General features: G+C 52.3%; 189 protein-coding genes, 1 tRNA gene, 1 other RNA gene, 7 pseudogenes and 1 other annotated feature (2 of these 199 running past the window's edge). Of the genes and pseudogenes, 115 read left to right on the top strand and 83 right to left on the bottom strand.

The features are described 5' to 3' along the window. From prpD to codA, 4 genes are all read left to right on the top strand, one after another. Positions 1-354, top strand: partial view of a 2-methylcitrate dehydratase gene (gene prpD, locus WES_RS16030; protein ID WP_016159228.1) — the final stretch only. The gene continues 1,098 nt to the left of window position 1, outside the view; only the last 354 of its 1,452 coding nucleotides appear in the window; its start codon lies beyond the left edge, outside the window; its stop codon occupies positions 352-354. A 39-nt stretch (positions 355-393) separates the two neighbouring features. Then, positions 394-2,280 (top strand): propionate--CoA ligase, encoded by a 1,887-nt coding sequence (prpE, locus tag WES_RS16025; protein ID WP_016235155.1) that lies wholly within the window; start codon positions 394-396, stop codon positions 2,278-2,280. A 333-nt stretch (positions 2,281-2,613) separates the two neighbouring features. Further along, positions 2,614-3,873, top strand: a complete 1,260-nt coding sequence (gene codB, locus WES_RS16020) for a cytosine permease (protein ID WP_016159225.1) — start codon at positions 2,614-2,616, stop codon at positions 3,871-3,873. Next, entirely contained in the window at positions 3,863-5,146 is a 1,284-nt protein-coding gene (gene codA, locus WES_RS16015; protein ID WP_016159224.1) for a cytosine/isoguanine deaminase, read from the top strand. Before codB ends, codA begins: the two co-directional genes overlap by 11 nt. Positions 5,147-5,185: 39 nt before the next feature. On the opposite strand, the gene cynR is transcribed toward codA, so the two are convergent. Continuing rightward, positions 5,186-6,085, bottom strand: a complete 900-nt coding sequence (gene cynR, locus WES_RS16010) for a transcriptional regulator CynR (RefSeq protein WP_016159223.1) — start codon at positions 6,083-6,085, stop codon at positions 5,186-5,188. Positions 6,086-6,194: 109 nt separating this feature from the next. On the opposite strand from cynR, the gene cynT reads away from it, so the two are divergent. Genes cynT through cynX form a run of 3 tightly spaced genes read left to right on the top strand, consistent with a single transcriptional unit; the run spans position 6,195 to position 8,542 of the window. Then, entirely contained in the window at positions 6,195-6,854 is a 660-nt protein-coding gene (gene cynT / locus WES_RS16005) for a carbonic anhydrase CynT (protein WP_000658645.1), read from the top strand. 30 nt (positions 6,855-6,884) lie between these two features. Continuing rightward, positions 6,885-7,355, top strand: a complete 471-nt coding sequence (cynS, locus tag WES_RS16000; RefSeq protein WP_000616242.1) for a cyanase — start codon at positions 6,885-6,887, stop codon at positions 7,353-7,355. Positions 7,356-7,360: 5 nt separating this feature from the next. Continuing rightward, complete coding sequence (gene cynX / locus WES_RS15995; protein ID WP_016159222.1) at positions 7,361-8,542, top strand: cyanate transporter CynX; 1,182 nt, start codon at positions 7,361-7,363, stop codon at positions 8,540-8,542. Between the two features lie 134 nt (positions 8,543-8,676). Here cynX and lacA read toward each other — a convergent pair whose 3' ends face one another. From lacA to WES_RS22340, 5 genes and pseudogenes are all read right to left on the bottom strand, one after another. Further along, positions 8,677-9,297, bottom strand: coding sequence for a galactoside O-acetyltransferase (gene lacA, locus WES_RS15990; RefSeq protein ID WP_024195100.1), 621 nt, complete (start codon positions 9,295-9,297; stop codon positions 8,677-8,679). A 29-nt stretch (positions 9,298-9,326) separates the two neighbouring features. After that, positions 9,327-10,580, bottom strand: a complete 1,254-nt coding sequence (lacY, locus tag WES_RS15985; protein ID WP_000499564.1) for a lactose permease — start codon at positions 10,578-10,580, stop codon at positions 9,327-9,329. Between the two features lie 51 nt (positions 10,581-10,631). Continuing rightward, positions 10,632-13,706 (bottom strand): beta-galactosidase, encoded by a 3,075-nt coding sequence (gene lacZ, locus WES_RS15980; protein WP_016159220.1) that lies wholly within the window; start codon positions 13,704-13,706, stop codon positions 10,632-10,634. Positions 13,707-13,828: 122 nt separating this feature from the next. After that, positions 13,829-14,911 carry a DNA-binding transcriptional repressor LacI gene (gene lacI, locus WES_RS15975; protein ID WP_016159219.1) on the bottom strand — a complete coding sequence of 361 codons (1,083 nt, stop codon included), beginning with the start codon at positions 14,909-14,911 and terminating at the stop codon, positions 13,829-13,831. 36 nt (positions 14,912-14,947) lie between these two features. Then, positions 14,948-15,049 (bottom strand): annotated as a pseudogene (locus WES_RS22340) (GlxA family transcriptional regulator); the annotation flags it as partial. Positions 15,050-15,111: 62 nt separating this feature from the next. On the opposite strand from WES_RS22340, the gene WES_RS15970 reads away from it, so the two are divergent. Continuing rightward, positions 15,112-15,651 (top strand): DUF2058 domain-containing protein, encoded by a 540-nt coding sequence (locus tag WES_RS15970; RefSeq protein ID WP_016159218.1) that lies wholly within the window; start codon positions 15,112-15,114, stop codon positions 15,649-15,651. A 57-nt stretch (positions 15,652-15,708) separates the two neighbouring features. Here WES_RS15970 and frmA read toward each other — a convergent pair whose 3' ends face one another. The 6 genes from frmA to WES_RS15940 form a co-directional block, all read right to left on the bottom strand. Further along, a complete protein-coding gene (gene frmA, locus WES_RS15965) occupies positions 15,709-16,818 on the bottom strand; it encodes an S-(hydroxymethyl)glutathione dehydrogenase (protein ID WP_000842099.1) in 1,110 nt (369 codons plus the stop codon). 34 nt (positions 16,819-16,852) lie between these two features. Then, positions 16,853-17,128 carry a formaldehyde-responsive transcriptional repressor FrmR gene (gene frmR, locus WES_RS15960; protein ID WP_001141271.1) on the bottom strand — a complete coding sequence of 92 codons (276 nt, stop codon included), beginning with the start codon at positions 17,126-17,128 and terminating at the stop codon, positions 16,853-16,855. Between the two features lie 203 nt (positions 17,129-17,331). Next, positions 17,332-18,105 carry a YaiO family outer membrane beta-barrel protein gene (locus WES_RS15955; RefSeq protein ID WP_000596110.1) on the bottom strand — a complete coding sequence of 258 codons (774 nt, stop codon included), beginning with the start codon at positions 18,103-18,105 and terminating at the stop codon, positions 17,332-17,334. Between the two features lies 1 nt (position 18,106). Next, complete coding sequence (locus WES_RS15950; protein ID WP_000582573.1) at positions 18,107-18,631, bottom strand: LbetaH domain-containing protein; 525 nt, start codon at positions 18,629-18,631, stop codon at positions 18,107-18,109. Between the two features lie 34 nt (positions 18,632-18,665). After that, positions 18,666-19,862 carry a glycosyltransferase family 2 protein gene (locus WES_RS15945; RefSeq protein WP_016159217.1) on the bottom strand — a complete coding sequence of 399 codons (1,197 nt, stop codon included), beginning with the start codon at positions 19,860-19,862 and terminating at the stop codon, positions 18,666-18,668. 9 nt (positions 19,863-19,871) lie between these two features. Continuing rightward, positions 19,872-20,543, bottom strand: coding sequence for a PIG-L deacetylase family protein (locus tag WES_RS15940; RefSeq protein WP_016159216.1), 672 nt, complete (start codon positions 20,541-20,543; stop codon positions 19,872-19,874). Between the two features lie 619 nt (positions 20,544-21,162). On the opposite strand from WES_RS15940, the pseudogene tauA reads away from it, so the two are divergent. The 4 genes and pseudogenes from tauA to tauD all read left to right on the top strand — a co-directional run bounded on the left by tauA (position 21,163) and on the right by tauD (position 24,576). Continuing rightward, positions 21,163-22,124 (top strand): annotated as a pseudogene (gene tauA / locus WES_RS0121050) (taurine ABC transporter substrate-binding protein). A 12-nt stretch (positions 22,125-22,136) separates the two neighbouring features. After that, a complete protein-coding gene (gene tauB, locus WES_RS15935) occupies positions 22,137-22,904 on the top strand; it encodes a taurine ABC transporter ATP-binding subunit (protein ID WP_000939389.1) in 768 nt (255 codons plus the stop codon). Further along, positions 22,901-23,728 (top strand): taurine ABC transporter permease TauC, encoded by an 828-nt coding sequence (tauC, locus tag WES_RS15930; RefSeq protein WP_000114853.1) that lies wholly within the window; start codon positions 22,901-22,903, stop codon positions 23,726-23,728. Before tauB ends, tauC begins: the two co-directional genes overlap by 4 nt. Next, the gene (gene tauD / locus WES_RS15925) at positions 23,725-24,576 is read left to right on the top strand and encodes a taurine dioxygenase (protein ID WP_016159213.1); all 852 of its coding nucleotides are present in this window, start codon (positions 23,725-23,727) and stop codon (positions 24,574-24,576) included. Before tauC ends, tauD begins: the two co-directional genes overlap by 4 nt. A gap of 40 nt (positions 24,577-24,616) precedes the next feature. Here tauD and hemB read toward each other — a convergent pair whose 3' ends face one another. Continuing rightward, entirely contained in the window at positions 24,617-25,591 is a 975-nt protein-coding gene (gene hemB / locus WES_RS15920; protein ID WP_010352188.1) for a porphobilinogen synthase, read from the bottom strand. Between the two features lie 526 nt (positions 25,592-26,117). On the opposite strand from hemB, the gene WES_RS15915 reads away from it, so the two are divergent. Further along, on the top strand, positions 26,118-29,006 hold the full coding sequence (locus tag WES_RS15915) for an autotransporter outer membrane beta-barrel domain-containing protein (RefSeq protein WP_016159212.1): 2,889 nt from the start codon (positions 26,118-26,120) through the stop codon (positions 29,004-29,006). 85 nt (positions 29,007-29,091) lie between these two features. Continuing rightward, positions 29,092-29,715, top strand: a complete 624-nt coding sequence (gene iprA / locus WES_RS15910; RefSeq protein WP_010344702.1) for a hydrogen peroxide resistance inhibitor IprA — start codon at positions 29,092-29,094, stop codon at positions 29,713-29,715. Here the strand turns inward: iprA and ampH are convergent, their stop codons facing one another. Further along, the gene (ampH, locus tag WES_RS15905; RefSeq protein ID WP_000830753.1) at positions 29,716-30,873 is read right to left on the bottom strand and encodes a D-alanyl-D-alanine-carboxypeptidase/endopeptidase AmpH; all 1,158 of its coding nucleotides are present in this window, start codon (positions 30,871-30,873) and stop codon (positions 29,716-29,718) included. A gap of 351 nt (positions 30,874-31,224) precedes the next feature. Between ampH and sbmA the strand changes: the two genes are divergently transcribed. Continuing rightward, positions 31,225-32,445, top strand: a complete 1,221-nt coding sequence (gene sbmA, locus WES_RS15900) for a peptide antibiotic transporter SbmA (protein WP_000477001.1) — start codon at positions 31,225-31,227, stop codon at positions 32,443-32,445. 12 nt (positions 32,446-32,457) lie between these two features. Next, the gene (gene yaiW, locus WES_RS15895; RefSeq protein WP_016159210.1) at positions 32,458-33,552 is read left to right on the top strand and encodes a surface-exposed outer membrane lipoprotein YaiW; all 1,095 of its coding nucleotides are present in this window, start codon (positions 32,458-32,460) and stop codon (positions 33,550-33,552) included. A 57-nt stretch (positions 33,553-33,609) separates the two neighbouring features. Here yaiW and WES_RS15890 read toward each other — a convergent pair whose 3' ends face one another. Beyond that, positions 33,610-33,918, bottom strand: coding sequence for a YaiY family protein (locus tag WES_RS15890; RefSeq protein ID WP_000763150.1), 309 nt, complete (start codon positions 33,916-33,918; stop codon positions 33,610-33,612). Between the two features lie 259 nt (positions 33,919-34,177). Here WES_RS15890 and WES_RS23925 point away from each other — a divergent pair, with 259 nt between their 5' ends. Then, the gene (locus WES_RS23925) at positions 34,178-34,390 is read left to right on the top strand and encodes a DUF2754 domain-containing protein (protein ID WP_016159209.1); all 213 of its coding nucleotides are present in this window, start codon (positions 34,178-34,180) and stop codon (positions 34,388-34,390) included. A 204-nt stretch (positions 34,391-34,594) separates the two neighbouring features. Here WES_RS23925 and ddlA read toward each other — a convergent pair whose 3' ends face one another. Next, positions 34,595-35,689, bottom strand: coding sequence for a D-alanine--D-alanine ligase (gene ddlA / locus WES_RS15880; protein ID WP_016159208.1), 1,095 nt, complete (start codon positions 35,687-35,689; stop codon positions 34,595-34,597). Positions 35,690-36,149: 460 nt separating this feature from the next. Between ddlA and iraP the strand changes: the two genes are divergently transcribed. The 4 genes from iraP (at position 36,150) to adrA (ending at position 39,583) form a co-directional block, all read left to right on the top strand. Next, complete coding sequence (iraP, locus tag WES_RS15875) at positions 36,150-36,410, top strand: anti-adapter protein IraP (RefSeq protein WP_000792966.1); 261 nt, start codon at positions 36,150-36,152, stop codon at positions 36,408-36,410. A 101-nt stretch (positions 36,411-36,511) separates the two neighbouring features. Further along, the gene (gene phoA / locus WES_RS15870) at positions 36,512-37,924 is read left to right on the top strand and encodes an alkaline phosphatase (RefSeq protein ID WP_016159207.1); all 1,413 of its coding nucleotides are present in this window, start codon (positions 36,512-36,514) and stop codon (positions 37,922-37,924) included. Between the two features lie 121 nt (positions 37,925-38,045). Beyond that, a complete protein-coding gene (gene psiF / locus WES_RS15865) occupies positions 38,046-38,366 on the top strand; it encodes a phosphate starvation-inducible protein PsiF (protein WP_010344700.1) in 321 nt (106 codons plus the stop codon). Between the two features lie 101 nt (positions 38,367-38,467). Next, positions 38,468-39,583, top strand: a complete 1,116-nt coding sequence (gene adrA / locus WES_RS15860) for a diguanylate cyclase AdrA (RefSeq protein WP_000484072.1) — start codon at positions 38,468-38,470, stop codon at positions 39,581-39,583. Between the two features lie 17 nt (positions 39,584-39,600). On the opposite strand, the gene proC is transcribed toward adrA, so the two are convergent. Beyond that, positions 39,601-40,410: a pyrroline-5-carboxylate reductase gene (gene proC / locus WES_RS15855; RefSeq protein ID WP_010344698.1), complete on the bottom strand. Its 810-nt coding sequence runs from the start codon at positions 40,408-40,410 to the stop codon at positions 39,601-39,603. A gap of 119 nt (positions 40,411-40,529) precedes the next feature. Between proC and WES_RS15850 the strand changes: the two genes are divergently transcribed. The 5 genes from WES_RS15850 to ppnP all read left to right on the top strand — a co-directional run bounded on the left by WES_RS15850 (position 40,530) and on the right by ppnP (position 43,226). Further along, the gene (locus tag WES_RS15850; RefSeq protein WP_000158148.1) at positions 40,530-40,988 is read left to right on the top strand and encodes a YaiI/YqxD family protein; all 459 of its coding nucleotides are present in this window, start codon (positions 40,530-40,532) and stop codon (positions 40,986-40,988) included. 181 nt (positions 40,989-41,169) lie between these two features. Then, positions 41,170-41,694, top strand: a complete 525-nt coding sequence (gene aroL, locus WES_RS15845) for a shikimate kinase AroL (protein WP_000193382.1) — start codon at positions 41,170-41,172, stop codon at positions 41,692-41,694. 49 nt (positions 41,695-41,743) lie between these two features. Next, a complete protein-coding gene (gene yaiA / locus WES_RS15840; RefSeq protein ID WP_001142439.1) occupies positions 41,744-41,935 on the top strand; it encodes a protein YaiA in 192 nt (63 codons plus the stop codon). A 257-nt stretch (positions 41,936-42,192) separates the two neighbouring features. Next, a complete protein-coding gene (locus WES_RS15835; RefSeq protein ID WP_001276431.1) occupies positions 42,193-42,870 on the top strand; it encodes an AroM family protein in 678 nt (225 codons plus the stop codon). A gap of 71 nt (positions 42,871-42,941) precedes the next feature. Then, positions 42,942-43,226: a pyrimidine/purine nucleoside phosphorylase gene (ppnP, locus tag WES_RS15830; RefSeq protein ID WP_000941942.1), complete on the top strand. Its 285-nt coding sequence runs from the start codon at positions 42,942-42,944 to the stop codon at positions 43,224-43,226. A 355-nt stretch (positions 43,227-43,581) separates the two neighbouring features. On the opposite strand, the gene rdgC is transcribed toward ppnP, so the two are convergent. Continuing rightward, complete coding sequence (gene rdgC, locus WES_RS15825) at positions 43,582-44,493, bottom strand: recombination-associated protein RdgC (RefSeq protein WP_024165072.1); 912 nt, start codon at positions 44,491-44,493, stop codon at positions 43,582-43,584. A gap of 124 nt (positions 44,494-44,617) precedes the next feature. Between rdgC and mak the strand changes: the two genes are divergently transcribed. Beyond that, on the top strand, positions 44,618-45,526 hold the full coding sequence (gene mak, locus WES_RS15820; protein WP_016159206.1) for a fructokinase: 909 nt from the start codon (positions 44,618-44,620) through the stop codon (positions 45,524-45,526). A 136-nt stretch (positions 45,527-45,662) separates the two neighbouring features. Here the strand turns inward: mak and araJ are convergent, their stop codons facing one another. The 3 genes from araJ to sbcD form a co-directional block, all read right to left on the bottom strand. Continuing rightward, complete coding sequence (gene araJ, locus WES_RS15815; RefSeq protein ID WP_024195101.1) at positions 45,663-46,847, bottom strand: MFS transporter AraJ; 1,185 nt, start codon at positions 46,845-46,847, stop codon at positions 45,663-45,665. Between the two features lie 125 nt (positions 46,848-46,972). After that, complete coding sequence (gene sbcC, locus WES_RS15810) at positions 46,973-50,116, bottom strand: exonuclease subunit SbcC (RefSeq protein ID WP_016159204.1); 3,144 nt, start codon at positions 50,114-50,116, stop codon at positions 46,973-46,975. Next, complete coding sequence (sbcD, locus tag WES_RS15805; protein ID WP_016159203.1) at positions 50,113-51,315, bottom strand: exonuclease subunit SbcD; 1,203 nt, start codon at positions 51,313-51,315, stop codon at positions 50,113-50,115. The genes sbcC and sbcD overlap by 4 nt, the downstream gene beginning before the upstream one ends. Positions 51,316-51,504: 189 nt before the next feature. On the opposite strand from sbcD, the gene phoB reads away from it, so the two are divergent. From phoB to malZ, 5 genes are all read left to right on the top strand, one after another. Next, entirely contained in the window at positions 51,505-52,194 is a 690-nt protein-coding gene (gene phoB, locus WES_RS15800; protein WP_000113933.1) for a phosphate response regulator transcription factor PhoB, read from the top strand. 57 nt (positions 52,195-52,251) lie between these two features. Next, positions 52,252-53,547 carry a phosphate regulon sensor histidine kinase PhoR gene (gene phoR / locus WES_RS15795; RefSeq protein ID WP_000893607.1) on the top strand — a complete coding sequence of 432 codons (1,296 nt, stop codon included), beginning with the start codon at positions 52,252-52,254 and terminating at the stop codon, positions 53,545-53,547. A 407-nt stretch (positions 53,548-53,954) separates the two neighbouring features. Next, positions 53,955-55,274: a branched-chain amino acid transporter carrier protein BrnQ gene (brnQ, locus tag WES_RS15790; protein ID WP_000149639.1), complete on the top strand. Its 1,320-nt coding sequence runs from the start codon at positions 53,955-53,957 to the stop codon at positions 55,272-55,274. Positions 55,275-55,350: 76 nt separating this feature from the next. Then, a complete protein-coding gene (gene proY / locus WES_RS15785) occupies positions 55,351-56,724 on the top strand; it encodes a proline-specific permease ProY (protein WP_010349444.1) in 1,374 nt (457 codons plus the stop codon). 153 nt (positions 56,725-56,877) lie between these two features. Continuing rightward, positions 56,878-58,695 carry a maltodextrin glucosidase gene (malZ, locus tag WES_RS15780; RefSeq protein ID WP_000979374.1) on the top strand — a complete coding sequence of 606 codons (1,818 nt, stop codon included), beginning with the start codon at positions 56,878-56,880 and terminating at the stop codon, positions 58,693-58,695. 4 nt (positions 58,696-58,699) lie between these two features. Here malZ and acpH read toward each other — a convergent pair whose 3' ends face one another. Then, positions 58,700-59,281: an ACP phosphodiesterase gene (gene acpH, locus WES_RS15775; RefSeq protein ID WP_001009862.1), complete on the bottom strand. Its 582-nt coding sequence runs from the start codon at positions 59,279-59,281 to the stop codon at positions 58,700-58,702. Positions 59,282-59,373: 92 nt separating this feature from the next. Between acpH and queA the strand changes: the two genes are divergently transcribed. The 8 genes from queA to yajD all read left to right on the top strand — a co-directional run bounded on the left by queA (position 59,374) and on the right by yajD (position 65,940). Further along, the gene (gene queA, locus WES_RS15770) at positions 59,374-60,444 is read left to right on the top strand and encodes a tRNA preQ1(34) S-adenosylmethionine ribosyltransferase-isomerase QueA (RefSeq protein WP_016159202.1); all 1,071 of its coding nucleotides are present in this window, start codon (positions 59,374-59,376) and stop codon (positions 60,442-60,444) included. A 54-nt stretch (positions 60,445-60,498) separates the two neighbouring features. Beyond that, complete coding sequence (gene tgt, locus WES_RS15765; RefSeq protein ID WP_000667317.1) at positions 60,499-61,626, top strand: tRNA guanosine(34) transglycosylase Tgt; 1,128 nt, start codon at positions 60,499-60,501, stop codon at positions 61,624-61,626. Between the two features lie 22 nt (positions 61,627-61,648). After that, on the top strand, positions 61,649-61,981 hold the full coding sequence (gene yajC, locus WES_RS15760; RefSeq protein WP_000007629.1) for a preprotein translocase subunit YajC: 333 nt from the start codon (positions 61,649-61,651) through the stop codon (positions 61,979-61,981). 27 nt (positions 61,982-62,008) lie between these two features. Then, positions 62,009-63,856: a protein translocase subunit SecD gene (gene secD / locus WES_RS15755; RefSeq protein WP_032147799.1), complete on the top strand. Its 1,848-nt coding sequence runs from the start codon at positions 62,009-62,011 to the stop codon at positions 63,854-63,856. Between the two features lie 10 nt (positions 63,857-63,866). Then, positions 63,867-64,838, top strand: a complete 972-nt coding sequence (gene secF / locus WES_RS15750; protein ID WP_000046637.1) for a protein translocase subunit SecF — start codon at positions 63,867-63,869, stop codon at positions 64,836-64,838. A gap of 150 nt (positions 64,839-64,988) precedes the next feature. Further along, complete coding sequence (locus WES_RS15745) at positions 64,989-65,231, top strand: type II toxin-antitoxin system ParD family antitoxin (protein ID WP_016159200.1); 243 nt, start codon at positions 64,989-64,991, stop codon at positions 65,229-65,231. Continuing rightward, positions 65,224-65,505 (top strand): type II toxin-antitoxin system RelE/ParE family toxin, encoded by a 282-nt coding sequence (locus WES_RS15740; protein WP_000277486.1) that lies wholly within the window; start codon positions 65,224-65,226, stop codon positions 65,503-65,505. Before WES_RS15745 ends, WES_RS15740 begins: the two co-directional genes overlap by 8 nt. An 87-nt stretch (positions 65,506-65,592) precedes the next feature. Further along, positions 65,593-65,940: an HNH nuclease YajD gene (gene yajD, locus WES_RS15735; RefSeq protein ID WP_000974823.1), complete on the top strand. Its 348-nt coding sequence runs from the start codon at positions 65,593-65,595 to the stop codon at positions 65,938-65,940. 37 nt (positions 65,941-65,977) lie between these two features. On the opposite strand, the gene tsx is transcribed toward yajD, so the two are convergent. Further along, the gene (gene tsx, locus WES_RS15730) at positions 65,978-66,862 is read right to left on the bottom strand and encodes a nucleoside-specific channel-forming protein Tsx (protein WP_001295328.1); all 885 of its coding nucleotides are present in this window, start codon (positions 66,860-66,862) and stop codon (positions 65,978-65,980) included. A 297-nt stretch (positions 66,863-67,159) separates the two neighbouring features. Beyond that, positions 67,160-67,699 carry a SadB/YajI family lipoprotein gene (locus WES_RS15725; protein WP_001093515.1) on the bottom strand — a complete coding sequence of 180 codons (540 nt, stop codon included), beginning with the start codon at positions 67,697-67,699 and terminating at the stop codon, positions 67,160-67,162. Between the two features lie 150 nt (positions 67,700-67,849). On the opposite strand from WES_RS15725, the gene nrdR reads away from it, so the two are divergent. The 6 genes from nrdR to pgpA all read left to right on the top strand — a co-directional run bounded on the left by nrdR (position 67,850) and on the right by pgpA (position 71,956). Next, the gene (gene nrdR, locus WES_RS15720) at positions 67,850-68,299 is read left to right on the top strand and encodes a transcriptional regulator NrdR (RefSeq protein ID WP_000543535.1); all 450 of its coding nucleotides are present in this window, start codon (positions 67,850-67,852) and stop codon (positions 68,297-68,299) included. Positions 68,300-68,302: 3 nt separating this feature from the next. Continuing rightward, positions 68,303-69,406 (top strand): bifunctional diaminohydroxyphosphoribosylaminopyrimidine deaminase/5-amino-6-(5-phosphoribosylamino)uracil reductase RibD, encoded by a 1,104-nt coding sequence (ribD, locus tag WES_RS15715; RefSeq protein ID WP_016159199.1) that lies wholly within the window; start codon positions 68,303-68,305, stop codon positions 69,404-69,406. A gap of 89 nt (positions 69,407-69,495) precedes the next feature. Beyond that, positions 69,496-69,966, top strand: a complete 471-nt coding sequence (gene ribE, locus WES_RS15710) for a 6,7-dimethyl-8-ribityllumazine synthase (RefSeq protein ID WP_001021161.1) — start codon at positions 69,496-69,498, stop codon at positions 69,964-69,966. Positions 69,967-69,985: 19 nt separating this feature from the next. Then, positions 69,986-70,405, top strand: a complete 420-nt coding sequence (gene nusB / locus WES_RS15705) for a transcription antitermination factor NusB (protein ID WP_000801125.1) — start codon at positions 69,986-69,988, stop codon at positions 70,403-70,405. Positions 70,406-70,482: 77 nt separating this feature from the next. Continuing rightward, positions 70,483-71,460 carry a thiamine-phosphate kinase gene (gene thiL, locus WES_RS15700; RefSeq protein ID WP_016159198.1) on the top strand — a complete coding sequence of 326 codons (978 nt, stop codon included), beginning with the start codon at positions 70,483-70,485 and terminating at the stop codon, positions 71,458-71,460. Continuing rightward, the gene (pgpA, locus tag WES_RS15695; RefSeq protein ID WP_000154044.1) at positions 71,438-71,956 is read left to right on the top strand and encodes a phosphatidylglycerophosphatase A; all 519 of its coding nucleotides are present in this window, start codon (positions 71,438-71,440) and stop codon (positions 71,954-71,956) included. Before thiL ends, pgpA begins: the two co-directional genes overlap by 23 nt. Positions 71,957-72,041: 85 nt before the next feature. On the opposite strand, the gene yajO is transcribed toward pgpA, so the two are convergent. Genes yajO through xseB form a run of 4 tightly spaced genes read right to left on the bottom strand, consistent with a single transcriptional unit; the run spans position 72,042 to position 76,099 of the window. Beyond that, positions 72,042-73,016, bottom strand: coding sequence for a 1-deoxyxylulose-5-phosphate synthase YajO (yajO, locus tag WES_RS15690; protein ID WP_016159197.1), 975 nt, complete (start codon positions 73,014-73,016; stop codon positions 72,042-72,044). A gap of 54 nt (positions 73,017-73,070) precedes the next feature. Continuing rightward, positions 73,071-74,933, bottom strand: a complete 1,863-nt coding sequence (gene dxs / locus WES_RS15685; protein ID WP_016159196.1) for a 1-deoxy-D-xylulose-5-phosphate synthase — start codon at positions 74,931-74,933, stop codon at positions 73,071-73,073. A 24-nt stretch (positions 74,934-74,957) separates the two neighbouring features. Then, a complete protein-coding gene (gene ispA / locus WES_RS15680; RefSeq protein WP_000347246.1) occupies positions 74,958-75,857 on the bottom strand; it encodes a (2E,6E)-farnesyl diphosphate synthase in 900 nt (299 codons plus the stop codon). Further along, positions 75,857-76,099: an exodeoxyribonuclease VII small subunit gene (gene xseB / locus WES_RS15675; RefSeq protein ID WP_001124935.1), complete on the bottom strand. Its 243-nt coding sequence runs from the start codon at positions 76,097-76,099 to the stop codon at positions 75,857-75,859. The genes ispA and xseB overlap by 1 nt, the downstream gene beginning before the upstream one ends. A 205-nt stretch (positions 76,100-76,304) precedes the next feature. Between xseB and thiI the strand changes: the two genes are divergently transcribed. Continuing rightward, entirely contained in the window at positions 76,305-77,753 is a 1,449-nt protein-coding gene (gene thiI / locus WES_RS15670) for a tRNA uracil 4-sulfurtransferase ThiI (protein ID WP_016159195.1), read from the top strand. A 53-nt stretch (positions 77,754-77,806) separates the two neighbouring features. Here thiI and yajL read toward each other — a convergent pair whose 3' ends face one another. Both yajL and panE read right to left on the bottom strand, forming a co-directional pair. Continuing rightward, positions 77,807-78,397: a protein deglycase YajL gene (yajL, locus tag WES_RS15665; protein WP_016159194.1), complete on the bottom strand. Its 591-nt coding sequence runs from the start codon at positions 78,395-78,397 to the stop codon at positions 77,807-77,809. Further along, complete coding sequence (gene panE / locus WES_RS15660) at positions 78,360-79,271, bottom strand: 2-dehydropantoate 2-reductase (protein ID WP_016159193.1); 912 nt, start codon at positions 79,269-79,271, stop codon at positions 78,360-78,362. Before panE ends, yajL begins: the two co-directional genes overlap by 38 nt. A gap of 167 nt (positions 79,272-79,438) precedes the next feature. Here panE and yajQ point away from each other — a divergent pair, with 167 nt between their 5' ends. After that, the gene (gene yajQ, locus WES_RS15655) at positions 79,439-79,930 is read left to right on the top strand and encodes a nucleotide binding protein YajQ (RefSeq protein WP_001138897.1); all 492 of its coding nucleotides are present in this window, start codon (positions 79,439-79,441) and stop codon (positions 79,928-79,930) included. Between the two features lie 138 nt (positions 79,931-80,068). Here yajQ and WES_RS15650 read toward each other — a convergent pair whose 3' ends face one another. From WES_RS15650 to WES_RS15615, 8 genes are all read right to left on the bottom strand, one after another. Further along, positions 80,069-81,433, bottom strand: a complete 1,365-nt coding sequence (locus WES_RS15650) for an MFS transporter (RefSeq protein WP_001000995.1) — start codon at positions 81,431-81,433, stop codon at positions 80,069-80,071. 150 nt (positions 81,434-81,583) lie between these two features. Next, entirely contained in the window at positions 81,584-82,474 is an 891-nt protein-coding gene (cyoE, locus tag WES_RS15645) for a heme o synthase (protein WP_000971333.1), read from the bottom strand. Between the two features lie 11 nt (positions 82,475-82,485). After that, positions 82,486-82,815 carry a cytochrome o ubiquinol oxidase subunit IV gene (locus tag WES_RS15640; RefSeq protein WP_000019801.1) on the bottom strand — a complete coding sequence of 110 codons (330 nt, stop codon included), beginning with the start codon at positions 82,813-82,815 and terminating at the stop codon, positions 82,486-82,488. Next, positions 82,815-83,429, bottom strand: coding sequence for a cytochrome o ubiquinol oxidase subunit III (locus WES_RS15635; RefSeq protein ID WP_000179822.1), 615 nt, complete (start codon positions 83,427-83,429; stop codon positions 82,815-82,817). Before WES_RS15635 ends, WES_RS15640 begins: the two co-directional genes overlap by 1 nt. Further along, on the bottom strand, positions 83,419-85,410 hold the full coding sequence (cyoB, locus tag WES_RS15630; protein ID WP_000467154.1) for a cytochrome o ubiquinol oxidase subunit I: 1,992 nt from the start codon (positions 85,408-85,410) through the stop codon (positions 83,419-83,421). The genes WES_RS15635 and cyoB overlap by 11 nt, the downstream gene beginning before the upstream one ends. Positions 85,411-85,431: 21 nt before the next feature. Then, a complete protein-coding gene (gene cyoA / locus WES_RS15625) occupies positions 85,432-86,379 on the bottom strand; it encodes a cytochrome o ubiquinol oxidase subunit II (protein ID WP_001239436.1) in 948 nt (315 codons plus the stop codon). Positions 86,380-86,837: 458 nt separating this feature from the next. Continuing rightward, a complete protein-coding gene (gene ampG, locus WES_RS15620) occupies positions 86,838-88,313 on the bottom strand; it encodes a muropeptide MFS transporter AmpG (RefSeq protein WP_016159192.1) in 1,476 nt (491 codons plus the stop codon). A 43-nt stretch (positions 88,314-88,356) separates the two neighbouring features. Further along, positions 88,357-88,935, bottom strand: a complete 579-nt coding sequence (locus WES_RS15615) for a lipoprotein (protein WP_000473500.1) — start codon at positions 88,933-88,935, stop codon at positions 88,357-88,359. A 304-nt stretch (positions 88,936-89,239) separates the two neighbouring features. Here WES_RS15615 and bolA point away from each other — a divergent pair, with 304 nt between their 5' ends. From bolA to fadM, 9 genes are all read left to right on the top strand, one after another. After that, positions 89,240-89,557: a transcriptional regulator BolA gene (gene bolA / locus WES_RS15610; protein WP_000973458.1), complete on the top strand. Its 318-nt coding sequence runs from the start codon at positions 89,240-89,242 to the stop codon at positions 89,555-89,557. A 341-nt stretch (positions 89,558-89,898) separates the two neighbouring features. After that, the gene (tig, locus tag WES_RS15605) at positions 89,899-91,197 is read left to right on the top strand and encodes a trigger factor (RefSeq protein ID WP_001198383.1); all 1,299 of its coding nucleotides are present in this window, start codon (positions 89,899-89,901) and stop codon (positions 91,195-91,197) included. 245 nt (positions 91,198-91,442) lie between these two features. Further along, entirely contained in the window at positions 91,443-92,066 is a 624-nt protein-coding gene (clpP, locus tag WES_RS15600; RefSeq protein WP_000122253.1) for an ATP-dependent Clp endopeptidase proteolytic subunit ClpP, read from the top strand. Between the two features lie 125 nt (positions 92,067-92,191). Beyond that, positions 92,192-93,466, top strand: a complete 1,275-nt coding sequence (gene clpX / locus WES_RS15595; protein WP_000130305.1) for an ATP-dependent protease ATP-binding subunit ClpX — start codon at positions 92,192-92,194, stop codon at positions 93,464-93,466. A gap of 187 nt (positions 93,467-93,653) precedes the next feature. Next, positions 93,654-96,008 carry an endopeptidase La gene (gene lon / locus WES_RS15590; protein ID WP_001295325.1) on the top strand — a complete coding sequence of 785 codons (2,355 nt, stop codon included), beginning with the start codon at positions 93,654-93,656 and terminating at the stop codon, positions 96,006-96,008. 190 nt (positions 96,009-96,198) lie between these two features. Further along, complete coding sequence (hupB, locus tag WES_RS15585) at positions 96,199-96,489, top strand: nucleoid-associated protein HU-beta (protein ID WP_254892905.1); 291 nt, start codon at positions 96,199-96,201, stop codon at positions 96,487-96,489. 191 nt (positions 96,490-96,680) lie between these two features. Beyond that, positions 96,681-98,552, top strand: a complete 1,872-nt coding sequence (gene ppiD, locus WES_RS15580) for a peptidylprolyl isomerase (RefSeq protein ID WP_016159191.1) — start codon at positions 96,681-96,683, stop codon at positions 98,550-98,552. A gap of 150 nt (positions 98,553-98,702) precedes the next feature. Beyond that, positions 98,703-99,074 carry a helix-hairpin-helix domain-containing protein gene (locus WES_RS15575; RefSeq protein ID WP_000680286.1) on the top strand — a complete coding sequence of 124 codons (372 nt, stop codon included), beginning with the start codon at positions 98,703-98,705 and terminating at the stop codon, positions 99,072-99,074. A gap of 105 nt (positions 99,075-99,179) precedes the next feature. Then, a complete protein-coding gene (fadM, locus tag WES_RS15570) occupies positions 99,180-99,578 on the top strand; it encodes a long-chain acyl-CoA thioesterase FadM (protein WP_001194535.1) in 399 nt (132 codons plus the stop codon). A gap of 50 nt (positions 99,579-99,628) precedes the next feature. On the opposite strand, the gene queC is transcribed toward fadM, so the two are convergent. After that, positions 99,629-100,324: a 7-cyano-7-deazaguanine synthase QueC gene (gene queC, locus WES_RS15565; protein ID WP_016159190.1), complete on the bottom strand. Its 696-nt coding sequence runs from the start codon at positions 100,322-100,324 to the stop codon at positions 99,629-99,631. A 64-nt stretch (positions 100,325-100,388) separates the two neighbouring features. Continuing rightward, positions 100,389-102,089: an SgrR family transcriptional regulator gene (locus WES_RS15560; RefSeq protein ID WP_016159189.1), complete on the bottom strand. Its 1,701-nt coding sequence runs from the start codon at positions 102,087-102,089 to the stop codon at positions 100,389-100,391. 99 nt (positions 102,090-102,188) lie between these two features. On the opposite strand from WES_RS15560, the gene cof reads away from it, so the two are divergent. The 6 genes from cof to amtB all read left to right on the top strand — a co-directional run bounded on the left by cof (position 102,189) and on the right by amtB (position 109,029). Continuing rightward, a complete protein-coding gene (cof, locus tag WES_RS15555; RefSeq protein WP_010354098.1) occupies positions 102,189-103,007 on the top strand; it encodes an HMP-PP phosphatase in 819 nt (272 codons plus the stop codon). Between the two features lie 152 nt (positions 103,008-103,159). Further along, positions 103,160-103,618, top strand: a complete 459-nt coding sequence (gene decR / locus WES_RS15550) for a DNA-binding transcriptional regulator DecR (protein ID WP_000884589.1) — start codon at positions 103,160-103,162, stop codon at positions 103,616-103,618. Between the two features lie 29 nt (positions 103,619-103,647). Then, complete coding sequence (locus WES_RS15545) at positions 103,648-105,420, top strand: SmdA family multidrug ABC transporter permease/ATP-binding protein (RefSeq protein WP_001235591.1); 1,773 nt, start codon at positions 103,648-103,650, stop codon at positions 105,418-105,420. Continuing rightward, positions 105,413-107,194: a SmdB family multidrug efflux ABC transporter permease/ATP-binding protein gene (locus WES_RS15540; protein ID WP_016159188.1), complete on the top strand. Its 1,782-nt coding sequence runs from the start codon at positions 105,413-105,415 to the stop codon at positions 107,192-107,194. The genes WES_RS15545 and WES_RS15540 overlap by 8 nt, the downstream gene beginning before the upstream one ends. A 180-nt stretch (positions 107,195-107,374) precedes the next feature. Then, on the top strand, positions 107,375-107,713 hold the full coding sequence (glnK, locus tag WES_RS15535; RefSeq protein ID WP_000780338.1) for a P-II family nitrogen regulator: 339 nt from the start codon (positions 107,375-107,377) through the stop codon (positions 107,711-107,713). Positions 107,714-107,742: 29 nt separating this feature from the next. Then, a complete protein-coding gene (gene amtB / locus WES_RS15530; RefSeq protein ID WP_000685029.1) occupies positions 107,743-109,029 on the top strand; it encodes an ammonium transporter AmtB in 1,287 nt (428 codons plus the stop codon). Positions 109,030-109,078: 49 nt separating this feature from the next. On the opposite strand, the gene tesB is transcribed toward amtB, so the two are convergent. Continuing rightward, positions 109,079-109,939 (bottom strand): acyl-CoA thioesterase II, encoded by an 861-nt coding sequence (tesB, locus tag WES_RS15525; RefSeq protein WP_016159187.1) that lies wholly within the window; start codon positions 109,937-109,939, stop codon positions 109,079-109,081. 217 nt (positions 109,940-110,156) lie between these two features. On the opposite strand from tesB, the gene WES_RS15520 reads away from it, so the two are divergent. Beyond that, on the top strand, positions 110,157-110,729 hold the full coding sequence (locus tag WES_RS15520) for a YbaY family lipoprotein (RefSeq protein ID WP_000779815.1): 573 nt from the start codon (positions 110,157-110,159) through the stop codon (positions 110,727-110,729). 30 nt (positions 110,730-110,759) lie between these two features. On the opposite strand, the gene WES_RS15515 is transcribed toward WES_RS15520, so the two are convergent. Next, complete coding sequence (locus WES_RS15515) at positions 110,760-111,071, bottom strand: MGMT family protein (RefSeq protein WP_016159186.1); 312 nt, start codon at positions 111,069-111,071, stop codon at positions 110,760-110,762. A gap of 162 nt (positions 111,072-111,233) precedes the next feature. On the opposite strand from WES_RS15515, the gene ffs reads away from it, so the two are divergent. Beyond that, positions 111,234-111,330, top strand: an RNA gene (gene ffs / locus WES_RS22370) — signal recognition particle sRNA small type. 118 nt (positions 111,331-111,448) lie between these two features. Next, positions 111,449-111,802 carry a DUF1428 domain-containing protein gene (locus tag WES_RS15510; protein ID WP_000878148.1) on the top strand — a complete coding sequence of 118 codons (354 nt, stop codon included), beginning with the start codon at positions 111,449-111,451 and terminating at the stop codon, positions 111,800-111,802. Positions 111,803-111,840: 38 nt separating this feature from the next. On the opposite strand, the gene pdeB is transcribed toward WES_RS15510, so the two are convergent. From pdeB to acrA, 7 genes are all read right to left on the bottom strand, one after another. Continuing rightward, on the bottom strand, positions 111,841-113,391 hold the full coding sequence (pdeB, locus tag WES_RS15505) for a cyclic-guanylate-specific phosphodiesterase PdeB (RefSeq protein WP_016159185.1): 1,551 nt from the start codon (positions 113,389-113,391) through the stop codon (positions 111,841-111,843). A 162-nt stretch (positions 113,392-113,553) separates the two neighbouring features. Further along, entirely contained in the window at positions 113,554-114,024 is a 471-nt protein-coding gene (locus WES_RS15500) for a YlaC family protein (RefSeq protein ID WP_010354104.1), read from the bottom strand. 114 nt (positions 114,025-114,138) lie between these two features. Then, positions 114,139-114,690, bottom strand: coding sequence for a maltose O-acetyltransferase (gene maa / locus WES_RS15495; RefSeq protein ID WP_016159184.1), 552 nt, complete (start codon positions 114,688-114,690; stop codon positions 114,139-114,141). A gap of 171 nt (positions 114,691-114,861) precedes the next feature. Then, on the bottom strand, positions 114,862-115,080 hold the full coding sequence (locus WES_RS15490) for an HHA domain-containing protein (RefSeq protein WP_001280991.1): 219 nt from the start codon (positions 115,078-115,080) through the stop codon (positions 114,862-114,864). A 4-nt stretch (positions 115,081-115,084) separates the two neighbouring features. After that, positions 115,085-115,480, bottom strand: coding sequence for an Hha toxicity modulator TomB (gene tomB, locus WES_RS15485; RefSeq protein WP_000344801.1), 396 nt, complete (start codon positions 115,478-115,480; stop codon positions 115,085-115,087). A gap of 555 nt (positions 115,481-116,035) precedes the next feature. Then, positions 116,036-119,185, bottom strand: coding sequence for an efflux RND transporter permease AcrB (gene acrB / locus WES_RS15480; protein ID WP_016159183.1), 3,150 nt, complete (start codon positions 119,183-119,185; stop codon positions 116,036-116,038). 22 nt (positions 119,186-119,207) lie between these two features. After that, a complete protein-coding gene (gene acrA / locus WES_RS15475; RefSeq protein ID WP_010347661.1) occupies positions 119,208-120,401 on the bottom strand; it encodes a multidrug efflux RND transporter periplasmic adaptor subunit AcrA in 1,194 nt (397 codons plus the stop codon). Between the two features lie 141 nt (positions 120,402-120,542). Between acrA and acrR the strand changes: the two genes are divergently transcribed. Together acrR and mscK are read left to right on the top strand one after the other, a co-directional pair. Further along, positions 120,543-121,196: a multidrug efflux transporter transcriptional repressor AcrR gene (acrR, locus tag WES_RS15470; RefSeq protein WP_000101733.1), complete on the top strand. Its 654-nt coding sequence runs from the start codon at positions 120,543-120,545 to the stop codon at positions 121,194-121,196. Between the two features lie 121 nt (positions 121,197-121,317). Next, positions 121,318-124,680, top strand: coding sequence for a mechanosensitive channel MscK (gene mscK / locus WES_RS15465; RefSeq protein ID WP_000177767.1), 3,363 nt, complete (start codon positions 121,318-121,320; stop codon positions 124,678-124,680). 205 nt (positions 124,681-124,885) lie between these two features. On the opposite strand, the gene rsmS is transcribed toward mscK, so the two are convergent. Both rsmS and priC read right to left on the bottom strand, forming a co-directional pair. Next, complete coding sequence (gene rsmS, locus WES_RS15460) at positions 124,886-125,053, bottom strand: pleiotropic regulatory protein RsmS (protein WP_000051155.1); 168 nt, start codon at positions 125,051-125,053, stop codon at positions 124,886-124,888. A 13-nt stretch (positions 125,054-125,066) separates the two neighbouring features. Beyond that, positions 125,067-125,594 (bottom strand): primosomal replication protein N'', encoded by a 528-nt coding sequence (gene priC / locus WES_RS15455; RefSeq protein ID WP_000858964.1) that lies wholly within the window; start codon positions 125,592-125,594, stop codon positions 125,067-125,069. Between the two features lie 69 nt (positions 125,595-125,663). Here priC and WES_RS15450 point away from each other — a divergent pair, with 69 nt between their 5' ends. From WES_RS15450 to hemH, 8 genes are all read left to right on the top strand, one after another. After that, positions 125,664-126,041, top strand: coding sequence for a DUF454 family protein (locus WES_RS15450; RefSeq protein ID WP_001188909.1), 378 nt, complete (start codon positions 125,664-125,666; stop codon positions 126,039-126,041). A 152-nt stretch (positions 126,042-126,193) separates the two neighbouring features. Next, complete coding sequence (gene apt, locus WES_RS15445; RefSeq protein ID WP_001515901.1) at positions 126,194-126,745, top strand: adenine phosphoribosyltransferase; 552 nt, start codon at positions 126,194-126,196, stop codon at positions 126,743-126,745. A 118-nt stretch (positions 126,746-126,863) separates the two neighbouring features. Next, positions 126,864-128,795, top strand: a complete 1,932-nt coding sequence (gene dnaX, locus WES_RS15440; RefSeq protein ID WP_016159182.1) for a DNA polymerase III subunit gamma/tau — start codon at positions 126,864-126,866, stop codon at positions 128,793-128,795. Next, positions 128,128-128,192, top strand: a sequence feature (DnaX frameshifting element). Its footprint overlaps the gene before it by 65 nt. A gap of 52 nt (positions 128,796-128,847) precedes the next feature. After that, complete coding sequence (locus WES_RS15435; RefSeq protein WP_001515903.1) at positions 128,848-129,177, top strand: YbaB/EbfC family nucleoid-associated protein; 330 nt, start codon at positions 128,848-128,850, stop codon at positions 129,175-129,177. Beyond that, a complete protein-coding gene (gene recR, locus WES_RS15430) occupies positions 129,177-129,782 on the top strand; it encodes a recombination mediator RecR (RefSeq protein ID WP_001195025.1) in 606 nt (201 codons plus the stop codon). The genes WES_RS15435 and recR overlap by 1 nt, the downstream gene beginning before the upstream one ends. A 109-nt stretch (positions 129,783-129,891) precedes the next feature. Beyond that, the gene (gene htpG, locus WES_RS15425; RefSeq protein WP_000678201.1) at positions 129,892-131,766 is read left to right on the top strand and encodes a molecular chaperone HtpG; all 1,875 of its coding nucleotides are present in this window, start codon (positions 129,892-129,894) and stop codon (positions 131,764-131,766) included. A gap of 218 nt (positions 131,767-131,984) precedes the next feature. Beyond that, complete coding sequence (gene adk / locus WES_RS15420) at positions 131,985-132,629, top strand: adenylate kinase (RefSeq protein WP_001313630.1); 645 nt, start codon at positions 131,985-131,987, stop codon at positions 132,627-132,629. A 131-nt stretch (positions 132,630-132,760) separates the two neighbouring features. Beyond that, a complete protein-coding gene (gene hemH / locus WES_RS15415; protein ID WP_016159181.1) occupies positions 132,761-133,723 on the top strand; it encodes a ferrochelatase in 963 nt (320 codons plus the stop codon). Here hemH and aes read toward each other — a convergent pair. Beyond that, a complete protein-coding gene (gene aes / locus WES_RS15410) occupies positions 133,720-134,679 on the bottom strand; it encodes an acetyl esterase (protein ID WP_000801861.1) in 960 nt (319 codons plus the stop codon). The genes hemH and aes overlap by 4 nt on opposite strands. A gap of 151 nt (positions 134,680-134,830) precedes the next feature. Here aes and gsk point away from each other — a divergent pair, with 151 nt between their 5' ends. Together gsk and WES_RS15400 are read left to right on the top strand one after the other, a co-directional pair. Further along, entirely contained in the window at positions 134,831-136,135 is a 1,305-nt protein-coding gene (gsk, locus tag WES_RS15405) for an inosine/guanosine kinase (protein ID WP_000671589.1), read from the top strand. A 153-nt stretch (positions 136,136-136,288) separates the two neighbouring features. After that, on the top strand, positions 136,289-137,311 hold the full coding sequence (locus WES_RS15400; protein ID WP_016235157.1) for an IS110 family RNA-guided transposase: 1,023 nt from the start codon (positions 136,289-136,291) through the stop codon (positions 137,309-137,311). Positions 137,312-137,637: 326 nt separating this feature from the next. Here the strand turns inward: WES_RS15400 and ybaL are convergent, their stop codons facing one another. Beyond that, entirely contained in the window at positions 137,638-139,314 is a 1,677-nt protein-coding gene (gene ybaL / locus WES_RS15395; protein ID WP_000546194.1) for a YbaL family putative K(+) efflux transporter, read from the bottom strand. A gap of 237 nt (positions 139,315-139,551) precedes the next feature. Further along, complete coding sequence (fsr, locus tag WES_RS15390; RefSeq protein ID WP_001251623.1) at positions 139,552-140,772, bottom strand: fosmidomycin MFS transporter; 1,221 nt, start codon at positions 140,770-140,772, stop codon at positions 139,552-139,554. A 220-nt stretch (positions 140,773-140,992) separates the two neighbouring features. Between fsr and ushA the strand changes: the two genes are divergently transcribed. Continuing rightward, positions 140,993-142,645 (top strand): bifunctional UDP-sugar hydrolase/5'-nucleotidase, encoded by a 1,653-nt coding sequence (gene ushA / locus WES_RS15385; protein WP_000670594.1) that lies wholly within the window; start codon positions 140,993-140,995, stop codon positions 142,643-142,645. A 36-nt stretch (positions 142,646-142,681) separates the two neighbouring features. Here ushA and ybaK read toward each other — a convergent pair whose 3' ends face one another. Further along, the gene (gene ybaK / locus WES_RS15380) at positions 142,682-143,161 is read right to left on the bottom strand and encodes a Cys-tRNA(Pro)/Cys-tRNA(Cys) deacylase YbaK (RefSeq protein WP_000186623.1); all 480 of its coding nucleotides are present in this window, start codon (positions 143,159-143,161) and stop codon (positions 142,682-142,684) included. 202 nt (positions 143,162-143,363) lie between these two features. Next, positions 143,364-144,158: a TraB/GumN family protein gene (locus tag WES_RS15375; RefSeq protein WP_000365168.1), complete on the bottom strand. Its 795-nt coding sequence runs from the start codon at positions 144,156-144,158 to the stop codon at positions 143,364-143,366. Between the two features lie 132 nt (positions 144,159-144,290). Here WES_RS15375 and WES_RS15370 point away from each other — a divergent pair, with 132 nt between their 5' ends. Both WES_RS15370 and WES_RS15365 read left to right on the top strand, forming a co-directional pair. Then, complete coding sequence (locus tag WES_RS15370) at positions 144,291-144,593, top strand: type II toxin-antitoxin system RelE/ParE family toxin (protein ID WP_000372162.1); 303 nt, start codon at positions 144,291-144,293, stop codon at positions 144,591-144,593. 35 nt (positions 144,594-144,628) lie between these two features. Beyond that, the gene (locus WES_RS15365; protein WP_000806437.1) at positions 144,629-144,970 is read left to right on the top strand and encodes a HigA family addiction module antitoxin; all 342 of its coding nucleotides are present in this window, start codon (positions 144,629-144,631) and stop codon (positions 144,968-144,970) included. Positions 144,971-145,027: 57 nt separating this feature from the next. Here the strand turns inward: WES_RS15365 and copA are convergent, their stop codons facing one another. Next, positions 145,028-147,532: a copper-exporting P-type ATPase CopA gene (copA, locus tag WES_RS15360; protein ID WP_016159179.1), complete on the bottom strand. Its 2,505-nt coding sequence runs from the start codon at positions 147,530-147,532 to the stop codon at positions 145,028-145,030. Positions 147,533-147,793: 261 nt separating this feature from the next. On the opposite strand from copA, the gene glsA reads away from it, so the two are divergent. The 7 genes from glsA to cueR all read left to right on the top strand — a co-directional run bounded on the left by glsA (position 147,794) and on the right by cueR (position 176,346). Continuing rightward, the gene (gene glsA, locus WES_RS15355) at positions 147,794-148,726 is read left to right on the top strand and encodes a glutaminase A (RefSeq protein WP_016159178.1); all 933 of its coding nucleotides are present in this window, start codon (positions 147,794-147,796) and stop codon (positions 148,724-148,726) included. A gap of 2 nt (positions 148,727-148,728) precedes the next feature. After that, positions 148,729-150,021 (top strand): APC family permease, encoded by a 1,293-nt coding sequence (locus tag WES_RS15350; RefSeq protein ID WP_016159177.1) that lies wholly within the window; start codon positions 148,729-148,731, stop codon positions 150,019-150,021. A gap of 341 nt (positions 150,022-150,362) precedes the next feature. Next, positions 150,363-151,718 carry a TolC family outer membrane protein gene (locus tag WES_RS15345; RefSeq protein ID WP_016159176.1) on the top strand — a complete coding sequence of 452 codons (1,356 nt, stop codon included), beginning with the start codon at positions 150,363-150,365 and terminating at the stop codon, positions 151,716-151,718. 108 nt (positions 151,719-151,826) lie between these two features. Continuing rightward, complete coding sequence (gene siiEA / locus WES_RS15340; protein WP_016159175.1) at positions 151,827-172,604, top strand: BapA-related adhesin SiiEA; 20,778 nt, start codon at positions 151,827-151,829, stop codon at positions 172,602-172,604. A gap of 3 nt (positions 172,605-172,607) precedes the next feature. Beyond that, positions 172,608-174,770: a type I secretion system permease/ATPase gene (locus WES_RS15335; protein ID WP_016235158.1), complete on the top strand. Its 2,163-nt coding sequence runs from the start codon at positions 172,608-172,610 to the stop codon at positions 174,768-174,770. Next, positions 174,767-175,942 carry an HlyD family type I secretion periplasmic adaptor subunit gene (locus tag WES_RS15330; RefSeq protein ID WP_001014327.1) on the top strand — a complete coding sequence of 392 codons (1,176 nt, stop codon included), beginning with the start codon at positions 174,767-174,769 and terminating at the stop codon, positions 175,940-175,942. The genes WES_RS15335 and WES_RS15330 overlap by 4 nt, the downstream gene beginning before the upstream one ends. Beyond that, positions 175,939-176,346: a Cu(I)-responsive transcriptional regulator gene (cueR, locus tag WES_RS15325; protein WP_001026747.1), complete on the top strand. Its 408-nt coding sequence runs from the start codon at positions 175,939-175,941 to the stop codon at positions 176,344-176,346. The genes WES_RS15330 and cueR overlap by 4 nt, the downstream gene beginning before the upstream one ends. Positions 176,347-176,350: 4 nt before the next feature. Here cueR and WES_RS15320 read toward each other — a convergent pair whose 3' ends face one another. The 3 genes from WES_RS15320 to WES_RS15310 all read right to left on the bottom strand — a co-directional run bounded on the left by WES_RS15320 (position 176,351) and on the right by WES_RS15310 (position 178,208). Next, positions 176,351-176,554, bottom strand: coding sequence for a hypothetical protein (locus WES_RS15320; RefSeq protein ID WP_000650965.1), 204 nt, complete (start codon positions 176,552-176,554; stop codon positions 176,351-176,353). Beyond that, complete coding sequence (locus WES_RS15315) at positions 176,551-176,973, bottom strand: hypothetical protein (RefSeq protein ID WP_016159171.1); 423 nt, start codon at positions 176,971-176,973, stop codon at positions 176,551-176,553. Before WES_RS15315 ends, WES_RS15320 begins: the two co-directional genes overlap by 4 nt. 101 nt (positions 176,974-177,074) lie before the next feature. Continuing rightward, a complete protein-coding gene (locus tag WES_RS15310; RefSeq protein ID WP_016235159.1) occupies positions 177,075-178,208 on the bottom strand; it encodes a YadA-like family protein in 1,134 nt (377 codons plus the stop codon). Positions 178,209-178,572: 364 nt separating this feature from the next. On the opposite strand from WES_RS15310, the gene WES_RS15305 reads away from it, so the two are divergent. Beyond that, positions 178,573-178,935: a hypothetical protein gene (locus WES_RS15305; protein WP_001001642.1), complete on the top strand. Its 363-nt coding sequence runs from the start codon at positions 178,573-178,575 to the stop codon at positions 178,933-178,935. 172 nt (positions 178,936-179,107) lie between these two features. On the opposite strand, the gene WES_RS15300 is transcribed toward WES_RS15305, so the two are convergent. Together WES_RS15300 and WES_RS15295 are read right to left on the bottom strand one after the other, a co-directional pair. Then, positions 179,108-179,566, bottom strand: coding sequence for an NfeD family protein (locus WES_RS15300; protein ID WP_000571574.1), 459 nt, complete (start codon positions 179,564-179,566; stop codon positions 179,108-179,110). Beyond that, on the bottom strand, positions 179,563-180,480 hold the full coding sequence (locus WES_RS15295) for an SPFH domain-containing protein (RefSeq protein WP_000904498.1): 918 nt from the start codon (positions 180,478-180,480) through the stop codon (positions 179,563-179,565). Before WES_RS15295 ends, WES_RS15300 begins: the two co-directional genes overlap by 4 nt. A 145-nt stretch (positions 180,481-180,625) precedes the next feature. On the opposite strand from WES_RS15295, the gene fetA reads away from it, so the two are divergent. Continuing rightward, on the top strand, positions 180,626-181,303 hold the full coding sequence (gene fetA, locus WES_RS15290) for an iron efflux ABC transporter ATP-binding subunit FetA (RefSeq protein ID WP_001157543.1): 678 nt from the start codon (positions 180,626-180,628) through the stop codon (positions 181,301-181,303). Next, positions 181,290-182,069 carry an iron efflux ABC transporter permease subunit FetB gene (fetB, locus tag WES_RS15285; RefSeq protein WP_001295323.1) on the top strand — a complete coding sequence of 260 codons (780 nt, stop codon included), beginning with the start codon at positions 181,290-181,292 and terminating at the stop codon, positions 182,067-182,069. The genes fetA and fetB overlap by 14 nt, the downstream gene beginning before the upstream one ends. A gap of 62 nt (positions 182,070-182,131) precedes the next feature. Here fetB and cnoX read toward each other — a convergent pair whose 3' ends face one another. From cnoX to tesA, 3 genes are read right to left on the bottom strand one after another with little or no spacing between them, the layout of a single operon-like run. Then, positions 182,132-182,986, bottom strand: coding sequence for a chaperedoxin (cnoX, locus tag WES_RS15280; protein ID WP_016159169.1), 855 nt, complete (start codon positions 182,984-182,986; stop codon positions 182,132-182,134). Positions 182,987-183,046: 60 nt separating this feature from the next. Further along, positions 183,047-183,856, bottom strand: coding sequence for an NADP(+)-dependent aldehyde reductase (ybbO, locus tag WES_RS15275; protein ID WP_000148957.1), 810 nt, complete (start codon positions 183,854-183,856; stop codon positions 183,047-183,049). Further along, a complete protein-coding gene (tesA, locus tag WES_RS15270) occupies positions 183,846-184,469 on the bottom strand; it encodes a multifunctional acyl-CoA thioesterase I/protease I/lysophospholipase L1 (RefSeq protein ID WP_001295836.1) in 624 nt (207 codons plus the stop codon). Before tesA ends, ybbO begins: the two co-directional genes overlap by 11 nt. On the opposite strand from tesA, the gene ybbA reads away from it, so the two are divergent. The 4 genes from ybbA (at position 184,440) to WES_RS23935 (ending at position 192,113) form a co-directional block, all read left to right on the top strand. Continuing rightward, the gene (gene ybbA / locus WES_RS15265; RefSeq protein ID WP_016159167.1) at positions 184,440-185,126 is read left to right on the top strand and encodes a putative ABC transporter ATP-binding protein YbbA; all 687 of its coding nucleotides are present in this window, start codon (positions 184,440-184,442) and stop codon (positions 185,124-185,126) included. The two genes, tesA and ybbA, sit on opposite strands and share 30 nt — an antisense overlap. Next, on the top strand, positions 185,123-187,537 hold the full coding sequence (ybbP, locus tag WES_RS15260) for a putative ABC transporter permease subunit YbbP (RefSeq protein WP_016159166.1): 2,415 nt from the start codon (positions 185,123-185,125) through the stop codon (positions 187,535-187,537). Before ybbA ends, ybbP begins: the two co-directional genes overlap by 4 nt. Positions 187,538-187,965: 428 nt before the next feature. Then, a complete protein-coding gene (locus tag WES_RS15255; protein WP_016159165.1) occupies positions 187,966-191,904 on the top strand; it encodes an RHS element core protein in 3,939 nt (1,312 codons plus the stop codon). Then, positions 191,904-192,113 carry a hypothetical protein gene (locus WES_RS23935; protein ID WP_147598562.1) on the top strand — a complete coding sequence of 70 codons (210 nt, stop codon included), beginning with the start codon at positions 191,904-191,906 and terminating at the stop codon, positions 192,111-192,113. Before WES_RS15255 ends, WES_RS23935 begins: the two co-directional genes overlap by 1 nt. Positions 192,114-192,177: 64 nt before the next feature. On the opposite strand, the pseudogene WES_RS23540 reads toward WES_RS23935, so the two are convergent. After that, a pseudogene (locus tag WES_RS23540) lies at positions 192,178-193,434 on the bottom strand (IS3 family transposase). An 82-nt stretch (positions 193,435-193,516) separates the two neighbouring features. On the opposite strand from WES_RS23540, the gene WES_RS15245 reads away from it, so the two are divergent. The 4 genes and pseudogenes from WES_RS15245 (at position 193,517) to WES_RS15240 (ending at position 195,439) form a co-directional block, all read left to right on the top strand. Next, positions 193,517-194,023 (top strand): toprim domain-containing protein, encoded by a 507-nt coding sequence (locus WES_RS15245; protein WP_016159162.1) that lies wholly within the window; start codon positions 193,517-193,519, stop codon positions 194,021-194,023. A gap of 110 nt (positions 194,024-194,133) precedes the next feature. Continuing rightward, positions 194,134-194,649, top strand: a pseudogene (locus WES_RS22395) (RHS element protein); the annotation flags it as partial. Beyond that, a pseudogene (locus tag WES_RS0121090) lies at positions 194,649-194,977 on the top strand (hypothetical protein). The pseudogenes WES_RS22395 and WES_RS0121090, both read left to right, overlap by 1 nt. 234 nt (positions 194,978-195,211) lie before the next feature. Continuing rightward, entirely contained in the window at positions 195,212-195,439 is a 228-nt protein-coding gene (locus tag WES_RS15240; RefSeq protein WP_258286499.1) for a hypothetical protein, read from the top strand. 356 nt (positions 195,440-195,795) lie between these two features. Here WES_RS15240 and mnmH read toward each other — a convergent pair whose 3' ends face one another. Both mnmH and allS read right to left on the bottom strand, forming a co-directional pair. Beyond that, a complete protein-coding gene (gene mnmH, locus WES_RS15235) occupies positions 195,796-196,890 on the bottom strand; it encodes a tRNA 2-selenouridine(34) synthase MnmH (protein WP_016235162.1) in 1,095 nt (364 codons plus the stop codon). 68 nt (positions 196,891-196,958) lie between these two features. Then, positions 196,959-197,885, bottom strand: a complete 927-nt coding sequence (gene allS / locus WES_RS15230) for an HTH-type transcriptional activator AllS (protein ID WP_016159158.1) — start codon at positions 197,883-197,885, stop codon at positions 196,959-196,961. A 229-nt stretch (positions 197,886-198,114) separates the two neighbouring features. Between allS and allA the strand changes: the two genes are divergently transcribed. From allA to glxK, 9 genes are all read left to right on the top strand, one after another. Then, the gene (gene allA / locus WES_RS15225) at positions 198,115-198,597 is read left to right on the top strand and encodes an ureidoglycolate lyase (RefSeq protein WP_000776380.1); all 483 of its coding nucleotides are present in this window, start codon (positions 198,115-198,117) and stop codon (positions 198,595-198,597) included. Positions 198,598-198,674: 77 nt separating this feature from the next. Beyond that, on the top strand, positions 198,675-199,490 hold the full coding sequence (gene allR, locus WES_RS15220; protein WP_000141275.1) for an HTH-type transcriptional repressor AllR: 816 nt from the start codon (positions 198,675-198,677) through the stop codon (positions 199,488-199,490). A gap of 89 nt (positions 199,491-199,579) precedes the next feature. Further along, positions 199,580-201,361, top strand: coding sequence for a glyoxylate carboligase (gcl, locus tag WES_RS15215; RefSeq protein ID WP_016159157.1), 1,782 nt, complete (start codon positions 199,580-199,582; stop codon positions 201,359-201,361). 12 nt (positions 201,362-201,373) lie between these two features. Beyond that, complete coding sequence (gene hyi, locus WES_RS15210) at positions 201,374-202,150, top strand: hydroxypyruvate isomerase (RefSeq protein ID WP_016159156.1); 777 nt, start codon at positions 201,374-201,376, stop codon at positions 202,148-202,150. A gap of 99 nt (positions 202,151-202,249) precedes the next feature. After that, positions 202,250-203,128 (top strand): 2-hydroxy-3-oxopropionate reductase, encoded by an 879-nt coding sequence (gene glxR, locus WES_RS15205; RefSeq protein ID WP_016159155.1) that lies wholly within the window; start codon positions 202,250-202,252, stop codon positions 203,126-203,128. A 199-nt stretch (positions 203,129-203,327) separates the two neighbouring features. Next, positions 203,328-204,782, top strand: coding sequence for an allantoin transporter (locus WES_RS15200; RefSeq protein ID WP_000401078.1), 1,455 nt, complete (start codon positions 203,328-203,330; stop codon positions 204,780-204,782). Between the two features lie 59 nt (positions 204,783-204,841). Further along, on the top strand, positions 204,842-206,203 hold the full coding sequence (gene allB, locus WES_RS15195; protein WP_000006875.1) for an allantoinase AllB: 1,362 nt from the start codon (positions 204,842-204,844) through the stop codon (positions 206,201-206,203). Between the two features lie 56 nt (positions 206,204-206,259). Next, a complete protein-coding gene (locus tag WES_RS15190; RefSeq protein ID WP_016159154.1) occupies positions 206,260-207,561 on the top strand; it encodes a uracil/xanthine transporter in 1,302 nt (433 codons plus the stop codon). 22 nt (positions 207,562-207,583) lie between these two features. Next, positions 207,584-208,729: a glycerate 3-kinase gene (glxK, locus tag WES_RS15185; RefSeq protein ID WP_000706365.1), complete on the top strand. Its 1,146-nt coding sequence runs from the start codon at positions 207,584-207,586 to the stop codon at positions 208,727-208,729. Between the two features lie 128 nt (positions 208,730-208,857). Here glxK and allE read toward each other — a convergent pair whose 3' ends face one another. The 3 genes from allE to allD are packed head-to-tail and all read right to left on the bottom strand — an operon-like array spanning position 208,858 to position 211,960. Further along, complete coding sequence (gene allE / locus WES_RS15180) at positions 208,858-209,643, bottom strand: (S)-ureidoglycine aminohydrolase (protein ID WP_016159151.1); 786 nt, start codon at positions 209,641-209,643, stop codon at positions 208,858-208,860. Between the two features lie 10 nt (positions 209,644-209,653). Further along, entirely contained in the window at positions 209,654-210,889 is a 1,236-nt protein-coding gene (gene allC, locus WES_RS15175; protein ID WP_016159150.1) for an allantoate deiminase, read from the bottom strand. Between the two features lie 21 nt (positions 210,890-210,910). Further along, positions 210,911-211,960, bottom strand: coding sequence for an ureidoglycolate dehydrogenase (gene allD, locus WES_RS15170; RefSeq protein WP_016159149.1), 1,050 nt, complete (start codon positions 211,958-211,960; stop codon positions 210,911-210,913). A 316-nt stretch (positions 211,961-212,276) separates the two neighbouring features. Between allD and WES_RS15165 the strand changes: the two genes are divergently transcribed. From WES_RS15165 to WES_RS15150, 4 genes are read left to right on the top strand one after another with little or no spacing between them, the layout of a single operon-like run. After that, entirely contained in the window at positions 212,277-213,944 is a 1,668-nt protein-coding gene (locus WES_RS15165) for an acyl-CoA synthetase FdrA (RefSeq protein WP_016159148.1), read from the top strand. Between the two features lie 9 nt (positions 213,945-213,953). After that, the gene (locus tag WES_RS15160) at positions 213,954-215,213 is read left to right on the top strand and encodes a YlbE family protein (RefSeq protein ID WP_016159147.1); all 1,260 of its coding nucleotides are present in this window, start codon (positions 213,954-213,956) and stop codon (positions 215,211-215,213) included. 10 nt (positions 215,214-215,223) lie between these two features. Beyond that, positions 215,224-216,039, top strand: coding sequence for an oxamate carbamoyltransferase subunit AllH family protein (locus WES_RS15155; protein WP_016159146.1), 816 nt, complete (start codon positions 215,224-215,226; stop codon positions 216,037-216,039). Then, positions 216,036-216,929, top strand: a complete 894-nt coding sequence (locus WES_RS15150) for a carbamate kinase (protein WP_016159145.1) — start codon at positions 216,036-216,038, stop codon at positions 216,927-216,929. Before WES_RS15155 ends, WES_RS15150 begins: the two co-directional genes overlap by 4 nt. A 118-nt stretch (positions 216,930-217,047) precedes the next feature. Here the strand turns inward: WES_RS15150 and purK are convergent, their stop codons facing one another. From purK to ppiB, 4 genes are all read right to left on the bottom strand, one after another. After that, a complete protein-coding gene (gene purK / locus WES_RS15145) occupies positions 217,048-218,115 on the bottom strand; it encodes a 5-(carboxyamino)imidazole ribonucleotide synthase (protein ID WP_016159144.1) in 1,068 nt (355 codons plus the stop codon). Next, positions 218,112-218,621 carry a 5-(carboxyamino)imidazole ribonucleotide mutase gene (gene purE, locus WES_RS15140; protein ID WP_001295318.1) on the bottom strand — a complete coding sequence of 170 codons (510 nt, stop codon included), beginning with the start codon at positions 218,619-218,621 and terminating at the stop codon, positions 218,112-218,114. The genes purK and purE overlap by 4 nt, the downstream gene beginning before the upstream one ends. A 116-nt stretch (positions 218,622-218,737) precedes the next feature. Further along, entirely contained in the window at positions 218,738-219,460 is a 723-nt protein-coding gene (gene lpxH, locus WES_RS15135; RefSeq protein ID WP_016159143.1) for a UDP-2,3-diacylglucosamine diphosphatase, read from the bottom strand. A gap of 2 nt (positions 219,461-219,462) precedes the next feature. Continuing rightward, on the bottom strand, positions 219,463-219,957 hold the full coding sequence (gene ppiB / locus WES_RS15130) for a peptidylprolyl isomerase B (RefSeq protein ID WP_000256002.1): 495 nt from the start codon (positions 219,955-219,957) through the stop codon (positions 219,463-219,465). Positions 219,958-220,130: 173 nt separating this feature from the next. Here ppiB and cysS point away from each other — a divergent pair, with 173 nt between their 5' ends. Continuing rightward, positions 220,131-221,516, top strand: a complete 1,386-nt coding sequence (cysS, locus tag WES_RS15125) for a cysteine--tRNA ligase (protein ID WP_016159142.1) — start codon at positions 220,131-220,133, stop codon at positions 221,514-221,516. A 35-nt stretch (positions 221,517-221,551) separates the two neighbouring features. On the opposite strand, the gene WES_RS15120 is transcribed toward cysS, so the two are convergent. The 3 genes from WES_RS15120 to folD form a co-directional block, all read right to left on the bottom strand. Continuing rightward, a complete protein-coding gene (locus WES_RS15120) occupies positions 221,552-222,073 on the bottom strand; it encodes a metal-dependent hydrolase (RefSeq protein WP_016159141.1) in 522 nt (173 codons plus the stop codon). 108 nt (positions 222,074-222,181) lie between these two features. Further along, positions 222,182-222,394, bottom strand: coding sequence for a ribosome-associated protein YbcJ (ybcJ, locus tag WES_RS15115; RefSeq protein WP_000190288.1), 213 nt, complete (start codon positions 222,392-222,394; stop codon positions 222,182-222,184). Between the two features lies 1 nt (position 222,395). Further along, positions 222,396-223,262, bottom strand: a complete 867-nt coding sequence (gene folD / locus WES_RS15110) for a bifunctional methylenetetrahydrofolate dehydrogenase/methenyltetrahydrofolate cyclohydrolase FolD (RefSeq protein ID WP_000729175.1) — start codon at positions 223,260-223,262, stop codon at positions 222,396-222,398. Between the two features lie 260 nt (positions 223,263-223,522). On the opposite strand from folD, the gene WES_RS15105 reads away from it, so the two are divergent. Beyond that, positions 223,523-223,599 (top strand) — tRNA-Arg (locus WES_RS15105). Positions 223,600-223,614: 15 nt separating this feature from the next. On the opposite strand, the pseudogene WES_RS0121100 reads toward WES_RS15105, so the two are convergent. Next, positions 223,615-223,774 (bottom strand): annotated as a pseudogene (locus WES_RS0121100) (integrase); the annotation flags it as partial. Between the two features lie 94 nt (positions 223,775-223,868). On the opposite strand from WES_RS0121100, the gene emrE reads away from it, so the two are divergent. Then, positions 223,869-224,201 (top strand): multidrug efflux SMR transporter EmrE, encoded by a 333-nt coding sequence (gene emrE / locus WES_RS15100; protein ID WP_016159140.1) that lies wholly within the window; start codon positions 223,869-223,871, stop codon positions 224,199-224,201. A gap of 341 nt (positions 224,202-224,542) precedes the next feature. Here emrE and WES_RS15095 read toward each other — a convergent pair whose 3' ends face one another. From WES_RS15095 to nrfB, 4 genes and pseudogenes are all read right to left on the bottom strand, one after another. Continuing rightward, positions 224,543-225,220, bottom strand: a complete 678-nt coding sequence (locus WES_RS15095) for a hypothetical protein (RefSeq protein ID WP_016159139.1) — start codon at positions 225,218-225,220, stop codon at positions 224,543-224,545. 322 nt (positions 225,221-225,542) lie between these two features. After that, on the bottom strand, positions 225,543-226,433 hold the full coding sequence (locus tag WES_RS15090) for a DUF4434 family protein (RefSeq protein ID WP_016159138.1): 891 nt from the start codon (positions 226,431-226,433) through the stop codon (positions 225,543-225,545). Further along, positions 226,434-229,406 (bottom strand): annotated as a pseudogene (nfrA, locus tag WES_RS0121105) (bacteriophage adsorption protein NfrA). Then, positions 229,393-230,686, bottom strand: the 3' portion of a protein-coding gene (gene nrfB / locus WES_RS15085) for a cyclic di-3',5'-guanylate-activated glycosyltransferase NfrB (RefSeq protein WP_016159135.1). The gene runs 944 nt beyond the window's last position; 1,294 of the gene's 2,238 nt are visible here — the last part of the coding sequence; its start codon lies beyond the right edge, outside the window; its stop codon occupies positions 229,393-229,395. Before nrfB ends, nfrA begins: the two are co-directional and overlap by 14 nt.

Below are 230,686 nucleotides of genomic sequence, written 5' to 3' on the forward strand. Positions count from 1 at the left end.
GAAGACAAAGTTGCGCAAGATAAACGTATCGATGCCCTGCGCGAGAAGATCAATTGCTTTGAAGATCCGGCGTTTACCGCTGAATACCACGACCCGGAAAAACGCGCCATCGCCAATGCCATTACCCTTGAGTTCACCGACGGCACGCGCTTTGAAGAAGTGGTGGTGGAGTACCCAATTGGTCATGCTCGCCGCCGTCAGGATGGTATTCCGAAACTGGTCGATAAATTCAAAATCAACCTCGCGCGCCAGTTCCCGACTCGCCAGCAGCAGCGCATTCTGGAGGTTTCTCTCGACAGAGCTCGCCTCGAACAGATGCCGGTCAATGAGTATCTCGACCTGTACGTCATTTAAGCAAACAGCGGTAAGGCGTAAGTTCAACAGGAGAGCATTATGTCTTTTAGCGAATTTTATCAGCGTTCGATTAACGAACCGGAGCAGTTCTGGGCCGAGCAGGCTCAGCGTATTGACTGGCAGACGCCCTTTACGCAAACGCTTGATCACAGCAACCCGCCGTTTGCCCGTTGGTTTTGTGAGGGTCGAACCAACTTGTGTCACAACGCCATCGACCGCTGGCTGGAGAAACAGCCAGAGGCGCTGGCGCTGATTGCCGTCTCTTCGGAGACAGAAGAAGAGCGCACCTTTACCTTTCGCCAGTTATATGACGAAGTGAACGCGGCGGCGTCCATGCTGCGCTCACTGGGCGTGCAGCGTGGCGATCGGGTGCTGGTGTATATGCCGATGATTGCCGAAGCGCATATTACGTTGCTGGCCTGCGCGCGCATTGGCGCTATTCACTCGGTGGTATTTGGTGGATTTGCCTCGCACAGCGTGGCGGCGCGGATTGATGACGCTAAACCGGTGCTGATTGTCTCGGCCGATGCCGGGGCGCGCGGTGGCAAAATCATTCCCTATAAAAAATTGCTCGACGATGCGATAAGTCAGGCGCAACACCAACCGCGCCATGTTTTGCTGGTGGATCGCGGGCTGGCGAAAATGGCGCGCGTCAGCGGGCGGGATGTCGATTTTGCGTCGTTGCGCCATCAGCACATCGGCGCGCGGGTGCCGGTGGCGTGGCTGGAATCCAACGAAACCTCCTGCATTCTCTACACCTCCGGCACGACCGGCAAACCTAAAGGCGTGCAGCGTGACGTCGGCGGATATGCGGTGGCGCTGGCGACCTCGATGGACACTATTTTTGGCGGCAAAGCGGGCGGCGTGTTCTTTTGCGCGTCGGATATCGGCTGGGTGGTGGGGCATTCGTATATCGTCTACGCGCCGCTGCTGGCGGGGATGGCGACCATTGTTTACGAAGGATTGCCGACCTGGCCGGACTGCGGCGTGTGGTGGAAAATTGTCGAGAAATATCAGGTTAGCCGGATGTTCTCAGCGCCGACCGCCATTCGCGTGCTGAAAAAATTCCCTACCGCTGAAATTCGCAAACACGATCTCTCGTCGCTGGAAGTGCTCTATCTGGCTGGAGAACCACTGGACGAGCCGACCGCCAGTTGGGTGAGCAATACGCTGGATGTGCCGGTCATCGACAACTACTGGCAGACTGAATCCGGCTGGCCGATTATGGCGATTGCTCGCGGTCTGGACGACAGACCGACGCGGCTGGGAAGCCCAGGCGTGCCGATGTATGGCTACAACGTGCAGTTGCTCAATGAAGTCACCGGCGAACCGTGCGGCGTCAATGAGAAAGGGATGCTGGTGGTGGAAGGGCCATTGCCGCCGGGCTGTATTCAAACCATCTGGGGTGATGATGACCGCTTTGTGAAGACTTACTGGTCGCTGTTTTCCCGTCCGGTTTACGCCACGTTTGACTGGGGTATCCGCGATGTTGACGGTTATCACTTTATTCTCGGGCGTACCGATGATGTGATTAATGTTGCCGGGCATCGGTTGGGGACGCGCGAGATTGAAGAGAGTATCTCCAGTCATCCGGGCGTTGCCGAAGTAGCAGTGGTTGGGGTGAAAGATGCGCTGAAAGGGCAGGTGGCGGTGGCGTTTGTCATTCCCAAAGAGAGCGACAGTCTGGAAGACCGCGACGTGGCGCACTCGCAAGAGAAGGCGATTATGGCGCTGGTGGACAGCCAGATTGGCAACTTTGGCCGCCCGGCGCACGTCTGGTTTGTCTCGCAATTACCGAAAACGCGATCCGGAAAAATGCTGCGCCGCACGATCCAGGCGATTTGCGAAGGACGCGATCCGGGGGATCTGACGACCATTGATGATCCTGCGTCGTTGGATCAGAACCGCCAGGCGATGGAAGAGTAAGGTATTGTCGGATGCGTCGCGTGGTGCATCCAACAGCCGTGCTTAGATGCCTGATGCGACGCTTACGCGTCTTATCATGCCTACGAGCCAGAGCTGATCGGTAGGTCGGATAAGGCGCTCGCGCTGCATCCGACACCGTGCGCCGATGCCCGATGCGACGTTGGCGCCTCTTATCACGCCTACCCACTGTTTTTTCAGAGATAAATTTTCCCCATCTTTTTTTATTCATTCATATAAAAAATATATTCCACCACGGAAACGATTGCTTTTTATTTTCAGATGAATAGAATGCGGCGGATTTTTTGGGTTTCAAACAGCAAACGGAGGAATTTCGTGTCGCAAGATAACAACTTTAGCCAGGGGCCAGTCCCGCAGTCGGCGCGCAAAGGGGTATTGGCATTGACGTTCGTCATGCTGGGATTAACCTTCTTTTCCGCCAGTATGTGGACCGGCGGCACTCTCGGAACCGGTCTTAGCTATCATGATTTCTTCCTCGCAGTCCTCATCGGTAATCTTCTCCTCGGTATTTACACTTCATTTCTTGGTTACATTGGCGCAAAAACCGGCCTGACCACCCATCTTCTTGCTCGCTTCTCTTTTGGTGTTAAAGGCTCATGGCTGCCTTCACTGCTGCTGGGGGGCACCCAGGTCGGCTGGTTTGGCGTTGGCGTGGCGATGTTTGCCATTCCCGTGGGCAAGGCAACCGGGCTGGATATTAATTTGCTGATTGCCGTCTCCGGTTTACTGATGACCGTCACCGTCTTCTTTGGCATTTCGGCGCTGACGGTTCTGTCTGTAATTGCGGTTCCGGCTATCGCCTGCCTTGGCGGTTATTCCGTGTGGCTGGCCGTTAACGGCATGGGCGGCCTGAACGCATTAAAAGCGGTCGTTCCCGCACAACCGTTAGATTTCAATGTCGCGCTGGCGCTGGTTGTGGGGTCATTTATCAGTGCGGGCACGCTCACCGCTGACTTTGTCCGGTTTGGTCGCAATGCCAGACTGGCGGTGTTGGTGGCGATGGTGGCCTTTTTCCTCGGCAACTCGTTGATGTTTATTTTCGGTGCGGCGGGCGCTGCGGCGCTGGGGATGGCGGATATCTCTGATGTGATGATTGCTCAGGGCCTGCTGCTGCCTGCGATTGTGGTGCTGGGGCTGAATATCTGGACCACCAACGATAACGCGCTGTATGCGTCGGGTTTAGGTTTCGCCAACATTACCGGTATGTCGAGCAAAACCCTTTCGGTAATCAACGGTATTATCGGTACGGTCTGCGCATTATGGCTGTATAACAATTTTGTCGGCTGGTTGACCTTCCTTTCGGCAGCTATTCCTCCGGTGGGTGGTGTGATCATCGCCGACTATCTGATGAACCGTCGCCGCTATGAGCACTTTGCGACCACGCGTATGATGAGTGTCAATTGGGTGGCGATTCTGGCGGTCGCGCTGGGGATTGCCGCAGGCCACTGGTTACCGGGGATTGTTCCGGTCAACGCGGTATTAGGTGGCGCGCTGAGTTATCTGATCCTTAACCCGATTTTAAATCGTAAAACGACAGCAGCAATGACGCATGTGGAGGCTAACAGTGTCGAATAACGCTTTACAAACCATTATTAATGCCCGGTTGCCCGGTAAAGAGGGGCTGTGGCAGATTCATCTGCAGGACGGAAAAATCAGCGCCATTGATGCGCAATCCGGCGTGATGCCCATAACTGAAAACAGCCTGGATGCCGAACAAGGTTTAGTTATACCGCCGTTTGTGGAGCCGCATATTCACCTGGACACCACGCAAACCGCCGGACAACCGAACTGGAATCAGTCCGGCACGCTGTTTGAAGGCATTGAACGCTGGGCCGAGCGCAAAGCGTTATTAACCCATGACGATGTGAAACAACGCGCATGGCAAACGCTGAAATGGCAGATTGCCAACGGCATTCAGCATGTGCGTACCCATGTCGATGTTTCGGATGCAACCCTGACCGCGCTGAAAGCAATGCTGGAAGTGAAGCAGGAAGTCGCGCCGTGGATTGATTTGCAAATCGTCGCCTTCCCGCAGGAAGGGATTTTGTCGTATCCCAACGGTGAAGAGTTGCTGGAAGAGGCGCTACGCTTAGGGGCAGACGTCGTTGGGGCGATTCCGCATTTTGAATTTACCCGTGAATACGGCGTGGAGTCGCTGCATAAAACCTTCGCTCTGGCGCAAAAATACGACCGTCTGATCGACGTTCACTGTGATGAGATCGACGATGAGCAGTCGCGCTTTGTCGAAACCGTTGCCGCCCTGGCGCACCGCGAAGGCATGGGCGCGCGAGTCACCGCCAGCCACACCACGGCAATGCACTCCTATAACGGAGCGTATACCTCACGCCTGTTCCGCTTGCTGAAAATGTCCGGTATTAACTTTGTCGCCAACCCGCTGGTCAATATTCATTTGCAAGGGCGTTTCGATACGTACCCAAAACGTCGCGGCATCACGCGCGTTAAAGAGATGCTGGAGTCCGGCATTAACGTCTGCTTTGGTCACGATGATGTCTTCGATCCGTGGTATCCGCTGGGGACGGCGAATATGCTGCAAGTGCTGCATATGGGGCTGCATGTTTGCCAGTTGATGGGCTACGGGCAGATTAACGATGGCCTGAATTTAATCACCAACCACAGCGCCAGGACGTTGAATTTGCAGGATTACGGCATTGCCGCCGGAAACAGCTCCAACCTGATTATCCTGCCGGCTGAAAATGGATTTGATGCGCTGCGCCGTCAGGTTCCGGTACGTTATTCGGTACGTGGCGGCAAGGTGATTGCCAGCACACAACCGGCACAAACCACCGTATATCTGGAGCAGCCAGAAGCCATCGATTACAAACGGTAATTTCCTCTATGTTGAAGAGCCACTGACCTGTGTCAGTGGCTACCGTGATTCATTCCCGCCAACAACCGCGTATTCCTCCAACGCCATGTGCAAAAATGCCTTCGCGGCGGCTGTCTGCCAGCTATTTTTCCGCCGCAACAAAACCGCCGTTCTCTCCAGTAGTGGCGGGGCAAGAGAAATAGCTTTAAGCCCATCATGTTGTGTGGCAATCGCTGCTGGTAACAATGTGGAAAGGGAAGTGCGGCGAATCAGCTCCAGAACCGCGCTAATTGAGTTCGCCTCAATTACCACCTGTGGATGTAACCCCGCTTTCTCGCAGTAGTGGTCAATTTGCTCTCTGGTGGCAAATTCCGCGCTGAGCAGGACCAGTTTTTCATCATGCAAGCGACTCAGCTCTACCTGTTCATGCTCAGCCAGCGGATGATGTTGCGCCACCACCAACGCTAAACTTTCTGTCAGTAAAGGAATTGCCTCCAGCTCCGGCGAATGCACAGGCGCGAAAGCAATCCCAACGTCCAGCTCGTCGCGGCAAAGCAGATCTTCTATTTTCTCCTGCGACATTTCCTGTAGCCGGAGCGTGATGCCGGGGTAACGCGCATAGAAATCCGCCATTAAAGGGCCAATAAAGTAGCTCGTAAAGGTAGGGGTGACGGCGATACGCAGCGATCCTCGCGTCAGCTCGGCAACATCATGAATCGCCCGTTTACCCGCTCCCAGTTCCTGTAATGCCCGGCTGGCGTACTGTCGCCAGACTTCCCCCGCATCGGTGAGACGAATCGTTCGCCCGCTACGGTCAAACAGCGGCACGCCTAAACTCTCCTCTAACTGGCGAATCTGCTGGGAAAGCGCAGGCTGGGAGACGTGCAACGCACTGGCGGCACGGGTGAAGCTGCCATGTTCAGCCACGGCAAGAAAATAATTGATATGTCGAGAGAGCATTCGCCAACCTATAAGTAAATCCAATAGAACTCATCATAAATGAGACTTTTACCTTATGACAATCGGCGAGTAGTCTGCCTCTCATTCCAGAGACAGACAGAGGTTAACGGTGAAAGAGATTATTGATGGATTCCTTAAATTCCAGCGCGAGGCATTTCCGAAGCGGGAAGCCTTGTTTAAACAGCTGGCGACACAGCAAAGCCCGCGCACACTTTTTATTTCCTGCTCCGATAGCCGTCTGGTTCCTGAGCTGGTGACGCAACGTGAACCCGGCGATCTGTTCGTTATTCGCAACGCGGGCAATATCGTCCCTTCTTACGGGCCAGAACCCGGTGGTGTTTCGGCTTCGGTGGAGTATGCCGTCGCTGCGCTTAGGGTATCCGACATTGTGATTTGTGGTCATTCCAACTGTGGTGCGATGACCGCCATTGCCAGCTGTCAGTGCATGGACCATATGCCTGCCGTCTCCCACTGGCTGCGTTATGCCGATTCTGCCCGCGTCGTTAATGAGGCGCGCCCGCATCGCGATTTACCGTCCAAAGCTGCGGCGATGGTACGTGAAAACGTGATTGCTCAGTTGGCTAATTTGCAAACTCATCCATCGGTGCGCCTGGCGCTCGAAGAGGGGCGAATCGCCCTGCATGGCTGGGTCTACGACATTGAAAGCGGCAGTATCGCAGCCTTTGACGGCGCAACCCGCCAGTTCGTGCCACTGGCAACCAATCCCGGCGTTTGTGCCATACCGCTACGCCAGCAAGCTGCAGCGTAACCATACTTTTAATCCATCAGGAGATTTACCATGATTCAGTCGCAAATTAACCGCAATATTCGTCTTGATCTTGCCGATGCTATTTTGCTCAGCAAAGCTAAAAAAGATCTCTCATTTGCCGAGATTGCCGACGGCACCGGTCTGGCAGAAGCCTTCGTGACCGCTGCTTTGCTGGGGCAGCAGGCGCTTCCTGCCGACGCTGCCCGTCTGGTTGGGGCGAAACTGGATCTCGACGAAGACGCCATTCTACTGTTGCAGATGATTCCGCTGCGTGGCTGCATTGATGACCGTGTTCCAACCGACCCAACGATGTACCGTTTCTATGAAATGTTGCAGGTGTACGGCACCACTCTGAAAGCGTTGGTTCATGAGAAGTTCGGCGATGGCATCATCAGTGCGATTAACTTCAAACTCGACGTCAAGAAGGTGGCGGACCCGGAAGGTGGCGAACGCGCGGTCATCACCTTAGATGGCAAATATCTGCCGACCAAACCGTTCTGACAGCCATGCGCGACCATCAAAAGACGTTCACGATGCTGCTGGTTCTGGTGCTGATTGGTCTTAATATGCGACCACTGCTCACCTCCGTCGGACCACTGCTACCGCAGTTGCGTCAGGCGAGTGGAATGAGCTTTAGCGTGGCAGCCCTGTTGACGGCTCTGCCGGTGGTCACCATGGGCGGGCTGGCGCTGGCCGGAAGCTGGCTTCATCAGCATGTCAGCGAACGTCGCAGCGTCGCCATCAGCCTGGTGCTGATTGCCGTCGGTGCATTGATGCGTGAGCTTTACCCTCAAAGTGCGCTGCTGCTCAGCAGCGCACTGCTCGGTGGGGTGGGAATCGGCATCATTCAGGCGGTGATGCCTTCGGTGATTAAACGGCAGTATCAGCAGCGCACGCCACTGGTGATGGGGCTGTGGTCTGCGGCACTTATGGGCGGTGGTGGACTTGGTGCTGCCCTGACGCCCTGGTTAGTTCAACACAGCGAAAAGTGGTATCAAACACTCGCCTGGTGGGCGCTGCCTGCCGCTGTTGCGCTCTTTGCCTGGTGGTGGCAGAGCAATCTCCAGGCCTCTTCATCTCACAACACGACAATCACTCCGGTTCGTGTGGTATTCACTCCTCGCGCCTGGACGCTGGGGCTTTACTTCGGTCTGATTAACGGCGGTTACGCTAGCCTGATTGCCTGGTTACCCGCCTTCTATATTGAGATTGGCGCCAGCGCGCAGTACAGCGGCTCCTTGCTGGCGTTGATGACGCTTGGGCAAGCTGCGGGGGCGTTACTGATGCCTGCCATGGCTCGCCATCAGGATCGGCGCAAACTTTTGATGCTGGCACTGGCGTTACAACTGGTTGGTTTCTGTGGCTTTATCTGGCTGCCACTGCAATTGCCGGTATTGTGGGCGATGGTGTGTGGTTTAGGTCTGGGCGGCGCGTTTCCGCTCTGTTTGCTGCTGGCTCTCGACCACTCTCCGCAACCGGCTATTGCTGGCAAGCTGGTGGCGTTTATGCAGGGGATCGGCTTTATCATCGCCGGGCTTTCCCCCTGGTTTTCTGGCGTGTTGCGTAGTATCAGCGGCAATTACCTGATGGACTGGGTGTTTCATGCGCTGTGCGTTGTTGGGCTGATGATCATAACCCTGCGATTTGCACCGGCACGTTTTCCGCAGCTGTGGGTCAAAGAGGCATGAGGCGACGCTTGTTTCGCCAGATGATGGGAAAATAAATTATTGTCAGATGCGCTTTGTTCACGCCGGATGCGGCGTGAACGCCTTATCCGGCTTACGTAGAGCACTGAACTTGCAGGCCTGATAAGCGTAGCGCATCAGGCAATTTTGCTTTTGCCATCAGTCTCATAATCTTTGAAATAATATTGCTTATCCCGGTCGTTTATTTCGCGAATAACCCGACAAGGAACGCCCGCAGCCACGACGTTTGGCGGAATGTTTTTTGTTACGACACTACCCGCGCCAATAACCGAATTTTCCCCGATGGTGACGCCTGGATTAATGACTACATGACTGCCAATCCAGACATTATTACCAATCGTTATCGGAAAAGAGTACATCTCTCCGTTTTTTCTTAATTCATGGTGTACAGGGTGCCCGGTAACGGAAATAGTAACGTTGGGTGCAATCAGTACGTTATCACCGATCGTTACCGTGTAATCATCGACGATGGTTAAATTGAAATTTGCATAAAAATTGCGGCCTATATGGATGTTGGAACCGTAAGAGAAATAGACAGGCGGTTCTATCCAGGCATTTTCCCCTACCGTGGCAAACATTTCTTTAATCAGGCTTTCCCTTTTTTCAACTTCCGCTGGATGCGAGTGATTAAACTCATACATTAACGTTTTCCCACGAAGTCTTTTTTCAGGTAAGCCTTCGCACATATCGGTAAATAGCTTTCCTGCTTTTATTCTTTCTGTCATCGACATGTTCATTACGATTATACCGTTCCGACATTGATTGCTTAAGCGACTTCATTCACCTGGCGACGCAGCAGAGAAAGCGGGCCGGGGCCGCTGAGCGTGAACACGGAAATTAAGGTGAAGCCCAGCGCCACCAGACCCAGCACCAGATACGCGCCCTGGAAACCGATACTTTCATACATATTGCCTGCCAGAACAGACATAAAAATCATCGCCAGTTGCTTAAAGAAGCAGAAACAGACCAGATAAATTGTCGCTGAAAAACGCACTTCAAACTGGCTGGTAATATATTTAAAGCAGCCCACCAGCAGGAACGGTACTTCAAACATATGCAGCGTTTTTAGAATAACCACTTCCAGTGCCGAGGTGGCGAACGATGAGCCAATAATACGTACTGACATAATGGTGCCAGCCAGCAGCAGGGCGTTTTTCCCGCCGATGCGATTAATGATCAGTGGCGCAAAGAACATAATCGAAGCGTTAAGTAATTCGCCCATTGTTGTGACATAGCCAAATACCCGCGTACCCTGCTCACCGGTGGCAAAGAACGAAGTAAAGAAATTAGCAAACTGTTGGTCAAAAACATCGTAGGTGCAGGAAACGCCAATAACATACAGCGACAAAAACCACAGTTTGGGTTGTCTGAACAGTTCCAGCGCCAGCTTAAGGCTAAATGCCGAATGGTTGGCACCTACGGCATTGGCAACCGTGGCGGAAGAAGGTGCATCCGTTTTGGCGAAAAAGAGCAAAATGGCGAGAATGAGTGCACAGCCAGAACCCAGCCAGAAAACAAACTGATTATTGATGGTGAACATAATGCCGACAATCGAGGCACACAGCGCCCAGCCAACGCAGCCAAACATCCGAGCGCGACCAAATTCGAAATTACTGCGACGGCTGACCTTCTCGATAAATGCTTCTACTGCTGGCGCACCGGCGTTAAAACAAAAGCCAAGATAAATACCACCAACAACCGAACCTACTAAAATATTGTATTGTAACAGCGGGCCAAAGATAAAAATAAAGAATGGCGCAAACATCACTAACATGCCGGTAATAATCCACAGCAGGTATTTGCGCAGTCCAAGTTTGTCAGAAAGCAAGCCAAACAGCGGTTGAAATAACAGAGAGAACAGGGAAATCGCAGCGAAAATAATGCCCGTATCACTTTTGCTGATATGGTTGATGTCATGTAGCCAAATCGGGAAAAACGGGAAGTAGGCTCCCATGATAAAAAAGTAAAAGAAAAAGAATAAGCCGAACATCCAAAAGTTTGTGTTTTTTAGATAGAACATAATGGATTTCCTTACGCGAAATACGGGCAGACATGGCCTGCCCGGTTATTATTATTTTTGACGCCAGACTAACTGGTAATGGTAGCGACCGGCGCTCAGTTGGTATTCTGCCGAAACGGACGGGCTCCAGGAGTCGTCGCCACCAATCCCCATATGGAAACCGTCGATATTCAGCCAGCTGCCTTCTTCCGCGTGCAGCAGATGGCGATGACTGGTTTCCATCAGTTGTTGTTGGCTGTAGCGGCTGATATTGAACTGGAAGTTGCCGCGCCACTGGTGTGAGCCATAATTCAATTCGCGCGTCCCGCAGCGCAGACCGTTTTCGCTCGGGAAGACGTACGGCGTATACATGTCAGACAACGGCAGATCCCAGCGGTCAAAACAGGCCGCAGTAAGGCGGTCGGGATAGTTTTCTTGCGGCCCCAGCCCCAGCCAGTTAACCCGTTCTGCGACCTGTGCCAGTTGGCAGGTCAGGCCAATCCGCGCCGGATGCGGCGTATTGCTTGCCACTTCAACATCCACACTGATGGCCATTTCACCGAGTCCATCAATCCGGTAGGTTTTCCGGCTGATAAATAAAGTTTTCCCCTGATGCTGCCAGGCGTGGACAGTCGTAATCAGCACCGCGTCGGCAAGCAGATCTGCCGTGCACTGCAACAACACCGCTTCTGCCTGGTAATGTCCCGCTGCCTTCCAGCGTTCTACCCAGGCGTTCGGGTCAATACGCGTTGCTTCACTCACGCCAATGTCGTTATCCAGCGGCGCACGGGTGAACTGGTCGCGCAGCGGCGTCAGAAGTTGTTTTTCATCGCCAATCCACATCTGAGAAAGAAGGCCTGACTGGCGGTTAAATTGCCAACGCTTGTTATCCAGCGCGATACAAAAATCCGTTTCGCTGGTGGTCAGTTGCGGGGCGGAGTGGGGCGCAGAGGGGTGCGTCACACTGAGGTTTTCCGCCAGACGCCACTGTTGCCAGGCGCTGATGTGTCCGGCTTCTGACCATGCGGTCGCGTTCGGTTGCACTACGCGTACCGTGAGCCAGAGTTGTCCGGCGTTTTCCGGCTGTGGCAGTTCAGGCAATTCAATCAACTGTTTACCTTGCGGGGCGACATTCAGAGGCACTTCGCCACTTGCCAGTGGCTTGCCATCCAGCGCCACCGACCAGTGCAGGGTTTCGTTATCGCTATGACGGAACAGGTATTCGCTGGTCACTTCGATGGTTCGCCCGGATAAACGGAACTGGAAAAACTGCTGCTGGTGTTTTGCTTCCGTCAGCGCCGGATGTGGCGTGCGATCGGCAAAGACCAGACCGTTCATGCAGAACTGGCGATCGTTTGGCGTATCGCCAAAATCACCGCCGTAGGCCGACCACGGGTTGCCGTTTTCATCATATTTAATCAGTGACTGATCCACCCAGTCCCAGACGAAGCCACCCTGTAAACGAGGGTACTGACGAAACGCCTGCCAGTATTTGGCAAAGCCGCCGAGGCTGTTACCCATAGCGTGGGCGTATTCACAGAGGATCAGCGGGCGCAACTCACCTGGCAGCGAAAGCCATTTTTTGATTGACCATTTCGGTACTGCCGGGAAGGGTTGATCTTCATCCACGCGCGCGTACATCGGGCAAATAATATCGGTTGCAGAGGTGTCGGCTCCGCCGCCTTCATACTGCACCGGACGTGATGGATCGACAGATTTAATCCAGCGATACAGCGCGTCGTGATTAGCGCCGTGGCCTGATTCATTCCCCAGCGACCAGATAATCACGCTCGGGTGATTACGATCGCGCTGCACCATACGCGTTACGCGTTCGCTCATTGCTGGCAGCCACTGCGGATCATCTGTCAGGCGGTTCATTGGCACCATGCCGTGGGTTTCAATATTAGCTTCATCCACCACATACAGGCCGTAGCGGTCGCACAGCGTGTACCACAGCGGATGGTTCGGATAATGCGAACAGCGCACGGCGTTAAAGTTGTTTTGCTTCATCAGCAGGATATCCTGCACCATCGTCTGCTCATCCATGACCTGACCGTGCAGGGGATGATGCTCGTGACGGTTAACGCCGCGAATCAGCAACGGCTTACCGTTCAGCAGCAGCAGACCATTTTCAATCCGTACCTGGCGGAAGCCGACATCACAGGCTTCCGCTTCAATCAGCGCGCCGTCAGCGGTGTGCAGTTCAACCACCGCACGGTAAAGATTCGGGGTTTCTGCACTCCACAACGCCGGGTTTTCGACGTTCAGACGTAGCGTGACGCGATCGGCATAACCGCCACGCTCATCAATAATTTCGCCGCCGAGAGGCGCGGTGCCGCTGGCGACCTGCGTTTCCCCCTGCCACAAAGAAACCGTTATCCGCAGATCGTCGCGTAGTTCGCCACACATGTGGACTTCAGCGTCGAGAACAGCGCGGCTGAAATCGTCATTAAAGTGAGTAGCAACATGGAAATCGCTGATTTGCGTGGTTGGTTTGTACAGCAACGAGACGTCGCGGAAAATGCCACTCATCCGCCACATATCCTGATCTTCCAGATAACTGCCGTCACTCCAGCGCAACACCATCACCGCGAGGCGGTTTTCTCCGGCGCGTAAAAAGTCACTCAGATCAAATTCAGACGGCAAACGGCTGTCCTGCCCGTAACCGACCCAGCGTCCGTTGCACCACAAATGAAACGCTGAGTTAACCCCATCAAAAATAATCCGCGTCTGACCTTCCTGTAGCCAGCTTTCATCGACATTAAATGTGAGCGAGTAACATCCAGTCGGATTCTCTGCGGGAACACACGGCGGATTGACCGCAATGGGATAGGTCACGTTGGTGTAGATGGGCGCATCGTAACCGTGCATCTGCCAGTTTGAGGGGACGGGGACTGTATCGGCGTCAGGAAGATCGCACTCCAGCCAGCTTTCCGGCACAGCTTCGGGGGCGGGGAACCAGGCAAATTGCCATTTGCCATTCAGACTGTGCAACTGGCGGGAAGGGCGATTCTCGCGGGCTTCTTCACTATTTCGCCAGCTGGCAAAAGGAGGATGCGCCGCAAGGCGGTTGAGTTGGGTAACGCCAGGGTTTTCCCAGTCACGACGTTGTAATACGACGGACAGTGAATCCGTAATCATGGTCATTGCTGTATCCTGTGTGAAATTGTTATCCGCTCACAATTTCACGCAACATACGAGCCGGAAGCATAGAGTGTAAAGCCTGGGGTGCTTAATGAGTGAGCTGACTCACATTAATTGTGTTGCGCTCACTGCCCGGTTTCCAGCCGGGAAATTTGCCGTGCCAGCTGCATTAATGAATCCGCCAACGCGCGGGGAGAGGCAGTTTGCGTATTGGGTGGCAGGGTGGTTTTACGTATCACTAGTGATACGGGCAATAGCTGATTTCCCTTCACCGCCAGGCCCTGAGAGAGTTGCAGCAAGCGGTCCACGCTGGTTTGCCCCAGCAGGCGAAAATCCTGTTTAATGGTGGTTAACGGTGGGATATAACACGAGCTGTCTTCGGTATCGTCGTATCCCACTACCGAGATATCCGCGCCGACGCGTAGCCCGGACTCGGTAATGGCGCGCATTGCACCCAGCGCCATCTGATCGTTAGCAACCAGCATTGCGGTGGGAGTAATGCCCTCATTCAGCATCTGCATGGTTTGTTGAAAACCGGACATGGCGCTCCAGTCGCCCTCAAGCTCCGCTATTGGCTGTAGTTGATTGCAATCGAGATATTTGTGCCAGCCCGCCAGACGCAGACGCGCCGAGACAGAACTTAATGGACCCGCTAACAGCGCAATTTGCAGGTGACCCAACGCGACCAGATGCTCCACGCCGAGCCGTGCGCCGTCATCATGGGAAAAAATAATGCTGTTAATGGGGGATTTGTCGGAGACATCAAGAAACAAAACTGGCACGTGACCGCAGGCTGCCTCTACGGCGATGGCATTTTGTTCATCCAGGGGATAGTTGATGATCAGGCCGCTGACGCGTTGTGCGAGAAGATTATGAACCGCCGCTTTACAGGCTTCGACGCCACTGCGTTCCACCATTGATACCACTACGCTGGCACCGAGTTGATCGGCGCGGGATTTAATTGCCGCAACGATTTGTGAAGGTGCATGAAGCGCCAGGTTGGAAGTGGCAACGCCAATCAGCAACGACTGTTTGCCCGCCAGTTGCTGTGCCACGCGGTTGGGAATGTAATTCAGCTCCGCCATTGCCGCTTCCACTTTTTCCCGCGTTTTCGCAGAAACGTGGCTGGCCTGATTTACCACGCGGGAAACGGTCTGATAAGAGACTCCGGCATACTCGGCGACATCGTATAGTGTTACTGGTTTCACATTCACTACCCTGAATTGACTCTCTTCCGGGCGTTATCATGCCATACCACGGAAGGTTTTGCGCCACCCTGCAGGGCTGACACCAAAGTGAAATTTAAAATGCTGACGCCAGGTCACATGAGAGAGAAAGCCCACTTCGATACACTCACTGTATTTACAGGTATACTCGCAAAAATTATTCAGCGGGTTTGGAAATAAAGATGGCAAAACTTACCTTACAAGAGCAGTTGCTCAAAGCAGGATTAGTCACCAGCAAAAAAGCGGCGAAGGTCGAGAGAACGGCGAAAAAATCGCGCGTTCAGGCGCGTGAAGCTCGGGCGGCGGTAGAAGAAAATAAAAAGGCACAGCTTGAGCGTGATAAACAGCTTAGTGAACAACAAAAACAAGCGGCATTAGCGAAAGAATATAAAGCTCAGGTGAAGCAGCTTATTGAAATGAACCGTATCACGATTACCAATGGCGATATCGGTTTTAACTTCACCGACGGCAATCTGATTAAGAAAATTTTTGTCGATAAGCTCACGCAAACGCAGTTGATTAATGGCCGTCTGGCGATTGCCCGTTTGGTGATTGACGGTAATAGTGATGGTGAATACGCCATTATTCCGGCAAGCGTTGCCGACAAAATCGCCCAGCGTGATGCCAGCAGTATTGTGTTGCACAGTGCACTCAGCGCCGAAGAGCAGGATGAAGACGATCCGTATGCCGACTTTAAGGTGCCTGATGATTTGATGTGGTAATTATATGTCCGTCACCATCCGCGAACAGGATGGCGACGGCTTGTTACGTGCGGGATATTAATAACGAATGACGGTGCGAATGGATTTGCCTTCATGCATTAATTCAAAGGCGTCATTAATTTCATCCAGACTCATGGTATGCGTTACAAACGGCTCCAGGTCGATATTACCTTTCATCGCATCTTCAACCATACCCGGCAACTGGGAACGACCTTTCACGCCGCCAAATGCGGAACCTTTCCATACGCGACCGGTGACCAACTGGAATGGACGGGTTGAGATTTCCTGACCAGCGCCAGCCACACCAATGATTATCGACTGACCCCAGCCACGGTGAGCACTTTCCAGCGCCGCGCGCATCACATTGACGTTGCCGATGCACTCAAAGGTATGGTCGATACCCCATTTGTTGATATCCAGAAGGACATCTTTAATCGGTTTGTCGTAGTCATTCGGATTAATGCAGTCGGTGGCACCGAAGCGACGCGCCAGATCGAATTTCTTCGGGTTGGTATCGATAGCGATAATCCGTCCCGCTTTCGCCTGACGTGCGCCCTGAACCACTGCCAGACCAATAGCGCCAAGACCAAACACGGCAACAGAATCACCAGGCTGGACTTTAGCGGTGTTGTGCACTGCGCCAATACCGGTGGTAACGCCACAGCCCAGCAGGCAGACGTGTTCATGGTTTGCTTCTGGATTAATTTTGGCCAGTGAAACTTCCGCGACCACGGTATATTCACTGAAGGTGGAACAGCCCATGTAGTGATACAGCGGTTGCCCATTGTAAGAAAAACGTGTGGTGCCGTCTGGCATCAGGCCTTTGCCCTGGGTTTCGCGAACCGCGACGCAGAGGTTGGTTTTGCCAGAGCGACAGAATTCGCACTCGCCGCATTCTGCGGTGTAAAGCGGGATCACATGGTCGCCAGGTTTAACGCTGGTCACGCCTTCACCGACTTCAACCACAACGCCAGCCCCTTCGTGACCGAGAACGACCGGGAATACACCTTCCGGGTCATCGCCGGAGAGGGTAAATGCGTCGGTATGGCAGACGCCGGTATGAGTGACTTTTATCAGCACTTCACCTTTTTTCGGTGGTGCAACGTCAATTTCAACGATTTCCAGTGGTTTACCGGGTGCAAATGCAACGGCAGCACGTGATTTCATATTTCGCTTTTCCTCAATAGGGTAGTGGTTTCAGCTACTTAAGATAGGCTCGAACCAGTTCAATCGTGTCATCAACGGATTGGCTAACTTCGCGGCTGTAGCAGTCATTTCGGTCAAACGTTTCCCGGATATGGCTTTCAAGCACTTCTGCCATCAGCCCGTTAGCCGCGCCCCGAACGGCAGCGATCTGCTGGAGTATGGCACGGCATTCGGCATCACCCTCCAGTGACCGTTCCAGAGCATCAATCTGCCCCCGAATGCGACGAACTCGAGTAAGCACCTTTTTCTTCTCTTCCGGAGTACTGGGCATTTCGCACCTCATCTCATCTGCACGTAACATACTATAGGGGGGTATGCTATGTGTCAATGCATACCCCCCTATAGTATATAACACCGGAGAATAAAATTTATCCGATGAATGTGGGTGATGTCTGGAGGAAACGAAGAGGGAAGGAGAGTGTTTGGGCGCTAATCACGTGGGATTGCCGCCCGGATAGCAGGCGGCGGAAGGAATCAGAATTTCCAGGTCAGATTGGCAGCGAATTGCAGGCCGTTATAATCATCGGTTGGCGTGTCATACCATACTTTACCCGCCGTCAGCCCCAGATTAAGTTGCTCAGTCAACGGTTGAATACGTTGTAAACTGGCGCTCTTCATGCTGCCATGACGCGTCTCTGGCGACCAGTCGTAGGTGTAAGCTCCCGTCCCACGACTAAGCCAAAGTTGAGTATAACCGCCGCCGCGAGGGTCATTCAGACGCACGGAAATCATATTGCTGTAACTGCCGCCCGCATCGCTGGAGTCATAATGGGTATAGCGATAGCTGGTGATCACCGGGCCAGTGTAGAGCGATACGCCGCCTTGCCAGGCATCGACTTCAACATCATCGTAATATTTAGTGTAGCGATAACCGGTCGTGAACAGCGTTTTTGGCAGCAGGGCCAGGTTAATATCCTGACGAAAATCCTGGCGAGCAAAGACCGGCGTATTATCCGCAAAGGCAATCCCCGTGCGGGTTGTCAGCCAATTATTCCATTTGTACCAGACAGCACCCTGACCGCGTGTAGCATTGAAACGTTCAGTCTCATAATCACGACGCCCCTGGGAAAGATTAAAAAGCAGCGTTGCGTTTTCAACTTTTGCTACCAGTTCAGCATACGCTAAATTACGGTTGCCATGATCGCCAGAATAATCGGTAAAATCGTAGCCTGCGGTAATGGAAGTTAACCCGGCATAAGCGGGCAATGTGCTAAAGATTGCCGCTGCTAATAACGTCCGTTTTATCATTTTAATCTCCTGTACGGATAAGCTCTTGCCGGAGTGAATAATTTCCGGTAGGTAAATTGCGTTCTACAATAACGCGCGGGCCAAGTTGCGTGTTTGGCGAAATAATTCGTCCAGGTAAAATAATTACCTGCACGCCAAGACGTGAACGCTGACCAATATAACAACCTAATTTATCGCAGCCGGTAGCGATAATACCCTCTGGGGTGCGAACCGATACTGGCTGTTCATCCAGTCGATGATTACTGGTACGCACCTGTGCGCCCAAATATGCCTGGCTTGCAACAACAGAATCGGCAATAAAACATTGCGGTCCAATCATCGCTTCCGCTTCAATAACTGCATTTTTGATTTCAGTGGCAAAACCAATTTTTACGTCATTGTTGATTACCGTACCGGGGCGAATAAACGCATAATTACCTATCAGGCAGTTTGCACCAATCACTACCGGCCCTTGAATAACCACACCGTGGCAAATACGGGTATTGGCACCGATAACAACTTCACCGGCACTTTCATCAATAATCACCTGGTCAGCAATCTGAATATTTTTCTCTTTAACATTAAGCTTCAGATAGCTTTTCAGTTCCTGTGACAGAAGGTTGGGAATAAGCGGTTGGCGCTTCTACCAGTGCGGAATAACGGGTGGGTTTGTCGCGCTGAGGTTCGCGTCCAGTAAAAAAGGCAATAAGTCCATAAATAATCCAGATGGCATAAGCTAATAATACATACACAACGGAAAGTGGCGCTAAAGGCACCAACAACCAGCAACGATGAAACCAGGCGCTAAAAGCACCAATAACACAAACTACGCCGACCCAGATAAGCGGAAACATAGCCACTATTACGCCATGTGGCCCGGTGGTAATTAATTCATTAAACCAGGTGGTGAGATAAATCCCAACGCCATAGAGCACGACCAACAGCATAGGGAAAATACTGAAGATGCCGAAACGGCTAAATAAAAGCCTTTTATGCAGACGCATACATACCGCATAGCCCACAATCCAACGTCGCCAGCGACGCCACTCCTCGCGCGGGTTGTTGCATTCCTGAGGGTATACGATGCAGCGATTCGCCTGACGAATGCGGTAACCATTGGCGACCAACGTCCAGGTGAGGTCGAGATCTTCAACTTTGGTACGATCCGAGAAACCGAATTTACGCAATACATCGGTACGGAACATCCCGCAGGCACCGCTGATAATAAAGGGGGCGCCGCCCAAAAGCTGTTGTAGCGTGCGCTTCATAACGATCATCGGCAGTTTCACAGTAGCGCGAATATGTGGCAGCAAACCTGCGCCTTTTAATGCTGTGGAGGGAATGCCGCCTACGGCATCAGCACCACGCTCAATTTCCGCCAACATATAACCCATGCCGTTTTTATCTGGAGGGACGTAAGTATCGGCATCGCTTAAAAAAACCTGGTCACATGTGGCGTAGTTGAGGCCGTTCATTAGAGCGCCGCCTTTGCCGGTATTTTTTTGCGTAACGGCGACAAACCGATCGCCCCATTTGCGTTTCACTTCCGCCATTACCGCTTCGGTATTATCTGTGGAACCGTCGTTAACGCAAATTACCCGACAAAAATAAGGGTTGCGCAGCAGATTTTCCAGCGACTGTGCCAGACAAGGGCCTTCGTTATAGGCAGGAATAATTGCGTCAATACAACCTTTCTTTTGGCTGGGTTTACGCCTTAACGTACTCAAAAACCATAGCAATATTGCTACGGCCATAAATATAAAGATCCAGGTTTTCATTTAATCTACTCAAAGAATCATTTTATGAATAACAAAGCCTTCACCCAGATCGCTATTGACCTGTTGTCCGCGAAATTGTGCAACAGCACGTAAACGTTCATGACGCATATAATCACGTCGCTCCTGGCTTTTATGTTTTTTTAACGCTGCAAGTTTTACAGTAAAATATTCTTCTTTTACGGATTCAAAAACCTGGGGCATAAATGAAAGCCAGGTGCTTGGAGTTTCATAGCCGAGAATCTGTGGAATAGTACGGCAGGCAACCATTGATGCCTGATAAACTGCCAGATGATCCTGATGGCGGTCAGCATCATGCATGGTATATACCCGTATGATTTCTACATCAGCGGGAATTTGATTTTTAATAATATCTTCCAGGGAGGAAATCATATCATTGAGTTGCAGATGTGTACGGGTGTCTGAAAAATTAAGATGAATAGTTTGCTGACACCCCAACATCTTTAATGCTTCGCGAGATTCTTCATGACGATCGATGATTTCGCTTACACCCGAATCGCCAGCAGTCATGACAACGGCGGTGATATAAAATCCTTTCTGCGCAAGACGAGCAAGCGATGCGCCACAACCTAATTCAATATCGTCAGGATGTGCGCCAATCGCAAGGATACCTTTCCTCTTTTCTGCTGAAGAATGCAACGCAGAATTTAAAACCTTATCCAATTCATGACACTCCATTGTAATTATTATGCTGAAAGCGCGACGAATGCAGAGCGGCAACCCTCTGCAACATACTCAGATGTTAAAAATGACACGCGGTAAAAAAGAATAATCCTGAGAACAGGTCAATTAATGCCCGGAGGGCCGTAAGCGGTATAAGTTTGATTTGTGTGTATCATATGTTAAGTGTTTGTGTGTTTTGTGAATGTGATTATATTTTTTATATATTGTATTTAGATGTGATTTAGTTTGTCAATTAATTGCATTTAAAAAATATCTTTTATCAACCATTACTTTTTATATTCGTTTTATGAATGGATTGGTATGACGAAGAGGTTTTAAAGGTTGCATCATATGAAATCAGAATAATATATCTATTTATTATTGGTTGACTGGTTGGTGGAGTGGTGAAATAAATTTTTATCGTTTGAATTTTTATTCGTATATAAAAAGAAATGTGGCATTTCTTTGTAGGTAAACGATTGATAAATGCATAACTCATCTATCTTTTGCCGTTTTTTTGCTAAGAATAAAAACATATTGTCCATAATGATTAATTCTTTTATCAAATTATTTTCTCCGCGAATACTGCTCCCATAACAAGACAGGGGAGCAGACAATCATGGCAATTTCATCGCGTAACACACTCCTTGCCGCACTGGCATTCATCGCTTTTCAGGCGCAGGCGGTGAACGTCACCGTTGCGTATCAAACCTCCGCCGAACCGGCGAAAGTGGCTCAGGCTGATAATACCTTTGCCAAAGAGAGCGGGGCGACCGTGGACTGGCGTAAGTTTGACAGCGGGGCCAGTATCGTGCGGGCGCTGGCTTCTGGCGACGTGCAAATCGGTAATCTTGGCTCCAGCCCGTTAGCGGTCGCTGCCAGTCAGCAGGGCCGATTGAAGTCTTTTTGCTGGCGTCAAAATTGGGTAACTCCGAGGCGCTGGTAGTTAAGAAAAACATCAGTAAACCCGAAGATCTCATTGGTAAGCGCATCGCCGTGCCGTTTATCTCCACCACTCACTACAGCCTGCTGGCGGCGCTGAAACACTGGGGCATTAAACCCGGACAAGTGGAGATTGTGAACCTGCAACCGCCAGCAATTATCGCCGCCTGGCAACGGGGAGATATTGATGGTGCTTATGTGTGGGCGCCGGCGGTAAATGCGCTGGAAAAAGACGGCAAGGTGCTGACAGACTCTGAACAGGTCGGGCAGTGGGGCGCACCGACGCTGGATGTTTGGGTGGTGCGAAAAGATTTTGCTGAGAAACATCCTGAGGTGGTGAAAGCGTTCGCTAAAAGCGCCATCGATGCCCAGCAACCGTACATTGCGAATCCGGACGCGTGGCTGAAACAGCCGGAAAACATCAGCAAACTGGCGCGCTTGAGCGGCGTACCGGAAGGTGACGTACCGGGGCTGGTCAAGGGAAATACCTATCTGACGCCGCAGCAGCAAACGGCAGAACTGACCGGAGCGGTGAACAAAGCGATCATCGATACCGCGCAGTTTTTGAAAGAGCAGGGCAAAGTTCCCGCCGTGGCGAATGATTACAGCCAGTACGTTACCTCGCGCTTCGTGCAATAAAAGGAGGCGCAGATGCTGCAAATTTCTCATCTCTATGCCGATTATGGCGGTAAACCGGCGCTGGAAGATATCAACCTGACGCTGGAAAGTGGCGAACTGTTGGTGGTGCTGGGACCGTCTGGCTGCGGCAAAACCACCTTGCTGAATCTGATTGCTGGTTTTGTGCCTTACCAGTACGGCAGCATTCAACTGGCGGGCAAGCGCATTGAGGGGCCGGGTGCAGAGCGCGGGGTGGTTTTTCAGAATGAAGGGCTGCTGCCGTGGCGTAATGTGCAGGATAACGTGGCGTTCGGCCTGCAACTGGCGGGGATGGAGAAAACGCAACGTCTGGAAATCGCTTACCAGATGCTGAAAAAAGTCGGCCTGGAAGGGGCAGAAAAACGCTACATCTGGCAGCTTTCTGGCGGTCAGCGTCAGCGGGTAGGGATTGCCCGTGCGCTGGCGGCTAATCCCCGGATGTTATTACTCGACGAACCGTTTGGCGCGCTGGACGCCTTCACCCGGGACCAGATGCAAATACTGCTACTGAAACTCTGGCAGGAGACAGGCAAGCAGGTGTTGTTGATTACCCATGATATAGAAGAAGCGGTGTTTATGGCGACCGAACTGGTTCTGCTTTCACCGGGGCCGGGTCGTGTGCTGGAACGTCTGCCGCTCAACTATGCCCGCCGCTTTGTTGCGGGTGAGTCGAGCCGCAGCATCAAGTCCGATCCACAATTCATCGCCATGCGCGAATATGTTTTAAGCCGCGTATTTGAGCAACGAGAGGCGTTCTCATGAGTGTGCTTCTTAACGAAAAACTGCATTCGCATCGGCTGAAATGGCGCTGGCCGCTCTCGCGTCAGGTGACTTTAAGCATTGGCACGTTAGCGGTTTTACTGACTGTATGGTGGGCAGTAGCTGCGCTGCAACTGATTAGCCCGCTGTTTTTGCCGCCGCCGCAACAGGTACTGGCAAAACTGCTCACCATTGCCGGAACGCAAGGATTTATGGACGCCACGCTGTGGCAGCATCTGGCAGCCAGCCTGACGCGCATTTTGCTGGCGCTACTTGCGGCGGTGTTGATCGGTATTCCGGTTGGGATCGCCATGGGGCTAAGCCCGACGGTGCGCGGCATTCTGGATCCGGTAATTGAACTGTATCGCCCGGTGCCGCCGCTGGCCTATTTGCCGCTGATGGTGATCTGGTTTGGTATTGGTGAAACTTCGAAGATCTTACTGATCTATTTAGCGATTTTTGCACCGGTGGCGATGTCGGCGCTGGCGGGGGTGAAAAGCGCGCAGCAGGTTCGCATTCGTGCCGCCCAGTCGCTGGGTGCCAGCCGTGTGCAGGTGCTGTGGTTTGTTATTTTGCCCGGCGCACTGCCGGAAATCCTCACCGGATTACGCATTGGTCTGGGTGTGGGCTGGTCTACGCTGGTGGCGGCGGAGCTGATTGCCGCGACGCGAGGCTTAGGTTTTATGGTTCAGTCAGCGGGTGAGTTTCTCGCAACTGACGTGGTGCTGGCGGGGATCGCGGTGATTGCGATTATCGCCTTTCTTTTAGAACTGGGTCTGCGTGCGTTACAGCGCCGCCTGACGCCCTGGCATGGAGAAGTACAATGAGTGAACGTCTGAGCATTACCCCGCTGGGGCCGTATATCGGCGCACAAATTTCGGGTGCCGACCTGACGCGTCCGTTAAGTGATAATCAGTTTGAACAGCTTTACCATGCGGTGTTGCGCCATCAGGTGGTGTTTCTGCGTGAACAAGCCATTTCGCCACAGCAGCAACGCGCGCTGGCCCAGCGTTTTGGCGCGCTGCATATTCATCCTGTTTACCCTCATGCCGAAGGCGTTGATGAGATTATCGTACTTGATACCCATAACGATAATCCGCCGGATAACGACAACTGGCACACCGATGTGACATTTATTGAGACGCCGCCAGCGGGAGCGATTCTGGCAGCGAAAGAGTTGCCCTCGACCGGTGGCGATACGCTATGGACCAGTGGTATTGCGGCGTATGAGGCGCTCTCTGTTCCCTTCCGTCAGCTGTTGAGCGGGCTGCGCGCGGAGCATGATTTCCGTAAATCGTTCCCGGAATACAAATACCGCAAAACAGAGGAGGAACATCAACGCTGGCGCGAGGCGGCAGCGAAAAATCCTCCTTTACTACATCCGGTGGTGCGAACGCATCCGGTGAGCGGTAAACAGGCGCTGTTTGTTAATGAAGGATTTACCACGCGAATTGTCGATGTCAGTGAGAAAGAGAGCGAAGCCTTGCTAGGCTTTTTATTTACTCATATCACCAAACCGGAGTTTCAGGTGCGCTGGCGCTGGCAGCCAAATGATATCGCGATTTGGGATAACCGCGTAACCCAGCACTATGCCAATGCCGATTACCTGCCACAGCGGCGGATAATGCATCGAGCGACGATCCTCGGGGATAAACCGTTTTATCGGGCGGGGTAATGGGAAAATGCCGGGTAGGGATAACCCGGCATAATGATCATTAACGCAGAATTTTCTTCTCAGCCAGATCCAGCGCAAAGTAGCTGAAAATCAGATCCGCCCCCGCGCGCTTAATCGAACCTAAGCTTTCGAGCACCACTTTCTCTTCATCTATAGCACCCGCCAGCGCGGCGAACTTAATCATCGCGTACTCACCACTCACCTGATACGCACCAATCGGCAATTCAGTACGTTCACGCAGCTCACGCACGATGTCGAGGTACGCTCCGGCAGGTTTAACCATCAGGCAATCTGCGCCCTGAGTTTCATCCAGCAGCGATTCACGAATCGCCTCACGACGGTTCATTGGGTTCATCTGATAACTTTTGCGGTCACCTTTTAATGCGCTTCCCGCAGCTTCACGAAACGGACCATAAAAGGAGGAAGCGAACTTGGTCGAATAAGACATGATCGCCGTATCTTTAAAGCCCGCAGCGTCCAGCGCCTGGCGAATCGCCTGCACCTGACCATCCATTGCGGCGGAAGGTGCGATGAAGTCTGCGCCCGCAGCAGCAGCAACCACCGCTTGTTTGCCTAAATTTTCGAGGGTCGCGTCGTTATCGACGCCGTGCTCGCACAGCACGCCGCAGTGACCGTGAGAAGTGTATTCACAGAAACAGGTGTCTGACATAACGATCATTTCAGGCACGGTCTGCTTGCAAATGCGTGACATACGCGCCACCAGACCATCTTCCCGCCAGGCATCGCTGCCCGTTTCATCGGTATGGTGAGAGATGCCGAAAGTCATTACTGACCGAATACCGGCGTTGGCGATACGTTCGATTTCGCGCGCCAGATGTTTCTCTGGAATACGCATTACGCCCGGCATAGCTTCAACGGCTTTGTAGTCGTCGATTTCTTCTTCAACAAAGATCGGCAACACCAGGTCGTTAAGGCTAAGTGTTGTCTCTTCAAACATAGCGCGCAGCGCAGGAGATTTGCGCAGGCGACGAGGGCGTTGGATTAAGTCTGTCATGGTCTGCCTGATGTTTGTGGAATCGAGGGACATAGTATACCTGAAGCAGAGTGTGGGTGTTTTACGAAAGTTGTCGCGATGTTGACAAGAAGAGAATGAAAGACCGGCCTGGACATCTTTTTAATAGAAATAGCAATATTTTTATATTCACTGAAAATATTTTTAATTTTTATTAATTCTCCCTGATTATTGTTTTTAGTCGTTTGGATATGCTGTCAAAAATAGGATGGTTAAAAGTTCATTGTTTATAAATACATTATTTGTCTAATTTGCTGGTGTAATATTTGTAGAGTATATGATTTTGAAATTAATGCGGTCATTAACAGATTGAAATGACAGGTTTTTATCTATTTTTGTGATCTGTGCTTACACGTGATTTATATATGTCCGCATTCGGACTTAGGGGAAAGAATAATTGAACCATTCATCTGTAACGCCGCATAATCGTAAACGCGAAACATAATATGTTTTCTATGCATTGATAATTGATGGATCAACTTATTACGTCCCTGAGGAGGGATGACAAATGCACTCCTGGAAAAAGAAACTTGTAGTATCACAATTAGCATTGGCTTGCACTCTGGCTATCACCTCTCAGGCTAATGCAGCTACTTATAATACCTTCGGGTATCATGATGACTCAACCACTCTGTTCAATTGGGGTGACAATACTTTAGTTGATCATGACTATCTGACTTATGGTGGTTATGTATACGACCACGCAGCTGATGGATACTTTGATACAACCTTTAACGGAGATACTGTTAACGGTGTAATTTCTACTTATTACCTGAATCACGATTATGGTACAGATACTGGTAATACATTGAACATCAGCAACTCAATTGTTCATGGTATGGTTACATCTGACCAAATTGGTTACGGTGATTACCATTGGAGCAACGGTAGCGATTACACCGGCCACGATTGGGTAGATGGTGACATCTTCACTCTGAACATCGCTAAGTCTACTATTGACGACGATTTTGACGCATTCTACTTCACTGATACTTATCTGGATGCAGACGGTAAAACAGCGAAGACAGATTATGATCGTCTGGTAACTGCTGGACTTGGTACTGCCGTTACTCTGGATGTTGAAAGTAACATCAATATCAGCAACAACTCCCATGTTGCAGGTATTACTCTGGTTCAAAACGATCTGGGTAATGCGACTTACAACACCGAAGGACATCAGTGGGACAACAACATCGTTGTTAATGATTCTACTGTAACTTCAGGGTCCTGGACTGAAGACGAGCAATCAGATCGTGGTCATTTCGGCAACTCTGTTGAACCAAGTGACTACGCTAATGGCGCATCTGCTGCTGATGATGTTGCATTAGCCTTTATCGATGATGAGACCTCTGATTATCGTATGGTCAACAACGTTACTTTCAACAACTCCCAGTTACTGGGCGATGTTGTATTTGACAGCACCTGGAACGCAAACTTTGATGCGACGGGGCACTTGGTTGACAACTCTACCTCCGTTTACACTCACGGCGGTTGGGCTACTGACGATCAGAACGTCGATCACTTGAACCTGACTCTGAATAACACCAAATGGGTTGGTTCAGCGAATATTGATTATGACGTTGTTGTTGCTGACGAAGCTTTCTACGACGTAGCACCGAATAGCCTGAACCCGTACGCTTCTTACTCTGAAGATGGCTGGAACCGTGTTGATAACGCTAATGCATTCCAGAGTGGCGTATTCGACGTTGTTCTGAACAACGGTTCTGATTGGGAAACCACCAAAACTTCCCTGATCGATACCCTGGCTATCAACAGCGGCTCTCAGGTTAACGTGAGTGCAGATTCTTCCCTGACTTCTGACACCATCACCCTGAACGGTGGTTCTTCAATGGAAGTTAACGGTGAAGTTAACACCGATCACCTGACCATTGATACCTTCTCTACCGTTAACTTCGGTGAAGATACTGCTTCAGCCTGGACATCAGCACCGCTGTATGCCAACACCATTACCGTTACTAACGGTGGTGTGCTGGATGTAAACACCAACATGAATGACATCTCCAGCGTATTTGCGACTGATACTCTGGAACTGACCAGCGGCAACGTTAACGATAACAACGGCAACGTTTATGCAGGTGTGTTCGATATTCATAGCAATGACTACATCCTGAATGCAGACCTCGTCAACGATCGTACCAACGACACCAGCAAAGCTAACTACGGCTATGGTGTGATTGCGATGAAATCTGATGGTCACCTGACTGTTAATGGCAACAACGACATTAACAACGGCGACGAAGTTGACAACAGCTCTGTTGACAACGTAGTTGCTGCAACCGGTAACTACAAAGTTCGTATCGACAACTCAACTGGCGCTGGCGCGATTGCTGATTACGCAGGTAAGCAGCTCATCTATATCGATGATACCAACACCAACGCTACCTTCTCTGCTGCTAACAAAGCTGACCTGGGTGCATACACCTATCAGGCTGAGCAGCGTGGTAACACCGTTGTTCTGCAACAGATGGAGCTGACCGACTACGCTAACATGGCGCTGAGCATCCCGTCTGCGAACACCAATATCTGGAACCTGGAACAAGACACCGTTGGTACTCGTCTGACCAACTCTCGTCATGGCCTGGCTGATAACGGCGGCGCATGGGTAAGCTACTTCGGTGGTAACTTCAACGGCGACAACGGCACCATCAACTATGATCAGGATGTTAACGGCATCATGGTCGGTGTTGATACCAAAATTGATGGTAACAACGCTAAGTGGATCGTCGGTGCGGCTGCTGGCTTCGGTAAAGGCGACATGAATGACCGTTCTGGTCAGGTGGATCAAGACAGCCAGTCTGCCTACATCTACTCTTCTGCTCGCTTCGCGAACAACATCTTTGTTGATGGTAGCCTGAGCTACTCTCACTTCAACAACGATCTGTCTGCAACCATGAGCAACGGTACTTACGTTGACGGTAGCACCAACTCCGACGCATGGGGCTTTGCTTTGAAAGCCGGTTACGACTTCAAACTGGGTGATGCTGGTTACGTGACTCCTTACGGCAGCGTTTCTGGTCTGTTCCAGTCTGGTGATGACTACCAGCTGAGCAACGACATGAAAGTTGACGGTCAGTCTTACGACAGTATGCGTTATGAACTGGGGGTAGATGCAGGTTATACCTTCACCTACAGCGAAGACCAGGCTCTGACTCCGTACTTCAAACTGGCTTACGTCTACGACGACTCTAACAACGATAACGATGTGAACGGCGATTCCATTGATAACGGTACTGAAGGGTCTGCGGTACGTGTTGGTCTGGGTACTCAGTTCAGCTTCACCAAAAACTTCAGCGCCTATACCGATGCTAACTACCTCGGTGGTGGTGACGTAGATCAAGACTGGTCCGCGAACGTGGGTGTTAAATATACCTGGTAATATTCTTCACTCCGAAGAAATAGGTAATTTAATCTAAATAATGCCCGTCAAGGATTTGACGGGCATTACTGCAAAGGACGCGCAAATGTTATCTGTAGTTAAACCTCTTCAGGAATTTGGTAAGCTCGATAAATGTTTGTCCAGATACGGCACGCGCTTCGAGTTTAATAATGAAAAGCAAGTTATATTTTCAAGTGACGTTAATAGTGAAGATACATTCGTTATTTTAGAAGGTGTTATCTCTCTGCGTAGAGAAGAAAATGTGCTTATCGGTATTACCCAGGCTCCTTTTATTATGGGACTGGCTGATGGTTTAATGAAAAACGATATACCATACAAATTAATATCAGAAGGAAACTGTACGGGATATCATCTGCCTGCCAAACAAACCATTTCTCTGATTGAACAACATCAACTCTGGCGTGACGCTTTTTACTGGTTAGCATGGCAAAATCGAATTCTGGAATTACGCGATGTTCAGCTTATTGGACATAATTCTTACGAACAAATTCGCGCCACTTTATTATCAATGATTGACTGGAATGACGAATTACGCGCACGTATTGGTGTGATGAATTATATCCATCAACGTACACGCATATCACGTTCCGTCGTCGCAGAAGTTCTCGCGGCTTTGCGCAAAGGCGGTTATATCGAAATGAATAAAGGCAAACTGGTCGCTATCAACCGTTTGCCTTCAGAGTATTAATCAGGACGCGGGGATGACCAGCGGTTTATTCCCGCTCAGTTCGGTTACCAGATCATTGATACCATCGCTCATGTTTTTAAAGCGAGTCAATGGCGAGCGAGTGACGACCACAAAAGCACCAATATTTTTTTGCGGGATCATCGCCATATAGGTAATGAATCCGCCGCCGCCGCCAGTTTTCTGAATAATTCCCGGACGCCCATCTTTCGGCGCCATATATACCCAGCCTAAACCGAGCGCATCCGCTCTGCCAGGTACATCCATGCCGATCACTTTCGTAAACTGCGCGCGTTGATAAATCAGCGTCTGCATACGATCCGCCTGGTTGCTGCGTTGATAAAAATCAGACGACAAATACTGCTGCATCCAGCGCATCATATCGCCAGGTGTGGAATAGACGCCGCCGCTACCGATTGCCGCCAGCGTGTTATTGCACGGACTGGCACCGCGCTCGGCAACCATTAAACGTCGGCACTGATCCGGCGATGGCGTGTAGGTGGTGTCTTTCATCCCCAACGGACGAGTGATCTGCTCTTCAAATAACTGCGTATAAGGCTTGCCAGACGCATTCGCCAGCGCATCCGCCAGCAGATCGAACGCAAGGTTAGAGTATGCAGCCTGGCTGCCTGGCGCGGCTTTTAGCTTCGCCGTAGAAAGGTATTTCCAGCGTTGTTCGCGCGTTGGCCAGACAAATACCGGACGATTTGCTGCACCGCCAGGCTGTTCACGCGGCAGGGCGCTGGTATGGGTTGCCAGATTCACTAGCGTAATGGGCTTTCCATTGTAGGTCGGTACTCGTGTGCCTGGTGGAGCATATTTACTTAACGGGTCGTTTAACTTCACCGTGCCTTGATCGAGCAGCTTAACCAGCATTTCACTGGTCATCAGTTTAGTGAGGGACGCAATTCGCACCACAGAGTCTAATTGTGGGCGAACGTTATTACCGGGACGCGTTTCCCCATAACTGCGAAAGACGCGCTGATTACCGTCAATAACGACCAGTGCCATCCCCGTGGCACCGCTGCCGTAAAAAATATGATCGGCATAGCGATCGACAATATCAGAGGCGAACTCCGGTTCGGTGATCGGCTGCGCCGCATGGACGGAGGTCAATGACGCCGCACACAGCACGGCAGAAAAAAGCAGACTACGTTTCAACGGTGGTGTCCATAAATTAAATGAAGGTAACTGAGCGTATTTATACTACTCATAGATGGATTGCAAAGGGCGAATTAGTGCAATAATAGTGCTAAAAACGTAACGGCGCGTAAACACGATCTTTTTCCTGAGCACCAATGCCTGCATTTGTGATCCTGCGCGTGTGAATCTGCTAATGTAAACAATCCTTTGTTTGTGAAATCCGTCGAAACAATTCTTACGGTCAGCATGACGAACTAAGTACCTTGCCGTTGGTCACAATGGGCGGTTTCATTTAGCTGGCTCCTTGGAGCAATCATGCGGTTAATGCACAGCAGTTGTTAAAACGATAAGAAGTTAGCAGGAGAGCATATGTTTAAGTCTTTTTTCCCAAAGCCGGGAGCCTTTTTTCTCTCGGCCTTTATTTGGGCACTGATTGCCGTGATCTTCTGGCAAGCCGGTGGTGGTGATTGGGTGGCACGTATTGCCGGAGCTTCTGGGCAGATCCCGATTAGCGCCGCACGTTTCTGGTCGTTAGACTTCCTGGTTTTTTACGCTTACTACATTGTTTGTGTAGGACTTTTTGCGCTGTTCTGGTTTATCTACAGTCCGCATCGTTGGCAATACTGGTCAATACTCGGCACTGCGCTGATTATCTTCGTTACCTGGTTTTTGGTGGAAGTTGGGGTTGCCGTCAACGCCTGGTATGCGCCGTTCTATGACCTGATTCAAACTGCGCTAAGTTCACCGCATAAAGTCACCATCGAACAATTTTATCGCGAAGTGGGCGTCTTTCTGGGAATCGCGCTGATTGCTGTGGTGATCAGTGTGCTGAACAACTTCTTTGTCAGCCATTACGTGTTTCGCTGGCGTACGGCGATGAACGAATACTACATGGCGAACTGGCAACAACTGCGTCATATCGAAGGTGCCGCCCAGCGTGTGCAGGAAGACACTATGCGTTTTGCCTCAACGCTGGAGAATATGGGTGTCAGTTTTATTAACGCTATCATGACGTTAATCGCTTTCTTACCGGTACTGGTGACGCTCTCCGCACATGTACCGGAATTGCCGATTATCGGGCATATTCCATATGGTCTGGTGATTGCTGCCATCGTCTGGTCGTTGATGGGAACCGGATTGCTGGCAGTTGTTGGTATCAAACTGCCGGGGCTGGAGTTTAAAAACCAGCGTGTAGAAGCGGCTTATCGTAAAGAGTTGGTCTACGGTGAAGATGATGCATCGCGCGCGACGCCGCCAACGGTCCGTGAGTTGTTCAGCGCCGTGCGGAAAAACTATTTCCGCCTCTATTTTCACTATATGTATTTCAACATCGCCCGCATCCTCTATTTGCAGGTTGATAACGTTTTCGGTTTGTTCCTGCTGTTTCCGTCGATTGTTGCCGGTACGATTACGCTCGGACTGATGACGCAAATTACCAACGTTTTCGGTCAGGTTCGTGGTGCTTTCCAGTATCTGATTAACTCGTGGACTACGCTGGTTGAGCTGATGTCTATCTACAAACGTCTGCGTAGCTTTGAACATGAGCTGGATAGTGACAAAATTCAGGAAGTAACCCATACGTTGAGTTAAAAAGGAGAGGTAATGTCGCAGGTCACTCGTCTTTCTTCGCTTTCATTATTGGTAGTTCTGGTTTTAGCGGGGTGTAGTAGTCAGGCTCCGCAACCGTTGAAAAAGGGCGAAAAAGCGATAGATGTGGCGAGTGTGGTGCGGCAGAAGTTACCCGCCAGCGTGAAAGACCGCGATGCCTGGGCGAAAGATCTTGCCACTACTTTTGAAAGTCAGGGACTGGCATCGACGCTGGAAAACGTCTGCTCGGTGCTGGCAGTGGCGCAGCAGGAGTCAAATTATCAGGCAGATCCGGCTGTTCCGGGCTTAAGCAAAATCGCCTGGCAAGAGATTGACCGTCGCGCCGAACGGATGCACATCCCCGCGTTTTTGGTTCACACCGCGCTAAAAATTAAATCGCCAAACGGCAAAAGTTACAGCGAACGGTTAGATTCCGTGCGTACAGAAAAGCAGTTAAGCGCGATTTTTGATGATCTGATCAGCATGGTGCCGATGGGGCAGACGCTGTTTGGTTCGCTCAACCCGGTGCGCACCGGTGGGCCGATGCAGGTCAGCATTGCTTTTGCCGAACAGCATACCAAAGGTTATCCGTGGAAAATGGACGGAACGGTACGTCAGGAAGTCTTCAGTCGTCGCGGCGGATTGTGGTTCGGTACTTACCATTTACTGAATTATCCAGCCAGTTACAGCGCGCCAATCTTCCGTTTTGCCGATTTTAACGCTGGCTGGTATGCCAGCCGTAACGCCGCATTTCAGAACGCGGTCAGTAAAGCCAGCGGCGTGAAGCTGGCGCTGGATGGTGATTTAATTCGCTATGACAGCAAAGAGCCTGGGAAAACAGAACTGGCAACGCGCAAACTGGCGGGCAAACTGGGAATGAGCGACAGTGAAATCCGCCGACAGTTAGAGAAAGGGGATAGCTTCTCTTTTGAAGAGACGGCGCTGTACAAGAAAGTTTATCAGCTTGCAGAAGCGAAAACGGGAAAATCTCTGCCACGAGAGATGTTGCCTGGCATTCAGCTGGAAAGCCCGAAAATCACCCGTAACCTTACCACCGCATGGTTTGCGAAGCGCGTTGATGAACGACGGGCGCGTTGTATGAAACAGTGACCAATAGAGAACACCAGCCAGATAAAGCGTTTTAGGCCGCATCTGGCAAAGTAAATCTTACTGGCGGCGATGTCGCCAGTGCAGCCATAGCGCCACCACTGCAAAAATGAAGCAGCCAACTAAAAACGGGATCAGCCCGAAAATAGTGCCGACACCCAGACCAATTTCCACCCGTGGACGGCCTGTCTCTTGCACCTGCATCAAACGCTCGTAAACACCGGGCGCATGTACCAGGAGATTAAGCAATTGCGCCCCAGCCCAAAAGCAAAACAGTACAAACAGCGCATAGGCAATGTTGCCAGGCGTTGAAGAGGCGTTGCGATATTTTCCGCTAAACAGCGATTTTGACAGGGTGAAATCAGCCATAAAAACCTCCGGAAGTCATCTGCTTCTCTTCTGGTGTGATACCAGCGGCTTATGGCAAGTCTGACAGGTCATTTAGATTGTCAATATCAGAATCATGGTAAATTGATGGTGGGAATATTCCCGAAGCGTGAATATTCGCCATGAGTCACAAAACGGTAACTTTAAGTTAAATTTTTTAACGATACGGGAAATGCTGTCTACACCACAGACGTATGTTATCGATTATGCGAAGATGTTATTTTTCGTTAACGGAGCCGCCATGAATCTGCCTGTAAAAATCCGCCGTGACTGGCACTATTATGCGTTCGCCATTGGCCTGATTTTCATTCTTAACGGTGTGGTGGGGTTGCTGGGATTTGAAGCAAAAGGCTGGCAAACCTATGCAGTCGGTCTGCTAACGTGGGTGATTAGTTTCTGGCTGGCGGGGATGATTATTCGTCGTCGCGAAGAGGATACTGAAAACGCCCAATAACAGAGGATTGGGCGTTCTGGAGTGCTGACAAAGTGTTCGTTGTTTATGCCGGATGCGCGCGAACGCCTTATCCTGCCTACAAAATGATGCAAAATCAATACATTGCAATTATCTGGTAGGCCTGATAAGCGGAGCGTATCAGGCAATTTTACGTTTGCCATCAGTCTTAAACGCCCAATAAAAATATTACCGGGCGATTGAAAATTACATAGTGGTTTTCAGTGCGTTATCCGCAGCGTGACGTTCCAGTGCCAGCTCAATCAAACGCGTGATCAGGTCGGTGTAACTCAGGCCGCTGGCTTGCCACAACTTCGGATACATGCTGATGTTAGTGAAGCCCGGCAGCGTGTTGATCTCGTTGATCACCACCTCGTTTTCCGGCGTTAAAAAGACGTCTACACGCGCCATGCCAGCACATCCCAACGTCTGGTAAGCCTGAACCGCAATCGCCCGGATCTTATCGTTGATTTCTGGCGCAATGGCAGCCGGAACCACCACTTTTGCACCATCTTCATCAATGTATTTGGTGTCGTAGGCGTAGAAATCACTGGTCAGTACGATCTCGCCACAGGTGCTGGCCTGCGGATTGTCATTGCCCAGAACCGCGCATTCGATCTCACGCCCTTTGATCCCTTGCTCCACGATCACTTTATGATCGAACTCGAACGCCAGATCGACGGCAATCGTATATTGTTCTTCGCTGGTTACTTTGCTGACGCCTACGGAGGAACCCTGGTTAGCCGGTTTTACAAACAGCGGTAAACCCAGTTTAGACTTCACTTCGGCAAAACTGATGTTGTGGCGATTGGCGCGCGTCAGGGTAATAAATGGCGCGATGTTCAACCCGGCATCACGCAGTAGACGTTTGGTGACGTCTTTGTCCATACATGCAGCGGAAGCCAGAACATCGGAACCGACAAATGGTAAATTGGCGACACGCAACATCCCCTGCAGGGAGCCATCTTCACCCAGCGTACCGTGGACAATCGGGAAAATGACATCCACCGTTGGTAATGGTTGACCATTCTGTGCATCAATAAGCTGGTGTTCATGTTTACCCGGCACCTGCGCAAGGCTGGTCGCCGAAGGACGCAACGCAATATGGGCAGGATCGTCTGCGTTTAGCAGATAATTGTTGGCATCGCTGACGTGCCATTGCCCTTGTTTATCAATGCCCAGCAGCACAACGTCGAAGCGACTTTTATCAATGGCATCGACAATGTTTTTTGCCGATTGCAGAGACACTTCATGTTCCGCTGATTTTCCACCAAAAACGATACCTACCCGCAGTTTTTCCATCTTAAAAACCTATCCCGTCGAACATAAAGCACATACATTACCACGACAAAACGGTTGATTCGCGGCCTTCTGACAGAATGTTGCAATCTTCTGGTCACAAAGCGCCCAGCGTACTGACGGAGAAATATCAATGGCTAAATTATGTGCGTTAGATCACAAAAATGATGAACGGGAAGCGAATTTATTTCTGGTATTAACCATGGTTCAATCAGTGAATAGCTTAATAATAAGTTAACGAAGTAAATATATTCCATAACTTTTTATTATATTAAGGCTTTATAATTGAATAGCTGTTTTATTTATAAGGGAATTATTTAAATAAGAGAAACGTTTCGCTGATAAATATGTGAAAATATTTGTGCAAAGTATTTCCTTCGTCATAAAAATACTACTTACAACCCCTATGCAGTTATGAAGCATAATGTTAACTTCTCCATACTTTGGATAAGGAAATACAGACATGAAAAATCTCATTGCTGAGTTGTTATTTAAGCTTGCACAAAAAGAAGAAGAGTCGAAAGAACTGTGCGCGCAGGTTGAGGCACTGGAGATTATAGTCACCGCGATGCTTCGCAATATGGCGCAAAAAGACCAACAGCAGTTGATTGATCAGGTTGAGGGAGCACTGTACGCGGTAAAGCCCGATGCCAGCATTCCTGACGACGATACGGAGCTGCTGCGCGATTACGTAAAAAAGTTATTGAGGCATCCTCGTCAGTAAAACGTTAAACCTTTTCAACCGTTGTCATAAAGCTGTCACGGCAGAGACTTATAGTCGCTTTGTTTTTATTTTTTACTGTATTTGTACATGGAGAAAATAAAGTGAAACAAAGCACTATTGCACTGGCTCTCTTACCGTTACTGTTTACCCCTGTGACAAAAGCCCGGACACCTGATGTACCCATTCTGGAAAAACGAGCTGCACAGGGAGATATTACTACGCCGGGCGGCGCTCGCCGTTTAACTGGCGATCAGACTGCTGCCTTGCGTGATTCTCTTAGCGATAAACCGGCGAAAAATATTATTTTACTTATTGGCGATGGGATGGGGGATTCGGAAATAACTGCCGCACGAAATTATGCCGAAGGTGCGGGCGGTTTTTTTAAAGGAATCGATGCCTTACCGCTTACCGGACAATACACCCACTACTCGCTGGATAAAAAAACCGGTAAACCGGACTATGTCACCGACTCCGCTGCATCCGCAACCGCCTGGTCAACTGGCGTCAAAACTTATAACGGCGCGCTGGGCGTCGATATTCATGAAAAAGATCATCCAACGATTCTGGAGATGGCAAAAGCCGCAGGACTGGCGACCGGCAACGTTTCAACGGCAGAATTGCAGGATGCCACACCCGCCGCGCTGGTGGCGCATGTGACATCGCGCAAATGCTACGGGCCGAGCGTGACCAGTGAAAAATGCCCAAGTAATGCGCTGGAAAAAGGCGGTAAAGGTTCCATTACCGAACAACTTCTTAACGCCCGTGCCGATGTTACGCTTGGCGGCGGTGCAAAATCGTTTGCAGAAACCGCAACCGCCGGTGAGTGGCAGGGAAAAACGCTGCGTGAACAGGCGCAGGCTCGCGGCTATCAGTTAGTGAGTGACGCAGCATCGCTGGAGGCAGTAACGGAGGCAAATCAGGATAAACCGCTACTTGGGCTGTTTTCTGACGGCAATATGCCAGTTCGTTGGGAAGGGCCGAAGGCGTCTTATCACGGTAATATCGATAAACCCGCAGTAACCTGTACCCCGAATCCGCAACGAAATGACAGTGTGCCGACGTTAGCGCAGATGACCGATAAAGCCATTGAGTTATTGAGCAAAAACAAGAAAGGATTCTTCCTGCAAGTCGAAGGTGCATCTATCGATAAACAGGATCATGCCGCTAATCCTTGTGGACAAATTGGTGAGACGGTTGACCTCGATGAAGCGGTACAACGGGCGCTTGAGTTTGCCAAAAAAGATGGCAATACATTAGTGATAGTCACCGCTGACCACGCTCACGCCAGCCAGATTGTCGCGCCGGATACCAAAGCACCGGGTCTGACTCAGGCATTAATGACCAAAGATGGCGCGGTAATGGTAATGAGCTACGGTAACTCGGAAGAAGATTCACAAGAACATACCGGCAGCCAGTTGCGTATTGCCGCTTATGGTCCGCACGCTGCTAACGTGGTTGGTCTGACCGATCAGACCGATCTCTTCTACACCATGAAAGCCGCGCTGGGTCTGTAGTCAAAACGCATCCGGCGGTGAATTTTTGCCGCCGGTTGGTATTTTTTCTGTTAGCAACCAGACTTAAAGGCAGATCACGGGCGCAACCGCTCCTGGTTAAAATGTGAAGAGGGATGGTGCTATGAAAATAACATTACTGGTTACCCTGTTATTCGGTTTAGTTTTTTTAACCACTGTCGGCGCTGCCGAGAAGACGTTAACACCGCAACAACAACGTATGACTTCCTGTAATCAACAGGCGACGGCGAAGGCGTTGAAAGGGGATGCCCGCAAGACGTATATGAGTGATTGTCTGAAGAACAGCAAATCTGCGCCCGGCGAGAAGAGTTTGACGCCGCAGCAGCAGAAGATGCGTGAATGCAATGGCCAGGCGACGCAGCAATCTCTGAAAGGCGATGATCGCAATAAGTTTATGAGTACCTGTCTTAAGAACGCCGCCTGATCCCTGATAGTGCTAACGGGTGAGCTAAGAAAATGGCTCACCCGAAATATCATACTTCCGCTTTTCGCCCCGTCTCTATAATTTGGGAAAATTGTTTCTGAATGTTCCCAAAAATAATGAATGATGAAAATTTTTTCAAAAAAGCGGCGGCGCACGGGGAGGAACCACCATTAACTCCTCAAAACGAACATCAGCGTTCCGGGCTGCGCTTCGCCCGGCGCGTCAGGTTACCCCGTATGGTAGGACTGGCGGGGATGTTCTTACCGATTGCTTCAACGCTGGTTTCGCATCCGCCGTCGGGCTGGTGGTGGCTGGTGTTAGTCGGCTGGGCTTTTGTCTGGCCACATTTAGCCTGGCAGTTAGCGAGCAGAGCCATTGATCCGCTTGGTCGGGAAATTTACAACTTAAAAACCGATGCGGTGTTAGCGGGAATGTGGGTCGGCGTGATGGGCGTAAACGTGCTGCCTTCGATCGCAATGTTGATGATTATGTGTCTGAATTTGATGGGAGCCGGCGGCCCTCGTCTGTTTGTCGCTGGTCTGGTGCTGATGGTCGTTTCCTGCCTTGTCACCCTCGAACTGACAGGTATCACGGTGTCACTAAATAGTGCGCCGCTGGAATGGTGGCTCTCACTGCCCATTATCGTCATTTATCCTCTGCTGTTTGGCTGGGTCAGCTACCAGACGGCAACAAAACTTGCAGAACATAAACGCAGATTGCAGGTCATGAGTACCCGCGACGGCATGACGGGTGTTTACAACAGGCGTCACTGGGAAATAATGTTGCGCAATGAGTTTGATAACTGTCGGCGACATAACCGCGATGCGACGTTGTTAATCATCGATATCGATCATTTCAAAAGCATCAACGACACCTGGGGTCACGATGTGGGCGATGAAGCGATAGTTGCTCTCACCCGTCAGTTACAAATTACTCTGCGCGGTAGTGATGTGATTGGTCGTTTTGGTGGGGATGAATTTGCGGTGATTATGTCTGGTACGCCAGCAGAAAATGCCATTACCGCCATGTTACGGGTACATGAAGGGTTAAATACATTACGTTTACCAAATACGCCGCAGGTAATGTTGCGGATAAGTGTCGGTGTTGCGCCGCTGAGTCCGCAAATGAGTCACTATCGTGAGTGGCTGAAATCGGCAGATATGGCACTTTATAAAGCAAAGAAAGCCGGACGTAACCGCACCGAAGTGGCGGCCTGACGTCCGGGGAGAGTTCATCAGGACTTGCTAAGTTTTTCTGATTTTTCCATACACTTCGTCATTGCTTCGATCACTGCGGCGCGGAAGCCTTTCTCTTCCAGCACGCGCACTGCTTCAATGGTGGTGCCTCCCGGTGAGCAAACCATATCTTTCAACGCGCCCGGATGTTCTCCGGTTTCCAGCACCATTTTTGCAGAACCCATTACCGCCTGAGCGGCAAATTTATACGCCTGCGCGCGTGGCATTCCCCCCAGCACGGCAGCGTCGGCCATTGCTTCGATAAACATAAAGACATAGGCAGGAGAAGAGCCGCTCACGCCGACCACCGGATGGATCATCGGTTCGGCAATGACTTCCGCCTCGCCAAAGCAGCGGAAAATGTTCAGCACATCGGCAGTATCTTCAGGCGTAACCAGCGCGTTTGGCGTTACGGAAGTCATCCCTGCATTGACCAGCGCGGGGGTATTTGGCATAGCGCGGATAATTTTCCTGTCATGACCCAGCGCCCGGGCAAGTTGGTCGAGCGTGACGCCCGCTGCAATAGAGACAACCAGCGAGTCTTTATTCAGGCTGGACGTGATTTCACTAAGCACTTTGATCATGATGCCCGGTTTAACGGCGGCAAAAACGATGTCGGTGATTTGTGCCACTTCCTGCGCCGATTCTGCGGCGTTGATGCCGAACTGATCGTGTAAAGCAGCGACTTTATCCGGGGAGGGGGTATACACCCAGATTTGCCCTGGAAGCACCTGACCACTGGCAATCAGACCGCCGAGAATGGCTTTTCCCATATTACCGCAGCCAATAAAACCGATTTTCTTTTCCATTGCCTCACTCCTGCCGTGAAATTCATTGTTTTGATAATCGCTGGCAGAAGCATAAACAGAACTATGCCGGAAGGCAAAAGCGCGACACAATAGAGGATTACCCAACAAAGGATGAGTTTATGACAATTTGGGTGGACGCCGATGCGTGTCCCAATGTAATTAAAGAGATTTTGTATCGCGCGGCTGAACGTATGCAAATGCCGCTGGTACTGGTGGCTAACCAGAGTTTACGTGTACCGCCATCGCCGTTTATTCGCACGCTGCGCGTCGCGGCAGGTTTTGACGTTGCCGATAATGAAATTGTACGCCAGTGTGAAGCGGGCGATTTGGTGATCACCGCAGACATTCCTCTGGCTTCTGAAGCCATTGAGAAGGGAGCTGCGGCACTTAATCCACGTGGTGAACGTTACACGCCAGCGACCATTCGTGAACGTCTGATGATGCGCGATTTTATGGATACCTTACGCGCCAGTGGTATCCAGACCGGAGGGCCAGATAGCCTTTCGCAGCGTGACCGCCAGGCATTCGCCGCCGAACTGGAAAAGTGGTGGCTGGAAGTACAACGTAGTCGCTCGTGAATGTAATTTATTAGTTACAGTTCTTTCTTGAGTATTTCTTGGTATAGTAAGGGTGTATTGAAATTTTCACCTTAAGTGGAATTATTTCTTTACAGTCGAAATTGTACTAGCTTGATGGTATGATCGTTATTCTTACGAACCCGGCTTTCGCCGCATTGCGACCTTTTGGGGAAAACCCACGATGACACAACCTCTTTTTCTGATCGGGCCTCGGGGCTGTGGTAAAACAACGGTCGGAATGGCCCTTGCCGATTCGCTCAACTGTCGGTTTGTCGATACCGACCAGTGGTTGCAATCACAACTCAATATGACGGTCGCGGAGATCGTCGAAAGGGAAGAGTGGGCCGGATTTCGCGCCAGAGAAACCGCAGCACTGGAAGCGGTGACAGCACCATCGACCGTTATCGCCACGGGGGGCGGCATTATTCTGACGGAATTTAATCGTCACTACATGCGTAATAACGGGATTGTGGTTTATCTGTGTGCGCCAGTAGCGGTACTGGTTAATCGTCTGCAAGCGGCACCCGAAGAGGATTTGCGACCAACCTTAACCGGAAAGCCGCTAAGTGAAGAAGTTCAGGAAGTGCTGGAAGAACGCGATGCGTTATATCGCGAAGTCGCGCATATTATCATTAATGCTAACAATGAACCCAGCCAGGTGATTTCTGAAATTCGTAGCGCCCTGGCACAGACGATCAATTGTTGATTCCCGAGCGCCTATACTTAACGTTCATCCCGTGAAATAAGGAAGAACGATGCCAACGAAACCGCCTTATCCTCGTGAAGCATATATTGTAACGATTGAAAAAGGAAAACCAGGGCAGACCGTAACCTGGTATCAGCTCAGAGCCGATCATCCCAAACCTGACTCTTTAATCAGCGAACATCCGACCGCTCAGGAAGCGATGGATGCTAAAAAACGCTATGAGGATCCTGACAAAGAGTGACCGTATCAGACTGCTCGGAAGGGACTCTGAGTGCTACTACAAAGGATCTGCGTCACATTTTTCACAATTCATGTTTTTCAAATAATTAGAATATTAAACAATAACAATCTATTACTGGAATCATTTGGAATCTTTACATTGTGCCGGGCGCGTCTACTGCTACGCTTTTTGTCATTTGTAGCACAGGTAAGTGCCAGCAGTGGTGCTTAACATTTGCCCGGTAATTAACGACGAAGTAAAAGTAAGGTGGAATAACAATGAGTGCGTCGTTGGCGATCCTGACCATCGGCATTGTACCTATGCAGGAAGTTTTACCGCTCCTGACTGAGTACATTGACGAAAATAACATTTCCCATCATAGCCTGCTGGGGAAGTTAAGCCGCGAAGAAGTGATGGCGGAGTATGCGCCAGAAGCAGGCGAAGAAACGATTCTTACATTATTAAATGACAATCAACTGGCTCACGTTTCGCGTCGTAAAGTAGAACGCGATCTGCAAAGCGTGGTTGAAGTGCTTGATAACCAGGGGTACGACGTCATTTTGTTGATGAGTACGGCAAACATTAGCAGTATGACGGCGCGTAATACAATCTTTCTGGAACCGTTGCGTATATTGCCACCGCTGGTTTCTACCATCGTCGAAGGTCATCAGGTCGGTGTAATCGTACCGGTTGAAGAACTGTTGCACGTTCAGGCGCAAAAATGGCAAATCCTGCAGAAACCGCCTTTGTTTTCTCTGGGGAACCCCATTCATGATTCTGAACAGAAAATCATCGATGCCGGGAAAGAACTACTGGAAAACGGTGCGGATGTCATTATGCTGGATTGTTTGGGATTTAACCAGCGCCATCGTGATTTACTGCAAAAACAGCTCGATGTTCCTGTTTTGCTCTCTAACGTATTGATTACAAGGCTGGCTGCAGAATTACTGGTGTAATTTTGCGTGACAGCCAGCGCCTCTGGCCCCTATAGTGAAGTAGACGTTCAACTACCAGACAGGGCCAGTTTATGCTTCAAAGTAACGAGTACTTTTCCGGCAAAGTGAAATCGATCGGCTTTTCCAGCAGCAGCACTGGTCGCGCCAGCGTTGGTGTCATGGTTGAAGGCGAATACACCTTCAGCACCGCTGAGCCGGAAGAGATGACGGTAATCAGCGGGGCGCTGAATGTGTTACTGCCTGACGCGACCGACTGGCAAGTGTATGAAGCCGGCTCCGTATTTAATGTTCCCGGCCACAGCGAGTTCCATCTGCAAGTTGCTGAACCGACCTCTTATTTGTGCCGCTATCTGTAATATCTCGCCTTCCCATTTAATGGGAGGGCATTTTTCTGAAATATTTTTTATTTTGGTAATAATAAACGCTAATGGCTGCTGGTTTTTATATTGTCGATATATAAATAAAATATAAAATTGATATAAGTCTTAGCGAAGATTGTTAATAAAATTAATGCGTTGATAACTTGTATTACTGACTTTGACGAACCGTCTACAAATTCATTGCATCAGTTATCCGTGCGTAATTTAAAATAGTGGAAACACCGGTTGTCGCCTTAAAAATCGCGAATGATTATATCAATGTCAGGTGTGACTTTGTACGCCGGATAAGACGCGCCAGGCGTCGCATCCGGCATTAAAGGTAAATCAGCAATTAACGCTGTGCTTCGCCACCCAATCCTTCGATCAGGTTTTGAATTAACGCTGCCAGTTCACCGGTCATCAGGATGAAATCGGCATCAAAACGCTGGGCGAAATCTTCTCGGTCGATATCTTCGTTTTGATCGCGCAGTTCGTCGCAGAATTTCAGGCGTTTGAGCGAACCATCATCACACATCACAAACTGAATGCGCTGCTGCCAGTCGAGCGCCAGTTTAGTCACCACTTTTCCAGCTTCAATGTGATTGGTGATCTCTTCGCTGGTCAGATCCTGTTTCTTCGCGCGGATCACGCCGCCATCTTCCAGCAGCGATTTCAGCTCGGCTTCATCAAGCAACTGGAAGCCCTGCGCTGCGCTACCGGAGCGTACCCATTCGGTCAGCGTCAGTTCAATCGGGTTTTCCATGGTCAATGGCACAACCGGTAACGACCCCAGGCTTTTACGCAGCAGCGCCAGCGTATCTTCCGCTTTTTTGGCGCTGGCGCAGTCCACCATAATCAGCCCGTTAACCGTGTCGATCCACATCATGGTCTGGCTGAAGCGGCTGAAAGCGCGCGGCAACAGAGAGTGCAGCACTTCATCTTTCAGCGAATCTTTTTCGGTTTTCTTCAGCTTACGCGCCTGTTCCGCTTCCAGTTTGGCGATTTTCGCTTCCAGCGCCTGTTTAATCACCGGAGACGGAAGGATTTTTTCTTCTTTACGCGCGCAGATAACAATTTGACCATTGGCAACGTGCGTTAATGCATCGCTGTGCGATCCCATCGGAGGAACCCAGCCCATCTTCGCCATATCCTGGCTTCCGCATGGGGTAAATGCCATCGAGGCTAGCTGTTTTTCCATCTCTTCTGCACGCAGCGAAATTTCGCGGCTAAGACGGTAAACCATTAAATTTTTGAACCACAGCATGATAATTTCCACGGCCTTGTCGTTAAATTTAGCGGGCATGATAACGAATTGTCGGCGGCCTTGCATTGCCAATCCGGTTGTCCGTCTCTACGCTATTGATATTGAAAAAAATAAGGAGAGTACCGTGCGTATAGGTATCGATTTAGGCGGCACCAAAACTGAAGTGATTGCACTGGGCGATGCAGGGGAGCAGTTGTACCGTCATCGTCTGCCCACGCCGCGTGATGATTATCGGCAGACCATTGAAACAATTGCCACGTTGGTTGATATGGCGGAGCAGGCGACAGGGCAGCGCGGAACTGTAGGCATGGGCATTCCCGGCTCGATTTCACCCTACACCGGCGTGGTAAAAAACGCTAATTCGACCTGGCTTAACGGTCAGCCATTCGATAAAGACTTAAGCGCGCGGTTGCAGCGGGAAGTGCGGCTGGCAAATGACGCTAACTGTCTGGCGGTTTCGGAAGCGGTAGATGGCGCGGCAGCGGGAGCGCAGACGGTATTTGCCGTGATTATCGGTACGGGATGCGGCGCGGGCGTGGCGTTCAATGGGAGGGCGCATATCGGCGGTAACGGCACGGCAGGCGAGTGGGGACACAATCCGCTACCGTGGATGGACGAAGATGAACTGCGTTATCGCGAGGAAGTCCCTTGTTATTGCGGTAAACAAGGTTGTATTGAAACCTTTATTTCAGGCACCGGATTCGCGACGGATTATCATCGGTTGAGCGGACATGCGCTGAAAGGCAGTGAAATTATTCGCCTGGTTGAAGAAAGCGATCCGGTTGCAGAGCTGGCATTGCGCCGCTATGAGCTGCGGCTGGCAAAGTCGCTGGCACATGTGGTGAATATTCTCGACCCGGATGTGATTGTGCTGGGGGGCGGGATGAGCAATGTTGACCGTTTATATCAAATAGTTCCGCAGTTGATTAAACAATTTGTCTTCGGCGGTGAATGTGAAACGCCGGTGCGCAAGGCGAAGCACGGTGATTCTAGCGGCGTACGTGGCGCCGCGTGGTTATGGCCGCAAGAGTAAAAAATTAGGCAATTGGTGCATCATGCCTGATGCGACGCTTGCCGCGTCTTATCAGGCCTACAAATGAGCAGCCCGTAGGCCGGATAAGGCGCTCGCGCCGCATCCGGCAACAAGCAACGCGCACCGTGACTGCAACTTACCCCAGTGGTTTCGCCAGCACCGGATTGTCCGCCACTTGCTGGCGCTTATAGCGACCATACAGCAGCAACGACGACATTGCAGCAAACGAGAGCACGGCGGCTGGCAGAGCGACGTAATTATACGCCAGCCCCAGCGTCAGCATCATGCCACCGCAATATGCGCCGACGGCGCTACCGAGGTTAAACGCTATTTGCCCGCCTGCGGCACCTAATAATTCTCCGCCTTTGGCATTTTGCAGTAACAATATTTGCAGCGGCGCCGAAAGGGCAAATAACCCTGCGCAACAAATAAAAGCAAAAATAAGCGACGTTGTTTTCATGCCGCCGAAGAAAAAAATCATGAGCAACGCCAGCACAATAATGAAGTCGGTTACTGCTGCAATACGCAAAGGCGAGTAACGTCCTGAAATACGTCCACTTAGAATATTTCCCAGAACCATCCCCAGCCCAACTAACATCATAATAAACGTCATCGCCGTTTCCGAAAAACCGGAGATAAACATCATGTAAGGTTTTACGTAGCTGAACCAGGCAAATACACCTGCATTGCCAAACATCGTAGCGGCAAAAATTAACCACGGGGCGGGGCTACGCAAAAAGTGAAATTGTTCGCGCAGCTTTCCTTTCGCCTCGTCGCGAATATCTGGCACCCAAAAATAAACTGATGCCATCACCGCAATATTAAAAACAGCGATCAATAAAAAAGTGTAGCGCCAGCTAAATTCCTGACTTAAATAGGTTCCCAGCGGAATGCCCAGCAGATTGGCGACCGTCATCCCTGAAACCATACCCGCCACGGCAGCGGTGACTTTGCCGGGCTTGATAATTTTCGATAACACAATCGCCCCGACGCCAAAAAACGCGCCATGCGGAAAGCCGGAAACCAGGCGACCAATGGCGAGCATCAGGTAAGACGAAGAGAGCGTGAACATGGCGTTACCGATGACGCACAAGGTCACCAGAAACAACAAGATATGTTTAAGCGAGTAGCGGCTGGAAAAGAGCGCGATGATCGGCGCGCCGACCACCACACCCAGCGCATAATACGAGATCATATGCCCGGCGGCAGGAATCGAAATTCCTACATTATGTGCCAGCTCTGTGAGCACGCCCATAATGCCAAATTCGGCCATCCCCAGGCCAAACGTGCCCAGAGCCAAAGATAAAATGACTTTTTTCATACCACCATCACAACCACCAGGACGGCTACTAATCACCGTAGCCAATAAAGTGATAGCTTGCAGGATAACGCCCAGCGAGGCCAAGAGATAATTCGCCCCTCTGTATTCATTATCCTGCTGAATAGTTATTTCACCGCGAACGTGCTGTCCAGTTTGCTGTAACCCAGTCCGTTGATCTTCTTCACTTTGATTTGCACAGGAATACGCTCTTTCATCGCTTCAACGTGGCTAATCACGCCGATAGTTTTACCACTGGCGTTCAGGGCATCCAGCGCATCAAGGGCGGTATCCAGCGTCTCGCTATCCAGCGTGCCGAAACCTTCATCGAGGAATAACGAGTCAATGCGCGTTTTATGGCTGACCAGATCCGAAAGCGCCAGCGCCAGTGCCAGACTGACGAGAAAACTCTCGCCGCCGGAAAGCGTTCGGGTATCGCGTACCGCATCTGCCTGCCAGGTATCGACAACCTCGACTTCCAGCGCCTCGCTGGCTTTGCGCTGTAACAAATAGCGCCCGTGCAGACGGTTAAGTTGCTGGTTAGCGAGATGAACTAAATTATCCAGCGTCAGCCCCTGGGCAAACTTACGGAATTTATCGCCCTCTTTGGAGCCAATCAGCGAATTGAGATAACCCCAGTCTTCAACCTGCTGTGTTGTCTGGGCAATTTGCTGCATTAAGGTTTGTTGTTGCTGACGGTTGTCTGCATCTTGCTTCAGCTGTTGGCGGATTTCACCCTGACTCGTGGTGTTTTCACGCAACTTTTGGTTAGTTTGCGCTAACTCTTGTTGAATCTGTTCTGCCGTCACAGTGAGATCCAACCCATCGGGCCGGTGTTGCTGATGCTGTGCCAGCGTTTCTGTTGTCTGAGTTGCCAGCGTTTGCGCCTGACGACGCTGGTTTTCCAGATTCTGCTTGAGCTGTTCCAGTTGCGTTAGAGTCTGTTCATCCATTAGCGCCGCAAGGAACGCCCGCTGATCGTCAAAGACGCTGGCCTGTAGCGCGGTGTCAAACTGCGCCTGGGCTTTTTGCAGACTTTGCGCCGCCAGAACTTCTTGTTGCTGCAAGGTTTGCCGCTGGCTTTGCAACGCGAGACATTGCTCATGAACTTGCCGCCAGTTTTCCAGCGTCACAGTAGCTTCGCTGTGTGGCAGTTCATCATTTTGCGGCAATGTGTCCAGAATCGGCGTCAGCTGCTGAATACGGTTTTGCAGCTCGGTTAATTCGTTCTGGCGCTGCTGCCAGCTCTGCGCTTCTTGCTGACGTGTTACCAACCAGCTTTCTTCTTCATCTTCTTGTGGCAGTACCAGCGCGTAACCCGTTAACGCCGCAGAGAGTTGCTGGTGGCGTTGCTCAATCTGTTGTTGATACTGGACAATTTGCTGATTGTGCGCGGCAATTTGTTCCTGCAATTCATGACGCTGATTGAGTAATTGCAGTTGCTTTTCATGCTCTTCCTGGGTGGCAAGCCATGGTTGAATATCATCCTGCGGCTGCAAGGTGATACTGAGGCTGGCAGTTAGTGTATGCCATTCCTGAGTAAGTGCTTGCTCATCTTGTCGGAGGCTTTGTGCTTCGTTCTCATCCCTCTGAAGCTGCTTCGTTAAGGCGTCCAGTTGCCCACGTAGCGCCGCGCCTTCTTCACCGAGTTTTTTAACTTCATTTTCCAGCGCCAGTAATCGAGACTGATTAACCCCCGGTTCCAGCGCCTGATACGCCTCGACCGCCGGGTGGCTGGTGGAACCACAAAGCGGACAAGGCTGACCTGCCTGTAATTGCGCTCGCTGGGCTTCCAGCGTTTTAATGCGTGCTTCCTGCTCGCAAATGGTTTTGACATCGGCAAGCTGTTGCGTCTTCTCTTTATAACGTTGGCGCATTTCAGTGAGCGCGGCGTTACGTTGTGTCTGTTCCTGCGTAACGCTCTGGATAGCGGCCTGTAGCTGCGCCAGGCGTTTTTGCTGAGGAACAATCTGCCCATGTAGCGCGATCAGGCGCTGACGCAGCGGACGTTGTTCGGCATGTTGTGCCTGCGCAGCGGCAACTTCGGCGGCGGTTAAAGTTAAAGAGATCGCCGGAAGGGCATTAAGTTTTTGCTCTGCATGGGTTAATTGCTGTTGCCATTGCCGCAGATGCTTGCGATCGCTGGCCTGTTGGGCGAACTGCGCACGCCAACCCGCCAGTTCGTTGTTCCACTGCCGGAAGCGGTCGTGTTCCTGTAACCACGCATTCAGATTTTGTTGCTGCTGTTGTAATTCTGCCGACTGCTTCGCCGCGTGGTGACGAATGCTTGCGCGAAGCGCCATTGTGCGATGTAAGCGAGTATTTACTTCTTCAATCTGCTGGCGAGTATGCGCCAGCGCCGTATTGTGTTCTGCAATACGTTCCCAGTGCGGACGAAGATTTCGTGCGGGTTGTGCCAGACTGAGCGCCGCCAGTTGAGGTTGCGCTTTTTCTTCCTCGGCTAACGCCTGTTGCAGTGCCTGCTGACGGCGGCTGGCGTCTTTTTGCAATTCATCCAGACGCGTTAACCAGTTAAGCGATTGTTGTTCTTGCTGCTGTGCGACGAGTAACTGTTTTTCTGCGTCAGTGAGTACCTGCAAACTTTCTGTCAGCGATTGCACCTGTTCTGGCGCTAATAATGCGACGCCGCTAGCCTGCGCTTGCAGCTTCTCCAGTTCAGTGCGAGCCGATTTATGTTGTTCAAAAACCATCGCGGAGATTTGCCCGTAAATTTCGGTGCCGGTTAACTCCTCCAGCAATTCCGCGCGCTCTTTCGGTTTGGCATTCAGGAAGGCAGCAAATTGCCCCTGCGAAAGCAGCATCGAACGGGTGAAACGCCCGTAATCCAGTCCGGTTAACGTCGCCGTTAATTCCAGCTTATCTTTCACTTTATCGGCGAGGATTTTGCCGTCTGCACAACGCGCCAGCTCTACGCGCGGCACCTGCAAATTACCGTCCGGCTGGTTACGTGCCCGATTCTGGCTCCAGAATGCGCGGTACGCTTCACCTTTGACTTCAAACTCCACTTCCGCCAGACATTCGGCGGTATCGCGGGTCATCAGATCATTTTGCGATTGCGAAACGTTGGAGAGGCGCGGAGTTTCGTGATACAGCGCCAGGCAGATGGCATCGAGCAACGTGGTTTTCCCCGCGCCGGTTGGGCCGGTAATCGCAAACAGACCGTTGCTGGCGAACGGCTCGCGGGTGAAATCAATCTTCCATTCGCCTTTTAATGAATTCAGGTTTTTCAGGCGCAGGCTGAGAATTTTCATGCTTCGTGTTCTCCGGCGAGGCTATGCAACGTCGTGGCGAAAAGATGCTGCAGACGTTGCTGCTGCGATTCATCAAGTTCTTCCAGTGCCAGACGGCGATTGAACACCTCTTCGACGCTGAGTTCGCTGAGGGTTTCACGCTGTTGGCTGGCTAACACACGCTCGCGCTGTTCACGACTCCTGCGTACCAGCAATACTTCGACAGGTAATGATTCGGTTAATGCCTGGATTTTGCGCTGAATATCATGCAGATACTCATCGGTAGTGATTTCAATATCCAGCCAGACAGGTGGCTCCTGTGGCACATCGCGCCATTGTTCAAGCTGTTCGGTAATCGACGCCAAATCGCCTTTCAGCACCGCCATCGGTTGCGTTACCGGTACGTTCAGGTTTTCCACGCTCTCTAATTTGCCGTTTGAAAAAGTCACCAGATGGACATATTTACTCTTACCGCATTCATCAAAACTCAGTGGAATGGGGGAACCGCAATAGCGAACATGTTCCATGCCGCCAATAATCTGCGCGCGGTGAATATGCCCGAGCGCGATGTAGTCGGCTGGCGGAAAGTTTTGTGCCGGAAACGCGTCCAGCGTGCCAATATAAATGTCACGCACGGCGTCACTTTTACTGGCACCCACGGTCGTTAAATGCCCCGTGGCGATGATGGGCAGAGGCTGATCGCCGCGCAGTTTGCAGGCATCGGCATAGTGTTGTTGATAATAATCAGTAATAGCTGCCAGCAAATGCTGCTGTTTTTCAATGCCGTTAAGCCCCGCCTGGCTGGTAATAATGTCACGCGGGCGTAAAAAAGGAATGGGGCACAGCACTGCGCCCGGTGTCCCGTCGCGACAAGGCAAGATTTGCGGCGCATGTCCGGCACTGGCGACGACGGTGGTATTGAGGAACGCCATGATATCGCGCGATTCATTCAGCGTGGCGACCGAGTCATGGTTTCCCGCCAGTACCACCAGATGACAGCCAGTTTGCTGTAAATTGACAACAAAACGGTTGTATAACGTGCGGGCGTAACTGGGCGGCGAGCCGGTATCGAAAACATCACCGGCAACAATAATCGCATCCACCTGATGGTTTTGTGCTGTCTCCAGCAGCCAGTCAAGAAAAGCCTGATGTTCAGCTTCGCGGCTTTTACTGTAGAAATTCTGGCCGAGATGCCAGTCTGAGGTGTGAAGGATGCGCATAACGATTCCCTGGCGAAAAAGCATGGGCGCGATTATACCCAAACAGATGTGTCATTTGCTTTTTTCTGCGCCACGGAAATCAATAACCTGAAGATATGTGCGACGCGCTTTTCATAAATCTGTCATAAATCTGACGCATAATGGCGTCGCATTAATGATCGCAACCTATTTATTACAACAGGGCAAATCATGGCGAGACGTATTCTGGTCGTAGAAGATGAAGCTCCAATTCGCGAAATGGTCTGCTTCGTGCTCGAGCAAAATGGCTTTCAGCCGGTCGAAGCGGAAGATTATGACAGTGCTGTGAATCAACTGAATGAACCCTGGCCGGATTTGATTCTCCTCGACTGGATGTTACCCGGCGGCTCCGGTATCCAGTTCATCAAACATCTCAAGCGCGAGTCGATGACCCGGGATATTCCGGTGGTGATGCTGACCGCCAGAGGGGAAGAAGAAGATCGCGTGCGCGGCCTTGAAACCGGTGCGGATGACTATATCACCAAGCCGTTTTCTCCGAAGGAGCTGGTGGCGCGAATCAAAGCGGTAATGCGCCGTATTTCGCCAATGGCGGTGGAAGAGGTGATCGAGATGCAGGGGCTAAGTCTCGATCCAACTTCTCACCGGGTGATGGCGGGCGAAGAACCGCTGGAGATGGGGCCGACCGAATTTAAACTGCTGCACTTTTTTATGACGCATCCCGAGCGCGTGTACAGCCGAGAGCAGTTGTTAAACCACGTCTGGGGAACCAACGTGTATGTGGAGGATCGTACGGTCGATGTCCACATTCGTCGCCTGCGTAAAGCACTGGAACCCGGCGGGCATGACCGCATGGTGCAGACCGTGCGCGGTACAGGATATCGTTTTTCAACCCGCTTTTAACGCCTTGCTCATCGGACGCAGAGCAGGGCTTATGATTTCATAACTGGAGTATCTTACGTGCTGGAACGGCTGTCGTGGAAAAGGCTGGTGCTGGAGCTGCTACTTTGCTGCCTCCCGGCTTTCATCCTGGGTGCATTTTTTGGTTACCTGCCCTGGTTTTTGCTGGCATCGGTAACAGGACTGCTTATCTGGCATTTCTGGAATTTATTGCGCCTTTCATGGTGGCTGTGGGTAGATCGCAGTATGACACCGCCACCGGGGCGTGGTAGCTGGGAACCGCTGCTGTATGGCTTACACCAGATGCAGCTGCGAAATAAAAAACGCCGCCGCGAACTGGGCAATCTGATTAAACGTTTTCGTAGCGGTGCGGAGTCGCTGCCCGATGCGGTGGTTCTGACCACAGAAGAGGGCGGTATTTTCTGGTGTAACGGACTGGCGCAACAGATTCTAGGCCTGCGCTGGCCGGAAGATAACGGGCAGAATATCCTTAACCTGCTGCGTTACCCGGAGTTTACGCAATATCTGAAAACGCGTGATTTTTCTCGCCCGCTCAATCTGGTGCTCAACACTGGGCGGCATCTGGAAATTCGCGTCATGCCTTATACCCATAAACAGTTGCTGATGGTGGCGCGTGATGTCACGCAAATGCATCAACTGGAAGGTGCGCGGCGTAACTTTTTTGCCAACGTGAGCCATGAGTTACGTACGCCATTGACGGTGTTACAGGGTTACCTGGAGATGATGGATGAGCAACCGCTGGAAGGCGCGGTACGCGAAAAAGCGTTGCACACCATGCGCGAGCAGACTCAGCGGATGGAAGGGCTGGTGAAGCAGTTGCTGACGCTGTCGAAAATTGAAGCCGCACCGACGCAGTTGCTCAATGAAAAGGTGGATGTGCCGATGATGCTGCGCGTTGTTGAGCGCGAGGCTCAGACTCTGAGCCAGAAAAAACAGACATTTACCTTTGAGATAGATAACGATCTCAAAGTGTCTGGCAATGAAGATCAGCTTCGCAGCGCGATTTCGAACCTGGTCTATAACGCCGTGAATCATACGCCGGAAGGTACGCATATCACTGTACGCTGGCAGCGAGTGCCGCACGGTGCTGAATTTAGCGTTGAAGATAACGGACCGGGTATCGCACCGGAGCATATACCGCGCCTGACCGAGCGTTTTTATCGTGTAGACAAAGCGCGTTCCCGACAAACAGGCGGTAGTGGGCTGGGGTTAGCAATTGTTAAACATGCGGTGAATCATCACGAAAGCCGCCTGCATATTGAGAGTACGGTAGGTAAAGGTACGCGTTTCAGTTTTGTTCTGCCGGAACGTTTAATTGCCAAAAACAGCAATTAATCTGCCTTTGTCATTTTTTGTTGCCATAAGCCAGCCGATGCTGGCTTTTTTTCTTTGCAGTCAAAAGATGGACGCTAAATTTTTACAACGGCTGGTGATTTTTTGTTCGCATGATAAGCCATATCTTTTTCACGGAAATAGTGTTTTATACTGGTTGGTGATTTCTTATCGTTATATCCCTCTGGTTTTTAGATCCCTTCTTGCTTTAAAACGTTATAAGCGTTTAAATTGCGCTTCAGGTGCTGTCATACTGACTGCATTCACGCGGTAAATCGAAAAACTATTCTTCGCCGCGCCTGGTTGGGAGTATTTCCCGCTAAAATTGTTTAAATATACCGCTGTATCATCCCCAGGGATTGGCACAAAAATTTAACGTTACAACACCACATCCACAGGCAGTATGATTTATGACCCATCAATTAAGATCGCGCGATATCATCGCTCTGGGCTTTATGACATTTGCGTTGTTCGTCGGCGCAGGTAACATTATTTTCCCTCCTATGGTCGGTTTGCAGGCAGGCGAACACGTCTGGACTGCGGCATTCGGCTTCCTTATTACTGCCGTTGGTCTGCCGGTATTAACGGTAGTGGCGCTGGCGAAAGTTGGCGGCGGTGTTGACAGTCTCAGCACGCCAATCGGTAAAGTCGCAGGCGTACTGCTGGCAACGGTTTGCTACCTGGCTGTGGGGCCGCTGTTCGCCACGCCGCGTACAGCCACCGTCTCCTTTGAAGTGGGGATTGCGCCGCTGACGGGTGACTCCGCGCTGCCGCTGTTTATCTACAGTCTGGTCTATTTCGCTATCGTTATTCTGGTTTCGCTCTATCCGGGCAAACTGCTGGATACCGTGGGCAACTTCCTTGCGCCGCTGAAAATTATCGCGCTGGTCATCCTGTCTGTTGCCGCGATTGTCTGGCCGGCGGGTTCTATCAGCACGGCGACTGAGGCTTATCAAAACGCTGCGTTTTCTAACGGCTTCGTCAACGGCTATCTGACCATGGATACGCTGGGCGCAATGGTGTTTGGTATCGTTATTGTTAACGCGGCGCGTTCTCGTGGCGTTACCGAAGCGCGTCTGCTGACCCGTTATACCGTCTGGGCTGGCCTGATGGCGGGTGTCGGTCTGACTCTGCTTTACCTGGCGCTGTTCCGTCTGGGTTCAGATAGTGCGTCTCTGGTTGATCAGTCAGCAAACGGTGCGGCTATTCTGCACGCTTATGTTCAACACACCTTTGGCGGCGGCGGTAGCTTCCTGCTGGCGGCGTTAATCTTCATCGCCTGCCTGGTAACGGCGGTTGGCCTGACCTGCGCCTGCGCAGAGTTCTTTGCCCAGTACGTACCACTCTCTTACCGTACGCTGGTATTTATCCTCGGCGGCTTCTCGATGGTGGTGTCTAACCTCGGTTTGAGCCAATTGATTCAGATCTCTGTACCGGTGCTGACTGCCATTTATCCGCCGTGTATCGCACTGGTTGTATTAAGTTTTACACGCTCATGGTGGCATAATTCGTCCCGCGTGATTGCTCCGCCGATGTTTATCAGCCTGCTTTTTGGTATTCTCGACGGGATCAAAGCATCTGCATTCAGCGATATCTTACCGTCCTGGGCGCAGCGTTTACCGCTGGCCGAACAAGGTCTGGCGTGGTTAATGCCAACAGTGGTGATGGTGGTTCTGGCCATTATCTGGGATCGCGCGGCAGGTCGTCAGGTGACCTCCAGCGCCCACTAAATCACTGAAAATTTGTTTTAACCACGGGGCTGCGATGCCCCGTGGTTTTTTTATTGTGTTGATGGGTTAGGAATTGATGGAAAGTAAGAACAAGCTAAAGCGTGGGCTAAGTACCCGACACATACGCTTTATGGCACTGGGGTCAGCAATCGGCACCGGGCTGTTTTACGGTTCGGCAGACGCCATCAAAATGGCCGGTCCGAGCGTGTTGTTGGCCTATATTATTGGCGGGGTCGCGGCATATATCATTATGCGTGCGCTGGGGGAAATGTCGGTACATAACCCGGCTGCCAGCTCTTTCTCGCGTTATGCGCAGGAAAACCTCGGTCCGCTGGCAGGTTATATCACCGGCTGGACCTACTGCTTTGAAATCCTTATTGTCGCCATCGCCGATGTGACCGCTTTCGGTATCTATATGGGCGTCTGGTTCCCGACGGTGCCGCACTGGATTTGGGTGTTGAGCGTGGTGCTGATTATTTGCGCCATCAACCTGATGAGCGTGAAAGTGTTCGGCGAGCTGGAGTTCTGGTTCTCATTCTTTAAAGTTGCCACCATTATCATCATGATTGTCGCCGGTTTCGGCATCATCATCTGGGGGATTGGCAACGGCGGACAACCGACGGGTATCCATAACCTGTGGAGCAATGGCGGCTTCTTCAGTAACGGCTGGCTTGGCATGGTGATGTCGTTACAAATGGTGATGTTTGCCTACGGTGGGATCGAAATTATCGGGATTACCGCCGGTGAAGCGAAAGAGCCAGAGAAATCCATTCCGCGCGCGATTAACTCAGTACCGATGCGTATTCTGGTGTTCTATGTCGGTACGCTGTTCGTCATTATGTCTATCTACCCGTGGAATCAGGTCGGTACTGCCGGTAGCCCGTTTGTGCTGACATTCCAGCATATGGGGATTACCTTTGCCGCCAGTATTCTTAACTTCGTTGTGTTGACTGCCTCACTGTCGGCAATCAATAGTGACGTATTTGGCGTAGGTCGTATGTTGCACGGCATGGCAGAGCAGGGCAGCGCACCGAAAATCTTCAGCAAAACCTCGCGTCGCGGTATTCCGTGGGTAACTGTGCTGGTGATGACCACTGCGCTACTGTTCGCGGTGTATCTGAACTACATCATGCCGGAAAACGTCTTCCTGGTGATCGCCTCGCTGGCAACCTTTGCTACGGTGTGGGTGTGGATTATGATTTTGCTGTCGCAGATTGCCTTCCGTCGCCGTCTACCGCCGGAAGAAGTTAAGGCGCTGAAATTCAAAGTACCTGGCGGGGTGGCAACGACTATCACGGGGCTGATTTTCCTGGTCTTTATCATCGGGCTGATCGGTTATCACCCTGAAACACGAATCTCTCTGTACGTTGGTTTCGCGTGGATTGTTCTGCTGTTGATTGGCTGGATGTTTAAACGCCGCCATGACCGCCAGTTGGCTGAAAACCACTAATTCCCTCGTTTGTAAGCCGGTTCAGGGTACATCCTGAACCGGTTATTCCGAAAGTTATCCGCCCCCGACCTCCTCCCCCAAATATCCTTCAGACGATGAGTGATCCTGCTGTAGGCTATGGCAATGTGATCAGATTTTCATCACAGGGGAATTATGATGTTGAATGCATGGCACCTGCCGGTGCCCCCATTTGTTAAGCAAAGCAAAGATCAACTGCTTATTACACTGTGGTTGACGGGTGAAGAACCGCCGCAGCGCATTATGCTGCGCACGGAAAACGATAACGAAGAAACGTCAGTACCGATGCACAAACTGCGCAGTCAGCCACAGCCTGGCGTAACGGCATGGCGGGCGGCTGTCGATCTCTCCACCGGACAACCTCGGCGGCGATATAGTTTCAAATTGCTGTGGCACGATCGCCAGCGATGGTTTTCGCCGCAAGGTTTTAGCCAAATACCGCCGGCGCGGCTGGAACAGTTTGCTGTTGATGTGCCAGATATTGGACCACAATGGGTCGCAGACCAGATTTTTTATCAGATCTTCCCGGATCGTTTTGCCCGTAGTTTGCCACGCGAAGCCGGGCAGGATCATGTCTATTACCATCATGCTGCCGGGCGAGAGATTATCCTGCGCGACTGGGATGAACCGGTCACAGCACAGGCTGGGGGCTCAACGTTTTATGGCGGAGATCTGGACGGTATCAGCGAAAAACTGCCGTATCTGAAAAAACTCGGCGTGACGGCGCTGTATCTCAATCCGGTGTTCAAAGCTCCCAGTGTGCATAAATACGATACCGAAGATTATCGCCACGTTGACCCGCAGTTTGGCGGCGACGGAGCATTGCTGCGCTTACGCCACAATACACAGCAACAGGGAATGCGGCTGGTACTGGACGGCGTGTTTAACCACAGTGGCGATTCCCATGCCTGGTTTGACAGGCATAATCGAGGGGCGGGGGGCGCTTGTCACAACCCCGAATCGCCCTGGCGTGACTGGTACTCGTTTAGTGATGATGGCACGGCGCTCGACTGGCTGGGCTATGCCAGCCTGCCAAAGCTGGATTATCAGTCGGAAAGTCTGGTTAATGAAATTTATCGCGGCGAAGACAGCATTGTCCGCCACTGGCTGAAAGCACCGTGGAATATAGACGGTTGGCGGCTGGATGTGGTGCATATGCTGGGGGAAGCGGGTGGGGCGCGCAATAATTTGCAGCATGTCGCCGGGATCACCGAAGCGGCGAAAGAAACCCTGCCGGAAGCCTATATTGTTGGCGAGCATTTTGGCGATGCGCGGCAATGGTTGCAGGCTGATGTGGAAGATGCGGCCATGAACTATCGCGGCTTTACTTTCCCGTTGTGGGGATTTCTCGCCAATACCGACATCTCTTACGATCCGCAGCAGATTGACGCACGAACCTGTATGGCCTGGATGGATAATTACCGCGCCGGTCTTTCTCATCAACAGCAATTGCGTATGTTTAACCAGCTCGATAGCCACGATACTGCGCGATTTAAAACGCTGCTTGGTCGGGATGTTGCACGCCTGCCGCTGGCGGTGGTCTGGCTGCTCACCTGGCCTGGCGTGCCCTGTATTTATTACGGTGATGAAGTGGGGCTGGATGGCAATAACGATCCATTTTGCCGTAAGCCATTCCCGTGGCAGTCGGAAAAACAAGATGCGGAGCTATTTTCGCTGTATCAGCGAATGATTGCGCTGCGTAAGAAGAGCCAGGCACTGCGTCGCGGTGGCTGTCAGGTGCTGTACGCGGAAGATAACGTTGTGGTGTTTGTGCGCGTGCTAAATCAGCAGCGTGTGCTGGTGGCGATCAACCGTGGCGACGCCTGTGAAGTAGTGCTGCCCGCATCGCCGTTGCTTAATGTCGCGCAATGGCAACGTAAAGAAGGTCACGGGCAACTGGCGGATGGCATTTTGACATTGCCTGCGATATCGGCGACGGTGTGGATGAATTAACGCATTATAACGTCTTGTTCGACGCCTGCGCCATCATCCGGGGATAAAACTGCCAGAAGCGGGTTTCAAGGGCATCGTAATGGGCGTCTAAATCGTACCAGGAGTCACGCAGGGCATCCAGGCGTGGACGACGGCTTGCCATACCGTTTAACACGCTCTGGATGAAATCCATATCGCGATAACGCACCAGCCACTGCTCTGACCATAAGTAGTTGTTCAGATTGATAAAGCGTGGTGGGGAGTCCGGTAATATCGTCATCACTTGTTCGCGGGCATAACAGACAAATTCCTCTAGCGGAAAATTGGGTGACAGCTGCGACCAGTGGCGGGAAAGAAAATGATCCCACATGACATCCAGCGTGATAGGCGCAACCCGGCGGGTTTCACTACGAAACCACTCCCGCGCTTCGCGGACTTCCGGCAGATTGTCGGTTAATACATCGATTCGCCGATGCATATGAATACCAGCCACGACGTCGGGTGGATAAATTTCATCGGGGTTTCCGCGAACGAAATCTGCCAGTAAGTTGCCAGAAAGCGAGCTTTCAGCGAGATGGGCTAAATGCAGGTGAGCTAAAAAATTCATCGATTATATTCTATCCAAATGGGGGTAAAGGTTGCAGGGAGAGCGCCCCGGCACTAGACTACCCGCCTCTTATTTTAGTCTGAGTCAGTGTCATGCGCGTTACCGATTTCTCCTTTGAATTGCCCGAATCCCTGATTGCCCACTATCCCATGCCTGAACGCAGTAGCTGTCGTTTACTGTCGCTGGACGGGCCAACGGGCGCGCTGACGCATGGTACTTTCACCGATTTACTCGATAAGCTCAACCCCGGCGATCTTCTGGTTTTTAACAATACCCGCGTGATCCCGGCACGCCTGTTTGGGCGTAAAGCCAGCGGCGGCAAGATTGAAGTACTGGTTGAGCGGATGCTCGACGACAAACGCATTCTTGCGCATATTCGCGCCTCGAAAGCACCAAAGCCGGGTGCTGAACTGTTGCTGGGCGATGACGAAAGCATTAAAGCAACAATGACTGCCCGCCACGGCGCATTGTTTGAAGTCGAATTTAATGATGACCGCTCGGTGCTGGATATTCTCAACAGCATCGGTCATATGCCGTTGCCTCCGTACATCGACCGCCCAGACGAAGATGCCGACCGCGAACTTTATCAAACGGTTTATAGCGAAAAACCTGGCGCGGTAGCAGCGCCGACCGCTGGACTGCATTTTGACGAACCGTTGCTTGAAAAATTGCGCGCCAAAGGCGTGGAGATGGCATTTGTGACCTTGCACGTTGGTGCGGGCACCTTCCAGCCGGTGCGCGTCGACACCATTGAAGATCACATCATGCACTCGGAATACGCTGAAGTGCCGCAGGAGGTGGTTGATGCGGTGCTGGCAGCGAAAGCGCGCGGTAACCGGGTGATTGCGGTTGGCACCACCTCAGTACGTTCGCTGGAAAGCGCGGCTCAGGCGGCGAAAAACGATCTCATCGAACCGTTCTTTGACGATACCCAAATCTTTATCTATCCGGGTTTCCAGTACAAAGTGGTCGATGCACTGGTGACGAACTTTCACTTGCCAGAGTCGACGCTGATTATGCTGGTTTCGGCATTTGCCGGTTATCAACACACGATGAACGCCTATAAAGCGGCGGTAGAAGAGAAATATCGCTTTTTTAGTTACGGTGATGCGATGTTTATCACGTACAATCCGCAGGCAATTAATGAGCGCGTCGGGGAGTAATTCTGCGGCGCTGGTTTAAACGTTGGACTGTTTTTCTGACGTAGTGGAGAAAAAATGAAATTTGAACTGGATACCACCGACGGTCGCGCACGCCGTGGTCGCCTGGTCTTCGATCGTGGCGTAGTGGAAACGCCTTGTTTTATGCCTGTTGGCACCTACGGCACCGTAAAAGGGATGACGCCGGAAGAAGTTGAAGCGACCGGCGCACAGATTATCCTTGGTAACACTTTCCACCTGTGGTTACGCCCGGGTCAGGAAATCATGAAACTGCATGGCGATCTGCACGATTTCATGCAATGGAAAGGCCCAATCCTCACCGATTCCGGTGGTTTCCAGGTCTTCAGCCTTGGCGATATCCGTAAAATCACCGAACAGGGCGTACACTTCCGTAACCCGATCAACGGCGATCCGATTTTCCTCGATCCCGAAAAATCGATGGAGATTCAGTACGATCTTGGTTCAGATATCGTCATGATTTTTGACGAGTGTACGCCGTACCCTGCTGACTGGGATTACGCTAAACGTTCGATGGAGATGTCTCTGCGTTGGGCGAAGCGTAGCCGTGAGCGTTTTGATAGCCTCGGTAACAAAAATGCGCTGTTTGGTATCATTCAGGGTAGCGTTTACGAAGATTTACGTGATATCTCTGTTAAAGGTCTGGTAGATATCGGTTTTGATGGCTACGCTGTCGGCGGTCTGGCTGTGGGTGAGCCGAAAGCAGATATGCACCGCATTCTGGAGCATGTGTGCCCGCAAATACCGGCAGACAAACCGCGTTACCTGATGGGCGTGGGTAAACCGGAAGATCTGGTTGAAGGCGTGCGTCGCGGTATCGATATGTTTGACTGCGTAATGCCAACACGTAATGCGCGTAACGGTCATCTGTTCGTGACCGATGGCGTGGTGAAAATCCGCAATGCGAAGTATAAGAGCGACACAGGGCCGCTCGATCCTGAGTGTGATTGCTACACCTGTCGCAATTATTCACGTGCCTACTTGCATCATCTCGACCGTTGCAACGAAATATTAGGCGCGCGACTCAACACCATTCATAACCTTCGTTACTACCAGCGTTTGATGGCGGGTTTACGCAAGGCTATTGAAGAGGGTAAATTAGAGAGCTTCGTAGCTGATTTTTACCAGCGTCAGGGGCGAGAAGTACCACCTTTGAACGTTGATTAATATTAATAATGAGGGAAATTTAATGAGCTTTTTTATTTCTGATGCGGTAGCGGCAACGGGTGCACCGGCACAAGGTAGCCCGATGTCTTTGATTTTGATGCTGGTGGTATTCGGTCTGATTTTCTATTTCATGATCCTGCGCCCACAGCAGAAGCGCACCAAAGAACACAAAAAGCTGATGGACTCCATTGCTAAAGGTGATGAAGTGCTGACGAACGGTGGCCTGGTTGGTCGCGTAACCAAAGTAGCGGAAAACGGCTACATTGCTATCGCGCTGAATGACACCACTGAAGTAGTTATTAAACGTGACTTCGTAGCTGCCGTTCTGCCGAAAGGCACCATGAAGGCGCTGTAATTAAAATTTTTCCCTAAGGGAATTGCCGTGTTAAACCGTTATCCTTTGTGGAAGTATGTCATGCTGATCGTGGTGATTGTCATCGGTCTGCTGTATGCGCTTCCCAACCTGTTTGGTGAGGATCCGGCTGTTCAGATCACTGGTGCGCGCGGAGTCGCCGCCAGTGAGCAAACGCTGATCCAGGTCCAGAAAACGTTACAAGAAGAAAAAATAACTGCTAAGTCTGTGGCACTGGAAGAGGGCGCTATTCTTGCGCGCTTCGACTCCACTGATACCCAACTGCGCGCTCGTGAAGCATTAATGGGCGTTATGGGTGACAAATACGTCGTGGCGCTTAACCTTGCCCCGGCAACGCCGCGCTGGCTGGCAGCTATTCACGCTGAGCCGATGAAGCTCGGCCTTGACCTGCGTGGCGGCGTTCACTTCCTGATGGAAGTGGATATGGACACCGCGCTTGGCAAACTCCAGGAACAAAATATCGATAGCCTGCGCAGCGACCTGCGCGAAAAGGGCATCCCGTATACCACCGTTCGTAAAGAAAACAACTACGGCCTGAGCATTACTTTCCGCGATGCTAAAGCTCGTGATGAAGCCATTACGTATCTGAGCAAGCGCCATCCGGACCTGGTGATTAGCAGCCAGGGCAGCAACCAGCTGCGTGCGGTAATGAGCGATGCTCGTCTGAGTGAAGCGCGTGAATATGCGGTGCAGCAGAACATCAACATTCTGCGTAACCGTGTAAACCAGCTTGGTGTTGCTGAGCCGGTGGTACAGCGCCAGGGCGCTGACCGTATCGTTGTTGAACTGCCGGGTATCCAGGATACCGCTCGCGCGAAAGAGATTCTGGGCGCGACGGCAACGCTGGAATTCCGTCTGGTAAACACCAACGTTGACCAGGCCGCTGCCGCGTCTGGCCGCGTACCGGGTGACTCTGAAGTGAAACAGACCCGCGAAGGTCAGCCGGTTGTGCTGTACAAACGCGTGATCCTGACCGGTGACCATATCACCGACTCCACTTCCAGCCAGGACGAATACAACCAACCGCAGGTTAACATCTCGCTCGACAGCGCAGGTGGCAACATCATGTCTAACTTCACTAAGGACAACATCGGTAAACCGATGGCGACCCTGTTTGTGGAGTACAAAGACAGCGGTAAGAAAGATGCAAACGGTCGTGCAGTACTGGTTAAGCAGGAAGAGGTGATTAACATCGCTAATATCCAGTCTCGTCTGGGTAACAGCTTCCGTATCACTGGCATCAACAACCCGAACGAAGCTCGTCAGCTGTCACTTCTGCTGCGTGCTGGTGCATTGATCGCGCCAATTCAGATTGTTGAAGAACGTACCATTGGCCCGACTCTGGGTATGCAGAACATTGAACAGGGGCTGGAGGCGTGTCTCGCCGGTCTGCTGGTTTCTATTCTGTTCATGATCCTCTTCTATAAGAAGTTTGGTCTGATTGCGACCAGTGCTCTGGTTGCCAACCTGATCTTGATCGTCGGTATTATGTCACTGTTGCCAGGTGCAACGCTGAGTATGCCAGGCATCGCGGGTATCGTCTTAACCCTTGCGGTGGCGGTCGATGCGAACGTACTGATCAACGAACGTATTAAAGAAGAGTTGAGCAACGGGCGTACTGTTCAGCAGGCAATTGATGAAGGTTATCGCGGTGCATTCAGTTCCATCTTCGATGCGAACATCACCACTTTGATCAAAGTCATCATCCTGTACGCAGTGGGAACCGGGGCAATTAAAGGGTTCGCGATTACTACCGGTATCGGTGTGGCGACGTCGATGTTTACCGCGATTGTCGGTACGCGTGCCATCGTAAACCTGCTATATGGCGGCAAGCGCGTCAAGAAGCTGTCAATCTGAGGAGTGCGATGTGGCACAGGAATATACTGTTGAACAACTAAACCACGGCCGTAAAGTCTATGACTTTATGCGCTGGGACTACTGGGCTTTCGGCATCTCTGGTCTGCTGTTAATCGCCGCTATCGTTATTATGGGCGTACGAGGCTTTAACTGGGGGCTGGATTTCACCGGTGGTACGGTTATCGAAATTACGCTCGAAAAACCGGCTGAAATTGACGTAATGCGTGATGCATTGCAAAAAGCCGGTTTTGAAGAGCCAATGCTGCAAAACTTTGGTAGCAGCCACGACATCATGGTCCGTATGCCGCCTGCTGAAGGCGAAACCGGCGGTCAGGTGCTGGGCAGCCAGGTTCTGAAGGTGATTAACGAATCCACCAATCAGAATGCAGCAGTGAAGCGTATTGAGTTCGTCGGTCCGAGCGTGGGGGCAGACCTTGCGCAAACCGGTGCGATGGCGTTGATGGCGGCGCTGCTGTCTATCCTTGTGTACGTAGGTTTCCGCTTTGAGTGGCGACTGGCGGCAGGGGTCGTTATCGCGCTGGCGCACGACGTTATCATTACGCTGGGTATTTTGTCGTTATTCCATATCGAGATTGACCTGACCATTGTGGCATCGCTGATGTCGGTTATCGGTTACTCGCTTAACGACAGTATCGTGGTATCGGACCGTATTCGTGAAAACTTCCGCAAGATCCGTCGCGGTACACCTTACGAAATCTTTAACGTGTCCTTGACTCAGACGCTGCACCGTACCTTGATCACATCCGGTACTACCTTGATGGTTATCCTGATGCTGTATCTCTTTGGTGGCCCGGTGCTGGAAGGCTTCTCGCTGACTATGCTTATCGGTGTTTCCATCGGTACGGCATCTTCCATCTATGTTGCATCGGCGCTGGCTCTGAAACTGGGCATGAAGCGTGAGCACATGCTGCAGCAGAAAGTGGAAAAAGAAGGGGCGGATCAACCGTCAATTCTGCCGTAAGTGTGTTTTAAAGTAGTTCAGTTAAAAACCGTGGCGCTTTTGCGCTGCGGTTTTTTTTCGGTTATTGCATATTGAACTGAATACAGCTTTGGTTGTAGAAATAGTTCTGACATATACTTTGTATTAATAGTTAATACATGGAGATCGCTTATGCGCAAAATTACCTCAGTAAGCGTTGGCGAACAACTGGATAGTTTCATCACCCGGATGGTCCAGTCTGGTCGTTATGGTTCGGCCAGTGAAGTGATGCGTTCGGCGCTTCGTCTATTGGAACAACAAGAATCCAGGGATGAGGCTGTCAGAAATGCTGTTATTGAAGGTCTTGATAGCGGTGAAAGTTCGATGACGCTTCGTGATATCGCAGCAGAAAGGAAGCAAAAACATCGTGTATAAGCTTAGCGGAAAAGCTGTTGAAGATTTCAGAGGGATCTATGACTACACGCTGGGAAAGTTTGGTGAGGAGCAGGCGGATCGCTATACCGACTCTCTCGGCATTTTTCTGGATACACTCTCTCAAATGCCCGAGATAGGGCAAGACTATGATGCGGTTCCAGAGGTAAAGAAGATCGCATTTAGGTTTCACACTGTTTATTACGTTATAAGAGTAGATGACATTCTCATTGCGCGTATTCTTCATCAGCAGATGGAACCTCGCCGTCACTGGTAATGTTAGAATTTCTTTACTCAGGATTGCGAAAATCTCCCCATCTTGGGAAACTGCGCGTAACCCTACATTTTATCCAGGTAACTTTTCATGGCTATCATCCCAAAAAACTATGCGCGGTTAGAAAGCGGTTATCGCGAAAAAGCATTAAAACTCTATCCGTGGGTGTGCGGTCGTTGTTCCCGCGAATTTGTCTATTCCAACCTGCGTGAACTTACCGTTCACCACATTGATCACGACCATACCAATAACCCGGAAGATGGTAGTAACTGGGAATTGTTGTGTCTGTATTGCCACGATCATGAGCATTCGAAATATACCGAAGCGGATCAGTATGGTACGACGGTTATCGCAGGTGAAGATGCGCAGAAAGATGTTGGTGAAGCGAAATATAATCCGTTCGCTGATTTAAAAGCGATGATGAACAAGAAAAAGTGATAAAAAATGCCGGATGTTGCATCCGGCATTTCAACTATTAGAAGTTGTAACCTACCACCAGGTAACCACCCCAACCGGTAGAGCGAACGTTGAAGTTGCCGTTACCAAAGTTCAGCTCTGCATCGTCGTTCCACTGACCACCGTCGTGCCAGTAACGAGCAACGACAGAGTAGTGCCAGTGATCGTAGTTCAGAGCCAGAATATGGCTGGAAGCGATAGAGTTATTGGTACGCGTCTTAATACCGTTGATTGCGTTACCGCTGTCATCACCCAGATCGGAACCCCAGTCGAAGTTGGTGAAGCCGATGTAGCTCAGCTGACCGCCCCACAGATCGGTAATCGGCACAAAGTATTTAATTTTGAAACGGTAACCATCCCACTCGTTTTCGTTCGCTGCGCCGTAGTTCTGCCACTGGTATTTCGCATACACGTTCATGGACAGGCTCATCGGCAGGCCAGTGTCGATGTCCGTACCCAGACCCATGTACCAGGTGCTCTGGCGACCATCTTTATTACGACCCATGTCGTAAATGTAGTTGTTCGCGAAGTACCACTCTTTGAACGGACCGAAGCTAAGGTCAGTATTGGTCAGCTTGTCGATGGAGAAACGCGGTTCGATTTCCATAAACAGCGGAGAACCGTGGTTCCAGATACCTTTTGCATCGGAGTTACCGCCGAAGAATACCGGCGCATCCGCATAACCATAGAAGTCGAACCAGTCTTTTTTAGCGAATGCTTCGTACTCGAGGTAGGTATCGTTGCGGATCTGCGGTCCGAAACGGGTGTGATAACTTCCGACAACGTTAACGCTCTGGTGCCACCAGTCGGAGAGATACTGCGGTTTGTCGTTTTCAGCTGCGTTGACAGTAAAAGACGAAGAGAGCGCCAGTACCGCACCGGCTGCCAGTAATGTTTTTTTCATATGTATGCCACTGTTTAAAAATCCCTTGCGGGAGTGAAAAAGGCGCAAATTGCGTTTCTAAATATTACGTATACAGAGGAGCCTATTATAAAAATCATTGCTCACAAAAATATGTTGCGTTTCACAGTTCTATCATTTACGTAATCGATTGCGTTCACGTTTACACATATTCGGGCGGGGATTGTACTGACTTTCACCCTTGTTGCAAACTTTTACTATCAATCCGGGTGATGTAAGCGGAGTAACAAAATAATGGGGGAAGATGTTGCGAGACGCACAAAACGCCCCGCCAAACGTTTATTGCATAACAGGCTGAATGTCGTGAATGCGTACAAAGCCTAATTGTTCAGGCGTGATGCCATTTAACTGTAGCGGGATGTCAACATCGCTAGGCGCGAGTAGACTTGCCGGTGCGTTAATCAATTGATTCTGCACATTGATTTCCTGAAAGTTATCTATTGTTCCCTGAATTTGCCCATATTCAACGGTTCCGCTGAATGCGGGTAAAGGGTCATTGGATTCGCCCTGAATCCGTAAGGTCAGCGTAGTGCCATCTGCATTTGGCGCAATATTCATAAGCGACATTCGTAAGGTGCCGATCTGACTTTCCAGACGTGCGGCTGTTTTCGAGCCCGGCAGAAGGTAAACCCCACTGCTGGATTTTTCATTCAGCCTGTTTTGCTGAGTGATTTTGACGGTTTCTTTATTGAGCTGCGTCATCTCTTTATTCAGCGTGCTGACGCTGTGTTTCATCTGGCGCACTTCACTTTGCTGTACACAGGCGCTTAAGCTGAACAGGCTTCCCAGCAGGAGTAGTCGAATCACTTTAGTGTTCATAGGTCGTCCCTTTCTTATCGCAATTAGCTTAATAGTAGAGCGTAAAAACAGCGAGAACATCGATCCTTTGTCTCAAAAGCGTTGCGCCTTTGTTGTATCGTCAGTTCAGGGTAAAATAGGTTTCTGTTAACCACCTGGTCAGGACGCCGTATGCATTGCCCATTCTGTTTCGCCGTGGACACTAAGGTTATTGACTCTCGTCTCGTGGGCGAGGGTTCATCCGTACGCCGCCGTCGGCAGTGTCTGGTGTGTAATGAACGTTTCACCACCTTTGAAGTGGCGGAACTGGTTATGCCGCGCGTTGTAAAAAGCAACGACGTGCGTGAACCGTTTAATGAAGAGAAATTGCGCAGCGGAATGCTGCGGGCGCTGGAAAAACGTCCGGTAAGTTCCGACGACGTCGAAATGGCGATCAACCATATAAAGTCACAGCTCCGCGCCACCGGTGAGCGTGAAGTGCCGAGCAAGATGATTGGCAATCTGGTGATGGAACAATTGAAAAAACTCGATAAAGTCGCCTATATCCGTTTTGCCTCTGTCTATCGCAGTTTCGAAGATATCAAAGAATTTGGCGAAGAGATCGCGCGCCTGGAGGATTAAACCGTGCAGGACGAGTATTACATGGCGCGGGCGCTAAAGCTGGCGCAACGAGGACGTTTCACTACTCACCCAAACCCAAATGTTGGGTGTGTCATTGTGAAAGATGGCGAAATTGTCGGCGAAGGTTACCATCACCGTGCGGGTGAACCACACGCTGAAGTACATGCGTTGCGTATGGCGGGTGAAAAAGCCAAAGGTGCAACTGCGTATGTGACACTCGAACCTTGCAGTCATCATGGTCGAACGCCGCCGTGCTGTGACGCACTCATCGCCGCTGGCGTAGCGCGCGTGGTCGCTGCGATGCAGGATCCGAACCCGCAGGTCGCCGGACGTGGGCTTTACCGCCTGCAACAGGCTGGCATTGACGTCAGCCACGGTCTGATGATGAGTGAAGCCGAGCAATTGAATAAAGGCTTTCTTAAACGAATGCGCACCGGCTTTCCTTATATCCAGTTAAAACTTGGCGCATCGCTTGATGGTCGTACGGCGATGGCGAGCGGTGAGAGTCAGTGGATCACTTCCCCCCAGGCGCGGCGTGATGTTCAACGTCTGCGTGCGCAAAGTCATGCCATTTTAACCAGCAGCGCCACGGTGCTGGCGGACGATCCGGCTTTAACGGTACGTTGGTCTGAACTGGATGAACAAACTCAGGCGCTCTATTCGCAAGAAAATCTGCGCCAACCGGTGCGCGTCGTCATTGACAGTCAGAATCGCGTGACGCCAGAACACCGCATTGTGCAACAGCCGGGCGAGACCTGGTTTGCCCGAACGCAGGATGACACCCGCGAGTGGCCGGAAACAGTGCGCACCTTGCTGATCCCGGAACATAACGGGCATCTGGATTTGGTTGTGCTGATGATGCAACTGGGCAAGCAACAAATTAATAGTGTGTGGGTAGAGGCGGGACCAACGCTCGCTGGCGCACTGCTACAGGCTGGTTTAGTCGATGAGCTGATTGTCTATATCGCACCTAAACTTTTAGGTAGCGACGCCCGTGGATTATGTACGCTGCCGGGGCTTGAGAAGTTAGCCGACGCCCCCCAATTTAAATTCAAAGAGATACGTCATGTAGGCCCGGATGTTTGCCTGCATTTAGTGGGTGCATGATCTCCCGGCTCGAAAGGGAAGCAGCGCACGAAATATTATGCTAAAATCCGCCCCCCTGCGGGGCCATAACTCGAACCCGAAGGAAAAAAATGAACATTATTGAAGCTAACGTTGCTACCCCGGACGCTCGCGTCGCCATCACCATTGCGCGTTTCAACAACTTTATCAATGACAGCCTGCTGGAAGGTGCGATTGACGCACTGAAACGTATTGGTCAGGTAAAAGATGAAAATATTACCGTTGTTTGGGTGCCAGGTGCTTATGAGCTGCCGCTGGCGGCAGGCGCACTGGCTAAAACCGGTAAATACGACGCGGTGATCGCGCTGGGTACGGTTATTCGTGGTGGCACTGCCCACTTTGAATACGTCGCTGGTGGTGCAAGCAACGGCCTGGCGCATGTTGCCCAGGATAGCGAAATTCCGGTTGCTTTTGGTGTGCTGACCACCGAAAGCATTGAACAAGCGATCGAACGTGCTGGCACCAAAGCTGGCAACAAAGGTGCAGAAGCTGCACTGACCGCGCTTGAAATGATTAATGTATTGAAAGCCATCAAGGCCTGAAATTAGTAAGGGGAAATCCGTGAAACCTGCTGCTCGTCGCCGCGCTCGTGAGTGTGCCGTCCAGGCGCTCTACTCCTGGCAGTTGTCCCAGAACGACATCGCTGATGTTGAATACCAGTTCCTGGCTGAACAGGATGTAAAAGACGTTGACGTCCTGTACTTCCGTGAGCTGCTGGCCGGGGTGGCGACTAACACCGCATACCTCGACGGACTGATGAAGCCCTATCTGTCCCGCCTGCTGGAAGAACTGGGCCAGGTAGAAAAAGCAGTACTGCGCATTGCGCTGTACGAGCTGTCTAAACGTAGCGATGTGCCGTATAAAGTGGCCATTAACGAAGCGATCGAACTGGCAAAATCGTTCGGCGCAGAAGACAGCCATAAGTTCGTCAACGGCGTACTCGATAAAGCAGCACCTGTGATTCGCCCTAACAAAAAGTGATATCCAGGCCGGCAGAGTAACGGAAAGCATTTCCGCACTCTCCGGCCTTTTCTTTTTTACCTGCTGAGGCATAACGTATGGCATGTGGCGAGTTCTCCCTGATTGCCCGTTATTTTGACCGTGTAAGAAGCTCTCGTCTTGATGTCGAACTTGGCATCGGTGACGATTGTGCACTTCTCAATATCCCCGAGAAACAGACCCTGGCGATCAGCACCGATACGCTGGTGGCGGGCAATCACTTCCTCCCTGATATCGATCCTGCGGATCTGGCATATAAAGCACTGGCGGTAAACTTAAGCGATCTGGCGGCGATGGGTGCCGATCCGGCCTGGCTGACGCTGGCATTGACTTTACCGAACGTAGACGAAGCGTGGCTTGAATCTTTCAGCGACAGTCTTTTCGAGCTGCTTAATTATTACGATATGCAACTCATTGGTGGCGATACCACGCGTGGACCGCTATCGATGACGTTGGGTATCCACGGCTTTGTCCCGATGGGACGAGCCTTAACGCGCTCAGGTGCGAAACCGGGTGACTGGATTTATGTGACTGGTACGCCGGGCGATAGCGCCGCTGGGCTGGCGATTTTGCAAAACCGTTTGCAGGTTGCCGATGCTAAAGATGCGGAGTATTTAATCAAACGTCATCTCCGTCCATCGCCGCGTATTTTACAGGGGCAGGCACTGCGCGATCTGGCAAATTCAGCTATCGATCTCTCTGACGGTCTGATTTCCGATCTCGGGCATATCGTGAAAGCCAGCGACTGCGGCGCACGTATTGACCTGGCATTGCTGCCGTTTTCTGATGCGCTTTCTCACCATGTTGAACCTGAACAGGCGTTGCGCTGGGCGCTCTCTGGCGGTGAAGATTACGAGTTGTGTTTCACTGTGCCGGAACTGAACCGTGGCGCGCTGGATGTGGCTCTCGGACACCTGGGCGTACCGTTTACCTGTATCGGGCAAATGACCGCCGATATCGAAGGGCTTTGTTTTATTCGTGACGGCGAACCTGTCACGTTAGACTGGAAAGGATATGACCATTTTGCCACGCCATAAAGATGTCGCGAAAAGTCGCCTGAAGATGAGTAATCCGTGGCATCTGCTTGCTGTCGGATTCGGAAGTGGATTAAGCCCGATCGTTCCTGGGACGATGGGCTCGCTGGCGGCGATTCCGTTCTGGTATCTGATGACCTTTTTGCCCTGGCAGCTCTATTCGCTGGTGGTGATGCTGGGGATCTGTATCGGTGTCTATCTTTGCCATCAGACGGCGAAAGATATGGGCGTGCACGATCACGGCAGTATCGTCTGGGACGAATTTATTGGCATGTGGATCACCCTGATGGCGCTGCCGACCAATGACTGGCAGTGGGTTGCCGCCGGGTTTGTGATTTTCCGTATTCTGGATATGTGGAAACCGTGGCCGATCCGCTGGTTTGATCGCAATGTGCATGGCGGCATGGGGATCATGATCGATGATATTGTCGCTGGGGTGATTTCCGCTGGAATACTCTATTTTATCGGTCATCATTGGCCGCTGGGTATTCTGTCGTAGGCTGAATAAGGCGCTCACGCCGCATCCGGCGGTTGCGCACCGATGCCTGATACGACGCTTGTTGCGTCTTATCAGGCCTGGATTTCTATTTAAATCCCACCACCGGATGCGGTTTATACGGTGTTTCCAGTTCGGCAATTTGTTCCGGCTTCAGGGTGATATCCACCGCATTCAGTAACTCATCTAGCTGTTCTTCCCGCGACGTTCCGATAATCGGTGCGGCAATGCCCGGTTTGCTCAATAACCACGCCAGAGCCACTTGTGCCCGCGTAGCACCCAATTCTTCACTCACGCCCGTTAATCGTTCTGCAATCTGCGCGTCATTTTCGTCGCTTTCGTTGTAGAGATTTTTTCCTACTTCATCGGAAACCAGTCGTGCAGTGGTCTCTCCCCACGGACGAGTCAGACGTCCCCGCGCCAGCGGACTCCACGGGATCACCGCGACGCCCTCCTGATAACATAGCGGCAGCATCTCGCGCTCTTCTTCACGATAAATCAGATTGTAGTGATCCTGCATACTGACAAACTGCGCCCAGCCGTGCTGTTTTTGTAGATCCAGCGCCTGAGCAAACTGCGAGGCGTGCATCGATGAAGCGCCGATATAACGCGCTTTCCCGGCTTTTACCACGTCATTCAGGGCTTCAAGCGTCTCTTCGATCGGCGTGTTGTAATCCCAGCGATGAATTTGCAGGATATCGACATAATCCATACCGAGACGACGCAGGCTGTCGTCAATAGAGCGCAAAATTTGTGCGCGGGATAATCCTTCTGGTAAATCACCAACGCGATGGAATACTTTGGTGGCAACGACCACATCTTCACGGCGGGCGAAGTCCCGCAATGCGCGACCGACGATCTCTTCGCTGCTGCCGTCAGAATAACTGTTGGCGGTATCAAAGAAATTTATGCCGCCTTCCAGCGCCCGTTTGATGATTGGACGGCTGCTCTCTTCCGGCAGAGTCCATGCGTGATTACCGCGATCTGGCTCGCCAAAGGTCATACAGCCGAGGCAAAGTCGGGAAACGCGAAGGTCGGTTTTTCCTAAGGGGTTGTATTGCATGTTGCCACTCCTGCCATGAATAATTTCTTAAGCATAGCAGGAGTGGAGTAGGGATTATGCCAGCCAGGCCTTGATTTTGGCTTCCATACCGGCGGCATCGAGGCCGAGTTCGGCGCGCATTTCTTCCTGAGTTCCTTGCGGAATAAAGAAATCCGGCAGGCCAATGTTCAGTACTGGCACGGGTTTACGATGAGCCATCAGCACTTCGTTCACGCCACTGCCCGCGCCGCCCATAATGGCGTTTTCTTCAACGGTGACCAGCGCCTCATGGCTGGCGGCCATTTCCAGAATTAACGCTTCATCAAGCGGCTTAACAAAACGCATATCAACTAGCGTAGCGTTCAGCGATTCGGCGACTTTCGCCGCTTCCGGCATCAGCGTACCAAAGTTAAGGATCGCTAGCTTCTCACCGCGACGCTTCACAATACCTTTGCCAATCGGCAGTTTTTCCAGCGGCGTCAGCTCCACGCCGACGGCATTGCCGCGCGGGTAGCGCACCGCTGACGGCCCCTCGTTATAGTGATAACCGGTATAGAGCATCTGGCGACATTCGTTTTCATCGCTCGGGGTCATAATGACCATTTCCGGAATACAGCGCAGATAAGAGAGATCAAAAGCGCCCTGGTGGGTCTGACCATCAGCACCAACAATGCCCGCACGGTCGATGGCGAACAGGACCGGAAGCTTTTGAATTGCCACGTCATGCAGTACCTGATCGTAGGCGCGTTGCAGGAAAGTGGAGTAGATCGCCACGATTGGTTTGTACCCACCAATCGCCAGACCCGCAGCAAAGGTCACTGCGTGTTGCTCGGCAATTGCCACGTCGAAGTAGCGATCCGGGAATTTACGTGAAAACTCGACCATGCCAGAACCTTCGCGCATCGCCGGTGTAATCGCCATCAGCTTGTTGTCTTTCGCTGCCGTTTCGCACAACCAGTCGCCAAAGATTTTTGAATAGCTTGGCAAACCGCCACTGCTTTTGGGCAGGCAACCGCTGGAGGGATCAAATTTAGGTACGGCGTGGAAGGTGATTGGGTCTTTTTCTGCCGGTTCATAACCACGACCTTTTTTGGTCATGATATGCAGGAACTGCGGGCCTTTCAGGTCGCGCATGTTCTTTAGCGTAGTGATAAGCCCCAGCACATCGTGACCGTCAACCGGGCCGATGTAGTTAAAGCCCAGCTCTTCAAACAACGTGCCAGGCACCACCATGCCTTTAATATGTTCTTCGGTACGTTTGAGCAGCTCTTTAATTGGCGGCACGCCAGAGAAAACTTTTTTCCCGCCTTCGCGCAGAGAAGAGTAAAGCTTACCGGAAAGCAGCTGCGCCAGATGGTTGTTGAGCGCGCCGACATTTTCGGAAATCGACATTTCATTGTCGTTGAGGACTACCAGCATATCAGGACGGATATCGCCCGCATGGTTCATCGCTTCAAACGCCATGCCAGCGGTAATCGCGCCGTCGCCAATTACACAGACGGTGCGGCGATTTTTGCCTTCTTTCTCGGCAGCAACCGCAATACCAATTCCGGCACTGATGGAGGTTGATGAATGCCCGACGCTTAATACGTCATATTCGCTTTCACCGCGCCACGGGAACGGGTGCAGACCACCTTTCTGACGGATGGTGCCGATTTTGTCGCGGCGTCCGGTCAAAATTTTATGCGGATAAGCCTGATGTCCCACATCCCAAATCAATTGGTCAAACGGGGTGTTATAGACGTAGTGCAGCGCCACGGTCAGTTCGACCGTGCCCAGCCCGGAGGCGAAGTGCCCGCTGGAACGGCTCACGCTGTCGAGTAAATAGCGGCGCAGTTCGTCGCAGAGTTTCGGTAAACTCTCTTTTGGCAACAGTCGTAACTCCTGGGTGGAGTCGACCAGTGCCAGGGTCGGGTATTTGGCAATATCAAAACTCATCAGGGGCCTATTAATACTTATTGTTTATTTATTACGCTGGATGATGTAGTCCGCTAGCGCTTCCAGTGCCGAGGTATCGAGTGACTGTTCAGCCAGTTGTTTCAGCGACTGGCGGGCATCGTCGATCAGATCCCGGGCTTTCTTCCGGGCTTGCTCAAGACCCAGAAGTGCAGGGTAGGTGCTTTTACCAAGTTGCTGGTCGGCACCCTGGCGTTTTCCCAACGTTGCAGTATCTCCCACCACATCCAGGATGTCATCCTGAACCTGGAAGGCAAGGCCGATGCTTTCTGCATACTTGTCGAGTACTGGCAGTGCATTTCGTCCTTTATCTCCGGCGCTTAATGCACCAAGGCGAACGGCGGCGCGAATCAATGCGCCGGTTTTATGGCGATGAATACGCTCGAGTGCGTCCAGAGGTACGTGTTTGCCCTCCGCGTCTAAATCTAATGCCTGACCGCCGCACATACCGGCAATACCGCTAGCGTTCGCCAGTTCAGAAATCATCGCAATTCTGTCGCGATCTGACACTTCCGGCATATCGGCATCGCTTAAAATCGAGAACGCCAGCGTTTGTAAAGCATCGCCAGCGAGAATCGCGTTCGCTTCACCAAATTTCACATGGCAGGTCGGCAACCCACGACGCAGATCGTCATCATCCATTGCCGGTAAATCATCATGAATTAATGAGTAAGCGTGGATACACTCTACGGCGGCAGCGGGTGCGTCTAACGTGCTCATGCTAACGCCGAGCATTTGACCAGTAGCATAAACCAGGAAAGGTCGCAGGCGCTTACCACCTAATAATGCGCCATACTGCATGGTTTCTACCACGGGAGTGTTCTGAAAGGGCAGTGGGGCGATAAAACGGCTCAGCGCCTGGTTGGCCTGCTTAACACAGGCTTCGAGTTGCTGCGGAAAGTCCATTACTCATTGTCCGGTGTAAAAGGTGTAAGAGAGGCGTCTTCGTTGTCAGACAGCAGGATTTGTACGCGCTGTTCGGCTTGTTGTAATTTGGCCTGCCCTTGACGTGCCAGCTGCACGCCACGTTCGAACTCGTTCAGTGCCTCTTCCAGCGGCAGGTCGCCACTTTCCAGACGGGTCACAATCTGTTCCAGCTCGCTTAGCGCCTTTTCAAAGCTGGCGGGCGCCTCATTTTTCTTCGGCATAATGAATGTCTGACTCTCAATATTTTACGCCCCGCCATGGTAACGGACTCAGGGCAAATAGCAAATAACGCGCAATGGTAAGGTGATGTGCGCAGCAAAGCGATGTTAGTGGTATACTTCCGCGCCTGGATGCAGCCGCAGGTGTGGGCTGCTGTATTTTTCCCTATACAAGTCGCTTAAGACTTGCCAACGAACCATTGCCGCCATGAAGTTTATCATTAAATTGTTCCCGGAAATCACCATCAAGAGCCAATCTGTGCGCTTGCGCTTTATAAAAATCCTTACCGGGAATATTCGTAACGTTTTAAAGCACTATGATGAGACGCTCGCTGTCGTCCGTCACTGGGATAACATCGAAGTTCGCGCAAAAGATGAAAACCAGCGTCTGGCCATTCGCGACGCCCTGACCCGTATTCCGGGTATCCACCATATTCTCGAAGTCGAAGACGTGCCGTTTACTGACATGCACGATATTTTTGAGAAAGCGTTGGTTCAGTATCGCGATCAGCTGGAAGGAAAAACCTTCTGCGTACGCGTGAGGCGCCGTGGCAAACATGATTTTAGCTCGATTGATGTGGAACGTTACGTCGGCGGCGGTTTAAATCAGCATATTGAATCCGCGCGCGTGAAGTTGACTAACCCGGATGTGACAGTCCATCTGGAAGTTGAAGACGATCGTCTGCTGCTGATTAAAGGGCGCTACGAAGGTATTGGTGGTTTCCCGATCGGCACCCAGGAAGATGTGCTGTCGCTGATCTCCGGCGGTTTTGACTCCGGCGTTTCCAGCTATATGTTGATGCGTCGCGGCTGCCGCGTGCATTACTGCTTCTTTAACCTCGGCGGCGCGGCGCATGAAATCGGCGTTCGTCAGGTGGCACATTATCTGTGGAACCGCTTCGGTAGCTCTCACCGCGTGCGTTTTGTCGCCATTAACTTCGAGCCGGTAGTCGGGGAAATTCTTGAGAAAATCGACGACGGTCAGATGGGGGTTATCCTCAAACGTATGATGGTGCGTGCCGCGTCTAAAGTGGCTGAACGTTACGGCGTACAGGCGCTGGTCACCGGCGAAGCACTGGGACAGGTGTCCAGCCAGACGCTGACCAACCTGCGCCTGATTGATAACGTCTCTGATACGCTGATCCTGCGTCCGCTGATCTCTTACGACAAAGAGCACATCATCAATCTGGCTCGCCAGATTGGCACCGAAGACTTTGCCCGCACCATGCCAGAATATTGCGGCGTGATCTCCAAAAGCCCGACGGTGAAAGCGGTTAAATCGAAGATTGAAGCGGAAGAAGAGAAGTTCGACTTCAGCATTCTCGATAAAGTGGTTGAGGAAGCGAATAACGTTGATATCCGCGAAATCGCCCAGCAGACCGAGCAGGAAGTGGTGGAGGTGGAAACCGTCAATGGCTTTGGCCCGAATGACGTGATCCTCGATATCCGTTCTATCGATGAACAAGAAGATAAACCGCTGAAAGTTGAAGGCATCGACGTGGTTTCTCTGCCGTTCTACAAACTGAGCACTAAATTTGGCGATCTCGACCAGAATAAAACCTGGCTGTTGTGGTGTGAGCGCGGGGTGATGAGCCGTCTGCAGGCGCTCTATCTGCGCGAGCAGGGCTTTAAGAATGTGAAGGTGTATCGCCCGTAATTTGTGTTTTTTACGTCGCATCTGACCAGATGCGACGCTTACCGCATCCGACACTACTCGTAATAATTATAAATCCCTGCCGCCATCACCAGTTGTGATGCCACTTCATGGGCTTTCTCGCGCCCAGCCAACAGGTCGATAATTTTCAGACCAAAGTCGATAGCTGTACCTGGCCCCTGGCTGGTCAGCAGTTTTACCCGTGCATCCCAGACGACGCGCTTGTCCTGCCATTGTTCAACGGGAATTTTGTCTTTCAGCGTCGGGAAGCCGGTCATATTGCCAATTGGGAAGATATCATGAGGCACCAGCACGGTGGCTGGCGAGGCGCAAATAGCCGCGACGATACGCCCGGAACGGTGGAACTGTTTAACAGTTTCGACAAGCAGGGGGCTATCACGAAAACACTCCGCGCCTTTAATGCCTCCAGGCAGCACAATCACGTCATATTCGCCATCGGCAACTTCGACCAGCGGCGCATCCGCCAGTAGCTTCACGCCGCGCGAGCAGGTAATCGCCAGGTTACCATCGCTGGCGACGCTGGCAGTGGTGACTTTGATTCCACCGCGAACCAGCAGATCGATAGTGGTGACCGCTTCAGTCTCTTCACTACCAGGGGCGAGGCAAACCAGTGCCGATGCGCTCATATTCACTCTCCTTTCTTTTTACCATTTCAAACAGGCGGGTGTTTTCCGGTACAGCAATCCCATGCGCGCGGGCGCGGCGTAAGAGAAAACCATTGATATAGTCGATTTCTGTATGGCGCATTGCGCGGATGTCCTGCAACATTGACGAAATGTTTTCTGCTGTGGCATCAATCACCTGCATCACGTAATCACGTAAATCTTCCGCTGAAGTATGATGCCCTTCGCGTTCGATTACCGCCGCGACTTCTTCGCATATCTGCATAATATCTTGCGGGTGATGACGTAATTCACCGTTCGGGCAATTCCAGATGGCAGTGAGCGGATTAATCACACAGTTTACCGCCAGCTTTCGCCACAGCTCGGCGCGAATATTGTTATGCCAGGCAACGTCAGGCAACACGGTTTGCAAAATATCCGCCAGATAACTGTAATCACCGTCCTGTTGCCGTGCCGGACCGATATGTGTGATACCGTTTGCCACGTGAATGATGACGTTGCCGTCGCGGCGCGCTGCATGGGTGGTCGTGCCCATCAGTAACGGTTGCCCGATGTTCTGTAACTCTTCAATGGTGCCCATGCCGTTGTGGATCAGCAGAATTGGCGTGGTTACAGGTAGCGTCGACGCCAGGCTTTTGACGGCATCAGATACCTGCCAGGCTTTCAGCGTCACCAGTAGTAGATCGCTGGTGGCCAGAAAATCAGGATCATTGGCGGTCAGCGATTCGTTAAATATCGAACCGTCTGTCTCCACCAGATTCACGCTACAATAAGGTTGCGGTACACGCAGCCAGCCCTGAACCTCGTGACCCTGTTTGCAAAATGCTGTAAGCCATAATTGCCCTAAGGCACCGCATCCCAATACGGTAATTTTCATTGTTCCTCCTCACCCGCAACCACACCGGGTGTTCAATAAGGCTATCCCTTAATTGTGCATGGTGTTGTGACCATGCACAATTAAGGGATACGTCCTGGCGCAGGACTGTCTGTTATTTAACTTTGCAGGTATTATGCTTCGCATCAAAAATGAAGGGAGAGAAAAAGATGCCATCTTTCGATATTGTCTCTGAAGTTGATCTTCAGGAAGCGCGTAACGCGGTCGATAACGCGAGTCGCGAAGTAGAGTCTCGTTTTGACTTCCGTAACGTTGAAGCGTCGTTTGAGCTGAACGACGCCAACAAAACTATCAAAGTGCTGAGCGAGTCCGATTTCCAGGTCAATCAGTTGCTGGATATTCTGCGTGCCAAACTGCTCAAACGCGGCATTGAAGGCAGTTCGCTGGATGTGCCGGAAAATATCGTTCATAGCGGTAAAACCTGGTTTGTGGAAGCGAAACTGAAGCAGGGCATTGAGAGCGCGACTCAGAAGAAAATCGTCAAGATGATCAAAGACAGCAAACTGAAAGTGCAGGCGCAAATTCAGGGCGATGAGATCCGCGTAACTGGCAAATCCCGTGACGATTTGCAGGCTGTGATGGCGATGGTTCGCGGTGGCGATCTCGGTCAGCCGTTCCAGTTCAAAAACTTCCGCGATTAATCTCGACAACGTGCGCTCTGTTCATGCCGGATGCGGCGTGAACGCCTTATCTGGCCTGCAATAGTTTGTGATTTCAAAAGATTACAGCAACTTTGTAGGCCTGGTAAGCGTAGCGCATCAGGCAATTTAGCCTCGTTTTTATGCCTGGCGAATTGCCTGTTCAACCTCAAAGCGATTCGTCACTTTGCTGTCGATTTTCACGTAAGCCGAATGTTCTTCTTCTGCAATCAACACTTCTTTGACGCCTTCAGTTTCCAGCAAACGCACTTTTAACGCCTCGTTTGCGGCAATGTCCGCCGGGATTTCAATGCGTAAACTGCTGACATATGGCGGTTCTTTCATGGTACTGGCGACTGCCAGCCACACCGCAGCCAGCATTGCACCAGCGAGAAATACCCCCTGACCGTCAAACATGCCGTCAATCCAGCCGCCCAGCGAACCGCCAATCGCCACGCCAAGAAACTGGCTGGTGGAGTAAACGCCCATCGCCGTGCCTTTGTAACCTGCTGGCGACTCTTTACTGATAAGTGAAGGCAGAAGGGCTTCCATCAAATTAAACGCCACAAAGAAAAGCTGCACGCCGACCACCAGTTGCCAGAACTGCGTTTGTGCGTTCCACAACACAATTTCCGCAACCACGATCAGCCCGACGCAGAAGACAAAAACTTGCTTCATCTTGCGCTTAACTTCGGCGTAGATAATGAAAGGCACAACCGAGCCAAAGGCGATTAACATCGTCGCCAGATAGACCTTCCAGTGTTCAGCCGCCGGAAAACCCGCGTTAGCCAGTTGCCCAGGTAGAGCAACAAACGTCGACATCAGCAACATGTGCAGACACATAATGCCGAAGTTGAGTTTCAGCAGGCGTGGTTCCGCCAGCACTTTACTGAAACTGCCTTTCACCATCCCGGACTCACGATTAAGTACGTGCGTGCGGCTGTTGGGTACAACCCAAATGGTCAACGCGATGCCAGTCGTTGCCAGAATAGCGATCATCCAGAACAACGCGTGTAGCCCAAGTTTGTGAGTGATGATCGGGCCAAGCACCATTGCAATGGCGAAGGTAATGCCAAAACTGACACCGATAAAGGCCATCGCTTTGGTACGGTTTTGTTCACGAGTGAGATCGGAAAGCAGCGCCATAACGGCGGCGGCAATCGCACCGGAGCCTTGTAACGCCCGACCCAGAATGATCCCCCAGATGGAGTCGGAAAGCGCGGCAATCACGCTACCCGCGACAAACACAGCTAACCCGCCAACGATAAGCGGTTTACGGCCTATGCGGTCGGAAAGCAGGCCAAATGGAATCTGAAAAACGGCCTGAGTCAGACCATAAATGCCAATCGCAATACCGATCAACGCTTCACTGGCGCCTTGCAGAGCCATGCCGTACGTGGTCAGAACCGGCAGAACCATAAACATGCCCAGCATACGCAATGAAAATACGGTTCCTAAACCCCAGGTCGCGCGCCGCTCGCCTGGCGTCATTTTATAATCGTTCATTACCACCTCTGTTTTAAATTCGCGACTAGTGTAAAGCGGCAAACGAATGGGGTAAACATGCGGATTTTTTAGTAAATATTTCGTGAGGGATATGTTTCTAATGCTAAGAAAAAAGGTGCCGTAGCACCTTTTTTAACAGGGAAGTCGCAGTTACCAAACTGCAGCCAGCAGCGTATGCGAGTCCGGCACCATAAAATCAACGGACATCATTACCGAAAGGGCAGTGATGGCGATGATAGAGAAGCCGAATAGCTTACGCGCCCAGATTCGGTCATCAGCAACTTTATAACCACGCAGAGCCATACCTAACCACCAGACGCTGACTGCCGCAGCGACCACCAGATATTTGTATCCAGCGTAACCGCCAAGAGAGAGCATCAGCGTGGCAACAGCAAAGGCGATGATGTACAGCGTGATGTGATTCTTCGCCACTGAAATGCCTTTCACCACCGGCAGTACCGGAATGTTCGCCGCCTGATAATCCTTAAAGCGGAAAATGGCGATGGCATAAGAGTGGGGCATTTGCCACAGGCTGAAGATAGCCAGCAGGATTGCTGCGCCGCTATCGAAGTCGCCTGTTACTGCACAGTAGCCAATCACCGGCGGCGCTGCGCCGGAGAGAGAACCAATCAACGTGCCGTAGACAGAGTGGCGTTTCATGTACAGGCTATAAACGCCGACATAAACCACAAAGCCCATCACCCCCAGCCAGCAGGCCAGCGGATTCGCGCCAAACCACAGCAGCATAAAGCCAGCAATACCCAGCAAGGTGGCGTACACCAGCGAGACAGCAGGAGAGATCAGGCCTTTAACCAGCACCCGATTCTTCGTCCTTTCCATCTTTCTGTCGATATCCCTGTCGATGTAGTTGTTAAACACACAACCCGACGCCACAACCAGTGACACCCCAACCAACGTGTAGATAAACAGGGGATAATCAATGCTGCCCTTCGAGGCCAGCAAAAATCCCCCAATCACCGAGATCAGGTTGCCAAAGATGATGCCTGGTTTCGTTACTTGCAGGTATTGCTTAAACATCATAACCGCCGCTCTTAGTGCATCATCATGTTGTAGTTGAGGTTCCACATGATCCAAATGGAGCCTACAACCAGGATAGCGATGATTAGCACGGTGAAGACAAACGCCGTCATGTTCCAGCCTTCATCTGATTTGGTATTCATGTGCAGGAAGCACACCAGATGCACCAGAACCTGTACCACTGCCATTGCCAGGATTGTTCCCAGAATTACGGCCGGTGAGGCAGAACCTGACATCACCATCCAGAACGGAATTACCGTCAGAATGATCGACAGGATAAACCCTGTCATATAGGTTTTTACGCTGCCATGGGATGCGCCGCCGCTCACGTTAGAATGACTCATTACATCGCCCCCATCAGATAAACAACAGTGAACACACAGATCCACACCACATCCAGGAAGTGCCAGAACAGGCTCAGACACATGATGCGGGTACGGTTAGTGCTGGTCAGGCCGCGACGGGCGATTTGCACCATCAGCACCGCCATCCAGATAAGACCGGAAGTGACGTGCAGACCGTGTGTCCCGACCAGCGCAAAGAACGCTGACAGGAAGCCGCTGCGATCCGGGCCCATGTCGTTAACAATCAGGTGATGGAATTCATAGAGTTCCATCCCGATAAATCCGGCACCAAACAACCAGGTCAACGCCAGCCAGGAGATAACCTGGCTTTTGTTGTTTTTGTACATGGCGATAGCCGCCATGCCGTAGGTGATGGAGCTGAACAACAGCAAGAAGGTTTCAACCAGAACGAACGGCAGTTCGAAAATGTCCTTACCTGTCGGGCCGCCTGCGGTGCCGTTCACCAGAACGGCATAGGTAGCAAACAAGATGGAGAACAGAATGCAGTCGCTCATCAGGTAGATCCAGAATCCGAAGATTTTGGTTCCGCCTGCATCGTGGTGCCCGTGTTCGTGCGCGTGGGCAGTCGCGTGCGTCAAAGTATCAGTTGCCATTTTTCAGCCCTGCCTTAGTAATCTCATCGAAATGCTGGTTTTCCAGTTTTTCGATTTCTGCCACCGGCACGTAGTAATCCACGTCCTCGTCGAAGCTTTTCACGATCCAGGTGATGATCATGCCTGCGAAGCCAACAATCGCCAGCCACCAGATATGCCAGATCATGGCGAAACCGAAGATGGTGGAGAAAGCCGCAATGACGATACCGGCGCCGCTGTTTTTCGGCATATGAATTTCTTCATAGTGGTCAGGCTTTTTGTACGCTTCGCCTTTCTCTTTCATTTCCCAGAATGCATCACGCTCGTGAACGTGCGGCACAACGGCAAAGTTATAGAACGGAGGCGGGGAAGAGGTTGCCCACTCCAGCGTACGGCCACCCCACGGGTCACCAGTCAGATCACGGTTCTGGTCGCGGTCGCGAATAGAAACGTACATCTGAATCACGAGGCAGAGAATACCCAGCGCAATCAGTACCGCACCGCTGGCTGCAATCATCAGCATAGTGTGGAACTGCGGGTCAATCTGCTGGCTCAAACGACGGGTCATACCCATAAAGCCCAGCGCATACAGCGGCATAAAGGCAACGAAGAAGCCGATGATCCAGAACCAGAACGCGCGTTTACCCCAGGTTTCGTTCAGTTTGAAACCGAACGCTTTAGGCCACCAGTAGGTCATCCCTGCGAAGCAGCCGAAGACCACGCCGCCGATGATAACGTTATGGAAGTGCGCAATCAGGAACAGGCTGTTATGCAGAACGAAGTCCGCGCCCGGTACTGCCAGCAGCACGCCAGTCATACCGCCCACCGAGAAGGTGACGATAAAACCGATGGTCCACAGCATCGCGGAATGGAACACGATGCGACCCTGGTACATGGTGAACAGCCAGTTGAAGATCTTCACCCCGGTCGGGATGGCGATAATCATTGTGGTGATACCAAAGAAGGCGTTTACGTTCGCGCCCGCACCCATCGTAAAGAAGTGGTGCAGCCAGACGATGAACGACAGCACGGTGATACAGACGGTTGCCCATACCAGCGAGGTATAACCAAACAGACGTTTACGCGAGAAGGTTGCCGCAATTTCGGAGAACACACCGAAAACAGGCAGGATCAGGATGTAAACTTCCGGGTGTCCCCATGCCCAAATCAGGTTGATGTACATCATCATGTTGCCACCCATATCGTTGGTAAAGAAATGGGTGCCCAGATAGCGATCCAGGGTCAACAACGCGACGGTAACCGTCAGAATTGGGAAGGAAGCAATAATCAGAATGTTTGCGCACAGTGATGCCCAGGTAAATACTGGCATCTTGAACATGGTCATGCCCGGTGCGCGCATCTTCAGAATGGTAACGAAGAAGTTGATACCGGTTAGCGTTGTACCAATACCGGATAGCTGGAGACTCCATATCCAGTAATCGACACCGACCCCTGGACTGTACTCTATTCCCGATAGCGGTGGATAGGCCAGCCAGCCGGTCTGCGCAAATTCGCCCACGCCGAGAGAAACGTTAACCAGAATCACACCAACAACGGTAAACCAGAAGCTTAAGTTGTTGAGGAACGGGAACGCAACGTCACGCGCGCCGATCTGCAGCGGAACCACCAGGTTCATCAGACCGATAACGAAAGGCATCGCCACGAAGAAGATCATAATCACGCCGTGCGCGGTGAAGATCTGATCGTAGTGGTGAGGCGGCAGGAAGCCAGCTTCGCCCGCCGAGGCAAGGGCCTGCTGGCTACGCATCATAATGGCGTCAGCAAAACCACGCAGCAGCATCACAATTGCCACGATGATATACATGATACCAAGGCGTTTATGGTCGACGGAGGTCAGCCACTCTTTCCACAGGTAGGTCCACTTACCGAAGTAAGTGATCAGGCCAACGAGCGCCAGACCTCCCAAAATAATGGCAGCGATCGTAACCATGACGATAGGTTCATGGAACGGGACTGCATCAAGTGATAATTTTCCGAACATCTTTATTCTTCCTCAACCCCTTTAATGGGCGGATTCCGCGTGGCTCATGTCCATGCCTTCCATACCTTCGTGTGCGCTGTGCTCACCTTCTGGCTGGGTCATGTCCATGCTCTTACCGTGAGCCATAAACTTGTTAATCACATCGGCAAACAAATCTGGTTTCACGTTGGAGAAATATTCCACCTGGTTGTATTCGCTAGGCGCGGCCAGTTTTTCGAACGCAGCCATGTCAGACATGGTGTTCGGCGACTGTTTGGCTTTTGCGACCCATTGGTCGAATGCGGCACGATCCGGCGTTGCGATAGCTTTGAACTTCATGCCTGAGAAGCCCGGGCCGCTGTAGCTGGCGGAGATACCGTCATAAGTACCGGGTTCGTTGGCGATCAGATGCAGGCGAGTCTGCATACCGGCCATGGCATAAATCTGGCTACCCAGACGCGGAATAAAGAAGGAGTTCATCACGGAGTTGGAGGTCACTTTGAAGTACACCGGAGTGTTCGCCGGGAAAGCGATTTCATTCACGGTTGCAATGCCCTGTTCCGGGTAGATGAAGAACCATTTCCAGTCCATGGAAACCACTTCGATGGTAATGGGCTTCTCGTCGTGTGCCAGCGGCTTGCTAGGCTCAAGAGCGTGAGTGGTTTTCCAGGTCAGTACCGCAAGGAAGATGATGATTAAGATAGGCACCGTCCAGACCACAGCTTCCACTTTATTGGAGTGTGACCAGTTCGGGCTGTACTTAGCATCTTTATTGCTCGCACGGTACTTCCAGGCGAAACCAACAGCCATCAAGATTGCGGGAATAACGACAATCAACATCAGGCCAAATGCCGTCAGTATCAGTGAACGTTGCTCCAGACCAATCTGTCCTTTGGGATCTAACAGCGCAGAATTACAGCCACTGAGCAATACAGTGCCTGCAAATAATGACAACCATCCCAAACTTTTATTGTATTTCCTGAGTCTCATTTAACGACCTCAATTCCACGGGATCTGGTGGCGTTTAAAGTGTGTGGGCATTTTACGGGAAGGTTACATTACTGTAAACATGATTAAATTCCTGTTACTTTGATTTGGCTGTCAGGTCACATATGTTGCAAAACATATCAGGTTGATTTTAAGAACCTGTTGCAAAAGGGCGTTATAACGAAAGGGGAGTGCAGAAGGTGGTGGGGATGGCAATTGGTATAACCAATCGAAAATAAAACAATTATTTAACAATTAATTATCATGAAAGTGACAAAACAGGCGTGGAAAAATAAAGAGTCATTAGCTGAATCGTGTAAAAAAATAAAACATATAAATTACGTCAATAATTTCCGAAATCTAAGCCGCACAAAAGAACAAATATTATTAAGCGATGCTGATGCTTATTTAGCCGTAATAATTACGTCGTGTGATTACTACAGCTAAATTATATTCACAGATTACGTCAGATGCGTTTTTCGTAGCGCCAGATAATCCAGAAAACCGCCAAGCACGACGCCGCCCAGGGCGACTAAAACGCCGACTTTCAGCAGAGCTGGCAGGAAAGAGAAGTGGGTCAAATCCAGCGCGTCCAGCGTCAACAGCAGTAACCACACGCTTAACAGACCGACGCCCGCCGCCAGTGTCCACATGGCAAAAGCATAACCTGACGGATATTCGGTACGTAGGATAAAGTTGTCGTTGACCCGTGTATATTCAAGCGTCTGGCGGCAAACCAGCAGTAAAATAAGCCCAGGTACGGCGGCGGCGACGGAGAAAAGATAGAATGTCGACCAGCCGTGTGATTCAACAAACCAGCCCGCCACTGGGCCGACATAAACCCGTCCGACAGCGGAAAGCGCCGAGAGCAGGGCAAACTGAGTAGCGGAGAATGACTTATTACACAGAGTCATTAACAGCGCCACAAATGCCGATGTGCCCATCCCGCCACACAGGTTTTCGAAAAAGACGGCTGCGCCCATGCTGTAGAGATGCTTATCAGTCACCGAAAGCAGCCAGTAACCGGCGTTGGACGCACCTTGTAAAAGGCCGAAAATCAGTAGTGCACGGAACAGCGAAAGACGCTGCATCAGAATACCACCGTACAACGCGCCGACGATGGTCGCCAGCAGACCGAGCGTTTTGTTAACCACGCCTACTTCACCGGCATCAAACCCGACGCCGCGAATCAAAAAGGTGGTAGTCAGACTCATGGCGAAAGCATCGCCCAGCTTATACAGCACGATTAAAAGCAGAATCAGCCATGCGTTATTGCGACCAAAGAAATCACGCAACGGTGCTACAACGGCTTGTTCCAGCGTTTTGGGTACAGGAATGGTGTCGGTTGGTTCTGGCGCAAGCAACGTTGCGATAATGCAGGGGATCAGCAGAGCCGCCATCAACCAGTACATGCCTTGCCAGCCCAGCCATTTATCTGCCAGCCATAAGGCTAAACCACCAGAAACCAGCATCCCTAAACGGTAACCCAGCACGCTGATTGCTGCACCTGCGCCGCGTTCTTCCGCAGGAAGTACATCCGTTTTCCACGCATCAAAGACAATATCCTGAGAAGCGGAGCAAAAAGCGATAACCACCGCCAGTGCCGCCATCCAGCGAAGTTGCGTACCTGGTTCGAGAAAACCCATCGCCGCAATCGCCAGTAGCAGCAACGCTTGCGTGGCGAGCAGCCAGCCGCGTCGACGTCCGAGGAACGGCGGGGTATAGCGGTCCATCAGCGGCGACCAGAGAAATTTAAATACGTAAGCCTGGCCCACCAGAGAGAAGAAACCAATGGTTTTAAGATCGATATTCTCGACTGTCATCCACGCCTGTAACGTGCCGGATGTCAGGGCGAGCGGCAGCCCGGAAGCAAAACCCAGGATCAGCAAAATAGCTGAACGTGGCTGTTGGAAAATACGTAAATATTGACTGGACATGGGCGTCTACAGGCCCGATTTACATCGGGCCAGAGGGCAGAAATTAACGTGCGTTCTGCTTGATAAATTCGTGGATGCTGGTGTCCTGAGACATATCAGCAATGGTGTCGGTCAGCACACTGTTAACCGCATCAGCGATGTTTTTGTTGGAGGCCTGGAACGCACCTTCAACGTTGTAGCTGGCACGATAGTTTTTAGTCATTTTGTTGCCATTCTGCGCGGTGGCAATGATGGCGATATCTGCTTTGGTAGCAATGTTGTAGCGCACGTTGCCCTGGGACACGTCGGCATACAGTTGGCTAACGATGATTTGCAGATTAACCGGGCCATTCGGGCCAACCATATAACCGCGAGCGGTCATCTGTTTTTCCAGCACTTCTTGCAGCAGGAAACGCAGATCGCGGGAAGCGGTCAGGGTAACGATTTGATTATCGCGGGTGACTTTTGCCAGCGCCTGATCGGTACGCTGATCGGCACCATTAATGCTAACGGTGATGCCCATCAGGCTTGGATCTTGCTGTGGCAGCGTCATCGTCGGAGAAACTTCAATGGTTGTTGGCGGTTTTGCACATCCTGCAAGCATAAACAGAGCAACTAACGGGAAGAGGATTTTTTTGAACATGTTCTGGCTCTCAGAGACTTTTTAGCGTGTTTGGTAAAGATTCCCGCCATCATAACATCGCCAACGACGAGGGGAAGTGGGTAAGACATGTAAATTCATTATGTTGACGAAATAATCGCCTTGGGTAAAAGAAACACCGATGTGAAGCCGGTGAATCAATCTTTAAATCAGTAAACTTCATACGCTTGACAGAAAAAACAGGATGAAAGCTAATTATTTGTTGTTAAGCTGTAATGGAAACGGTTAAAGCGGCTAGTATTTAAAGGGATGGGTGACATCTCAGCGTTGTCGGAGGAGATATTTCATGATGATACGTGAGCGGATAGAAGAAAAATTAAGGACGGCGTTCCAACCCGTATTCCTCGAAGTTGTGGATGAAAGCTATCGTCACAATGTCCCAGCCGGCTCTGAAAGCCATTTTAAAGTTGTGCTGGTCAGCGATCGTTTTATGGGTGAACGTTTTCTGAATCGTCATCGAATGATTTACAGTACTTTAGCGGAGGAACTCTCTACTACCGTTCATGCGCTGGCTCTGCATACTTATACCATTAAAGAGTGGGAAGGATTGCAGGATACCATCTTTGCTTCTCCTCCCTGTCGTGGAGCAGGAAGCATTGCCTAAACGCATTTGCAACAGTTAGCGTTTTTCCAGTATGTTGTTAAAGATTTTATGAAAAACGGCCTGCGGGCCGTTTTGTTTTGTCTGGATTTTGCGCTTTTTGCCCAGCATTCAGACGAAAATTACCTGGGAATTGTGAAAAAATACGCGGCAGCGCGCAATAACCGTTCTCGACTCATAAAAGTGATGCCGCTATAATGCCGCGTCCTATTTGAATGCTTTCGGGATGATTCTGGTAACAGGGAATGTGATTGATTATAAGAACATCCCGGTTCCGCGAAGCCAACAACCTGTGCTTGCGGGGTAAGAGTTGACCGAGCACTGTGATTTTTTGAGGTAACAAGATGCAAGTTTCAGTTGAAACCACTCAAGGCCTTGGCCGCCGTGTAACGATTACTATCGCTGCTGACAGCATCGAGACCGCTGTTAAAAGCGAGCTGGTCAACGTTGCGAAAAAAGTACGTATTGACGGCTTCCGCAAAGGCAAAGTGCCAATGAATATCGTTGCTCAGCGTTATGGCGCGTCTGTACGCCAGGACGTTCTGGGTGACCTGATGAGCCGTAACTTCATTGACGCCATCATTAAAGAAAAAATCAATCCGGCTGGCGCACCGACTTACGTTCCGGGCGAATATAAGCTGGGTGAAGACTTCACCTACTCTGTAGAGTTTGAAGTTTATCCGGAAGTTGAACTGCAGGGTCTGGAAGCGATTGAAGTTGAAAAACCGATCGTTGAAGTGACCGACGCTGACGTTGACGGCATGTTAGATACTCTGCGTAAACAGCAGGCGACCTGGAAAGAAAAAGACGGCGCTGTTGAAGCAGAAGACCGCGTAACCATCGACTTCACTGGTTCTGTAGACGGCGAAGAGTTCGAAGGCGGTAAAGCGTCTGATTTCGTACTGGCGATGGGTCAGGGTCGCATGATCCCGGGCTTTGAAGACGGTATCAAAGGCCACAAAGCGGGCGAAGAGTTCACCATCGACGTGACCTTCCCGGAAGAGTACCACGCAGAAAACCTGAAAGGTAAAGCAGCGAAATTCGCTATCAACCTGAAGAAAGTTGAAGAGCGTGAACTGCCGGAACTGACTGCTGAATTCATCAAACGTTTCGGCGTTGAAGATGGTTCCGTAGAAGGTCTGCGCGCTGAAGTGCGTAAAAACATGGAACGCGAGCTGAAGAGCGCCATCCGTAACCGCGTTAAGTCTCAGGCGATCGAAGGTCTGGTAAAAGCTAACGACATCGACGTACCGGCTGCGCTGATCGACAGCGAAATCGACGTTCTGCGTCGTCAGGCTGCACAGCGTTTCGGTGGCAACGAGAAACAAGCTCTGGAACTGCCGCGTGAACTGTTCGAAGAGCAGGCTAAACGCCGCGTAGTTGTTGGCCTGCTGCTGGGCGAAGTTATTCGCGCCAACGAGCTGAAAGCTGACGAAGAGCGCGTGAAAGGCCTGATCGAAGAGATGGCTTCTGCGTACGAAGATCCGAAAGAAGTTATCGAATTCTACAGCAAAAACAAAGAACTGATGGACAACATGCGCAATGTTGCTCTGGAAGAACAGGCTGTTGAAGCTGTACTGGCGAAAGCGAAAGTGACTGAAAAAGAAACCACTTTCAACGAGCTGATGAACCAGCAGGCGTAATTTAAGCAGCATAACGCGCTAAATTCGCACAAAGGCCCGTCACCGCCAGGTGGTGGGCTTTTTTTTGTCATGAATTTTGCATGGAACCGTGCGAAAACCCTCTTTCGGTGTTAGCGTAACAACAAAAGATTGTTATGCTTGAAATAGGATGATGCCGTACCCATAACACAGGGACTAGCTGATAATCCGTCCATAAGGTTACAATCGGTACAGCAGGTTTTTTCAATTTTATCCAGGAGACGGAAATGTCATACAGCGGCGAACGAGATAACTTTGCACCCCATATGGCGCTGGTGCCGATGGTCATTGAACAGACCTCACGCGGTGAGCGCTCTTTTGATATCTATTCTCGTCTACTTAAGGAACGCGTCATTTTTCTGACTGGCCAGGTTGAAGACCACATGGCTAACCTGATTGTGGCGCAGATGCTGTTCCTGGAAGCAGAAAATCCAGAAAAAGATATCTATCTGTACATTAACTCCCCAGGCGGGGTGATCACTGCCGGGATGTCTATCTATGACACCATGCAGTTTATCAAGCCTGATGTCAGCACCATCTGTATGGGCCAGGCGGCCTCGATGGGTGCTTTCTTGCTGACCGCAGGGGCAAAAGGTAAACGTTTCTGCCTGCCGAATTCGCGTGTGATGATTCACCAGCCGTTGGGCGGCTATCAGGGCCAGGCGACCGATATCGAAATTCATGCCCGTGAAATTCTGAAAGTTAAAGGGCGCATGAATGAACTTATGGCGCTTCATACGGGTCAATCATTAGAACAGATTGAACGTGATACCGAGCGCGATCGCTTCCTTTCCGCCCCTGAAGCGGTGGAATACGGTCTGGTCGATTCGATTCTGACCCATCGTAATTGATGCCAGAGGCGCAACTGTGCCGCTATACTTATTCAGGGCGGCACAACGCTGTAAGCGGCTTGCGCCTGAGAATGGCATTTGCGTCGTCGTGTGCGGCACAAAGAACAAAGAAGAGGTTTTGACCCATGACAGATAAACGCAAAGATGGCTCAGGCAAATTGCTGTATTGCTCTTTTTGCGGCAAAAGCCAGCATGAAGTGCGCAAGCTGATTGCCGGTCCATCCGTGTATATCTGCGACGAATGTGTTGATTTATGTAATGACATCATTCGCGAAGAGATTAAAGAAGTTGCACCGCATCGTGAACGCAGTGCGCTACCGACGCCGCATGAAATTCGCAACCACCTGGACGATTACGTTATCGGTCAGGAACAGGCGAAAAAAGTGCTGGCGGTCGCGGTATACAACCACTACAAACGTCTGCGCAACGGCGATACCAGCAATGGTGTCGAGTTGGGCAAAAGTAACATTCTGCTGATCGGTCCGACCGGTTCTGGTAAAACGCTGCTGGCAGAAACGCTGGCGCGCCTGCTGGACGTTCCGTTCACCATGGCCGACGCGACCACGCTGACCGAAGCCGGTTATGTAGGCGAAGACGTTGAAAATATCATTCAGAAGCTGTTGCAGAAGTGCGACTATGACGTACAGAAAGCGCAGCGCGGGATTGTCTACATCGATGAAATCGACAAAATTTCTCGTAAGTCGGACAATCCTTCTATTACCCGAGACGTTTCCGGTGAAGGCGTACAGCAGGCACTGTTGAAACTGATCGAAGGTACGGTTGCCGCCGTTCCACCGCAGGGCGGGCGTAAACACCCGCAGCAGGAATTCTTGCAGGTTGATACCTCTAAGATCCTGTTTATCTGTGGTGGTGCGTTCGCTGGTCTGGATAAAGTCATTTCCCATCGTGTAGAAACCGGCTCCGGCATTGGTTTTGGCGCGACGGTAAAAGCGAAATCCGACAAAGCAAGCGAAGGCGAGCTGCTGGCGCAGGTTGAACCAGAAGATCTGATCAAGTTTGGTCTGATCCCTGAGTTCATCGGTCGTCTGCCAGTTGTCGCAACGCTGAATGAACTGAGCGAAGAAGCCCTGATTCAGATCCTCAAAGAGCCGAAAAACGCCCTGACCAAGCAGTATCAGGCGCTGTTTAATCTGGAAGGCGTTGATCTGGAATTCCGTGACGAGGCGCTGGATGCTATTGCTAAGAAAGCGATGGCGCGTAAAACCGGTGCCCGTGGTCTGCGTTCCATCGTAGAAGCTGCGCTGCTCGATACCATGTATGATCTGCCGTCCATGGAAGATGTCGAAAAAGTGGTTATCGACGAGTCGGTAATTGATGGCCAAAGCAAACCGTTGCTGATTTATGGCAAGCCGGAAGCTCAGCAGGCATCTGGTGAATAATTAACCATTCCCATACAATTAGTTAACCAAAAAGGGGGGATTTTATCTCCCCTTTAATTTTTCCTCTATTCTCGACGTTGAATGTGGGGGAAACATCCCCATATACTGACGTACATGTTAATAGATGGCGTGAAGCACAGTCGTGTCATCTGATTACCTGGCGGAAATTAAACTAAGAGAGAGCTCTATGAATCCTGAGCGTTCTGAACGCATTGAAATCCCCGTATTGCCGCTGCGCGATGTGGTGGTTTATCCGCACATGGTCATCCCCTTATTTGTCGGGCGGGAAAAATCTATCCGTTGTCTGGAAGCGGCGATGGACCATGATAAAAAAATTATGCTGGTCGCGCAGAAAGAAGCCTCAACGGATGAGCCGGGTGTAAACGATCTTTTCACCGTCGGGACCGTGGCCTCTATATTGCAGATGCTGAAACTGCCTGACGGCACCGTCAAAGTGCTGGTCGAGGGGTTACAGCGCGCGCGTATTTCTGCGCTCTCTGACAATGGCGAACATTTTTCTGCGAAGGCGGAGTATCTGGAGTCGCCGACCATTGATGAGCGGGAACAGGAAGTGCTGGTACGTACCGCAATCAGCCAGTTCGAAGGCTACATCAAGCTGAACAAAAAAATCCCACCAGAAGTGCTGACGTCGCTGAACAGCATTGACGATCCGGCGCGCCTGGCGGATACCATTGCCGCGCATATGCCGCTGAAACTGGCTGACAAACAGTCCGTTCTTGAGATGTCCGACGTTAACGAACGTCTGGAATATCTGATGGCGATGATGGAATCGGAAATCGATCTGCTGCAGGTTGAGAAACGCATTCGCAACCGCGTTAAAAAGCAGATGGAGAAATCCCAGCGTGAGTACTATCTGAACGAGCAAATGAAAGCTATTCAGAAAGAACTCGGCGAAATGGACGACGCGCCGGACGAAAACGAAGCCCTGAAGCGCAAAATCGACGCGGCGAAAATGCCGAAAGAGGCAAAAGAGAAAGCGGAAGCAGAACTGCAGAAGCTGAAAATGATGTCTCCGATGTCGGCAGAAGCGACCGTGGTGCGAGGCTATATCGACTGGATGGTGCAGGTGCCGTGGAATGCGCGTAGCAAGGTCAAAAAAGACCTTCGTCAGGCGCAAGAAATCCTTGATACCGACCATTATGGTCTGGAGCGCGTGAAAGATCGCATCCTTGAGTATCTTGCGGTTCAAAGCCGTGTAAACAAAATCAAGGGGCCGATCCTTTGCCTGGTTGGGCCGCCGGGGGTAGGTAAAACTTCTCTGGGGCAGTCCATCGCCAAAGCTACCGGACGTAAATATGTCCGTATGGCGCTGGGCGGCGTGCGTGATGAAGCGGAAATCCGTGGTCACCGCCGTACTTACATCGGTTCTATGCCGGGTAAATTGATCCAGAAAATGGCGAAAGTGGGCGTGAAAAACCCGCTATTCCTGCTCGATGAGATCGACAAAATGTCTTCTGACATGCGTGGTGATCCGGCCTCCGCACTGCTTGAAGTGCTGGATCCAGAGCAGAACGTAGCGTTCAGCGACCACTACCTGGAAGTGGATTACGATCTCAGCGACGTGATGTTTGTCGCGACGTCGAACTCCATGAACATTCCGGCACCGCTGCTGGATCGTATGGAAGTGATTCGCCTCTCTGGTTATACCGAAGATGAAAAACTGAACATCGCTAAACGTCACCTGCTGCCGAAGCAGATTGAACGTAATGCGCTGAAAAAAGGTGAGTTGACCGTCGACGATAGCGCCATTATCGGCATTATTCGTTACTACACCCGTGAGGCGGGCGTGCGTGGTCTGGAGCGTGAAATCTCCAAACTGTGCCGTAAAGCGGTTAAGCAGTTACTGCTCGATAAGTCTCTAAAACATATCGAAATTAACGGCGATAACCTGCATGACTACCTCGGTGTTCAGCGTTTCGACTATGGTCGCGCGGATAACGAAAACCGTGTCGGTCAGGTAACGGGTCTGGCGTGGACGGAAGTGGGCGGCGACTTGTTGACCATTGAAACCGCGTGCGTCCCGGGCAAAGGTAAACTGACCTATACCGGATCGCTTGGTGAAGTAATGCAGGAGTCCATTCAGGCGGCGTTAACGGTGGTTCGTGCGCGTGCGGAAAAACTGGGGATCAACCCTGATTTTTACGAAAAACGCGACATCCACGTTCACGTACCGGAAGGTGCGACGCCGAAAGATGGTCCGAGTGCCGGTATTGCCATGTGCACTGCGCTGGTTTCTTGCCTGACCGGTAACCCGGTTCGCGCCGATGTGGCGATGACTGGCGAGATTACTCTGCGTGGTCAGGTGTTGCCAATCGGTGGTTTGAAAGAAAAACTGCTGGCTGCGCATCGTGGCGGGATTAAAACAGTGTTAATTCCGTTCGAAAATAAACGCGATCTGGAAGAGATTCCGGACAACGTGATTGCCGATCTGGACATTCATCCTGTGAAGCGCATTGAGGAAGTTCTGACTCTGGCGCTGCAAAATGAACCGTCTGGTATGCAGGTTGTGACTGCAAAATAGTGACCTTGCGCAAATTGCACTAATAAAAAAAGGGCTGGCGGGCCAATTCGGACTTGCCAGCCTTTTTTTGTCTCGTTAAGTTAGAGGGCGGATTAGGCTTGCCCTTATTAAGGGGTGTTGTAAGGGGATGGCTGGCCTGATATAACTGCTGCGCGTTCGCACCTTGAAGGATTCAAGTGCGAGATAAATTATAAAGAGGAAGAGAAGAGTGAATAAATCTCAATTGATTGACAAGATTGCTGCAGGGGCTGATATCTCTAAAGCTGCGGCTGGCCGTGCGTTAGATGCTATTATTGCTTCCGTAACTGAATCCCTGAAAGAAGGGGATGATGTAGCACTGGTAGGTTTTGGTACTTTTGCCGTTAAAGAGCGTGCCGCCCGTACTGGTCGCAACCCGCAGACCGGTAAAGAGATCACCATCGCTGCTGCTAAAGTACCGAGCTTCCGTGCAGGTAAAGCACTGAAAGACGCGGTAAACTAAGTGTTGTCCCCATTGGGGATGTGACGAAGTTCAAGGGCGCATCTACTGATGTGCCTTTTTTATTTGTATTCCGTGACTTTCTGCGCATTGTGGGCTGACAATTGCCCCCGTTTCTTGTCACAATAGGCCTTTGCGCGCAGCGATATGTTGCGTGAGGTACACAGTCATCTACAGCGGAGTGTTGTTACACCATGATGGACAGCTTACGCACGGCTGCAAACAGTCTCGTGCTCAAGATTATTTTCGGTATCATTATCGTGTCGTTCATATTGACCGGCGTGAGTGGTTACCTGATTGGCGCAGGCAATAACTACGCCGCAAAAGTGAATGACCAGGAAATCAGCCGTGGGCAGTTCGAGAACGCCTTCAACAGCGAGCGTAATCGTATGCAGCAACAGTTGGGCGATCAATACTCTGAGCTGGCGGCGAACGAAGGCTATATGAAAACCCTGCGTCAACAGGTGCTGAATCGTCTGATCGACGAGGCGCTGCTGGATCAGTACGCTCGTGAACTAAAACTGAGTATCAGCGATGAGCAGGTTAAACAGGCGATTTTCGCAACCCCAGCGTTTCAGGTTGACGGCAAGTTCGATAACAGCCGCTATAACGGTATCCTCAACCAGATGGGGATGAGTGCCGATCAGTACGCGCAGGCACTGCGTAATCAGCTCACTACCCAGCAGCTGATTAACGGCGTTGCGGGCACCGATTTTATGCTGAAAGGTGAAACCGACGAGCTGGCGGCACTGGTAGCTCAACAACGTGTAGTGCGTGAAGCGACTATCGACGTTAACGCGCTGGCAGCTAAACAAGCTGTGACCGAACCAGAAATCACCAGCTACTACGAGCAAAACAAAAACAATTTCATGACTCCGGAACAGTTCCGCGTGAGCTACATCAAGCTGGATGCCGCCACGATGCAGCAACCGGTTAGCGATGCGGATATCCAGAGCTACTACGATCAGCATCAGGATCAATTCACCCAGCCACAGCGTACCCGCTACAGCATCATCCAGACTAAAACTGAAGATGAAGCGAAAGCAGTACTTGAGGAGCTGAATAAAGGTGGTGATTTTGCTGCGTTAGCAAAAGAAAAATCTGCCGATATTATCTCTGCCCGTAACGGCGGCGATATGGGTTGGTTGGAAGATGCCACTATCCCGGACGAACTGAAAAATGCCGGTCTGAAAGAAAAAGGCCAACTGTCTGGTGTCATCAAATCTTCGGTCGGTTTCCTGATTGTACGTCTGGACGACATTCAGCCAGCGAAAGTGAAATCGTTAGACGAAGTACGTGACGACATTGCGGCGAAAGTGAAACACGAAAAAGCCCTCGATGCGTACTACGCGCTGCAGCAGAAAGTGAGCGATGCGGCAAGCAACGACACCGAATCTCTGGCTGGTGCAGAGCAGGCTGCGGGCGTTAAAGCCACTCAGACTGGCTGGTTCAGCAAAGATAACCTGCCGGAAGAGTTAAACTTCAAGCCGGTGGCAGACGCTATCTTTAACGGCGGTCTGGTAGGTGAAAACGGCGCGCCGGGCATCAACTCTGACATCATCACCGTAGACGGCGACCGCGCATTCGTACTGCGCATCAGTGAGCACAAACCGGAAGCGGTGAAACCGCTGGCAGATGTTCAGGAACAGGTTAAGGCGCTGGTTCAGCACAACAAAGCTGAGCAACAGGCGAAAGTAGATGCTGAAAAACTGCTGGTTGATTTGAAAGCGGGTAAAGGTGCGGAAGCTATGCAGGCAGCCGGTCTGAAATTTGGCGAGCCGAAAACCTTAAGCCGTTCCGGTCGTGACCCGATTAGCCAGGCCGCGTTTGCACTGCCACTGCCAGCGAAAGACAAACCGAGCTACGGTATGGCGACCGATATGCAAGGCAATGTCGTTCTGCTGGCGCTGGACGAAGTGAAACAAGGTTCTATGCCGGAAGATCAGAAAAAAGCGATGGTGCAGGGTATCACCCAGAACAACGCACAAATCGTCTTTGAAGCTCTGATGAGTAACCTGCGTAAAGAGGCGAAAATAAAAATTGGCGATGCGCTGGAACAGCAATAATCCGGAAGCCGCCTCGCAAAAAAATGCTTTGCAGCTGTAACAAGAAAAGGTCGCTTTCGCGGCCTTTTCCATTTCTGAACATTGCCATTTGTTTACTGTTTTCACTGCCGTTAAGGTGATTCCACTGTTAACAAACAAGGAGAAAACAGTATGAAACACGGAATTAAAGCATTGTTCATTACCCTGTCCCTGGCCTGTGCCGGAATGTCTCATAGTGCGCTGGCAGCAGCTCCTGCGGCGAAACCGGCAGCGGTAGAAACCAAAGCGGAAGCTCCTGCAGCACAAAGCAAAGCGGCAGTACCGGCAAAAGCCAGTGACGAAGAAGGCACCAGGGTCAGCATTAATAATGCCAGCGCGGAAGAGTTAGCCCGTGCGATGAATGGCGTTGGCCTGAAGAAAGCGCAGGCAATTGTCAGTTATCGCGAAGAGTACGGCCCGTTTAAAACGGTGGAGGATCTAAAACAGGTGCCGGGAATGGGCAATTCGCTGGTGGAACGTAATCTGGCGGTATTAACCCTGTAATTAATTTGCATAGTGGCAATTTTTTGCCAGACTGAAGAGGTCATACCAGTTATGGCCTCTGTACTTATAACAGTTCTTATAACAACAACGTAAGGTTATTGCGCTATGCAAACACAAATCAAAGTTCGTGGATATCATCTCGACGTCTACCAGCACGTTAACAACGCCCGCTACCTTGAGTTTCTCGAAGAAGCTCGCTGGGATGGGCTGGAAAATAGCGACAGCTTTCAATGGATGACCGCCCATAACATCGCCTTCGTCGTGGTCAATATCAATATTAACTATCGTCGCCCGGCGGTATTAAGCGACCTGTTAACCATTACCAGTCAGTTGCAGCAATTAAACGGTAAAAGCGGCATCTTAAGTCAGGTCATTACTCTTGAGCCGGAAGGGCAGGTGGTGGCGGATGCACTTATCACGTTTGTTTGTATCGATCTCAAAACGCAGAAAGCATTAGCTCTGGAAGGGGAACTGCGCGAAAAACTGGAGCAGATGGTTCAGTAAAAATTTTGTTGTGCCGGATGCTCAAGCCGCATCCGGCGACACCCGAATAATTACTTCAACCCGGTTTTCTGCTTCATCGCTGCCATCACCGTCGGTTTGTCGGCCAGATAATGATTCAATCCGTTAGCGCGCAGATTACATGCAGCACAATGACCGCAACCGTCGCCTTTAATGCCGTTATAGCAGGTCAGCGTTTCGCTACGTACTAAATCCAGCTTGCCGTAATAATCCGCCAGCGCCCAGGTTTCCGCTTTATCAATCCACATTAGCGGCGTTTCAAAACGAATATCTTTCGCCATGCCCAGACTGACGGCATGGTTCAGTGCTTTCACAAACTCATCGCGACAATCCGGGTAACCGGAGAAATCCGTTTCGCAGACGCCGGTGATCACTGCTTCTGCTTTAACCTGATACGCATATATCGCCGCCAGCGTCAGGAACAGAATATTACGCCCAGGGACAAACGTATTCGGGATACCATCGGCTTCAGGTTCATAATCAGGCACCGGAATGCTGTCACGCGTCAGGCTGCTGACCGCCAGCTCGTTGAGTAGCGTCACATCCAGCACCTTATGCGCGCGTGCACCCAGTTTCAATGCCAGTTCGCGTGCCACGTCAATCTCTGCGCGATGGCGCTGACCGTAATCGAACGTCACGCAATGGACTTCATCATATTGCTGCAATGCCTGTACCAGACAGGTGGTGGAATCCTGACCTCCACTAAACACAACGACGGCACGTTTCATAAATTATCCTGCTAAATCGATAAAAGCGTTATGGTAACGCCTGCGGTTAACCCCGACCAGTGCTTCATTGCGACGGCGCGGGAAGCCAGGCTTCGGTAAATTCAAACCAGCCACGCGGCGTCAGTCGCACACCATTTACTCCAGGCGGCGCGCTAATGCGATAGTGATAATTGAACAGCGGCGTCAGCGTTGCTTCTTCCATTAACTGGCTAAACACGGTTTTCAGCGCGTTATTCCGCTTTTCTTCATCAGCCATCAACTGCACGGTATCCAGTGTCGATTGCAGATGTGCATATGCTGGAGTGTCGAAAACATATGACCAGAGTGGATCGCAACGCAGCCATTGCTCCAGTGTATATTCCGGCGCTTCGCCAATTAACCTGTCGCCCATCATCAAATCTGCCTGTGCCAGCGGGGTCGTGTCGTCCCAGTTTTTCGCGTTATGAAAAACAATCGTTAATTCGCAACCTTCTGCTGCTAGCGTCGTTCGTAATTGTTCTGCCATTGCATGAAGTTCCACTGGCAGGTGATAAGCCAGCGTTAATGTTTCTGGTAGTTTGACCTCATCCGGTACATCCCATTGTGGAATAGCCCAGCCAGGCAGCAATGCATTACTGGCAGTGATCAGATTTTCTCCGACTTCTAACGTTTGTAGTAAACCGGATTGATGGATAATGGAGATCACTTTTCGCGCCTGCCAGAGGGACAGTCGGGGACTTTTGCGCAACGTTAAATAGCAAAAACCTAAACTGATGCCGCTACTGACCTGGCTGACCCGTGGCAACTCTTCAGGTTTACCGATGGTTATTTGTACTGGATGCTGACAACTGGTTCCCAAATCTTTTTCAAAAAGTGGTGGGGTTATCCAGTACTCAACCGCTTTTAGCAGTGGGTGATGTAAATGGTAATAATCATGGCTTTCGAGTCGCACCAGTTCCGCTGTGAATTTTGTTAAGCGAAAAGGGCCGGTTCCCACCAGCGATAATTGCGGATGCGCCAGATGGCTACAATAGCTCGCCAGCCTGTGTGCCAGCCAATAATCAGGGCGATGTAAAAAGAAGGTCAGACACTGCAGATGGGTGACTTCAATACGTTTCACGCTAGTCAATAATTTCCCCAACGCTGGCAGTTGTAGCAGCATCAATAATCGCTGGTGTAGTTGCGTTGCTTTTACCGCATCGCCGTTATGCCAGTGCAGCGTTGAACGAAGATAAAAGTCCCAGCGTAGCCCGTCAGCAGAGATTTCCCAGTGATGTGCTAAATCGCCAATCGGGCGCTGGGTATTATTGTCGAATCGGGTCAGACCAGAAAATATCTGTCCGGCGAGATGCTGCTCGGCACGACCGGGTAAAAAGCCCGGTTGTAGCGGTTCGAGAGGGCGATAATAGGGAATACGCAACGTCGGCGTATCGTTTTGCCATTGTCCACCCATAAACGGCTGTAACAGAGTGCGCAGCTCTCCTGGAGCCAGTTGCGCCAGCTCCAGCACATCTTGCTGCTTTCCGGTTTCCAGTGCCTGTTCCATCATCGCATTACGCAGCGATCCCGGTGTCACCAGAAAACGCAGTTGCCCGCGCTTTCCGCGTCCTGACTGCGCCTGCCACTCCAGCCATCCCGACTCCTGAGCCTGACGTAATAGTGTACGCACATGGCGTTCGCTGCAAAAACAGCGTTCGGCCAGTTCGCTGACGGTGACGGATTGCGGCTCTCCGGCAGAAGGTTGCCACAGACGTTGATACTGGTTAAGACGGTTAAGCAGTCGCATATAAACCCGGAACAATATTATTTAACTATTCACTATTACTTCCGTATATATCAGGTGATACTCAATCACCATTAACCGTGTCACAGAGTGGAGAAAGAAATGGCTCGTCTGGCAGCATTTGATATGGACGGCACTTTATTGATGCCTGATCACCATTTAGGTGAGAAAACCCTCTCGACTCTGGCGCGTCTGCGTGAACGCGATATTACCCTCACTTTTGCTACGGGTCGCCATGCGCTGGAGATGCAGCATATTATCGGGGTGCTATCGCTGGATGCGTATTTAATTACCGGCAACGGTACGCGCGTGCACTCTCTGGAAGGCGAACTTTTACATCGTGATGATTTGCCTGCGGACGTGGCGGAATTAGTGCTCTACCAGAAATGGGATACCCAGGCCAGTATGCATATCTTCAATGACAATGGCTGGTTTACCGGGCAAGAGATCCCAGCATTGTTGCAGGCATTTGTGTATAGCGGTTTCCGTTATCAGATTATCGATGTCAAAAAAATGCCGCTCGACAGCGTCACCAAGATCTGTTTCTGTGGCGATCACGACGATCTTATGCGCTTGCATACCCAACTAAACGAAGCATTAGGCGAGCGCGCACATTTGTGTTTTTCGGCAATTAATTGCCTGGAAGTGCTGCCGGTGGGGTGTAATAAAGGCGCGGCGTTGGCGGTGCTGACCCAACATTTAGGTTTTTCACTGCGCGACTGCATGGCCTTTGGTGATGCGATGAACGATCGCGAAATGTTAGGCAGCGTCGGTAGCGGTTTTATTATGGGCAATGCGATGCCACAACTGCGCGCGGAACTCCCTCATTTACCAGTGATTGGACATTGCCGAAATCAGGCGGTCTCTCACTATTTGACGCACTGGCTGGACAATCCACATCTACCTTATTCCCCCGAATAACGAGATCTCTTCCAGCGCCGGGCAATAGCCCGGTTTTTTTTACTTTGAATTTGTCATTTTGTGCAGTGTCGTTTAAACCGCACAGAATAAATTGTCGGTATTTCGCCTTTAAAATAGAATTAAAAGAGAAAATAATTCTCTGTGGATTGGCGATGTTAGATAAAATTGACCGTAAGCTGCTGGCCTTACTACAGCAGGATTGCACCCTCTCTTTGCAGGCACTGGCAGAAGCCGTTAATCTGACGACCACGCCTTGCTGGAAGCGTCTGAAACGGCTGGAGGATGACGGTATCCTTATCGGCAAAGTCGCCCTGCTGGATCCGGAAAAAATTGGCCTTGGGCTGACTGCTTTTGTGCTGATTAAAACGCAACATCACAGCAGCGAATGGTATTGCCGCTTTGTCACGGTGGTAACGGAAATGCCAGAAGTGCTGGGGTTCTGGCGCATGGCCGGGGAATATGATTATCTGATGCGTGTTCAGGTTGCCGATATGAAACGCTATGACGAGTTTTATAAGCGTCTGGTCAACAGCGTTCCAGGGCTGTCGGACGTTACTTCCAGCTTCGCGATGGAACAGATTAAATACACCACTTCTTTACCCATCGAATAAATATCCAGAATCAGGTCAGGACACAACGCGTGCGATTATTTGCTCAACTAAGCTGGTATTTCCGTCGGGAATGGCGTCGCTATCTCGGGGCTGTGGCCTTGCTTGTTATTATCGCGATGCTGCAACTGGTTCCGCCGAAAGTGGTCGGTATTGTTGTCGATGGAGTGACGGAACAACACTTTACTACCGGGCAGATCCTGATGTGGATCGCCACCATGGTGCTGATTGCAGTCGTGGTTTATCTCCTGCGTTACGTCTGGCGCGTACTGCTGTTTGGCGCGTCTTATCAACTGGCTGTTGAACTGCGTGAAGATTATTACCACCAGCTAAGCCGCCAGCATCCAGAGTTTTACCTGCGTCATCGTACGGGCGACCTCATGGCTCGTGCGACCAATGACGTCGATCGGGTCGTGTTTGCTGCCGGGGAAGGGGTGCTGACGCTGGTGGATTCACTGGTGATGGGCTGCGCAGTGTTGATTATGATGTCAACGCAAATTAGCTGGCAGTTGACCTTATTCGCACTATTACCGATGCCAGTGATGGCAATCATGATTAAGCGCAACGGCGATGCTTTGCATGAACGCTTTAAGCTGGCGCAGGCGGCATTTTCCAGTCTCAACGATCGCACCCAGGAGAGCCTCACTAGTATCCGCATGATCAAAGCCTTTGGTCTGGAAGATCGCCAGTCGGCGCTATTTGCCGCAGATGCTGAAGACACTGGCAAGAAAAACATGCGTGTGGCGCGTATTGATGCCCGTTTTGATCCGACAATCTATATCGCGATTGGCATGGCGAATTTGCTGGCGATTGGTGGGGGAAGCTGGATGGTGGTGCAGGGCAGCTTAACGCTGGGACAGCTCACCAGTTTTATGATGTATCTGGGGTTAATGATTTGGCCGATGCTGGCGCTGGCCTGGATGTTTAACATTGTGGAACGTGGCAGCGCGGCATATAGCCGTATTCGGACGATGCTGGCTGAAGCACCGGTGGTGAACGATGGTAGCGAACCAGTGCCGCAAGGGCGTGGCGAACTGGATGTAAATATTCGCCAGTTTACTTATCCACAAACTGATCATCCTGCGCTGGAGAATGTCAGTTTTGCACTCAAACCCGGTCAGATGCTGGGTATTTGCGGGCCGACCGGTTCTGGCAAAAGTACCCTGCTGTCACTCATTCAGCGTCATTTCGACGTCAGCGAGGGGGATATTCGCTTTCATGATATTCCCCTGACGCAGCTTCAACTCGATAGCTGGCGTAGCCGCCTGGCGGTGGTCAGCCAGACGCCGTTCCTTTTTTCCGACACCGTGGCGAATAACATCGCGCTGGGTTGCCCGAATGCCACCCAGCAAGAGATTGAACACGTAGCGCGGTTAGCCAGCGTACATGACGATATTTTGCGTCTACCGCAAGGTTACGACACTGAAGTGGGCGAGCGCGGCGTGATGCTTTCCGGTGGGCAAAAGCAGCGCATATCCATTGCTCGTGCGTTATTAGTCAACGCGGAAATCCTTATTCTGGATGATGCGCTTTCGGCGGTGGACGGACGCACAGAGCACCAGATCCTGCATAACCTGCGTCAGTGGGGGCAGGGGAGAACGGTGATTATCAGCGCCCATCGACTTTCTGCACTGACAGAAGCCAGTGAAATAATTGTGATGCAACACGGACACATCGCCCAGCGTGGCAATCATGATGCGCTGGCGCAACAAAGCGGCTGGTATCGCGATATGTATCGCTATCAACAACTGGAGGCGGCGCTCGACGACGCTCCGGAAATTCGCGAGGAGGCCGCCGATGCGTAGTTTTAGCCAACTGTGGCCGACTCTCAAGCGCCTGTTAGCGTATGGTTCGCCGTGGCGTAAACCGCTGGGGATTGCTGTTCTGATGATGTGGATTGCGGCGGCGGCAGAAGTCAGTGGACCGCTACTCATCAGCTTTTTCATCGATAATATGGTGGCAAAAAATAATCTGCCGTTGAAAGTGGTTGCCGGTCTGGCGGCGGCGTATGTTGGGCTGCAACTGTTCGCCGCTGGACTGCACTACGCACAGTCGCTGTTGTTTAATCGGGCGGCGGTTGGCGTGGTACAACAGTTGCGAACGGATGTGATGGATGCTGCGCTACGCCAGCCATTAAGCGAGTTTGATACCCAGCCGGTCGGTCAGGTGATTTCCCGCGTCACTAATGACACTGAAGTGATCCGCGACCTCTACGTTACCGTAGTGGCAACTGTCCTGCGCAGCGCCGCACTGGTGGGTGCGATGCTGGTGGCAATGTTCAGTCTCGACTGGAGAATGGCACTGGTGGCGATAATGATTTTCCCGGTGGTGCTGGTGGTGATGGTGATATACCAGCGTTACAGTACGCCGATTGTCCGCCGTGTTCGCGCCTATCTGGCGGATATTAACGACGGCTTTAACGAAATTATCAACGGCATGAGCGTTATCCAGCAATTCCGTCAGCAGGCGCGATTTGGCGAACGTATGGGTGAGACCAGTCGTTCACACTATATGGCGAGGATGCAAACCCTGCGCCTCGACGGCTTTCTGCTGCGTCCCTTGCTGAGTTTGTTTTCATCGCTCATTCTTTGTGGCTTGTTGATGCTGTTTGGCTTCTCCGCCAGCGGCACCATTGAAGTGGGCGTGCTGTATGCGTTTATCAGCTATCTTGGGCGGCTTAACGAACCCTTAATCGAACTGACCACGCAACAGGCGATGCTGCAACAGGCTGTGGTGGCGGGTGAACGCGTGTTCGAACTGATGGATGGGCCGCGTCAGCAATATGGCAATGATGATCGCCCGTTACAGAGCGGCACTATTGAAGTCGATAACGTGTCATTTGCTTATCGCGATGACAATCTGGTACTGAAGAACATTAATCTCTCTGTGCCTTCGCGTAACTTTGTGGCGCTGGTGGGGCATACCGGCAGCGGTAAAAGTACCCTCGCCAGTTTATTGATGGGCTATTACCCGCTAACGGAAGGTGAGATTCGTCTCGACGGTCGTCCATTAAATTCGCTAAGTCACAGCGCATTACGCCAGGGTGTGGCGATGGTGCAGCAAGATCCGGTGGTGCTGGCGGATACTTTCCTCGCCAACGTGACGCTGGGGCGTGATATCTCCGAAGCGCGCGTCTGGCAGGCACTGGAAACCGTGCAACTGGCGGATCTGGCGCGCAGCATGAGCGACGGTATTTATACGCCGCTGGGCGAGCAGGGGAATAATCTTTCCGTCGGGCAGAAGCAACTGCTGGCGCTGGCGCGCGTGCTGGTGGAGACGCCGCAAATCCTGATCCTTGATGAGGCAACCGCCAGTATCGATTCCGGTACTGAACAGGCGATCCAGCACGCACTGGCGGCGGTGCGTGAACATACCACGCTGGTGGTGATTGCTCACCGCTTATCGACCATTGTCGATGCCGACACCATTCTGGTGCTCCATCGTGGTCAGGCGGTGGAACAGGGGACGCACCAGCAACTGCTGGCAGCCCAGGGGCGCTACTGGCAGATGTATCAACTGCAACTTGCGGGCGAAGAGCTGGCAGCCAGCGTGCGTGAAGAGGAATCATTGAGCGCCTGATTAGCGCAAAATTTCATCGGTGGTGCAAAAATGTAACGCACTGTGCACCGTCATAGTGCGTTTTCATTTTCAATCTTCTTAACTTCCTGCTCTCTTTCTCGTTTTTCATTTCTGGCATACCGCTTGCAATACCTTCTTCGTGTAGCAGAACCATTACCGAATTCTGACCGGAGGGGATCTATGAAGCTGGTGACCGTGATAATCAAACCATTCAAGCTGGAAGATGTTCGTGAAGCGTTATCTTCCATTGGTATTCAGGGCCTGACCGTCACCGAAGTGAAAGGTTTCGGGCGTCAGAAAGGACATGCCGAGCTGTACCGGGGGGCGGAATACAGCGTCAACTTCCTGCCAAAAGTAAAAATTGATGTGGCGATTGCTGATGACCAACTCGATGAAGTGATCGATATCGTCAGCAAGGCGGCTTACACCGGAAAAATTGGCGACGGCAAAATCTTCGTCGCTGAATTGCAACGCGTCATTCGTATTCGTACCGGCGAAGCCGACGAAGCGGCGCTGTAATCTCTGGCACACAGCAACAGGAACGAAAAATGAAGATAGCGACGATAAAAACTGGGCTTGCTTCACTGGCGATGCTGCCGGGACTGGTAATGGCTGCACCTGCGGTGGCCGATAAAGCCGACAATGCGTTTATGATGATTTGTACTGCGCTGGTGCTGTTTATGACTATTCCGGGGATTGCCCTGTTTTACGGTGGGTTGATTCGCGGCAAAAACGTGCTGTCGATGCTAACGCAGGTGACGGTGACGTTTGCACTGGTCTGTATTCTCTGGGTGGTTTACGGCTACTCGCTGGCGTTTGGTGAGGGTAACAACTTCTTTGGTAACATTAACTGGCTGATGCTGAAAAACATCGAACTGACGGCGGTGATGGGCAGTATTTATCAGTATATCCACGTGGCGTTTCAGGGATCGTTTGCCTGCATTACCGTCGGCTTGATCGTTGGGGCGCTGGCGGAACGGATTCGTTTCTCTGCGGTGTTAATTTTTGTGGTGGTGTGGCTGACGCTCTCTTACATTCCGATTGCGCATATGGTCTGGGGCGGCGGTTTGCTGGCTTCTCACGGTGCGCTGGATTTCGCGGGTGGCACGGTGGTGCACATTAACGCCGCAATCGCCGGTCTGGTGGGCGCGTATCTGATAGGCAAACGCGTGGGCTTCGGCAAAGAGGCGTTTAAACCGCACAACCTGCCAATGGTCTTTACCGGTACTGCCATTCTCTATATCGGTTGGTTTGGCTTTAACGCCGGGTCAGCGGGCACGGCGAATGAAATCGCGGCACTGGCATTTGTGAATACTGTGGTCGCAACGGCGGCGGCAATTCTTGGCTGGATCTTTGGTGAATGGGCGCTGCGCGGTAAGCCTTCACTGCTGGGGGCGTGTTCTGGCGCGATTGCCGGTCTGGTTGGCGTGACGCCTGCCTGTGGCTACATTGGTGTTGGCGGCGCGTTGATTATCGGCGTGGTAGCCGGTTTGGCGGGCTTGTGGGGCGTTACCATGCTCAAACGCCTGCTGCGGGTCGATGATCCTTGCGATGTCTTCGGTGTGCACGGCGTTTGTGGCATCGTCGGCTGTATCATGACCGGGATTTTTGCCGCCAGTTCGCTGGGTGGTGTGGGCTTCGCCGAAGGTGTGACGATGGGGCATCAGCTGCTGGTACAGCTGGAAAGCATCGCCATTACGATTGTCTGGTCTGGTGTGGTGGCGTTTATCGGCTACAAACTGGCGGATTTGACAGTTGGCCTGCGTGTACCAGAAGAGCAGGAGCGCGAAGGACTGGACGTTAACAGTCACGGCGAAAATGCTTATAACGCGTAACAAGTACTGCAAAAAATAGCCGGACGGTTTTCACCTCCGGCTGTTTTTTTTAATTGTGATTACGCATTACCCCTTCCTGAACTGTCGAGGCAACCAGCACGCCGTCCTGGGTATAAAACTCACCGCGCACAAAGCCGCGTGCGCTGGACGCCGACGTGCTCTCCACGCTATACAACAGCCATTCGTTCAGATTAAACGGACGATGGAACCACATCGAATGGTCGATGGTGGCAATCTGGATCCCCGGCTCGAGAAAACCGATGCCGTGCGGCTGCAGGGCAACAGGCAGGAAGTTAAGATCAGAAGCGTAACCGAGTAAGTACTGATGAACGCGCAGATCATCTGGCACGCTACCATTTGCGCGGATCCATACCTGACGATGAGGTTCTGCGACGTGACCTTTCAGCGGGTTATGAAATTCCACCGGACGGACTTCCAGCGGACGATCGCAGATGAATTTATCTTTCAACACTGGCGGCAGCAGGTGCGCCAGCGATTGGGCGATTTGCGTTTCTGAAGGCAGACCATCAGGTGCTGGTGCGGACGGCATTGCTTTTTGGTGCTCGAATCCGGTCTCTGGTGCCTGGAAAGAGGCCGTCATATAAAAAATCGGTTTACCGTTTTGAATAGCAGCAACCCGACGGGCGCTGAAGCTGTTACCGTCACGCAGCGTTTCAACATCATAAATAATCGGCTTTTTACTATCGCCTGGGCGAAGAAAGTAGCTGTGAAACGAATGTACCAGACGCTCTTCAGGGACAGTTTCTTTTGCAGCATACAAGGCCTGACCCACAACCTGGCCGCCAAACACCTGGCGTAAACCTAAATCTTCACTCTGGCCGCGAAAGAGTCCTTCCTCAATTTTTTCCAGATTTAACAATGTCAGTAAATTTTTTAGCGCCTGACTCATATAACTCTCCAGTAACAAAGCTGCCGCAGCAAGCCAAAGTGAGTTGAGTATAACGCAATTTTGGTACTGGTCCGATGGGTGCAATGGTCTGAATTACGGGCTAAATGCAGGCGTTAATACGTGACATGTGCCACACTTATTGACGTTACTATTTTGTTAACCACTCTTCCGGCGAGGAAAGTTAGCCCGCTGGTGCATTGATAATAAGGAGAAGTGAATGAAACTCGTGCACATGGCCAGTGGTTTAGCGGTTGCGATTGCGTTGGCGGCTTGCGCGGATAAAAGCGCGGATATCCAGACGCCAGCACCGGCTGCAAATACGTCTATTGCAGCGACACAGCAACCTGCTATACAACAACCGAATGTTTCCGGTACGGTCTGGATCCGTCAGAAAGTCGCACTGCCGCCTGATGCCGTGCTGACCGTGACACTTTCTGACGCGTCGTTAGCGGATGCGCCTTCTAAAGTTCTGGCGCAGAAAGCAGTACGTACCGAAGGTAAACAGTCACCGTTCAGTTTTGTTCTGCCATTTAACCCGGCAGACGTTCAGCCGAATGCGCGTATCCTGTTGAGTGCGGCGGTTACCGTGAACGACAAACTGGTGTTTATCACCGATACCGTTCAACCGGTGATCAATCAGGGCGGAACCAAAGCTGACCTGACATTAGTGCCGGTTCAGCAAACCGCCGTGCCGGTTCAGGCCAGCGGTGGTGCGACGACTACCGTACCTTCGACTTCACCAACTCAGGTGAATCCGTCTTCGGCAGTTCCGGCCCCTACGCAATACTAAGCGCCATTAACCCTCTCCGCCTGGAGAGGGTTAATAGTCCCAGCGATAACGCTGTAAGTCGATTTGCCCGCTTCCCGATACCATCACACCTTCTGCCAGTAATGCCTGCCGTTGACGCTGCAAATCCGGGCCGGTTAACGAAATTGTGCCGTGGCGATTAACCACCCGATGCCAGGGGAGGGTGCTGCCTTCGGGGAGACGCTTTAACACTCCACCGACCTGGCGTGCGGCGCGGGGTGATCCCGCCAGTTTCGCGACATCGCCGTAAGTGGTGACGTAGCCTTTGGGAATAGCGGCGACGATTTGCCAGACGCGTTGGGGAAATGAATCTTCTTTTTCCATCTTTTCTTCCTGAGGTAATTTTTCAGCATAATCTGGAAAAACGCCAGAGTGAAGCCGCATTGCGCAAGAAACCAGCATCCGGCACGCAATGGGTTGCAATTAGCAGGGGCAGCAGTGATAATGCGCCTGCGCGTTGGTTCTCAACGCTCTCAATGGGGGCTCTGTTGGTTCTCCCGCAACGCTACTCTGTTTACCAGGTCAGGTCCGGAAGGAAGCAGCCAAGGCAGATGACGCGTGTGCCGGGATGTAGCTGGCAGGGCCCCCACCCATTTCTGCTCCCGCCGTTTCGTCAAAAAATCCTAATATGGCTAAACTTTAACCACGACTGACGCCGCAAGAATTGTCTGGCTGCGCAGTACGCTTCGGAGGTATTTCTGATGAAGTATGTTGATGGTTTTGTGGTTGCTGTTCCTGCCGAAAATAAAGATGCCTATCGAGAAATGGCCGCAAAGGCCGCGCCACTGTTTAAAGAGTTTGGCGCGCTTCGCATTGTTGAATGTTGGGCCAGCGATGTGCCAGACGGCAAAGTGACCGATTTTCGCATGGCAGTGAAAGCGGAAGAGAATGAGGAAGTGGTGTTTAGCTGGATTGAATATCCTTCAAAAGAGGTCCGCGACGCTGCCAATCAAAAAATGATGTCTGACCCACGAATGAAAGAGTTCGGCGAATCAATGCCGTTTGATGGCAAACGGATGATTTACGGCGGGTTTGAGTCAATCATCGACGAGTAGCGTGACGGGCTGTGCGGCGTGCCGCCAGCCCCCAAAATTTACAGATGGTATTCTGCCCAGCGTATGAAATCTTCTTTTGGCAACGCTTTGCTGTACAGCCAACCCTGACCGTAATGCACGCCATGCTGACGTAGCCACTCTTCCTGTTTATCCGTTTCGATCCCTTCCGCCACCATTTTCAGTTTCAACGTTTTTGCCATTTCGATGATATGTGGTGTGACGTTTTTATATTCCAGCGCATCAACGAAAGATTTATCGATCTTCAGAATGTCGACATCCAGATCCTGTAAATAACTTAAACTTGAATACCCCGTACCAAAATCATCGAGATAAATTTCATGGCCCGCCCCCCGGTAGCGAGAAATTATCGGGGCGCTGGTTTTCGGAGCGGCAAACTCACGTTCAGTGAGTTCAAGAGCGATCTGTTTGGGGTTAACCTGGTAGTGATTGATCATATCTCGCAGCAGTTGCGGAATTTTTTCCGAGGCGAGCACGGTGGATTCAAGATTGATGGAAATATGTTGTTCCGGGTGCTGTCGCAGCCAGTCGCCCATATCTTCAAACACGTTTCTTATAATCAGCAGCGTCAGTGGCTCAGAAAGACCCGTTTGCTGTGCCAGCGGAATAAAACTATCTGGCGACAACCAACTACCGTCTGTCTGCGGCCAGCGCGCCAGTGCTTCAGCTCCGACAATTTTGCCATTGGCTAAGGAGACAATCGGCTGGTAGTGCACGCAAATATCACGATTTTCGATGGCATCCTGCAGGCGATGATGCGGAGACTGGATACGGCGCAAAATGCGCAACACAAACATTGCTGCCAGCAGGCCAATTAACAACCCTACAGGCAACCAGATAAAGACCTGCCGATGCCAGCCTTTTTGCAACATTTTCGTTGAAGCCCAGGTGATGATGGAAATATTCATCTCCGGGAAGGGCAGAATATCGTAAATGATCCCATTATTTTCGATATGCTCACCGGGGGTTTTTTGCAGTTGGGTAATAATACCCCGGGCAATTTCGTCGCTGCTGGTTATGACTATATTATGGGCATTGCCAATAATAGCGGCATCAATTTGCCATGAGCTATAAGGAATCACGTCGATAAAGGAAGCGGGGTCGATCATCACTACATAATGTGCGGTTCCCATAGCAACCATGTAACGGGTAATACCTAAGTCATTGTGTGAGGTTAACCAGACCCGATAACCATCTTTTGAAATCTTCCCCGGCTCCGGGAAGGTATCCGGTGGGCTTTCATGTTCCAGAGAAGAGCATTGGGGAACGTTGTTATCGATATAAACCACTTCCTGAATATAGCGATAGCTGTATGAAACCCGGCGCATTTCCATGAGATGCTCTTCACTACAGGCTCCGCCTTGCCATCTTTCCAGCTCTTGTAGTGCATCTTTCCCTTGCGTCGCCACTTTATTGGCCCGAATAGCGACGCGGGAGGAATAGGTATTCAGCTCTTCAACAAACGACGTTTCTACCTGCTGATGGGCCAGCCAGATGCTTAAGCCGACAGGCAGCAGTACTGAAAGAATCAGTACTCCCGAAATCAGGCCGACCAGATGTCGTGTTCTCACCAGCATGTCCTTATTAACACAGTGTAGGGAAAGTATATCTGATTGTGAAAAAAGGCTGGCAGGAGATAAGTGGGTAAGGTCAGTATTTCATGAAATGATGGGTGGCAACGATCGTTGTCAATTGACCAGGCGCAGAGCTTACGCCTGGTGTGAAATCCTGACTTAAGATGTTGATTCGGCGCGAGCCAGGGTGAAAATATCGTAAAAAGACAGCTCACCTTTACGGGCGATCATTTTTTGCAACTGTTCTTTGTGGATATTCGCGACACGCGGCGAGTTCAGTATGGTTTCAACCAGCGCAGCAGGGACAAAGCGCGTGTTATACCATTCGCCGTTATAGCAAACGCGAAAATCCAGTACGTCGATATCTTCGTAGCGGTAGCGTGGGTAGACATCAAAAAAGAAGAAACCGTTGAGCAGGATGAATAACACTATCAGGAGCCAGACTGAACCTGACAGCGTTTCGGACTGCAACATCACTGCCAGCGTGGCAAAAAAGGCAACGTACATGCCAATAAACAGCCCCGGATGTTTGCGGATAAAACTGATACTAAAGCGGGGCTTGTTGTCGCGTTTTTCGCGCGTATTCAGAGACTCAATCGTTTCGGTCAGCAGGCGTTGTATTTCGGTCATCTTTTGCCTTCGTGGTATCTGCAACTCTCCAGGGAACACCCTATTTTAACGTGGGAATGATATGAGAAAAGTAACAGATTAACTACAATTTTGCATAACAGTTGCAAATTGTAGTTACAGTTTTTTAATGACTCTGGCCGGGTTACCGCCTACGACAACATTATCAGGAACATCTTTGGTAACGACGGCTCCTGATGCCACTACGACGTTATCGCCAATAGTAACCCCCGGGTTAATGATGGCACGACCACCAATCCAGACGTTGTTACCGATAGTCACCGGTTTCCCTAGTTCAGCACCGCTATTACGTGCTACGGGATCGACAGGATGGGTCGCGGTATAAATATGGACGCCAGGCGCCAGCATACAATTATCGCCTATACGAATAGGGCAGACATCAAGCATCACGCAATCGAAGTTCGCGTAAAACCCTTTACCGAGAAAAATGTTATAGCCATAGTCGCAGCGAAAGGAGGGCTCAATATACGCATCCGCAACCTGACCGAGTAAATCGGTGAGGATTTGTTGGCGTAATGATTGATCTTCCGGCAAGGAATGATTGTATTGGTGAATAAGCTGACGAGCGCGCAGGCGATCGCGAGATAAAGTCTCATCTGCCGAGCGATACAACTCACCAGCAATCATCTTTTCTTTTTCTGTGCTCATTACTGACGACCCGGTTGCTGGAATTGGGGCAACACAGTAATACGAAATGTCAGTGATGAGAACGTTCCCGTTACCTCTGTGTGACGGAGGTCACACGCGGCATGTCGTCATAGTAAAAATAAAATATGTCTAATAAACAGATGGTTATAGTTCAGGGGTTATACTGTTTAATTATCGAATAAATTTCCACACCGAGGAAGGGATCTTGTCGTAAAGCTTATTCATGGTCAATTCTGCAAGACGGTGATCTGCGGCTGAGTAAAATACCGCCAGTTCATTATCTGATAATTCGTATTTATTTTTCTCGATAACACGTTCCAGCGTGTCAATTGTCTGACAACGACGCAAACGCATCAAATAATCGGTTTTCGTTAAAGGCTTATCGGACATACTTCTACCCATGGTTGTAATAATTAGAACAAGATAAACTCGCAGGATTCTCTTTAGTGGCGTTCACAAAACAACGGAACAGTCGGTTACCTGACTTCCGCCATTTCTGGAGATCCTGCATATTAATACCATAACTACTGAACAACATAAAGGTGTCGTCCAGATATTCATCTATCTGCTCAATGAGCTTATTGTCTTCATTATACTTAATTTTGTAATTAAGTGCGAAGGTCGCAATATGCTCAATGAGTTCATTAAGCTGCAGATTGATAGCCGAGGTAGGGTCGTTAACCCAACCATGATTGCTTTCTTCAAGGTTTGCAAGACAGTCATGATACAGGGTTTCGCAGAGAAATTTAAGCTGTGCAATATCATGTCTTTTTGGTGAGTATTCATCCATAACGCGTCCCCTTCTTAGTGGTTGAACTAACGGACACCTTTCGGGGTGGGAAAACCTACTGACCTGGACTTGCCCTCACAGTTGTTAGATTAACTATAATCCACTCTATGAAGGTTTTCATCGCATTATTACGAAAAATTACAATTAGTGGGAGGAGAGGGAAAAGGCTTACTTTTTCACCCTGCATCAACCACGTAAAGGCTAAAGCAGTTTGTTTGATGCTATTCATAACGTAATCAGGATCCTTGCGTCGGGGGTGATAAAATGAGACGGGAATTTGTCACACTAATACCCAGGATTACTCTGATTATGATGTAATTGATATGAATAAATAAAGGATTGCCGCAAATAATTAAGAATAGCCTCTAGATGTCTATGGGTTATTATACCTATTGCTACCACTTAATATAAATTAACTAACAATAAGCATTTTTTATGAATTTTATGTAGCGTTAAAACTAACTTCCGTTTGCGAGCTTAGCTGTAAACATTGTTATTTTAAGATTATACGTATTAAAAAGGCCGCTTGCGCGGCCTTAGTGATTACGAGATCTATCAATGATGATCGACAGTATGGTTATGTTCGATATCTTCATTCTTGCGACTAAAGCGGCGGCGAACCACCACAAAGAACACCGGAACGAAGAAGATTGCCAGTACTGTTGCCGTCACCATCCCGCCCATTACGCCGGTCCCTACTGCGTTTTGTGCGCCGGAACCAGCACCAGTGCTGATAACCAGCGGCATAACGCCGAGGATAAATGCCAGTGAGGTCATCAGGATTGGGCGTAAACGCATACGCACCGCGTCCAGAGTTGCTTCAATCAGACCTTTACCTTCTTTATCCATCAAGTCTTTGGCGAATTCGACGATAAGTATCGCGTTCTTCGCCGACAACCCAATGGTTGTAAGCAGGCCCACCTGGAAGTATACGTCATTGGTTAAGCCACGGAAGGTGGCTGCCAGCAACGCACCGATAACCCCCAGCGGAACAACCAGCATAACGGAGAACGGAATCGACCAGCTCTCATACAGCGCCGCCAGACACAGGAACACCACAATCAACGAAATTGCGTACAGCGAAGGCGCCTGGTTGCCAGAGAGACGTTCCTGATAGGACATCCCCGTCCAGTCGTAGCCAACCCCCGTAGGCAGTTTGCTCGCCAGTTGTTCCATCAACGCCATCGCTTCACCGGTACTCTTACCCGGTGCCGCCTGACCTAAGATCTCCATGGATGGCAGACCGTTGTAACGTTCCAGACGTGGCGAACCGTATTCCCAACGGGAAGAGGAGAACGCCGAGAATGGCACCATCTGACCATTAGCAGCGCGGACATACCAGTTACCGATATCTTCCGGCAACATGCGGTATTTCGCTTCTGACATCACGTAAACTTTCTTCACACGACCACGGTCGATAAAGTCGTTCACGTAGCTGCCACCCCATGCCGCACCCAGAGTGGTGTTAATGTCGTTGATAGAAACACCCAGCGCCTGAGCTTTTTCCTGGTCGATATCAATCTTAAACTGCGGCGTGTCTTCCAGACCGTTTGGACGCACGCTGGTCAGCAGATCAGGATGTTTCGCTGCTTCGCCCAGCAACTGGTTACGTGCCTGGGTCAGTTTTTCGTGACCGAGGCCGGCCTGGTCAATCAACTCAAAGTCAAAACCGGTTGCCGTACCCAGTTCCACAATCGCAGGCAGGTTAAAGGCGAACACCATCGCATCTTTAATCTGCGAGAAGGCGCGCGTTGCACGCGTGGTAATTGCTTCAACTTTGTTCTCATCACCCGGACGGTCAGCCCAGTCCTTCAACGAAACGAACGCAATACCCGTGTTCTGACCACGTCCCGCAAAGCCGAAGCCGTTAACGGCGAACACCGATTCAACGTTGTTCTTTTCTTTGGTCAGATAGTAATCCGTCACCTCATTGAGCACTTTCTGCGTGCGTTCCTGCGTTGCACCTGCTGGCAGTTGGACCATGGTCATAAATACACCCTGGTCCTCATCTGGCAAGAAGGAGCTTGGCAGACGCACGAACAGATAGGCCATGCCGACCACGATGATCAGATACAGCACCAGATAACGCCCCGTACTGCGCAGAATACCGCCTACGCTGTCGGTGTAGTGGTGCGTGCTCTTCTCGAACATGCGGTTAAACCAGCCAAAGAAGCCTTTTTTGCCTTCGCCGTGATCGCCTTTAGCGATAGGTTTCAGCATGGTCGCACAAAGCGCCGGAGTCAGGATCAACGCCACCAGTACTGACAGTGCCATTGCCGAAACAATGGTAATGGAGAACTGACGATAGATTGCACCAGTCGAACCGCCGAAGAAGGCCATCGGTACGAATACCGCAGAGAGCACCATCGCGATACCAACCAGCGCGCCCTGAATCTGCCCCATCGATTTACGAGTGGCTTCTTTCGGCGGCAAACCTTCTTCCGCCATCACACGTTCCACGTTTTCTACGACAACGATGGCGTCATCCACCAACAGGCCGATAGCGAGCACCATCCCGAACATCGTTAGCGTGTTTATCGAGAAGCCAAAGGCTGCAAGGACCGCAAAGGTTCCCAGCAATACCACCGGTACGGCAATAGTCGGAATCAACGTCGCGCGGAAGTTCTGCAAGAACAGATACATTACCAGGAACACGAGGATGATCGCTTCAACCAGCGTTTTAACCACTTCGTGAATGGAGATTTTCACGAATGGCGTAGTGTCGTACGGGTAAACGATTTTCAGACCTGACGGGAAGAACGGTTCCATCTTTGCCAGTTCAGCACGGATAGCCGCAGCCGTATCCAGCGCGTTCGCACCGGTCGCCAGTTTGATACCCAGACCAGAAGCGGGTTGTCCGTTAAACTCTGCGATGATGTCGTAGTTCTCACCACCCAGCTCAATTTTCGCCACATCACGCAGCAGTACGCGGGAACCGTCCTGATTCACTTTCAGCAGAATTTTGCCGAACTCTTCAGTGGAGGTCAGACGCGTCTGAGCAATAATAGAGGCATTAAGCTGCTGGCCTTTCACCGGCGGCGTACCACCGAGCTGACCGGCTGCGACCTGGGCGTTCTGTGCTTTGATAGCGGTAATGACATCAACCGGCGTTAACTGGTATTTGTTCAGCTCATTCGGGTTCATCCAGATACGCATTGCATACTGTGAACCGAACAGCTGAACGTCACCGACGCCTGATGTACGGCTGATGGCATCTTTCATATTCGCCGCTACATAGTCAGAGATATCCTCCTGCGTCATGGAGCCATCGGTGTTGATAACGCCGACAACCATCAGGAAGCTACTGGAAGATTTCTCAACGCTCACCCCTTGCTGCTGTACTTCCTGCGGCAGTAATGGCATCGCCAGTTGCAGTTTGTTCTGCACCTGAACCTGCGCAATATCCGCATCAGTACCAGACTCAAAGGTCAGGGTGATCTGCACAGTACCCGTGGAGTCACTGTTGGAGGACATGTACATCAGGTTATCGATACCGTTCATATTCTGTTCGATAACCTGTGTAACAGTATCCTGCACTGTTTTTGCATCAGCACCAGGATAGGAAGCGGAGATCGTTACTGCCGGCGGTGCAATCGTAGGATATTGCGCCACCGGCAGTTTGAGGATCGCCAGCCCCCCTGCCAACATGATGATGATGGCGATCACCCACGCAAAAATCGGGCGATCAATAAAGAAATTAGGCATGTCTTAACGGCTCCTGTTTAAGTTAAGACTTGGACTGTTCAGGCTGAGCACCGCTTGCGTCTTGCTGATTGTTATCAGCGGTTATCTCTTGTGCTTTCACCTGGACACCAGGACGCACTTTCTGCAGCCCACTTACTACTACTCGTTCGCCTGCTTTCAGACCCTCAGTCACCAGCCACTTATCGCCAATGGCCTGGCTTGCGACGATCGGACGAGTTTCCACTTTGTCATCCGCGCCAACGACCAGTACGGTAGCTTCGCCGCGTGGTGTACGAGTTACACCTTGTTGCGGAACTAAAATGGCGGTTGGATTAAGCCCTTCTTCCAGACGTGCGCGCACGAACATACCCGGCAGCAGGGTGTGATCTGGGTTCGGGAAGATAGCGCGTAAAGTGATAGAACCGGTGGTCTGATCAACGGTAACGTCAGAGAACTCCAGCGTACCGTCCTGCGGGAACTTAATGCCGTCACTGGTGATCAGCGACACTTTGGCTTTACCGTTCTCTTGCTTCAGTGTGCCGTTGGCGAGTTCTTGTTTCAGACGCAGGAAATCGTTACTGGACTGAGTAACATCAACGTAGATCGGATCCAGTTGCTGCACGGTCGCCAGTGCAGTTGCCTGACCGTTTTGCACCAATGCGCCTTCCGTCACGTTCGATTTACCAATACGGCCGGTAATCGGAGAGGTGACTTTGGTGTAAGCCAGATTGATGCGCGCGGTTTCAACAGCCGCTTTCGCCGCAGTGACAGCCGCATTTGCCTGTTGCGCATCAGCCAGCGCCTGATCGTACTCTTGCTTACTGATGTACTGAGTACCCAGCAGCTTCTGGTAACGATTAACAGTCAATTGCGCGATATTGGCTGCTGCCTGCGCTTTAGCCAGATCGCCTTTTGCACTGTCGTACGCCGCCTGATAGGTCGCAGGATCAATCTGATAGAGAGAGACACCTGCTTCGATGTCGCTACCTTCTTTGAAATTACGCTTCAGGATAATCCCGCTAACTTGAGGACGAACTTCTGCGATCCGGTAGGCACTGGTGCGACCCGGAAGCTCGGTTGTGATCTGCAGAGGTTCAGTTTTGACTGTTACTACCCCAACAGCGGGCATCTGCTGGCCACCTTGTTGGGCCTGTTTGTCGTCACATCCTGTAAGCGCTAAGCTGCCTGAGAGCATCAGAACGATCGCCAGAGGCGTAAACCCTCTGTTTTTGTTCATATGTAAACCTCGAGTGTCCGATTTCAAATTGGTCAATGGTCAAAAGTCGATAAACCCATTGCTGCGTTTATATTATCGTCGTGCTATGGTACATACATTCATAAATGTATGTAAATCTAACGCCTGTAAATTCACGAACATATGGCACGAAAAACCAAACAAGAAGCGCAAGAAACGCGCCAACACATCCTCGATGTGGCTTTACGTCTTTTCTCACAGCAGGGGGTATCATCCACCTCACTGGGAGAGATTGCAAAAGCAGCAGGCGTTACGCGTGGTGCAATCTACTGGCATTTTAAAGATAAGTCGGATTTGTTCAGTGAGATCTGGGAGCTGTCAGAATCCAATATTGGTGAACTAGAGCTTGAGTATCAGGCAAAATTCCCTGACGATCCACTCTCAGTATTAAGAGAAATACTAATTCATGTTCTTGAATCGACGGTGACAGAAGAACGCCGTCGATTATTGATGGAGATTATTTTCCACAAATGCGAATTTGTCGGGGAAATGGCTGTTGTTCAACAGGCACAACGTAATCTCTGTCTGGAAAGTTATGACCGTATAGAACAAACGTTAAGACATTGTATTGAGGCGAAAATGTTGCCGGCAGATTTAATGACGCGTCGCGCAGCAATTATTATGCGCGGCTATATTTCCGGCTTAATGGAAAATTGGCTCTTTGCCCCGCAATCTTTTGACCTCAAAAAAGAAGCCCGCGATTACGTTGCCATATTGCTGGAAATGTATCTTCTTTGCCCTACGCTTCGTACACCGGCCAGCAACGAAAAATCCTGAATCAGACTCCAGGATTTTTCCTGGACATTTTCGCTGTTGCTATTCTGGCTCTCTACGCCGTGCTATTCTAGCCGCTTGACTATTTCAGGTCGTTCTTCAGGTTCAGAAACCTTCATTCATCATGACTATGTTCCAGTATTACAAACGATCACGGCATTTTGTTTTTTCAGCATTTATTGCTTTTGTTTTGGTCTTGTTATGCCAGAACACGGCCTTTGCGCGGGCGTCATCGAATGGTGATCTACCGACGAAAGCGGATCTACAGGCACAACTTGACTCGCTTAATAAACAAAAAGATCTTTCTGCTCAGGACAAACTGATTCAGCAGGATCTGACAGACACATTAGCCACTCTCGATAAAATCGACCGAGTAAAAGAAGAGACGGTTCAGCTACGACAAAAAGTGGCTGAAGCGCCAGAAAAAATGCGCCAGGCGACCGCAGCGTTAACCGCACTTAGCGATGTGGACAACGACGACGAAACGCGCAAAATTCTGAGCACGCTTTCGTTGCGCCAACTGGAAACTCGCGTTGCTCAGGCGCTGGACGATTTGCAAAACGCACAAAACGATCTGGCGTCTTATAACAGCCAGTTAGTTTCTTTACAGACGCAGCCTGAACGCGTGCAAAATGCGATGTATACCGCCTCACAGCAGCTGCAACAAATTCGCAGCCGCCTGGATGGCACGGAAGTCGGTGAGACAGCCTTACGTCCCAGCCAGAAAGTGCTGATGCAGGCGCAGCAGGCTTTGTTGAATGCCGAGATTGACCAGCAACGTAAAAGCCTTGAAGGGAACACTGTCTTACAGGATACCCTGCAAAAGCAACGCGATTACGTGACGGCGAACAGCACTCGTCTGGAACATGAACTGCAACTATTGCAGGAGGCGGTGAACAGCAAGCGTCTGACATTAACTGAAAAAACGGCGCAGGAAGCGGTAACGCCGGACGAAGCTGCGCGTATTCAGGCTAATCCGCTGGTGAAACAAGAGCTGGAAATTAACCAGCAGTTAAGTCAGCGTCTGATTAGCGCCACTGAAAACGGCAATTTGTTGATGCAGCAAAACATCAAAGTCAAAAACTGGCTGGAGCGGGCGCTGCAATCGGAACGCAATATCAAAGAGCAGATTTCTGTCCTGAAGGGCAGCCTGCTGCTGTCACGTATTCTTTATCAGCAACAACAAACGCTGCCCTCGGCGGACGAACTGGAAAATATGACCAACCGCATTGCGGATTTGCGTCTCGAACAGTTCGAAGTGAACCAGCAGCGTGACGCACTCTTCCAGAGCGATGCTTATGTCGCCAAACTGGAAGAGGGTCATGCGAATGAAGTCAACGACGAAGTTCGTGACGCATTGTTGCAAGTAGTTGATATGCGTCGCGAATTGCTGGATCAGCTTAACAAACAGTTGGGCAACCAACTCATGATGGCCATTAACCTGCAAATCAACCAGCAACAGTTAATGAGCGTATCGAAAAACCTGAAATCCATCCTGACCCAGCAGATTTTCTGGGTGAACAGTAACCGCCCGATGGACTGGGACTGGATTAAAGCGTTCCCACAAACGCTGCAGGATGAATTCAAGTCGATGAAAATTACGGTGAACTGGGAAAAAGCCTGGCCTGCCGTCTTTATCGCTTTCCTCGCTGGTTTGCCGCTGCTGCTGATTGCCGGGTTGATTCACTGGCGTCTTGGATGGCTGAAAGCGTATCAACAAAAGCTGGCTTCCGCCGTAGGTTCCCTGCGTAACGACAGCCAGCTCAACACACCAAAAGCGATCCTTATCGATCTGATCCGCGCGCTGCCGGTGTGTCTGATTATTCTCGCCGTCGGTTTGATTCTGCTCACCATGCAGCTCAACATCAGTGAGCTACTGTGGTCGTTCAGCAAAAAACTGGCGATTTTTTGGCTGGTATTTGGTCTGTGCTGGAAGGTGCTGGAGAAAAATGGCGTTGCTGTTCGTCACTTTGGTATGCCGGAACAGCAGACCAGCCACTGGCGTCGGCAAATTGTCCGCATCAGCCTCGCGTTGCTGCCGATCCATTTCTGGTCTGTGGTGGCAGAACTCTCCCCACTGCATCTGATGGATGATGTACTGGGGCAGGCGATGATTTTCTTCAACCTGCTGCTGATTGCCTTTCTGGTGTGGCCGATGTGCCGCGAAAGCTGGCGTGATAAAGAGTCGCACACCATGCGTCTGGTCACCATTACCGTGTTGTCGATTATCCCGATTGCGCTGATGGTGCTGACCGCCACGGGTTATTTCTACACCACGCTGCGCCTCTCCGGGCGTTGGATTGAAACCGTTTATCTGGTGATCATCTGGAACCTGCTGTACCAGACCGTACTGCGCGGATTAAGCGTGGCGGCACGGCGTATCGCCTGGCGCCGTGCGCTGGCGCGTCGGCAGAATCTGGTGAAAGAGGGGGCCGAAGGAGCCGAACCGCCGGAAGAACCCACCATTGCACTGGAGCAGGTTAACCAGCAGACGCTGCGTATTACCATGCTGCTGATGTTTGCACTGTTTGGTTTGATGTTCTGGGCGATTTGGTCCGATTTGATCACCGTGTTCAGCTATCTCGACAGCATCACCCTGTGGCATTACAACGGCACTGAAGCCGGGGCTGCGGTGGTGAAAAGCGTCACTATGGGCAGTCTGTTGTTTGCGATTATCGCATCGATGGTTGCCTGGGCGCTGATCCGCAACCTGCCAGGTTTGCTGGAAGTGCTGGTGCTCTCGCGGTTGAACATGCGCCAGGGCGCGTCGTACGCCATTACCACCATCCTTAACTACATCATCATTGCCGTTGGTGCGATGACAGTGTTTGGGTCGCTTGGTGTGTCATGGGATAAACTCCAGTGGCTGGCTGCGGCATTATCTGTAGGTCTGGGTTTTGGTTTACAAGAGATCTTCGGTAACTTCGTTTCTGGTTTGATCATCCTGTTCGAACGTCCGGTGCGCATTGGCGATACGGTAACTATCGGTACTTTCTCCGGAACGGTCAGTAAGATCCGTATTCGTGCAACGACTATTACGGACTTCGATCGCAAAGAAGTGATCATCCCGAACAAAGCGTTCGTAACCGAGCGTCTGATCAACTGGTCGTTAACCGACACCACCACTCGTCTGGTGATCCGCCTGGGTGTGGCTTACGGTTCTGATCTGGAAAAAGTACGCAGAGTCCTGCTTCAGGCAGCGACTGAGCATCCAAGGGTGATGCACGAACCGATGCCGGAAGTCTTCTTTACTGCGTTTGGCGCCAGCACGCTGGATCACGAGCTGCGCCTGTACGTTCGTGAACTGCGCGACCGTAGCCGTACTGTCGATGAACTGAACCGTACTATCGATCAGTTGTGCCGTGAAAACGACATCAACATTGCCTTTAACCAACTTGAAGTGCATCTGCATAACGAGAAGGGCGATGAAGTGACGGAAGTGAAACGAGACTACAAAGGCGACGATCCGACGCCTGCGGTAGGGTAATAACGAAAGGGGCGGCATTTAGCCGCCCCCGAGATTGCTGACAAAGTGCGCGTTGTTCATGCCGGATGCGGCGTGACTGCTTTATCCGGCCTACAAAACCGCGAAAATTCAATATATTGCAGGAGTAGTGTAGGCCTGATAAGCGTAGCGCATCAGGCAATTTTGCGTTTGCCGGCAATCAGAGGGCGACATCCGGCCACCCCATTTATTTTTCGCTTTTCGCCTCATCATCGCGCGTTAATTTCTTTTCATAATCACGTTTTACAATATCCAGCGCGCGCAGCACGGTACTGGCAGGGATCTGATTTTCCTCCAGCAGCACAATCAAATCGACGGCCAGTTTGACATCGTCAGGGGCATTTTCCAGTGACATACTTTCTCCATTGTTAGCGAGTTAAACGCGCTAACCTGTTTTCGATTTTTTCCAGCGCATGGCGACACCGCGCCAGACGCGCTTCATAGGCTTCTACTTCACGATGCAGCGTTTGCTGCTCTACTAAATCGGTTGCCTGCGCCAGACGGGCTTTACGTTCTGCTACCATCTCACGTAATCGCCGTTCAAAATCCTGATGTTGAATCCTTTTTCGTTGCCAGCGGGCAATTTTTGGTGGCGCGCTGTCCCACTCGCGCAGTGACCAGGATGCCGCTTCACGGGCAATCGCTTCCAGTTGGGCGACCAGGTGTTCTGCCAGCCAGGCTACTTGCGGCAGCTGCTGCTGTTCGACTGCGTGACGAAGCGCAGCCATGTTATCGCCCGCCTCATCGAGACAAGCCTGTAACGTTGTCGCGCGAGTCTGAAAAAGATGCCTGTCGAAACGGGCGCTTAACGTGCTGAACTGCGCCACCGGGACACAACGCTGGCGCAGCGTGGCGAGCTGACCTTCCAGTTTTTCCAGCAGCAGGGTCGTTTTCACGATAAGACCTCAATGAAAATGATAATTGTTATGCTAAAGTAGCCACTCTGTAAGCTGACAACACTCAATATGCAACGAATCATTTTAATCATCATTGGCTGGCTGGCGGTAGTGTTGGGTACGCTGGGGGTGGTATTACCGGTATTACCGACTACGCCGTTTATCCTGTTGGCTGCCTGGTGCTTTGCCCGCTCTTCCCCGCGTTTTCACGCCTGGCTGCTGTATCGCTCATGGTTTGGTAGCTATTTACGCTTCTGGCAGAAATACCATGCAATGCCGCGTGGCGCAAAACCACGGGCGATTTTATTGATACTCGTGACTTTTGCTATTTCACTGTGGTTTGTGCATATGACGTGGGTACGCATTTTGTTGCTGGTGATCCTCACTTGTTTGCTGATTTTTATGTGGCGAATCCCAGTGATTGATGAAAAGCAAGAAAAGCACTGAAGCACAACAATCGCTGTTGCAATTATCGCCCACAGCCAGTACATTCTGGCGTTTTCGAGCACAGGCGCAGGCGGTCAAAGGTTAAACAAAAGTTACTTTTGATACGTTTAAAACGCGCCGTGAGTACCACCGTAACAAGCAGGCATACACTTATGACCGCGACTGCACAGCAGCTTGAGTATCTCAAAAATAGCATCAAAAGCATTCAGGACTACCCAAAACCCGGCATTCTGTTCCGTGATGTCACCAGCTTACTGGAAGACCCGAAAGCTTACGCTCTCAGCATCGACCTGCTGGTTGAGCGTTACAAAAATGCGGGTATTACCAAAGTTGTCGGCACCGAAGCACGTGGCTTCTTGTTTGGTGCTCCGGTAGCATTGGGTCTGGGCGTAGGTTTTGTACCGGTACGTAAACCGGGCAAACTGCCGCGCGAAACCATCAGCGAAACTTATGAACTGGAATACGGCACCGATAAGCTGGAAATCCACGTTGATGCCATTAAACCTGGTGACAAAGTATTGGTAGTCGACGATTTGCTGGCAACTGGGGGCACCATTGAGGCGACAGTGAAATTGATCCGTCGTCTGGGCGGTGAAGTCACTGACGCTGCATTCATCATTAATCTGTTCGACCTCGGCGGTGAACAGCGTCTCGAAAATCAAGGCATTACCTGTTATAGCCTTGTCCCGTTCCCGGGCCACTAATTTTCGACAGCCCGCGCCATGGGCAGCACAAGATGTACATTCAGCCTCGCCGTTCTGACGGGGCTGTGTTAGCATTACCCCTTCGTGAATCCACCTTCCAGCGTTTCAGAGCCTGCCAATGAGTTATCAGGTCTTAGCCCGAAAATGGCGCCCACAAACCTTTGCTGACGTCGTCGGCCAGGAACATGTGCTGACCGCACTGGCGAACGGCTTGTCGTTAGGGCGTATTCATCATGCTTATCTTTTTTCCGGCACCCGTGGCGTCGGAAAAACCTCTATCGCCCGACTGCTGGCGAAGGGGCTAAACTGCGAAACAGGTATTACCGCGACGCCGTGCGGCGTATGCGATAACTGCCGCGAAATCGAACAGGGGCGCTTTGTTGATCTGATTGAGATCGATGCCGCCTCGCGCACCAAAGTCGAAGATACCCGCGACCTGCTGGATAACGTTCAGTACGCGCCAGCGCGCGGTCGCTTTAAAGTCTATCTGATCGACGAAGTGCATATGCTGTCGCGCCACAGCTTCAACGCACTGTTAAAAACCCTTGAAGAGCCACCAGAGCATGTGAAGTTTCTGCTGGCAACCACCGATCCGCAGAAATTGCCGGTGACGATTTTGTCGCGCTGCCTGCAATTTCATCTCAAGGCGCTGGATGTCGAGCAAATTCGTCATCAGCTTGAGCACATTCTCAACGAAGAACACATCGCCCACGAGCCTCGGGCGCTGCAACTGCTGGCACGCGCCGCTGAAGGCAGCCTGCGAGACGCGTTAAGTCTGACTGACCAGGCGATTGCCAGCGGTGATGGTCAGGTTTCGACCCAGGCGGTCAGTTCGATGCTCGGTACGCTCGACGACGATCAGGCGCTGTCGCTGGTAGAAGCGATGGTGGAAGCCGACGGCGAGCGCGTAATGGCGCTGATTAACGAAGCTGCTGCCCGTGGTATCGAGTGGGAAGCGTTGCTGGTGGAAATGCTCGGCCTGCTGCACCGCATTGCGATGGTACAGCTTTCGCCTGCTGCGCTTGGCAATGATATGGCCGCCATTGAGCTGCGGATGCGTGAACTGGCACGCACCATACCGCCAACAGATATTCAGCTTTACTACCAGACGCTATTGATTGGTCGCAAAGAATTACCGTATGCGCCAGACAGACGCATGGGCGTTGAAATGACGCTATTGCGCGCGCTGGCGTTCCATCCGCGTATGCCTCTACCCGAACCGGAAGTGCCGCGCCAGTCCTTTGCGCCAGTCGCGCCGACGGCGGTAATGACACCAATGCAGGTGACGCCACAGCCGCAATCAGCGCCGCAGCAGGCACCGACCGTTCCGCTCTCAGAAACCACCAGCCAGGTGCTGGCGGCGCGCCAGCAACTACAGCGCGCACAGGGAGCAACCAAAGCAAAAAAGAGTGAACCGGCAGCCGCTACCCGCGCGCGGTCGGTGAATAACGCTGCGCTGGAAAGACTGGCTTCGGTCACCGATCGCGTTCAGTCGCGTCCGGCACCATCGGCGCGGGAAAAAGCGCCAGCCAAAAAAGAAGCGTATCGCTGGAAGGCTACCACCCCAGTGATGCAACAAAAAGAAGTGGTCGCCACGCCAAAGGCGCTGAAAAAGGCGCTGGAACATGAAAAAACGCCAGAGCTGGCGGCGAAGCTGGCGGCAGAAGCCATTGAGCGCGATCCGTGGGCAGCACAGGTGAGCCAACTTTCGCTACCAAAACTGGTCGAACAGGTGGCGTTAAATGCCTGGAAAGAGGAGAACGGCAACACGGTGTGTCTGCATTTGCGCTCCTCTCAGCGTCATTTGAATAACAGCGGTGCACAACAAAAACTGGCTGAAGCGTTGAGTACGTTAAATGGCTCAACGGTTGAACTGACTATCGTTGAAGATGATAATCCAGCGGTGCGTACGCCGCTGGAGTGGCGTCAGGCGATATACGAAGAAAAACTTGCGCAGGCGCGCGAGTCCATTATTGCGGATAATAATATTCAGACCCTGCGTCGATTCTTCGATGCGGAGCTGGATGAAGAAAGTATCCGCCCCATTTGATCGTAAGCACAGCTTACGATCGTCATCCTTAACGTGATTGAGAGAGAAACCTATGTTTGGTAAAGGCGGTCTGGGCAACCTGATGAAGCAGGCCCAGCAGATGCAAGAAAAAATGCAGCAGATGCAGGAAGAAATCGCGAAGCTGGAAGTGACCGGCGAATCCGGCGCAGGTCTGGTTAAAGTGACCATCAACGGCGCACACAACTGCCGTCGCGTTGAGATCGACCCAAGCCTGCTGGAAGACGACAAAGAGATGCTGGAAGACCTGGTGGCTGCGGCATTCAACGATGCAGCACGTCGTATCGAAGAAACTCAGAAAGAAAAAATGGCCTCTGTTTCCTCCGGAATGCAGCTGCCGCCTGGCTTTAAGATGCCGTTCTGATGCAAACCAGCCCGCTGTTAACACAGCTTATGGAAGCACTGCGCTGTCTGCCGGGCGTTGGCCCGAAGTCGGCGCAGCGTATGGCGTTCACGCTGCTTCAGCGCGATCGTAGCGGCGGGATGCGTCTGGCGCAGGCGCTCACCCGGGCGATGTCGGAAATCGGTCACTGCGCCGATTGCCGCACCTTCACTGAGCAGGAAGTCTGTAACATCTGTTCAAACCCGCGTCGTCAGGAAAACGGTCAAATCTGCGTGGTGGAGAGTCCGGCGGACATCTACGCCATTGAGCAGACGGGGCAGTTTTCCGGCCGTTATTTTGTGTTGATGGGGCACCTGTCACCGCTGGACGGCATCGGTCCGGATGATATCGGGCTTGATCGTCTGGAACAGCGTCTGGCGGAGGAAAAAATCACCGAAGTGATCCTCGCCACCAACCCAACGGTCGAAGGTGAAGCCACCGCTAACTACATTGCCGAGCTTTGCGCGCAGTATGACGTGGAAGCCAGCCGTATTGCCCACGGCGTACCGGTTGGCGGCGAACTGGAAATGGTCGACGGCACCACGCTGTCGCATTCCCTTGCCGGGCGTCATAAGATTCGTTTTTAAGCAAACGAGAGCAGGATCACCTGCTCTCGCTTGAAATTATTCCTCCTTGTCCCCATCTCTCCCTCATCCTGTTTTTAACCTTAAAATGGCATTATTGAGGTAGACCTACATGAAAGGACAAGAAACTCGTGGTTTTCAGTCAGAAGTGAAGCAGCTTCTGCACCTGATGATCCATTCTCTCTATTCCAATAAAGAAATCTTCCTGCGTGAGCTTATCTCTAACGCCTCCGATGCGGCGGACAAGCTGCGTTTCCGCGCGCTCTCTAACCCGGATCTGTACGAGGGTGACGGCGAACTGCGTGTTCGTGTCTCTTTCGACAAAGACAAGCGCACGCTGACTATTTCCGACAACGGCGTGGGGATGACCCGCGACGAAGTGATCGACCATCTGGGGACTATCGCTAAATCCGGCACCAAATCGTTCCTCGAATCCCTGGGTTCTGACCAGGCGAAAGACAGCCAGCTGATCGGTCAGTTTGGTGTTGGTTTCTACTCTGCATTTATCGTGGCCGATAAAGTGACCGTGCGCACCCGTGCGGCAGGTGAAAAACCAGAAAACGGCGTCTTCTGGGAATCGGCGGGCGAAGGTGAATACACCGTTGCCGATATCACCAAAGAAGATCGCGGTACTGAAATTACCCTGCATCTGCGCGAAGGCGAGGATGAATTCCTCGATGACTGGCGCGTGCGTTCCATCATCAGCAAATACTCCGACCATATCGCGCTGCCAGTAGAGATCGAAAAACGCGAAGAGAAAGACGGCGAAACCGTTATTTCCTGGGAGAAAATCAACAAAGCGCAGGCGCTGTGGACTCGCAACAAGTCGGAAATCACCGATGAAGAATACAAAGAGTTCTACAAACACATCGCCCACGACTTTAACGATCCACTGACCTGGAGCCATAACCGCGTTGAAGGTAAGCAAGAGTACACCAGTCTGCTGTACATTCCGTCGCAGGCACCGTGGGATATGTGGAACCGCGATCACAAACACGGCCTGAAACTGTACGTCCAGCGTGTGTTCATCATGGACGACGCAGAACAGTTCATGCCGAACTATCTGCGCTTCGTGCGTGGTCTGATTGACTCCAGCGATCTGCCGCTGAACGTTTCCCGTGAAATCCTCCAGGACAGCACAGTAACCCGTAACCTGCGCAATGCGCTGACCAAGCGTGTGCTGCAAATGCTGGAAAAACTGGCGAAAGACGACGCGGAAAAATACCAGACCTTCTGGCAACAGTTTGGTCTGGTACTGAAAGAAGGTCCGGCGGAAGATTTCGCTAACCAGGAAGCGATCGCCAAACTGCTGCGTTTTGCTTCTACCCATACCGATTCTTCTGCGCAGACCGTGTCTCTGGAAGACTATGTTTCCCGCATGAAAGAAGGGCAGGAGAAAATCTACTACATCACCGCAGACAGCTATGCGGCAGCGAAGAGCAGCCCGCACTTGGAACTGCTGCGTAAGAAAGGCATCGAAGTTCTGCTGCTTTCCGACCGCATCGATGAGTGGATGATGAACTATCTGACTGAGTTCGATGGCAAGCCGTTCCAGTCTGTGTCTAAAGTTGACGAGTCGCTGGAAAAACTGGCTGACGAAGTTGATGAGAGCGCGAAAGAAGCGGAGAAAGCACTGACTCCGTTTATTGACCGCGTGAAAGCACTGCTCGGCGAGCGTGTGAAAGATGTCCGTCTGACCCACCGTCTGACCGATACGCCAGCGATTGTGTCTACTGATGCGGACGAAATGAGCACCCAGATGGCGAAACTGTTCGCTGCGGCGGGCCAGAAAGTGCCAGAAGTGAAATACATCTTCGAACTGAACCCGGATCACGTACTGGTGAAACGTGCGGCAGATACTGAAGATGAAGCGAAGTTCAGCGAGTGGGTAGAACTGCTGCTGGATCAGGCGCTGCTGGCAGAACGCGGCACGCTGGAAGATCCGAACCTGTTTATTCGTCGTATGAACCAGCTGCTGGTTTCCTGATGTAATGCCGGATGAATTTTATCCGGCATACAGCTGAATGTGGTGCCGGATGACCTTCGTGTCATCCGGCATTTTTCTTTTCATTATCTGCACTTTCCGCAAATTATCTCCCCCTTAACCGTTTCAGCCCCAGGTGCCTTTCTTGAGGCAATCGCCTGATGGTGGTATCGTTTATCGCTTTTTCAAAAAATTCGACACATTTTAAGGGGATTTTCGCAATGCGTATCATTCTGCTTGGCGCTCCGGGCGCGGGGAAAGGGACTCAGGCTCAGTTCATCATGGAGAAATATGGTATTCCGCAAATCTCCACTGGCGATATGCTGCGTGCTGCGGTCAAGTCTGGCTCCGAGCTGGGTAAACAAGCAAAAGACATTATGGATGCTGGCAAACTGGTCACCGACGAACTGGTGATCGCGCTGGTTAAAGAGCGCATTGCTCAGGAAGACTGCCGTAACGGTTTCCTGCTTGACGGCTTCCCGCGTACCATTCCGCAGGCAGACGCGATGAAAGAAGCGGGCATCAACGTTGACTACGTTCTGGAGTTTGACGTACCGGACGAACTGATTGTTGACCGTATCGTAGGCCGCCGCGTTCACGCGCCGTCTGGTCGTGTTTATCACGTTAAATTCAATCCGCCGAAAGTCGAAGGCAAAGACGACGTTACCGGTGAAGAACTGACTACCCGTAAAGATGATCAGGAAGAAACCGTGCGTAAACGTCTGGTTGAATACCATCAGATGACTGCACCGCTGATCGGCTACTACTCTAAAGAAGCGGAAGCGGGCAACACCAAATACGCAAAAGTCGATGGCACCAAACCGGTTGCTGAAGTTCGCGCGGCTCTGGAAAAAATCCTCGGCTAATCAAGTTGCAGCAGATCTGCTTTCGGGCAGGTCTGCTCATCCTCCTCAGGCAATACCTCTCACAGCAATTAGTTCTTCTTCCTCACTTTTCCGCTACAATTATCAACAAGTTGAATCGATAAGAGGCGGTAATGCGTCAAACTAAAACCGGTATCCTGCTGGCAAACCTGGGTACGCCCGATGCCCCCACTCCTGAAGCGGTAAAACGCTACCTGAAACAATTTTTAAGCGACAGACGCGTAGTCGATACTTCACGGCTGTTGTGGTGGCCATTGCTGCGCGGCGTGATTTTGCCTCTGCGCTCGCCGCGTGTGGCGAAGCTGTATGCCTCTGTCTGGATGGAAGGTGGCTCGCCACTGATGGTTTACAGCCGCCAGCAACAACAGGCGCTGGCACAACGTTTACCGGATACGCCCGTGGCGCTGGGAATGAGCTACGGCTCGCCATCGCTGGAAAGCGCCGTAGATGAACTACTGGCAGAACATGTTGATCATATCGTGGTGCTGCCGCTCTACCCGCAATACTCCTGTTCAACGGTCGGTGCGGTGTGGGATGAACTGGCTCGCATTCTGGCGCGCAAACGTAGCATTCCGGGGATATCGTTTATTCGCGATTACGCCGATAACCACGATTACATTAATGCGCTGGCGAATAGTGTTCGCGCCTCTTTTGCCAAACATGGCGAACCAGATTTACTTTTACTCTCTTATCACGGTATTCCCCAGCGTTATGCCGATGAAGGCGATGATTATCCGCAACGTTGTCGCACAACGACCCGCGAGCTGGCTTCTGCGCTGGGAATGGCACCGGAAAAAGTGATGATGACCTTTCAGTCGCGCTTTGGTCGGGAACCCTGGTTGATGCCTTATACCGACGAAACGCTGAAAATGCTGGGAGAAAAAGGTGTCGGCCATATTCAGGTGATGTGTCCGGGCTTTGCTGCGGATTGTCTGGAAACACTGGAAGAGATTGCCGAGCAAAACCGTGAAGTCTTCCTCGGTGCAGGCGGTAAAAAATACGAATATATTCCGGCGCTTAATGCCACGCCGGAACATATCGAAATGATGGCTAATCTTGTTGCAGCGTATCGCTAAAGCTGGGCGGTAAAGAATTGAGCGCCGTCGCGAAGAGCATCATCGGCGGTTTTCATCATCCGTGAATAATGCAAAAAGGCGTGAAGCGTGCCTGGGTAGAGTCTGAACTCACAGGGCTGCTGATGCGCCGCTAACGTCTGGTAAAGCAGGTGACTGTCATCCAGCAGCGGATCGAACTCTGCGCCAGCGATATAGCAGGGGGGCACATCGCGAGTGAGATCGTTATTAAACAGGCAGTAATACGGCGACTCGCGGTCTGCTTCGTTGCTTAAATACGCCTCTTCATACATCTGCAAATCCTGTTGCGTTAAGCCATCCCAGTCACCGCCCAACAGACGGCGAGTCACGGAATCGCGTAATCCGTAAAGCCCATACCACAGCAAAACGCCCACAACTTTGCCGCAATCGATCTGCTTATCACGCAACCATAAAGCACTGGCGAGCGCCAGCATGGCGCCAGCGGAATCACCGGCAAAACCAATGCGTGACATATTGATCTGATAATCGCCCGCCTGCTGGTGGAAGTAACAACAGGCAGCCACGACTTCCTCTATCGCTTGCGGAAAACGCGCTTCAGGCGAAAGGGTGTAATCAATACCAATCACCGTACACTGGGTGTACTTTGCCAGTAGGCGCATAATGCGATCGTGGGTATCGAGATTGCCGAGAATAAAACCGCCGCCATGCAGATAAAACAACGTCGCCGGGCTATCCGGGTTCGGACAAAATTGCCGTGCTTCTACCTGACCATATTTTGTCGGAACCGCGTAAGCTCTGGTTTCCATTTCTGGAGCGCCAGCATTCCAGAATCGGCGCTCAAGCGTGTAATGCTGGCGTTGTTCGGCAATCGTTCCCGTTGCGGGCCAGGGCGGTAAATCGGGCTGAAGAGTATTAACAACCGCCTTCATTTCGGCAGAGATTAGCTCCAGCACGGGTAGTTTGTTTTCCGGCTTCATGCAAAAACTCCTTTCAAATTGCGTCATTGTAAGGAACATCTCCCATGAAAATGCGATCCCGCCGGCTGATATTGAAACTGCCTGCGTCTCGCGCGTTCAGGCATGATTGTGTTAACATTCGCCGCTCAGTTAACCACCCGTAAAAACAACCATGAAATTTCCCGGCAAACGTAAATCCAAACATTACTTCCCCGTAAATGCACGCGATCCTCTGTTGCAGCAAATCCAACCAGAAAACGAAACCAGCGCAGCCTGGGTGGTCGGTATCGACCAGACGCTGGTGGATATTGAAGCCAAAGTGGAAGACGATTTTATTGAACGTTATGGATTAAGCGCCGGGCATTCACTGGTCATTGAAGATGATGTTGCTGAAGCACTTTATCAGGAGCTGAAACAGAAAAACCTGATTACTCATCAGTTTGCAGGTGGCACTATTGGCAATACTATGCACAACTATTCTGTACTGGCAGACGACCGTTCGGTGCTGCTGGGCGTGATGTGCAGCAATATTGAAATTGGCAGCTACGCCTATCGTTACTTGTGCAATACATCCAGCCGTACCGATCTTAACTATCTGCAGGGCGTGGATGGTCCGATTGGTCGTTGCTTTACGCTGATTGGCGAGTCTGGCGAACGTACCTTTGCTATCAGTCCAGGTCATATGAACCAGTTACGGGCAGAAAGCATTCCGGAAGATGTTATCGCCGGAGCGTCGGCGCTGGTATTAACGTCCTATCTGGTGCGTTGCAAGCCGGGTGAACCGATGCCGGAAGCGACCATGAAAGCCATTGAGTATGCCAAAAAATATAACGTACCGGTGGTGCTAACGCTGGGTACTAAATTTGTCATCGCCGAGAATCCGCAATGGTGGCAGCAATTCCTCAAAGAACACGTCTCCATCCTTGCGATGAACGAAGAAGAAGCCGAAGCGTTGACCGGAGAGAGCGATCCGCTGCTGGCATCTGACAAGGCGCTGGACTGGGTAGATCTGGTGCTGTGCACCGCCGGGCCCATCGGCTTGTATATGGCGGGCTTTACGGAAGACGAAGCGAAACGCAAAACCCAGCATCCGCTCTTGCCGGGCGCTATCGCGGAATTTAACCAGTATGAGTTTAGCCGCGCCATGCGCCACAAAGATTGCCAGAATCCGCTGCGCGTCTATTCGCACATTGCGCCGTACATGGGCGGACCAGAAAAAATCATGAACACCAACGGTGCCGGAGACGGTGCGCTGGCCGCGTTGTTGCATGACATTACCGCCAATAGCTATCACCGCACTAACGTGCCAAATTCCAGCAAGCATAAATTCACCTGGCTGACTTATTCGTCGTTAGCACAGGTGTGTAAATATGCTAACCGCGTCAGTTATCAGGTGCTTAACCAGCATTCACCACGCTTAACGCGCGGTCTGCCAGAGCGAGAAGACAGCCTGGAAGAGTCTTACTGGGATCGTTAAGCCATCGAACCAATGACAGTCGGATGCGGCGTAAACGCCTTATCCGATCTACGGAAGATGGCACGCGTAGGCCGATGTGATGGACACCTCCCGCCTTACGGCATCAATGTGCCAGACTGAGGTGTACTCAGTTCCCAGGTGGAGGTGTCCGTCATGAATATTAAGCGTATTGGTCTCGACCTTGCAAAAAATGTTTTTCAGATCCACGGCGTCGATCACCATGAAAAAGTGGTACTGCGAAAAACCCTGCGCCGTGCCCACATGATGACGTTTTTCTCCGGCCTTTCTCCCTGTCTTATTGGTATTGAGGCCTGTGGCTCTTCCCATTACTGGGCCCGCGAGCTCACCCGCATGGGCCATACCGTGCGTATTATTCCGCCGAAACTCGTCAAACCTTATCTCAAAGGCAACAAAAACGACGCCAATGATGCAGCAGCCATCTGCGAGGCCATCAGCAGGCCTGGTATGCGTTTTGTCGCTCTCAAATCGGAAGCACAGCAGACGTTACAGGCAGAGCACCGGGTCCGGGCCAGGATCATCCGCGAGCGGACTGCACTGTGCAATGAAATCCGGGGGCTGTTGAGTGAATTTGGTCTGGTGCTGCCAGTGGGGATAAATCACGTGCGTAAAGCCCTGCCGGAAATCCTGTCGCAGCAGGAGCAGTGGAATGACCGCTTCATCCGTCTGTTGTGCGAGCTGTCAGAGGAAATGCAGATGCTGGATGAGCGCATATCGCGTCATGACCGGCGTCTTCAGCAGGCGGCACGGGACGATATCCGCATAAAACGGCTGATGGAAATAGAGGGTTTTGGCCCGATAGTGGCGAGTGCACTGGTGGCTGCCGTGGGCGATGCGAAGCAATTTAAAAACGGTCGGGAAATGTCGGCCTTTATTGGACTGGTTCCGCGACAGCATTCAAGCGGCGGAAAAGAGCGGCTGGGCCATATCAGCAAACGTGGTGACAGTTACCTGAGAACGCTGATAATCCATGGTGCCCGTGCAGTCCTGAGGTTCAGCGCCGGAAAAACAGACAGACGCAGCCTCTGGCTACAGTCGGTGGCAGAAAGACGTAATAACAATATCGCCGTGGTGGCGCTGGCAAATAAAAACATCCGGATAGCGTGGGCGATATTAAATCGTGGTGAAGAATACCATGGGGTGAAGAATGCAGCGTAAGCAGCACTGACGTCCCTGTAAGTAAACGAGCAACAAACCTGCCGTAAGTGTGCAAAGTTATAAAGAACTGATGTGTAACAGGTAAGACCGACATCTGGCAAATCCGACCTTATCCATGGCTCCCTGCAAAGCAAAGCCGGCAGGCCGAAAGGAAACAGATGTGCAGATAACATCATGGCCGGGTACGACGGTACCGTAAGAGAGGCCGGATATACGAATGCAACTTACTCCCGTCACACAGATGAAAAATAACTTGCACAACGGGAGGTGTCCATATACGGATAAGATGCGTCAGCATCGCATCCGGCAATGGCGACATTAATGTATTACCCCGTCACCACCTCGCCCGCCGGTGGCGTTTCCAGCAGTTCCAGCATAGTACGGGCGATTTCACGTTCACCCATCACCACCTGATTCGCGCCACGTTCGGTGATATACGCCACCTCATCGTCATAATGGGCGCGGGCGATAATCTCAATATCCGGGTTTTTGGCGCGAGCAGAGGCTACAATCTCGCCAGCTTCGTAACCGTTAGGAATGGTCAGAATCAACCATTTCGCGCACTCCAGATGCGCCAGGTGCATAATCTCTTCATTCGCCGCGTTGCCCAGTACCGCGCGAACGCCACGCTCACGCAGTTCATCGACTCGAGTTCGTGATGTTTCAATCACCACTAACGGAATATCAGAGGCGAGTAATTTCTCGCCCAGCAGACTGCCTACACGCCCGTAGCCAACCAGTAGCGCATGGTTGCAAATATCCACCGGGATCTGCTTCTCTTCTTCGATAGCTTCTTCCAGCGTCTGTTCTTCCAGTGTTTCGGTCTTTGCCAGATATTTTTCCAGCAGCGCGAACAGTACCGGGTTGAGCATAATAGACAGGATCGCGCCTGCCAGTACCAGGTTTTGCCCGGCCTGTGGCAGCAGATTCAGCGCCATCCCCAGCCCCGCCAGGATAAACGCGAACTCACCAATTTGCGCGAGGCTGGCGGCGATGGTTAACGCCGTGCGCTGGGAGTGACCAAACAACCGAACGAGGAACAGTGCCGCAACTGATTTACCAAACAGAATAATCGCCAGCGTTGCCAGCACTGCCAGCGGTTGCTGAATCAGAATTAACGGATCAAATAGCATCCCAACGGAGACGAAAAACAGCACCGCAAACGCATCGCGCAATGGCAGCGTATCATGCGCCGCGCGGTGGCTAAGTTCGGATTCATTCAGCACCATCCCGGCGAAGAATGCGCCGAGCGCAAAGGAGACGTCAAACAGTTCTACCGCACCAAAAGCAATGCCTAATGCCAGTGCCAGCACCGACAGGGTAAACAGTTCACGCGAACCGGTCGCTGCGCTTCGCGCCATAATCCACGGCACCAGACGGCGACCCACTAACATCATAATGGCGATAAATGCCACCACCTTGCCGATGGTGATTCCCATATCAACCGCCAGCGTCGCAAAGCCCACGTCGCCCTGTTCCAGCATTCCAGCCACTGCGGGCAGCAACACCAGCGTCAGAACCATTACCAGGTCTTCCACAATCAACCAGCCGATGGCGATTTGCCCGCGCTGGCTGTCTATCAACTGCCGTTCTTCAAGCGCACGCAGCAGTACCACGGTACTGGCGGTAGAAAGACACAAACCGAACACGATGCCAGTCATTAACGACCAGCCGATCACGGCAGAAAGAGCCATACCCAGCAACGTCGCTACCGCTATCTGGGCGATCGCGCCAGGAATTGCGATGGACTTTACCGCCATCAAATCCTTGAGCGAAAAATGCAAACCGACGCCGAACATCAGCAAAATAACGCCCAGCTCCGCCAGCTCTGGTGCCAGTTTGGTATCGGCAACAAACCCTGGAGTAAAAGGTCCTGCCAGCACGCCCGCTAACAGATATCCCACCAGAGGAGAAATACGCAGTTTATTAGCAATCATGCCGAGGATAAAAGCGAGCACAAGGCCGCCAACAATGGTGGTGATAAGCGGGGTGGCGTGATGCATTCCGTCTCCTGTTCCTGGTGGTTGTTGTCCATTTTTGGCTGGGAAAACCAAAATTACAGGTAATAGTTTATGACAATTTCATGGTTGATGTTTATGAATAATTGTTGAATTTTGCAGAAAAATGGAATTAACCGCAAAAAAGGCACGGATCGGAAAAGTGATAAGGTGTAGGAAGAGGAAAGGCTTATGGCTACTGTAAAATGAGGCAGCCAAAGTTTACCTTTGGCTGCCTGGAAATCAGGATTTATGCCGGTTATCAGGCAAGAATATGGTCAACATACCAAGAAGTGGAAGGAAAGCACAGATTTTATAAACTAACTCGATACTGGTATGGTCGGCGATAAGCCCCAGAACCGCAGCACCCAGCCCCCCCATACCGAAAGCGAAACCGAAAAACAGTCCAGAAACCATGCCGATACGCCCCGGAAGCAGCTCCTGAGCGTAGACCAGAATGGCAGAAAACGCCGAGGCGAGGATAAATCCAATAATTACTGTTAAAACCCCCGTCCAGTACAGGCTGGCGTAGGGTAAAATCAGCGTAAACGGCGCAACGCCGAGGATAGAGCCCCAAATTACATATTTTCGACCAATTTTATCCCCGACAGGCCCGCCAATCACCGTACCCGCTGCGACGGCAAACAGGAAGGCAAACAGATGAAGCTGGGCATTCTGGATGGATAATCCGAATTTTTGCATCAGATAAAAGGTGTAATAGCTGCTGATGCTCGCCATATAGAAATATTTCGAGAAAATCAGCACTAACAGCACGCAAACAGCCAGTACGACCTTATTACGCGGCAGTGGATTGATTATTATTGCTTTGGGTTTGCCTTTACTCATCCGATGTTGTGCTGAGTACCAACGGCTGATTTGCGCCAGAACTACAATAGCCAGCAACGCCGCCAGCACAAACCATGCAACGTTGCCTTTGCCGTAAGGGGCGATGATGACCGCCGCCAGCAATGGCCCCAACGAACTGCCAAAGTTACCTCCCACCTGGAAGATAGATTGCGCCAGGCCATGACGTCCACCAGACGCCATACGCGCCACGCGGGAAGATTCCGGGTGAAAGACCGACGAACCCGTACCGACCAGCGCCGCCGCCAGCAGAACCGTACCAAAACTACCCGCCAGCGCCAGCAGTATCAGGCCGCTCATGGTAAAGCACATGCCAATCGGTAATGACCATGGCATTGGGTATTTATCTGTCCAGTAGCCGACTACCGGTTGCAGCAGCGAAGAGGCGAGCTGAAAGGTGAGGGTAATCATCCCAATCTGCATAAACGTCAGGGAAAACTCTGACTGAAGCAGCGGATAAATCGCCAGAATTAGCGATTGGATCATGTCGTTCAGCAGATGCGAGAGGCTGATTGCGCCTAAAATACCAAATGATGTACGAGCCTTAGTGGTCGATGCAGCCGCGCCCGCCGCAGGCTGGGTTTGTTCACTCATTGCCATAGGAAAGTCACTTTTTCAGAGTTGCGATGTAAAGAATTATCTTATTTGTGATTATTACCCGACTAACATACCTGTATGCGCTGTCTGAAGGAAGTCTCAATGCTTAATACAGAATTTCCATTTTTGCATGTAGATTTACCATCACCGAACACAGACTTGTCTATTATGTCGCGTCATACTAATTTTCAACACGTTGATATCTGGTCAGGGAGAGAGAAATATGAAGTTTTTGCAGCGGGGTGTGGCATTAGCACTATTAGCCGCATTTACACTGGCGAGTGAAACCGCCCAGGCTTATGAGCAGGATAAAACCTACAAAATTACGGTACTTCATACCAACGACCACCACGGTCATTTCTGGCGTAATGAATATGGCGAATATGGTCTGGCGGCGCAAAAAACGCTGGTGGATGGTATCCGCAAAGAAGTCGCGGCTGAAGGCGGTAGCGTGCTGTTACTTTCAGGTGGTGACATTAACACTGGTGTACCGGAATCAGATTTACAGGACGCCGAACCGGATTTTCGCGGCATGAATCTGGTGGGTTATGACGCGATGGCAATCGGTAATCATGAATTTGATAACCCGCTCACCGTATTACGTCAGCAGGAAAAATGGGCAAAGTTCCCGTTGCTCTCCGCCAATATCTATCAAAAAAGTACCGGCGAGCGCCTGTTTAAACCCTGGGCGTTGTTTAAGCGTCAGGATCTGAAAATCGCGGTAATTGGCCTGACGACCGATGACACGGCGAAAATTGGTAACCCGGAATATTTCACTGATATCGAATTTCGTAAGCCCGCCGATGAAGCGAAGCTGGTGATTCAGGAGCTGCAACAGACAGAAAAGCCAGACATTATTATTGCAGCCACGCATATGGGGCATTACGACAATGGTGAACACGGTTCAAACGCACCGGGCGATGTAGAGATGGCGCGCAGCCTGCCTGCCGGATCGTTGGCGATGATCGTCGGCGGTCACTCGCAAGATCCGGTCTGCATGGCAGCAGAAAATAAAAAACAGGTGGATTACGTGCCGGGTACGCCTTGTAAGCCGGATCAACAAAACGGCATCTGGATTGTCCAGGCGCATGAGTGGGGCAAGTACGTGGGACGAGCCGATTTTGAGTTTCGCAATGGCGAAATGAAAATGGTCAATTACCAGTTGATTCCGGTGAACCTGAAGAAAAAAGTGACCTGGGAAGACGGAAAAAGCGAACGCGTGCTGTACACCCCGGAAATCGCTGAAAACCAGCAAATGATCTCGCTGTTATCCCCGTTCCAGAACAAAGGCAAAGCGCAACTGGAAGTGAAAATTGGTGAGGTTAGTGACCGCCTTGAAGGCGACCGCAGCAAAGTTCGTTTCGTACAGACCAATATGGGACGGTTGATTCTGGCAGCACAAATGGATCGCACTGGCGCCGACTTTGCGGTGATGAGCGGAGGTGGGATTCGTGACTCCATCGACGCGGGTAACATCAGTTATAAAAATGTGCTGAAAGTGCAGCCGTTCGGCAATGTGGTGGTGTATGCCGACATGACCGGTAAAGAGGTGATTGATTACCTCACCGCCGTCGCGCAAATGAAACCAGATTCCGGTGCCTATCCGCAATTTGCCAACGTCAGCTTTGTGGCGAAAGACGGCAAACTGAACGACCTGAAAATCAAAGGCGAACCGGTCGATCCGGCAAAAACTTACCGTATGGCGACATTAAACTTCAATGCCACCGGCGGTGATGGTTATCCGCGCCTTGATAACAAACCGGGCTATGTGAATACCGGCTTTATTGATGCCGAAGTGCTGAAAGACTATATCCAGAAAAACTCGCCGCTGGATGCGAGCGTGTATGAGCCGAAAGGTGAGGTAAGCTGGCAGTAATCTGAAAGTGCCGGATGTTCGCATCCGGCACAATGCTTAATCGCGGCGGGCGATATCGGCAAATTTGGCATCGAGGATCTTCGCCAGATCACCTGCCGCAAGTTCAATATCCAGCCCGCGCTTGCCGCCGGAAACATAAATAGTGGCAAATTCTTGCGCGGGGGCATCAATAATCGTCGGCAGACGTTTTTTCTGCCCCAGTGGGCTAATTCCCCCAACCAGATATCCCGTCGAACGCTGCGCGACCATCGGATCGGCCATCTCCACTTTTTTGGCACCCAGCGCCTTTGCCACCTTTTTAAGATCCAGTTGGCCGGCGACAGGCGTAACGGCCACAGCCAGATGTTTCATATCGCCGTTCACTGCGACCAACAGCGTTTTGTACACCTGATCTGCATTCAACCCTAATTTTTTGACCACTTCATCGCCAAAGTTGGTTTCAGCCGGATCGTGATCGTAGGTATGAATCTGGAATGAAATCTTGTTTTTTTCGAGTAATTTAACTGCGGGTGTCATCGTAATTTTCCTGCCTCAAACAAAAAACGGAGAAAGCATACGCCTGATGGCGGCTCAAAAAAAAGAGTCATCTTGCCTAATAGTATTGGCAGGATGGTGAGATTGAGCGACAATCGAGTTACACCGTCGCTTAAAGTGACGGCATAATAATAAAAATATGAAATTCCTCTTTGACGGGTCAATAGCGATATTGGCCATTTTTTTAGCGCAACATTTGTGGCAAATTCCCTTCTCCATAAAGATGTAACGCACCGACCGCGACCACATAGCGCCCCGGTGGCATAGCGCGTAATTTATCCCGCCAGGCAAGATTTCGCCGATGCATCAGCACGTCGTACAGCGACTGGCTGAACGTATTGGGCAGTGTTATTTCATTATTTTGCGGCGGCGCATTCAGCCACCAGCTCATCATTTGTTGTAGTAGCCGTGCGTTGGTATGCCAGTGGGTCAGCGTATCGTCCAGCAGCGCCAGTCCTTTGTCGGGGAGCTGGAGCAACATGGCAATCTGGTTTTCTGCCCCTTCCAGTTCAATCACGGTTTTATGTTGTTGTTTCGCCGCCTGCAATAGCTGGTAATCGATACCATATTCAGCCCTCAGCCCCAGTTTTTGCGCCTGCGTCGCCTGAAGAACCATCGCGATTTGCCACAGTGGTTGGGTAGAAAAGAGCGACGGAGAAATGCCCATCTCCTGGCTGATGTGCTGCAGATTTTGCCATTGTTCTTCGCTGATGCGCTCTTCCAGCGCCTCGCAGGCAGGTAAATTAGCAAAAGGCGTATCGCTGGTGGAAACATCCGCCTCGACAATCAGCGCATCGGCTTGTTTGAGCTTTTTAAGCAAACGGGCGGGTAGAGGAGCCATATCGTGGCTACCCATATGAATACTGCCAATCAGATGAAAATGGCGATTGCCGGTGAGAGAGATATCGATGGCAGGCCAGGTGTAATGATTACCGCGCAGCGCGGCCCAAAGTGTTTTTACCCGGTACAACAGATCCATACGACCTCCCTTTGTGAAATATCATGCTAGCGCGCGGGGAGGGATGGCGCAAATGGAGTTGATTGTTGCACTTGTGCACAGTGCTTGTGTGCGTTATAATGATTAAATAATGGACAAGGAGATGAGAATGGAATGGATCAAAAAATCAACATAAGGAGTTTTCGTGATGCCTGGCTGGCTGATTTTTTTGTCCACTCAACGCCACATCGAAAGATCCCAGCTGAAATCCATAACGCGTTATCAAGAAAATTGGACATCATTAATGCTGCAACTTCTCATCGGGATTTACGTTCCCCACCAGGGAACCGGTACGAAGAGTTATCGGGGAAATTGCAGGAATACTCCTCCATTAGAGTGAATAAACAGTACCGACTGATTTTTAAATGGGTTAATGGCAAGGCCGAAGAATTGTATTTAGATCCACACGACTACTAAAACATAGCTGTCGCGATGACGAGAAAGGTAAAACCATGAAACAGGCAACAAGAAAACCGACGACACCCGGAGATATTCTTCTCTATGAATATCTGGAACCGTTCGATTTGAAAATCAATGAGTTAGCAGAGTTGCTACATGTTCATCGTAATAGCGTCAGTGCACTGATTAATAACAATCGTAAACTCACCACTGATATGGCATTTCGTCTGGCGAAAGTTTTTGATACCACAGTCGATTTTTGGCTAAACCTCCAGGCGGCAGTTGATCTTTGGGAAGTTGAAAACAACATGCGCACCCAGGAAGAATTGGGACGGATTGAAACAGCGGCTGAATATTTGGCACGCCGTGAAAAGCGAGCAAAGAAGGTCGCGTAGAATAATTTCCCCATAACGGATGCGCCACCCTAAAGCAGCGCATCCGCAATGACGTACTTATTCCTTCGGTTTAAACCGCAGCAACCGGTTGGCGTTACTCACTACGGTAATCGACGAGAGTGCCATTGCCGCTCCGGCAACTACCGGGTTAAGCAGCGTTCCGGTGAACGGCCACAAAATACCTGCGGCGACCGGAATACCGATACTGTTGTAGATAAACGCGCCAAGCAGGTTTTGCTTCATATTGCGCAGCGTCGCGCGGGAGATGGAGAGTGCGTCTGCAACCCCCATCAGGCTATGGCGCATCAGGGTAATCGCCGCTGTTTCAATGGCAACATCACTGCCGCCACCCATCGCAATACCGACATCCGCCTGGGCCAACGCTGGCGCGTCGTTAATGCCGTCGCCCACCATCGCCACCTGGCGTCCCTCGCTTTGCAGACGTTTAATCGCTTCGGCTTTACCATCCGGCAATACACCCGCAATCACTTCATCAATCCCTGCTTCTTTGGCGATCGCATTGGCGGTGGTTGGGTTATCGCCGGTTAACATTACCAGACGATATCCTGCTTTATGCAGGCGTTGCAGCGCCGCCACGCTATCGCTACGCAATGGATCGCGTACCGCCAACAGAGCCACCGCTTTGCCATCAACGGCCAGCAACACCGGCGTTGCGCCTTGTGATGCCTGGGCTGAAATATCAGCTTCAATCGCTTTCGTATCGACTTGCTGGTCATTTAACAGCGCCTGATTCCCCAGCAGCAGTGAATGGCCTTCCACTTCGCCACTTACCCCTAGTCCGCGCAATGTGCGGAAGCCATTGACCTGTGGCAGCGTGATATTGCCCGCTTTATCGAGGATCGCCCGTGCCAGCGGATGGCTGGAACCTTGCTCCAGCGCCGCCGCCAGACGCAACGCCTGCGCTTCATCAACATCAGAAAACGTTTTTACTGCGACAACCTGCGGTTTACCTTCGGTCAGCGTCCCGGTTTTATCGAACACCACGGTGTCGAGCGTGCTGGCACGTTGCAATGCGTCGGCGTCACGCACCAGCACACCAAATTCTGCCGCGCGCCCGACGCCGGAAATAATCGACATCGGTGTTGCCAGCCCCAGCGCACATGGACAGGCGATAATCAGCACCGTGGTGGCAATCACCAGGGTATAAACAATTTGCGGTGCTGGCCCAAAGAAATACCAGATTGCTGCACTGATCAACGCAATCACCACTACCACCGGTACAAATACGGCAGAGATTTTATCCGCCAACTGACCGATTTCTGGTTTACTGCTCTGAGCCTGACGCACCATGCGAATGATCCGCGACAGCGTGGTATGGCTGCCGACTGCGCTGGCGCGAAACAGCACACTACCGTCCTGCACCACCGTCCCGGCATGAACGCTATCGCCTTCGCCTTTTTGCTGTGGAATAGGTTCGCCCGTCAGCATCGCCTCATCCAGCCACGCTTCGCCCTGAGTGATTTCGCCATCCACCGGCACACGGTCACCGGTTGTCAGGCGCAGCAACATACCTGGCTGAACGTCTGCCAGCGGCACACTCTTTTCACCTTCGTCAGTGACCAGTCGCGCCGTCGGCGGGGTTAAATCAAGTAATTTCTCCAGCGCCTTCGATGAACGCTGGCGCGCACGCGCTTCCAGCATATGACCGAGGTTGATCAGACCGATAATCATCGCGCTGGCTTCGTAATAAAGGTGCCGCGCTTCCACCGGGAACCACTGCGGCCACAGGTTAACGCTCATCGAATAGAGCCACGCCACGCCAGTACCCAGCGCCACCAGCGTATCCATCGTCGCCGCGCCGTTGAGCAGGCTTTTCCATGCACTGCGGTAAAAATGCCCGCCCGCGAAAACCATTACCGCCAGCGTTATCAGACCGATTACCAGCCACAGGCTGCGGTTGTCGGCGGTGACCATCATGTTATCGCCGATCATCCCCCAGACCATTACCGGGATACCCACCGCCAGGGCGACAATCGCCTGCCAGCGGAAGCGTTTCATGGTTGCGACGGCAGTTTCTTGCTGGCGCTCACGGCGTTTAGCGTCATCTTCAATCGCTTCCGCGCCGTAGCCTGCTTTTTCCACCGCCTGCACTAAATCTTGTGCGGAGGCACTGCCCATCACCAGCGCAGTGCGCTCCGCCAGGTTTACCCGTGCCTGGGTGACGCCCGGTACGCTTTGCAGCGCATTTTGTACGCGGGTGACACAGCTGGCGCAGCTCATGCCGCTCAACAGCAACTGCTGGCTATCGTCGTCATCGGCGGTTGCTGCCGGAAGCTCCTCAGAAACCGCTGTCAGTGCTTCCGACGGGATTGATGACTCCGCCAGCGGTTTAGCCTTTGGGTGGCTTACAGATGCGTCATAACCCGCTTGCTTGATGGTTTCGATAAGCTGTTCCGCGCTGGCAGTACCGGTGACGTGCGCTTCCGTAATTGACACATCTGCCTGCTCAACGTCCGGGCGCTGTTCGAGACTTTCTTTCACGCGTTTAACACAGTGACCGCAGGACAGGCCGTCCAGGGTCAGGTCGATAGTTTGTGACATAACGTACTCCTTTAAGACAGTTTTGACTGACTGTGATAAAGGGTAAACCTTCCAGCAAGGGGAAGGTCAAGAAATTATTTCGTCGCGCAATGAAAACGCGGTAGAGATTAAAAAATTGGCTCAATTTGCATCAGGATCAGACATTTATCTCTTTGTTTTCCTGTGGTTAAGTTGCGGGTGCTAAGTTAAATCAGGATGCCTGAAAATTGGCATCGGGATGAGGAATAGCCTCCCGCATCTATAAAAAGGAGTTAACAACAGATGTCAGATGCAAAAAATTTACAGCAGGCAGTGGATCAGGCATATACCCAATTTCACTCACTTAACGGCGGGCAAAATGCCGATTACATTCCCTTTCTGGCGAATGTCCCCAGCCAACTGGCGGGGGTAGCTATTGTGACTTGCGATGGCAATATCTATCGCGCTGGTGATAGCGATTACCGCTTTGCGCTGGAGTCCATCTCGAAAGTCTGTACTTTAGCCCTCGCGCTGGAAGATGTCGGCCCGCAGGCGGTACAGGACAAAATTGGCGCTGACCCGACCGGATTGCCTTTTAACTCAGTTATTGCCTTAGAACTTCATGGTGGCAAGCCATTGTCGCCACTGGTGAATGCTGGCGCTATCGCCACTACCAGTCTGATCAAAGCCGATAATGCTGAACAACGCTGGCAGAGAATTTTACATATCCAACAACAACTTGCTGGTGAGCAGGTGGCGCTCTCTGAGGAAGTAAACCAGTCGGAACAGACCACCAACTTCCACAACCGGGCGATTGCCTGGCTGCTGTATTCCTCCGGATATCTCTATTGTGATGCGATGGAAGCCTGCGACGTGTACACCCGCCAGTGCTCCACGCTTATCAATACCGTTGAACTGGCTACGCTTGGCGCGACGCTGGCGGCGGGCGGTGTTAATCCGCTAAGCCAAAAACGCGTTCTTCAGGCCGACAATGTGCCGTACATCCTGGCCGAAATGATGATGGAAGGGCTGTATGGTCGCTCCGGTGACTGGGCGTATCGCGTTGGCTTACCCGGCAAAAGCGGCGTCGGTGGCGGCATTCTGGCAGTAGTGCCAGGTGTGATGGGTATTGCCGCGTTCTCGCCACCATTGGATGAAGAAGGCAACAGTGTTCGTGGACAAAAAATGGTGGCATCGGTCGCTAAACAACTCGGCTATAACGTGTTTAAGGGCTGATCATGATGAACACGGAAGGTAATAACGGTGACAAACCCCTGGGACTATGGAATGTGGTTTCCATAGGCATCGGGGCGATGGTAGGGGCGGGGATCTTTGCCCTGCTGGGGCAGGCGGCGTTGCTAATGGAAGCCTCGACCTGGGTCGCTTTTGCTTTTGGCGGCATTGTGGCGATGTTTTCTGGATATGCCTATGCGCGCCTTGGCGCAAGTTATCCCAGCAATGGCGGGATTATTGACTTCTTTCGCCGGGGATTAGGCAACGGTGTTTTTTCGCTGGCGCTCTCGTTGCTGTACCTGATGACGCTGGCGGTGAGCATCGCGATGGTTGCCCGTGCCTTTGGTGCTTATGCCGTGCAGTTTTTGCATGAGGGCAGCCAGGATGAGCATCTTATTTTGCTCTACGCGCTGGCGATCATTGCCCTGATGACGCTGTTCAACTCTTTAAGCAACCATGCGGTAGGGCGGCTGGAAGTGATCCTTGTCGGCATCAAAATGATGATCCTGCTGTTGCTGATTATTGCGGGCGTCTGGTCGCTGCAACCGGCGCATATTTCCGTCTCTGCGCCCCCCAGCTCCGGCGCGTTCTTCTCCTGCATCGGGATTACTTTCCTCGCCTATGCGGGCTTTGGCATGATGGCGAACGCGGCGGATAAAGTGAAAGATCCGGCGGTCATTATGCCGCGAGCATTTTTGCTGGCGATAGGCGTTACCACGCTGCTCTATATTTCCCTGGCACTGGTACTGCTTAGTGATGTTTCGGCATTAGAGTTAGAAAAATATGCTGATACCGCCGTAGCGCAGGCTGCTTCTCCACTGCTCGGGCATGTGGGTTATGTGATAGTGGTGATAGGTGCCTTGCTGGCGACGGCATCAGCCATCAACGCAAACCTGTTTGCGGTGTTTAATATCATGGACAACATGGGCAGCGAGCGCGAGTTGCCAAAGATAATGAATAGATCCCTGTGGCGGCAGAGTACGTGGGGCAACATCATCATCGTGGTGTTGATCATGCTGATGACGGCGGCGCTTAATTTAGGTTCCCTGGCCAGCGTTGCCAGCGCCACCTTTTTGATCTGCTACCTTGCGGTGTTTGTGGTGGCGATCCGTCTGCGTCATGATATTCACGCCTCGTTGCCAACTCTCATTGTCGGTATGCTGGTCATGCTGTTGGTAATCGTCGGTTTTATTTACAGTTTATGGTCCCAGGGCAGCAGCGCACTAATGTGGATTATTGGCGCACTATTACTAAGCCTTATTGTGGCAATGGTAATGAAACGGAATAAAACCATATAAAATCTACCTGCGCGCAGTGCTTTCTGCGCTGCGCCTTTATTTTTTCTTAATCAAATCCTCCGTCTTATACCTTTAATAAATAAGTCACAAAAAAATGGTATATACAGGATAAAACTGTGATTCTTATCACTTCTTCCTATAGATTATTCTCAATGCGGATGATGGTAATCTGAAACTCGTAGTGTATTCTTAATAAATAACGTATAAGATTTTTAGCTGCATTTCTTTTAATAGGGGGAATAAAAACGAAAGAGATGCACAAGTTATTACCCTTCTTAAATAAAATGAGGCTGGTTATAAAAACCAGTTAAAATAATGACCTGGAAGGAAGTGACTTATCTATGGCGCGATTACAATTAAAAAACCGTAAAAATAAATGCCTGATATTTTTAATAAGTTTTATTGTGATGGGAGAAAACGCGCTTGCAGCGCCATTACCACAATGGGCTAACGCCCCTGCGGTTACGCCAGTTGCCAGTTTATCCTTACAGGAAAGTATATTACGCGCATTTGCGCGAAACCCCGACGTCACCCAACAGGCGGCGCAGATAGGTATTGGCGAAGCGCAAATCGATGAAGCCAAAAGTGCCTGGTATCCGCACATTGGCTTAACCGGTAACGCGGGGCCGTCCCGACAAACGGACTCCAGCGGCAGGCTTGATAACAACGTTTCGTATGGCATAACCCTGACGCAGCTAGTATATGACTTTGGTAAAACGAACAACGATATCAAACTGCAAACTGCCGCTCGTGACAGCTACCGCTTTAAATTGATGGCAACCCTAACCGATGTCGCAGAGAAAACGGCGACCACCTATATGGAAGTTAGCCGTTATCAGGCTTTGTGCGATGCGGCTCAACGCAATATTCACTCGCTGGAAAATGTCTACAACATGGCGGCACTGCGCGCCAACGCCGGCCTGAATTCATCTTCTGATGAATTGCAGGCTCAGACACGCATTGCCGGAATGCGCTCGACGCTGGAGCAATATCAGGCGCAAATGGCGAGCGCCAAAGCGCAACTGGCGGTGCTGACTGGCGTACAGCCGGAGGCGATAGCCGCGCCACCTGCGGAATTAGCCGAGCAGCCGGTATCGCTAAAAAATATTGATTACCAGTCCATTCCGCTGGTGCTGGCGGCAGAAAATTTACGCCAGTCGGCACAGTACGGCGTGGAAAAAACCAAAGCGCAATACTGGCCGACGCTCAGTATTCAGGGGGGCAAAACGCGCTACCAGACCAGCGATCGCTCGTACTGGGACGACCAGTTACAGCTGAACGTTAACGCGCCGTTGTATCAGGGCGGCGCGGTTTCAGCCCAGGTACAACAGGCCGAAGGGCAACAAAAAATCTCCGCCTCGCAGGTCGAACAGGCAAAACTGGATGTATTACAACGGGCATCGGTGGCGTATGCCAACTGGACTGGCGCACGGGGGCGCGAAGAAGCCGGTTTAGCGCAATCCGAAAGCGCACACAAAACGCGAGATGTGTACCAAAATGAATATAAATTAGGTAAACGCAGTCTGAATGATCTATTAACCGTCGAGCAAGATGTCTTTCAGGCGCAATCGGCTGAAATAAATGCCAATTATGATGGCTGGGTTGCCGCAGTAAATTATGCCGCTGCGGTTAATAACCTTATTCCATTAGCGGGAATTAAACAGGGCTTATACAACGACTTACCCGACTTAAAATAATCCTGCCATTATTAATATCAGGTAGGCATCGTTGTTGAGTTATTACCTTTGTCTTATTTAGATAAATGGACTCGCTAAGGATGTGCGCCATTTATCAGGAATGCCATTATGAGCCTGATTATTGATGTTATTTCGCGTAAAACATCCGTCAAACAAACGCTGATTAATCCTGGCGACGTTACGGTTGTTATTTATGAGCCCTCTGTGGTGCAGGTTCATGCTCAGGCATCTGCCGTTGCGCGTTACGTTCGCGAAGGAAATGACCTGCTGATCTATATGCAGGATGGCACGGTTATCCGTTGCAACGGCTATTTCCTGCAAGCGACAAATACCAGTGAACAATCTGAACTGGTCTTTACCGATGGACAACAGCTAACCCACGTAACCTTTGCCGATGCCGCAGCGGGGGGGTTAGCCCCCGTAGAACTGACCGCCCAGACCACCGCTATTGAAAGTATTGCACCATTTCTTGATACCGTTGCTCAGACCAGCACCTTCCCGTGGGGATGGTTAGCGGGGGCAGCGGTAGGTGGCGGTGCGCTTGGCGCTTTACTGGCAAGCGGTGGTGATGACGATTCAAAAACTGAAGTGGTTAACAACCCTCCGCCACCCGCCGAGCCAGGCAATGCAACCCCATCATTTTTAGTCACCGATAATCAGGGCGATCAGCGCGGCATTCTCGCCACCAATGACATCACAGATGACACCACGCCAACCTTTAGCGGTAGCGGGCAGGCGGGGGCGACCATCCAGATCAATGACAGCAACGGCAACACCATCGCCAGTACCCAGGTAGACAGCAACGGGCACTGGAGCGTCTCTTTACCCACGCAAAGCGCAGGTGAACATACCTGGTCAGTGGTGCAAATTGTCGGCAGCACCATCACTGACGCTGGTTCGATAACGTTAACCATCGACGACAGCCAGGCCAGCGTGCAGGTCGCCACCACCGCAGGCGATAACATTATTAACGCCAGCGAACAGGCCGCCGGATTTACGCTTTCAGGCACGACGAGCAACTTGCCGCAGGGAACAGAACTCAGCGTCACGCTAAACGGCAAAACCTACACGACCAGCGTAGGTGCTAACGGCGCGTGGAGCGTGCAGGTGCCGACCGCTGACGCCCAGGCGTTAGGCGAAGGGAATCAGGCAGTGCTGGTCAGCGGGAAAGATGCCACGGGCAATACGGTCACCGGCGCGCAGCTGTTAACCGTCGATACCCAGCCGCCGACGCTTGCTATCAACACCATCGCCCAGGACAACATTGTCAGCGCCGCAGAACATAACGCCGTGCTGGTACTGAGCGGTACTTCGAATGCTGAAGCCGGGCAAATCGTTACACTGACAGTAAACGGTAAAAGCCATACAGCAACCGTCGGTAGCGACGGCACATGGCAGGTGGCGCTGCCTGCCGCAGAAGTGCAGGCGCTGGCAGATGGTAACTACGCCGTAAATGCCAGCGTCAGCGACCGGGCAGGAAATACCACCAGCAACAGCGCGAATTTCGCGGTAGATACCAGCGCGCCGACGATCAACGTCAACACCGTGGCGGGCGACGATATTCTTAATAATGCCGAACAGGCCGTTGCGCAGATCATCTCCGGAAACGTCAGCGGTGCTTCTCCTGGCGATACGGTGACTGTGAAATTGGGCGCTCATGTCCTGACGGGCGTCGTGCTGGCAGACGGTAGCTGGAATGTGGCGCTGGACCCGGCGGTAACCCGCACGCTGGATCGCGGAGCCAATACGATTTTCGTCACCGTGACAGATGCCGCCGGAAATACTGGCACGGCATCACGTGCAATCACGCTGGTGGGTGTTTCTCCGTTGATCACCATTAACACGGTTTCCGGCGATGACATTATCAGTGGTGCAGAAAAAAATGCGCCACTGACCCTCACCGGCAGCACTCAACAAGCTGAGCCAGGACAAACGGTTACAGTAACCCTCGCCGGACAGAGTTTTACCACTACTGTGCAGGTCGATGGCTCCTGGAGTCTGACAGTACCCGCTGCCGATATGGGTAATCTGCCTGACGGTGCGGTGGCAATTACTGCATCTGTGACGGATCTCAGCGGTAATACCGGGAACACCTCCCGCACCATTACCGTCGACAGCCAGGCGCCGGCCTTAAGCATCGACTCGCTGACCGCCGACAACATCATCAACGCCGCCGAAAGCGGGCAGGATTTGCTCATCACTGGCACTACCGACGCCCAGCCAGGGCAGACGGTTACCGTCACGCTGAATGGACAGACCTATCAGGGCATAGTGCAGTCAGATGGCACCTGGAGCGTGACCGTTCCCGCCGCCAACGTTGACGCGCTGGCTGACGGCAACGCCACGGTCACCGCCAGCGTGAACGATGTCGCCGGTAACCCGACCAGCGTCTCACGCGTGGCGCTGGTCGATGCCACGCCGCCGGTGGTGACCATTAATCCGGTGGCAAGCGATAACGTCATCAATACGCCGGAACACACCCAGGCGCAAATCATCAGCGGCACGGTTACCGGCGCGCAGGCTGGCGATATCGTCACCGTGACCCTCAATAATGTGGATTACACCACGGTGGTGGATGCTTCTGGCAACTGGAGTCTGGGCGTTCCGGCTTCCGTCGTCAGCGGACTGGTGGACGGCAGTTATCCGATCAACGTTTCAGTCACTGACCGCGCCGGAAACAGCGGCAGCCAGTCACTCACTGTCACGGTCAACACCGCCGCGCCGGTCATCGGTATTAACACCATTGCTGGCGATGATGTGATTAACGCCAGCGAAAAAGGAGCCGATGTCCAGATTACCGGCACCAGCGATCAACCTGCTAATACCGCCATCACCGTGACGCTGAACGGGCAAAATTATGCGGCGACGACCGACGCCTCCGGCAACTGGAGCGTCACGGTTCCGGCATCGGCGGTAACCGCATTAGGCCAGGCCAACTACACGGTAACGGCAGCGGTGACCAGTAGTATCGGCAACAGCGCCACCGCCAGCCATAACGTGCTGGTCGATAGCGCACTGCCCGGCGTGACCATCAATCCGGTGGCAACCGACGATATTATTAACGCCGCCGAAGCGGGCGCAGCGCAAACCATCAGCGGACAGGTGACTGGCGCAGCCGTTGGCGACACGGTAACTATTACGTTGGGCGGCAATACCTATACGACTACCGTCCAGGCTGGTTTAAGCTGGAGTGTGAGCGTTCCGGCAGCAGATATTCAGGCGCTGGGTAATGGTGATTTAACGGTTAATGCCTCGGTCACCAATCAAAACGGCAACATTGGCAGCGGCTCGCGTGATATCACCATCGACGCCAATCTGCCTGGCCTGCGGGTCGATACGGTAGCGGGTGATGATGTGGTCAATATCATCGAGCACGGGCAGGCACTGGTGGTCACCGGCAGCAGCTCGGGGCTGGCTGAAGGCACGCCGCTTACCGTCACGATTAATAACGTCGAATACACTACAGCGGTGCAGGCCGATGGTAGCTGGAGCGTGGGCGTTACAGCGGCGCAGGTTAGCGCCTGGCCTGCGGGGACGGTGACGGTTGCCGTGTCCGGGGAAAGTAGCGCCGGAAATCCGGTGAGCATCACCCATCCCGTTACGGTCGATCTCACTCCGGCAGCGATCACCATCAACACCATCGCCACGGACGACGTGATTAACGCCGCAGAAAAAGGCACCGATTTAACCCTTTCCGGCACCACCACTAACGTAGAAGCCGGACAAACGGTCACCGTCACTTTTGGCGGTAAAAATTACACAGCCACGGTTGCAGGCGATGGTAGCTGGACAACCACTGTACCCGCTGCCGATTTAGCGTCATTAACCGATGGTAGCGCCACCGCGCAGGCCAGCGTCAGCAACGTCAACGGCAATAGCGCCTCGGCGGTGCATAACTACAGTGTTGATAGCAGCGCGCCGACCATCATTATCAATACTGTTGCCAGCGACAATATCGTCAACGCCAGTGAAGCCGATGCGGGCGTGACGGTGGGCGGCAGCACCACCGCCGAAGCGGGGCAGATTGTTACTATAACGCTCAATAGCCCGACCGTGCAGACGTATCAGGCAACGGTACAGGCCGACGGCAGCTGGAGCATCAATATTCCGGCGGCAGATCTTGCCGCTCTGACCGATGGCAGCCATACCCTGACGGCGACGGTCAATGACAAAGCGGGCAACCCGGCGAGCACCACGCATAATCTGGAGGTGGATCTCACTGTTCCGGTGCTGACCATCAACACCATTGCGGGCGATGACATTATTAACGCCACCGAGCACGGGCAGGCGCTGGTGATCTCCGGTTCCAGCACCGGCGGGGACGCGGGGGATGTCGTTACCGTCACGCTAAACAGTAAAACCTATACCACGACGCTGGATGCCTCCGGCAACTGGAGCGTCGGCGTTCCGGCAGCGGACGTCACCGCGCTGGGCAGCGGTTCACAAACCGTAACGGCGAGCGTTACCGATGCGGCGGGCAATAGCGATATTGAGACGCACACGGTCACCGTCAACCTTACCGCGCCAACCATTGGCATTAACACCATCGCTACCGATGACATAATTAACGCCACGGAAAAAGGCTCGGATCTGCAAATTACCGGCACCAGTAATCAGCCAGCAGGCACCACAATTACGGTGACGCTGAACGGGCAAAATTACACCGCGACGACGGACGCCGCAGGCAACTGGAGCACCACGGTGCCCGCTTCCGCAGTAGGTGCGCTGGGCGAAGCCAGCTACGTGGTGACAGCGAACGTCACCGACAGCGCGGGCAACAGCAATTCCGCCAGCCATAACGTACAGGTGAATACCGCGCTACCTGGCGTCACTATTAATCCGGTGGCGTCCGACGATATTATTAACGCCGCCGAATCGGGCGTAGCGCAGACCATCAGCGGGCAAGTGACGGGCGCGGCGGCGGGCGATACCGTCACCGTGACGCTTGGCGGGAAAACGTATACCGCCACCGTACAGGGCAATTTAAGCTGGAGCGTGGACGTTCCGGCGACGGATATTCAGGCCATCGGTAATGGCTCTCTCACGGTTAACGCCTCGGTGACCAACGGCGTTGGCAACACCGGCAGCGGCACGCGTGAGATCGCGATAGACGCTAATCTTCCGGGGCTGCGCGTCGATACCGTGGCGGGTGATGATGTGGTCAACAGCATCGAGCACGCTCAGGCGCTGGTGATAACCGGTAGCAGCAGCGGGCTGGCGGCGGGCGCGGCGCTGACGGTGGTGATTAACACGGTCACTTACGCTGCGACCGTATTAGCCGATGGCACATGGAGCGTTGGTGTTCCGGCGGCAGATGTGGGCAACTGGCCTGCGGGTACGGTGAATATTACGGTTTCAGGTGCTACTAGCGCAGGAAACCCGGTCACTATCACTCATCCGGTCACCGTCGATCTGGCAGCGGTGGCGATTTCCATTAACACCGTTTCTGGTGATGATGTGATTAACGCCGCCGAAAAAGGGGGAGAGTTAACCCTTTCCGGCAGCACCTCCGGCGTGGAAGCGGGGCAAACGGTCACCGTCACCTTTGGCGGGAAAAGCTATACCGCCGCCGTAGCGGGCGATGGTAGCTGGACAACCACCGTACCTGCCGCCGATCTTGCTACATTACGCGACGGCGACGCCACCGCGCAGGCCAGCGTCAGCACTATTAACGGCAACACGGCTTCGGCAACCCACGCCTATAGCGTCGATGCCACGGCCCCGACACTTGCCATTAACACCATCGCCACCGACGATATTCTGAACGCCGCCGAGGCGGGCAATCCGTTAACCATCAGCGGCAGCAGTAACGCCGAAGCGGGTCAGACGGTAACCGTCACGCTTAATGGCGTGACTTACAGTGGCACCGTTCAGGCGGACGGTAGCTGGAGCGTCAGCGTGCCGACGGCAGATCTCAGCAATCTGACCGCCAGCCAGTACACCGTCAGCGCCTCAGTCAACGATAAAGCGGGTAACCCGGCGTCCACTACTCACGGGCTGGCGGTGGATCTCACCGTGCCGGTGCTGACCATTAACACCGTCTCGGGCGATGACATTATTAACGCCGCCGAACACGGACAGGCGCTGGTGATCTCCGGTTCCAGCACTGGCGGCGAAGCGGGCGATGTCATCACCGTCACGCTAAACAGTAAAACCTACACCACCTCGCTGGATGCTTCCGGCAACTGGAGCGTCGGCGTTCCGGCGGCAGATGTCACTGTGATTGGCAGCGGCGCACAAACCATCACCGCGACCATTACCGATGCGGCAGGCAACAGCGACGACGCCAGCCGCACGGTTACTGTGAATCTCACCTCGCCGACAATTGGCATCAACACCATTGCTACGGATGACGTGATTAACGCCACGGAAAAAGGCGTGGATCTGCAAATTACCGGTACCAGTAATCAGCCCGCAGGCACCACGATAACGGTGACGCTGAACGGGCAAAATTACACCGCCACTACCGATAGCAACGGCAACTGGAGTGCCACGGTGCCAGCCTCGGCGGTTAGCGCGCTGGGTGAAGCCAACTACACGGTAACCGCAAATGTCACCGACACGGCAGGCAACAGCAATTCCGCCAGCCATAATGTGCTGGTCAACAGCGCCTTACCTGCTGTCACCATTAACGCGGTGGCGACCGACGATATTATTAACGCTGCTGAATCCGGCAACGCGCAAACCATCAGCGGGCAGGTCACGGGCGCAGCGGCGGAGGATACCGTCACCATCACGCTTGGCGGGAAAACCTACACCGCTACCGTACAGGCCAATTTAAGCTGGAGCGTGGACGTTCCGGCGGCGGATATTCAGGCTATCGGCAACGGTTCTCTCACCGTACACGCCTCGGTGACCAACGTCGTAGGCAATACCGGCAGCGGTTCGCGAGACATCACTATCGACGCTAATCTACCTGGCCTGCGGGTTGATACCGTGGCGGGCGATGACGTCATAAACAGCATTGAGCACAATCAGGCGCTGGTGATCACCGGTAGCAGCACCGGGCTGACGGCGGGGACGGCGTTAACGGTCGTGATTAACAGCGTCACCTATGGCGCAACGGTGTTAGCTGATGGCACATGGAATCTCGGTGTTCCGGCGGCAGACGTCAGTAACTGGCCTGCGGGTACGGTCAATATTACGGTAAGCGGCACCAACAGTGCCGGAACAACCTCCACCATTACCCATCCAGTCACCGTCGATCTGGCGGCGGTCGCCATCACCATTAACACCCTTTCCGGCGATGATGTGATCAACGCCGTCGAAAAAGGTGAAACGCTGGTCGTAAGCGGCAGCACCAGCGGTGTGGAAGCCGGGCAGACGGTGACCGTGACCTTTGGCGGCAAAAATTACACCGCTACCGTGGAAGCCAACGGCAGTTGGACGGTGAATGTGCCGCCTGCCGATCTCGCTGCGCTGCCGGACGGCGCGGGCAATGTGCAGGCGAGCGTCAGCAACTTTAACGGCAACAGCGCCCAGGCGGATCGCGTGTACAGCGTCGATGCCACCGCGCCGCTTGTGACCATCAACACCATCGCCAGCGACGATATCCTTAACGTGAGCGAAGCGGGCGCGGGGATCACCATCAGCGGCACCACCACGGCGCAGGCCGGGCAGACGCTGACCGTCACGCTCAATAACAACACTTACCAGACCACCGTCCAGGCCGATGGCGCCTGGAGCGTGAACGTTCCGGCAACGGATTTAAGCGGATTAACCGCCAGCACTTATACCGTGACTGCGACCGTGAGCGACAAAGCGGGTAACCCGGCCAGCGTCGACCATGCGCTGGCGGTGGACGTTACCGCGCCGGATCTCACCATTAACACCGTCGCGGGCGATGACATTATCAACGCTATCGAACACGGGCAGGCGCTGGTGGTGAGCGGAACCAGTACGGGCGCGGTGGCGGGCGATGTGGTAACTGTCACGCTCAACGGTAAAAACTACACCACCACGCTGGACGCCTCCGGTAACTGGAGCGTGGGTATTCCGGCGGCGGATGTCACGGCGCTGGCGACCGGCAGCCAGACCATCACCGCCAGCCTGATCGATCGCGCGGGCAACAGCGACAGCACGACTCACGATGTGACCGTTGATCTCAGCGGCCCGACGTTGACCATCAATACCGTTTCCGGCGATGACATCATTAATAATGTGGAGAAAACTCAGGATCTGACCATCAGCGGCGGCTCCAGCGGTCTGGCGACCGGCACCACGGTCACGGTGATGTTGAACGGCCTGGCGTACAGCGCCACCACCGACGGTTCCGGCAACTGGAGCATTACCGTGCCTGCTTCGGCGGTCGGCGCATTGGGCGAGGCGGTTTATTCGATTAGCGCCAGCGCCACCGACAGCGCGGGCAACAGCGGTAGTACCACCCATACGGTGAATGTCGAATCACTCCTGCCAGGGGTGATCATTAATACCGTGGCGGGCGATGACATTATCAACGCCGCTGAAATCGCCGTTAACCAGACCATTAGCGGTCAGGTAACGGGAACGGCGCAGGCGGGGAATACGGTGCTTGTCACTATTGGTGGCAATCAATACACCGCCACCGTGCAGTCAGATTTAAGCTGGAGCGTCAGCGTGCCTGCGAACGTTTTGCAGGCGCTGGGTAACGGTGAACTGACCATCAGCGCCTCGGTGACCAATTCCGCAAATAATACGGGCACCGCAACGCACGATATCGTGATAGACGCCAACCTGCCTGGTCTGCGCGTCGATACCGTGGCAGGCGATGATGTGGTCAATATTATCGAACACGGTCAGGCACTGGTGGTAACCGGCAGCAGTACCGGGCTTGCGGTGGGAACGCCACTGACAGTGGAAATCAACAGCGTCACCTACGGCGCAACGGTCCTCGCCGATGGCACCTGGAGCGTCGGCGTTCCGGCGACGGATGTGGGGAACTGGCCTGCGGGGACGGTCGATATTACGGTTACAGGCACCAACACCGCCGGAACGACAACCAGCATTAGCCATCCGGTTACGGTCGATCTCGCTACTGTGGCGATCACCATCAACACTCTTTCTACTGACGATGTGATTAACGCCGCCGAAAAAGGCAGCGATTTACAGCTCTCCGGCACCACCTCCGGCGTGGAAGCGGGGCAGACCATTACCGTCATATTTGGCGGCAAAAGCTACACCACCACGGTGGCAACGGGCGGGAGCTGGGGGCTGACGGTTCCGGCGGCGGATCTCACGGCTTTACCGGACGGCGCAGCAAACGTACAAGCCAGCGTCAGCAACGTAGCTGGCAACATCGCCCAGGCGGCTCATGCTTACAGCGTTGATGCCACCGCGCCTTCCGTTACTATCAACACCATCGCCACGGACGATATTCTTAACGCCGCTGAAGCCGGAACGGCGCTAACCCTCAGCGGCACCAGCACGGCAGAAGCCGGGCAGACGGTGACCGTGACGCTAAACGGCGTCAATTACAGCGGCAACGTGCAGGCAGACGGGAGCTGGAGCGTCAGCGTACCGACTGGCGATTTAGCCAATCTCACCGCCAGCCCGTATACCGTCAGCGCAGCGGTCAGCGACAAAGCCGGAAATCCGGCCTCGGTAACGCATAATCTGGCGGTGGACCTTGCCGCTCCGGTCGTCACTATCAACACGGTGGCGGGCGATAACATCATCAACGCCACTGAACACGGACAGGCGCAGATTATCAGCGGCTCGGCAACGGGCGCGACGACGGGTAATACGGTTTCCGTTACCATTGGCACGACCACCTATACCACCGTACTTGACGCCAACGGCAACTGGAGCATCGGCGTGACTGCCGGCGTGATTTCCGCACTGGCGCAGGGCGATGTGACCATTACCGCTACGGTCACCGACTCCGCCGGCAACAGCGGCACAGCCTCGCACACCGTCAGCGTGGCGCTCGGCGCGCCGGTGCTCGGTATCAACACCATCGCCGTCGACGACATTATCAACGCCACGGAGAAAGGCGCGGTTCTGGCAATTTCCGGCACCAGCAACCAGCCTGCGGGCACGCAGATTACCGTTACGCTCAACGGGCAAAATTACACCACCATAGCCGATGCCTCTGGTAACTGGAGCGTGACCGTTCCGGCGTCCGCTGTGAGCGCGCTCGGTGAAGCCACTTACACGGTGACCGCCGCCGCTACTGACTCCGCTGGCAACAGCGGTTCCGCCAGCCATAACGTGCAGGTTAATACCGCGCTGCCGGGCGTCACCATTAACGTTGTGGCGACGGACGATATTATTAACGCTGCCGAAGCCGGGGCAGCTCAAACTATCAGCGGTCAGGTTACAGGCGCGGCGGCAGGCGACACGGTAACCGTAACGCTGGGTGGCGAGACTTACACGGCGACAGTGCAGGCCAATTTAAGCTGGAGTATTAATGTTCCGGCAGCCGCGCTACAGGCGTTGGGTAACGGCGAGCTAACGATTTCTGCGTCAGTCACAAACAGCGTGGGCAATACTGGCAGCGGTACGCGCGAAATCGTGATTGACGCTAATCTCCCTGGTCTTCGGGTCGATACCGTCGCGGGCGATGATGTGGTGAATATTATCGAGCACGGGCAGGCACTGGTGGTAACCGGCAGCAGTTCTGGTCTGGCAGCGGGTGCCGTACTTACGGTTTCGATTAATAGCCAGAACTATAGCGCAACGGTTTTAGCCGATGGCTCATGGAGCGTCGGCATTCCGGCGGTGGATGTCAGCGCCTGGCCTGCGGGGATGGTCACCATTACGGTAAACGGCATCAGCAGTGCCGGAAATCCGGTCAGTGTCACGCATCCGGTCACCGTCGATCTCACGGCGATCGCTATCAGCATTAACACCATTACCGCCGATGATGTGATCAACGCCGCCGAAAAAGGCGCGGCGTTAACGCTTTCCGGCAGCACTTCTGGTGTCGAAACCGGGCAAACAGTCACTGTGACCTTTGGCGGTAAAAACTACACTGCAAGCGTCGCGGCAGATGGTTCCTGGAGCACCACGGTTCCGGCGGCGGATATGGCAGCTCTGCGTGATGGCGACGCCAGCGCGCAGGCCAGCGTCAGCAACGTTAACGGCAACAGCGCCACCACCACCCACGTTTACAGCGTCGATGCCAGCGCGCCAACGGTGACCATCAACACTATTGCGGGCGACGACATTCTTAACGCCACCGAAGCCGGTACGGCGCTGACCATCACCGGCAGCAGCACGGCGGAAGCCGGGCAAACGGTGACCGTCACGCTCAATGGCGCAAACTATACCGGCACGGTACAAACGGACGGGAGCTGGAGCGTCAGCGTGCCGCCAGCCGACTTAAGCGCCCTGACCGCCAGTAACTACACCGTCAGCGCGGCGGTGAGCGACAAAGCCGGAAACCCGGCCTCGGTTAATCACAACCTGACGCTGGATACTTCCGTTCCGGTGGTCACCATCAACACTGTCGCGGGCGATGATGTGATCAACGCAGCGGAACACGCCCAGGCGCAGATTATCAGCGGTTCCGCCACTGGCGCGGCAACCGGTAGTACCGTCACGGTGACTATTGGCACAAACACCTTCACCACCGTGCTGGATGCCAGCGGTAACTGGAGCATCGGCGTACCGGCAAGCGTTGTCTCGGCGCTGGCGAACGGCACGGTGACCATCAACGCCAGCGTGACCGATGCCGGAGGCAACAGCGGCAGCGCCACGCATCAGGTGACGGTCAATACCGGGCTGCCGACCATTACCTTTAACGCCATCAGCGGCGATAACGTGCTGAATGCCGATGAAAAAGGTCAGCCGTTGACCATTAGCGGTAGCAGTACGGAGCTGGCGACAGGCGCACAGGTTACCGTCACGCTCAACGGTCATAACTACATCGCCACCACCGACGCGGCGGGCAACTGGACCTTAACCGTGCCGGTGAGCGATCTGGCGGCCTTAGGTCAGGCCAACTATACCGTCAGCGCCAGCGCCACCAGTACGGTGGGTAACACCGCCAGCAGCCAGGCGAATTTACTGGTCGACAGCGGTCTGCCGGGCGTCACCATCAACACGGTTGCGGGCGACGATATTATCAACGCGGCTGAAGCGGGCGCCGATCAAACCATCAGCGGACAGGTTACCCGCGCCGCCGCAGGCGATACGGTCACTGTGACGCTGGGCGGCAATACTTACACAGCGCAAGTTCAGCCCGATTTAAGCTGGAGCGTCAGCGTTCCGGCAGACGATCTCCAGGCGCTGGGCAATGGCGATTTGACCATTAACGCCTCGGTTACCAACGCGAATGGCAATACGGGTAGCGGCACGCGGGATATCACCATTGATGCCAATCTGCCAGGGCTGCGGGTGGATACCGTGGCGGGCGATGATATCGTCAACAGCATTGAACATGGTCAGGCGCTGGTAATCATCGGCGGCAGTAGCGGCCTGAATGCAGGCGTGCCGTTGACGATCACGATTAACGGTACGGCTTATTCCGCCACGGTACAGGCGGACGGGAGCTGGAGCGTCGGTATTCCGGCAGCAAACGTCAGCGCCTGGCCTGCGGGGCCGTTAACTGTTGACGTGACAGGCGAGAGCAGCGCCGGAAACCCGGTCAGCGTCAGCCATCCGTTCACCGTCGATTTAACGGCGGTGGCAATCAGCATCAACACCGTTGCCAGCGACGACGTAATTAATGCCGCCGAAAAAGGCACCGATCTGACCCTTTCCGGCAGCACCAGCGGGATTGAAAGCGGGCAAACCGTTACCGTCACCTTTGGCGGCAAAACCTACACCGCAAGCGTCGCCGCCAACGGGAGCTGGAGCGTAACGGTTCCGGCAGCAGATCTGGCAACTCTGTCAGACGGCGCGGCGAACGTGCAGGCCAGTATCAGTAGTGCGAGCGGCAATAATGCGTCGGCAACCCATGCGTATAGCGTCGATGCCAGCGCGCCGACGCTCACCATAAACACCATCGCCAGCGATGACATTCTTAACGCCGCAGAGGCCGGGAGCCCGCTCACCATCAGCGGCACCAGCACCGCCGAAACCGGGCAGACGGTGAGCGTCACCCTTAACGGCGTAACCTACACCGGTAATGTACAGGCGGACGGTAGCTGGAGCGTTAGCGTCCCTGCGTCATCACTCGGCGCGCTGACCGCAAGCAATTACACCGTCAGCGCCACGGTCAACGACAAAGCGGGCAACCCCGGCAGCGCCAGCCATAATCTGGCGATAGACACCACCGCGCCGGTTCTCACCATTAACACCGTGGCGGGCGATGACATCATCAACGACGCCGAACATGCGCAGGCGCTGGTGATCTCCGGCACCAGCACGGGCGGGGAAGCGGGTGATGTGGTGAGCGTTGTGCTCAACGGCAAAACCTACACCACCACGCTGGATGCCTCCGGTAACTGGAGTGTCGGCGTACCGGCGGCGGATGTTACGGCTCTCGGTAGCGGTGCACAGACCATCACCGCCAGCGTCAGCGATCGGGCGGGTAATAGCGACGACGCCGGCCGCACCGTGACGGTAAGCCTCACCGCACCAGCGATCGGCATTAACACCATCGCGGGCGATGACGTGATCAACGCGACGGAAAAAGGATCGAATCTGGCGCTTTCCGGCACCAGCGATCAGCCTGCGGGCACGGCGATCACCGTCACCCTGAACGGACAAAACTACAGCGCCACCACCGACGCTTCCGGTAACTGGAGCGTCACCGTTCCTGCCTCAGCGGTCAGTGCGCTGGGCGAAGCCACCTACAGCGTGACGGCGAGCGTCACCAACGCTCAGGGCAACAGCACCACCACCAGCCATAACGTACAGGTCAACACCGCGCTGCCGGGTGTGACCATAAATCCGGTGGCGACGGACGACATTATCAATGCCGCCGAAGCAGGCAGCGCGCAAACCATCAGCGGTCAGGTGACCGGCGCGGCGGCGGGCAGCTCCGTCACCGTTGAACTGGGCGGTAAAACTTACAGCGCCACCGTCCAGCCAGATTTAAGCTGGAACGTGAGCGTACCAGCCGCCGACTGGCAGGCGCTGGGTAACGGTGAGTTAACCGTTAACGCCTCGGTGACCAACGGCGTTGGCAACACCGGCAGCGGCACGCGCGATATCACCATCGACGCCAGTCTGCCTGGTCTGCGGGTCGATACCGTCGCAGGCGATGATGTGGTCAATATCATCGAACACGCTCAGGCGCAGGTGATCACCGGCAGCAGCTCCGGCTTTGCGGCAGGCACGGCGCTGACGGTGGTGATTAATAACCAAACTTACGCTGCAACGGTGCTGGCGAATGGCAACTGGAGCGTCGGCGTTCCGGCGGCAGATGTCAGTAACTGGCCTGCGGGAACGCTGAATATTACCGTTAGCGGGGCGAACAGTGCCGGAACGCAAACCAGCATTACCCATCCGGTGACCGTTGATCTCACCGCCGTCGCCGTCAGTATTAACGCTATTACCGCTGATGATGTGATTAACGCCGCCGAAAAAGGTGCGGCGTTAACGCTCTCCGGCAGCACCTCCGGCGTCGAAGCGGGGCAAACCGTCACCGTGACCTTTGGCGGCAAAACCTACAGAGCCACGGTGGCGGCTAACGGTGACTGGAGCACCACCGTTCCGGCTGCGGATATGGCGACGTTACGTGATGGCGATGCCAGCGCCCAGGTGCGGGTAACTAACGTCAACGGCAACAGCGCCACGGCAACGCATGAATACAGCGTCGATAGCGCCGCGCCAACGGTGACCATCAACACCATTGCCAGCGATAACATCATCAATGCCAGCGAAGCGGCAGCGGGCGTAACGGTGTCCGGCACCAGCACGGCGGAAACCGGGCAGACGCTCACCATCACGCTTAACGGCACTACCTACCAGACCACGGTGCAGGTAGACGGCAGCTGGAGTTTAACACTGCCCGCCAGCGACTTAACCGCACTTGCCAATAACGGCTACACCCTGACCGCCACGGTCAGCGACTTGGCGGGTAACTCCGGCAGCGCCAGCAAAGGCGTAACCGTCGATACCACCGCGCCGGTGATCAGCTTTAACACCGTGGCGGGCGATGACGTAATTAACAACGTTGAACACACTCAGGCGCAGATTATCAGCGGCACCGCCACGGGCGCGGTGGCAGGTGACCGCCTGGTGGTGACTATCGCCGGGCAGCAGTATGTCACCAGCACTGATGCCAGCGGCAACTGGAGCGTCGGCGTGCCTGCCAGTGTGATTTCCGGCCTTGCGGACGGTACGGTGACCATCAGCGCCACCATCACCGATAGCGCAGGCAACAGCAGCACGCAGACGCATAACGTGCAGGTGAACACGGCGGCAGTGTCGCTCTCGGTCAGCACCATCAGCGGCGATAACCTTATTAACGCCGCCGAAGCAGGCAGCGCGCTGACCCTGAGCGGCACCGGCACCAATTTTGCGACAGGCACAGTGGTGACCGTGTTGCTTAACGGTAAAGGTTACAGCGCCACCATTCAAAGCAACGGGAACTGGAGCGTAAATGTGCCAGCGGCAGATGTTGCGGCACTTGCTGATGGCACCAGCTATACGGTTAGCGCCTCCGCCCAGGACAGTGCCGGAAACAGCGCCACGGCCTCGCGCAGCGTGGCGGTAGATCTCACCGCGCCGGTTATCAGCATTAACACCGTTTCGACGGACGACCGACTCAACGCCGCCGAACAACAGCAGCCGTTAACCCTTAACGGCTCGACCAGCGCGGAAGTCGGGCAGACGGTCACCGTGACCTTTGGCGGCAAAACCTATACCGCCACGGTTGCCGCCAATGGCACCTGGGCGCTGAACGTACCTGCGGCGGATCTGGCAACGCTCGGGCAGGGCGCGCAGACCATCACCGCCAGCGTGAACGATCGCGCGGGCAACCCCGGTCAAACCACGCACACCCTGACCGTTGACACCGCTGCGCCGACGGTGACCATCGCCACGGTAGCGGGCGACGATATTATCAACAACGACGAGCAGCTTGCCGGGCAGACCATCAGCGGCACCACCACCGCCGAAGTGGGACAGACGGTAACCGTCACCTTTAACGGGCAAACCTGGACCGCAACGGTCGGCAGCGGCGGAAGCTGGTCGGTGTTTATTCCGGCGCAGCAGTTTGCCGGATTAAGCGACGGCAGCTACACCATCAGCGCAACGGTCGCCGATCAGGCCGGAAATACGGGCAGCGCCAGCCGTGGCGTGACGCTGAACGGCGACGTCCCTACCGTCACCATCAACACCTTCGCGGGCGATGATGTGGTGAATGCGGCGGAACACGGCTCGTCGCTGGTGATCAGCGGCACCACCACCGCGCCGGTCGGGCAGACGCTGACCCTGACTTTAAACGGCAAAACCTACACCACCACCGTGCAGACGGGCGGTAGCTGGAGCTACACCCTCGGTAGCGCCGATGTCACCGCGCTGGCAGACGGCAATGCCTACGTGATTAACGCCTCGGTGAGCAACTCTATCGGCAATACCGGCAGCAGCAATCACACCATTACCGTCGATCTCAGCGCCCCGGCGATGGGGATTAATATCGATTCCCTGCAAGCCGACACCGGCCTTAGCGCCAGCGACTTTATCACCAGCGTCAGCCCGGTAGTGGTCAATGGCTCGCTCACCGCCGCGCTTGCCAGTAACGAGACGGCGCAAATCAGTATCGACGGCGGCGCAACCTGGAGCACGCTCACCGTGACCGGCACGACCTGGCGCTATAACGACAGCCGCACGCTGACTGATGGCAATTATCTCTATCAGGTGCGGGTGATTGATGCGGCGGGCAACGTCGGCGCGACTGACAGCCAGAATGTGGTGATCGACACCATCGCGCCAGATCCAGCGGTGAAAACCATCGCCATCAGCGCGATCACCACCGATACGGGCTTGATCACTAACGATTTTGTCACCAGCGACACGACGCTTGCGGTAAGCGGCACGCTGGGCGCGACGCTTTCTGCCGGTGAGCTCGCGCAAATCAGCATCGACGGCGGTACAACCTGGCAGAATCTTTCCGTAAGCGGTTTGACCTGGACGTACCTTGACGGGCGCACGCTGACTGACGGCAACTACAACTATCAGGTGCGGGTTATCGACACCGCCGGAAATATCGGCGCGACCGCCAGCCAGATTGTCACCGTTGACACCAGCGCGCCGCTGGCGAGCAAAACCATCGCCATTGCGGGCATTAGCGATGACACCGGTTTAAGCAGCAGCGATTTTGTTACCCGTGACACGACGCTGACCGTGCGCGGGACGCTCGGCGCGACGCTTGCCGCCGATGAACGGGCGCAAATCAGCCTCGATGGCGGCGTTACCTGGACCACGTTAACCGTTATCGGCACCAACTGGAGCTATGCCGATGGTCGCACGCTGACCGACGGCACCTGGAACTACACGGTGCGGGTAGTGGATCTGGCGGGGAACGTCGGGCAGACCGCGACGCAAAACGTGGTGGTCGATACCACCAGTCCCGAAGCGGCGAAAAGCATCACCATTATCGGTATCAGCGATGACACCGGCGCCAGCAGCAGCGACTTTATTACCAGCGATACCACGCTTACCGTTCGCGGCGTGCTGGGCGCGGCGCTCGGTGCTAACGAGTTCGCGCAAATCAGTACCGACAACGGCGCAACCTGGGTGAATGTGACGCTGGCGGCTGACGGCCTGAACTGGACATACGCGGATGGGCGCACGTTGACTAACGGCACGACCACCTGGCAGGTGCGAGTGGTCGATCTGGCAGGCAACGTCGGCGCAACGGGCAGCCAGACGGCGCAAATCGACACCGTTAACCCGGCGCAGGTGTTGACCATCGCCAGCATCAGCACCGACACGGGGAGTTCAGCCACCGATTTTATCACCAGCGATACCACGCTCACACTGACCGGTTCGCTGGGGGCGGGGCTTGCCAGCGGCGAAGTGGCGCAGATTAGCCTCGACGGCGGCGCGACCTGGACTACGCTCACCACTAACGGCACGCAATGGACTTACACCGACAGCCGCACGCTGACCGACGGTAGCTATGTTTATCAGGTGCGGGTACTGGATCTGGCGGGAAATACCGGTCCGGTGGTATCGAAAACGGTGGTGGTCGATACGATTAACCCCACCGCCACGCCAACCATTGTGTCGTATACCGATGATGTCGGGCAGCGACAGGGGACGTTAAGCAGTTCGCAGGCTACCGACGACACCACGCCGCTGCTGAACGGTGTGCTCTCCGGCCCGCTGGCCAGCGGCGAAGTGGTTTACCTCTACCGCAACGGCCTGCTGTTAGGCGCGGTGACGATGGTCGGCGCACTGAACTGGACCTACAGTGACAGCGGGCTGGTCAGCGGTGCCTATACCTACAGTGCGCGAGTAGTGGATCTGGCGGGGAATATCACCTCCTCCAGCGATTTTATCCTGACAGTCGATACCTCTATTCCGACCACGCTTGCGCAAATCACCAGCCAGACCACCCGCGACACTACGCCGATTATCAGCGGCGTGATCACTGCCGCGCTTGCCAGCGGGCAGTATGTTGAAGTGGTGATCAACGGTAAAACCTACACCTCGCAGCCGGGCGGCGCGGTGGTGGTCGATCCGGCGCACAACACCTGGTATGTGCAACTGCCGGATACCGATGTGCTGGCGGCGTCCGCTACCGCCTATAACGTCACCGCGCAGGTGAAAAGCTCGGCGGGCAACGGCAACACCGCCAACGTCAGCAACGGCACGGTGACGGTCAACGCGGCGATTGATTACACGCCAGCCTGGACGACCGCCAATAAAACAACGGCCTGGGGGCTGACCTACGGCCTCGACAACCACGGGATGTGGACGGTGCTGGCGAACCAGCAAATTATGCAATCTACCGACCCGCTCACCTGGTCGAAAACCGCACTGACGCTGGTGCAAAGCGGTAACAACTACGCCACCAGTTCCATTGCCGATTACGATCGTAACGGCACGGGCGATTTGTTTATCACTCGTGATGACTACGGTACGGGGTATATCAACGGCTTTACCAATAACGGCGACGGCACCTTTTCCAGTGCGATTCAGGTGAACGTCGGCACCCTGACGTGGTACGGCTCGATTGTGGCGTTTGATAAAGAGGGCGACGGCTATCTCGATTTCTGGATTGGCGACGCCGGGGGGCCAGACTCCAACACCTTCCTGTTGAATAACGCGGGCACCCTGGTAGGCAACTCTACCGTTGCCAACAACGGCGGGAGCGCCACGGTCGGCGGGGCGGTGACGGGGTATCTTTCGCTCAACGAAGGTTCCGGCGTCGATCTTAATAATGACGGCAGGATCGACCTGGTTCAGCACACTTTCAACCTGAATAACTTCTACACACTTTCGTCGCTTATCAGCCAGGGCAACGGCACGTTTGTCTGGGGACAGAACACCATCAACACCTTCCTCAGCACGGCGGGTAGCGGCGGTAACTCGACGTCTGTCTCCATGACGTGGGCGGATTTCGATGGTGACGGCGATATGGATCTCTTCCTGCCCGCCAGCCAGGGAAGAGCTAACTACGGCTCGCTGTTATTCAATACCAACGGCGTGTTAGGGAATCCGGTGGCGGTGGGGGCAACGGCGACGACCTACGCCAGCCAGTTTAGCCTGGCGGTAGACTGGAACCATGACGGCCTGATGGATATCGCCCGTATTGCCCAGACCGGACAATCCTACCTTTACACCAACGTTGGTGGAGCCTGCAACTGGACGCAGTCGGTACTCGGCGGCAGCCAGAGCGGCACCACCAGCGGCGTGGCGGCAATGGACTACGACTGGGACGGCGCGGTGGATGTGCTGGTGACCAAACAGTCGGGCAGCGTGTTCCTGATCCGCAACACCAACACGGTGAGCTACGGCACTTCGCTACACCTGCGCATCACCGATCCCAACGGCATTAACGTCTATTACGGCAATACCGTAAAACTGTACAACTCGGCAGGTGTGCTGGTCGCCACGCAAATCATCAACCCGCAGTCGGGGATGGGGGTTAACGACACCTCGGCGCTGGTCAATTTCTACGGGCTGAATGCCGGAGAAACCTATAACGCGGTGCTGATTAAATCCACCGGTGCCACCGCCAGCAATATTGACCAGACGGTAAACACCACCTGGGGCGGTTTACAGGCCACCGATGCTACCCACGCTTACGATCTCAGCGCAGAAGCAGGCACCGCGAGCAACAACGGTAAGTTCGTTGGCACCGGTTATAACGACACCTTCTTCGCCACCGCAGGCACCGACACTTACGACGGCTCCGGCGGCTGGGTGTACAGCTCCGGCACCGGAACCTGGCTGGCGAATGGCGGCATGGACGTGGTTGATTTCCGCCTCTCAACGGTAGGCGTGACCGCTAACTTAAGCAGCACCGCCGCCCAGGCCACTGGCTTTAACACCTCGACATTTACCAATATCGAGGGGATTTCCGGCTCTAACTTTAACGATACCCTGACCGGCAGCACGGGCGATAACCAACTGGAAGGGCGCGGCGGTAACGACACGCTCAACATCGGCAACGGCGGGCACGACACCTTGCTCTATAAACTGCTCAACGCCAGCGACGCCACCGGCGGCAACGGCTCGGACGTGGTGAATGGCTTTACGGTAGGGACATGGGAAGGCACCGCCGACACCGATCGCATTGATATTCGTGAACTGTTACAGGGCAGCGGCTACACCGGCAACGGCAAAGCCAGCTACGTCAACGGCGTGGCGACGCTGGATGCGCAGGCCGGAAACATCGGTGATTTTGTCAAAGTTACCCAGAGCGGCAGCGACACCATCGTGCAGATCGATCGCGACGGCACAGGTGGCGGCTTTGCGACAGCTAACGTGGTCACGCTGACGGGCGTGCATACCGACCTCGCCACCTTACTGGCGAATCATCAGTTGATGGTGGTGTAGATAATGAAAAAAAATGCCCAGTCCGTGGAAGCCTGGCTGGAGGCGATGATCGCCGTGGCACGCTATTATCGCCTCGATTTTTCTCAGGAGAACGTGCGCGCAACTGTCAACTGGGAGCGCGACAGCAAGCGGGAAGAGTTACTTACCGACATGGCGCGGCAGTTGGGGATGGGGCTGCGGCTGGTCGAGTTCTCTGCCGACTCGCTCAACCCGTGGCGGCTGCCGCTAATCGCGGTTTTTGATAATCAACAGGTTGGGGTGATCACCCGCCGCGACAATCACGACAATATCAGCATTCAGTTCAGCGGTGACGAAGGGCTGGAAACCACGCTTAACGTCGAGGATGTTGAAGATAACATCGTCGAACTGGCGCTGCTGCGCCCGCTTAGCGCCATCCCTGATGCGCGCGTAGATGACTACATTCGCCCGTATCAGGCGAACTGGTTCTGGAATCTCTCGCTAAAAGACTGGCGGCGCTATGGCGATATTATGCTGGCCTCACTGGTGGCGAACGTGCTGGCGCTGGCGGCGATGATTTTCTCGATGCAGGTTTACGACCGCGTGGTTCCGGCGCAATCCTACCCGACGCTGTGGGTGCTGTTCGCCGGGGTGATGATGGCGATCCTGTTTGAGTTTTGTATGCGCATGGTGCGCACACATCTTTCCGATGTGATTGGTAAACGGGCGGATTTACGGATTTCGGATCGCGTTTTTGGTCATGCATTACGGCTGAAAAATAACGTGCGATCGAAATCCACCGGATCGTTTATCTCGCAGATCCGCGAACTGGAATCAGTGCGGGAGCTTATTACCTCCACCACCATCGGCGCGGTGGCGGACCTGCCGTTCTTCCTGCTGTTTGTCTTTATTCTGTGGATGATTGGCGGCTGGCTGGTGCTGGTTGTTTTGCTGGCGCTGCCGTTGCTGGTGATCCCCGGCCTGCTGGTGCAACGCCCGCTGGCGCGGCTGGCGAACGAAGGGATGCGCGAGTCGGCGGTACGCAACGCGACGCTGGTGGAAGCCGTGCAGTCGATTGAAGATATCAAACTGCTGCGCGCCGAGCAGCGTTTTCAGAATCAGTGGAATCACACCAACGATGTGGCCTCGTCCATCAGCATGAAGCAACGTTTTCTCACCGGACTGCTGCTCACCTGGACCCAGGAAGTGCAGTCCATCGTCTACGTGGTGGTGCTGTTGGTGGGCTGCTTTATGGTGATGAACGGCGACATGACCACCGGTGCGCTGGTCGGGACGACGATCCTGGCTTCGCGCACCATCGCGCCGCTGTCGCAGATTTCCGGCGTGCTCTCGCGCTGGCAGCAGGCGAAAGTGGCGCGTAACGGCCTCGATGAACTGATGAAGCGCCCGGTGGATCAACCGGAACACGGCAAACTGGTGCATAAAGCGGTGCTGCACGGTAATTATCAGTTCAGCAACGCGGTGTTTTATTACGACGAAGAAGAGAAGATTGCCGATGTGGCGATTGGCAAACTTAACATTCAGGCGGGTGAGAAAATCGCCATTCTTGGGCGCAACGGCGCGGGTAAATCGACGCTACTGCAAATGCTCGCCGGAATGCGTATCGCCCAGCAGGGACAGGTGCTGCTGGATAACATCAGCATCGGGCAGCTTGATCCGGCAGATCTGCGCCGCGACATGGGGCTGCTCAGCCAAACCGGGCGACTGTTCTTCGGTTCGCTGCGGGAAAACCTCACTATGGGGATGCCGGAAGCCAGCGATGAAGATATCGAACGCGCATTAATCCTCAGCGGGGCGCTGCCCTTTGTGCAGAAGCAGAAAAACGGCCTCAACTACATGATTCAGGAAGGGGGATTTGGTCTTTCTGGCGGTCAGCGGCAAACGCTGCTGCTGGCGCGGCTACTTATCTCTCAACCCAATATCGTCCTGCTTGACGAACCCAGCGCCTCGCTGGATGAAATGGCGGAAGCGCATTTAATCGAACAACTGAAACAGTGGATTGGTCATCGCACGCTGGTCATCGCCACTCACCGCACGGCGATGCTGCAACTGGTGGACAGGATAATCGTGATGGATCAGGGTCGCATTGTGATGGACGGCGCGAAAGAGACTATTTTGCGTGAACAGGGCGAACCCACGGCGCGACGCGTGGTGTTGCAGGAGAAGAATAAGAGGGCTGGCGCATGAACGGACAACTGCAATACAACCGTGGCCTGACTGAACCTCGCCTGCCGCGTTCGGCACTGGCAGTGCGCGTGACTGCCGTAATGTTACTCTGTTTTCTCGGCTGGGCGTGGTACTTCCAGCTTGATGAAGTGACCACCGGCAGCGGCACGGTAGAACCTTCCGGGCGTGAACAGGTGGTGCAGTCGCTGGAAGGCGGGATTTTGTATCATCTCGACGTGAAGGTTGGCGATATTGTTGAACAGGGTCAGCCGCTGGCGCAGCTTAACCGCACCAAAACGGAATCCGACGTTCAGGAAGCGATGTCGCGCCTGTACGCGGCGCTGGCAACCTCGGCGCGGCTGCGGGCAGAAGTGAGCAATAAACCGCTGGTATTCCCTGACGAACTGAATAAATTCCCCGAACTTATCGAGTCGGAAACGGCGTTATACAACACTCGCCGTGACGGGCTGAACAAAGCCACTACCGGGCTGACGCAGGGGATTAGCCTGGTCAACCGCGAACTGGCGATGACCCAGCCGCTGGTGAAACAGGGCGCGGCGAGCAGCGTTGAAGTGCTGCGTTTACAGCGCCAGGCCAATGAACTGGAAAACAAACTCAGCGACGTGCGCACGCAATATTACGTTCAGGCGCGTGAAGAGTTAGCGAAAGCCAATGCGGAAGTGGAAACCCAGCGTTCAGTGATCCGTGGGCGCGAAGACTCCCTTACCAGGCTCAACTTTACCGCGCCGGTGCGTGGCATTGTTCAGGATATTGATGTCACCACGGTTGGCGGCGTCATTGCCCCCGGTGGTAAACTGATGACCATCGTGCCGCTGGATGAGCAACTGCTGATTGAGGCAAAAATCTCTCCGCGCGATGTGGCGTTTATCCATCCGGGGCAAAAATCGCTGGTGAAAATTACCGCTTACGATTACTCCATCTATGGCGGCCTGCCGGGAGAAGTCGCGGTGATATCACCGGACACCGTGCAGGATGAAGTGCGGCGCGATGTTTATTACTATCGGGTGTACATTCGCACTTTCAGTAATCATCTGGAAAATAAAAGCAAACAGCAGTTTCCGATATTTCCCGGCATGGTGGCGACGGTCGATATCCGCACCGGCAAAAAGAGCGTGCTGGATTATCTGTTGAAACCCTTTAACAAAGCACAGGAGGCGTTGCGCGAACGATGAACATTAGCGATGTAGCAAAAATTACCGGCCTGACCAGCAAAGCCATTCGCTTCTATGAAGAGAAGGGGCTGGTGACACCGCCGATGCGCAGCGAAAACGGTTATCGCACCTACACGCAGCAGCATCTCAACGAACTGACCTTACTGCGCCAGGCGCGCCAGGTGGGCTTTAACCTGGAAGAGAGCGGCGAACTGGTGAATCTGTTTAACGACCCGCAGCGCCACAGTGCCGACGTCAAGCGGCGCACGCTGGAGAAGGTGGCAGAGATCGAGCGACATATCGAAGAACTGCAATCCATGCGCGACCAGTTACTGGCGCTGGCGAATGCCTGCCCCGGCGATGACAGCGCCGACTGTCCGATTATCGAAAATCTCTCCGGCTGCTGTCATCATCGGGCGGGGTGAAAAATCAGTTAATTCCCGTTTGCACAGAAAGAATGTGCTGCAAACTTTCTACCATAATGCGCCCAGACTGAAATAAGCCTTCCTGGATTTCATTGTTAACATTTACCGCATGAACCAGGGAGGCTAATAATACCACTTGCAAGAAAGCAAAAATAAAGGCGCCGATAATCAAAATATGTGTCAGGGATATTTTCTTTTCATCCTTCATTTTAAATAGCCTACAAACTGGCCTTCCTTCATTAATGCGACTTTTCCTGTGTGATGATAAACAATCACGTTATACAGACCCGACTGATAAACTGTGGCATCGGCATTATCTTCATCAATCGCACATAATGAATCATTGAGATAAGCAAAGTTTTTGCTACTCATTCTGAAGGTTACGCCAAAACCTTTATAAATGGATTTTTTAGCAGCCTGGGCATGTTGTGCGGCTTCTGCGTTCTTATAAGCCTGTGCCTCGGAAACACTTAAAATAGCGGTCTGCCGCTGCTGTTCGGCAAGATAACAGGTGTCATGAGATACGCCTTGCGCCTGGCAATCTGCAATGCGAGACGCGGGAGAGCTACAACCAGCCAGCATGATTAACGCCAGCAGGGAAATCGATTTAATGGTGCTATTCATCATTGTTAACCTTAAAATGTAGTAAAGAGTAAAAACAGGCAAACGTCCTTGCTCTAATTTATTTAATGGTTTTTATTGATATTTATAAAGTATCCAGAGAAATATTAGAACGAATATCCCACACCGACACCCGCACCGAAATCAGATTGCGTATCCGCAGAAACTCCAGCTTTAATTACTGTGTGGATCCCGGCATTAAAAGACGTGCCGACAGATACCGCTGATTCACCATTAAACGTTCCTGCGCCCGCAGACACCATCATTAAATCACCGGTTTCCACCTGCGGCTGTGAGGCAATGGCAATAGCTGACGCGATCCCCGCATTGGCATCTTTACGGTTGTCTTCAACTTCGTTTTTCAGTGAGCTGAAATGGTTATTGAGCGTATTAATTTGTTGGCTGTTATCCGCTACTCGTTTTTGAGTGGTTGATAACTGCTGATGTGTATCGGTGGAATCCTGCACCAGGTTTTGAATTTGTTCACCGTAATGAACGTTATCTATCTGTTGTTGTGCCGCCAGCTTACTTACCGCAGTGTTGGTTTTTGTTATATCGCCATGAATTTCTTCCAGTTCTTTTGTGTGGTTCTCGGTAGCAACACTTTGAGATACCGTCGTCATGGTAGAAGAAAGAGCGTCAATTTTTTTCCCTTGTTCCGCAGAAGCGCGCGTGCTGGCTTCATTTTCCGCAGCCAGTTTAGCGTTGACCATTCCCTGATAACGGGCGGCGGTCTGAACATCACCGGTAGCTGCGACCGTTTTTTGTGTGGCTTCGATTTGCTTTTGCTGTTCGGTAATCTGCGTTTGTTGAGCTTCGGCTTGTTGCTGCTGTGCGTTATCCGCAGCGTCCTGACGGGCGTTTACCATGCTTTGATAACGGGCGGCGGTCTGAACATCACCGGTAGCTGCAACTGTTTTTTGCGTATCGTTAATTTGGTCTTGTTGAGCTCTAAGAATGTTCTTCTGTTCGATAATATCGTCAGTATTTTTATGAATAGCCGCTTTGCTGGCGTCAATCTCGGTTTGCGCTGACGTAATGGCCTGGTGCGCTTCATTGGCAGTCGACACTGCTGTGTTAGCGGTGGTTTGCGCATTCTGGATGGCTGTATCCTGTGCCGCATCGCGGTCTGCCTGGGTCTGTTCCGTCGCCGCCGCCTCAATCGTATCACCCGCAAATGCGGATGGACTTACAGCAGTAGCAATAACGACGGCCAGTAAAGACATCTTTACAGTTTTCATTCATTTTTTCTCAATCAAAGTAAGTCGCACTTGTGTTTCTTATAGCAACATTAATTGTTGTTATAAGAAATGTTATGCGTTTCGTATTTATCGAAATCTACGCTGGCATTTGTGTGATGTAAAGCGTGTTTTTTACGATGTAAGCGTAAACACCACTTAATAGAAACTAAAAAAGTTTCCATTAGAAATAAAATGGAAAATCATTTTGTGCCATTTCCCTGTAAGAAATCGTAAAGACTTGTTTTGATAAGCGAAATAAATGCTGTTTCTGGACTAAACGTGAAGCGGTTCCTGATGTGTGCTAGAATGCGTTTCTTTGATAAATCTCAATTTTTAAGAGGTTTGCGCCAGGCAGGAAAATTAAATGAATGAATTTGAGAAGATTTTTAATGAAATGAATCTGGACAGGGCGCTACTCCCTATCCTTTTTCGTTCGAATCGCTCCACGGTGTGGAAGTATTTAAGCGGCGATAGTACGGCTCCTGCCTCTGCCATGTCGCTGATCATGCTGTTGCAGTTGATCCAGAAGAGAAACCCCGATTTGTTAGCCGAATGGTTAACGCTTTCTGATTTCACTATTCCGCCAGAAGTGTACCTGGATCAGCCCGATTACTGGAAAGGGTGGGTGTATACCCAACATAAGGTCAATAAAAACGTCCTGGAATATTTAAAAAAACATTATCCGGATGAAGACCAGAAAGGTATGAATAAAGGCCGGGAAGAGTAAATTACCAATGCCAGATTACATGGTGGATTCGGGCACAGACTTGTTGGCATGATAAAACGCGTCAGTATCGTATCAGGCATTCGTGCATAATTGCCGGATGCGGCGAGAACGCCTTATCCGGCCTACAATCAGGCACAGACTTCCAGGCATGATAAGACGCGTCAGCGTCGCATCAGGCGATGACCGCACGGATGACCAGCGTTATCCCTTCAATCGCAATCACCTCAACATGCGTACCTGCGCCGAGATCTTCGCTGGCGCTGACCGGCCATGAACTGTCGCCGACGCGCATATGACCGCGTCCGTTGACTAACGGTGATTCCAGCACAAATCGTCTGCCAATCAACTGCTGGCCACGCTGGTTTAAATGGCTGTCGCTGTGCTTTTGTTCGCGTACCCGGCGCGACAACCATTTCCACCATAGCCAGGCAGCGAGCAGCGTCAGGACAGCAAACATCACCCCTTGCCATTCCCACCCCAGCGGCAGCAGCCAGACCACCAGGCCAGTAATCACTGCCGCGACACCGCTCCACAACAGATAACCGTTTCCGCCCAGCATCTCGGCAGCCAGCAATAAACCGCCGAGACTCAGCCAGAAAATATGCGGGTGTACTACCAGCAGCTCGATCATGATTTATTTCGCTCGTTGGCGCTGTCTTTCACCAGTTCGGCAATCCCGGCAATCGACCCCATCAGGCTGCTGGCGTCTAATGGCATCATCACCACTTTGCTGTTACTGGACGAACCGATCTGTTGCAACGCTTCGGTGTATTTCTGCGCCACGAAATAGTTCACCGCCTGAATATCACCGGAGGCGATGGCTTCAGACACCATTTGGGTCGCGCGAGCTTCCGCTTCGGCGGAACGTTCACGCGCTTCAGCCTGTAAAAACGCCGATTGACGTTCGCCTTCCGCTTTCAGGATTTGCGACTGTTTTTCACCTTCGGCTTTGAGGATTTCCGCCTGACGGATCCCTTCCGCCTCAAGGATGTAAGCGCGTTTGGTACGTTCCGCTTTCATCTGCGCGTTCATCGAAGAGATAAGCTCTGCCGGCGGGCGCACGTCGCGAATTTCAATACGGGTGACTTTAATCCCCCACGGGTTGGTGGCTTCATCGACAATATGCAGCAGGCGCGAGTTAATGCTGTCGCGCTGGGAGAGCATTTCGTCCAGTTCCATTGAGCCAAGCACGGTACGGATGTTGGTCATGGTCAGGTTGATGATTGCCAGCTCCAGATTGCTGACTTCATAAGCGGCGCGCGGGGCATCAATCACCTGAATAAAACAGACTGCGTCGATGGTCACGTTGGCGTTATCTTTCGAGATAACTTCCTGGGAAGGGATATCGAGCACTTGCTCCATCATATTGATCTTGCGACCAATGCGATCCATAAACGGCACCACCAGACTTAGCCCCGGTTGTAGCGTTTTGGTATAGCGACCAAAACGTTCTACCGTCCACTGATAGCCCTGCGGCACGATTTTGACGCCTGCGCCGACAATCACCAGCGCGACAAAAATGAGAATCGGGATAAAGATAAGCATCGGAAAAACCTCCTGTTGTACCGTCCATAATGAGCAAAGTTGCTGCTTGATTAAACAAATTATACCTGATTACTGAAAGGGAGTTCCCCCTTATTCTTGTGGAGGATAAACTGTTTTTATTAAAAATGAGATAAAGGGAACAGCGATGCAGGAAAATAGTCCTTTGCTTCAGCTACAAAACGTAGGATATCTGGCGGGTGATGCGAAGATTCTTAATAACATCAGTTTTTCGCTGCGTGCTGGCGAATTTAAGTTAATTACCGGTCCTTCCGGTTGTGGCAAAAGTACGCTGCTGAAAATTGTTGCTTCATTAATCAGCCCAACCAGCGGAGCATTACTGTTTGAAGGTGAGGATGTCAGCACACTGAAGCCAGAAATCTACCGCCAGCAAGTCTCTTACTGCGCCCAGACGCCGACGCTGTTTGGTGATACGGTCTACGATAACCTGATTTTTCCCTGGCAGATCCGTAACCAGCAGCCTGACCCAGCCATTTTTCTCGATTTTCTCGAACGCTTCGCTTTGCCGGACAGCATTTTGACGAAGAATATTGCCGAGCTATCTGGTGGTGAAAAACAACGCATCTCATTGATTCGTAACCTGCAATTTATGCCGAAGGTTTTATTGCTGGATGAAATAACCAGTGCACTGGATGAAAGTAATAAACATAACGTTAATGAGATGATCCACCGTTATGTGCGCGAGCAAAATATTGCCGTGCTGTGGGTGACACACGATAAAGACGAAATTAATCATGCGGATAAAGTGATTACACTGCAACCGCATGCCGGAGAAATGCAGGAAGCACGCTATGAACTCGCATAATATTACTAACGAATCATTAGCACTGGCATTAATGCTGGTGGTGGTGGCAATCTTAATTAGCCATAAAGAAAAACTGGCGCTGGAGAAAGATATTCTCTGGAGCGTCGGGCGAGCGATAATTCAGCTGATTATTGTCGGCTATGTGCTGAAGTATATTTTCAGCGTGGATGATGCCAGCCTGACATTATTGATGGTGTTATTTATCTGCTTTAATGCGGCGTGGAACGCGCAAAAACGCAGTAAATATATTGCTAAAGCTTTTATCTCATCGTTTATTGCCATTACGGTCGGGGCGGGAATTACCCTGGCGGTGCTGATTCTCTCAGGGTCGATTGAATTTATCCCGATGCAGGTGATCCCTATCGCCGGGATGATAGCCGGTAACGCCATGGTAGCGGTGGGGTTGTGTTACAACAATTTAGGGCAACGGGTCATTAGCGAACAGCAACAGATTCAGGAGAAACTGAGTCTTGGCGCGACGCCGAAACAGGCTTCAGCGATATTGATTCGCGACAGTATTCGCGCTGCTTTAATTCCGACGGTCGATTCAGCAAAAACGGTTGGCTTAGTGAGTTTACCAGGAATGATGTCCGGGCTGATATTTGCCGGGATTGATCCGGTGAAGGCGATTAAATATCAGATTATGGTGACCTTTATGCTGCTCTCAACCGCCAGCTTGTCGACCATTATTGCCTGCTATTTAACCTATCGTAAGTTTTACAATTCGCGCCACCAGTTGGTGGTGACGCAATTGAAGAAGAAATGATGCGATGCCGGATGCGCAGCATCGCATCCGGCGTTGTGGTTCATGTGCCGATCAACGGAATATCAATACAACAATGCATACAGCTGGCGGCGATACTTCGACGCCAGCGCATCACCCGTACCCAGCGCAGCGAGGATCTCCTGGAACGTTTTACGCGTTTGACCGTCTGCGGCGGTGAGATCTTTACGCAGATGCCCGAACAGTAACTCCAGCGCCTCTTCATTGCGCCCAACCTGGTGCAGTTGCAGAGCCAGTTGCGTCGCCAGTGCGGCATCTTCTGGATTCTCCGCCACCTGCTGTTGCAACTGTTGAATTTCCGGCGTATCAGCCGCCTGCTTCAGCAGTTCGATTTGCGCCACCAGCCCCTGGTAGCGGGTGTCCTGATCCTGCAACGGAATGGTTTTCAGCACCGCTTCTGCATCTTCAGAACGGTTCAGCGCAATCAGCGTTTCTGCCAGCAGCAGGCCGATCTCCCCGTTCTGATTCGACAACTGCCAGGCGTCTTTCAGCAATGGCAGGGCGTCGGTGTAATTGCCTTCCTGCATCAGCTGCATCGCCTGCTGCGCTTTCAGCTCTTCTTCGCGCGGCAGCACTTTATCCAGCAGAGCGCGGATCGCCTCTTCCGGTTGCGGCCCCTGGAAGCCGTCTACCGGTTGCCCGTTCTGGAACAGATAAACGGTCGGAATCGCGCGCAAACCAAACTGAGAAGCAATCATCTGCTCAGCGTCACAGTCCAGCTTCGCCAGAATAAATTGCCCGTTGTACTGCGCCGCGAGGCTTTCCAGGATCGGAGTTAACTGCAAACAGTGCTGGCTACGTTCAGACCAAAAATAGAACAGCACCGGTGTGGTCATCGACTGTTCAAGAACCTGTTGCAGGTTAGATTCGTTAATGTTGACAATATTTTCTACGGACATGGAGTCGCTCTCTGTTGTCGATATTTTCTTTGACATGGGGGCTTAAGCGCGCGCTTCAACTCACCCCTGCAATATTTTGTCCATCATGCGCCCCGGCAGCAGGCGCTTAAGCACCATTACTGCCCAGGTCACCAGCGTTACCGGATAGCGCATCTTCGGCTTCTCGCTAATAAAAGCGTGGCGCACTTTGGCGACCACCGCTTCCGGCCCCAACGTAAAGCGGGCAGCAATGCCAGGGTTTTCGACCGGTTTATCACTTTGCGTCTGGTTGACGTTGTCGGTAAAGCGAGTACGAATGGGCCCCGGCTCAATCAGGCTGACTTTAATTCCGCTGTGGCGCAGCTCCATGCGCAGCGCGTCTGACCACGCCTCCAGCGCATATTTACTGGCCGCGTAAGCGCCGCGACCCGGTGTGGAGATTAATCCCATCACCGATGAGGTCATCACAATACGCCCTTCACCGTGCGGCAACATAGCGGGTAACAGGCGCATGGTGAGCTGGTGTGCGCCGAAAAAGTTGGCGGAAAACTGCTGTTCCATCTGCGCACGGCTGATGGTGGAAAGGGGGCCATACATGCCGAATCCGGCATTGTTAAAGATCCCATACAGACAATTATCGGTCAGGGCGATCACTTCGTCGGCTGCGCGATCAACACTTTCTGGCGAATCCAGATCGATCAACACGCCGGTGAATCCCATGCTGTTCATACGCTCAACATCATCCGGTTTCCGGCAACCTGCCAGCACATGAAAACCCTGGCGTTTTAATTCGAGCGCGCTTTCCAGACCAATTCCACTGGAACATCCGGTAATTAAGACCGATTTTTGCATAACTTTACCTGTCAGGATCTCCGTTGCTTTATGAGTCATGATTTACTAAAGGCTGCAACTGCTTCGCCATCCAGTCGGCAATAAACGGCTGGGCGTCGCGGTTGGGATGAATACCGTCATCCTGCATCCATTGTGGCTTGAGGTAGACCTCTTCCATAAAAAAAGGCAGCAGCGGAACATCAAACTCTTTCGCGAGTTTGGGGTAAATGGCGCTAAAGGCTTCATTATAACGGCGACCATAGTTTGCAGGCAGACGTATTTGCATTAACAATGGTTCAGCGTTGGCGGCTTTGACATCCTGCAAAATCTGGCGCAGCGTCTGCTCCGTTTGCTGCGGCTGAAAACCACGCAAACCGTCATTGCCGCCCAGTTCAACCAGCACCCAGCGCGGCTGATGCTGCTTCAGCAGAGCCGGAAGGCGCGCCAGCCCTTGTTGCGAGGTGTCGCCGCTGATGCTGGCATTGACTACCGACGTTTTACTCTGCCACTTATCATTCAACAAGGCAGGCCAGGCCGCGCTGGCAGACATTCGATACCCGGCGCTCAGGCTATCACCCAGAATCAATAACGTGTCCGCTGCGGCGGCACGGAAGGTTAACAGAACCAGGAACAGGAAGGGCAAATGCCAGCGGAAAACATTGTTGAAGTTCATCATCTTAAGAAGTCCGTCGGTCAGGGGGAGCATGAACTCTCCATCCTCACCGGAGTTGAGCTGGTTGTCAAACGTGGCGAGACCATCGCACTGGTGGGCGAGTCGGGATCGGGTAAGTCAACCTTGCTGGCGATCCTCGCCGGGCTGGATGACGGCAGCAGTGGCGAAGTGAATCTGGTGGGACAACCGCTACATAATATGGACGAAGAAGCGCGGGCAAAGTTACGCGCGAAGCACGTCGGTTTTGTTTTTCAGTCATTTATGTTAATCCCTACTCTTAATGCGCTGGAAAACGTCGAGCTTCCGGCGCTGCTGCGCGGTGAGACTAGCGCGGAAAGTCGTAACGGAGCGAAAGCGTTGCTCGAACAGTTAGGGCTGGGCAAACGTCTTGATCATCTTCCGGCACAGCTTTCCGGTGGTGAACAGCAACGGGTGGCGCTGGCGCGAGCCTTTAACGGTCGGCCTGATGTACTGTTTGCCGATGAACCCACCGGCAACCTTGATCGCCAGACGGGAGATAAAATTGCCGACCTGCTGTTTTCCCTCAACCGTGAACATGGCACCACGTTGATTATGGTGACCCACGACCTGCAACTGGCGGCACGCTGCGACCGCTGCTTACGGCTGGTTAACGGGCAGTTGCAGGAGGAAGCATGATTGCACGTTGGTTCTGGCGCGAATGGCGCTCGCCGTCGCTATTAATTGTCTGGCTGGCTCTAAGCCTGGCGGTGGCCTGCGTGCTGGCGCTGGGCAATATCAGCGATCGCATGGAGAAAGGTTTAAGCCAGCAAAGCCGTGAGTTTATGGCGGGCGATCGGGCGTTGCGCAGTTCGCGCGAAGTGCCGCAAGCGTGGCTGGAGGAAGCGCAAAAGCGCGGCCTGAAAGTCGGCAAGCAGCTGACTTTCGCCACCATGACATTTGCAGGCGATACACCGCAGCTGGCGAACGTCAAAGCGGTGGATGATATCTACCCGATGTATGGCGATCTGCAAACTAATCCCCCTGGCCTGAAACCGCAGGCGGGCAGCGTATTGCTGGCCCCACGCCTGATGGCACTGCTTAACCTGAAAACGGGCGACGCCATTGACGTGGGCGATGCCACCTTGCGGATTGCCGGAGAAGTGATTCAGGAACCGGATTCTGGTTTTAACCCCTTCCAGATGGCTCCGCGTCTGATGATGAATCTGGCGGATGTCGATAAAACCGGAGCCGTGCAGCCGGGGAGTCGGGTCACCTGGCGCTATAAATTCGGCGGCAGCGAGAACCAGCTCGACAGCTATGAGAAATGGTTGTTACCTCAGCTTAAACCCGAACAACGCTGGTACGGTCTGGAACAGGACGAAGGCGCGCTGGGGCGATCGATGGAACGCTCGCAACAGTTCCTGCTGCTTTCGGCGCTTCTGACCTTGCTGCTGGCAGTGGCAGCAGTGGCGGTAGCGATGAATCATTACTGTCGCAGTCGCTACGATCTGGTGGCGATCCTCAAAACGCTGGGGGCAGGGCGAGCGCAACTGCGTAAGCTAATCGTCGGTCAGTGGTTGATGGTGCTGACGCTTTCAGCCGTTACCGGTGGGGCGATAGGCCTGTTGTTCGAAAACGTGTTGATGGTGCTGCTCAAGCCCGTTCTGCCTGCTGCACTACCGCCAGCCAGCCTCTGGCCATGGCTATGGGCGCTGGGCACCATGACGGTCATCTCGCTGCTGGTGGGGCTACGACCATACCGCTTGTTGCTGGCAACGCAGCCTTTACGCGTATTACGTAATGATGTGGTAGCGAACGTCTGGCCGCTGAAGTTTTATCTGCCGATTGTCAGTGTGGTGGTTGTGCTGCTGCTCGCCGGATTAATGGGTGGCAGTATGCTGCTCTGGGCGGTGCTGGCGGGCGCGGTAGTGCTGGCTTTGCTGTGCGGTGTGCTGGGCTGGATGCTGCTTAATGTACTTCGCCGCATGACGCTGAAATCGCTACCTCTGCGCCTGGCGGTTAGCCGCCTGTTACGTCAGCCGTGGTCAACGTTAAGCCAGCTTTCGGCATTTTCGCTCTCCTTTATGCTGCTGGCACTACTGTTGGTGATGCGTGGCGATCTGCTCGACCGCTGGCAGCAGCAGCTACCGCCAGAAAGCCCGAACTACTTTTTAATCAACATCGCCACAGAACAGGTAGAACCGCTAAAAGCGTTCCTCGCGGAACATCAGATAGTCCCGGAATCGTTTTATCCGGTGGTGCGGGCGAGACTGACGGCGATTAACGGCAAGCCGACAGAAGGCAATGAAGATGAGGCGCTCAATCGCGAACTCAATCTTACTTGGCAAAATACGCGGCCCGATCATAATCCGATTGTCGCCGGTAACTGGCCGCCAAAAGCCGATGAAGTGTCGATGGAAGAGGGGCTGGCGAAACGCTTAAACGTTGCCCTCGGTGATACCGTGACTTTTATGGGCGATACCCAGGAGTTCCGCGCTAAAGTGACCAGCCTGCGCAAAGTGGACTGGGAAAGTCTGCGGCCTAATTTCTATTTTATTTTCCCGGAAGGGGCATTAGACGGGCAGCCGCAGAGCTGGCTAACCAGTTTCCGCTGGGAGAACGGCAACGGCATGTTGACGCAACTCAACCGCAAGTTCCCGACCATTAGCCTGTTAGACATTGGCGCGATTTTAAAACAGGTCGGTCAGGTGCTGGAGCAGGTAAGTCGGGCGCTGGAGGTGATGGTGGTGCTGGTCACCGCCTGCGGTATGTTGCTGTTGCTGGCACAGGTGCAGGTGGGAATGCGTCAGCGTCATCAGGAGCTGGTGGTGTGGCGCACACTCGGTGCGGGGAAAAAACTGCTGCGTACCACGTTGTGGTGTGAGTTCGCCATGCTTGGGTTTGTTTCCGGCCTGGTGGCCGCAATTGGTGCGGAAACGGCGCTGGCAGTGTTGCAGGCGAAAGTGTTTGATTTCCCGTGGGAGCCAGACTGGCGATTGTGGATTGTGCTGCCGTGCAGCGGTGCACTGCTGCTGTCGCTTTTCGGCGGCTGGCTGGGTGCGCGACTGGTTAAGGGTAAGGCGCTGTTCAGGCAGTTTGCGGGGTGATGAGAGTAAATAAGGGGCGTTCTGGTTGAATGGAACGCCTTGTTTAAATTAATTCTACAATATGTTTCATTGATGATGTTATTGAATTTGTGATTTCCTGTCTTTCTATTCTTGATATTAATTTGAATCTGTGGGGGTTGGTAATTTAAATATGGCTCTGTAAAAATAATGTAGACTAATAAAATCATAAGTTGTATGTGTTGTATTAATATTATCCATGTGGTGAATTTGTTGAATGTGGATTCATCTACGCAAAAAATATTAATTTAATAAAATATTGAAAGTGACATCTAATAACAGTTGTTGTTGATTGAGAACAAATAAGTTTATGTGAAAAATATATAAACACATTAGCTGGTATTGTGTGTCATCTTATTTTTTGTTGTTGCCACACAGGGATATGAATAATAACTAAAAGGACACTTTACATGAGCGGAAAACCGGCAGCGCGTCAGGGAGATATGACCCAGTACGGTGGTCTCATTGTCCAGGGTTCGGCAGGTGTAAGAATTGGCGCGCCCACCGGCGTGGCCTGTTCAGTGTGCCCGGGCGGAGTCACTTCCGGCAACCCGGTAAACCCGCTGCTGGGAGCGAAGGTGCTGCCTGGCGAGACGGATGTTGCGCTGCCCGGCCCGCTGCCGTTCATTCTCTCCCGCACCTACAGCAGCTACCGGACGAAAACGCCTGCGCCGGTGGGGGTTTTTGGTCCCGGCTGGAAAGCGCCTTCTGATATCCGCTTACAGATACGTGATGATGCACTGATACTCAACGACAACGGCGGACGGAGCATTTGCTTTGAGCCGCTGCTGCCGGGTGAGGCGGTGTTCAGCCGCAGCGAGTCACTGTGGCTGGTTCGCGGCGGTAAGGCAGCGCAGCCGGACGGGCACACGCTGGGGCGGCTATGGGCGTCGCTGCCGGAAGATATCCGGTTAAGCCCGCACCTTTACCTGGCGACCAACAGCGCACAGGGGCCGTGGTGGATACTCGGCTGGTCTGAGCGGGTGCCGGGTATGGATGAGGTGCTGCCAGCGCCGCTGCCGCCGTACCGGGTGCTGACCGGGATGGCAGACCGCTTCGGGCGGACGCTGACATACCGGCGTGAGGCCGCAGGCGACCTGGCCGGGGAAATCACCGGCGTGACGGACGGTGCCGGGCGGGAGTTTCGTCTGGTGCTGACCACGCAGGCGCAGCGGGCGGAAGAGGCCCAACAGCAGGCGGTTGTCGCCGGAGCAAAGCAGCCGGACATTCCTGATTCACTGCCGGAGAGCACAGAATACGGCGCTGACAGGGGTATCCGCCTTTCAGCGGTGTGGCTGACGCACGACCCGGCCTACCCGGAGAGCCTGCCCGGTGCGCCACTGGCGCGGTACACGTATACGGAAGCTGGTGAACTGCTGGCGGTATATGACCGCAGCGGGACACAGGTGCGCGTTTTCACGTATGACCCGCAGCACCCGGGCCGGATGGTGGGGCACCGTTACGCGGGAAGGCCGGAGATGCGCTACCGCTACGACGATGCGGTGCGGGTGACAGAGCAGCTGAACCCGGCAGGCTTAAGCTATACCTACCAGTATGAGAAAGACCGCATCACCATCACCGACAGCCTGAACCGGCGTGAGGTACTGCATACAGAAGGCGGGGCCGGGCTGAAGCGGGTGGTGAAAAAGGAACTCGCGGATGGCAGCATCACCCGAAGTAAATTTGACTATATGGGGCGACTCCAGTCACAGACGGATGCAGCAGGCCGGACAACAGAATACAGTCCGAATGTGGTGACGGGACTCGTCACGTGCATCACCACGCCGGACGGCAGGAAATCGGAATTTTACTATAACAATCAAAACCAGTTAACCTCAGCCTCCGGGCCTGACGGACTGGAAATGCGCCGGAAATATGATGAGTACGGGCGTCTGACGCAGGAAACCACCCGCAACGGCGATGTCACCCGCTACAGTTATGATAATCCACACAGTGAATTACCGGCCACGACAACGGATGCAACGGGCGGCACCCGGCAGATGACCTGGAGCCACTACGGGCAGTTGCTGGCGTTCACTGACTGTTCCGGGTATCAGACCCGCTATGAATATGACCGCTTTGGTCAGATGACGGCGGTTCACCGTGAGGAAGGTATCAGCCTTTACCGCAGCTATGACAACCGTGGCCGGTTAATCTCAGCAAAAGACGCGCAGGGCCGTGAAACCCGTTACGAATACAACACCTCAGGCGACCAGACCGCCGTCATTGCCCCGGACGGCAACCGGAGCGAGACACAGTACGATGCATGGGGAAAGGCGGTCAGCACCACGCAGGGCGGGCTGACGCGCAGTATGGAATACGACGCTGCGGGACGTGTCACCACACTGACCAACGAGAACGGCAGCCACAGCGCCTTCCGTTACGACGCGCTGAACCGCCTGGTACAGCAGAGTGGTTTTGACGGGCGGACACAGCGTTACCATTATGACCTGACCGGAAAACTCACGCACAGTGAAGACGAGGGACTTGTCACCCTCTGGCACTACGACGAATCGGACCGTATCACTCATCGCACGGTGAACGGCGAAGCGGCAGAGCAGTGGCAGTACGACGCCCACGGCTGGCTGACAGACATCAGCCATCTCAGCGAAGGCCACCGGGTGGCGGTGCATTACGGCTATGACGCCAGAGGCCGCCTGACCAGTGAGCGCCAGACGGTGGAGAACCCGGAGACGGGAGAACAGCTCTGGCAGTATGAGACCCGGCACGCGTACAACGAACAGGGGCTGGCAAACCGCGTCATACCGGACAGCCTGCCGCCGGTGGAGTGGCTGACGTATGGCAGCGGCTACCTGGCGGGAATGAAGCTGGGCGACACGCCCCTGGTGGAATACACCCGCGACCGCCTGCACAGGGAAACGGTGCGCAGCTTCGGTAATAACGCATACGAGCTGACCAGCACCTACACCCCCGCCGGGCAGCCGGAGAGTCAGCATCTGAACAGCATGGGGTTTGACCGTGACTACAGCTGGAATGATAACGGCGACCTGGTGCGCATCAGCGGCCCGCGACAGACGCGGGAATACGGCTACAGCGCCACGGGCAGGCTGGAGAGCGTGCGCACCCTTGCATCAGACCTGGACATCCGCATCCCGTATGCGACGGACCCGGCGGGAAACCGGCTGCCGGACCCGGAGCTGCACCCGGACAGCACGCACACGGCGTGGCCGGATAACCGCATCACTGAAGACGCACATTACCTGTATCTCTACGATGAATACGGCAGACTGACGGAGAAGACGGACCGCATCCCGGCGGGTGTAATACGGACGGACGACGAGCGCACCCATCACTACCATTACGACAGCCTGCACCGCCTGGTCCATTACATCCGTATCCAGTATGAGGAGCCACTGGTGGAGAGCCGCTATCTCTACGACCCGCTGGGACGGCGGACGGGTAAACGGGTGTGGCGTCGCGTGCGTGACCTGACGGGGGGGATGTCGCTGTCGCGCAGGCCAGAAGTGACATGGTACGGCTGGGACGGAGACCGGCTGACGACGGTACAGACAGACACCACGCGAATCCAGACGGTCTACGAGCCGGGGAGCTTCACGCCGCTCATCCGCATCGAAACAGAGAACGGCGAGCGGGAGAAAGCGCAGCGCCGCAGTCTGGCGGAGAAGTTGCAGCAGGAAGGGAGTGAGGACGGTCACGACGTGGTGTTCCCGGCTGAACTGGTGCGGCTGCTGGACAGGCTGGAGGAGGAAATCCGGGCAGACCGCGTGAGCCGTGAAAGCCACGCGTGGCTGGCGCAGTGCGGGCTGACGGTGGAGCAACTGGCCAGACAGGTGGAGCCGGAATACACACCGGCGCGAAAAGTTCATCTTTATCACTGTGACCACCGGGGACTGCCGCTGGCGCTCATCAGCGAAGACGGCAATACGGCGTGGAGTGCGGAGTATGATGAATGGGGTAACCAGCTGAATGAGGAGAACCCGCATCACCTGTACCAGTCGTACCGCCTTCCGGGTCAGCAGTACGATGAGGAGTCGGGGCTGTACTATAACCGGAACCGGTATTATGACCCGTTGCAGGGGAGGTATATTACTCAGGACCCGATAGGGTTAGCGGGAGGATGGAACCTGTATCAATACCCATTAAATCCGATCACTAATATAGATCCGTTAGGATTATCATCTCCAAGTGAAATCACTAATATTTATCAATTTGTTCTAGGTAAGGTGAAGAATAATTATTTAGTTTGTAACCACAGTAGACCAAAAGATTGCTATGCTGAATGTGCGCATCTTTTGCCATCTCCTTCTGGAGATTTACAATCATCAGAGTACCGAAAATGTTATCGTGAATGTACGGGGGCTTTATAGTGAAAAAAGAACAAGCTATTGAAGTGAAAAACCTTTCTTTATCTGCTGTTAGGGATTTAACTAGTATATTACATATTCCCGAAAGAAGTATTTCTCAAGATGAATATGAAAAATTAAAAGAAGGTGTTGGTAGAGCAATTGGTGAAATTCAAACTAGATTATTGGATTTTATTTGCGCTCAATATCCTGAGCTTAATGATTTATCATGAATAATAACTTGCATACTGCAAATGCGTTTTCGTTGATGTGTAAAGAATTTACTAATTAAACTGACTAGTCCTGATATAAGTTGACACTTTTCTGTTTGTAAAACGCCTGATGAACGTCATCGGGCGTTTTGTATTTCAGGGCCAGATGTGGCCGCTCACAGTTATAAATTGTCACGGACTCTTTTACCATTTCCCGGGCCTGCGCCGGGTCTGCAGGACGCGAGAGTAAAAACTCATTTTTCAGGATCCCGTTTATTCGCTCAGCCAGTGCGTTCTGGTAGCAGTCATAACCATCAGTCATTGAACAGGTTATTCCATTTCTCTCATGGACTGACTGATAAAGGGCTGAACAGTATTGCAACCCTCTGTCAGAGTGATGTACCAGAGGACCTGTCGTTTTTCTTCGCCTCAGAGCCTGTCTGAACGCTTTTACCACATTTTCTGTCTGCAGATTTTCCCCGACATGGTAACCCATGATTTTTCTGGAGCAGGCATCAGTGACCAGACTCAGATAAGCCATGCCGCTGAGCAGGGGAAGGTAAGTCATGTCGGCAACCCAGACCTGCTCTGGCTCAAGGGCGGTAACCTGCTCCGGGCCGGGTTTCAGCAGATTGGGATGCCGGTAAAAGCGGTGATGGCTGTTGGTGGTTTTGTGATATGCCCGTTTTACTGGCACCAGGAGCCGGTATTCATCCAGCAGGTTAAACAGGCGGTCTCGTCCGATATTCAGCCTTTTATCGGCCTGAGTGTTCAGCAGATAGTGCAGTTTACGCGCACCGATTCGAGGCTGACGACATCTGATACGGGCAACAAAATCAAGAACCTGAGCATGATGTTCCTGGCGTTTTCTGCGCCTTGCGTTGTCCTGATACCATGCCTGTCTGCTGTGCCCCAGGAACTGACATGCACGCGTAACAGTTATTTTTGGGGCCGAACTTTGCGCGAGGACTTGCCGGGCCGCTTTTTTACGATACTCACCCCGTAATCATTTTTCAGGACATTGATAACCGACTCAAAAAACTCAGCTTTCTGGTTCGCCAGCTCAAGCTGCTCTTCAAGTTCCCTGATTCTTTGCTCGGGTGTGAGCGGGATAGTTGTCTGAGTCACAGGCAGTTTCCTCTTCACCAGATCAGGAAGTCCGGGACTCCAGTCAAGCTGGCCATATTTACGCAACCAGACAAGAACGGTGGAGCGCCCCTGAATGCCATACCGCTGCTGGGCCTGTTTATAGGTCATCTCGCCTTTTTCAACCTGCTCAACAACAGCTATTTTAAAGGATAGAGGGATAATCACGTTGGGTGCGTTTGAACTCAGTCATCATCACGTTCTCCGGATTTAAGTCTGGAACGTGTCAACGCTATTCAGGACGGGTCAGTCCATTGACAAGATTTTAGAGGTAGCAAATGGCCCACATCCCGGAAGCAGAGTTGCAGCACCTGAAGGCCGCAATCTCCCAGGTCGCCTACGACAACGATCCGGCGGTGAAACAGGCTTCTTCCTTAGCCGCTGACGGGATCGCGCCGTTCCGCCTGGTGTTCCCGGCAGGGATGGATGCCAACGAGTATCTATGTAAGGTGTCAGAGCCGGAGCGGGCTTTCCGGGTGGTGATCGACGGGGCGGTCTGGATGGGTGATGCGGGAGGACGTGGAGGATGCGAAGAGTATTGCCCAGCAGGCCAGCGCGGAGCCTGCACACCTCACTTCATTAGCTGCCGGGGGGCTGTCATACCCGCAGCCGTTGCCCCTGCGCCGGGCGTCAGCGTGGAAGCCCTGGCTGATGGTGAACTGATGATCGCTTTGCCGGGTGAACGCTGGACGATCCGGGGCTTAAGCCGCAAAACTAATGCGGACGCGTGGAGCGAGTGGTATGATGACCGGGCGCAAAAACGCACATCGGGAAAGATGAGTTAACACGCTGTAAAATAAGTAAAAGGTGATGGACGGGAAGCCAGAAACGGTGCGGGGGTGGCGTGTTAAAAAGTGTGACCCGTACCGGATCGTCCCGATGATCCGATAGGGCAGGCAGATGGAATCTGTATCATTATTCGTTAAATCCAATTTCAAATATAGATCCATTAGGATTAGAAATACTAAAATGCATTAAGCCGCTGCATTCAATGGGCGGAACTGGTGAAAGAGGCGGTCCAGATATATGGGGGAATCCGTTCTATCATCAATATCTTTGTGTTCCAGATGGTAAGGGGGACTATATTTGTGGTGGACAAGACCAACGGGGAGAATCAAAAGGAGATGGTTTATGGGGGCCAGGTAAAGCAAGTAATGACACAAAAGAAGCTGCTGGTCGTTGTGACCTCGTTGAGACCGATAATAGTTGTGTTGAAAACTGTTTGAAAGGGAAGTTTAAAGAGGTAAGACCACGTTATTCTGTATTGTCCGATAAATTCATATCTCTAAGGTTATGGCTATTCAAAAATTGTCAAGCCTGGTCTGATGATTCTTTAGAAACTTGTAAGATGAAGTGCTCCGGAAATAATATTGGACACTTTATTAGATTTATATTCATCGGAGTGATGTAATGAGCTGTGTTATCTTTTTGTTCAGGGCTATATGGTTGGTATTGTCAATTTTAATACTATTTTTTTTCTATGTATAGGCTTTCACTATTAGACTCCACTCGTGATGTGAGTGAGTTAATTAGTCTTATGTCTTATGGAATGATGATGATATGTTTTCCGACAGGCATGGTATTTTTTATGGCTCTAATGTTTATAGGGATTATTTCAGAAGTTATTGGCGCAAGTATTGATAATAAATATATTACGGCGATAATAATATGGTTATTTTTTTCTGTCTGGAGGCTATCTTCAATGGTTTGTATTAAGTAGGCGCATTATAAACAAATGAACAAATTAAGTTAATTGCTTTTAGTATATATAACAGAGAACGGAGAGTTGGAGAAAATGCAGCGCCGCATCCTGAGGTGGTTATTTTAAGAAATATTCCATTGTGGGAGTTAGGAATTCAGAAGGGAAATATTCTGGCACAGTGAGTATTGGTCACGGATTAGGTGGCTTTGTTGGCGAACTGACCTGTTCGCAAAGTTTACGGTGTTTTTTACAATTGGTGGGGTATTAACATATGAAAATAAAAATAGGCATGGTTATTATAGCAGTAATGGTTTTCATGTTTTTTGGGAAAGATATTACTCATCATGCAATAAAAGCTGATGCTGATATTAGAAAGGTCGCGCAGAATAAAGTGGTTTTTATTCAGCAGTTATATAATCAGGATGAAGCGGGAAAATCTATTCAGATACAAACAATGAATTTAAAAAAGCAACATCGAAAGAATTTTTTATATCGCTGATGAAAGAAAAAGGCAAGCGTTTGGAAGTTTAAATAAATTGGATTTATTGGCGAGTAATGTAGTCAATCATAACGTTGTGATTTTAACCTATCGCTCTACATATGATTATTACTCTTTAATAGAGGAATTTGAATTTACTAAAGACAATAATGGTGAACTGTATTTGAGCACTTTTTATGTCGATGATAGCGGTAAGCTTGGCGAAGTCATTAAACTATAGAAAGTAATACGTTTTAATAAAATTAGTATAAATAAGTGCAACATTTATTTGATTTATGAGTAATAGAATCTTAAGCCGGATGGAGTGGGGTATATCCGGCTAAATGATCTTTATGAAACAGGAAATACGTCCCTCATCACTGCGCCTTAACCCACTCCATCACTTCAGCCCACTCACCGCGAAAGACAACCTTTTCCGCTTTCTTCTCAAGCTGATAGCGATACATCGGGTCGTAATACTCTTCAAGTAACGGCACCAGCCAGGCCAGATGACCGTCGGTGCTGCCGGTTGCGAGTTGCGTTGTCAGCGCCGCATCCAGTCGGGCAGCCAGTTCGTTATATCGTTGTAGCCCCAGCCGACGCTTAATCGCCGAAAGTCCGTGATGCAGGTACTCGCAATACTCTTGCCAGCCCTGTTCGTCGCCGTACACGTGGGTAAAATCATGATGCATACGCAAGAAATATTCTTCGTTCAGGCGTTCAAGACGGATCTCAAACGGGTCTTCCACCACAGCAATCGCCGCCTGGGTCATTCGCTCGCGCAGACATTCCGGCAGGTGATTAGAACCAATCATCCGGCTTTCATCTTCCAGTACCCACAGGCGTAGATCCTGACGGGCGTCGGTTTTTAGCATTTCGGCAGCCAGTAGGTTTTCAAAACTAGCCTGGCTAAGTTGCGGCTGTAATGTGCGACCAAAAGCAGAGCCGCGATGACGCGCCAGCCCTTCCAGATCAACACCGTTCGGCTGTTGCTGCACTAACAGCGTTTTACCACTGCCGGTACAACCGCCAATCAGCACTATCGGTTTTTGTGACAGTTCAATGGTCGCCTGAATTGCGGCCTGGCGCAGTGCCTTATAACCGCCTTCCACCAGCGGATAATCAATTCCCGCTTCATGTAGCCAGCGTTGCACAATATGCGAACGTTGACCGCCACGGGCGCAGCAGAGAATACCTTGCGGATTTTGCAGGCACGCTGCCCGCCAGGCGTCCATGCGCTGCTGACGAATTTCACCCGCCACCAGTTTATGCCCCAGCGCCAGCGCCGCGTCTGACCCTTGCTGTTTATAGCAGGTGCCAACGGCGGCGCGTTCATCGTTATTCATTAACGGCAGGTTGATAGCGGCGGGCATTGCGCCTTGCTCAAACTCAATGGGGGCGCGAACATCAATAATGGGCGTATCAGCAATCAGCAGGGCACGATAGTCCTGTTCCGTGTGTCTCTCTTGCATAGTTAAAAGTGAACCTCAAATCAGCTTGCGCGCTATTTTACGCGCCAACGCGCGAGGAAACTTGATTTTTAACTGTGTGAGTTGCCGAAAATTTCTAAAAATCCGCTGATTTCTGGTCTGCGCTGGGTAAACAAGGTCACAATATCTTCTACCGCTTTGCCGCTACCAAATTTGCGCCATGCCAGACTCAATGGCGAAGGAGGGCGCATCGTTGGGATGACCCGGCTGACCAGTTGTTGATTATCGATCATTGACTGGCAAAGTGATTTTGGCAAAAAACCAATGCCAACGCCCGCCAGATGGGCGGCGATTTTCGTCTCCATGTCCGGAACGAGAATCTCTTTTTGCCCCGGCAATCGCCAGGCGACTCGCTTGGTTAAGGTGCGGGCGCTGTCTTCAATATTGACCGCCGGAAAGCGCCGTAACTGCGCTTCTGTTAGCGGCTCTTCAACGTTCGCCAGCGGATGATCCGCCGCCATGACAAAGCGCCATTGCACCGAACCTAAAGGATCAAGGCTAAAAGTATTTGCCAGCGCCTCGGTTCCTGTGACGCCGATAGCCAGTGAAAAACCTTCGTACAATAGTGAGTCCCAGACGCCCATATAGATTTGTCTGGAGATGTGAAACTGGGTAAAGGGGTAACGTTCGTTCAGCCACGCCAGCAGTTGGGCGACGGCCTGGGAGTTGTAGAGCAGGTTGTTGATGACGATGTTTACCTGGCGTTCTACGCCATCATTCACCTGTTGCAGCTCGCTGGGCATACTTTCCAGCCAGCTCAGCCAGTCTCTGGCCTGACAAAGCAGATGCTCGCCAGCCGCTGTCAATGTCACGCTGCGAGTGGTACGGAAAAACAGCGCCACCCCGGTATTTTCTTCCAGAAGTTTAATGCGATAACTGATGGTCGCCGTGGTTTTACATAATCGTTCTGCCGCTTTTGAAAAACTTCCTGTTTCAGCAACCGCAATGAAAGTACGCAAGGTTTCTGGATCGAACATCTTCAGGTATCCCCTTTTTAAATCAGCGAGTTGCGTGATTTTCTGTCCTTTGATTTACCTGTATTTTTACATGATAACCCTGCGTGATTTGTGGGCTAAATCTAGTTTTGGAAAAATATTCCAACTTTTGTGTTGATGTTGTTCTCTTAAGGTTTTAGATTGCCTGTTATTGAAACCAAGCTGACCGGTCGGCGCTGGTTGAACGGAATTATGTTACAAGGACAAAAAGATGAAACTTCAGGTATTACCGTTAAGTCAGGAAGCCTTCAGTGCTTATGGCGACGTAATCGAAACGCAGCAACGGGATTTTTTCCATATTAACAATGGACTGGTGGAGCGTTATCACGATTTGGCGCTGGTTGAGATTCTTGAGCAAGACCGTACGCTTATCAGCATTAACCGCGCGCAACCGGCGAATCTGCCGCTGACCATTCATGAACTTGAGCGTCATCCGCTGGGCTCTCAGGCGTTTATCCCGATGAAAGGCGAAGCGTTTGTGGTGGTCGTGGCGTTAGGCGATGAAACTCCAGATCTGTCAACGCTGCGGGCGTTTATCACCAACGGTGAGCAGGGCGTGAATTACCATCGTAATGTCTGGCATCACCCGCTTTTCGCCTGGCAGCGAGTCACTGATTTTCTGACCATCGATCGCGGCGGCAGCGACAACTGTGATGTTGAAAGTATTCCTGAACAGGAACTCTGTTTTGCGTGACGGCTGAAACCGACTTGCATAAGATAAACGAATTGTTCATTGTTTATGCTCACTTGTAGGTCGGAGTTAACGTAGGTATGACGGAAGTTAGACGGCGCGGCAGGCCAGGACAGGCGGAGCCTGTGGCACAGAAGGGCGCACAGGCGTTAGAGCGGGGAATTGCGATTCTGCAATATCTGGAAAAAAGTGGGGGAAGTTCGTCGGTTAGCGATATTTCTCTCAATCTGGATTTGCCGCTCTCCACGACCTTTCGCCTGCTGAAGGTTTTACAGGCTGCAGATTTTGTCTACCAGGACAGTCAGTTAGGCTGGTGGCATATAGGATTAGGTGTCTTTAACGTCGGAGCGGCGTACATCCATAACCGCGATGTCCTCTCCGTCGCCGGACCGTTTATGCGCCGCCTGATGTTGCTTTCCGGCGAGACGGTCAATGTCGCGATTCGTAACGGCAATGAAGCGGTATTAATTGGTCAGTTAGAGTGTAAATCGATGGTCAGGATGTGTGCGCCGCTGGGCAGTCGTCTGCCGTTACATGCTTCCGGCGCAGGCAAGGCGCTGCTTTATCCGCTGGCGGAAGAGGAGCTGATGAGCATCATCCTGCAAACCGGTTTGCAGCAGTTTACGCCAACTACGCTTGTGGATATGCCCACCTTGCTGAAGGATCTGGAACAAGCGCGTGAACTGGGCTATACCGTAGATAAAGAAGAGCATGTTGTTGGCCTGAATTGCATAGCTTCAGCAATTTATGATGATGTGGGTAGTGTTGTTGCTGCTATCTCCATCTCCGGGCCTTCATCAAGACTGACAGAAGATCGTTTTGTCAGTCAGGGTGAGCTGGTAAGAGACACCGCCCGCGATATCAGCACGGCGTTGGGACTGAAAGCACATCCATAGTGTCTGTCGCATCCCGCTCTGCGGAGCGGGTTTTTTTGACAAAATTTGAAAGTTGGAAAATTTTTCCAATTAATAGAGGTAGGAATAAAATGGCAAAAATGAGAGCCGTTGACGCGGCAATGTATGTGCTGGAGAAAGAAGGTATCACCACCGCCTTCGGCGTTCCGGGAGCAGCAATCAATCCTTTCTACTCAGCGATGCGTAAGCACGGCGGTATTCGTCACATTCTGGCGCGTCACGTGGAAGGTGCGTCGCACATGGCGGAAGGCTACACCCGCGCAACGGCAGGGAATATCGGCGTATGTCTGGGAACCTCGGGACCAGCAGGCACTGACATGATCACTGCGCTCTATTCCGCTTCTGCTGATTCCATTCCTATTTTGTGCATTACCGGTCAGGCTCCGCGCGCCCGTCTGCATAAAGAAGATTTCCAGGCCGTTGATATTGAAGCAATTGCTAAACCGGTCAGTAAAATGGCGGTTACAGTACGTGAAGCGGCGCTGGTGCCTCGTGTGCTGCAACAGGCATTTCACCTGATGCGTTCTGGTCGTCCGGGGCCGGTACTGGTGGATTTACCGTTCGACGTACAGGTTGCGGAAATCGAGTTTGATCCTGACATGTACGAACCGCTGCCGGTCTACAAACCTGCTGCCAGCCGTATGCAGATCGAAAAAGCTGTAGAAATGTTAATCCAGGCCGAGCGTCCAGTGATCGTTGCCGGGGGCGGGGTTATCAACGCCGATGCTGCCGCTCTGTTACAACAGTTTGCCGAACTGACCAGCGTTCCGGTGATCCCAACGCTGATGGGCTGGGGCTGTATCCCGGATGACCACGAACTGATGGCCGGGATGGTGGGTCTGCAAACCGCGCATCGTTACGGCAACGCAACGTTGCTGGCGTCCGACATGGTGTTTGGTATCGGTAACCGTTTTGCCAACCGTCATACCGGTTCGGTAGAGAAATACACCGAAGGGCGCAAAATCGTTCATATCGATATTGAGCCGACGCAAATTGGCCGCGTACTGTGCCCGGATCTGGGTATTGTCTCCGACGCCAAAGCGGCACTGACGCTGTTGGTTGAAGTGGCGCAGGAGATGCAAAAAACCGGTCGTCTGCCGTGCCGTAAAGAGTGGGTCGCCGACTGCCAGCAACGCAAACGTACTTTGCTGCGTAAAACTCACTTCGACAACGTGCCGGTGAAACCGCAGCGCGTGTATGAAGAGATGAACAAAGCCTTTGGTCGCGATGTTTGCTATGTCACTACCATCGGCCTGTCACAAATTGCTGCGGCGCAAATGCTGCATGTCTTTAAAGACCGTCACTGGATCAACTGTGGGCAGGCAGGCCCGCTGGGCTGGACCATTCCGGCGGCGCTGGGGGTGTGTGCTGCTGATCCAGAGCGTAATGTGGTGGCGATTTCCGGTGACTTCGACTTCCAGTTCCTGATTGAAGAATTAGCCGTTGGCGCCCAGTTCAACATTCCGTACATCCATGTGCTGGTCAATAACGCCTATCTCGGCCTGATTCGTCAGTCGCAGCGCGCATTTGATATGGATTACTGCGTACAGCTCGCGTTTGAAAATATTAACTCCAGTGATGTGAACGGTTACGGCGTTGACCACGTGAAAGTGGCGGAAGGTTTAGGCTGTAAAGCGATTCGCGTTTTCAAACCGGAAGATATTGCTACGGCCTTTGAACAAGCGAAAGTCTTAATGAATCAGTACCGTGTCCCGGTGGTGGTAGAAATTATGCTGGAGCGAGTAACCAATATTTCTATGGGTAGCGAACTGGATAACGTCATGGAATTTGAAGATATCGCCGATAACGCAGTGGACGCGCCGACTGAAACCTGCTTCATGCACTATGAATAAGGGAGATAAATAATGTTACGTTTCTCTGCTAATTTATCGATGTTATTTGGCGAATATGATTTTCTCGCCCGTTTTGAGAAAGCCGCGCAGTGTGGTTTTCGCGGCGTTGAATTTATGTTTCCTTATGACTACGACATTGAAGAATTAAAACAGGTGCTGGCGAGTAATAAACTCGAGCATACGCTGCATAATTTACCTGCGGGTGACTGGGCGGCGGGCGAGCGGGGTATTGCCTGTATTCCTGGCCGTGAAGAAGAGTTTCGTGATGGCGTAGCAGCGGCGATTCGTTATGCTCGTGCGCTGGGTAATAAAAAAATCAACTGTCTGGTCGGTAAAACTCCGGCGGGTTTCAGCAGTGAACAGATTCACGCAACGCTTGTGGAAAACCTGCGTTATGCCGCGAATATGTTGATGAAAGAAGATATTTTATTACTGATTGAGCCTATCAACCATTTTGATATTCCTGGTTTCCATCTCATCGGAACTCAGCAGGCGTTGAAACTGATTGACGATGTAGGCTGCTGCAATTTGAAAATTCAGTATGACATTTATCACATGCAGCGGATGGAAGGTGAATTAACCAACACCATGATCCAATGGGCCGATAAAATTGGACATCTGCAAATCGCCGATAATCCACATCGTGGCGAACCGGGAACCGGAGAAATTAATTATGATTATCTCTTTAAGATAATTGAAAATTCTGACTACAACGGTTGGGTTGGCTGTGAATATAAACCCCAAACCACCACGGAAGCCGGTTTAGGCTGGATGAAACCGTACCGTTAAAACGTAACGCTGTTCAGACAATGCTTTTTTAGGCCGCTACGTCGGCAGGGGATCGTGTTGTCTGCATTCAGGAATACCGATATTTAAAAGAGGTTAATTATGAAACTGGGATTTATTGGCTTAGGCATTATGGGTACTCCGATGGCCATTAATCTGGCGCGTGCCGGTCATCAACTGCATGTCACAACCATCGGTTCGGTGGCTGACGAATTACTGTCTCTCGGTGCCGTCGGTGTTGAAACTGCGCGCAAGGTAACAGAAGCGTCAGACATCATTTTTATTATGGTGCCGGATACGCCACAGGTTGAAGAAGTTCTGTTTGGTGAAAATGGTTGTACCAAAGCCTCGCTGAAGGGCAAAACCATTGTTGATATGAGTTCCATTTCACCGATTGAAACTAAACGTTTCGCCCGTCAGGTGAATGAACTGGGCGGCGATTATCTCGACGCGCCAGTCTCCGGCGGCGAAATCGGCGCCCGTGAAGGGACATTGTCAATTATGGTTGGCGGTGACGAAGCGGTATTTGAACGTGTTAAACCGCTGTTTGAACTGCTCGGTAAAAATATCACCCTCGTGGGCGGTAACGGCGACGGTCAAACCTGCAAAGTGGCAAATCAGATTATCGTGGCGCTCAATATTGAAGCGGTTTCTGAAGCCCTGCTGTTTGCTTCAAAAGCCGGTGCGGACCCGGTACGTGTGCGCCAGGCGCTGATGGGCGGCTTTGCTTCCTCGCGCATTCTGGAAGTTCACGGTGAGCGCATGATTAAACGTACCTTTAATCCGGGCTTCAAAATCGCTCTGCACCAGAAAGATCTCAACCTGGCGCTGCAAAGTGCGAAAGCACTGGCGCTGAATCTGCCAAACACCGCAACCTGCCAGGAGTTATTTAATACCTGTGCGGCAAACGGCGGCAGCCAGTTGGATCACTCTGCATTAGTGCAGGCGCTGGAGTTAATGGCGAATCATAAACTCGCCTGATAAAAAGGCATCGTTGCCGATAAAGCCTCGATGCCTGCAATAAAAATGGCCGATATCAAATAATTGATTCGGCCGGCAGTAAAAAAAGAAAGCAGCCAACGACGTTGCTTCAGTATTAAAAAAACTATTTTTTATTTTATTAGTTCCTCATAGCTAGATTAAAACAGCGTTATTCGATACGTGAAATTAAGAGGGATTTATGGAACATCAGAGAAAACTATTCCAGCAACGCGGATATAGCGAAGATTTATTACCGAAAATGCAAAATCAACGTACCTGGAAAACATTTAACTACTTTACCTTATGGATGGGTTCGGTTCATAACGTTCCCAATTATGTAATGGTCGGCGGCTTTTTTATTCTCGGCTTGTCTACCTTTAGTATTATGCTGGCAATTATCCTTAGCGCCTTTTTTATTGCTGCGGTAATGGTATTAAACGGTGCTGCGGGCAGTAAATACGGCGTACCTTTTGCCATGATCCTGCGAGCTTCGTATGGTGTGCGTGGCGCACTGTTTCCCGGACTATTAAGAGGCGGGATTGCCGCCATTATGTGGTTTGGTTTGCAGTGTTATGCCGGATCGCTGGCGTTTTTGATTCTGATTGGCAAAATCTGGCCGGGATTTTTAACTCTCGGTGGTGATTTCACTCTGTTAGGGCTTTCGCTGCCCGGCTTGATTACCTTCTTGCTCTTCTGGCTGGTGAACGTCGGTATCGGCTTCGGTGGCGGCAAAGTATTAAATAAATTCACCGCTATTCTTAACCCGTGCATCTATATCGTTTTCGGCGGCATGGCGATTTGGGCGATTTCGCTGGTAGGGATTGGTCCAATCCTCGACTACATTCCGAGCGGTATTCAGAAAGCAGAAAATAGTGGCTTCCTGTTCCTGGTGGTGATTAACGCGGTAGTTGCAGTCTGGGCGGCACCAGCAGTTAGCGCATCCGACTTTACGCAAAACGCCCACTCGTTTCGTGAGCAGGCGCTGGGGCAAACGCTGGGTTTAGTGGTTGCTTATATCCTGTTTGCGGTCGCTGGGGTGAGTATTATTGCCGGAGCCAGTATTCATTACGGCGCGGATACCTGGAACGTGCTGGATATTGTTCAGCGTTGGGACAGCCTGTTTGCCTCGTTCTTTGCGGTACTGGTTATTCTGATGACGACCATTTCCACGAACGCCACCGGTAATATTATTCCGGCCGGTTATCAGATTGCCGCTATTGCACCGACGAAACTGACCTATAAAAACGGCGTACTGATTGCCAGTATTATCAGCCTGCTGATCTGTCCGTGGAAATTAATGGAGAATCAGGACAGTATTTATCTGTTCCTCGATATTATTGGTGGGATGCTGGGTCCAGTCATTGGCGTGATGATGGCGCATTATTTCGTGGTCATGCGCGGGCAAATTAATCTCGACGAGCTGTACACCGCAGCAGGTGATTTTAAATATTACGATAATGGTTTTAACCTCACGGCATTCTCAGTAACTCTGGTTGCGGTTATTTTATCTCTCGGCGGTAAATTTATTCCGGTCATGGAACCGTTATCGCGAGTTTCATGGTTTGTCGGCGTTATCGTCGCCTTTGCGGCCTACGCCTTATTAAAGAAACGCACAGCAGTAGAAAAAACAGGAGAGCAAAAAGTCACAGGTTAATTAATCCCGATATTGAACATTGAGTTAAAAAACAATCTGTATTTTACAAGGAGTTTGTTATGTCTTTTGATTTAATTATTAAAAACGGCACCGTCATTTTAGAAAACGAAGCTCGCGTTGTCGATATCGCCGTTAAAGGCGGAAAAATTGCCGCTATCGGTCAGGATCTGGGCGATGCAAAAGAAGTTATGGATGCGTCTGGTCTGGTCGTTTCTCCGGGTATGGTCGATGCGCACAGCCACATTTCTGAACCGGGTCGTAGCCACTGGGAAGGTTATGAAACCGGCACTCGCGCAGCGGCAAAAGGCGGTATCACCACCATGATCGAAATGCCGCTCAACCAGTTGCCAGCAACCGTTGACCGCGCATCGATTGAACTGAAGTTCGACGCCGCTAAAGGTAAGTTGACTGTCGATGCGGCACAACTGGGTGGCCTGGTGTCTTACAACATCGACCGTCTGCACGAGCTGGATGAAGTGGGCGTTGTCGGCTTCAAATGCTTCGTTGCGACCTGTGGCGATCGTGGTATCGACAACGACTTTCGTGACGTAAACGACTGGCAGTTCTTCAAAGGCGCGCAGAAGCTGGGCGAAATGGGGCAGCCGGTGCTGGTGCACTGCGAAAACGCCCTGATCTGTGATGAGCTGGGCGAAGAAGCGAAACGTGAAGGTCGCGTAACCGCACATGACTATGTGGCTTCTCGTCCGGTATTTACCGAAGTGGAAGCGATTCGCCGCGTATTGTACCTGGCGAAAGTTGCCGGTTGTCGTCTGCACGTTTGCCACATCAGCAGCCCGGAAGGTGTTGAAGAAGTGACTCGTGCTCGTCAGGAAGGTCAGGATGTTACCTGTGAATCCTGTCCGCACTACTTTGTTCTGGATACCGATCAGTTCGAAGAAATTGGCACCCTGGCGAAGTGTTCACCGCCGATCCGCGATCTGGAAAACCAGAAAGGCATGTGGGAAAAACTGTTTAACGGTGAAATCGACTGCCTGGTTTCCGACCACTCTCCATGCCCGCCGGAAATGAAAGCTGGCAACATCATGAAAGCATGGGGCGGTATCGCCGGTCTGCAAAGCTGCATGGACGTTATGTTCGATGAAGCGGTACAGAAACGCGGTATGTCTCTGGCAATGTTTGGCAAATTAATGGCGACTAATGCAGCAGATATTTTCGGTCTGCAGCAAAAAGGTCGTATTGCCCCAGGAAAAGATGCCGACTTTGTCTTCATTCAGCCGAATAGCAGCTATGTTCTTACCAATGACGATTTGGAATATCGCCACAAAGTCAGCCCGTATGTTGGCCGTACCATTGGCGCGCGTATCACGAAAACCATCTTACGTGGTGATGTGATTTACGACATCGAACAGGGCTTCCCTGTTGCACCGAAAGGTCAATTTATCCTTAAACATCAGCAGTAATCTGGCCCCAGCAATGCCCGCCTTCGCGGCGGGCATTCTCCGGTTAAGGTGTGTTTATGTTCAATTTTGCAGTCAGCCGCGAAAGCCTGTTATCAGGATTTCAGTGGTTTTTCTTTATTTTTTGCAACACGGTTGTGGTTCCTCCTACGCTGCTTTCGGCTTTTCAGTTGCCGCAAAGTAGTCTGCTTACGCTCACCCAATATGCTTTTCTTGCTACTGCGCTGGCCTGCTTCGCCCAGGCGTTCTGCGGTCATCGTCGCGCTATTATGGAAGGGCCGGGCGGCCTGTGGTGGGGAACCATCCTCACTATCACTCTTGGCGAAGCATCGCGCGGAACGCCTGTCAACGATATCGCCACCAGTCTGGCGGTGGGCATTGCGATTTCCGGCGTACTGACGATATTGATTGGACTTAGTGGATTAGGTCATCGCCTGGCGCGGTTATTTACTCCGACGGTGATGGTGCTGTTTATGCTGATGCTGGGCGCACAGCTGACCAGCATCTTTTTTAAGGGGATGCTTGGGCTGCCATTTGGCATTGCCGACCCGAATTTTAAAATTCAGCTTGCGCCATTCGCGCTCGCGGTGGCGGTGATGTGCCTGGTGCTGGCGATGATTATCTTCCTGCCGCAACGTTTTGCCCGTTATGGCCTGCTGGTCGGTACAATAACCGGCTGGTTGTTATGGTACTTTTGCTTTCCATCCTCGCACTCGCTTTCCGGGGAATTGCACTGGCAGTGGTTTCCGCTCGGCAGTGGCGGTGCTTTGTCGCCGGGGATTATTCTGACGGCGGTGATTACCGGGCTTGTGAATATCAGTAATACCTACGGTGCGATTCGCGGTACGGATGTTTTTTATCCGCAACAGGGCGCGGGGAATACGCGTTATCGGCGCAGCTTTGTGGCGACCGGATTTATGACGCTGATAACCGTGCCGCTGGCGGTAATTCCATTTTCACCGTTTGTTTCATCCATTGGTTTATTAACCCAGACCGGCGATTACACGCGGCGCTCGTTTATTTATGGCAGCGTTATTTGCCTGCTGGTGGCGCTGATTCCGGCGCTCACGCGACTGTTTTGTAGTATCCCTTTACCGGTAAGTAGCGCGGTCATGCTGGTTTCTTATCTACCTTTACTCTTTTCGGCGCTGGTGTTTAGCCAGCAAATTACTTTCACCGCGCGCAATATTTATCGACTCGCATTGCCGTTATTTGTTGGCATATTTTTAATGGCATTACCGCCTGTGTATCTGCAAGACCTTCCATTAACGCTTCGTCCTCTGCTCAGTAACGGCTTACTGGTCGGAATTTTACTGGCTGTTCTTATGGATAATCTTATTCCGTGGGAACGCATCAAATAATTTGTTGAAAAAAGGATTGATAATGAAAATTGTCATTGCGCCAGACTCGTTTAAAGAGAGCTTAAGTGCAGAAAAATGTTGTCAGGCAATTAAAGCCGGGTTTTCGACCCTCTTTCCCGATGCGCAATATATCTGTTTGCCGATAGCGGATGGCGGCGAAGGTACGGTGGATGCGATGGTCGCCGCGACGGGCGGCAACATCGTGACGCTTGAAGTCTGTGGGCCGATGGGCGAAAAAGTGAATGCTTTTTATGGTCTTACCGGCGACGGGAAAACGGCGGTGATTGAGATGGCGGCGGCAAGTGGCCTGATGCTGGTCGCGCCCGAACAGCGTAATCCGTTGCTGGCGTCAAGTTATGGCACCGGCGAGCTGATTCGCCATGCGCTTGATAACGGCATTCGCCATATTATTCTCGGCATTGGTGGCAGCGCGACGGTGGACGGCGGTATGGGCATGGCGCAGGCGCTCGGTGTGCGTTTCATTGATGCCGACGGTCAGGCGCTGGCGGCAAACGGTGGCAATTTAGCTCGAGTGGCAAGCATTGAGATGGAGGAATGCGATCCGCGTCTGGCGAGCTGCCATATTGAAGTGGCGTGCGATGTCGATAACCCGCTGGTAGGGGCACGCGGCGCGGCGGCGGTGTTTGGTCCGCAAAAAGGGGCAACGCCGGAAATGGTCGAAGAGCTGGAGCAGGGGCTGCAAAATTTCGCCCGTGTTTTGCAGCAGCAAACGGAAATCAATGTCTGTCAGATGGCGGGCGGCGGCGCAGCGGGCGGTATGGGTATTGCGGCGGCGGTGTTCCTCAATGCGGATATTAAACCGGGTATTGAGATTGTACTGCGGGCGGTCAACCTGGAGCAGGCGGTGCAGGGAGCGGCACTGGTGATCACCGGGGAAGGGCGCATTGATTCACAAACGGCAGGCGGTAAAGCGCCGCTGGGCGTGGCGTCAGTGGCGAAGAAATTAAATGTCCCGGTGATTGGGATTGCTGGCGTATTGGGCGATGGCGTGGAAGTGGTGCACCAGTACGGTATCGACGCGGTATTCAGCATTCTGCCGCGTCTGGCACCTTTAGCCGAAGTGCTCGCCAGTGGTGAAGCCAATCTCTTCAACTGCGCGCGTAATATTGCCTGCGCCATTAAAATAGGTCAGGGAATTAAACTCTGATTCTTACCTTTAAAGCGGATGCGGTTTATATCGCATCTTTTTTTACCTGAATTTATCGCAAAAAAAGCCACGGTATAAACCGTGGCAAAATCCAACATAGCTAAAAATAATCAGGCGAGTGGTATGACTTAAATCTCTACGTCGCGGTTGCAATCTTTCGAGTAAATATAACTGAACGCTTCACCACGCCCTACGCCATAACCGGCCTGTAAAGAATATGCGCCCATAAAGATGTAATCGCCTTTTTTCACCGGTATCCAGTTATTATCAAGGTTATAAACGCCCTGACCGGAAAGAATATAAGCACCGTGCTCCTGAACGTGGGTTTCGATATAACCGTGGCTGGCACCTGGCGCAAAAGAGAGGATATGCATATTCATATCAAAGCCTAACTCTTTGGGCAGAAAATCCAGCAGGATCACATCGTCCATACCTTCATAGTGAATGCGTTCCAGTTCGCTGGCATTGCCAGAAACCAGCCACGGCGCATGACCTTCTACCGGAACATAGCGGCGCTTATACAAGAAGATTTGGCTGTCTTCGGTCTGGGCATTAACAAACGTCATTAAGGAGCCTGGTGGGCAATAAAGATAACCTCCTTCGCTTAAGGCAAATGTTTTTCCTTCGGCTTCGGCAGTGATATTTCCAGAAATGACATACAGGAACGTTTCAATTCCTTCACCGCCGAATCCCTGCTGATTACAGCCATTTTGATGCAGCGTCACCAGATAATCGACAAACGTAGCGCCCAGCTTTGGCGTGGACAGGATTGTCGCGTCACAATTCTCAAATCCCGGAATAATATTTTTTACCAGGCCGTCTGGCGTTAACAGCGCGAAATTACCGTGTTTCACAATCGCGCGGTTAGCCAGTAAATCATCGCGGTAACCGGTGACGTTATTTAAATATCCCATTTATAACTCCTTATTTCTGCCAGGCAAGTTGATAAAGCATGAGTGCCAACGTTTTGACCCCTTCGGCAAGGTCGTTAATATTGGTGCGTTCCGCCGGGTTATGGCTGATCCCGTTAATGCTGGGAATGAAAATCATGCAGGTCGGTATGCGAGGCGCGAAAATTTGCGCGTCGTGCCCGGCACCACTGTGCATCACCCGATAGTTCAGTTTTTCTGTTTCACACAGTTCCGTCAGGGTGGCGACCAGCTCTTTGTTCATCGGCACCGGTTCTTCGTCCATCCATAAATCGATATCAATACCAATGTCCATTTCATCGCAAATCGCCCGCATGTCGTTTTCTAACTGTTGGGTGAAATCGCGCAGCACGGCAGCGTCAGTATGGCGACAATCAATGGTGAACGTGGTTTTACCCGGCACTACGTTAACCGTATTTGGGCGCGGTTCCACTTTGCCAAAGGTCAGCACCAGCGGATCGCCCATCTTTTTCGCTTTTTCGATCGACTGATGGCAAATGCGGCTAAACGCATAAACCGTATCACGACGATAACCCATCGGCGTGGTGCCTGCATGGTTTGATTCGCCGTTCAGCGTCACCGTATAGCGGCGCTGTCCGACAATCGCATTCACTACGCCAATTGACTGCCCATTACTTTCCAGCACACAGCCCTGTTCGATATGCAGTTCGACAAAGGCTTTAATATCCTGACGCGGAGTTAGTGGGGCGTTCGGCAGAGTAAATCCGCAAGCCTTCATCGCATCGACAAAACTATTTCCTTTGGCATCACAGATATTCCGCACGTCGTCGGGATTCGCCAGACCAAAAATATTTTTACTGCCCCAGAAGACATACGGGAAGCGGCTGCCTTCTTCTTCCGCCATCGCCACCACCTCGACAGTACGTAGCGGCGCGCCGTATTGCGTTTTCAGCCAGTCAATTGCCAGCCACGCCGCCAGCGCGCCAAATTGCCCGTCGAGGTTACCGCCGTTGACCACGGTATCGATATGCGAACCGCTCAGAACCACTTCCTGTGGATATTCGCTGCCGCTCAGGCGACCGTATAAATTCCCCACTTCATCGAAACGTGTTTCCAGCCCACTTGCTGCCATTCTTTTTTTAAATTGCTGTTGGGTTTCCAGCCATTCCGGCGAATAAAGTAAACGGGTCATACCGCCGGTTGGGTCAGCGCCAAAAGAGGAAAGCCAGGGCAGCGTTTCTTCTATAGCTTGACGAAAATGTGTAATCATAGGAAAGTCCTGTCTCAATAATTATTGCGCAAAGGGATTTTTCGTTTCGTATGACGTGTTATAAAGCGCGTCGGAAATTAAATACTGGTAAATATCATCAACAATTTCGATGCCTTCGACGGCGGCTTTGCGTTGTTTAATATCCTGATCCTGTCCGGGATAATAAACCTGGTTAAAACCGGGCGCGGGGGTAATGGCATTTAATTCGCGCATGGTCTGGCTAAGATGTTGACGGAATAATTCGCTGGAGGAGAAAAAGTTCGGATTAATAACTATATGTAATTGCCCCAAATTACGCCCGGCGTGTAAATCGTCATACATCGAACTAACCTGGCGCCCGAACGGTAAGCCGAGTAACACGCCTGAGAGGACGTCAATCATCATCATCAGGCCATACCCTTTCGGTCCGGCTGCGGGAAGCAGAGCATGTACCGCGAACGGATCGGTTGTTGGTGCACCGTTTTTATCGACCGCCCAGGTATCCGGGATAGACATATTACGCGAGCGGGCGTCGAGCACTTTTCCCCATGCCTGTACGGTAGTCGCCATATCAAAGGTAAGGATCTCGTTGCCTTCTCCCGGCGCGGCAAAGGCCAGTGGGTTAGTACCGTAGTAAATTTCCGCGCCGCCAAACGGCACCACCATTGGATCGGACTGGCACAGCGAAATGCCAATCAATCCGGCGCGGGCTGCCTGCTGCACAAAATAAGAGATTGCGCCGCTGTGACCCATCCGGCTGATGCCGACCACCGCAACGCCATTTTGTTGGGCGGTTTTGATGGCATGTTCCATACCCATTTTTGCGGCGACCTGCCCGGCGGCATTGTCGGCATGTAAAATTGCCGAGCACGGCCCGGTTTCTTCGAGACGGAACTCCGGTTCGCGGTTGGTGCCGCCTTTTGAAATGCGTTCTGCGTAGTATTCCACGCGTACCGCGCCATGAGAGTGGATCCCTCTGGCATCGGCGTAAACCAATACTTCAGCCACGGTTGCAGCGTGCTCACGTTTTAACCCAGCCTGGCACAGTTTATTCTCGATTAGCTGGTGGAGTGTTTCCCGACTGATTTTCATCTGTCTTCCTTTTTAACGATGGTGTGAAGCATGACTGCAATTAACATACAGGGAAAATATCTCGATTATGTGATCCAGACAGGCAAAAAAATATAGTTAGAATTTATTTGATAATCGTCCTTCTTTTAACCTGATTTTTAAAACAACCACGCTTATTAAAAAATAACGCGTAATAGTCTGGCGGTTATTTAAATTCTTTTTCTAATAATCTCTGTGTGATATTCATCACCTTATTTGTCACCGTCCATCGATACCGTAATCGCCACATTAACACTGCTCGTGCAATTGCCATGGGTGCAATTTTTAAGGAGTTGTTATGATCCACGCCTTTATTAAAAAAGGGTGTTTTCAGGATTCGGTCAGTTTAATGATTATTTCACGAAAACTCAGCGAATCAGAAAATGTTGATGATGTTTCCGTAATGATGGGTACGCCTGCCAATAAAGCGTTATTAGATACCACAGGTTTCTGGCATGACGATTTTAATAACGCCACGCCGAACGATATTTGCGTGGCAATTCGTAGCGAAGCGGCGGATGCGGGGATCGCGCAGGCGATTATGCAGCAGCTTGAAGAGGCGCTAAAACAGCTGGCACAGGGAACAGGCAGCAGCCAGGCGTTGACGCAGGTGCGTCGCTGGGACAGTGCCTGTCAGAAATTACCCGATGCCAATCTGGCGCTGATTTCAGTGGCTGGCGAGTACGCGGCAGAGCTGGCGAATCAGGCGCTGGATCGCAACCTCAACGTGATGATGTTCTCCGATAACGTCACGCTGGAAGATGAAATCCAACTCAAAACCCGCGCGCGGGAAAAAGGCTTGCTGGTGATGGGGCCGGACTGCGGTACGTCGATGATTGCTGACACGCCGCTGGCTTTCGCTAACGTGATGCCGGAAGGCAACATTGGTGTCATTGGCGCTTCTGGTACAGGGATTCAGGAACTGTGTTCGCAGATTGCACTGGCAGGTGAGGGTATTACTCACGCGATTGGTCTTGGCGGGCGCGATCTCAGCCGTGAAGTGGGCGGCATCAGTGCACTGACGGCGCTGGAAATGCTCAGTGCAGACGAGAAAAGCGAGGTGCTGGCATTTGTTTCAAAACCACCTGCCGACGCTGTGCGTCTGAAAATTGTTAATGCCATGAAAGCAACCGGCAAACCGACGGTGGCGCTGTTTTTAGGTTATACCCCGGCGGTGACTCGTGACGAAAATATCTGGTTTGCCTCCTCGCTGGATGAGGCCGCGCGTCTGGCTTGCCTGCTTTCACGCGTTACGGCGCGACGTAATGCAATAGCGCCTGCCAGCAGCGGATTTATTTGCGGTTTGTATACCGGCGGTACGCTGGCAGCCGAAGCGGCGGGATTACTTGCCGGGCACCTTGGCGTGGCAGCCGACGATACCCATCAACATGGCATGATGCTGGACGCCGATGGCCACCAGATTATTGACCTCGGCGATGATTTCTACACCGTCGGGCGTCCCCATCCGATGATCGACCCAACCTTACGCAACCACTTAATTGCCGATCTCGGCGCTAAACCGCAAGTGCGCGTATTGCTGCTTGATGTGGTGATTGGCTTCGGCGCGACCGCCGATCCTGCTGCCTCGCTGGTAAGCGCCTGGCAAAAAGCCTGTGCCGCGCGTTCAGACAATCAACCACTGTATGCCATTGCTACGGTGACAGGCACCGAACGTGACCCGCAATGCCGATCGCAACAAATCGCCACGCTGGAAGATGCGGGGATTGCGGTAGTGAGTTCGCTGCCGGAAGCCACCTTGCTGGCGGCGGCACTGATTCATCCGCTTTCGCCTGCCACACAGCAACACACACCGTCATTACTGGAAAACGTCGCGGTGATTAATGCCGGATTACGCAGTTTTGCGCTGGAACTACAAGGCGCCAGCAAACCGGTCGTGCATTACCAATGGGCGCCAGTCGCTGGCGGCAATAAAAAACTGGCTCGTTTATTAGAACGTTTGCAATAAGGGGTTCCCATGTTTACATCAGTGGCGCAAGCCAATGCTGCGGTTATCGAACAAATTCGTCGCGCTCGTCCACACTGGCTGGATGTGCAACCGGCTTCTTCACTTATCAGCGAACTAAACCAGGGCAAAACACTGCTTCACGCCGGGCCGCCAATGCGCTGGCAGGAGATGACTGGCCCCATGAAAGGGGCGTGTGTAGGGGCATGTCTGTTTGAAGGCTGGGCGAAAGATGAAGCGCAGGCGCTGGCAATGCTTGAACAAGGGGAAGTGAACTTTATTCCTTGTCACCATGTGAATGCCGTCGGGCCAATGGGCGGCATTACTTCTGCCAGTATGCCGATGCTGGTGGTCGAGAACGTGACCGACGGCAACCGGGCGTACTGCAACCTGAATGAAGGCATCGGGAAAGTGATGCGTTTTGGCGCTTACGGCGAAGATGTCCTGACCCGTCACCGCTGGATGCGCGATGTGTTAATGCCGGTATTAAGCGCCGCGCTGGAGCGCATGGAGCGCGGTATCGATCTCACCGCGATGATGGCGCAGGGCATTACGATGGGCGATGAGTTCCATCAACGCAATATTGCTTCCTCAGCATTGTTAATGCGTGCGCTGGCCCCACAAATAGCCCGACTCGATCATGATAAACAGCACATCGCCGAAGTGATGGATTTCCTCAGCGTGACCGATCAGTTCTTCCTCAACCTCGCGATGGCTTACTGCAAGGCGGCGATGGATGCTGGCGCGATGATCCGCGCAGGCAGCATCGTTACGGCTATGACCCGCAACGGCAATATGTTCGGGATTCGGGTGAGTGGGTTGGGCGATCGCTGGTTTACTGCGCCGGTAAACACTCCACAAGGTCTGTTTTTCACCGGCTTCTCGCAGGAGCAGGCGAACCCGGATATGGGCGATAGCGCGATTACCGAAACCTTTGGTATCGGTGGTGCGGCAATGATCGCCGCCCCTGGCGTAACGCGCTTTGTCGGTGCGGGTGGTATGGAGGCTGCCAGGACAGTTTCTGAAGAGATGGCGGAAATCTTCCTTGAGCGCAATATGCAGTTGCAGATCCCCGGCTGGGATTTTCAGGGCGCGTGCCTGGGGCTGGATATTCGGCGCGTGGTAGAAACGGGTATTACGCCGCTTATCAATACCGGTATCGCCCATAAAGAAGCGGGGATCGGGCAGATTGGTGCAGGCACCGTGCGGGCACCGCTGGCGTGTTTTGAACAGGCGCTGGAAGCACTGGCTGAAAGCATGGGGATTGGTTGAGGAGCGCGCAATGACGATCATCCATCCTCTGCTTGCCAGCCGTAGCGCACCGAATTATCGCCAGTCATGGCGGTTAGCGGGAGTGTGGCGACGGGCGATTAACCTGATGACGGAAAGCGGCGAACTGTTAACGCTGCATCGTCAGGGTAGTGGTTTCGGCCCCGGAGGATGGGTGCTTCGCCGCGCGCAATTCGATGCGTTATGCGGTGGATTATGCGGCAATGAACGACCACAGGTTGTGGCTCAAGGGATTCGCCTCGGGCGTTTCACGGTTAAACAGCCACAGCGTTATTGTTTGCTGCGTATTACGCCGCCTGCACATCCTCAACCGCTTGCCGCTGCATGGATGCAACGCGCGGAGGAAACCGGGCTTTTTGGACCACTAGCGATGGCGGTAAGCGATCCGCTGCCCGCTGAATTACGCCAGTTTCGCCACTGTTTTCAGGCCGCGCTCAATGGCGTGAAGACCGACTGGCGGCACTGGCTGGGTAAAGGCCCCGGATTAACGCCAAGTCATGATGACACGCTGAGCGGAATGCTGCTGGCGGCCTGGTATTATGGCGCTTTAGATACGCGCTCCGGTCGCCAGTTTTTTGCCTGTTCCGACAATCTTCAACTCGTTACCACGGCGGTGAGCGTCAGTTATTTACGTTATGCCGCGCAAGGATATTTCGCCTCGCCACTCCTGCACTTTGTTCATGCTCTGAGTTGCCCGAAACGTACCGCTGTTGCGATTGATTCGCTGCTGGCGCTGGGGCATACGTCAGGGGCAGATACGTTGCTGGGATTCTGGCTGGGTCAACAATTATTACAAGGAACACCATGAAAACTCTGGTTGTAGCTCTTGGGGGCAATGCCTTGCTTCAGCGCGGTGAGGCGCTGACGGCAGAAAATCAATATCGCAATATCGCCAGTGCTGTACCTGCGCTGGCGCGCCTGGCGCGTTCTTATCGGCTGGCGATTGTTCACGGCAACGGGCCGCAGGTGGGGCTGCTGGCGTTACAGAATCTGGCGTGGAAAGAGGTAGAACCGTATCCGCTGGATGTGCTGGTGGCGGAAAGCCAGGGGATGATTGGCTATATGCTGGCGCAGAGTTTGAGCGCACAGCCGCAGATGCCGCCTGTCACGACGGTGCTGACGCGCATTGAGGTTTCGCCGGATGATCCGGCGTTTTTGCAGCCAGAGAAGTTTATTGGTCCGGTTTATCAGCCAGAAGAACAAGAGGCACTGGAAGCGGCTTACGGCTGGCAGATGAAACGCGATGGCAAATATGTGCGCCGGGTGGTGGCATCTCCGCAACCGCGTAAAATTCTCGACAGCGAAGCCATCGAACTTTTGCTCAAAGAGGGGCATGTAGTGATTTGCAGCGGTGGCGGCGGTGTTCCGGTAACGGATGACGGGGCAGGGAGTGAAGCGGTAATTGATAAAGATCTCGCCGCTGCGTTGCTCGCCGAGCAGATTAATGCCGATGGACTGGTGATCCTCACCGATGCTGATGCGGTATATGAAAACTGGGGAACGCCGCAGCAACGTGCCATTCGCCATGCTACACCGGATGAGTTAGCTCCATTTGCCAAAGCCGATGGTTCGATGGGGCCGAAGGTAACGGCGGTGAGTGGTTATGTCAGAAGCCGTGGCAAACCCGCGTGGATTGGGGCGTTATCGCGAATTGAAGAGACGCTGGCGGGCGAGGCGGGGACCTGTATTTCGCTGTAGTCGTAGGCAGTAGACATTTGTGCCTGATTCGATGCTGATTATCCGACCTGGAAATATCATCACTTCCGCAGGTCGGATAAGGCGTTCACGCCGCATCCGGCAAGAAAATGAGCACCAGTTAACTGAACTTACTCTGCGCCCAAATCACGCCGCTGGCATACTCCGGCGGCAGCAGCGGGATTAAGGCTTCCAGCGTCGCGGTCAGACGCGATGTGTCGCTGTCGGTCAAATTCAGATGCCCCACTTTACGCCCCGGACGGACTTCTTTGTCGTACCAGTGCAGGTGTACCAGCGGCAGTTTCAGCCAGTCATAATTCACATCGCTACCAATCAGGTTGATCATCACCGACGGACTATTCACTACCGGTTGCGGTAACGGCAAATTGGTAATCGCCCGCAGATGCAGCTCAAACTGGCTGATGCTGGCGCCGTTTTGCGTCCAGTGACCGCTGTTATGCACACGCGGTGCCAGTTCGTTGATCAACAGACCTTGCGGGGTGACAAAACACTCCATCGCCATCACGCCCACATAGCCCAGCTCCTGCATAATCGCCGACAGCATCTCTTCGGCTTGCGCTTGCTGCTGCGCATTGGCCTGCGGAAAAGCGACGCTGGTGCGCAAAATACCGTCCTGATGCAGGTTATGCGTCAGCGGATAAAACACGGTGCTGCCATCAAAGCCGCGCGCGCCAACCAGCGACACTTCACCAGAGAAGTTAATGCCCTGCTCGACAATACATTCGCCGTAGCATTCAGCCGGTAACTGTTCGGTTTCATCGGCGCGTAAACGCCATTGACCGCGACCGTCATAGCCACCAGTGCGACGCTTAACAATCGCCAGTTCACCTAAACGATCAAACACCGCAGGCCACTCGCTGCGATCGGCAAGTAACTGCCACGGCGCGGTCGGCAGGTGGAGCTTATCGAAAAGCTGCTTCTGAGTCAGACGGTCGGCAATAATCGGGAACACATCGCGGTTCACAAAGGCCGGATGGCGCGCCAGCTCGCGGGTTAATGCAGTTTCCGGCCAGCGTTCGATCTCAGCGGTAATCACGCTTTGTTGAAAAGGCACCGCCGCAGGTTCAGCGTCCAGCCCGACCGGCCAGACAGCAATGCCTAACGGTTCGCCTGCCTGACGCAGCATACGGCCTAACTGCCCGTTACCGAGGACGCAAACCTGTTTCATGCCGCACCTCGCGGGTCCGGGTTTTCCAGCACTTCGTCGGTTTGGGCTTTACGCCAGTCATTCAGACGCTGGTGTAGTTCTTTATCGTGAGTCGCAAGAATTTGTGCTGCCAGTAACGCCGCGTTTGCCGCGCCCGCTTTACCAATCGCCAGCGTACCCACCGGAATGCCGCGCGGCATTTGTACGATGGAGTAGAGGCTATCGACACCGCTCAGTGCGGCGCTCTGTACTGGCACGCCCAGCACCGGCACCAGCGTTTTGGCGGCAATCATGCCTGGCAGGTGCGCTGCGCCGCCTGCGCCCGCAATAATCACCTGATAACCGTTCTCTTCGGCGCTTTCGGCGAAGCTGAACAGTTTGTCGGGGGTGCGGTGAGCAGAAACCACTTCAACGTGGTGCGGGACATTCAGGATTTCGAAGATTTCGGCGGCGAACTGCATGGTAGCCCAGTCGCTTTTGGACCCCATCACGATGGCGACACGCGCCGGATTATTGCGGGAAGACATGCGTCTAAAAACTCCTGTGGTGCACAACTCTCGGCTTTAGAGGGCACAGAGAATAGCACGGAAAGAGAGCAAGGAAAACGGTTGCGTGGCTGTGGAATCAGCAAACTTGTGCGTTATTAAAACGGGAAATGGATTAGCTCAACGTCATCCGCCGTGACTTTCACCATCGAACCTTCGGTATGCCAGGCACCCAGCACGACGCGGAAAGCAGGTTGCTGATTGGCGATGAATTCATGCACCGCCGGGCGATGCGTATGCCCGTGGATCAGCCATTGCACCTGATGCTTTTCCATTGCACTGACCACCGCGTTTTGGTTAACGTCCATGATCGCCAGCGATTTACTGCTGTTGGCTTCTTTGCTGTTCGCTCGCATTCGCGCGGCAATGCGTTTGCGCACAAACAACGGCAGGGCGAGGAACAGTGTTTGCAGCCAGGGTTTGTGGACTTTGGCGCGAAAAGCCTGATAACCCGCATCATCGGTGCACAGCGTGTCGCCATGCATAATCAGCACCCGACGACCATAAAGTTCGAGCACCTTTTCTTCCGGCAATAACGTCATGCCGCTTTCACGGGCAAAGCGTTTGCCGAGCAGAAAATCACGGTTGCCATGAATGAAATAACAGGGAACGCCGGAATCGGATACCGCTTTGATTGCTGCCGCCATCTGGCGATGGAGTGGGTTGGGATCGTCGTCGCCAATCCATGCTTCAAACAGATCGCCAAGAATATACAGCGCGTCGGCATTGCGGGCTTCCCCCGCTAAAAAACGCAGAAAACCGGCGGTGATCGCCGGTTCTTCCACGCAGAGATGAAGATCTGCAATAAAGAGTGTCGCCACGATTACTCGCTAACGGTCACGCTTTCAATGATAACGTCTTCTTTTGGCACGTCCTGGTGCATACCGCTACGACCGGTTGCAACACCTTTGATTTTGTCTACCACGTCCATGCCTTCAACCACTTCAGCAAACACGCAGTAGCCCCAACCTTGCAGGCTTTCGCCAGAGAAGTTCAGGAAGTCGTTATCAACCACGTTGATGAAGAACTGTGCAGTTGCAGAGTGCGGAGCCTGAGTACGGGCCATTGCCAGCGTACCACGGGTATTTTTCAGACCGTTGTTGGCTTCGTTTTTGATCGGTTCTTTGGTGGCTTTTTGTTTCATGCCCGGTTCAAAACCGCCGCCCTGAATCATAAAACCGTTGATAACACGGTGGAAAATGGTGTTGTTGTAAAAACCTTCGCGGCAGTAGTCCAGGAAGTTTTTCACTGTTTCAGGTGCTTTATCGTCAAAAGTTTTGATGACAATATCGCCGTGATTGGTGTGGAAAGTAACCATTTTTGCATCCTGTTCCGTTTGATTGGTGCTTCAACCCGGTTCGGGTCATATATAGGGTGGTGTTATAGCATAACCGCACGATCGGATCATCTCGCAATGTATGCTGAATCGCGCGGGAAATATGGGTATTATACGCAACTCAATTACCCACACATGTCTAAACGGAATCTTCGATGCTAAAAATCTTCAATACTCTGACACGCCAAAAAGAGGAATTTAAGCCTATTCACGCCGGGGAAGTCGGCATGTACGTGTGTGGAATCACCGTTTACGACCTCTGTCATATCGGTCACGGGCGTACCTTTGTTGCCTTTGACGTGGTTGCACGCTACCTGCGTTTCCTCGGCTACAAGCTGAAGTATGTGCGCAACATTACCGATATCGACGATAAAATCATCAAGCGCGCCAATGAAAATGGCGAAAGCTTTGTGGCGCTGGTGGATCGCATGATCGCCGAAATGCACAAAGATTTTGATGCTTTGAACATTCTGCGCCCGGATATGGAGCCGCGCGCGACGCACCATATCGCAGAAATTATTGAACTCACTGAACAACTGATCGCCAAAGGTCACGCTTATGTGGCGGACAACGGCGACGTGATGTTCGACGTACCGACCGATCCGACTTATGGCGTGCTGTCGCGTCAGGATCTCGACCAGTTGCAGGCAGGGGCGCGCGTTGACGTGGTCGACGACAAACGCAACCCGATGGACTTCGTTCTGTGGAAGATGTCGAAAGAGGGCGAACCGAGCTGGCCGTCTCCGTGGGGCGCGGGTCGTCCAGGCTGGCACATTGAGTGTTCAGCAATGAACTGCAAACAGTTGGGTAACCACTTTGATATCCACGGCGGCGGTTCTGACTTGATGTTCCCGCACCACGAGAACGAAATTGCCCAGTCCACCTGTGCGCATGATGGTCAGTATGTAAACTACTGGATGCACTCCGGCATGGTGATGGTTGACCGCGAGAAGATGTCGAAATCGCTGGGTAACTTCTTTACCGTGCGCGATGTGCTGAAATACTACGACGCCGAAACCGTGCGTTACTTCTTAATGTCCGGTCACTATCGTAGCCAGTTGAACTACAGCGAAGAGAACCTGAAGCAGGCGCGTTCGGCGCTGGAGCGTCTCTACACTGCCTTGCGTGGCACAGACAAAACTGTTGCACCTGCCGGTGGCGAAGCGTTTGAAGCGCGCTTTATTGAGGCGATGGACGACGATTTCAACACCCCGGAAGCCTATTCCGTGCTGTTTGATATGGCGCGTGAAGTGAACCGTCTGAAAGCAGAAGATATGGCAGCGGCGAACGCAATGGCGTCTCACCTGCGTAAACTCTCTGCCGTGCTGGGTCTGCTGGAGCAAGAACCGGAAGCGTTCCTGCAAAGCGGCGCGCAGGCAGACGACAGCGAAGTGGCTGAGATTGAAGCGTTAATTCAACAGCGTCTGGATGCCCGTAAAGCGAAAGACTGGGCGGCGGCAGATGCGGCGCGTGACCGTCTTAACGAGATGGGGATCGTGCTGGAAGATGGTCCGCAAGGAACCACCTGGCGTCGTAAGTAATTACTCTATTGCCGGATGCGAGTTCTCGCATCCGGTTATCGCCTGCGCCACCACAGCATTCCCATCAGCACCATTCCCGGCAACCACACCCACATCAATTCAGAAATAATCACCTGATGCCCGTACGGCGTGGTGTAACGAGACAATGCAAACGGCGCGACTTTAATCACCTGCCAGGGAGCGAAAAAGCGTTCATCTGACCACGGCCACAGCCAACCAACCCCTTTACCGCCAGTGGTTACCGAATCCAGCAAGCTGTGCGATAGCAACGAGACGGTTAAAAATAGCCAGCAGCGCATCATCCCAGCCCTGAACCATCGACGCCCAATAAGTACGCATAGCAACGGGACAACAAACGCAAATACCAGCGAATGGGTAAATCCGCGATGACCAAAAACATTGCCGTAAGCAACGCCAAATTTAAACGACAATACGTCGGCATCTGGCAGCATCGCCAGGACGATTCCGGCAAATAACAGACGCGGTGGGATGATTTTCGACCCCAACCCTAAACCAATACAAAGGGGAACGGCGGCGTGAGTAATAACGGTTGGCATGATGATCGCTTCGGCAAAATATCGACGCTATCAGCATGGATGAAAGCGACGAAGAGGGCAAAGGTCTGAAAAGAGAATCGGCCTGCATACGGGCAGGCCGAAGTGGGATCAGGCAACAACCTGTACGCTGTGACCTGCAAAACTCACTGTCTGACCGGCGACGATTTTGCAGCGTTTGCGCGTTTCAACCGCACCGTCGACTTTCACCTGGCCTTCGGCTATCGCGATTTTCGCCTGCGCGCCGCTTTCGCTCCAGCCTTCCAGTTTCAGCAAGTCGCACAGCTCAACGTGCGGATGTTTACCTAAAGAAAATGTCGCCATGTTACTCACCCTGTGGATCATGATATTCAACGCACGCCTGGAGCGTGTTTTCTATCAGCGTGGCAACCGTCATCGGGCCAACGCCGCCGGGAACGGGCGTAATGTAAGAAGCGCGCTTAGCCGCTTCTTCAAACACTACGTCGCCCACAACTTTGCCATTTTCCAGACGGTTGATGCCGACATCAATCACAATTGCGCCTTCTTTGATCCAGTCACCTGGAATAAAGCCCGGCTTGCCGACGGCAACGATCAACAGATCGGCATTTTCTACGTGATGACGCAGATTTTTGGTGAAGCGGTGAGTCACGGTGGTGGTGCAACCTGCCAGCAGCAGTTCCATGCTCATCGGGCGACCGACGATATTTGATGCGCCAATCACCACAGCATTAAGACCAAAGGTATCAATGTTGTAACGCTCAAGCAGCGTGACGATACCGCGCGGAGTGCAAGGACGCAGACGCGGCGCGCGCTGGCACAGACGACCGACGTTATAAGGATGGAAACCGTCTACGTCTTTGTCCGGGTGAATACGTTCCAGCACTTTGATGTAGTCAATTCCCGCCGGAAGCGGCAACTGCACCAGAATGCCGTCAATGGTGTTGTCGGCGTTCAGTGCATCGATAAGCTCAAGCAGTTCTGCTTCAGTGGTGGTTTCCGGGAGGTCATAGGAGCGGGAGACGAACCCGACTTCTTCACAAGCCTTGCGTTTGCTTGCGACATAAATTTGCGATGCAGGGTTGCTACCCACCAGCACAACGGCCAGTCCTGGCGCTCGCAGTCCGGCCGCAACGCGCGCCTGAACTTTTTGAGCAACTTCAGAGCGCACCTGCTGCGCAATCGTTTTACCGTCAATAATCTTTGCTGCCATCAGAGAGAGGATTCCATCTGTTACGTAGGTCGAAGGGGATGCGTCTATTTTGTCAGAAGCGTGGCGCGCTGTCAGTTTTCGTTTTCTGAAAAGTAAAACCTTCTGTACCTGGCGATAATGATAACCGTCGTTGGTTTGCTGCCGTAGTGAGGTAAATCAGATGCGGTCGTACACTTGTTCAGCAACCGGTTCAAAAGCCATTGACTCAGCAAGGGTTGACCGTATAATTCACGCGATTACACACACATTGTGGTATCAATGCGCCCTTAGCTCAGTTGGATAGAGCAACGACCTTCTAAGTCGTGGGCCGCAGGTTCGAATCCTGCAGGGCGCGCCATTAAAATTCAATTAGTTACGCCTTCTTTACCTCTTCCATAATTTCACAGTGGGACATCATCACCAAAAATGCCGTCTGTTTTCCTCGCGTGCTCCGTCAAATGATTAGGCGCAAGGTGAGTATATCTACGCACTATTTCTATGGATTCCCATCCGCCCATTTCCTGAAGCACTGATGAAGAACATCAATGAATGCACCAGAATGAATCCAGTGAGTTAAGTTCAAACTGTAGTACAATTCTCTTTGGTATTAACAGGAAAGAATATGCTATGAACCCTTATATTTATCTTGGTGGCGCAATACTTGCAGAGGTCATTGGTACAACCTTAATGAAGTATTCAGAGGGTTTTACACGGTTATGGCCCTCTGTTGGTACAATTATTTGTTACTGTGCATCATTCTGGTTATTAGCTCAGACGCTGGCTTATATTCCTACAGGGATTGCTTATGCTATCTGGTCAGGAGTCGGTATTGTCCTGATTAGTTTACTTTCCTGGGGATTTTTCGGCCAGCGGCTGGATCTTCCAGCCATTATAGGCATGATGTTGATTTGTGCCGGAGTGTTGGTAATTAACTTATTGTCACGAAGCGCACCACATTAAAAATAATTTCTTTTGAATCGAGTGAAATATGGCAGCCCGTATGGTTATACGGGCTTCTTTTTTGCTGGTAAATGTTTTTAGGCAATTGGAGCTGGTGGTTACCACATTTGCGTTTTAAACAGTAGCAATAAAGTTTTCGGTGAGAAATGCTGTCGGCATTTTGTGATAAAATGGTTTATAGCAATATAAAAATGAACTCTTAAGCCTGTTTATTTTTTTTTAAGTTTCATGCGCATAGTGGATCAAAATGAAAACCACCCGCTGAACGAGTGGTTTTGCTTTTATAACTTCAGTGAATATTTACGTTGAAATAATGCAAATGATAGTGGGCAAAAGCACAATCAGTTGATGGATTCACCGTAGGATGCAACAGCCTGAGCGGTGAGTCCCCCGCTCAATACCTGTCTGAGCCCATCATTTTTCAGCCAATAATAAGTATTATTTTCTTTATTAAAAGCGTAAACTCTACAAATACCTTCAAACTCATTATTTGTGTTCCATCCACTATTAGCTACATTGCCCCATTCCTGATAAAGCCCCGCGTTAACTTCTCGCTTGATAATATGCTGTGAATTATGATCATTATAATCGTAACTATCGATATCCTGCGCTTCAGGAAATTCTCCGTTCATCTTTTTAACCCACGGTAAAATATCTTTAACTGAATTGTAAGTTTCAATACTGTATTTGAAAAAACGCTTCACGATAAAAATATGAATACCGGCAGATTTATTCGTTGATTTATCAGTGGCGAAAATAACAAAAATCTTCCCAACACACTTTTCGTCAACGCCAGGAAACGTTACTGTGCCATCCTGACTCACCGCCAGAACATTATTGTCTGCATCAGTGCTACAGCTCCATTTTACTTTGTCATTATTAACCGGGTCATTATCAATGACCATCTTGAAGGTGGCACCTGGAAACAAGCTGTTAGGAAAACAGTAACCACTCACCATATCATTTTTAATATCATAGATATGGTTATCAACTAAAACACCTGTAATTTTACTCATCATTAACTCTCTTTGTTTATTAAATAAAAGGGTTTATTCCTGTATAAAGGAATATGTTGATGTTAATGCATTCAATGAATAATTGTTCTTATTTACAGGTTATATAGTGACATAAATATGACTATATAATGACTCTGAGTAGTGGCTATACCGGTTATTTGTATCACAGCTATCCTCTTATTAGCTATGCAGGTCGTAGTGGGGCAAAACCGAGACACATAAAATGCGTTGAAAACAGAGAACCTGCTAAACAATTAATACAGACAGGATGCTGATTAGGAATGTGAAAAGGAAAGGGAGCAAGCAAACTTGCTCCCTTAAACAATTAATACTCGAGGATGCCACGCGCGACAGGCAAATAGCGCAGGGAGAAATAGAGCATGTCTTTGCCGCAGGCGGAGCGTTTTGATAATAGCGAGGCGATCTCCGCATCCGGTTTTGGTTTAGCTTCAAACGTTTTACCTTTGCCCGCGACAAACAATTCATAAACAATGCCGCTGGCGGGCGAGGCAATCTGGCAATCTGCACTGGCTTGCAGATAACGTTCGCGCTGCCCGGCGGTGAGTTTATCCACGCCGCTGCCATCCTGTACCCAGACATTAACGCTGGTTGCTTTAACTTGTTCCAGCAGTTGGCGATAGCCATCGGGCGACATGTTTCCGGCGAAAAAACTACTGACATAAATCGGTTTTGCCGAAACATCACTAAGCAGTCGCTGAGTATTATTTATCCATTTCAGCAATGGCTGGCGGGCGGCTTCGCTGCGCCAGTTCAAATCGTCAATTTCCGCACTGATGTACCAGCCATCCGGCGTTACGCCCGGTGCGGCGCTCCATAATCTGGCTTGCTGGAGATCGGCCGCCAGCAGGCGATTAAGATAGCTTTCCAGCGCCGCAGATGACTGCTTCTGATGCATAAAAAATTCCGGATCGGCATTCAGGCCAACAATCAGCTTCAGGCCAGCGTGCTGCGCTGCCGCTGCACGTCTGAACAATAATGCACGCTCTTCTGGCTGGGTGAATGCATCGCCGTAACGGGTCCATTGCAAAACCAGAGTATCGAAGCCCTGCAAACGTAACTGGCTCATCAGCCCCTGCCACTGGGCGTCGGTGACCTGACTGTCACGATTTTGCGGTTGCCAGATGATACCTTTCATCGCAAAGGAAAAAGGGCTGACCAGCAGCAGTGTCAGCATTACGAAAATTAACTTACGCATTTACCAGTGCACTCCAATGGTGAGAAACGCGTTGTTGCGCTCCCCGCTACGTTGATTAATCGCCTTAAAGGTATGCTGATATTCGACGCCGAGACTGACTTTGTGCGGCCAGGCATCATAGTGCGTCTCGCCGGTCCAGATATTCCAGCGCACGCCGACACCGCCAAGCTGTGCGCCCTGAGTGCCTTTATCACGATAGCCGTTGTCCTGAATGTGAGCGTAAGGCTCAATGGTTTGTCCGTTCGCCACCTTCTGATGCCAGCTCACGCGATAATCTGCCGTCCACGCCTGAATATCCTGGCGGACATATTGCGCCGCATCGAGATACAGGTTTTGGGCAAACCAGCCTGAACCGTTCGGGTGCCACTCGTCGCTGTATTTGCCGCCGTTAAAGAACGAGGCACTGGCGCGCAGCATGGTATCGGAAGCGCCATTTTGCCCGTTCAGCGGCAACTGCTGTTCAACGGCGAGGAAAAAGATTTGGTCGCGCAGGGGCTTCCAGCGCAGGCCGGTGCCGGACATCGGATTTTTCACCGGCATTGCTACACCGTTTTCTCCGGTATCGGCAAACACACGGCTGTAAACCGAAAGCAGGTCGCCTTCCAGCAGCATATTGCGCCCGATGCGGTATTCTGCTTCCAGTTGCCCGTAGCTACGATAGCTTTTCCCTGGCGCAGCGCCGCCAACATTGTTGTTAGCGGTACTCATCGCCCCGGAACGCAAGCCGATGGAGGAATCGAAACTGAACGTCCAGCGGCGACCGACATCTTCATGCAGACGGCGGAAATTGAAACGTTGCTGATTTTGCTCTGGCGTCAGTGGGGTTATCAGCGCCTGGTTATCAATATCATCAATTACCCGCCGGGCGTACTGTTGTGTTGCAGGCATATCATTCAGACGCTGGTTCACGTAGGCCAGTTGTCGGATCAGTGCTGGATCGTCCGGCAATCCTTTATGCGCCTGTTCCAGCATTTCCCGCGATTGCGCGATATCACCGCTATCCCACAAGGCGTAACCGAGCGCCGCTTGGGTGTTGCTGTTATTGGGTTCCAGTTCCAGAGCGGCGCGCAAATCGCTCACCGCCGCAGAGACATCATGACGTTGGCGATAAATCGTCGCCCGCGCAACGTAAGCGTTAGCAGAAGGTGCAATGTTAATTGAGCGTGTGAGATCGTTCAGTGCGAGTTCCGGCTGACCAGGAATATAACGTTGTGCATGTAGCCACCAGTACAGCGCATTGTTTCCCAGCCCGCGTTGTTCTGCTTGTTGCAGCCAGCGATCGCGAGCCGCGCCATTTCCTGCCGCCTGAGCGGTATTGGCGGCAGCAAGTAGATCTTCATTGCTCATGTCGTGAAGGCTGATTTTCTGCCAGGCCGCCAGTGCGGTGTTGTAGTCTTCCACCTGGTATGCCTGATAAGCCACCGCGCGATGTTGCCACGCGTTCGGTTGTCGTTGTTCTGCCTGAAGCCAGGCATACAACGCCACACCGGGTAGCGTGTCCCGATAACACTTCGCCAGACGGTTCTAGGCCGCAGCATCGTAGGAAGGCGACATATCGCCCAGCAAGCGGACTATCACCGGGCAATTATCTGCAATCCCCGGTAACTGGCTTTGCCACTGACGCTGCTCCGCCAGCGGCAAGGGTTTCGATAAAATCGCCACTTTTGCCGGGGTCGCCAGGTAAGGATGCTTTTCCAACAGCGAAGCCAGTCGCGCCATTAAAGTATGACTGACGGTTGTATCTCCCTGGAAGGGGTAGCGTTGCAGCAACAAATCGGCAGCTTCGCGTGACTGTCCGTTCTGTATCAGTTGCCAGGTCAGTTGATCCAGACGGGTAAGATTTGCCGGTTCTTGCTGATACAGCAACCGCGCCAGACGCAGAGCTTCAGCCTTGTTACGAGTCGCCACGCTGACGGCATAACGCTCCTCAAGCATTTCATTGGCGGGAAGGGTAGCGAGCAGTTTTTGCGCTGCGTCGTACTGACCTTCTTTTAATAGCACCGGTAGCGTCGCGCCAACAACATACTGGCGGTTATCGGCAAACTGTACCGTGTGATTCGCCAACGCTTGCACCGGGTTGTCACTGTATTTTGATAACAGATAGAGCCAGCTTTTCTCTTGTGTGTCCGTGGTAAACAGCGGCTTATTTTCAGCGAGATAACGTTGGAGACGTGCTTTTTCGCCACGATAAGCCAGAGCGGTCGCGTAAGTAATATACGACTGTGGATCGGTGAAGATCCCCACTGATTGCAGCGCCAGGATCCGATCATCCAATTGCCCGGCAAGAAGCACATCAAACCACTGGCGGCGCTCTGCCGCGCTTAATGTATTCTGCTGGCGTGCTTCATTGTATAGCGTATCTGCCTGGGACCATTGTTTCAGGTAGATTGCCCGTTGCAGCAGATCGGTTCGCAACGTTTTTCCTTCCGGCGATGCAGCAAACGTCGCATCGTTAAGTTGCGCTCTGGCAACAGGTAATTGTGCCAGCCGCAGGGCATTCTGCCCGACTTCACTGCGACAACGCAGGGTCGGCGCAGCATCGCACGCTTTTTGCTGGGCAAGCAGCTCTTCAACTGTCGTAATGCTTTTCACTTCAACTGGAATAGCCGCCAGACTGCGCTCAAGGCGGGCATCGCCAGGATGACGTTTCAGTTGATCCTCAAGCAACAGCCGCGCGCGATCATCATGACCAAAATGGCGATAGGCTTCTGCCAGATATAACGTCAACGGAATATTATCCGGCACCTGCTGATGAATATATTCAAATTCGCGGATGGCGGTTTTTTCGTCGTTATTTTTCTGTGCCTTCAGCGCCTTATCGAGACGGGGATAAATAACAAAATGGCGATAGTCGCTCAGCCCCAGCTCTTCTGCGCTGGTGCCGATATTGTCTGCGAGTGCGCTGGTACTCAATAAAGACGTCAGCAGTAAACCAGACCATCCGATGACGCGATTAAGGTTATTTTCCTTCATTTTCGGACTCCAGCTCCGCAACCTGTTCTGTGGTTAAACCTGCTTTGAGTAATAATGATTGCATCGAAACTTGTAATTCGCGTTGAATTGTCAGGACGCGATTCAGCGTTTCCTGGCTAATAACGCCTTCGGTGACCAAAAATTTACCGAGCGGCAGTGAGCTGCGTTCATGGCGCAATAACAACACGTTAATTGCAGAACGATTAATATGGCCGAGCGTGGTCAGTATTTCGGCGAACAGGAACTGATGCGGTACATATTGCTGCCAGATGTCGCTGGCCTGCTGTTCAGTGAGCCATTGCTGCTGAACCGCATTGTGCAACATTGCTCGTGGGTCATAACCGCGACGACGCGCATACCAGTGACGTAAACCGGTGACGATTTGCCCGCGCAGAACAATGACGTAACGCACCTTGCGTCCGACCTTACGTGTCAGAGCCGCCAGTGAAACAGGATCGATACCATCTTCGCTGCCGACAATTAACTCATCATTTTCCAGACGCAGCGGCAGCACCGCATAATGTAGCGCCACGGAGGCTGGCATTTCGGCAATCAGCGAGGACGGGATCTGCCAGGCATCGATGGATTCCCACGCCACGCCGTTTTGCTCTGCCAGCGCCTGTGCCAGTTGCTCGGCGCTAATCAATCCCTGCATCAGCATCGAACCGCCGAGGCGTAGACCTTCGACGCGATTACGCAGTGCTGTATCGAGTTGTTCTTCAGTGATGACCTGATTTTCCAGCAGAATTTGACCTAACGGGCGCAACGAGCGGGTATCGCCAGTCACGCTGGGGAAATCATGTGTCGTTTTATCCCACGCGACGCGACGTGGATCGCCGTGTTGAAGTACCTGTTTTAACGCGCGCCAGTTGGCCATGAAGTTAATCAGGTTGCCCCAGAAAAGACGCAGGACAGATAGTAGCCCCTGCATCAGGCCGTAGTAGCCGGTGACAAAAATCACCCGTTGCACAATGCGGTTGATCATCAAGCCAAAGTTTAGCCACAGCAGGGTCATCAACCATGCGCTGCCGCTGAAAATAGAAAGGAAATGCCAGGCGTCGGAGCACAAACTTTCATACGCCATCAACAGCAGAAGCTGGAGCATCACCAGCATCGCGAGGAAGCTGACAAAGTTACTGATTGCCCCTTTGCGGTCGCGCCAGAGAAAGTAGTTCAGCGTCAGACTGGAGGTCCATTTGTGGGTTTTAAAGCCCTGGAAAACAATGCCGATGATCCAGCGAGACTTTTGTCGAACCGCAGTTGAAAATGTGTCGGGGAAA

The sequence above is a fragment of the Escherichia sp. KTE31 genome, from assembly GCF_000407925.1.
GTDB lineage: Bacteria > Pseudomonadota > Gammaproteobacteria > Enterobacterales > Enterobacteriaceae > Escherichia > Escherichia ruysiae.

What these genes read in the sequence shown, in the direction of transcription:
- prpE (WP_016235155.1), top strand. Translation starts at nt 394, where the DNA reads ATGTCTTTTAGCGAATTTTATCAGCGTTCGATTAACGAACCGGAGCAG.
- cynR (WP_016159223.1), bottom strand. Translation starts at nt 6,085, where the DNA reads ATGCTCTCTCGACATATCAATTATTTTCTTGCCGTGGCTGAACATGGC.
- cynS (WP_000616242.1), top strand. Translation starts at nt 6,885, where the DNA reads ATGATTCAGTCGCAAATTAACCGCAATATTCGTCTTGATCTTGCCGAT.
- cynX (WP_016159222.1), top strand. Translation starts at nt 7,361, where the DNA reads ATGCGCGACCATCAAAAGACGTTCACGATGCTGCTGGTTCTGGTGCTG.
- lacA (WP_024195100.1), bottom strand. Translation starts at nt 9,297, where the DNA reads ATGAACATGTCGATGACAGAAAGAATAAAAGCAGGAAAGCTATTTACC.
- lacY (WP_000499564.1), bottom strand. Translation starts at nt 10,580, where the DNA reads ATGTTCTATCTAAAAAACACAAACTTTTGGATGTTCGGCTTATTCTTT.
- lacZ (WP_016159220.1), bottom strand. Translation starts at nt 13,706, where the DNA reads ATGACCATGATTACGGATTCACTGTCCGTCGTATTACAACGTCGTGAC.
- WES_RS15970 (WP_016159218.1), top strand. Translation starts at nt 15,112, where the DNA reads ATGGCAAAACTTACCTTACAAGAGCAGTTGCTCAAAGCAGGATTAGTC.
- frmA (WP_000842099.1), bottom strand. Translation starts at nt 16,818, where the DNA reads ATGAAATCACGTGCTGCCGTTGCATTTGCACCCGGTAAACCACTGGAA.
- frmR (WP_001141271.1), bottom strand. Translation starts at nt 17,128, where the DNA reads ATGCCCAGTACTCCGGAAGAGAAGAAAAAGGTGCTTACTCGAGTTCGT.
- WES_RS15955 (WP_000596110.1), bottom strand. Translation starts at nt 18,105, where the DNA reads ATGATAAAACGGACGTTATTAGCAGCGGCAATCTTTAGCACATTGCCC.
- WES_RS15945 (WP_016159217.1), bottom strand. Translation starts at nt 19,862, where the DNA reads ATGAAAACCTGGATCTTTATATTTATGGCCGTAGCAATATTGCTATGG.
- tauB (WP_000939389.1), top strand. Translation starts at nt 22,137, where the DNA reads ATGCTGCAAATTTCTCATCTCTATGCCGATTATGGCGGTAAACCGGCG.
- tauC (WP_000114853.1), top strand. Translation starts at nt 22,901, where the DNA reads ATGAGTGTGCTTCTTAACGAAAAACTGCATTCGCATCGGCTGAAATGG.
- tauD (WP_016159213.1), top strand. Translation starts at nt 23,725, where the DNA reads ATGAGTGAACGTCTGAGCATTACCCCGCTGGGGCCGTATATCGGCGCA.
- hemB (WP_010352188.1), bottom strand. Translation starts at nt 25,591, where the DNA reads ATGACAGACTTAATCCAACGCCCTCGTCGCCTGCGCAAATCTCCTGCG.
- WES_RS15915 (WP_016159212.1), top strand. Translation starts at nt 26,118, where the DNA reads ATGCACTCCTGGAAAAAGAAACTTGTAGTATCACAATTAGCATTGGCT.
- iprA (WP_010344702.1), top strand. Translation starts at nt 29,092, where the DNA reads ATGTTATCTGTAGTTAAACCTCTTCAGGAATTTGGTAAGCTCGATAAA.
- sbmA (WP_000477001.1), top strand. Translation starts at nt 31,225, where the DNA reads ATGTTTAAGTCTTTTTTCCCAAAGCCGGGAGCCTTTTTTCTCTCGGCC.
- yaiW (WP_016159210.1), top strand. Translation starts at nt 32,458, where the DNA reads ATGTCGCAGGTCACTCGTCTTTCTTCGCTTTCATTATTGGTAGTTCTG.
- WES_RS15890 (WP_000763150.1), bottom strand. Translation starts at nt 33,918, where the DNA reads ATGGCTGATTTCACCCTGTCAAAATCGCTGTTTAGCGGAAAATATCGC.
- WES_RS23925 (WP_016159209.1), top strand. Translation starts at nt 34,178, where the DNA reads ATGAATCTGCCTGTAAAAATCCGCCGTGACTGGCACTATTATGCGTTC.
- ddlA (WP_016159208.1), bottom strand. Translation starts at nt 35,689, where the DNA reads ATGGAAAAACTGCGGGTAGGTATCGTTTTTGGTGGAAAATCAGCGGAA.
- iraP (WP_000792966.1), top strand. Translation starts at nt 36,150, where the DNA reads ATGAAAAATCTCATTGCTGAGTTGTTATTTAAGCTTGCACAAAAAGAA.
- psiF (WP_010344700.1), top strand. Translation starts at nt 38,046, where the DNA reads ATGAAAATAACATTACTGGTTACCCTGTTATTCGGTTTAGTTTTTTTA.
- adrA (WP_000484072.1), top strand. Translation starts at nt 38,468, where the DNA reads ATGTTCCCAAAAATAATGAATGATGAAAATTTTTTCAAAAAAGCGGCG.
- proC (WP_010344698.1), bottom strand. Translation starts at nt 40,410, where the DNA reads ATGGAAAAGAAAATCGGTTTTATTGGCTGCGGTAATATGGGAAAAGCC.
- WES_RS15850 (WP_000158148.1), top strand. Translation starts at nt 40,530, where the DNA reads ATGACAATTTGGGTGGACGCCGATGCGTGTCCCAATGTAATTAAAGAG.
- aroL (WP_000193382.1), top strand. Translation starts at nt 41,170, where the DNA reads ATGACACAACCTCTTTTTCTGATCGGGCCTCGGGGCTGTGGTAAAACA.
- yaiA (WP_001142439.1), top strand. Translation starts at nt 41,744, where the DNA reads ATGCCAACGAAACCGCCTTATCCTCGTGAAGCATATATTGTAACGATT.
- WES_RS15835 (WP_001276431.1), top strand. Translation starts at nt 42,193, where the DNA reads ATGAGTGCGTCGTTGGCGATCCTGACCATCGGCATTGTACCTATGCAG.
- ppnP (WP_000941942.1), top strand. Translation starts at nt 42,942, where the DNA reads ATGCTTCAAAGTAACGAGTACTTTTCCGGCAAAGTGAAATCGATCGGC.
- rdgC (WP_024165072.1), bottom strand. Translation starts at nt 44,493, where the DNA reads ATGCTGTGGTTCAAAAATTTAATGGTTTACCGTCTTAGCCGCGAAATT.
- araJ (WP_024195101.1), bottom strand. Translation starts at nt 46,847, where the DNA reads ATGAAAAAAGTCATTTTATCTTTGGCTCTGGGCACGTTTGGCCTGGGG.
- sbcC (WP_016159204.1), bottom strand. Translation starts at nt 50,116, where the DNA reads ATGAAAATTCTCAGCCTGCGCCTGAAAAACCTGAATTCATTAAAAGGC.
- sbcD (WP_016159203.1), bottom strand. Translation starts at nt 51,315, where the DNA reads ATGCGCATCCTTCACACCTCAGACTGGCATCTCGGCCAGAATTTCTAC.
- phoB (WP_000113933.1), top strand. Translation starts at nt 51,505, where the DNA reads ATGGCGAGACGTATTCTGGTCGTAGAAGATGAAGCTCCAATTCGCGAA.
- brnQ (WP_000149639.1), top strand. Translation starts at nt 53,955, where the DNA reads ATGACCCATCAATTAAGATCGCGCGATATCATCGCTCTGGGCTTTATG.
- proY (WP_010349444.1), top strand. Translation starts at nt 55,351, where the DNA reads ATGGAAAGTAAGAACAAGCTAAAGCGTGGGCTAAGTACCCGACACATA.
- malZ (WP_000979374.1), top strand. Translation starts at nt 56,878, where the DNA reads ATGATGTTGAATGCATGGCACCTGCCGGTGCCCCCATTTGTTAAGCAA.
- acpH (WP_001009862.1), bottom strand. Translation starts at nt 59,281, where the DNA reads ATGAATTTTTTAGCTCACCTGCATTTAGCCCATCTCGCTGAAAGCTCG.
- queA (WP_016159202.1), top strand. Translation starts at nt 59,374, where the DNA reads ATGCGCGTTACCGATTTCTCCTTTGAATTGCCCGAATCCCTGATTGCC.
- tgt (WP_000667317.1), top strand. Translation starts at nt 60,499, where the DNA reads ATGAAATTTGAACTGGATACCACCGACGGTCGCGCACGCCGTGGTCGC.
- yajC (WP_000007629.1), top strand. Translation starts at nt 61,649, where the DNA reads ATGAGCTTTTTTATTTCTGATGCGGTAGCGGCAACGGGTGCACCGGCA.
- WES_RS15745 (WP_016159200.1), top strand. Translation starts at nt 64,989, where the DNA reads ATGCGCAAAATTACCTCAGTAAGCGTTGGCGAACAACTGGATAGTTTC.
- yajD (WP_000974823.1), top strand. Translation starts at nt 65,593, where the DNA reads ATGGCTATCATCCCAAAAAACTATGCGCGGTTAGAAAGCGGTTATCGC.
- tsx (WP_001295328.1), bottom strand. Translation starts at nt 66,862, where the DNA reads ATGAAAAAAACATTACTGGCAGCCGGTGCGGTACTGGCGCTCTCTTCG.
- WES_RS15725 (WP_001093515.1), bottom strand. Translation starts at nt 67,699, where the DNA reads ATGAACACTAAAGTGATTCGACTACTCCTGCTGGGAAGCCTGTTCAGC.
- nrdR (WP_000543535.1), top strand. Translation starts at nt 67,850, where the DNA reads ATGCATTGCCCATTCTGTTTCGCCGTGGACACTAAGGTTATTGACTCT.
- ribE (WP_001021161.1), top strand. Translation starts at nt 69,496, where the DNA reads ATGAACATTATTGAAGCTAACGTTGCTACCCCGGACGCTCGCGTCGCC.
- thiL (WP_016159198.1), top strand. Translation starts at nt 70,483, where the DNA reads ATGGCATGTGGCGAGTTCTCCCTGATTGCCCGTTATTTTGACCGTGTA.
- pgpA (WP_000154044.1), top strand. Translation starts at nt 71,438, where the DNA reads ATGACCATTTTGCCACGCCATAAAGATGTCGCGAAAAGTCGCCTGAAG.
- yajO (WP_016159197.1), bottom strand. Translation starts at nt 73,016, where the DNA reads ATGCAATACAACCCCTTAGGAAAAACCGACCTTCGCGTTTCCCGACTT.
- dxs (WP_016159196.1), bottom strand. Translation starts at nt 74,933, where the DNA reads ATGAGTTTTGATATTGCCAAATACCCGACCCTGGCACTGGTCGACTCC.
- ispA (WP_000347246.1), bottom strand. Translation starts at nt 75,857, where the DNA reads ATGGACTTTCCGCAGCAACTCGAAGCCTGTGTTAAGCAGGCCAACCAG.
- xseB (WP_001124935.1), bottom strand. Translation starts at nt 76,099, where the DNA reads ATGCCGAAGAAAAATGAGGCGCCCGCCAGCTTTGAAAAGGCGCTAAGC.
- thiI (WP_016159195.1), top strand. Translation starts at nt 76,305, where the DNA reads ATGAAGTTTATCATTAAATTGTTCCCGGAAATCACCATCAAGAGCCAA.
- yajL (WP_016159194.1), bottom strand. Translation starts at nt 78,397, where the DNA reads ATGAGCGCATCGGCACTGGTTTGCCTCGCCCCTGGTAGTGAAGAGACT.
- panE (WP_016159193.1), bottom strand. Translation starts at nt 79,271, where the DNA reads ATGAAAATTACCGTATTGGGATGCGGTGCCTTAGGGCAATTATGGCTT.
- yajQ (WP_001138897.1), top strand. Translation starts at nt 79,439, where the DNA reads ATGCCATCTTTCGATATTGTCTCTGAAGTTGATCTTCAGGAAGCGCGT.
- WES_RS15650 (WP_001000995.1), bottom strand. Translation starts at nt 81,433, where the DNA reads ATGAACGATTATAAAATGACGCCAGGCGAGCGGCGCGCGACCTGGGGT.
- cyoE (WP_000971333.1), bottom strand. Translation starts at nt 82,474, where the DNA reads ATGATGTTTAAGCAATACCTGCAAGTAACGAAACCAGGCATCATCTTT.
- WES_RS15640 (WP_000019801.1), bottom strand. Translation starts at nt 82,815, where the DNA reads ATGAGTCATTCTAACGTGAGCGGCGGCGCATCCCATGGCAGCGTAAAA.
- WES_RS15635 (WP_000179822.1), bottom strand. Translation starts at nt 83,429, where the DNA reads ATGGCAACTGATACTTTGACGCACGCGACTGCCCACGCGCACGAACAC.
- cyoB (WP_000467154.1), bottom strand. Translation starts at nt 85,410, where the DNA reads ATGTTCGGAAAATTATCACTTGATGCAGTCCCGTTCCATGAACCTATC.
- cyoA (WP_001239436.1), bottom strand. Translation starts at nt 86,379, where the DNA reads ATGAGACTCAGGAAATACAATAAAAGTTTGGGATGGTTGTCATTATTT.
- ampG (WP_016159192.1), bottom strand. Translation starts at nt 88,313, where the DNA reads ATGTCCAGTCAATATTTACGTATTTTCCAACAGCCACGTTCAGCTATT.
- WES_RS15615 (WP_000473500.1), bottom strand. Translation starts at nt 88,935, where the DNA reads ATGTTCAAAAAAATCCTCTTCCCGTTAGTTGCTCTGTTTATGCTTGCA.
- bolA (WP_000973458.1), top strand. Translation starts at nt 89,240, where the DNA reads ATGATGATACGTGAGCGGATAGAAGAAAAATTAAGGACGGCGTTCCAA.
- tig (WP_001198383.1), top strand. Translation starts at nt 89,899, where the DNA reads ATGCAAGTTTCAGTTGAAACCACTCAAGGCCTTGGCCGCCGTGTAACG.
- clpP (WP_000122253.1), top strand. Translation starts at nt 91,443, where the DNA reads ATGTCATACAGCGGCGAACGAGATAACTTTGCACCCCATATGGCGCTG.
- clpX (WP_000130305.1), top strand. Translation starts at nt 92,192, where the DNA reads ATGACAGATAAACGCAAAGATGGCTCAGGCAAATTGCTGTATTGCTCT.
- lon (WP_001295325.1), top strand. Translation starts at nt 93,654, where the DNA reads ATGAATCCTGAGCGTTCTGAACGCATTGAAATCCCCGTATTGCCGCTG.
- ppiD (WP_016159191.1), top strand. Translation starts at nt 96,681, where the DNA reads ATGATGGACAGCTTACGCACGGCTGCAAACAGTCTCGTGCTCAAGATT.
- WES_RS15575 (WP_000680286.1), top strand. Translation starts at nt 98,703, where the DNA reads ATGAAACACGGAATTAAAGCATTGTTCATTACCCTGTCCCTGGCCTGT.
- fadM (WP_001194535.1), top strand. Translation starts at nt 99,180, where the DNA reads ATGCAAACACAAATCAAAGTTCGTGGATATCATCTCGACGTCTACCAG.
- queC (WP_016159190.1), bottom strand. Translation starts at nt 100,324, where the DNA reads ATGAAACGTGCCGTCGTTGTGTTTAGTGGAGGTCAGGATTCCACCACC.
- WES_RS15560 (WP_016159189.1), bottom strand. Translation starts at nt 102,089, where the DNA reads ATGCGACTGCTTAACCGTCTTAACCAGTATCAACGTCTGTGGCAACCT.
- cof (WP_010354098.1), top strand. Translation starts at nt 102,189, where the DNA reads ATGGCTCGTCTGGCAGCATTTGATATGGACGGCACTTTATTGATGCCT.
- decR (WP_000884589.1), top strand. Translation starts at nt 103,160, where the DNA reads ATGTTAGATAAAATTGACCGTAAGCTGCTGGCCTTACTACAGCAGGAT.
- WES_RS15540 (WP_016159188.1), top strand. Translation starts at nt 105,413, where the DNA reads ATGCGTAGTTTTAGCCAACTGTGGCCGACTCTCAAGCGCCTGTTAGCG.
- glnK (WP_000780338.1), top strand. Translation starts at nt 107,375, where the DNA reads ATGAAGCTGGTGACCGTGATAATCAAACCATTCAAGCTGGAAGATGTT.
- amtB (WP_000685029.1), top strand. Translation starts at nt 107,743, where the DNA reads ATGAAGATAGCGACGATAAAAACTGGGCTTGCTTCACTGGCGATGCTG.
- tesB (WP_016159187.1), bottom strand. Translation starts at nt 109,939, where the DNA reads ATGAGTCAGGCGCTAAAAAATTTACTGACATTGTTAAATCTGGAAAAA.
- WES_RS15520 (WP_000779815.1), top strand. Translation starts at nt 110,157, where the DNA reads ATGAAACTCGTGCACATGGCCAGTGGTTTAGCGGTTGCGATTGCGTTG.
- WES_RS15515 (WP_016159186.1), bottom strand. Translation starts at nt 111,071, where the DNA reads ATGGAAAAAGAAGATTCATTTCCCCAACGCGTCTGGCAAATCGTCGCC.
- WES_RS15510 (WP_000878148.1), top strand. Translation starts at nt 111,449, where the DNA reads ATGAAGTATGTTGATGGTTTTGTGGTTGCTGTTCCTGCCGAAAATAAA.
- WES_RS15500 (WP_010354104.1), bottom strand. Translation starts at nt 114,024, where the DNA reads ATGACCGAAATACAACGCCTGCTGACCGAAACGATTGAGTCTCTGAAT.
- maa (WP_016159184.1), bottom strand. Translation starts at nt 114,690, where the DNA reads ATGAGCACAGAAAAAGAAAAGATGATTGCTGGTGAGTTGTATCGCTCG.
- WES_RS15490 (WP_001280991.1), bottom strand. Translation starts at nt 115,080, where the DNA reads ATGTCCGATAAGCCTTTAACGAAAACCGATTATTTGATGCGTTTGCGT.
- tomB (WP_000344801.1), bottom strand. Translation starts at nt 115,480, where the DNA reads ATGGATGAATACTCACCAAAAAGACATGATATTGCACAGCTTAAATTT.
- acrB (WP_016159183.1), bottom strand. Translation starts at nt 119,185, where the DNA reads ATGCCTAATTTCTTTATTGATCGCCCGATTTTTGCGTGGGTGATCGCC.
- acrA (WP_010347661.1), bottom strand. Translation starts at nt 120,401, where the DNA reads ATGAACAAAAACAGAGGGTTTACGCCTCTGGCGATCGTTCTGATGCTC.
- acrR (WP_000101733.1), top strand. Translation starts at nt 120,543, where the DNA reads ATGGCACGAAAAACCAAACAAGAAGCGCAAGAAACGCGCCAACACATC.
- mscK (WP_000177767.1), top strand. Translation starts at nt 121,318, where the DNA reads ATGACTATGTTCCAGTATTACAAACGATCACGGCATTTTGTTTTTTCA.
- rsmS (WP_000051155.1), bottom strand. Translation starts at nt 125,053, where the DNA reads ATGTCACTGGAAAATGCCCCTGACGATGTCAAACTGGCCGTCGATTTG.
- WES_RS15450 (WP_001188909.1), top strand. Translation starts at nt 125,664, where the DNA reads ATGCAACGAATCATTTTAATCATCATTGGCTGGCTGGCGGTAGTGTTG.
- apt (WP_001515901.1), top strand. Translation starts at nt 126,194, where the DNA reads ATGACCGCGACTGCACAGCAGCTTGAGTATCTCAAAAATAGCATCAAA.
- dnaX (WP_016159182.1), top strand. Translation starts at nt 126,864, where the DNA reads ATGAGTTATCAGGTCTTAGCCCGAAAATGGCGCCCACAAACCTTTGCT.
- WES_RS15435 (WP_001515903.1), top strand. Translation starts at nt 128,848, where the DNA reads ATGTTTGGTAAAGGCGGTCTGGGCAACCTGATGAAGCAGGCCCAGCAG.
- recR (WP_001195025.1), top strand. Translation starts at nt 129,177, where the DNA reads ATGCAAACCAGCCCGCTGTTAACACAGCTTATGGAAGCACTGCGCTGT.
- htpG (WP_000678201.1), top strand. Translation starts at nt 129,892, where the DNA reads ATGAAAGGACAAGAAACTCGTGGTTTTCAGTCAGAAGTGAAGCAGCTT.
- adk (WP_001313630.1), top strand. Translation starts at nt 131,985, where the DNA reads ATGCGTATCATTCTGCTTGGCGCTCCGGGCGCGGGGAAAGGGACTCAG.
- hemH (WP_016159181.1), top strand. Translation starts at nt 132,761, where the DNA reads ATGCGTCAAACTAAAACCGGTATCCTGCTGGCAAACCTGGGTACGCCC.
- aes (WP_000801861.1), bottom strand. Translation starts at nt 134,679, where the DNA reads ATGAAGCCGGAAAACAAACTACCCGTGCTGGAGCTAATCTCTGCCGAA.
- gsk (WP_000671589.1), top strand. Translation starts at nt 134,831, where the DNA reads ATGAAATTTCCCGGCAAACGTAAATCCAAACATTACTTCCCCGTAAAT.
- WES_RS15400 (WP_016235157.1), top strand. Translation starts at nt 136,289, where the DNA reads ATGAATATTAAGCGTATTGGTCTCGACCTTGCAAAAAATGTTTTTCAG.
- ybaL (WP_000546194.1), bottom strand. Translation starts at nt 139,314, where the DNA reads ATGCATCACGCCACCCCGCTTATCACCACCATTGTTGGCGGCCTTGTG.
- fsr (WP_001251623.1), bottom strand. Translation starts at nt 140,772, where the DNA reads ATGGCAATGAGTGAACAAACCCAGCCTGCGGCGGGCGCGGCTGCATCG.
- ushA (WP_000670594.1), top strand. Translation starts at nt 140,993, where the DNA reads ATGAAGTTTTTGCAGCGGGGTGTGGCATTAGCACTATTAGCCGCATTT.
- ybaK (WP_000186623.1), bottom strand. Translation starts at nt 143,161, where the DNA reads ATGACACCCGCAGTTAAATTACTCGAAAAAAACAAGATTTCATTCCAG.
- WES_RS15375 (WP_000365168.1), bottom strand. Translation starts at nt 144,158, where the DNA reads ATGGATCTGTTGTACCGGGTAAAAACACTTTGGGCCGCGCTGCGCGGT.
- WES_RS15370 (WP_000372162.1), top strand. Translation starts at nt 144,291, where the DNA reads ATGGATCAAAAAATCAACATAAGGAGTTTTCGTGATGCCTGGCTGGCT.
- WES_RS15365 (WP_000806437.1), top strand. Translation starts at nt 144,629, where the DNA reads ATGAAACAGGCAACAAGAAAACCGACGACACCCGGAGATATTCTTCTC.
- copA (WP_016159179.1), bottom strand. Translation starts at nt 147,532, where the DNA reads ATGTCACAAACTATCGACCTGACCCTGGACGGCCTGTCCTGCGGTCAC.
- glsA (WP_016159178.1), top strand. Translation starts at nt 147,794, where the DNA reads ATGTCAGATGCAAAAAATTTACAGCAGGCAGTGGATCAGGCATATACC.
- WES_RS15350 (WP_016159177.1), top strand. Translation starts at nt 148,729, where the DNA reads ATGATGAACACGGAAGGTAATAACGGTGACAAACCCCTGGGACTATGG.
- WES_RS15345 (WP_016159176.1), top strand. Translation starts at nt 150,363, where the DNA reads ATGGCGCGATTACAATTAAAAAACCGTAAAAATAAATGCCTGATATTT.
- siiEA (WP_016159175.1), top strand. Translation starts at nt 151,827, where the DNA reads ATGAGCCTGATTATTGATGTTATTTCGCGTAAAACATCCGTCAAACAA.
- WES_RS15335 (WP_016235158.1), top strand. Translation starts at nt 172,608, where the DNA reads ATGAAAAAAAATGCCCAGTCCGTGGAAGCCTGGCTGGAGGCGATGATC.
- WES_RS15330 (WP_001014327.1), top strand. Translation starts at nt 174,767, where the DNA reads ATGAACGGACAACTGCAATACAACCGTGGCCTGACTGAACCTCGCCTG.
- cueR (WP_001026747.1), top strand. Translation starts at nt 175,939, where the DNA reads ATGAACATTAGCGATGTAGCAAAAATTACCGGCCTGACCAGCAAAGCC.
- WES_RS15320 (WP_000650965.1), bottom strand. Translation starts at nt 176,554, where the DNA reads ATGAAGGATGAAAAGAAAATATCCCTGACACATATTTTGATTATCGGC.
- WES_RS15315 (WP_016159171.1), bottom strand. Translation starts at nt 176,973, where the DNA reads ATGATGAATAGCACCATTAAATCGATTTCCCTGCTGGCGTTAATCATG.
- WES_RS15310 (WP_016235159.1), bottom strand. Translation starts at nt 178,208, where the DNA reads ATGAAAACTGTAAAGATGTCTTTACTGGCCGTCGTTATTGCTACTGCT.
- WES_RS15305 (WP_001001642.1), top strand. Translation starts at nt 178,573, where the DNA reads ATGAATGAATTTGAGAAGATTTTTAATGAAATGAATCTGGACAGGGCG.
- WES_RS15300 (WP_000571574.1), bottom strand. Translation starts at nt 179,566, where the DNA reads ATGATCGAGCTGCTGGTAGTACACCCGCATATTTTCTGGCTGAGTCTC.
- WES_RS15295 (WP_000904498.1), bottom strand. Translation starts at nt 180,480, where the DNA reads ATGCTTATCTTTATCCCGATTCTCATTTTTGTCGCGCTGGTGATTGTC.
- fetA (WP_001157543.1), top strand. Translation starts at nt 180,626, where the DNA reads ATGCAGGAAAATAGTCCTTTGCTTCAGCTACAAAACGTAGGATATCTG.
- fetB (WP_001295323.1), top strand. Translation starts at nt 181,290, where the DNA reads ATGAACTCGCATAATATTACTAACGAATCATTAGCACTGGCATTAATG.
- cnoX (WP_016159169.1), bottom strand. Translation starts at nt 182,986, where the DNA reads ATGTCCGTAGAAAATATTGTCAACATTAACGAATCTAACCTGCAACAG.
- ybbO (WP_000148957.1), bottom strand. Translation starts at nt 183,856, where the DNA reads ATGACTCATAAAGCAACGGAGATCCTGACAGGTAAAGTTATGCAAAAA.
- ybbA (WP_016159167.1), top strand. Translation starts at nt 184,440, where the DNA reads ATGCCAGCGGAAAACATTGTTGAAGTTCATCATCTTAAGAAGTCCGTC.
- tesA (WP_001295836.1), bottom strand. Translation starts at nt 184,469, where the DNA reads ATGAACTTCAACAATGTTTTCCGCTGGCATTTGCCCTTCCTGTTCCTG.
- ybbP (WP_016159166.1), top strand. Translation starts at nt 185,123, where the DNA reads ATGATTGCACGTTGGTTCTGGCGCGAATGGCGCTCGCCGTCGCTATTA.
- WES_RS15255 (WP_016159165.1), top strand. Translation starts at nt 187,966, where the DNA reads ATGAGCGGAAAACCGGCAGCGCGTCAGGGAGATATGACCCAGTACGGT.
- WES_RS15245 (WP_016159162.1), top strand. Translation starts at nt 193,517, where the DNA reads ATGGCCCACATCCCGGAAGCAGAGTTGCAGCACCTGAAGGCCGCAATC.
- WES_RS15240 (WP_258286499.1), top strand. Translation starts at nt 195,212, where the DNA reads ATGAAAATAAAAATAGGCATGGTTATTATAGCAGTAATGGTTTTCATG.
- mnmH (WP_016235162.1), bottom strand. Translation starts at nt 196,890, where the DNA reads ATGCAAGAGAGACACACGGAACAGGACTATCGTGCCCTGCTGATTGCT.
- allS (WP_016159158.1), bottom strand. Translation starts at nt 197,885, where the DNA reads ATGTTCGATCCAGAAACCTTGCGTACTTTCATTGCGGTTGCTGAAACA.
- allA (WP_000776380.1), top strand. Translation starts at nt 198,115, where the DNA reads ATGAAACTTCAGGTATTACCGTTAAGTCAGGAAGCCTTCAGTGCTTAT.
- allR (WP_000141275.1), top strand. Translation starts at nt 198,675, where the DNA reads ATGACGGAAGTTAGACGGCGCGGCAGGCCAGGACAGGCGGAGCCTGTG.
- gcl (WP_016159157.1), top strand. Translation starts at nt 199,580, where the DNA reads ATGGCAAAAATGAGAGCCGTTGACGCGGCAATGTATGTGCTGGAGAAA.
- hyi (WP_016159156.1), top strand. Translation starts at nt 201,374, where the DNA reads ATGTTACGTTTCTCTGCTAATTTATCGATGTTATTTGGCGAATATGAT.
- glxR (WP_016159155.1), top strand. Translation starts at nt 202,250, where the DNA reads ATGAAACTGGGATTTATTGGCTTAGGCATTATGGGTACTCCGATGGCC.
- WES_RS15200 (WP_000401078.1), top strand. Translation starts at nt 203,328, where the DNA reads ATGGAACATCAGAGAAAACTATTCCAGCAACGCGGATATAGCGAAGAT.
- allB (WP_000006875.1), top strand. Translation starts at nt 204,842, where the DNA reads ATGTCTTTTGATTTAATTATTAAAAACGGCACCGTCATTTTAGAAAAC.
- WES_RS15190 (WP_016159154.1), top strand. Translation starts at nt 206,260, where the DNA reads ATGTTCAATTTTGCAGTCAGCCGCGAAAGCCTGTTATCAGGATTTCAG.
- glxK (WP_000706365.1), top strand. Translation starts at nt 207,584, where the DNA reads ATGAAAATTGTCATTGCGCCAGACTCGTTTAAAGAGAGCTTAAGTGCA.
- allE (WP_016159151.1), bottom strand. Translation starts at nt 209,643, where the DNA reads ATGGGATATTTAAATAACGTCACCGGTTACCGCGATGATTTACTGGCT.
- allC (WP_016159150.1), bottom strand. Translation starts at nt 210,889, where the DNA reads ATGATTACACATTTTCGTCAAGCTATAGAAGAAACGCTGCCCTGGCTT.
- allD (WP_016159149.1), bottom strand. Translation starts at nt 211,960, where the DNA reads ATGAAAATCAGTCGGGAAACACTCCACCAGCTAATCGAGAATAAACTG.
- WES_RS15165 (WP_016159148.1), top strand. Translation starts at nt 212,277, where the DNA reads ATGATCCACGCCTTTATTAAAAAAGGGTGTTTTCAGGATTCGGTCAGT.
- WES_RS15160 (WP_016159147.1), top strand. Translation starts at nt 213,954, where the DNA reads ATGTTTACATCAGTGGCGCAAGCCAATGCTGCGGTTATCGAACAAATT.
- WES_RS15155 (WP_016159146.1), top strand. Translation starts at nt 215,224, where the DNA reads ATGACGATCATCCATCCTCTGCTTGCCAGCCGTAGCGCACCGAATTAT.
- WES_RS15150 (WP_016159145.1), top strand. Translation starts at nt 216,036, where the DNA reads ATGAAAACTCTGGTTGTAGCTCTTGGGGGCAATGCCTTGCTTCAGCGC.
- purK (WP_016159144.1), bottom strand. Translation starts at nt 218,115, where the DNA reads ATGAAACAGGTTTGCGTCCTCGGTAACGGGCAGTTAGGCCGTATGCTG.
- purE (WP_001295318.1), bottom strand. Translation starts at nt 218,621, where the DNA reads ATGTCTTCCCGCAATAATCCGGCGCGTGTCGCCATCGTGATGGGGTCC.
- ppiB (WP_000256002.1), bottom strand. Translation starts at nt 219,957, where the DNA reads ATGGTTACTTTCCACACCAATCACGGCGATATTGTCATCAAAACTTTT.
- cysS (WP_016159142.1), top strand. Translation starts at nt 220,131, where the DNA reads ATGCTAAAAATCTTCAATACTCTGACACGCCAAAAAGAGGAATTTAAG.
- WES_RS15120 (WP_016159141.1), bottom strand. Translation starts at nt 222,073, where the DNA reads ATGCCAACCGTTATTACTCACGCCGCCGTTCCCCTTTGTATTGGTTTA.
- ybcJ (WP_000190288.1), bottom strand. Translation starts at nt 222,394, where the DNA reads ATGGCGACATTTTCTTTAGGTAAACATCCGCACGTTGAGCTGTGCGAC.
- folD (WP_000729175.1), bottom strand. Translation starts at nt 223,262, where the DNA reads ATGGCAGCAAAGATTATTGACGGTAAAACGATTGCGCAGCAGGTGCGC.
- emrE (WP_016159140.1), top strand. Translation starts at nt 223,869, where the DNA reads ATGAACCCTTATATTTATCTTGGTGGCGCAATACTTGCAGAGGTCATT.
- WES_RS15095 (WP_016159139.1), bottom strand. Translation starts at nt 225,220, where the DNA reads ATGATGAGTAAAATTACAGGTGTTTTAGTTGATAACCATATCTATGAT.
- WES_RS15090 (WP_016159138.1), bottom strand. Translation starts at nt 226,433, where the DNA reads ATGCGTAAGTTAATTTTCGTAATGCTGACACTGCTGCTGGTCAGCCCT.